The sequence below is a fragment of the Edaphobacillus lindanitolerans genome, assembly GCF_900156305.1.
GTDB classification, from domain to species: Bacteria; Bacillota; Bacilli; order Bacillales_A; family Planococcaceae; genus Bhargavaea; species Bhargavaea lindanitolerans.
Genome location: NZ_FTPL01000001.1, coordinates 57,672 through 288,357, shown reverse-complemented (window position 1 = coordinate 288,357; position 230,686 = coordinate 57,672). Strand labels below are relative to the sequence as shown.

Here is a 230,686-nt window from a genome sequence, read left to right as displayed (position 1 = left end):
CCTACCGGGCCGTCAAGGATCATCTGCCCGCGGAAATCCGGTTGGTGCTGGAACGATTGCAGGGGGGCAGTGTTCCGGATATCGGACTGTTTCCGGAAGATGTGAGGCACCGCCTCCGGCTCATCCGGATCACGACAATCGGCGGTTCCGAATGGGCGGTCGGCTTCAAAGTCGAAAAGTGGATCTATGCAGATGACGGAAAGGAGATCGGTGGCTATTTCGTCCTCACGGCCGGCAATGCGGAATATCCGCTCGGCGCAGACGCGATCCTCCACCGGACTTCGGTCAATCGACAAAATGAAAGGGGATAGACCATGCTGACCGGACTGAAAAAATGGCTTGCTGTCATCCTGGATTCTTTGAAGAAAGACGGAACATACTATATCGGCGGACACGAGTCACTTCCTGTCCCGCTCACAAAAGAAGAAGAAGCCGAGACACTCCGGCAATTCATGGAAGGGAACAAGGAAGCGCGCGACCGGCTGATCGAAAAGAATCTCCGGCTTGTCGTCTATATCGCCCGCCGTTTCGAAAATACGAATACCCATATTGAAGACCTGATCAGCATCGGGGCAATCGGCCTGATCAAGGCGATCGAAACATTCGATCCCGAGAAAAAGATCAAGCTTGCGACGTATGCTTCGCGCTGCATCGAAAACGAAATCCTCATGCACCTCAGGAAGACGAGCCGGATGAAGTCCGAAGTGTCATTCGACGAACCGCTCAATTCCGATGCCGACGGGAACGAGCTGCTCCTATCGGATATTCTCGGCACGGATGAAGATATTATTACCGGTGACGTGGAGAAGAAAATTGAACGCCAGCATGTCGTGGAGGCGATCTCCAGACTCGATGACCGCGAACGGTACATCATGGAGTGCAGGTTCGCGCTGGGCGGAAAAGAAGAAATGACGCAGAAGGAAGTCGCGGACCATCTCGGCATTTCGCAATCCTACATTTCAAGGCTTGAGAAGAAAATCATCAGCGATTTGAGAGGGCTGCTCAACCATCCGGTCACCTGATGGGTGAAATTGGCGGACGGCCATCCGAATAGGACAAACCTCCAAGGACAAACTGTAAAGAAACAGAGAAAAGTCCGGAGGATGATGAGATGTCCAACACGAAAGTGGAGATTTGCGGGATCGACACATCAACGCTTCCGCTGCTGTCCCATGAATTAATGAGAGAAACGTTCGTCCGCCTCCAGTCGGGAGACCTGTCGGCAAAAGAAGAACTCGTAATCGGAAATCTGCGGCTCGTCCTGAGCATCGTCCAGCGCTTTGCCTATCGGGGAGAACAGGCGGACGACCTGTTCCAGGTCGGATGCATCGGTCTCCTCAAATCCATCGACAACTTCGACCTCAAGCACAACGTCCGGTTCTCGACGTATGCCGTGCCGATGATCATCGGGGAGATCCGGCGCCATCTGCGCGACCATCATGCAGTGAGGGTCTCCCGTTCTCTCCGTGACATCGCCTATAAGGCCATGAAGGCAAAAGAGCAGTTCGTCCACGAAAACCTGCGAGAGCCGACACTAGAGGATCTGGCGAAAATCACGGAGATCCCGTCAGAGGATATTTTGTTCGCGCTGGATGCGATCCAGGATCCGCTGTCGCTGCACGAGCCGATCCACCACGACGGCGGAGACCCGGTATGCATGATGGATCAGCTGCAGGACACGCTCGTCAGCGAAGAGCGCTGGCTCACCTATGTATCAGTAAAGGAAACTGTCCAGCAGCTGGACATGCGCCAGCAGAAAATCCTGTCCAGAAGATACTATTACGGCGAGACCCAGACGGAGATCGCAAGGGACCTCGGCATCTCGCAGGCCCAGATTTCCAGGCTGGAAAAGCACGCGATCGGCCAGATCCGGGAGACCCTCGGCAAGGGGGAGCCGGGGAAGAAATAAGAACGCCCTTCCCGGAAAACAGGATGAAGACCGAAAAACGCGAGGGAACCGCTCCTTGCGTTTTTTGCCGTCCAAGCGCATAAGATGAGCAAAGGGGGAATGGGAATGAAGTTTTCTGACCTGCAGAAGAAGGAATTTATCGAAGCGGGCAAAGGCAGGCAGCTCGGATACGCCGTGGATGCCACCATTTCGACAGAAGACGGGACGATTGAGCTGTATCACGTGGGAGGAATGGAAAAGCTCAAGTTTTTCGGAAGCGGGGAAGCTCCTGTGAAAATACCGGTCGGCCGGATTCTCGTCATCGGCAAAGACGTCGTCCTCGTGGATGATGCAGCCCCAAAAGATTGAATTGTCATTTGAAATACATCGGACGCCTTGATACAATGAATGGAGTAACATAGAGAAAAGTGGGAATCAGATTGTCTACTGTGGAAGAGCGACTCCAACATATAAACGAAACCATCCGCCTGGCCTGTGAACGGTCGGGCCGGAATCCCGAAGAAGTCACGGTCATTGCAGTCACGAAATCTGTCGGTCCGGGGCGGGCGAAGGAAGTCCTAGATGCGGGCCTTGTCGACCTCGGCGAGAACCGGAAGGAAGGCCTTGACGAAAAACAGCCGGTGCTCGGTGATGCTGCTCGCTGGCATTTCATCGGCAGCCTCCAGAGCAGAAAAGTGAAGGATGTCGTAAACAGGATCGACATGCTTCATTCCCTTGACCGCGCCAGCCTGGCCGAGGAGATCCGGAAGCGGGCCGTCCGTCCGCTTGACTGCTTCGTCCAGGTGAACGTCTCGGGGGAACAATCAAAATCGGGACTGGCTCCCGAGGAGACCGAACCGTTCATCCGGGCGCTTGCCGGGAACGACAAAATCCGGATCGCCGGACTTATGACCATGGCGCCGAACACCGATGACGAGCAGCAGATCAGAGAATCATTCCGGGGACTCCGAGAACTGCGTGACCGCATAGCCGATCTCGGCCTGCCTCATGCACCTTGCACGGAACTTTCGATGGGCATGTCAAATGACTTCGGCATCGCAGTGGAAGAGGGGGCGACCTTCGTCCGGATCGGCACAGCGATTGTCGGCTACGAAAGCGGGGAGAAACGATGAGCATCAAGGACAAGTTCAAGAACTTCTTTTATCTGGAAGAAGACGAAGAAATGGACAATGAACCCCGGCAGGTACAGAACGGGCGCCCCGTCCGGCCCGTCGAAGCCAAGCAGCAGCCGGTGGCTGAACAGGAGTGGCGGCAGAAAGAGCGGCGCAAACCGCCGGTTCCCGAACGCCGCCAGTCCGAGGGCGGCACGGGCTCAACGGTTGTCAGCCTGCAGAGCATCAAGAAATCCGCCAAGATGATTCTGGCCGAACCGCGTGTATACGCAGAGGCACAGGATGTGGCGGAGCATCTGAAAAACCGCCGGACGGTTGTAGTCAACCTCCAGCGGATCGAGCATGGCCAGGGCGTCCGGATCATCGATTTCCTGAGCGGCACGGTCTATGCCCTCGGCGGCGACATCCAGCGGATCGGAACTGACATCTTCCTCTGCGTTCCGGACAATGTGGAGCTTTCGGGGGAAATCTCCGATTACCTTTACGACGAATTTCAATGATGGGATGCGGTGAAACTTCATGGTGCTAGGCTTGTTGCTGAAAGCAATCAATATTTATTCGGTCCTGCTGATCATTTATGTGCTCATGTCCTGGGTGCCGAGCACACGGGAAACATCGATCGGACGGCTTCTCGGAAAGGTCTGTGAACCTTATCTGGATTTCTTCCGCCGGTTCATCCCGCCGATCGGCATGATTGATATCTCGCCGATCGTTGCGCTGATCGCACTGAACCTGATCGCCAACGGACTGGTGAATGTCTTTTACATGGTACGATGATCCCCACGGCGTGGGGATTTTTTCTTGGGTTGCCCGGTGAAGGGCATCCGGGTCGCACCGGACCGGCGGTGTCCCGATAACATGGAAGGTTTGGGAGGTCAGTTGTATGGATAAGGGGATTGAGCAGCATTTCAGGAAAGAGGAGCAGCCGTTCCTCGATGCGGCGGCCGGCTGGGCAGCCGAAGTCGAGGACCGATATGCGCCGAAGCTGACGGGATTTCTGGATCCGCGGCAGCGGTTCATCGTCCGGGCGGTGACCGGCGGCCGGGATCTGGTGATCGCGGAGTCCGGCGGCCTGCCGGATGCGGAACGCCGCCGACTCCTGATCGCCCCTCCGTACCTGGATGCGGCAGACGAGGATTTTGAGATCACCGTCATGGAAGTGCGCTATCCCGTCAAATTTGCAGACATCGGTCACCGGGATGTGCTCGGGTCCATCACCGGCCTCGGGATCGACCGTTCCCGTTTCGGCGACATCCGGACGGGTGACGGAACGATCCAGTTTGCTGCGGACACCGCGCTCCGCGATTATATGGCCGCCAACCTCACGTCCATCGGAAAGACGAAGGTGCGAGTTTCCGCGCTGAATGACGATTCGTCCCTTCTCGCCGCGACGGAAGAGTGGGAGGAGATGACCGTGACGGTCGCCTCGCTGCGGCTTGACGCGGTTCTCGCATCGGTGCTCAACGTATCACGCCAGAAGTCCGCGTCACTCGTCAGCTCGGGAAGGGTGAAGGTGAATCATGCCGTGCGCGAGTCCCCATCCTTCGAACTGTCGGATTCGGATCTGCTTTCGGTGCGCGGGCACGGCCGGATCCGGATCGGGGATATCGGCGGCCAGACGAGAAAGGGCCGGGTCCGCCTTGAGATCGGCCGGCTCGCCTGAACCGCCCTCCCCGAAATTTTCGAAATAACCGTGTCACCGGCTCCCGCTCCATGTATAATAGGGAACAACAGAGAACTATCGAAGGGGAGATGCAACGCAATGGCTCTTACACCGCTTGATATACATAACAAGGAATTCGGACGTTCGTTCCGCGGCTATGACGAGGACGAAGTGAATGATTTCCTCGAACAGGTGATGAAAGACTACGAGGCGGCACTCGACCGGACCAAGCAGCTGGAGGCGCAGCTCAAAAATGAGCAGGAGCGCGTGACCCATTTCACGACGATCGAGAACACCCTTCAGTCTTCGATCCTGATCGCACAGGAAGCGGCCGAGGAAGTGCGTCGCAATTCCCAGAAGGAAGCGAAGCTTATCGTGAAAGAGGCGGAGAAAAACGCGGACCGCCTTGTCAACGATGCACTTTCGAAAGCCCGCAGGATCGCAATCGAAATCGAAGAGCTGAAAAAGCAGTCGAAGGTGTTCCGGAACAGGTTCCGCATGCTCGTCGAAGCGCAGCTTGAGCTCATCCAGACCGATGACTGGGATGTGCTCATGGGCTATGAGATCGATACGTCCGAGCTTGAGAAGCTGGAGCACCTCGAAGAAGATTGACCGGTCCTTGACCGCATTGACCGGATTCATTATAATAACGTCAAGCTGAATGAATCGACTTTTTTGGAAAATGGCGATGACGGAGACAGTAATGACGGTGAAAGCCAAAGCGAGCCGGGGGCGGTGGGAGCCCGGTGCAGAAACCGATCATGAACATCCCTCCGTAGCCGGAATGCGGAAAATCAGTACGCATTCCCGGAGCACCCCGTTACGGTGTCCGAGAGGCGGCATGCGCAATCACGTGTGCCGCAATGAGGGTGGTAACGCGGGAAAGCTCCCCGTCCCTTTGCGGACGGGGGCTTTTTATTTTTGGGGAAAGATTCATTTATTTCATTCCGTTTATATTCAGAGGAGGAGACAGGATGGACTACAAGAGCACGCTTCTCATGCCGAAAACAGATTTCCCGATGCGCGGAAACCTGCCGAAGAACGAACCGAACATGCAGGAAAAATGGGAGAAGATGGACATCTACGGGAAGGTTCTGGAAAGGACTAAGGGCCGTCCGTTTTTTGTGCTCCATGACGGGCCGCCGTATGCAAACGGCGATCTGCATATGGGCCACGCCATGAACAAAGTGCTCAAAGACATCATCGTCCGTCACCGGTCGATGACGGGCTTCCATGCACCGTATGTGCCCGGCTGGGATACGCACGGCCTGCCGATCGAGCAGGCCCTCGTCAACAAAGGCGTGAACCGCAAGGAAATGTCAGTGGCGGAGTTCCGCAAGCTGTGCGAGGAATATGCGTATGAGCAGATCGACCGGCAGCGCACGCAGTTCAAGCGCATCGGAGTCCGCGGCGACTGGGATCACCCGTACATCACCCTGAAGCCGGAGTTCGAGGCACGCCAGATCGGCGTTTTCGGCGACATGGCGAAAAAGGGCTATATCTACAAGGGGAAAAAGCCGGTCTATTGGTCCCCGTCAAGCGAATCCGCACTCGCCGAAGCCGAAATCGAATACAAGGACAAACGGTCACCGTCCATTTATGTGGCCTTCCCGGTAAAAGACGGCAAGGGCGTGCTGGATGCCGGCACGAACTTCATCATCTGGACGACCACGCCTTGGACGATCCCGGCGAACCTCGGCATTTCGGTCCACCCTGAGTTCGTTTATTCGGTCGTTGAGGCAGACGGCAAAAAGTGGGTCGTTGCGAAGGATCTTGTGGAACAGGTCGGCGAAAAGCTCGGCTGGACGGATGCGGCGACGGTCAAGGAAATGAAGGGCGCGGAGCTTGAGCACATTGTGGCAACCCATCCGCTCTATGGCCGCGATTCCCTCGTCATCCTCGGGGAACACGTCACGATTGATGCCGGTACGGGCTGCGTCCATACCGCCCCGGGACACGGGGAAGATGATTTCCGGGTCGGGAAGGCGAACGGCCTGGATGTCCTCTGTCCGGTCGACGACAAAGGCTATATGACAGACGAGGCACCCGGCTTTGACGGCCTGTTCTACGAGGAAGCGAACAAGCCGATCACCGAGGCTCTGAAGGAAAAAGGCGCGCTGCTTGCGCTCGAATTCATCACCCACTCGTACCCGCATGACTGGCGTTCGAAAAAACCGGTCATCTTCCGTGCGACGGCCCAGTGGTTCGCTTCGATCGAATCGTTCCGCGATGAGCTGCTGCAGGCCATCCGTGACACATCGTTCACGCCTGCCTGGGGAGAAACCCGCCTGTTCAACATGGTCCGCGACCGCGGCGACTGGTGCATTTCCCGCCAGCGTGCATGGGGCGTGCCGATTCCGGTGTTCTATGCGGAAAACGGCGAGCCGGTCATCACCGATGAGACAATCTCGCACATCCAAAAGCTCTTCCGTGAACACGGCTCCAACATCTGGTTCGAGCGGGAAGCGGCAGATCTGCTTCCTGAAGGGTTCACCCATCCGGGCAGCCCGAACGGGAAGTTCACGAAAGAGACGGACATCATGGACGTCTGGTTCGATTCCGGCTCGACGCACCAGGGGGTTCTCGTGGAACGCGACGACCTCGTCTATCCGGCCGACCTGTATCTGGAAGGCTCGGACCAGTACCGGGGCTGGTTCAACTCCTCGCTCACGACAAGCGTCGCCGTCTGCGGACGGGCGCCGTACAAAGGCATCCTGAGCCACGGGTTCACGCTTGACAGCGAAGGCCGCAAGATGAGCAAGTCCCTCGGAAATGTCATCCTGCCGTCGCAGGTGATGAATCAGATGGGCGCGGACATCCTCCGCCTCTGGGTTGCTTCGTCCGACTACACGGCGGACGTCCATGTCGCGGACAGCATCTTCAAGCAGGTGTCGGAAGTGTACCGGAAGATCCGGAACACGCTGCGCTTCCTGCACGGGAACCTGTTCGACTTCGACCCGGCAAAAGATCGCGTCGCATACGAAGACCTCCGTCCGGTCGATCAATACATGGACCTCAAGCTCCAAAACCTGATCCGCACCGTCCGGGGCGCCTACGACCGGTACGAGTTCATGACCGTGTATTCGGCCGTGAACAACTTCTGCACGACCGATCTCAGCTCGTTCTACCTCGACATCGCAAAAGACGTCGTCTACATCGAGGCACCGGACAATGCGCACCGGCGCGCCATGCAGACCGTCATGTACGACACGCTTCTTGCGCTACTGAAACTCATGTCTCCGATCCTTCCTCATACGACAGACGAGATGTGGGGATATCTGGAGCATGAGACGGAAGAAAGCGTCCAACTCACAGACATGCCGGATGCCCGTCTTGAATCCGAGGAAGACCGTGAACTGCTCTACCGCTTCGACCGGCTCATGGAAGTACGCGATGACGTGCTGAAGGCGCTTGAAGAAGCGCGGAATGCGAAAACGATCGGCAAGTCGCTGGAAGCGGCCATCACGCTGTATGTCCCTGAAGACCTGAAGGCCCAGTTTGGGGCGGAAGACATCGACTTCGCCCAGTTCTTCATCGTCTCCAAATTCAGCGTCGGCGGCAACCTCGAACATTCGCCGGCGGATGCGTCGGGCATGACGGTCCGCGTCACCGTTGAAAAAGCGGACGGCGAAAAATGCGCCCGCTGCTGGTCCGTCCCCGGCACGGTCGGCGACGATCCGGCCCACCCGGATCTCTGCGCCCGCTGTGCGGAAGTCGTGGCCAACCATTACGAGTAAATTTCAGGAAAAGCCGTCCGCTGAGGACGGCTTTTTCTTGTGGCGGGAAACCGGGTTGCAGACAAGGGCAGGAAGCGGGGGAAGAAGGGGGAGATTGAGGCCGCGGATTTGCGGTATTAAGCCTGAATTTGAGATATGGGCTGCGGATTTGCAATATGGAATCCGGATTTGCAATATGGAGCCGGATTAGACATTTGAGACATGGAGGCAGTTTCTGCTTGATGCCTGGCCGTGCCAAGCCGCCGCCGTTCTCTTCCGCTTTTTTCCCGCCCGTTCTGCACCCCGCCGCACCGTGTGGTAAAATGGGATAGATTCCAACCGACGGAGGACAAACTGTGAACATCATTTATTATGCCATCGCGGCGGCGGTCGTCGTCCTGGACCAATGGACGAAATGGCTGGTCGTCAAACATATGGAGGTCGGCGAGCGGATCGGCGTCCTCGATCCGTATTTCGGCCTGCTGTCGCACCGGAACCGGGGGGCGGCCTGGGGGATGCTGCAGGGCCATATGTGGCTCTTTTACATCGTAACGATTGTGGTCATTGCCGGCATCCTCTATTATTTCCACCGTCACGGCAAGGACGGAGGGGCCGCTTTCCGGACGAGCCTCATGCTGCTGCTCGGCGGGGCGATCGGGAACTTCATCGACCGGATCCGCATGGGCGAGGTTGTCGATTTCGTCGACGTGCTCATCCCGGTCATCCGCTATGACTTCCCGATCTTCAACGTGGCCGACGCGGCCCTCACATTCGGGGTCATCATGCTGATCCTTCACATGCTCATGGAAGAAGTCAAAGAAAAGAACAAGAAAAAGGTGTCTTGATGGAGAATTATTCATTTAAAGTAACGGCGGAGCAGGACCGCATGCGTCTCGACAAACTGCTGCCTGCCATCCGGGAGGACTGGACCCGTTCCAAGATCCAGGTCTGGATCAAGGACGGACTCGTCAAGGTCAACGGCCGGGAAGTGAAGCCGAACCATGCCCTCAAGGAAAATGACGAGATCACCATCGGCGTGCCGGAACCCGAGCCGCTCGAAATCGTGCCGGAGGATCTGGGACTCGAGATCGTCTGGGAGGACGGTGACGTGCTCGTCGTCAACAAGCCGAGGGGCATGGTTGTCCATCCGGCTGCGGGCCATGCCACCGGCACGCTCGTGAACGGGCTGATGCACCACTGCACCGACCTGTCGGGCATCAACGGTGTGCTGCGTCCGGGGATCGTCCACCGGATCGACAAGGACACGACCGGTCTCCTCGGGGTTGCGAAGAACGACCGGGCGCATGTGTCGCTTGCGGCCCAGCTCGCGGAAAAATCCGTGACGCGCAAGTACACCGCACTCGTCCACGGCAACATCGACCATGACAAAGGCACGATCGATGCGCCGATCGGACGCGATCCGAAGGACCGGCAGAAGATGACGGTCATCGACGGCGGGAAATCGGCCGTGACCCATTTCACCGTGACCGAGCGGTTCGGTGACTTCACCCTCATCGAATGCCGGCTCGAAACCGGCAGAACGCACCAGATCCGCGTGCATATGAAATACATCGGACATCCGCTGGCCGGAGATCCGAAATACGGACCGCGCAACACAATCGAGTTCGGGGGACAGGTGCTCCATGCGGGCGTCCTCGGGTTTGTGCATCCGGCAACCGGCGAATACATGGAGTTCGAAGCGCCTCTCCCGGCGGATTTCACGGAACTTCTCGAAAAACTTCGCTCCGACCGTTGACATGCCGTCCTGCAAAGGTGTATAGTTAGTCCAATCAATCAAATACGAACCTTTAAATTCGGTCCGGAGAGGCCGGGAAGGTTGTACGGGTAGTCCGCCTGCCCATGCCGCGCGCATGGACAGCCGGGCCGAATTCTGCACGTATGCCCTCCTGCCTTCCGGCGGGAGGGTTTTTCATTTGTTTCCGAAGGAGGAACCGGTGTGGGACAAAAAACAAATCTGCTGGATGAAAAAGCCATCAGCCGGGCGGTCACCCGGATTGCCCATGAAATCATCGAACGGAACAAAGGGGTGGAAGGCTGCATCCTCGTCGGAATCAAGACGAGGGGCGTCCACATCGCGAGCCGGCTGGCCGACAAAATCGAACAGATCGAGGGAGAGCCGATCGAAATGGGCGAACTCGACATCACCCTTTACCGGGACGATATCCGGAAGCCGGAGATGGAGGCGCCGCTCGTGCAGCAGGTCGACATCAAGCAGGATGTCACGGACCGGAAGGTGATCCTGGTCGACGATGTCCTCTATACGGGCCGTACGGTCAGGGCGGCGATGGACGCCGTCATGGACATCGGGCGTCCGTCCAGCATCCAGCTCGCGGTGCTTGTCGACAGGGGCCACCGGGAACTGCCGATCCGGCCGGACTACGTCGGGAAAAATGTGCCGACCTCAAGCGAGGAGCGCATCACCGTCGAACTTGCCGAAACAGACGGCACGGACAGCGTCTCGATCGAAAAACTCTGACCCAATCGAAATATACAGAAAGACGGGGGACCGGACCATATGGCAAAAGCAGTACTCGATATCAACGATCGGCCGTCAAACGGCAAATGGCTGACACTCAGCCTCCAGCATATGTTTGCAATGTTCGGCTCCACCATCCTCGTGCCGCAGCTTGTCGGGCTGAGCCCGGCGATCGCGCTCCTCACGAGCGGAATCGCCACCATCGTCTTCATCCTCGTGACCCAGTTCAAAGTACCCGCCTATCTCGGGTCGTCGTTCGCCTTCATCATTCCGATCCAGGTGGCGACAAAGGCGGGCGGAATCGGCAGCGCCATGATCGGCAGCCTGTTCGTCGCGCTCGTTTATGCGATCGTCTCCCTGGTCATCTGGAAGACCGGATACAAGTGGATCATGAAAATCCTGCCGCCGGTCGTCGTCGGGCCGGTCATCATGGTGATCGGACTGGCACTTGCGCCGACGGCCGTCCAGATGGCGAGCACGATCGATGTCGACGGGACGAACACCTACAGCTTCCTTCACTTTTCTGCCGCTCTGGTCACCTTGGCGACCGCGGTGATCTGCATCATCTTCTTCCGCGGGATCATCAGCCTCATGCCCGTGCTGATCGGAATCGTCGCCGGCTACATCTACTCGGCGGCGATCGGCATCATCGACTTCTCGCCGGTCCGGGAGGCTGCCTGGTTCCAGGTGCCGGAGTTCCTGCTTCCGGGCGTTGACTACAGTTTCCACATCACACCGACGATGCTGCTGGTCATGGTGCCGATCGCCATCGTGACCATCTCCGAGCATATCGGACACCAGCTCGTCCTCGGACGGATCGTCGACCGGAACTTCATCAAGGAACCGGGCCTCAACCGCTCGCTCCTGGGCGACGGGCTCGGGACGCTCATCAGCGGGCTCGTCGGCGGCCCTCCGAAAACCACCTACGGGGAAAACATCGGCGTGCTCGCCCTTACCCGGGTGTTCAGCATCCATGTCATCTTCGGGGCAGCCATATTCGCTATCCTGTTCTCCTTCCTCGGGAAGCTGATGGCCCTCATCGCCACGATCCCGCAGGCGGTGCTCGGCGGAATCTCGATCCTCCTGTTCGGGATCATCGCTTCGTCCGGTCTCCGGATGCTCGTGGAACACGGAATCGACTTCGACAACCAGCGCAACCTCGTCATCGCTTCGGTCATCCTGGTGACCGGAATCGGCGGCGCGGCGATCCAGATCAGCGAAACGTTCAAAATCGAGGGCATGGCGCTTGCAGCCATCCTCGGCGTACTGCTCAACCAGGTCCTGCCCGGCAAGCCGACGGGAAAGGAAGCAGGAGACACCGAATAATCAATGCCTTTTAACTGCATCCGGGAGATGCGGAAAGGCGTTCTGTCAGCGGAAGCGGGCGATCTCTGCCTGCAATCCCTGAACGGAGCCTTTCCATGCCCGGAAAGGCTCTTTTCTTATACATAAAAGGGAGGACGGACACCATGGACCATCTGCTATCGATGAAACAGCTGAGCAAGCCGGACATATCCGGCCTGCTGAAGCGGGCCGGTGAACTGAAGGCCGGTGCGCCCCCCGCGCTCAACCGCGGCTACACCGTCAGCAACCTGTTCTTTGAGCCGAGCACGAGGACGAAGACGAGCTTTGAAATGGCGGAACGGAAGCTCGGACTGTCCACGCTCCCGTTCGAAGCCGGGTTCTCGAGCTCGCTCAAGGGCGAGACGCTTTACGACACGGTGAAGACATTGGAAGCGATCGGCCTGGACGCGCTGGTCATCCGCCATCCGGATGACCGGTACTACGACGGGCTGGCCGGACGGACGTCCGTGTCGCTCATAAACGGCGGCGACGGATCCGGCCAGCATCCGACCCAGTCGCTGCTCGACCTGTTCACGATGCAGGAGGAATTCGGGGCGCTCGAAGGGCTGAAAGTCACGATTGCCGGAGACGTGGCCCACAGCCGCGTCGCCAAATCCGACCGGGACGCACTGGAACTGTTCGGAGCGGATGTCCGCTATCTGTGCCCGGCCGAATGGCGCGGCGACTTTGACGCGGCGGATGACTGGGAAGACGTCCTTGGCGACAGTGATGTCATCATGCTGCTCCGCGTCCAGCATGAGCGCCATGGAGGCGGAGCGGACTTCTCGCATGAAGCGTACCACGAACGGTACGGACTGACGGAAGAACGCGCCGCCCGGATGAAAAAGGGCGCGGTCATCATGCACCCGGCACCGGTGAACCGCGGGGTGGAGATAGCGGATTCGCTCGTTGAAGACCCGAGATCCAGGATCTTCAGACAAGTGGAAAATGGCGTCTATATCAGAATGGCAGTCTTGGAATCGATACTGAAAGGGAGAGATTAAGATGGGCACACTGATTCGCAGAGTACGCATGCTGGATGAAAACGGGGAACTGACGGACAAGGACATCCTGATCGAGAACGGCCGCTTCAGTGAGATCGGCACCGGCATCAGCCCGGAAGGCCACGAGGTGACGGACGGCGGAGGCCGCTTTGCCGCACCGGGATTCATTGACGTGCACATCCATCTCCGCGAACCCGGCGGCGAGCACAAAGAAACGATCGAGACGGGCACGCTGGCTGCGGCCAAGGGCGGGTTCACGACGGTCTGCGCCATGCCGAACACCCGGCCGGTGCCGGACACGGCAGAAAACCTCGACAAGGTCAACCGGCTCATCGAAGAAAAAGCGCTCATCCGGGTCCTCCCCTACGCTTCGATCACCGTCCGCGAAGCCGGCAAGGAACGGACGGATATGAAGGAACTGAAAGAACACGGCGCCTTCGCGTTCACGGACGACGGCGTCGGCGTGCAGCAGGCCGGGATGATGTATGAAGCGATGCGCGATGCAGCGGAACTGGACATGCCGGTCGTCGCCCACTGCGAAGACAACACGCTCATCTACGGCGGCGCGATGCATGAAGGGAAACGCAGCAAAGAGCTTGGAATACCGGGCATCCCGTCGATCGCCGAATCGGTCCATATCGCCCGCGATGTGCTGCTCGCCGAGGCGGCAGGCGCCCACTATCATGTCTGCCATGTCAGCACGAAAGAATCTGTCCGTGTGATCCGCGACGCAAAGCGCGCCGGAATCCGGGTAACCGCAGAAGTCACCCCGCACCATCTCATCCTGACGGAAGACGACATTCCGGGGGATGATGCCAACTGGAAGATGAACCCGCCGCTCCGGTCGAAGGAAGACCTCGAGGCTTTGCACGAAGGGCTTCTCGACGGCACGATCGACGTCATCGCGACGGACCACGCCCCGCATGCAGCCGATGAAAAGGCGGCGGGCATGCAGAAGGCCCCGTTCGGGATCACCGGCCTTGAAACGGCGTTCCCGCTCCTCTTCACGGAATTCGTGGAAACCGGGAAATGGACGCTCAAGCAGCTGACGGACTGGCTGACGGCAAAACCGGCCGGCGTCTTCGGATTCGAATTCGGGGAGATCAAAGAAGGAAAGCCGGCGGATCTCGTGCTGGTCGACCTCGAGACTGAACGGGACATCCGGCCTGAACAGTTCGCTTCAAAAGGGAAAAATACGCCGTTCGGCGGCAAGGCCTGCAAAGGCTGGCCGGTCATGACCGTATTCGGCGGAAAAATCGTATGGCAGGAGGAACAATGATGACAGAGAAACGATATCTGATCCTTGAGGACGGCACGGTGTTTGAAGGCGAGGCGTTCGGCGCCGAACGCGGCATGGTCGGTGAAGTGGCATTCTCCACCGGGATGAGCGGCTACCAGGAGGCCCTGACAAACCCGTCGAACATCGGGGTGATCGCGGTCATGACCTATCCGATGATCGGAAACTACGGAGTGAACCGGGATGATTCCGAGTCGGTCGATTTCCACCTCGGAGGGCTCGCGGTCCGCGAGATCAGTGACCAGCCGTCGAATTTCCGCTGTGACCAGGACCTTGCTTCCTATATGAAGGACCGCAACATCCCCGGCATTTCCGAAATTGACACGCGCAAGCTGACCCGCATCATCCGGGATAAAGGAACGATGAAAGGGATGCTGACGGAGGCCGGCGCCGAACTCGACGTGCCGACAACGCTCACTGTCCTGGCGGCAACGGATTTCGCGGCCAATCAGGTGGAGGCGGTCTCGACGAAGCGCCCGTATCCGAGCCCGGGGCGCGGCAAGCGCGTGGCGGTCGTCGACTATGGCATGAAGCACGGCATCCTGCGCGAACTGAACAACCGCGGCTGCGACGTGCTCGTCGTCCCGCATGACACAACTGCCGCAGATGTGCTTGCGTGGCATCCGGACGGCATCCTCCTTTCCAACGGACCCGGCAATCCGGAAGACGTCGAGGCGGCACCGGCATTCATCCGGGACATCCTCGGCCGCGTCCCGGTATTCGGGATCAACCTCGGCCATCAGCTCCTCGCCATCGCGTGCGGGGGAACGACCTACAAAATGAAGTTCGGACACCATGGCGGCAACCATCCGGTGAAGGATCTTTCCACGGGGCGGACGGAAATCACCGCACAGAACCACCAGTTTGCAGTCGAACGGGACTCTCTCGGCGGAACGGGTCTTGAAGTGACCCATACCGCGCTCAATGACGGGACGGTCGAAGGCCTCCGGCATACCGGATATCCGGCATTCTCCGTCCAGTTCAATCCGGAAGCATCACCGGGACCGGAAGACTCAAACCACCTGTTCGACCGGTTCATCGACCTCATGGAGCGCCAAAACGGAAAGGAGCAGCACGCCAATGCCTAAACGCACAGATATCAAATCCATCCTCGTCATCGGCTCGGGTCCGATCGTCATCGGCCAGGCCGCAGAATTCGACTACGCAGGGACACAGGCCTGCCTCTCGCTGAAAGAAGAAGGGTACCGGGTCATCCTCATCAACTCGAACCCTGCCACGATCATGACCGACACGGAGATCGCAGACAAGGTGTACATCGAGCCGATCTCGCTCGATTTCGTCTCCCGCATCATCCGGAAGGAGCGTCCGGATGCCATCCTGCCGACGCTCGGCGGACAGACCGGCCTCAACATGGCGATCGAGCTGCACAACTCCGGCATCCTCGACGAACTCGGAATCGAAGTGCTCGGCACGAAGCTGGACGCGATCAACAAGGCGGAGGACCGGGAACTGTTCCGCTCCCTCATGAATGAACTGAACGTGCCGGTGCCCGAAAGTGAAATCATCCACAACCTTGAAGAAGCAAAGGCATTCGTCGATGTAATCGGCTATCCGGTCATCGTTCGGCCGGCATTCACGCTCGGAGGAACGGGCGGCGGCATCTGCCACGATGAACAGGAACTCGAGGACATTGTCGCGAGCGGCCTGAAATACAGCCCGGTCACACAATGCCTCCTCGAAAAGTCGATCGCCGGCTACAAGGAGATTGAATTTGAAGTGATGCGGGATTCCGCGGACAACGCGATCGTCGTCTGCAGCATGGAAAACGTCGACCCGGTCGGCATCCACACCGGCGATTCGATCGTCGTGGCGCCCGTACAGACACTGAGCGACCGTGAAGTCCAGATGCTCCGCAACGTCTCGCTCAACATCATCCGGGCACTCGGGATCGAAGGCGGCTGCAACGTCCAGCTCGCCCTTGACCCGGACAGCTTCAACTACTATGCCATCGAAGTGAATCCGCGCGTCAGCCGCTCCTCCGCACTCGCCTCGAAGGCGACCGGCTATCCGATCGCGAAGCTCGCGTCGAAGATCGCAGTCGGCCTGACACTCGACGAGATGCTGAATCCGGTCACAGGCAAAACCTACGCCTGCTTCGAGCCGACGATCGACTACATCGTCGCGAAGATCCCGCGCTGGCCGTTCGACAAGTTTGAAAGCGCGAAACGGAACCTCGGCACCCAGATGAAGGCGACGGGCGAAGTCATGTCGATGGGACGCACATTCGAGGAAGCGATGCTGAAGGCCGTCCGTTCCCTTGAGACCGGCCTGTATCACCTCGGTCTGAAGCACAGCGAAGAGCTCGGAATGGACTGGATCGAAAAGCGCATCCGCCGCGCCGGCGACGAACGGCTCTTCTTCATCGGTGAAGCGCTGCGCCGCGGCGTCACCGTCGAGGAGATCCATGACTGGAGCAAGATCGACTTCTTCTTCCTGAACAAGCTCGCCAAAATCGTCGCCTATGAGAAGACGCTCGCCGAAAATCCGTTCGACCGCACGGCGGCACGCAAAGCAAAGCGGATGGGCTTCGCAGACCGCACGATCGCGGAACTGTGGAACACCGACGAGCGGTCCGTATACGAATGGCGCACTGAACAAGGCCTCATCCCGGTCTATAAAATGGTCGATACTTGCGCAGGGGAGTTTGAATCCGAGACGCCTTACTTCTACGGCACGTACGAGGAAGAGAATGAATCCGCCAAGTCGGACAAGGAAAGTGTCATCGTCCTCGGATCCGGCCCGATCCGGATCGGCCAGGGGGTCGAGTTCGACTATGCGACCGTCCACTCCGTCTGGGCGATCCAGCAGGCAGGCTATGAAGCGATCATCATCAACAACAACCCTGAAACGGTCTCCACGGACTTCTCGATTTCCGATAAACTCTACTTCGAACCGCTGACGATCGAAGACGTCATGCACATCATCGATCTGGAACAGCCGAAGGGGGTCATCGTCCAGTTCGGCGGACAGACGGCGATCAACCTGGCGGCAGCCCTTGAGGCCCGCGGCGTGAAGATCCTCGGCACCATGCTCGAGGACCTGGACCGTGCGGAAAACCGGGACAAATTCGAACAGACGCTGCACGAAATCGGCATTCCGCAGCCGCTCGGCAAAACGGCCGTTTCATCCCCGGAAGCAGCCGGCATTGCCCGCGAGATCGGCTATCCGGTGCTCGTCCGCCCATCGTATGTGCTCGGCGGCCGCGCGATGGAAATCGTCTATAACGAAACCGAGCTGCTCCACTACATGGAACATGCCGTCGAGGCAAGTCCGGAACATCCGGTCCTCATCGACCGCTACCTGACGGGCAAAGAAATCGAAGTGGACGCGATCTGCGACGGTGAGAACGTGCTCATCCCGGGAATCATGGAACACATCGAGCGGGCAGGCGTGCACTCCGGCGACTCGATTGCGGTTTATCCGCCTCAGAGCCTGTCAGCGGAGCACATCCGTACGCTCACAGACTATACGGAACGGCTCGCAAGGGGCCTCAACATCGTCGGCCTCCTGAACATCCAGTACGTGATCGCCGACGGCAAAGTGTACGTCATCGAAGTGAACCCGCGCTCGAGCCGGACGGTTCCGTTCCTTTCGAAGATCACGGGCCTTCCGATGGCAAACATCGCGACAAAGGCGATCCTCGGCCAGCCGATTACGGCCCAGGGCTACCCGACCGGCCTCGTGGAAGCGGGCAGCGGCGTCTATGTGAAAGTTCCGGTGTTCAGCTTCGCGAAGCTCGCCCGCGTCGACATCACGCTCGGACCTGAAATGAAATCGACCGGCGAAGTCATGGGCAAGGATACGACGCTGGAAAAGGCACTATATAAAGGGCTCGTCGCTTCAGGAATGGAAGTCCGCAACCATGGAACCGTGCTCCTGACGGTTGCCGACAAAGACAAGGAAGAAGCGGCGGAGATCGCTGCGCGCTTCGCGGACATCGGCTACCAGCTTCTCGCGACCGCAGGCACGGCAGAAGCGCTGAGCGAAGCCGGACTGCCGGTCAGGACAGTCGGCAAAATCGGCGGTGAAGGAAAAACGCTCATCGACGTCATCCAGAACGGCGAAGCGCAGTTCGTCATCAACACGCTCACGAAAGGCAAGCAGCCGGAACGGGATGGATTCCGCATCCGCCGGGAGACCGTGGAAAACGGGATTCCGTGCATGACTTCCCTCGATACGGCGAAAGCGGTCCTCCGCGTCCTCGAGTCGATGACTTTCTCCGCCGACGCGATGCCGTCCGGAGAGGTCCTCGCATGATCCGCAACGAATGCATGGCGGTCGTTGCGCAGGCGGAGATTGCCCGGAACATTTTTGAACTCACCCTGAAAGGCGGGCTCGTCTCAGAAATCGGCAAGCCCGGGCGTTTCGTCCACATCCGCACTTCGGACGGCTTTGACCCGCTGCTCCGGCGGCCGGTCAGCATCTCGTCGGTTGACGAGGAAGCTGGGACGATGACGCTCATCTACAGGGCGGAAGGCAAGGGCACCGCCCTCCTCTCCCGGAAATCGGCAGGCGAGACGGTCGATGTGCTCGGCCCGCTCGGGAACGGCTTCCCGGCCGAAGCGGCAAAGGCGGGATCCCGTGCCCTCATCGTCGGCGGCGGGATCGGCGTGCCGCCTCTCTACGGGCTGTCGGAGAAGCTGAAGGCGGCGGGGGTCGAGCCGGTCCACGTGCTCGGCTTCCAGTCGGCGGATGTCGCATTCTATGAAGAACAATTCGGCGAGCTCGGAGAGACCCATCTGGCGACCGTCGACGGTTCTGCCGGCACGAAGGGATTCGTGACCGACGTGATCCGGTCACTTCCGGGGGAATTCGATGTGTATTACAGCTGCGGCCCGCTTCCGATGCTTACCGCAGTGTCCTCGGAGATGGAAGGCACCGAAGGGTACCTGAGCTTCGAGGAGCGGATGGGCTGCGGAATCGGCGCCTGCTTTGCCTGCGTATGCCGGACGGATTCGAATGAAAAGGGCTATGTGAAAGTATGCTCGGACGGACCAGTGTTCCGGGACGGGGTGGTGAAACTATGAATCGACTGCAGGTGGAACTGCCTGGACTGACGCTGAAAAATCCGATCATGCCCGCAAGCGGCTGTTTCGGATTCGGCAAGGAATATGCGCAGCTTTACGATCTGTCGCTGCTCGGCGCGATCATGGTGAAGGCGACGACACTCGAGGCGCGCTACGGCAATCCGACGCCGCGTGTCGCGGAAACGCCTTCGGGGATGCTGAACGCGATCGGGCTGCAGAACCCCGGCCTTGAAAAAGTCGTCACGGAGGAGCTTCCGTGGCTTGAGCGATACGACGTGCCGATCATCGCGAACGTGGCAGGGTCCGAGACGGAAGATTATGTGGCCGTTTGCGAGCGCATTTCAAAGGCTCCGAATGTCCGGGCAATCGAGCTCAATATCTCCTGCCCGAATGTCAAATGCGGGGGGATCACATTCGGGACCGATCCGGCGATCGCGAAGGAATTGACGGAGGCGGTGAAAGCCGTTTCGACCGTTCCGGTCTATGTGAAGCTGTCGCCGAACGTCACCGACGTGACCGCCATCGCAAGGGCGGTCGAGGAAGGGGGCGCGGACGGGCTCACGCTCATCAACACGCTCGTCGGCATGCGGTTCGATCCGCGGACGGGGCGGCCGGTCATTGCAAACGGTACGGGCGGACTGTCCGGCCCTGCCGTGAAGCCGGTTGCGCTCCGGATGGTGTACGAAGTGACAAAGGCCGTTTCGATCCCGGTGATCGGGATGGGCGGCATCGCGGAGGTCGACGACGTGATCGATTTCATGTCCGCCGGCGCCAGCGCCGTTGCGGTCGGCACGGCCAACTTCGTGGACCATTTCGTCTGCCCGAAACTGATTGACGCACTGCCGGCCCGCCTGGACGAGCTCGGCATCGGAAACATTACGGAACTGACCGGAAGGAGCCACCGTCTATGAACGACTCACCGATCATCGCGCTCGACTTCCCGGCACCGGAGGAAGCGGCGGCTTTTCTCCGGACCATTCCGGGCAGCCTGTCCGTGAAAATTGGGATGGAGCTGTATCTGCAGAACGGACCGTCGGTGATTGAACGGATCCGGGAAGCGGGGCATGACATCTTCCTCGACCTGAAGCTGCACGATATCCCGAATACGGTCGGACAGGCGATGAAGGGACTGGCCCGGCTCGGCGTCGGCATGGTGAACGTGCATGCGGCAGGCGGCCGGGAGATGATGGAGCGGGCGCTTGAAGGGCTGGAAGCCGGAACCCCGGCAGGCAGAAAGCGACCTGAACTGATCGCCGTCACGCAGCTCACGTCCACCGCGGAAGAACAGATGCGGCAGGAGCAGGGGATTTCGGGGACGCTTGAGGAGTCTGTTCTCCGGTACGCCCGCCTCGCACAGGAATCCGGCCTGGACGGCGTCGTCTGCTCGGTCCATGAGGCTTCCGCCATCCGCTCCCTCTGCGGGGACTCTTTCCTGAAAGTGACGCCGGGCATCCGGCTCGCGGGAAGCGGGACACAGGACCAGAAGCGGATCGCCACGCCGGAAGAGGCCCGGAAGGCCGGGTCGACCCATATTGTCGTCGGCCGCACAATCACGAAGGCGACGGACCCGGCGCAGGCGTACAACGAAGTGAAAAGGCAATGGGAGGAGTCAATCCGATGACGAACAAAAAAGAAATTGCTGAAGCGCTCCTGTCGATCGGAGCGGTCCGTTTCAGCCCGGATGAGCCCTTCACATGGGCATCCGGCATCGAATCGCCGATTTATTGCGACAACCGGCTGACGATGTCCCACCCGGAAGTCCGGCGGCTCATCGCCAGAGGCCTCGCCGAACAGATCCGCGAACAGTTCCCGGATGCCGAAGTGGTCGCCGGAACGGCGACTGCGGGCATTCCGCACGCCGCATGGGTGAGCGAGGAACTCAATCTGCCGATGATCTACATACGGTCGAAGCCAAAGGGCCACGGCCGGGGGAACCAGATTGAAGGGGAGATCCGCGAAGGGGCCAAAACAGTCATCATCGAGGACCTCATCTCGACGGGCGGCAGCAGCCTCACCGCGGCAGCGGCAGCGAAAGAGGCGGGTGCGGACGTGCTCGGTGTAGCGTCGATCTTCACGTACGGCCTGGACCGGGCGGAAGCCAACTTCAAGGAAGCCGGCCTTCCGCACTTCAGCCTCACCGATTTTGAAACGCTCGCCGCGGCGGCGGCCGAAAGCGGATCGATTTCCGGGGATGATCTACCCGGACTCGTCCAATGGCACGGAAAACTGAAAAAAGGTGAACTCCAATCCTGATCGGCGATCTGATCAACGGGAGGCGTCCTACTCCGGACGCCTCTTTTTTCATCCATTAAACGAATACAGTTGTATACAAACGAGTTTGCAGGCCGGGTGCGCTGATCGCCTTCGGCAACGTGCCGGTGCGGGGCAATGCCGCTGCTCCAAAAGCCGAACCGAAGCGACAGACAGGCGAGATGCAGTTGTTCGACATGACCCTCGCTTTGGCATCCGGCTTGACTCCATCCTGGTCCCGATCGGCGACGGACTGACCGTCCTGCAGGTCAGATGTATGGCATGAAACCAAAAAGGACGTGCAATCGGAGAAGACTGTGATCTCCTTTTGCACGTCTTTTGGCATGATCTATTTGGAATCAGGGTTTCTTCTTTCTCCGCCGACGTCTTTTCCGGGCAGGAGCTGCGGCTGCCTGCAGTATCGGATCATCCGAAACGGCAGCCGGTTCCTGTGCGGCAGCCGGTCCTTCTTCGGCCGGAGGTTTGCCGCAAAGGACTTTTTCCGGGGCGAGTTTTTCAAATGCTTCCTGTCTGACGGGGCCGGCGCTTCCCCGTGTTGCGGCTTTTTCTGCCAGCCCTGCCGGTGCGGGGCCGGCCTCTTCCCTGTCGGCGGCCTCCTGTGCGGATCCTTCCGTGTCCCGGCTGTCATCCGGCGGTTCGGGATGGGATTCACCGGCATGGGGGAGCTGGACGGGGTGGGCATCCCCGATGATCGTAATCGGACGCATCATGTCATGGTCCTCGTGTTCGAGGAAGTGGCAGTGCCAGATATAGTGGCCGGTGTGCTCCTTGAAGTGCATGATGATGGAGGTCATCTTCCCGACGTCTGCCTTCACGACATCTTTCCATCCCCGTTCGTAATCCCTCGGCGGTTCGAACGGGCCGGTCCACCGGAGAATGCCCTGCTCGAACAGTTCCGTGTCAAACGGCCTGCGCCCGAGGATCTTGAACTGGACGAGATGGACATGGATCGGGTGCTGGATCGGGGTCAGATTGAAGAAATTCCAGCGTTCGATGCTGTCGAGCGACGGTTTCTCGGTTGCCGGGTCATGATACATCCGGTCATTCAGCATGAGCATCGGCCGCCCGTATTCATCGGTGTCTGCCGTGAGCGGCAGGTCCCGGATGATGTGGGCGTGCGATTCATGCATCGCCATGTCCGGGCGCATCGTTTCCGGTATCCGGCTCGTGTCTTCGCCGGTCATCGGCCGGTCGACCCGGAACTGCATGACCACTCCGGTATGTTCGTCGAGCTGGAACTCGGTGTCGCTGTTGAGCAGGGTGATCTGCTGTCCCTCCATGCCGGAGAAATCGATGATCAGGTCTGTCCGCTCTGCCGGCAGCAGTTCGACGGTATCCAGTTCCTCGGGTGCAGCCAGGAATCCTCCGTCGGTCCCGATCTGATGGAACGGCGAACCATTCGACAGGCTGAGCGCATACCCCCTCCTGTTGGACGCATTGAGGATGCGGAACCGGTATTTCCGGGGCTCGACGCTCAGATACGGCCACACTTTTCCGTTCACCGTGATCGTATTGCCCGTGACGCCCGGGGTGATGGACGGATGCACCGTCACGGGGAATGGCGGGGAATCCGGATAAAAGAGGGAGCCGTCCTCGTTGAATGTCCGGTCCTGTATCATGAGCGGGAACTCATACTTGCCGGAAGGCAGCGCAAGACGGTCTTCCAGCGCATCCCTCAGCAGATAGAAACCCGCAAGTCCGGCATAGACGTTGAGCCGGGTGAGGGACATGGCGTGGTCATGGTACCAGAGTGTCGTGCCGGACTGGTGGTTCGTATATTCATGGACTTCCCTCGTGAACTTCGGTCCGGTCTCTTTGTAGCCTTTGGTATACCAGGCTTCCGGGTGGCCATCGCTTTCCCAGGCCACGTTTGCACCGTGCAGATGGACGACTGTCCGGACATCGGCTGTATCAAACGAGGAATGCAACGTGCGGTCAAGAGGAAGGAAGTGCTGGTCGGGGAGATGGTTGAGGTATTTCACGTAAAGTGTCCGGTCTTTCCTCGCCTCGAATGTCGGGCCGGGGAGGAGCCCGTTGTAACCCCAGATGCGGGTTTGCGGGAAAAGCCGGTGGAACCGATGGCAGGCCTCTCTCATTTCGAGTTCGTAGTAGGAGCCGTCGGGATAATCGCAGTGATGGACAGGCTTGGCGACGGGCGGCTTTGACAGAGGTTCCGTGAATTTGGGGATTGTGGACGGATCAGCCGGATTGACGCGCTTGTTCATTCAGATCCTTTCCTTTACCGGTATTTTCGTGCTCGGGTCTCTCTTCAGCCCGCACTTCAGTATATGACCGTCATGCCGGCGGAGGGTGACCAAGCGCCCTGAGGGCCGGAAAGGCGAACCCCCCGCGCCGGGGAGTGCTTTGTCCCCGATCCGGGTATGCTGAGGCGAAAGGGAGGGGTGCCGATATGCCGAAGAAGCTGATGAAGGCAATAAGCGGGCATGCTCTGCCGCTGAATGAAGGATCAATGGATGCCCTTGTGGAAGCGGCGGGGGATGCAAATATTGTCCTGCTCGGTGAAGCTTCTCACGGGACATCAGAATTTTATGCGGCACGTGCGGAGATTTCGAAGAGGCTCATCCGAGAAAAAGGGTTCTCGGCCGTCGCTGTCGAGGGGGACTGGCCGTCCGCCCAGGAAGTGAACCGGTTTGTCCGGGGACTCCATCCGGCATCATCTGCGGAAGAAATGCTGAAAAACGCGTTCCGGCGCTGGCCGGAGTGGATGTGGGCGAACACGGAAGTCGAATCGTTTGTGGAATGGCTGAAGTTGGAGAACTCGCGGAAATCCGAAGATAAAAAGGCCGGATTTTACGGCATCGACCTGTACAGCCTCTACGAGTCGATCGATGAGGTGCTGGAATTCCTGAAGGCCCATCCTCACTACGGGACGGATCCGGATTTGGCCCGTAAGGCGTTTTCCTGCTTTGAGCCGTACAACCGGATGCCGGAGCATTATGCATGGTCGACCGCGCATTTATCCGCAGCGTGCATCAAGGAAGTCACCGAACTCCTTTCGTCCATCCGGTTGCAGGGATCTGTTGGCAGGGAAAAGGGAGAGCAGGACCTGGACCTGAAGATGAACGCACTTGTCGCCAAAGATGCAGAGGAATACTACCGGTCCATGCTCACGGATGACGCGGCATCATGGAATATCCGGGACACCCATATGGCGGAAACGGTGGCCGGACTCATCGAACACCACGGTGCGGGTACAAAAGTCATCGTCTGGGAGCACAATACGCATATCGGCGATGCGTCCGAAACGTCGATGAAGACGGACGGGATGGTCAATGTCGGCCAGCTCGTCCGGGAGAAATACGGAAAAGAAGCCGTATATGCGGTCGGTTTCGGCACGAATGAAGGAACGGTGATCGCATCCCGTGAATGGGGCCTTCCGTACGAGGAGATGAGGGTGCCGCCCGCCAAACTCGGGACATGGGAAGGGCAGCTCAGCGCAGCGGCCGGAGGAGATGCGGTCCTGCTGTTCGATGAGTCGAACCGGGACCTTTTCTCCGGCTGGATCGGCCACCGTGCGATCGGCGTCGTCTATCATCCGGATTTTGAAGCGTATGGCAACTTCGTGGACTCGAGGGTCGGCCGCAGATACGACGCATTCGTTTTCTTTGAGCATACAAAGGCCCTTCGCCCGCTTTGAAGGAAACGATAAAGGCGTTCCGAAAACCCGTCTGTGCGGGATGCGGAACGCCTTGGGATTATTTTCTCAGCTTCTTCACAAGGTCTTCGTCGGGATCGGCAAAGACCGTCTTCTGTTCGAAATAGATGACAAACCCTGGCTTGGACCCGTTCGGCTTCTTCACGTGACGGACTTCCGTGTAGTCGACCGGGACGGAAGAGGATTCCCGTGCCTTGCTGAACCAGGCGGCGAGCGACGCGGCTTCCCGGATCGTCTCTTCGTCGGGTTCCGGCGAATGGATGACGACATGGGAGCCCGGAATGTCCTTCGTGTGCAGCCATGTTTCGTTGCGCTTGGCCGTTTTGAACGTCAGATGGTCATTCTGCTTGTTGTTTTTCCCGACGGAGATCGGGACGCCGCTCGATGAGACGAACGATTCCGGAGCGGGCTTGGTTTCTTTTTTCTTTTTCCTGGACTTGCGGGCCTTCAGATAACCGAGCTCCGCCAGTTCATCCCGGATCTCCTCGATGTCCGTTGCGGAAGCCTGGATGACCTGCTGTAGCAGGGATTCGAAGTAACGGATGTCTTCCTCCGCATGTCCGAGCTGTTCGGCGATCTTGACGAGCGCATGCTTGGCCTTATTGTACCTGGAATAGTACTTCTGGGCGTTTTCCGACGGAGTCTTGCGCGGGTCGAGGGGGATGTCCACTGTACCTCCGTGCTCATCATAATAGTTGACCGCTTCGACGGCTGCATCGCCTTTTTTGATCCGGTACAGATTGGCGGTGATCAGTTCGCCGAACAGCTGGTGGCGGTCGAGTTTCCCGGCCTGTTCCTGCTCGGCGCGCAGCTTGATCATCTTGTTCTTGAGCTTGGCGATCTCATTCATGAGCCATCGCTCCAGATCGCCTGCCTGCTGTTTCACGCGGTCGCGCTCCGCCTTGGCATGGTATACCTTGTCAAGAAGTGCGGACAGCGACGGGTAGCGTCTGACCTCGCCTTCAAGATGCAGCAGTTCATTGGCTGAAAAGAAGGTCTTCCCGCCGGATACGCACAGATTCGGGCAGTCTCCGCCTTTTTGGAATGCGTCGATGAAGGTTCGGTACGCGGCCAGTTTCTTCTCCGGCTCGGCACCCCGGATCCTGAACAGGAGCTCCTCGGCATGGAGCGCGGAAAACCCTGCGATTCTCCTGACGATCGCCCCAGGGGAGTCTGCCGCTTCGATGATGTCCAGGATCTCCCCGTCGGATGCCTCCGCCGGATCCAGCTTGTCCTGCGGGGGTGCGGGGACGAACGGCTGGCCGGGCAGGACCGTCCGGTAGCTGTTCACGGACGGCGGCAGATGTTTCATGCTGTCGAGGATGAGGTTGCGCGACGGATCGGTCAGGATGAGGTTGCTGTGGCGGCCCATCACTTCCACATGGATGTCCCGCTCGGTGTCATCGCCGATTTCATCCCGGCCCCGGACTGAAATGGTCATGATCCGGTCGGCTCCCGGCTGCCGGATCCCCGTGATGACGGCCCCTTCGAGATGCTTCCTCAGGAACATGCAGAAAGTCGGAGGCTGCATCGGATTGTCAACCGGCTCATCCGTCAGCTGGATGCGGGAATAAGAAGGGTGGATCGAGACGAGGAGCCGGTGGTTCGTCCGGCCGGCCCTGATCGTAAAGAGGATCTCCTGCTGGTTCGGCTGCTGGACCTTGGAGATGCGTCCGCCGACGAGCTGCTGGAGCTCTGCAGTCATTGCTTTTGTGAACAAACCATCAAATGCCATAAGTTTTGCCTCTTTCATTGCGTTTGTTCCCATTTTAGCATCCGCAGCCACGAATATGGTATAATTGCTCCATCAACGACCATAATCCCGCAGCATCCCGGGCTCACCGGCTTGCACAGGCGGACCATGAATTGAAGAGGGATCAACCGTTTATGAAAAAAGGACGCGGCCTGCTCATCGTCCTGTCGGGGCCGTCGGGCGTCGGCAAGGGCACGGTGCGCAAGGAACTATTTTCACAGCCGGACACGAACTATGAATATTCAATCTCGATGACGACCCGGAAGCCGAGGGAAGGGGAAGTGGACGGCAAGGACTACTTCTTCAAGGAACGGGCCGAGTTCGAACGGCTCATTGGAGAAGGGAAACTGCTGGAGCACGCCGAATACGTCGGCAATTATTACGGAACCCCGCTTGACTATGTCAATGAGACACTCGATGCGGGGCGTGATGTGTTCCTGGAGATCGAAGTCGTCGGAGCGGCGAAAGTAAGGGAAAAGATGCCCGACGGCGTCTTCATTTTCCTTGCGCCGCCGGATCTGTCAGAGCTTGAGCAGCGGCTCATCGGCCGGGGCACCGAGACGGATGAGGTCATCCGTTCACGTGTGGAAAAGGCGAGGGAAGAGCTCGAGATGATGCACCTGTATGATTATGTCGTGGAGAACGACGAAGTGAGCAGGGCGTGCGACCGCATCAATGCGATCATCACGGCTGAGCACTGCCGCCGGACACGCGTGGAACAACGTTACAAACTTATGCTGGAGGGTGAATGATCAAATGATGCTTTATCCGTCGATCGACTCGCTGAAACGCCAGATCGATTCAAAATACACGCTGGTGAGCATTGCGTCCAAGAGGGCGCGCGAGCTCCAGGAAAAAAACAACTCCCTGCTCGGTGACTACGAATCCGAGAAGTTCGTCGGCATGGCGCTGGAAGAAGTGGCGGCAGGCGTCCTGACGAAGGAAGCCTCCGACGCCAATGTCCAGTACGAAGACGAGATGTAAACATAGAAACAGTGAAAACTCCCGGAGAATCTTCGTTCTTTGGGAGTTTTCGTTCGGAAAGGGTGCTTCACAATGCTGAAAAACAGAAAGATCCTCATCTGCGTGACCGGCGGCATCGCCGTTTACAAAGCGGTGGCGCTCGTCAGCAAGCTGTCGCAGGCAGGGGCAGAAGTCAAAGTGATCATGAGCGAATCGGCGACGCGCTTCGTCAACCCGCTGAGCTTCCAGGTGATGTCCCGCAATGACGTATATCTGGACACTTTCGACGAGAAGGATCCCGCCGTCGTCGCGCATATCGATCTGGCGGACTGGGCGGACCTCGTCCTCGTGGCGCCGGCAACCGCGAATGTCATCGGCAAGCTGGCAAACGGCATTGCGGACGACATGGTGACCACGACGCTGCTGGCCGTTACGGCCGATGTCTGGATCGCACCGGCGATGAATGTCCATATGTACGGCCATCCGGCGGTCATGCGCAACATGAGCCGGCTGCACGGGGACGGATACCGGTTCATCGAGCCGTCGGAAGGTTTTCTCGCTTGCGGCTATGTCGGGAAAGGCCGGCTCGAAGAACCGGAGCGCATCGTGGAACTCATCAAAGCCCGCTTCGACGATGTGCAGCCGGCCGCACCCCGACTGCTGGAAGGGAAAAAAGTGATCGTCACGGCCGGTCCGACCCGTGAGCGGATCGACCCTGTCCGCTATGTTTCCAATTTTTCGAGCGGCAAGATGGGTTACGCGATGGCGGAGGCGGCGGCGAGGCTCGGCGCGGAGACTGTGCTTGTGACGGGGCCGGTGGAGCTTGAAATCCCGGCCGGCGTCCGTGCCGTCCATGTGGAGAGTGCACGGGAGATGTTCGAGGCGGTGCTGGCTGAATTCGATACCGCCGACGCGGTGATCAAAGCTGCGGCAGTCGCCGACTACAGGCCGAAGACCGTCCATTCCGGGAAGATGAAAAAGCAGGAAGGGGACGCTTCCATTGAACTTGAGCGGACGACCGATATCCTGAAAGAGCTCGGAAAACGGAAGAGCCATCAGTGTCTCATCGGCTTCGCAGCGGAGACGGACCGGGTCGAGGAGTATGCCAAAGGGAAACTGGAGCGGAAAAACCTCGATTTCATCATTGCGAACGACGTGACGAATCCGCAGGGAGGATTCGGCAGCGAGACGAATGTCGTCACGCTCTACGGCCGTGACGGGTCGTCCGAGCCGTTCCCGGCGCTGGAAAAAAAGGAACTCGCGGAGAGGCTGCTCAGCCGGATCTTCGGGGGTGGCCGGAATGATCGCTGAGGTGATCACCGACGTCTCCGCCCATCCGGTCGACCGGCCGTTCGATTATCTCGTGCCGCAGCGCATGGAAACGGTCATCGAGCGGGGGGCGCGCGTGAAGGTGCCGTTCGGCAACCGGAAAGTCCTCGGATTCGTCACCGGTTTCAAGGAACAGAGTGACATCCCCGTGAACAAGCTGCGGCCGATCGATGAACTGCTCGACCTGGAGCCGGTCCTCACGGGCGAAATGCTGGATCTGGCCGACTGGATGAAAAGGGAGACGCTCTGCTTTGAAATCGATGCCCTGCAGGTGATGCTCCCTTCCGCACTCCGGGCAAAATATGAAAAAGTGATCCACGTCCTGGAGCCGGACAGGATCGGTAGCGAAGCCGCCGGCATCATCGGAAGCCGGAATGCGGTCGCACTGAAAGAATTTCCGGAACGGCTGCTGCCTTCACTGAAGCGGCTTTCACAGGAAGGCGCCATTTCGATTGAAACGGGGATCCGGCAGCGGACGAGCATCAAAAAAGAACGGGTCCTTCACATCGCGGGGCCCGAGAACCTTGCGGACGTCCGGGAAGGCATCAAGAAAAGCGCCCACCGGCAGGCGGCGCTCATCGACTGGATGCTTGCCCATGCCGGGGAGACCATCCCCACGAGGGACGTCATGGAACTGACCGGTACGACCCGTGCCACCGTAAAGGCGCTCCTCGAAAAAGGGGCGGCGGCCGAAACGGAAGTGGAAGTGTACCGGAAGCCCGAAGTCGGCCTCCTGGACGAAGCCGGCGGTGATCCGGTCATGCTGACGGACGAGCAGGCCGACGCCGTCAGCCGGATTTCGCGTGCAGCGGATGAAGGCAGGGAAGAGACGTTTCTCCTCCACGGCATCACGGGAAGCGGCAAGACGGAAGTGTACATGCAGGTGATCCGGAGGGTCCTTGAACAAGGGAAGGAAGCGATCGTCCTCGTGCCGGAAATCTCCCTGACCCCGCAGATTACGTCCAGATTCAAAAAGCGCTTCGGACCGCTCGTTGCCGTCATGCACAGCGGATTGTCCGCAGGCGAGAAATACGACGAATGGCGGAAGGTACAGCGCGGGGAAGTGAAAGTCGTCGTCGGCGCCCGTTCCGCCGTCTTTGCTCCCTTCCGGAATCTTGGTGCCGTCATCCTCGACGAAGAGCATGAATCCAGCTACAAGCAGGAAGACAGCCCCCGCTACCATGCCCGGGATGTGGCGATCCGGCGTGCCGAAATGCACGGCTGCCCGGTCATCCTCGGAAGTGCGACGCCTTCGCTGGAATCGTTCGCACGTGCACACAAGGGGGTCTATACCCTCCTGACCCTGTCGGAACGGGCGAAGCAGCAGCCGCTTCCGGAAGTCCGGATCGTGGACATGCGCGAAGAATTGAAAAACGGCAACCGATCGATGTTCTCCGTCGATCTGGCCGAAGCCATCCGCGACCGCCTCGGAAAAGGCGAGCAGACGGTCCTGTTCCTGAACCGGCGCGGCTATTCATCGTTCGTCCTTTGCAGGGACTGCGGGACGGCCGTCCAGTGCCCGAACTGTGACATCTCGCTCACCTATCACCGTGCGTCGGAGCGGCTGCAGTGCCATTATTGCGGGCATGAGGAACCGGTTCCGCTCATCTGTCCGGAATGCGGCAGCGAACATATCCGGTTCTTCGGCACGGGCACGCAGAAGGTCCAGGAGGAACTTCACCGGCTGTTCCCCGAGGCCCGTGTGCTCCGCATGGATGTGGACACGACCCGCCAGAAGGGGGCGCACGAAAAGCTGCTCCGCCAGTTCGGGGACGGGGAGGCCGACATTCTGCTCGGCACCCAGATGATCGCAAAAGGGCTTGATTTTCCGAATATCACGCTCGTCGGCGTGCTGTCGGCAGACACGATGCTCCGCCTGTCGGACTTCCGCGCTGCCGAGAAGACGTTCCAGCTGCTCACCCAGGTGAGCGGCCGGGCGGGCCGTCATGAGAAAGAGGGCCAGGTCTACATCCAGACCTATGCGCCTGAACATTATGCGGTCGAACTGTCGAAAGAACAGGCTTTCGAACCGTTCTATGCAATCGAGATGGCCAACCGGAAACGGTTCTCCTATCCGCCTTTCTACTATATAACGCTCATCCGCTTCTCCCACGAGGATCTGATGACCGTCGCGGACACCGCGGAAAAAGCCGTGGCATGGCTCGCCGGGAAACTCGGCGGGGACACGGTGATCATCGGTCCGACGGCCTCCGAAGTGGCCCGCGTGAACAATAGATATCGCTATCAATGTCTGATAAAATACAAAAAAGAACCAAAGCTGGCCGGCGTTCTGACGGATCTCGTGAAGATCTACAGAAGCAGCTGGATGAAAGAGGGCCTGCTCATGTCAATCGACATGAACCCTTCTTCCATCAGTTGAAACCGGCAGATGGAAAAGAGGAATGTTCAATGGCAATCCGGAAAATCGTGGAACACCCGTCGCCGATCCTGAGCCGTCCGGCGAGACCTGTGACGGATTTCGGGAAGGGGCTCCAGTCGCTGCTCGATGACATGTACGAAACGATGATCGAGGCCGACGGGATCGGCATCGCTGCTCCCCAGGTGAACGAGGGGGTCCGTGCGGCGATCGTCGACCTCGGCGAAGGCCAGGAGCCGATCTGGCTGATCAATCCCGAAGTCGTCGCAACCGGCGGCACCGACACGGACGTGGAGGGATGCCTCAGCTTCCCCGGACTCTACGGAGAAGTGGAGCGCCCGTACAGCGTGAAGGTCCATGCTCAGGACCGTGACGGTTCCTGGTATGAGCTGGAAGCGGAAGACTACGAAGCGAGGGCGATCCTGCACGAGATCGACCATCTTGATGGTGTCCTGTTTGATTCGAAGATCATCCGCATCCTCACGGAAGAGGAACTCGAGGAGATGGCGGCGGAAGGGGAGGAAGAACAATGACGAGCATCGTGTTCATGGGAACGCCGGACTTCTCGGCGCCCGTCCTCCGGATGCTGCGTGAAGAAGGGTACGACGTGCTCGCAGTGGTCACGCAGCCTGACCGCCCCGTCGGACGGAAGAAAATCCTGACCCCTCCTCCGGTGAAAGAAGCGGCATTGGAGCTCGGCCTCCCCGTCCTTCAGCCTGAGAAGCTGAAAGGCTCGCCGGAGCTGGAAAAGATCATCTCCCTTAAGCCGGACCTTGTCGTCACTGCGGCATATGGCCAGATTTTGCCGAAAGACCTGCTGGATGCACCGGTCCTCGGCTGCCTGAATGTCCATGCCTCGCTGCTTCCGGAATACCGGGGCGGCGCTCCGATCCACCAGGCGGTCATCGACGGCCGGACGGAGACGGGCGTGACGATCATGTATATGGCCGAGAAGCTTGATGCGGGAGACATCATCTCGCAGGTCCGGGTTCCGATCGGCGGAAACGAGGACACCGGAGAGCTGTTCGGGAAACTTTCCGAAGCCGGCACTGCGCTTCTCAAAGAGACGCTGCCTGCCGTCATCGCAGGAACGAACGACCGGATCCCTCAAGATCACAGCAAGGCGACATTTGCCGGAAACATTACGAGAGAACAGGAGAAGATTGACTGGAACCGGCCTGCCGCCGCAATCCACAATCAGATCCGCGGACTCCGCCCGTGGCCGGGCGCATTCACAGAGTACGAGGGGAAGACGATGAAAGTCTGGCGTTCCGAACCTGCAGCGGGCAGGGAGGGGGCCGCGCCCGGAGAAGTCATCTCCATCAAAGGAGGAGCCGTCACCGTCCAGGGCGGCGACGGTGCGGCGATCCGCATCACAGAGCTCCAGCCTTCCGGCAAGAAGCGGATGGACGCGGCCGGGTTCCTCAACGGTGCCGGCGCCTCGATGGCCGAAGGGGACCTGTTCGGATGAGCCGGAGCCAGGCGGGCAAATGGGAAGGGAATGTCCGGGATGCAGCGCTCAGCATCCTCGTCGCGGTCAGCCGGGACCAGGCGTACAGCAATCTGCTCCTGCACCGGACCATCGAAGATTACAAACTGGACGCGAAGGACCGCGCGCTCCTGACAGAGCTCACATACGGAACGATCCAGCACCGGATGACGCTCGACTACTATCTGGCCCCGTTCATCCGCGGGGAAGTGGAGGGTTGGGTGCGAGAGCTGCTGCGCCTGTCGGTCTATCAGCTCGTTTACCTCGAGCGGATCCCCGACCATGCCGTCGTCAATGAGGCGGTTGAAATCGCCAAGCGGCGCGGCCACAAGGGGATTGCTTCGATGGTGAACGGCATTCTCCGGTCGGTCATCCGCAACGGGGTGAAAGACCCCAGCGAGATCCGGGACTGGACGGAGCGGACTTCTGTTTCCACGAGCCATCCGGAATGGCTGATCAGAAGATGGGCCGGCCAGTACGGGACGGAAGAAACCGAGGCGATGGCAGCAGCGAACAACGAGCCGCCCGTCCAGACGGTCCGCGTGAACCGGACGAAGGGAACGGCGGATGACGCCCTGCAGTCGCTCCGGACCGACGGATTTGATGCGGAACCGAGCCCCGTCGTTCCCGGTGCCATCCGGATCAGAGGAGGCAATGCAGCCAGAAGCCGTGCTTTCGGGGAAGGGCTTGTCACCATCCAGGATGAAAGTTCCATGCTTCCGGCAATCGCGCTCGATGCAAGGGCCGGCATGCGGGTGCTTGACATGTGTGCGGCCCCGGGCGGCAAGACAACGCATATCGCGGAACTGATGGATGACCGGGGCGAGGTGCTCGCCTACGATCTCCATCCGCACAAGGTGAAGCTGATCGAAGAAAATGCCGCGCGGCTCGGCCTGAACAGCATCCGGACCGGAACCGCCGACAGCAGGAAGCTTGCCGGTGAACTGGAAGCCGGTTCATTCGACCGGATCCTCGTGGATGCACCGTGCAGCGGACTCGGCGTCATCCGCCGGAAACCCGACATCAAATATTCCAAATCGGAAAGAGACATCGCAGGATTGCCGGACATCCAGCTGAGCCTGCTCGGGGAAGCCCACAGCCTGCTCAGGGCGGGCGGTATTCTCGTCTACAGCACGTGCACCGTTGACCGCGAGGAGAACCGGGAAACAGCCGGGCAATTCCTGGAACAGTTCCCGGATATGGAACGCCTCGATCTTGAGGAAGTCCTTCCGGGCAACCTCCGATTTGAGGACGGCATGCTCCAGGTATTGCCGCAGGACTTCGGAGGCGACGGTTTCTTCGTCGCCGCTTTCAGAAAACGAACGGAATGAGCCGCCGGCACCTGCCGGGGAAGCGGGGGATTCATTTGGATTTTGCAGTGCAAACACATGTAGGGATGAAAAGACGGGTCAATGAAGACCATACATCGATCTTCACGAAGGAAAATGGCCGCATCCTGCTGGCGATCGTCGCCGACGGAATGGGCGGCCACAAAGGCGGGGATACGGCAAGCCGGATGGCAGTCGAAGGCATGATGAGAGAATTCGGCAAAACCGATCCCGGTTCCCTCGCCACACACGAGGGCCGGGCTGCCTGGCTGACCGGTGCAACCGAAACGCTGAACAGGGAGCTGTATGAATACTCCCGCCAAAATGAAGAATGCCGCGGGATGGGGACGACGCTCGAAGCGGCGATCGTCGCGCGAGGAGAAGTGACGGTCTGCCATCTCGGCGACAGCCGGACGTATCTGATCCGCCGGGACGGCGCGACTCAGCTGACCAAAGACCACTCCCTCGTCAACATCCTGCTGGAAAACGGCGAAATCACGGAAGAGGAAGCCGTCCAGCACCCAAAGCGCAATGTCATCATGAAGGCGCTCGGGACGGACGCAGAGGCGGAACCGGACATCATCCCGGTGGAACTTGGGCACGGGACCGCGCTGCTTCTCTGCTCGGACGGGCTCAGCAATAAGTTGTCGGGCGATGAGATTGCGGACACCGTCCTTGCAGACGGCACTGCCGGAGAGCGGGCCGATCTGCTCATCGCGTCAGCAAATGAGCGGGGCGGCGAAGACAATATTTCAGTCATCCTCATCGACAACGAGGTCCGGGAGGGGGATGGCCGATGATCGGAAAGCGGATCAGCGGGCGTTATGAAGTGCTCGGACTGCTCGGCGGAGGCGGCATGTCCACGGTCTATCTTGCAAGGGATATGATCCTGGACCGCCCCGTCGCGATTAAAATCCTCCGCTATGACCTGGCGGATGAAGAAGAGCTCCGGAAGCGGTTCCACCGGGAAGCGCTGTCCGCGACCAGTCTGATCCACCCGCATATCGTCAATATTTATGACGTCGGGGAAGACGGTGAACTTCATTACCTCGTCATGGAATACGTCGAGGGACAAACGCTTAAAGAATACATCCAGGAAAAGGCGCCGCTGCCGGCAGCCCGCGCAGTCGACATCATGATGCAGCTGTGCGACGGGATTTCCGCCGCGCACCTGCATGGCATCATCCACCGCGACATCAAGCCCCAGAACATCCTGATGGACGGTGACGGCAGGGTGAAGCTCACCGATTTCGGCATCGCGATGGCACTCTCGGCGACGGCCCTCACACGCACGAATTCAGTGATGGGGACCGTGCATTACCTTTCTCCGGAACAGGCAAGGGGCGGGATTGCAACAAAACGATCCGACCTGTACTCGCTCGGGATCGTGCTTTACGAAATGCTGACCGGAAAGCTGCCGTTCTCAGGCGAATCGCCGGTGTCGATTGCGCTGAAGCATCTTCATGAGGAGACCCCGCCGGTCCGGGACGAGCGGCCGGACATTCCGCAGAGCCTCGAAAACGTCATCCTGAAGGCGACCGCAAAGAATCCGGCATACCGGTATCCGTCCGCGGAAGTGATGCTGAAGGATCTGAGCACGGTGCTCTCTCCGGAACGGAGGGACGAGCCGAAGTTCATGCCGCCTCCGCCTGATGACGAAGCGACGAAGGCGATGCCCGCGATCAAGGATATGCCGGGAAGGCCCGCCGGCGATACACGGGTCCCCGAACCGGCACCCATGACAGAAACACCGCCTGAACCGGTGACCGCAAAGGAACAGGAGCAAAAACAGAAGCGGAAGCGAAAAAAATGGCCATGGCTGCTGGCGGGGACGGTCATCCTGGCGGCGCTCGTCGGCGTCCTCCTGTACTTGCTCGGAGTATTCGGTCCGAAACAGGCAGAGGTGCCGGATGTCACCGGCAAGCCTGCCGAGGAAGCGATGTCCCTCATACGGGACGCAGGCCTGGAAATCGGGGGCCAGACCGAGGAACACTCCCCGGACGTCGAAAAAGGCTCGGTGATCCGCACATCGCCCGGTGCCGGATCGCTGAATGACGAAGGAACGGAAGTGGACCTTGTCATCAGTGCGGGCGAGGAGCCGGTCGAGCTGACCGACTTCACGGGCCGTGACTACGACTCGATATCGGAAATCGTGGACGAATTCGGATTCAAGAATGTGCGGAAGGAAGAGGAATACTCGGATGAGCCCGAGGGGACCGTCATCCGCCAGGAACCCGAGGGCGGGGAAAAGATCGTCCCTTCGGAGACCGAACTCGTCTTGACCGTGAGCAAGGGCATCGAGAAGATCTCGACGAAGGACCTCAGCGGTTTTGATGAAGACGAGCTCAACGAATATGCCCGGACATCCGGATTCAACATCCGGATCACGGCGGAGAAGCCGTCCGATTCCGTAGAGGCGGGACGCGTGCTGTCCCAGGAACCGGAAGCGGGCACGGAGCTGGAGAGAGGGGCGACGATCAAGGTGGTCCTCTCGAAGGGTGCCGAGGCGGATCCGGTCAAGACATTCATACAGGGGGTCACGATCCCTTATGAGCCGTCCGAGGAAGGGGCCGCGCAGAAGGTCACCATCTACATCGGGGACCTTTCCCATAAGATTGAAGAACCTGCAGAAGAGTTCGAGATCACGGAAGACACGACAAAGCGGATCCGCATGGAAATCAAGGAAGGCGGCAGTGCCACCTACCGGATCGAGCGGGACGGAAAAACCGTTGCGGAAGAAACGATTCCTTACGAATGACGGTGTACGCATGAAAGGGAAGGTGAAAGTTTGGAGAACGGACAGATCCGGAAAGCATTGAGCGGATTTTACTACGTCTACAACGATGGAAGGACGATCCGGGGCAGGGGGAGAGGGGTGTTCCGGAACCAGGGCGTGACCCCCCTTGTCGGAGATTTTGTCGACTACGAAGTGGACGGTGACAACGATGCGGTAATCATGGGCATCCATGAGCGCAAGAACGAGCTTGTCCGGCCGCCGATCGCCAATGTCGATCAGGCCCTCCTCGTATTCTCAATGAAAGAGCCGGATTTCTCGCCGAGGCTGCTCGACCGTTTCCTGACGGTCATTGAATCGTATGGCGTCGATCCGATCATCTGCCTCACGAAGGCCGACCTGCTGGATGACGGCGACACCGGACGGCTGCGTCCGTACATCGATTATTACAGCGGCATCGGCTATCCGGTCATCGAAACCCGCATCGGGGACGCGGACCTGGCCGGCAGGCTCCAGCCGTTCCTTGAAGGCAAGACGACCGTCCTCACCGGCCAGTCCGGCGTCGGCAAGTCGACGCTCCTGAATTCTCTCATGCCGGAACTGGAACTGAAGACGGATGAAATCTCGGATGCGCTCGGCCGGGGTCGCCACACGACCCGGCATGTCGAGCTCATCGAATACGGCGGCGGCCTCGTTGCGGACACGCCGGGCTTCAGTTCGCTTGACTTCGACCACCTTGAAAAAGAAGATCTGCCGGATTGCTTCATCGAATTTGCACAGTTGTCCGATCAGTGCAAGTTCAGGGGCTGCCTGCATCTGAAAGAACCGAAATGTGCAGTGAAAGCCGCAGTCGAATCGGGCGCTGCCGCCCGTTTCCGATATGACGACTATGTGCTGTTCATGCAGGAAATCATAGACCGAAAGCCGAGGTATTCTTCATGATCAAAATTGCACCCTCCATCCTGTCAGCCGACTTTGCCAGACTTTCAGAAGAAGTGAAGGAAGCCGAGCAGGCAGGAGCCGACTATATTCATATCGATGTCATGGACGGACATTTCGTCCCGAATATCACATTCGGGCCGCTCGTCGTCCGGGCGCTTCGTCCGGTGACGGATCTGCCGCTTGATGTCCATCTCATGATCGAGGAACCGGACCGGTACATCAAAGAATTTGCGGAAGCCGGCGCGGACATCATCACGGTCCACGCAGAGGCTTGCCCGCATCTGCACCGGACCGTCCAGCTCATCCGGTCTCACGGGGTGAAAGCGGGAGTCGTGCTCAATCCGCATACGCCGGTCGATGTCCTGGACTATGTGATCGAGGACCTCGACATGGTCCTGCTCATGACGGTGAACCCCGGGTTCGGCGGCCAGTCGTTCATCCGTTCGGTCGTTCCGAAAATCGAACGGACAGCCGCGCTCATCAAAGAACGCGGCCTGGACGTCGAGATTGAAGTGGACGGCGGAGTGACCGCGGAAACCGTCGGGGAATGCGCGCGGGCTGGGGCCAGTGTGTTCGTGGCGGGCTCCGCCATATTCGGGAAGGATGACCGCCGGGCCGCCCTCCAGGGCATCCGGGGAGCAGCGGCGGCCGCCCTCCAATGACCTCGGAGGCGGTTGTCGTGGCCGGAGGGCCCGGCAGCGTCATTCCGCCGCTCGGCCGGCTATCCGGACCGGACACGGTGTTCATCGGCGCCGACCGCGGGGCTCTCCGGCTCGTCCGGCAAGGAATCCGGCCGGCTGCAGCGGTGGGGGACTTTGATTCGGTGAACAAAGAGGAACTCGATGAAATCCGGTCAGGATCAGATCGGTTGATCCGGGTGCCGGTTGAGAAAAACGAGACCGACACCGAACTCGCCCTCCTGGAAGCGGTGGCCGGTTCGCCCCGGACCGTCACGCTCACCGGGGTGACGGGCGGCAGGCTGGACCATGCCGAGTCGGCAATGCATGCGGTTTTCCGGATGCAGCGCGCCCATCCGGGAATCCGGTTCCGGATCCTTGACCGGTACAACGAGCTGAGTTTCCTGCATCCCGGGGAAACGAAGATCACGAAATCCGATCAGTTCCCCTATGTTTCATTTTTCGCCTTCAGCGAAAAAGTGGAAGGGGTCGTCCTTGACGGATTCCGATATGAGCTGCAGGACGGGCTGATTCTTCCCGGAACGACGCTGTATACGAGCAACGAGGCAATCTCCGAGGTTTGTACTATCTCATTCCAGACAGGCATATGTTTGATGATAAGAAGCACCGATGCCTGAAAGGAGCGGAAAAAATGAGAGTGTACACGTTCCGGCTGCCCAAAATGGTGAGCAGCGTTGCTAGAAAATGCATACAGATATTCCACAGGGAAGAAAGCAGCGCACCTCCTCCCGCCAAAAAGAAACGCAAACGAAAAATGCCGGGCTGACAATATGTCAGCCCGGCATTTTCACTTGCTTTATCAAAGTCACACGCGCTCGACTTTGCCGGATTTCAGTGCGCGGGCGGATACCCAGACACGCTTCGGCTTGCCGTCGACCATGATGCGCACTTTCTGGAGGTTGGCACCCCAAGTGCGGCGGTTGGCGTTCATAGCGTGGGAGCGCTTGTTGCCGGCAGCGGCTTTGCGTCCTGTCACTACACATTGTTTAGACATGTTGTTTCCCTCCTCTTCGGTGAAGATGAAGACGGTGCTTCGTTGCGTCATCTCACATACTAAAATAATTTATCATAAAGCAGGAGACGATGCAACATGAAACGGCCCCTTATCAAGAAAAAAGCCTTTACAGCACCTGCGCCACCCTGCGGTGCATCTTTTCTAATTATGCCCGGTATAGTACAATGGCGATAGTCAAAAAGGACTTTAGGAGGCGTTACCATGTCGATCGGATTGAAAAATGAGTTCGGCAAGATAGAAATCTCGAATGATGTGATCGCCCAGGCGGCAGGCGGCGCAGCCATCGAATGCTACGGAATCGTCGGGATGGCATCCAGGCACCAGATCCGTGACGGCCTGACCGACATCCTCCGGAAAGAGAACTTCACAAAAGGTGTGATCGTGCGCAATGTCGGGGAGGATCTCCACATCGACATGTATGTGATCGTCGGCTACGGCACGAAAATAACCGAAGTTGCTTACCAGGTCCAGTCCACAGTGAAATATACACTGAGCAAGCTGCTCGGAATGGCGGTTGGATCCGTCAACATTTTTGTCCAGGGAGTCCGTGTGACGAACCTGTAGAAGGAGGAAGCGAACGGTTATGAAACAATTAGACGGACATCGATTTGCGGAAATGGTGATGATGGGCTCCCATCACCTGTCCGACAATGCCGACTACGTGGATTCGCTCAATGTGTTCCCGGTGCCGGACGGCGATACGGGCACGAACATGAACCTTTCCATGACATCAGGTGCAAAAGAAACGGAGCGCGGGGCGACCGCCCACATCGGAAAAACAGGGCAGGCCCTTGCAAAGGGTCTGCTCATGGGTGCGCGCGGAAATTCCGGCGTCATCCTTTCCCAGCTGTTCCGCGGCTTCAGCAAGGAAATTGAACAGCAGGATACGCTGGACGCCAAGGCATTCGCCGGTGCATTCCAGGCGGGAGTGGATACGGCCTACAAAGCGGTCATGAAGCCGGTCGAAGGGACAATTTTGACCGTCGCGAAAGATGCGGCGAAAAAAGCGGTCGAGACTGCGGAATCAGATGACGATCTCATCCATGTGATGGAGGCGCTGACCGCAGAAGCAAAAGCTTCCCTGAAGCGCACGCCGGACCTGCTTCCCGTACTGAAGGAAGTCGGGGTCGTCGACAGCGGCGGCCAGGGGCTCGTGTATGTCTATGAAGGTTTCCTCGCCGCGCTGAAGGGCGAGAAGCTTCCGGAGCGGACCGCAGAGGCATCGATGGATGAACTCGTCAGTGCAGAGCACCACCGGAATGTGCAGGGGTTCATGGACACATCGGACATCGAATTCGGCTATTGCACCGAGTTCATGGTCAAGTTCGAAGAAGACAAGACTGCAGTCCATCCGTTCGACGAGCAGAAGTTCCGTGAAGATCTGAGTGGATATGGCGATTCCCTGCTTGTCATCTCGGATGACGAGATTGCAAAAGTACATATTCATTCCGAAGAACCCGGCGATGTGCTCAGTTACGGCAAACAATACGGAAGCCTCATCAACATCAAGATCGAGAACATGCGGCAGCAGCACACGGCAATCGTCGGTGAAGGCCACCGCGCGGACCGGGGCACCAAGCCGGCCGAGACCCATCCGTATGCCGTCATCACGGTTTCAATGGGTCCCGGGATCGCCGAATTGTTCAAGAGCATCGGGGCATCCGCGGTGATCGAGGGCGGACAGACGATGAACCCGTCGACGGAAGATATCGTCAAGGCGATCCGGGAAGTCGGCGCCGAACGTGCGCTCATCCTCCCGAACAACAAAAACATTATCATGGCCGCCGAGCAGGCGGCAGAGATGGCCGGCATCGAGGCGGCGGTCGTGCCGACGAAAACGGTTCCTCAGGGCCTTGCCGCCATTCTCGCCTTCAACCCGGAAGCGTCCGTCCAGGAAAACGCCAAGGCGATGACGGGCGCGTTCGCCCATGTGCGCACCGGTCAGGTGACAAACGCGGTCCGTGATACGACAATCGACGGGGTCGCCATCCGGAAAGATGACTTTATGGCCATTGCAGAAGGGAAAATCGTGCAGGCCGGCGAGTCGCTGGACGAAGTGACCCGGACGCTCCTTGACGGGCTGATCGATGAGGATTCCGAAATCGTGACGATCCTTTTCGGTTCCGACACGGACGAAGATTCTGCTGCGGCGATCGGCGCGTATATCGAAGGGCGTCATCCGGACGTGGAAGTCGAGATCCACAACGGCAGGCAGCCGCTGTACCCGTATATCCTCTCCGTGGAATAATTGAACGGCGCACCGACAATCCGGTGCGCCGTTCCCGTGAAAGGCCGGAAAGCGCTTTCATGAACGAACGTGTGTTTTGAGTCTGATTCGAAAATCATGTAAAATAAAGGGGAGAAAGTCCCGAAGGAGGACAAACATCGATGAAATTCAGGTCAGTTTTCGATATTATCGGTCCGGTCATGGTCGGGCCGTCATCATCTCATACAGCGGGTGCCGCACGCATCGGCCGGGTGGCCAGGACCCTGTTCGGCCGCAGGCCGGACTGGGCGGAGATCCACCTGTACGGATCGTTTGCGGAAACCTACAAAGGACACGGGACGGACGTGGCCATCATCGGCGGCCTTCTTGATTACGACACGGACGACGACCGGATCCGGACCGCCTTTGAAGAAGCGGAGCGGGTCGGCATGAAATTTGAATTCATTCCCGAAGAGGAGGAGCCGGAACATCCGAACACGGCGATGCTCCGAATCGGCGACAAAGACGGGGAGATGGAGCTGACGGGGATTTCGATCGGCGGCGGCAAGATGGAAGTGACCGAGCTGAACGGATTTCCGCTGCGCCTGACCGGACATTATCCGGCACTGCTCATCGTCCACCACGACCGGCCGGGCGTCATCGCCGCCGTGTCCAACTCACTTGCCCGGGAAGGCATCAACATCGCCCACATGGAATGCGGGCGCAAAGAGAAGGGCGAGATGGCGCTCATGGTCATCGAGGTCGACCAGATCATCGATGACGGCATGATCGGGCTCATCTCGGGCCTTGATAACGTGACGCAAGTTTCGATTCTTGCAGACTAACAAAGGGGGAATCCCGTTGGATATTTTATTTTCGTCGGTTAAGGAACTGGTCGCCCTTGCGGAAGAGACCGGCAAGCCGATTTCAGAGATCATGATCGAGCAGGAAATGCAGATCACCAGGCGTACGAGGGAACAGGTCGTCGCGCAGATGGAGCGCAACCTCGAAGTAATGGAGGAAGCGGTGGAAAAGGGACTGCAGGGCGTCCACTCGACATCCGGCCTGACAGGCGGGGATGCGGTGCTGATACAAAACTATATCAAGAGCGGGAAGTCGCTGTCGGGCGACCTGCTGCTTGACGCGGTGAGCAAGGCGGTCGCAACGAATGAAGTGAACGCGGCGATGGGAATGATCTGTGCGACCCCGACCGCCGGGGCCGCCGGCATCGTGCCGGGTACGCTGTTCGCGGTGAAGGACAAGCTGAACCCGACGCGTGAGCAGATGATCAACTTCCTGTTCACGTCCGGCGCATTCGGCTTTGTCGTCGCGAATAACGCCTCGATCTCCGGCGCCGCGGGCGGATGCCAGGCGGAAACCGGATCCGCCGCTTCCATGGCGGCTGCGGCAATCGTCGAGATGGCCGGCGGTACGCCGCAGCAAAGCGCGGAGGCCTTCTCGATCGTCATGAAGAACATGCTCGGGCTCGTCTGCGATCCGGTTGCGGGACTCGTCGAGGTTCCGTGCGTCAAACGCAACGCCATGGGTGCCGCGAAGGCGCTCGTCGGCGCGGACATGGCGCTCGCGGGCGTCGTCAGCGTCATCCCGACCGATGAAGTGATCGAAGCGATGCACCGGATCGGGCGCGCCATGCCGTCCGCCCTCCGGGAAACCGCGAAAGGCGGCCTGGCGGCAACCCCGACCGGGAAGAGGCTGGAAGCGGAGATCTTCGGAAAGAAGGCAGCCGAAAGTGGCGTTGAATGACCCTGTCGGCACCCTGAAGGGGATCGGCAAAGAAGCGGCGAAAAACCTGTCGGAGCTCGGGATCGAAACGGTCGGCGACCTGGTCATGACCTTTCCGTACCGGCACGAGGACAACCGCCTGAAAGACCTTGCGGAAACCCCGCATGAAGAACGTGTCACCATTGAGGGAAGGGTCGAGAGCGAGCCTTCCGTTTTCTTTAGCGGGCGGAACAAATCCCGTCTGCAGATCCGTCTGCTGGCTGGCCGTCATCTCGTCAAGGCAGTATTCTTCAACCAGCATTATCTGAAGAACCGGCTCGCCCCGGGCATGACCGTCACCGTCACGGGAAAGTGGGACCGGGGCAGGCAGGTCATCAATGTCAGCTCGTTCAAGGAAGGCCCCAAAAGGGAAGGGGAAGACTTTGAACCGGTATACAGCCTGAAGGGCGGCATGCACCAGAAGACCTTCAGGCGGTATATCCGGACGGCGCTCGACACGGCCGCCGGGGAACTTGAGGACTGCCTGCCCGAAGGGATCCGGTCCGAATACCGCCTGCCGGACATGGCGGAGGCGCTTGAGGGGATGCATTTCCCGAGGGATGCGGAGCATGTGAAGCATGCCCGCCGTCGCTTCGTCTATGAAGAGTTCCTCGGGTACCAGCTCAAGATGCAGGCGATGAAGAAAATCAGAAAAGAAGCCGGGCGCGGATCGGTCCTCCACTACGACATCGACCGGCTCCGGCTCTTCATCGACTCCTTGCCGTTTGAACTGACGGGCGCCCAGAAGCGGGTCGTCAACGAATTGTGCGCCGAGCTCAGGGAGCCGGTCAGGATGAACCGCCTGCTCCAGGGGGATGTCGGGTCGGGGAAAACGGCAGTGGCCGCGATTGCCCTCTACGCCGCCATCACGGCGGGTGCGCAGGGTGCCCTCATGGCGCCGACCGAGATCCTCGCCGAGCAGCATGCCCGCACGCTTGCGGACTGGCTGGAGCCGCACGGCGTCCGGATCGCCCTGCTGTCGGGTTCGACTAAGGCGAAGGCCCGCCGGTTCATCCTCGAACAGCTTGAATCGGGCGAACTGGACCTTGTCATCGGGACGCATGCCCTCATCCAGCCCGATGTGGCATTCAAGAAGCTCGGCCTTGTCATCACCGACGAGCAGCACCGGTTCGGCGTTGCGCAACGCCGCATCCTCAAGGAGAAGGGGGAGGAGCCGGATGTCCTGTTCATGACGGCGACGCCGATTCCGAGGACGCTGGCGATCACCGCATTCGGCGAGATGGATGTTTCCGTCCTTGATGAAATGCCGGCGGGCCGGCAGCCGATCGAAACGTACTGGACAAAGCGGGATTCGCTTGCCGCAGTGCTGCGCAGGATGGGGAGCGAACTGGGGGCTGGGCGGCAGGCCTATGTCATCTGCCCCCTCATCGAGGAGTCGGACAAGCTGGATGTCCAGAATGCGGTCGACATGTATGAACAGATCAGGCAGTATTTCATCGGGCGCTTCAACGTCGGGCTGATGCACGGGCGGCTGCATCCGGATGAAAAAGAACAGATCATGCGCGAATTTGCGGAAGGGCGCATCCATGTGCTCGTCTCCACGACCGTCGTCGAGGTCGGCGTGAACGTGCCGAACGCCACGTTCATGGTCATCTCCGATGCGGAACGATTCGGCCTTGCCCAGCTCCACCAATTGAGGGGACGTGTCGGCCGTGGGGCCCACCAGTCATTCTGTGTGCTGCTGGCCGACCCGAAAACCGAGGTCGGCCGGGAGCGGATGCAGTCCATGACTGAGACGAACGACGGCTTCCGGCTCGCCGAAAAAGACCTGGAGCTCCGCGGGCCGGGCGATTTTTTCGGGAAGCGCCAAAGCGGCATGCCGGACTTCAAGGTGGCGGACCCGGTCCATGACTACCGGGCGCTCAATACGGCCCGGCAGGATGCCGAACGCCTTGTCGCGAGCGATGAATTCTGGAACGAAACCGAATACGCATGTCTCCGGCTGCTCGTTGAGGAGTCCGGGGCGCTGTCCGATGAACGGATCGACTGAAGCCGGCCCGTTCATCGGACTTTTATTTTTGCGAAGGAAACGGGGAGAGCCCGGCGGGGTTCAGGGGGGAGGTCGGAGAGGGTCGGAGCGTGATCGGTGAGGTTCAGGGGGAGCCTGGTGAAAGTTAGGGAAAACCCGGTACGGTTTGGGAAAAACCCGGGGCGGTCAAGGGAAAGCTCGGCGAGGTTCGGGGAAAACTCGAAGATTAGGGAAAACCCGGCGATTTTAAGGTAAAACCCGGCCCCGTTCAGGTAAAGTTCACCATGGTTTCCGTAAAACTCGCCGAAGTTCAGGGGAAGCCCGGGTGCAGGGAAGACGAGGGGGATTCAAGGGATACGAGGCAGAGTTAAGGGGAGGTTCATCGAGGTTCAGGTGTAACTTGAAGGTTGGAGAAAGCCGGGGAAGAACAGGGAAAGCTTGTCCCGGTTCAGGTAAAACCCGGAGAGGTTAAGGGAAAGCCCGGCACGGTTTAAGGAAAACTGATCGAGGTCAAGGGAAAACTCGAAGATTAGGGAAAACCCGGCGACGTTCAGGTAAAGCCCGGCCCGGATCAGGTAAAACTCGCCGCGGTATAGGGAGAACTCACCGCGTCCAGGCAAAACCCGCCTTTATTCAGGGAGACCCCGTCCCCCCTCCGGACTCCGGGACAGGCTGTCCCGCCCGATTCAAAGAACCCCTCCGTACCGAAACCTGCTTGCAATCTCCCATCCGAATTTATATACTGATGTTAGTACCAAGTGCTAATCCGGTGGTGAAAACATGCGTTTGCAGAAAAGAGAGCGGCAGGAGAAGCTGGCCGCGCTGTTGGAGGGAAATCCGCTCATGACGGACGGCGACCTTGCGGAGCATTTCTCCGTGAGCGTCCAGACTGTTCGGCTCGACCGGATGGAGCTCGGCATCCCGGAACTCCGGGAGCGGCTGAAGGATATGGCTTCCCGGTCGCTCGATGATGTGAAGGCGCTGCCGATCGATGAAGTGATCGGGGACATCCTCGACATCGAGCTGGACAAGCGGGCGGTGTCGGTGTTCGACGTGACGGAAGATCATGTGTTCCAGAGAAACGGAATCGCGCGCGGCCACCATCTGTTCGCGCAGGCGAATTCATTGGCGGTCGCGGTGATCGACGACGAATTGGCGCTCACCGCCAAATCCGAGCTGGAGTTCAGGAAGCCGGTGCACGCGGGTGACCGGGTCGTCGCGAAGGCGGAGGTCCTGCCCGCCGGCGGAAAGCCGCACCGCTCCATCGTCAGGGTGGTCTCGACGGTCGGGGAAGAGCCTGTTTTCACCGGGATATTCGAGATGTACCGGACCCATGAACGCGGAAAAGAGGGACAGCAATGATCATAGCAGTGGACGCAATGGGCGGCGACAATGCGCCGGATGCCGTCGTGGACGGCGTGAAAGCGGCGCTTGCGGAATTTCCGGATATCCGGATCCGCCTGTACGGAGACAGAGAGGCGATCGAATCGCAGATCGGCGGGCATGAACGGCTTTCCGTCATTCATTGCTCAGAAAAGATCGACAGCGAGGACGAGCCGGTGCGGGCAGTCCGCAGGAAAAAGGATGCATCGATGGTCCGGATGGCCCAGTCGGTGCGCGACGGAGAATCGGATGCAGGCGTCAGCGCCGGGAACACCGGCGCGCTCATGGCCTCCGGTCTGTTCATCGTCGGCCGGATGGACGGAGTCGACCGTCCGGCCCTCGCCCCGACGCTACCGACCGTCGACGGAAGCGGGTTCCTCATGCTGGACATGGGGGCGAACGCAGACGCGAAGCCGCAGCATCTTGCCCAGTATGCCGTCATGGGAAGCGTATATGCCGAGCAGGTCCGGAACATCCGGTCACCGAGGGTCGGGCTGCTCAACATCGGCACCGAGGAGAACAAAGGGAACGAACTGACGAAAGAAGCCTTCGGGCTGATCGGACAGGCGCCCGTCAACTTCATTGGAAATGTCGAGGCGCGCGATCTGCTGAACGGTGTGGCGGACGTCGTCGTGACGGACGGGTTCACGGGCAACATGGTCCTGAAGACGATCGAAGGGACCGCCCAGGGCCTCATGCACATGATGAAGGAAGCGTTCATGTCGACGGCAAAGGGCAAAATTGCCGGGCTGCTCGCCAAGGACAACCTCGGCGGATTCAAGAAAAAGATGGACTATACCGAGTACGGCGGGGCGGGCCTGTTCGGCCTGAAGGCCCCGCTGATCAAAGCGCACGGCTCTTCGAACGCGAATGCCATCAAAAATGCGATCCGCCAGGCAAGGACGATGGCGGAGAACGATGTGGCAGGACGTATCGGAGAGACGATCGGAAGGATGGGGGAACATGAGTAAAATTGCATTCGTCTTCCCGGGACAGGGTTCCCAGAAAACGGGCATGGCCGCGGACTTCATCGGAGAGGGACGGCCCGGGGCGCAATTCCGCGAGGAAGCCGACGGGCGTCTCGGATTCGGCCTCGGCAGGCTGATGCTTGAAGGGCCCCAGGAAGAACTGACGCTTACATACAATGCCCAGCCGGCGCTGCTGACGGCGGGTGCGGCGATCGACGCTGCATTGAAGTCGGCGGGCATCCGGCCGGACTACACGGCCGGGCACAGCCTGGGCGAATATACGGCGCTCGTTTCGGCGGGTGTCCTCGGTTTCGGGGATGCCGCGGAAACCGTCCACCGCCGGGGGCTTTACATGAATGATGCAGTCCCGGCAGGCGAAGGGGCGATGGCGGCAATTCTCGGCCTAAACGCGGAGGAATTGCGCAAAGTCACGGAGAACATTACAGAAAGCGGGGAACCGGTTCAGCCGGCCAACCTGAATTGCCCGGGGCAGATCGTCATTTCCGGCAGCAAGGCAGGCGTGGAACGTGCATGCGAAGCGGCGAAGGAAGCCGGCGCCAAGCGGGCGATCCCGCTTGATGTCAGCGGCCCGTTCCACTCCGTGCTCATGAAGCCGGCCGCTTCCGAGCTGCAGGTGCAGCTTGATTCGGTGACGTTCAACGAACCCGTGCTCCCGGTCGTATCGAACGTGACGGCAAAGCCCGTGACCGATCCGGCGGAGATGAAGCGGCTTCTCGTCGAACAGCTGTATTCGCCGGTCCGCTGGGAAGAATCAGTCCGGGAAATGATCGGCCTCGGTGTGACGCTGTTCATCGAATGCGGACCGGGCGGCGTGCTGTCCGGACTCATCCGGAAAATCGACCGGTCGGTCACGGTGCTGAAGATCGAAGACGCGGAAACGCTGGACAAGGCCGTCGAGGCCGCGAAAGGGTGGTCGTAAATGGGCAAACTTGAAGGGAAGACGGCGATCGTCACCGGCGCCTCCCGCGGCATCGGGCGGGCGATCGCCATCCGGCTCGCCGAAGAAGGAGCCCGTGTGGCGGTGAACTACGCAGGAAGCGAAGACAAGGCGAATGAAACGGTCCGGATCATCGAGGAAGCGGGCGGCGAAGCATTCGCGATCCGCGCGTCCGTCAGTGATGCGGATGATGTGAAAACGCTTGTCGACGAGACGGCCTCGCGCTTCGGCTCGGTGGATATCCTCGTCAACAACGCCGGAATCACAAAAGACAATCTGCTCATGCGCATGAAGGAAGACGAATGGGACGATGTCATCGATACCAACCTGAAAGGCGTCTTCCTCTGCACGAAGGCGGTCGCACGCCCGATGATGAAGCAGCGCTCCGGCACCATCGTCAACCTGGCGTCTGTTGTCGGTGTGGCGGGAAATGCCGGCCAGGCCAACTACGTTGCGGCGAAGGCGGGCGTGATCGGCCTGACGAAGACGGCCGCAAAGGAACTCAGCGCCCGCGGAATCCGCGTGAACGCCGTGGCACCGGGTTTCATCACGACCGACATGACGGACAAGCTGCCGGAAGAAGTGAAAGAAGGCATGCTCGGGCAGATCCCGCTCGGCAAGCTCGGCTCGCCGGAAAATGTGGCGGATGCCGTCCTCTTCCTCGCTTCCGGTGATTCGGAATATATTACCGGCCAGACGCTCCATGTCGACGGCGGTATGGTAATGTAAGATGGCAGCATCCTTGAGAGGAGGTGAAATAGTTTGGCAACTGTACTGGAACGTGTATCCAAAGTGGTCGTCGACCGCCTCGGCGTGGACGAGAGCGAAGTGAAGCCGGAAGCTTCATTCCGCGATGATCTCGGCGCTGACTCCCTTGACGTCGTAGAACTCGTCATGGAGCTTGAAGACGAATTCGATCTGGAAATCTCCGATGAAGATGCGGAGAAGATCGGCACTGTCGGCGACGCCGTCAATTATATCGAACAAAAAGTCGGCTGACCCGGCTTTATGGAGGCAGCTGCCGTACCTTTTCGAGGGGAAAGCGGCCGCCTCTTTTCCATTTTGCGAAAACTGGCGGGAACAGGTAAACTGTGCATATATCCAATCTGAAAGGCAGATCATCATGACTATGAACCGTAAAGAACGCCATAAGCGTGATTCCTACCCGGAATCCGTACACAGAAAGTTTGAAGGGTTCCAAGAGGAGTTCGGCATCCGATTCAGCGATCCGACCCTGCTGTACAAGGCATTCACGCATTCATCCTATGTGAATGAGCACCGGAAGCGGATTCACGATGACAATGAGCGGCTTGAGTTCCTCGGCGACGCCGTGCTCGAGCTGACCGTCTCCCGCTTTCTGTTTGACACGTATCCATCCATGAGCGAAGGCGAACTGACGAAGCTGCGCGCAGCCATTGTCTGCGAACCGTCTCTCGTCCAATTTGCGAACGAACTCGGTTTCGGCAAGTATGTCCTGCTTGGCAAGGGCGAGGAGCAGACAGGCGGACGGACGCGACCGGCACTGCTGGCAGATGTATTCGAAGCGTTTGTCGGCGCCCTTTACCTCGACCACGGGTTCGATGAGGTACTCAAGTTTCTGGAAGGCGTCGTCTTCCCGAAAGTGAAAGTCGGTGCTTTTTCCCATGTGATGGATTATAAGAGCCAGCTGCAGGAAATCGTCCAGCAAAATGCGGGCGGCAACCTGCAATATCGCATCGTCGAGGAAAAAGGACCAGCCCACGACCGCATCTTTGTCTCTTCGGTCACGATCGACGGCAAGGAGCTGGGCAACGGGGAAGGGAAATCCAAAAAAGAGGCGGAGCAGCTTGCGGCCCGCCACGCCATCGCCGAACTGCGGGAAACCGAAGGGCAGGCGGACTGATTTGCATTTAAAACGATTGGAGATCTTCGGCTTCAAGTCGTTCGGAGAGCGCATCGGCCTGGATTTTGTGCCGGGCGTCACCGCGGTGGTCGGTCCGAACGGCAGCGGGAAGAGCAACGTCACCGACGCAATCCGCTGGGTGCTCGGCGAACAGTCTGCCAAGACGCTGCGGGGCGGCAAGATGGAGGATGTCATTTTCTCCGGCAGTGAATCCAGAAAGCCGCTCAATTTTGCCGAAGTGACCCTGATCCTCGACAACTCGGACGGGCGCGTGCCGCTCGACTTCCAGGAGATCAGCGTCAGCCGGCGGGTGTTCCGCTCGGGCGACAGTGAATACCAGATCAACCGTCAGGCATGCCGCCTGCGGGACATCACCGATCTTTTCATGGATTCGGGCCTCGGCAAGGAGGCGTTCTCGGTCATTTCACAAGGCCGCGTGGATGAGATCCTCAACAGCAAGCCTGAGGACCGCCGTTCGATCTTCGAGGAAGCGGCCGGCGTGCTGAAGTACAAACAGCGCCGCCGGAAGGCCGAGCATAAGCTGTTCGAGACAGAGGACAATCTGAACCGGGTCCTCGATATTCTGCATGAGCTCGAGGGCCGTCTGGAGCCTCTTCGGATCCAGGCATCCGCCGCAGAGGATTTTCTTGCGATGAGCGGCGAATTGAAAACGGCGGAAATCGCATTGATTGCCCATGATCTTGAAGAAAACCGCAACGCGAGGGAAGTCGTCCGCAAAAAACATGATGCGGCTGCAGAAAAAGAGCGGCAGGCGTCCGCTGAAGCGGAGAGCCGGGACGCCGTGCTCGCCGGGCTGCGAAGCGAAGCGGCAGCGCTGGCGGATGAGCTGGACGGCCTGCACAAGGAACTGGCGGAAGCCGTCGCCGGCACGGAAAAATGGGAAGGCCGCAGGCTGGTCATGCAGGAACGCCGGACAAACGCGGTCCGCCAGCTGGAACGGCTGCGGGCGGATCTGTCGGAGGCGGAAGCGGCCATCCTCTCCACGACGGGCAAACAGGCGGAGGCGGAGCGGCTTGCCGCCGAGAAAAAAGAAGCGCTTTCCGAAACCCGGAAAGAGATCCGGCGGCTGCAGGACGTCGCGGGGCGCCCGCTCGGCGAAACCGAGAAGCGGATCGACGAGCTCAAGTCCGTCTATATCGAACGGCTCAGCGAAGAGGCGGCCGTCAACAACGAACTGAAGCATCTCCGTATGCAGATCGACCAGCAGAAAGAGTCCGCGGAACGCAACCGGTCCCGGGCCGAGGAAACGGCCGGCGAACTGGACAAAGTCCGCAGGGAACTCCGGCGGGCGGAAGAGGCGGCCGGGAATCTGCAGAAGAGGCTGACGGAAGCGGAGCGGCTTGATTCCGAACGGGAAGAGGCCGAACGGAAGCTCGCCGGAGAACTCGCAGACAAGCAGGAACAGCTCTACAAGGCATACAGCCTGCAGGAAAAGCTCAAGGGCCGGAAGGAGGCCCTCCTCGCCATGGAAGCCGAACATGCCGGCTTCCATACGGGAGTCAAAGAAGTCCTGAGGGCCGCCGAGAAAGGACGTCTGCAGGGAATCGAGGGAGCCGTCGCCAAGCTGCTGGACGTTCGACCGGAATTCGCAAAGGCGATCGAAACGGCGCTCGGAGGCGGCATGCAGCATATCGTCACCGCTTCCGAATCGGATGCACGTCGGGCGATCGCCCACCTGAAGGAGAGCCGGAAGGGCCGGGCGACATTCCTCCCGCTCCCGGTCATGAAGCCGAGGCAGGTCGATGCCCAGACGCTCGCCAGGGTGAACGGCCACGGGGAATATAAGGGAACCGGCGATTCCGTTGTATCGGCCGACAGCAGATATTCGGTGATTGTCCGCAATTTACTCGGCAACGTCATCATCGCGGCCACGCTCAAAGGCGCGAATGAAATCGCAAAGATGGCGGGATACCGGTACCGGGTCGTGACGCTCGACGGGGACGTCGTCAATGCAGGCGGTTCCATGACGGGCGGCGGTTCGGACCGGAACAATCCGATCTTCATGCGGAAAGCCGAGCTGGAAAGCGTCTCGGCAGACCTTGTGCGCCTGGAGGGATCGATCGGGAATGCCGAACAGGCGGTCAGGCAGCTGAAGCTGGACAAACAGGAATTGTCCGGACTGCGGGGCTCCGCACAGAAACAACTGGCCGATCTCCGGAAAGAAGGGCAGGCGGCCAATGAGCAGCTGGCGGAGCTGAAGTCCGCGGAGCGCAGGCTTTCGGACAGGGCGGCGCTGTTCACGGATGAAGAGCAGGGCACGGCCGGAATGGCGGGCGGTCTTTCAAAACGGCTCGACGCCGCAGGCAGCCGGAAAGAGCGGCTCACTGCAGAACTGAAGGAAATCTCCGATGAGATCGAGAAGCTCGGGGAACTGTATGAACAGGGGCGCAACGAGCGTGACCGGATGATGGACCGGCTCGGTGAGCTGCGCTCGGAAGCGGCAGTGCTCGCCGAACAGGCTGCGCAGGCGGCCGCTGCCTCGGACACGCTCCAGACCGAACTCCGGTCGCTCGGACTCCGTGCCGGCCGGCTCAACGAAGAGATCGGCTGGCTGGAGGGAGACGGAAGCGACGGCCTCGGACCCGAAGAGATCGAACAGGAACTGGCCGGGTGGAAAAAGCGGCGGAAGGAAGCCGAGCAGGCGGTGGCCGGTGCGGTGAACCGCCGGGCCGCGCTTGAAGGCAGGATCAACCTGGAACAGACGCGTTACAAGCAGGCATCGGCGGCACAGGCGGAACATGCCCGGATCAGCCGTGAAACAGAGCTCCGTGCGGGCCGCCTGGACTATGAATTCGAGACACTGTCAGAAACGCTCATCGAGTCGTACGGGCTTGAAGAGGCGCCGGCCGCCGAGTTTCCGTTCCCGGAAGGGCTGGATGCCGAATCGGCCCGCCGCAAAGTCCGGCTGCTCAAGCAGTCGATCGACGAACTGGGCCCCGTCAACACGGGTGCCATCGACGAATTTGCCGCCGTTTCCGAGCGGCATCAATTTTTGTCTGACCAGCGCAGTGACCTGCTGGAAGCGAAGGAGACGCTCGAGGAGACGATCGGGGAAATGGATGCGGAAGTGACCGAACGGTTCGGCAGCACATTCCATGCGGTGAACCGCCAGTTCGGGATCGTGTTCAGGGAGCTGTTCGGCGGCGGCCGCACCGAACTCGTTCTGACGAACCCGGATGACCTGCTCACGACAGGCATCGACATCGTCGCATGTCCGCCGGGCAAGAAACTCCAGAACCTGAGCCTTCTGTCCGGCGGGGAACGGGCCCTCACGGCGATCGCGCTCTTGTTCGCCATCCTGAAAGTGCGTCCCGTACCGTTCTGTGTGCTCGACGAAGTGGAGGCGGCGCTGGATGAAGCGAACGTCCTCCGCTACAGCAACTACCTGAAAAAATTCAGCGACGAAACCCAGTTCATCGTCATCACCCACCGGAAGGGGACGATGGAAGGGGCGGATGTCCTCTACGGCATCACGATGCAGGAATCAGGCATCTCCAAGCCGGTATCCGTCAAGCTGACGGAAGGGGACGGCGTAGAATATGAAGAGCCCGTGCCGGCCGGCGGCGCGGGATGAAAGGGGACGGACATGAGCTTCTTTAAAAAACTGAAAGACAAGATTTCCGGGAAGCCGGATGAAACGACCGAGAAGTACAAAGAAGGGCTGGAGAAGACCCGCACGTCGTTCACGTCGAAGGTGAATGACCTGATCGCCCGTTACCGCAAGGTCGACGAGGACTTTTTCGAAGAACTCGAGGATCTGCTCCTGCAGGCGGACGTCGGTTTTGAGACCGTCATGGACCTGATGGACGATCTGCGGTTCGAGGTCCAGCGGAAAAATGTCAAAGACACCGAAGGGATCCAGTCCGTCATCTCGCAGAAGCTTGTCGACATCTACCGCGGCGGCGAGGAAGCGGACAGCTCGCTCAATATCCAGGAAGACGGCCTAACGGTCCTCCTGTTCGTCGGCGTCAACGGCGTCGGAAAGACGACGACGATCGGCAAGCTCGCGCGCCGGTTCATCGAGGAAGGGAAAACGGTCATGCTCGCGGCGGGTGACACTTTCCGTGCGGGCGCGATCGACCAGCTGCAGGTATGGGGCGACCGGGTCGGCGCGGAAGTGATCCGCCAGGCGGAAGGTTCCGATCCGGCGGCTGTCATGTACGATGCGATCCGTGCGGCCAAGAACCGCAAGGCCGACATCCTCATCTGCGATACGGCAGGCCGGCTCCAGAACAAAGTCAACCTCATGAACGAGCTTCAGAAGGTCCACCGCGTCATCAGCCGTGAAATCCCGGGGGCGCCCCACGAAACGCTCCTCGCGCTCGATGCCACGACCGGGCAGAATGCGCTCATCCAGGCGGAAACGTTCAAAGAGGTGACCGACGTCACCGGCATTGTCCTGACCAAGCTCGACGGCACGGCGAAAGGCGGGATCGTCCTGGCGATCCGCAACAAGCTCGGCATTCCGGTCAAGCTTGTCGGCCTCGGGGAAGGCATGGACGATCTGCAGCCATTTGACGCCGAGCGCTATGTCTACGGGCTCTTCGCCGAAGGGCTGGAGCAGGAGGACGCGGAAGAAGGCGGAGAATAACAGACAAGGCGATTGCCTTGACAGAATGTGCTTCCGCGTATAAAATGGCAACGTCAAGAAACGGGAAGGGAGGGGTTCGCATGCTTCTTGAAAAGACGACCCGCATGAACTTCCTATTCGACTTTTACCAGGCGCTCCTGACGGAAAAGCAGCGGAGCTACATGGAACTGTATTACCTGAATGACCTGTCGCTCGGTGAAATCGCCGAGCAGTACGGTGTGTCCAGGCAGGCGGTGTACGACAACATCCGCCGCACCGAGGCGATGCTGGAGGAGTACGAGGAGAAGCTTCAGCTTTTCGGAAAGTTCAGGGACCGCCGGGAAGCGATCGAATCGCTGACGGACGACATCCGGGCAGGCGGAGCCGCGCCCGAGTCGATCATCGGGCGCCTGGAAGACCTGAAACAATATGATTAATTAACCGGGAGGCGGGCATAGATGGCATTTGAAGGATTGGCCGAACGCCTGCAGAATACGCTTCAGAAGATCAAGGGCAAGGGCAAGGTGACCGAGGCCGACGTCAAGGAAATGATGCGGGAGGTCCGCTTCGCCCTCATCGAAGCCGACGTCAACCTGAAAGTCGTCAAGGAATTCGTCAAGAAAGTGGGCGAGCGTGCTGTCGGCGCGGATGTCATGGAAAGCCTGACGCCGGGCCAGCAGGTCGTCAAGATCGTCCGTGACGAACTCGCGGATCTGATGGGCGGCGAGTCCGAAACGCTGACGTTTTCGAAAAAGCCGCCGACCGTCATCATGATGGTCGGCCTGCAGGGCGCCGGCAAGACGACGACGACCGGCAAGCTCGCAAACCTGATCCGGAAGAAGTACAACCGGAAGCCGCTGCTCGCGGCCGCCGACGTCTACCGTCCGGCCGCCATCCAGCAGCTCGAGACGATCGGCCGGCAGCTCGACATGCCGGTGTTCTCGCTCGGGACGGACGTTTCTCCGGTCGACATTGCCAGGCAGGCAGTCGAAAAGGCGAAGGAAGAGCATTATGACGTCGTCTTCATCGATACGGCCGGCCGGCTTCAGATTGATGAGGCGCTCATGGGTGAGCTCCGCGACATCCACGAAGCCGTCAAGCCGGATGAGGTGTTCCTCGTCGTCGATGCGATGACCGGGCAGGTGGCGGCAAACGTCGCCGAGACATTTGATAAGCAGGTCGGCGTCACCGGCGTCGTCCTGACGAAGCTCGACGGCGACACCCGCGGCGGAGCCGCGCTGTCGATCCGTTCCGTGACCGGCAAGCCGGTGAAATTTGCGGGGATGGGCGAGAAGCTCGACGCCATCGAGGCATTTCATCCGGAGAGGATGGCCTCGCGGATCCTCGGCATGGGCGATGTCATGTCGCTCATCGAGAAGGCGCAGTCCGGCGTCGATGAACAGAAGGCGAAGGAGCTTGAGCAGAAATTCCGCGAGCAGTCGTTCACGTTCGACGACTTCCTTGAACAGCTCGAACAGGTCAAGAAGATGGGGCCGCTCGATGAACTGCTGAAGATGCTGCCGGGCGCCGGCAAGATCAAGGGCCTCGAAAACGCGAAAGTGGACGAGGGCCAGATGGCGCGCGTCGAAGCCGTCATCAAGTCGATGACGACGAAGGAGAAAAGCAACCCGGAGATCATCAACTCCAGCCGGAAAAAGCGGATCGCCCGCGGCTCCGGCACATCCATCCAGGAAGTGAACCGGCTTCTGAAACAGTTTGATGAGATGAAGAAAATGATGAAGCAGATGTCGGCCATGCAGCAGGGCAAGAGCCGGAAAAAGATGAAGCTTCCGGGCCTCGACTCGCTCTTTAAATGACGTGTTAAGAAAAAACACTTTACAAACGGAACAACCCTTGATATTATACTATCTTGTGTGAAACTACTCGGAGGTGCTATCAAATGGCAGTTAAAATCAGACTTAAACGCATGGGCGCGAAAAAGACGCCTTTCTATCGTATTGTTGTAGCGGATTCCCGCTCTCCGCGTGACGGACGCCAGATCGAAACGATCGGGACGTACAACCCGCTCACGAAGCCGGAAGAACTGAAGATCAACGAAGAACTCGCACTCAAGTGGCTCCAGGACGGCGCGAAGCCATCGGACACTGTCCGCAACCTTCTTGCTTCCCAGGGAATCATGGAAAAGTACCACAACGCCAAAACCGCCGCAAAATAATTCATTCACGGGGGCGACATGATGAAAAGGCTGATCGAGACGATTGTCAAACCGCTCGTTGATCACCCGGAACGGGTCCGCGTGGAGACGGAGGAGCAGGACGGCAGACTTGTCTGCAGACTGTCCGTTCATCCGGACGACATGGGAAAAGTGATCGGGAAGCAGGGCCGGGTTGCAGGTGCAATCCGGACCATTGTGAACTCAGCTTCCGCCGCCGGCCGGAAACGGGTGCGCGTGGACATCATGGACTGACTGGAAGGAAGGAGCATCTGTTCCTTCCTTTTTCTTTCATTATGGACCGAATGAATGCCAGGGAGGAATTCCATTGAATTGGTACAACGTCGGAAAAATTGTCAACACACACGGGATCCGCGGTGAAGTGCGTGTCATTTCCCGGACTGATTTTCCGGAGGAGCGCTATGCCGAAGGCACCCGTCTCGGACTGTTCATGCCGGGGGCGAAAGAGCCGGTCATCCTGACGGTCGCCTCCCACCGGGTCCACAAAAACTTCGACCTGCTCACGTTCGAGGGCCATCCGAACATCAACGACGTCGAGAAGTACCGGGACGGCATCCTGAAGGTGTCCGAACAGGACCTCGGGGAACTGGACGAAGGCGAATACTATTATCATGAGATTGTCGGCTGCACCGTCTATGCAGATGACGGCCGGGAGATCGGCGAAGTCACCGAAGTGATCGGGACGGGTGCGAACGACGTCTGGGCGGTCAAGCCGTCCGAAGGCAAAATGCACTACATCCCGTATATTGACGATGTCGTCCTGGAAGTCGACCCGGAGAAAAAGCGGATTGTGATCGATCCGATAGAGGGGCTGCTGTCCTGATGAACATCTCCGTCCTGTCGATCTTCCCCGAAATGTTCGGAGGGGTGTTCAATTCCTCGATCCTCAAGCGGGCGCAGGAGGGCGGGGCCGTCCGGCTGTCCGTCCGCGATTTCCGGGAATTCGCCACCGATAAACACCACAAGGTCGACGACTATCCATACGGCGGCGGTGCAGGAATGGTGCTCAAGCCCGAGCCGCTGTTCCGTGCAGTCGAGAGCCTGGCGGAGGAGGGCCGGAAGCCGCGCATCCTCCTCATGTGCCCGCAGGGGGAGCGGTTCACCCAGCGCAAGGCGGAGGAACTCTCCCGGGAGGAAGACCTGATCTTCCTATGCGGGCACTATGAAGGCTATGACGAGCGCATCCGCGAGCATCTCGTCACGGATGAGATCTCGCTCGGCGACTTCGTCCTCACCGGAGGGGAACTCGCCGCCATGACCGTCATCGACAGCGTCGTCCGGCTCCTGCCCGGCGTCCTCGGCAACGAGGACTCCCCGGAGCATGATTCCTTCTCGACCGGCCTGCTCGAGCACCCGCACTACACCCGCCCGGCCGATTTCCGGGGGATGAAGGTGCCGGACGTCCTCCTGTCGGGCAACCACGCAGAAATCGACCGCTGGCGCGAGGAACAGTCACTGGAACGCACCTTTACCCGGCGTCCCGACCTGCTCCATAAAATGGATCTCACCGACCGCCAGAAGAAATACCTGAAAAGCATCGGCTGGAAAGGCTGACCGGTCCCGGTCCCGTGCCGGAAAACATGACTGGCACTTGCCGGCAGACGCCGGTTGTGTTATCATTCATTCTGTGCTTCCATGCGAAGCGCTCGATTACGGTGTTCCGCTGCAGCGCAACAATGCATGAGCATCTGTAGCAAGGAGAGGGAAACATGACAAACATCATTACAGAAATCACGAAGGAGCAACTCCGTACGGATCTCCCGACGTTCCGCCCCGGCGACACGGTACGCGTACACGTGAAGGTCGTTGAAGGCACGCGCGAACGGATCCAGGTTTACGAAGGGGTTGTCATCAAGCGTCGCGGCGGCGGCATCAGCGAGACATTCACAGTCCGCAAAATTTCCTACGGTGTAGGAGTTGAGCGTACGTTCCCTGTGCACACGCCAAAAATTGCAAAGCTTGAAGTGATTCGCCGCGGTAAAGTACGCCGTGCGAAGCTGTACTACCTCCGCAACCTTCGCGGAAAAGCTGCCCGCATCAAAGAAATCCGATAAGCCATTTCGAAAGGGAGCCCACAGCGGCTCCTTTTCTTTTTGCCTCGCCCTTTCATACACTGTACAATAGAAGAAACTGAACAGGGAGGCCTGGAGGCATGACAGAGAAGAAGAAGAAAAATGAACTGTGGGAGTGGACGAAGGTCCTCCTGATCGCCTTCGGGCTCGCGGCCCTCATCCGGTATCTCCTATTCACCCCGATCGTCGTGGACGGCGAGTCGATGATGCCGACGCTTGAAGACGGAGACAGAATGATCGTCAACAAAATCGGCTATACGATCGGCGGCCCGAAACGGTTTGACATTGTCGTGTTCCATGCGCCGGAACGCAAGGACTACATCAAGCGGGTCATCGGCCTTCCCGGCGACCATGTCGAGTACAGGGACGATCAGCTCTACATCAACGGCGAGCCGTACGATGAGCCGTATCTCGATGAGTATAAGGCGGCGCTCAACGGTCTCTCGGAAGGTCCGCTGACCGAGGACTTCACGCTCGAAGACAAGATCCAGCGTTCGACCGTCCCGGAGGGGCACGTGTTCGTCATGGGAGACAACCGGCGGTACAGCAAGGACTCCCGGCATATCGGCGTGATCCCGTACGATGAGATCATCGGGAACACAAGTCTCATTTTCTGGCCGATCGACGACTTCGGGCTCGCCCGATAGCAGGAGGAAACAGCATGACAATCCAATGGTTCCCCGGACATATGGCGAAAGCCCGCAGGGAAGTCACAGAAAAACTGAAAATGGTGGACATTGTCTTCGAACTGATCGATGCCCGCCTGCCCGATTCCTCGCGGAATCCGATGATTGACGAGGTGATCAGCCAGAAGCCGAGGCTCATGATCCTGAACAAAAAAGACATGGCCGATGACGCGGAGACCGCCCGCTGGCTCGAGCGGTTCCGGAAAGACGGGATCGAAGCGGTCGCCATCAATTCACTGGACGGCAAAGGCCTGCAGCAGGTGACCAAGGCGGCAAAGGCCATCCTGAAGGAAAAGTGGGACCGCATGGCGGCAAGGGGCATTCGTCCGCGTGCCATCCGGGCCATGATCGTCGGCATCCCGAACGTCGGCAAATCGACGCTCATCAACCGGCTTGCCGGGAAAAACATCGCCAGGACCGGCAACACGCCGGGCGTGACGAAGGCACAGCAGTGGATCAAAGTCGGCAAGGAACTCGAACTGCTCGATACGCCGGGGATCCTCTGGCCGAAGTTCGAAGATCCGGAAGCGGGCTACAAGCTTGCGCTCACCGGTGCGATCAAAGATACAATCACGGAGAAGCAGGATCTGGCCGTCTACGGGCTCAGGTTCCTCGAAGCCCATTATCCGGAACGCCTGGAAGAGCGGTACGGCCTGGCGGATCTGTCCGCCGGCATACCGGAGGCGTTCGACCGGATCGGGGAGCGCCGGCGCGTGTATGAAAAAGGCGGGATCATCGACTACGACGGAGTTTCCGAACTGATCGTCCGGGATATCCGGGACCAGCAGCTCGGCCGGCTGTCGTTCGACTTTGCCGAAGAACGCTGAGACGGACAGCGGCTGTCCGGCTGAAACCCGGGGAATGGAAAAGCAAGGATGACGGAGGATTCCGCGGCGGGCCCGCGGAGGGTGACCCGTGTCCTTGCTTTTTGCGTTTTGCCGAAGCGGAACGGGCCGTCGCCGGATTTCGATGCGTTCCCCCGGCATGCCCTTATACATAACGGAAGGTGGAACAAGCATGAAAGAAAAGATGACGGTGAAGGAAGTCAGGGAGTGGCTGGAAACCGCGGAAGGCGGCGAGGAATTGTTCTGCGCGCTGAAGGCAGACAGCCGCGCCGGCGTGAAGAAACTGATCGCCTCCTGGGAAAGGCGCCGGGAGAAAGCGGAAAAGATGCGCAGCAGCCATCTCGGGAAGGAGGCGTTCGATGCCGGCTTCCGGTCTGACCCGCTCGACCGGGTGGCGGGAGTGGACGAGGCGGGGAGGGGGCCCCTCGCCGGACCGGTCGTGACGGCGGCGGTCATCCTTCCCCCCCATGCGCCGACGCTCGTCGGCCTGGACGACTCGAAGGCGCTGACCCGCAGTGAGCGGGAGCGGCTCGCGGAACTCATCCGCGAAACGGCGGTCGCCTGGTCCGTCCATGTGCAGCCCGCCGCGGAAATCGACCGTCTGAACATTTACCAGGCGACGAAGCGGTCGATGGAGGAGGCCGTCCGCGCCCTCGATGTCCGCCCGGAGTCGGTGATCGCGGATGCGATGAACCTGGATGCGGGCATCCCGTGCAGCAGCGTCGTCAAAGCCGATGCAAAGAGCCTTGCGGTCGCGGCGGCATCCGTCCTTGCCAAGACGGAGAGGGACCGGTATATGGACAGGCTGCATGAACGGCATCCCGTCTACAACTTCAAGCGCAATGCCGGCTACCCGACTCCGGAGCATCTGCGGGCGCTTGAGCAGCACGGACCGTGCCCGGAACACCGGACGTCATTCGCCCCGGTTGCCGGCTGTGCGGCACAAACCGTCGGAATTCGATCTTGATCGTCAACAATTATGGACAACCTGTGACGAGTTGATTACAATGGGGGATGGCAAGAAATTATCAGCAGTTCGATTGGAGGATGTAAGATGAATATCCATGAGTACCAAGGGAAACAGCTTCTTCGCGAATTCGGCGTCGAAGTTCCGAAGGGGATGGTTGCATTTTCCCCGGAAGAGGCCGTGAAGGCGGCGAAGGAACTCGGCTCCGCTGTTACCGTCGTCAAGGCACAGATCCACGCGGGTGGCCGCGGGAAGGCCGGCGGCGTCAAGCTCGCCAAGAGCATCGATGAAGTGCGCGACTACGCGAAGGAACTTCTCGGCAAAGTCCTCGTCACACACCAGACGGGTCCTGAAGGGAAAGAAGTCAAGCGACTCTACATCGAGGAAGGGTCCGACATCCTCAAAGAATACTATATCAGCCTCGTCGTGGACCGTTCGACGGACCGCGTTGTCCTGATGGGCTCCGAAGAGGGCGGCATGGACATCGAGGAAGTGGCCGAAAAGACTCCTGAGAAGATCTTCAAAGAAGTCATCGACCCGGTCATCGGCCTTGCCGGCTTCCAGGCGCGCCGCATGGCTTTCAACATGAACATCCCTGCGAAGCTCGTAAACAAGGCAGCGAAGCTGTTCCTCGGCCTCTACGAAGCATTCATCAGCAAAGACGCTTCGATCGTCGAGATCAACCCGCTCGTCGTCACGGGCGACGACAAAGTCATGGCGCTCGACGCGAAGTTCAACTTTGACTCGAACGCACTTTACCGCCATGCCGACATCGTGGAACTCCGCGACTTCGACGAAGAAGATCCGAAAGAGATCGAAGCATCGAAATATGACCTCAGCTACGTATCCCTTGACGGAAACATCGGCTGCATGGTCAACGGTGCGGGCCTCGCCATGTCCACGATGGACACGATCAACTTCTACGGCGGCCGACCGGCCAACTTCCTCGACGTTGGGGGCGGCGCGACAGCCGAAAAAGTGACAGAAGCATTCAAGATCATCCTGTCCGATGCGAACGTGAAAGGCATCTTCGTCAATATCTTCGGCGGCATCATGAAGTGCGACATCATTGCAGAAGGCGTCATCCAGGCGACGAAGCAACTCGGCCTTGAAGTGCCGCTCGTTGTCCGCCTTGAAGGCACGAACGTTGACGCGGGCAAGAAGCTTCTGAACGAATCCGGTCTGAACATCACTTCCGCCGACTCCATGGCGGACGGCGCACAAAAAATTGTCGAACTCGTAGGCTAAGAAAGGCGGGAAAACGATGGGCATTTATATCGATAAGGATACAAAAGTTCTGGTACAGGGAATCACGGGCTCCACTGCCCTTTTCCATACGAAACAAATGATCGAATACGGCACGAAGATCGTCGGCGGCGTGACGCCCGGCAAGGGCGGCACGGAAGTTGAAGGCGTACCGGTCTTCAACACGGTCGAGGAAGCGGTCAAAGCGACGGGCGCAAACGTTTCCGTCATCTATGTTCCGGCTCCGTTCGCAGCCGATGCGATCCTTGAAGCGGTCGATGCGGAACTCGATCTCACAATCTGCATCACCGAACATATTCCGGTTCTGGACATGGTGAAGGTTGTCCGGTACATGGAAGGCAAGAAGACCCGCCTCATCGGGCCGAACTGCCCGGGCGTAATCACGGCGGACGAGTGCAAGATCGGCATCATGCCGGGCTACATCCACACGAAGGGCCACGTCGGCGTCGTTTCCCGCTCCGGGACACTCACGTACGAAGCGGTCCACCAGCTGTCGACCGAAGGCATCGGCCAGACGACTGCAGTCGGAATCGGCGGAGACCCGGTCAACGGCACGAACTTCATCGACGTTCTCAAAGAGTTCAATGAAGACCCTGAAACACTTGCGGTCGTCATGATCGGCGAAATCGGCGGAACGGCCGAAGAAGAAGCGGCAGAGTGGGTCAAGGCCAACATGAAGAAGCCGGTAACAGGCTTCATCGGCGGCCAGACGGCACCTCCAGGGAAGCGCATGGGCCATGCCGGCGCCATCATTTCCGGCGGCAAAGGAACAGCAAAAGACAAAATCGCGGCGATGGAAGCGGCCGGCATCAGAGTTGCCGAAACGCCATCCGTCATCGGTGAAACGATGATCAAGGTCCTGAAGGAAAAGGGCCTGTACGAAAAGTGCAAAACAAACTAAAATGAAAGTGCGGCGCATCTCGCGCCGCACTTTTATTATTTCCCGGCATCCGCCGGAAGGAGGTTGTGGAGATCAAAGATTTTGAGGAACGCCTTTTAGCGCTGCATTATGCCTTCCCGGCCCCGTTGAACCGGCTGGACCGGCTGCTCGCCGCGGACCCGGAACTGGAGGCGGCCGGCCGCATGCGCGCTTCAGAGCTCGCTTTCCTGCTTGACCTTGACATGGAAAGGGCAAAACTTCTCCAGAGCCGGATCGCCCGGCAGGCGGACCCCCCGTACACAGACATGTATGCCGCCCGCTCAATCATTCCGATCCCTTACACCCACCCCCTGTACCCGACTTCCCTCAAGCGCCTCATCGATCCCCCGGCCGTGCTCTATGCCGCAGGGGATCCGACCATCCTTTCAATTCCCAAAAAAGCGGCCGTCATCGGCTCGCGGCGGGCCACTTCGTATTCCCGGCAAGCCATCTCCCTGATCGTCCCTCCGCTCGTCGGCGAGGGCATCCCGATCGTCAGCGGCCTCGCGAAAGGTGCCGATGCGATGGCCCATGATGCGGCCATCCGGTACGGCGGCAGGACGATCGCGGTACTCGGCCACGGACTGTTCCACCGCTACCCGAAAGAGAACAACGCCCTGTACGAGGTGATCGGGAAGGAGCATCTGCTCCTCACGGAATACCCGCCGTACGCAGGGCCGAAAAAATGGCAGTTCCCGATGAGGAACCGCATCATCAGCGGCCTCTCGGATATCGTCATCGTCACCGAGGCGGCGTCGAAGAGCGGGACGATGAGCACGATCGACCATGCCCTGGAACACGGCAAGGACATCCAGGCCGTTCCGGGTCCGGTGAATTCGCCGCTCTCGGCCGGACCGAACCGGCTCATCCTTGAAGGGGCCACCCCGGCACTGGACGGCCACACCGTCCTTGGCGGTCCGCCGGGAGGAGGGACATGACCGGCCGGAGGACTCCCGGCGTCTGCGGAACCCGGGGCGGCCAGAGCCTCCGGAAAAACGGCAAACGGTTTCAAAGAACGGTGATCCGGGCCCGGATGCAGGTCCATAATCACCGGCCGGAACGGAACGTTTGCGGCATCCGGAACAAGGGCAGGAACCGAAAATGGTTGCATTTAAATAGAAGTTATATTACATTTTGCAACAGGACTTTGTTTACAATGGCAATGGCAACCTCGACAGGAGGCAGTTTGAATGGCGGATTATCTCGTCATCGTCGAATCGCCCGCAAAAGCGAAGACGATTGAAAAATATCTTGGTAAAAAATATAAAGTGAAAGCATCCGTCGGACACGTCATCGACCTGCCCCGCAGCCAGATGGGCGTGGACGTCGAACACGGATACGAGCCGAAGTACATCACCATCCGCGGCAAGGGGCCGGTTCTACAGGAACTGAAGAGCGCTGCGAAAAAAGCGAAGAAAGTCTTTCTCGCATCCGACCCCGACAGAGAAGGGGAAGCGATCGCCTGGCATCTTGCACAGGCACTCGGAATCGATGAAGACACCGACTGCAGGGTCGTCTTCAATGAAATCACGAAAGATGCGATCGTCGAATCATTCAAGCATCCGCGGCCGATCAACAAAGACCGCGTCGATGCCCAGCAGGCAAGGCGCGTGCTCGACCGGCTTGTCGGATACAACATCAGCCCGATCCTCTGGAAAAAGGTGAAGAAGGGGCTGTCGGCCGGACGCGTGCAATCGGTTGCGCTGCGGCTCATCATCGACAGGGAAAATGAAATCCGGCAATTTAAGCCCGAAGAGTACTGGTCGATCACCGGAACGTTCGGAAAAGGGAAGAAAGAATTCACGGCCGGCTATCATGGAGACGGCCGACAGAAGGTGAAGCTCCCGGACCGCGCTTCGGTCGACCGGGTGCTCGGCAAGCTGAAGGGTGATGAGTTTGAAGTTGCCGAACTCATCAAGAAGGAACGCAAGCGCAACCCTGCACCTCCGTTCACGACGTCGTCCCTCCAGCAGGAAGCAGCCAGGAAGCTGAATTTCCGCGCCCGCAAGACGATGATGCTCGCCCAGCAGCTCTACGAAGGGATCAACGTCGGCAAGGAAGGCAGCGTCGGTCTGATCACCTACATGCGGACGGACTCCACCCGGATCTCCGACACCGCGAAGAAGGAAGCGTCCGACTTCATCAATTCCGAATACGGCAAAGAATTCGGGGCGCCGGGAGAACGGCAGACGAAACAGAAAAATGCGCAGGATGCCCACGAGGCGATCCGCCCCACGTCCGTCCTCCGCACGCCGGCATCCCTCAAGGCCGTCCTTTCCAACGACCAGCTGAAGCTGTACAGGCTCATCTGGGAACGCTTCATCGCGAGCCGCATGGCGCCGGCGATCCTGGACACGGTTACGGCTGACCTCGTCCAGGGCGATGTCATGTTCCGGGCGACCGGCTCCCAGGTGAAATTCCCGGGCTTCATGAAAGTGTACGTGGAAGGCGAAGACGACAAGACGGACGAAAAAGAGAAAATGCTCCCTCCGATGGAGAAGGGCGACATCGTGAAGAGCGTCAAGATCGAACCGAAACAGCACTTCACCCAGCCGCCTCCCCGCTACACGGAAGCGCGCCTCGTCAAGACGCTCGAGGAGCTCGGCATCGGCCGCCCGTCGACGTATGCACCGACGCTGGACACGATCCAGAAGCGCGGCTATGTGTCGCTCGACGCCAAGCGGTTCGTCCCGACCGAGCTCGGGGAGATCGTCCACTCGCTCGTCCAGGAATTCTTCCCTGAAATCATCGACATCGAGTTCACGGCCGAGATGGAGAAAGACCTCGACAGCATCGAAGAGGGACAGAACCGCTGGGTCGAGGTCATCGATTCATTCTACAAGGACTTCGAGCGGCGCCTGAAAGTCGCGGATGCCGAGATGGAGAAGGTCGTCATCAAGGACGAGCCGGCGGGCGAGGACTGCGAAAAGTGCGGTTCCCCGATGGTCATCAAACTCGGCCGGTACGGCAAATTCATGGCATGCTCCAACTTCCCGGACTGCCGGAACACGAAACCGATCCTCAAAAAGATCGGCGTCACCTGCCCGAAATGCAAAGAGGGCGAAGTCGTGGAGCGGAAGAGCAAGACAAAGCGGATCTTCTACAGCTGCGACCGCTATCCGGACTGCGACTTCATCTCGTGGGACAAGCCGGTCGCAAGGCCTTGTCCGAAATGCAGCGGCATGCTCGTCGAGAAGAAGCTGAAAAAAGGAAAGCAGATCCAGTGCGCAGACTGTGACTATAAAGAACAGCCGCAACAGTGAAAGGGGGCTGACTGGACATGGCACCAGTCGTCAATGTAATCGGGGCCGGCCTCGCGGGAAGCGAAGCCGCCTGGCAAATCGCCAAAAGGGGCGTCAATGTCCGCCTCTATGAAATGCGTCCGGTACGCCAGACGCCCGCACATCACACCGGACAGTTTGCAGAGCTTGTCTGCACGAACTCCCTCCGTGCGAACAACCTGACGAATGCCGTCGGCGTCCTGAAGGAAGAAATGCGGATCCTTGACTCTGTGATCATGCAGTCTGCCGACTCCAGTGCGGTCCCGGCAGGCGGCGCCCTTGCAGTGGACCGGCATGACTTTGCCGGCCGGGTGACGGAGCAGGTGAAAAACCACCCGCTCGTCGAGGTGATCAACGGGGAAGTGACCGAGATCCCGGATGGAATCACCATCATCGCCACGGGTCCACTTACTTCCGAAGGGCTCGCCGAGCAGATCGGCAGGCTGACGGGCGAGTATGATCTATATTTCTATGATGCGGCCGCGCCGATCATAGAGAAGGATTCCATCGACATGGACAAGGTCTATCTGAAGTCCCGCTACGACAAGGGGGAGGCAGCCTACCTGAACTGCCCGATGAACGAGGAAGAGTACAACCGGTTCTATGAAGCCCTGACCACGGCAGAAACGGTCGCGCTGAAGGACTTCGAGGAAGAGAAATACTTCGAAGGGTGCATGCCGGTCGAAGAGATGGCCCGCCGCGGCCGTGACACGCTCCGCTTCGGCCCGATGAAGCCGGTCGGACTCGAGGACCCGAAAACCGGCAAGACGCCGTATGCGGTCGTCCAGCTCCGGCAGGACAACGCCGCCGGAACGCTCTACAATATCGTCGGATTCCAGAACCATATGAAATGGGGCCCGCAGCGTGAAGTCATCCGTCTCATCCCGGGCCTTGAAGAAGCGGAGATCGTCCGCTTCGGGGTCATCCACCGCAACACGTTCATCAATTCCCCGAAAGTGCTCGGGCCGACATACCAGCTGCGCAGCCGCAACACACTGTTCTTCGCCGGCCAGATGACCGGGGTGGAAGGCTATGTGGAATCGGCGGGCAGCGGACTCGTCGCGGGCATCAACGCGGCACGCCTCGCACTCGGCCAGGAGCCGGTCGTCTTCCCGGCGGAAACGGCGCTCGGCAGCATGGCCCGCTACATCAGCGAAGCAGATCCGAACAACTTCCAGCCGATGAACGTCAACTTCGGCCTGTTCCCCTCGCTCGGCGAGAAAGTCCGCAAAAAACAAGAGCGGGCCGAGAAGCAGGCTGAGCGGGCGCTCGGCACAATTCGAAATTTCAAGAATACAATAGCGGATTGATTGTGCAAAGCCTCTAAATGTCTTATACTTTTAGAGGCTTTTGTATTTGCACGGGGAATGGTATGAAAATGAACTGACAACAACCATCTGAGGGGTGATGCGGGTGAACGGCAGAGTGAAGGATGCTGCGGAAGAGTTCCAGTCGTATATCCGGCTGGAGCGGAACTTCTCCCCTCTGACGGTGGACGGTTACCGGAAAGACCTGGAGGAGTTTTTCGCCTTCCTGGAAGGCGAGGGGCTCGGCGAAGGGACGGACATCCGATATCCGGAAGCGCGCCTGTTTGTGACCCGGCTCTATGACCGCGGCCTTTCGAGGGCGACCATTTCGCGGAAAATCTCATCGCTCCGGTCGTTTTTCAAGTTCGCCAGCGCCAGGTACGGGATCGACGACAGCGCCTTCCGATCGCTTTTCCATCCCAAAAAGGAGGAGAGGCTGCCCCAGTTCTTCTATGAAGAAGAGATGGAGCGGCTTTTCGAGGCGAACCGAGGCACTTCTCCGAAGGAGCTGCGGGACCTGGCGATTCTGGAGCTGCTGTACGCGACGGGGATGCGGGTATCCGAGATGACGGGGCTCAAGGTCACGGATCCGGATCCGTCGCTTGATATCGTCCGGGTGATGGGGAAAGGCCGACGGGAACGGTATATTCCGTTCGGCCATTATGCGCGGGAGGCGCTTGAAACCTATCTGGCCGAAGCGCGTCCGAGGATCTTGAAGGGGAACAAGCATGACCGGCTGTTCGTCAATATGAAGGGAACGCCGCTCACGGACAGGGGAATCCGCTACATACTTGACGGGATGGTGGAACGGGCGGCTCTTCACTCGCCGGTCCACCCCCATATGTTCCGGCATACGTTCGCGACCCACCTGCTCAACAACGGGGCCGATATGCGTTCCGTCCAGGAACTGCTCGGCCACGCGAGCCTGTCATCCACGCAGGTCTACACGCATGTCACGAAAGATCATCTGAGGAATACTTATATGAATGCCCATCCGAGAGCATAGTGAGGAGGAACGGCATGGAACTGCATGCAACGACGATATTCGCTGTCCGTCACAACGGCAAGGGTGCCATGGCGGGCGACGGTCAGGTGACCCTCGGCAACCAGGTTGTCATGAAGCACACGGCGCGTAAGGTGCGCCGGCTGTTCGGGGGCAAGGTGGTGGCCGGCTTTGCCGGTTCCGTCGCCGACGCGTTCACCTTGTTTGAATTGTTTGAGGCGAAGCTCATGGAGTATGACGGCAATCTTCAGCGGGCTGCCGTGGAACTGGCGAAAAAATGGCGGAGCGACAGAACGCTGCAGAAACTTGAAGCGATGCTCATCGTCATGAATGACAAGGAGATGCTCCTCGTGTCCGGCTCAGGGGAAGTGATCGAGCCGGATGACGGCATCCTGGCCATCGGCTCCGGCGGCAATTATGCACTGGCCGCCGGCCGGGCGCTGAAGAAGCATGCCGGGGACCGGCTGGATGCCGAGCAGATCGCCCGTGCGGCGCTTGAGACGGCTGCGGACATCTGTGTGTTCACGAATGACCGGATTATCCTGGAGGTGATCGGCTGATGAGAACGACCACGCAACTCACCCCGAAGCAGCTGACGGAAAGGCTGGACCGGCATATCGTCGGCCAGGACGAAGCGAAGAAGGCCGTTGCGGTCGCCATGCGGAACCGTTACAGACGCAGCCTGCTCACAGAAGAAGAGCGTTCGGAGATCATCCCGAAAAACATCCTCATGATCGGGCCGACCGGCGTCGGGAAAACCGAGATTGCCCGCCGGATCGCCAAGCTGTCGGACGCCCCCTTCATCAAGGTGGAGGCGACAAAGTTCACCGAGGTCGGCTATGTCGGCCGCGACGTCGAGTCGATGGTCCGGGATCTTGTGGAAGCATCGGTCCGGCTTGTCCGGACGGAAAAGATGGAAGAAGTGAAAGACCGGGCCGAAGAACTTGCCGAGGAGCGTCTTGTCCGGCTGCTCGTGCCGTCGCTCAAGAAAGAACGGACAGGCCAAAATCCGTTTGAAATGCTGTTCGGACAGCAAAACCAGGCACGGGAAGAGACGGAGGAAGACCCCGAGATCCGGACCAAGCGGTCTGACGTCCGATCGGACCTGAAAGCGGGCAAGCTCGAAGAGAAACTCGTGACCGTCGAGGTTTCGGAAGAGCCCCCGTCTTTGTTTGACGCGATGCAAGGTTCGGGAATGGAACAGATGGGCATGAACATGCAGGATGCGCTCTCCGGCCTGATGCCGAAGAAAAAACGCAAGCGGGAGATGCGGGTGAAGGACGCCCGCCGCGTACTGGCGCTCGAGGAAGCCGAAAAGCTCGTCGACCGCGAAGAGATTTCCCAGGACGCGATCGAACGGGCGGAGCAGCACGGGATCATCTTCATCGATGAAATCGACAAGATTGCGTCGCGGCAGGGGGCCTCGTCGTCGGCGGATGTATCCCGCGAGGGTGTTCAGCGTGATATACTCCCGATTGTGGAAGGCACGACCGTCACGACGAAATACGGTCCCGTGAAAACGGATTTCATGCTGTTCATCGGTGCCGGGGCTTTCCATATCGCGAAGCCTTCCGACATCATCCCGGAACTTCAGGGCCGTTTCCCGATCCGGGTGGAGCTCGACAAGCTGACGAAAGATGATTTTGTGCGGATTCTCAAAGAGCCGGACAACTCGCTGATCCGTCAGTACAGCCTCCTGCTTGCGACGGAGGAAGTCGAAATCACCTTCACCGACGCCGCGATCGGCAGGATCGCGGAAATCGCGACCGAGGTAAACGCCGAAACCGAGAACATCGGCGCGCGCCGCCTCCATACGATTCTTGAGAAGCTGCTTGAAGATCTCAGCTTCCAGGCATCGGACATCGCGCCCGCGTCCATCCAGATTACTCCGGAATATGTTGACGGAAAATTGAACAACATTGTAAAGAACAAAGATTTGTCACAATTCATCCTGTAATCCTGTAAAAACAAATCGTTTTAGTTCCATAAACGATTAACAACCTTTAGAATATTCGATAAGGACACACATCCATTTAGGAGGAATTATTTATTATGTCACTTTTGAATCAGACACGAGAGATCAACTCCATGCTCCAGGCATCCGCCGGCAAGCCGGTCAACTTCAAGGAAATGGCGGACACCCTGTCGCATGTGATCGGAAGCAACGTCTTCATCGTCAGCCGGCGGGGCAAGCTTCTCGGCGCAACGATCCACCAGGAGATCCAGAACGAGCGCATGCAGGAAATGCTCGAGAAGCGCCAGTTCCCGGAAGAATATACACGGAATCTGTTCAATGTCACGGAAACTTCCCCGAACCTCGACATCAACAACGAACATACGGTATTCCCGGTCGAGAACAAGGACCTTTTCCAGGATGCCCTCACGACGATCGTTCCGATCATCGGCGGCGGCGAGCGTCTCGGCACGCTGATCCTCGGCCGTGCCAAGAATGAGTTCACCGAGAACGACCTCGTCCTGGCGGAATACGGCGCAACCGTCGTCGGCATGGAAATCCTCCGTGAAAAATCCGAAGAGATCGAGGCGGAAGCCCGCAGCAAGGCGGTCGTCCAGATGGCGATCAACTCGCTTTCCTACAGCGAACTTGAAGCGATCGAGCACATCTTTGAGGAACTCGACGGCAGCGAAGGCCTGCTCGTCGCATCGAAGATCGCAGACCGCGTCGGCATCACGCGCTCGGTCATCGTCAACGCACTCCGCAAGCTTGAGAGTGCCGGCGTCATCGAATCCCGTTCGCTCGGCATGAAGGGGACCTACATCAAAGTGCTGAACGACAAATTCCTCGCTCAGCTCGAAGAACTCAAATCCAAGTGATTTCCGCTTTTGCGGATCCGGGGCTGTCCATTGCGGGCAGCCCTGTTTTAATGAAGCGGGCTGCGGGGTGCCGGATGAAGCGCCGGCATTCGGGGGCAATCTCTCTGCAATCATGTGTTTCTGGTTGCAATGGGGCGGAATCCATGGTATATTCTCAAATGGTGTGAATACACACGCGCTGTGACGGACGGGCAGGTGCCGAAAGGCCGCCCGGAAGGATGAAACGGTGCGGAGGAACAAAAAAACCAAAACGGAGGTAACACACACATGGCGATCATCACAATGAAGCAACTGCTGGAAGCCGGCGTACATTTCGGCCACCAGACACGCCGCTGGAACCCGAAGATGAAAAAATACATCTTCGTCGAACGTAACGGCATCTACATCATCGACCTTCAAAAAACGGTCAAGAAACTCGAGGAAGCATACGACTTCATGCGTCAGACAGGCGCTGAAGGCGGCAAGGTGCTCTTCGTCGGCACGAAGAAACAAGCCCAGGACGCAATCCGTGAAGAAGCGGAACGCGCAGGCCAATACTACATCAACCAACGCTGGCTCGGCGGCCTCCTCACAAACTTCGGTACGATCCAGAAGCGCGTCAAGCGCATGAAGGACATCGAAAAGATGGAAGAGGAAGGCACATTCGACGTACTTCCTAAGAAAGAAGTCATCCAGCTTAAAAAAGAACATGAACGTCTCGTCAAGTTCCTCGGCGGAATCCGCGACATGAACGGTCTTCCTGACGTCATGTATGTCGTTGACCCGCGCAAAGAGCGCATCGCGGTCGCTGAAGCCCGCAAGCTCCACATTCCGATCGTCGGCATCGTCGACACGAACTGCGATCCGGATGAAATCGACTACGTCATCCCTGCGAACGACGACGCGATCCGTGCAGTCCGCCTGCTCACAAGCAAGATGGCGGATGCCCTCGTAGAATCGAAGCAAGGCGAAGAAGCAGAAGTCGAAGCTCAGGCAGAGGAAGTCGCAGCCGAGTAAGACTCTCACGAAAGGCGATAAGCGGCTCTACGTCACTTATCGCTTTTTTTGAACAATCCAGGGTGTACAAGGGCGGCCGATCTTTTTCCGCCTCACATAAACTTATCCAGACCGGGAGGAATGCCCAATGGCAGCAGTAACAGCACAAATGGTCAAAGAACTCCGCGAAAAAACTGGCGCGGGCATGATGGACTGCAAGAAAGCCCTCACTCAGACTGACGGCGACATGGAAGCCGCAATCGACTTCCTTCGCGAAAAAGGACTTTCGAGCGCAGCGAAGAAAGCGGACCGCATCGCGGCCGAAGGTTCGGTGGCTGTCGAAGTTGAAGGCAACAAAGCCGTCATCCTCGAAGTGAACGCCGAAACGGACTTCGTCGCCAAAAACGAGGCGTTCCAGCAGCTCGTCTCCGACCTCGCGGCGCACATCCTCAAGGAACAGCCGGCTGATGTCGAAGCGGCGCTTTCCTCGACGATGGAAAACGGCAGCGCGGTTGCAGACCATATCTCCAACGCAGTTGCAAAAATCGGTGAAAAGATCACGCTTCGCCGCTTTGAAGTCCTCGAAAAAACGGACAGCGACGCATTCGGCGCCTACATCCACATGGGCGGCCGCATCGGCGTGCTGACGCTTCTCGAAGGCTCGACTGATGACGCTGTCGCAAAAGACGTGGCGATGCACATCGCAGCCCTCAATCCGAAATACATCTCCCGCGACCAAGTGTCCGAAGAGGAAGTTGAACATGAGCGCAAGGTCCTTACGGAGCAGGCCCTCAACGAAGGCAAGCCGGAAAACATCGTCGCTAAAATGGTCGAAGGCCGTCTTGGCAAATTCTTCGAAGAAATCTGCGTGCTCGATCAGCAGTTCGTCAAAGACCCGGACAAGAAAGTCCGTGAAGTCGTCAAGTCTGCCGGCGGCGAACTGAAAGCATTCGTCCGCTATGCAGTCGGCGAAGGCATCGAGAAGCGCGAAGACAACTTCGCTGAAGAAGTCATGAACCAGGTCAAAGGGAACTGACCTTCAACCGAATACTTCCATGGGGAACACGAAATCGGTGTTCCCTATTTTTCGATAAAAAACAGCGATGATGGAGGAGACCTCATGAGCGTACCGAAATATAAAAGAGTCGTCCTGAAATTGAGCGGGGAAGCGCTGGCGGGGGAACAGGGCTTCGGCCTTGCCCCCAAAATCATCAAATCCGTGGCCGAGCAGGTGAAAGACGTGGTCGACCTCGGCGTGGAAGTGGCCGTCGTCGTCGGCGGAGGCAACATCTGGAGAGGCAAAGTCGGAAGCGAGATGGGCATGGACCGGGCCACTGCCGATTACATGGGCATGCTTGCCACCGTCATGAATTCGCTGGCCCTGCAGGATGCCCTTGAAAAACTGGGCATCGAGACGAGGGTGTCGACTTCGATCGAAATGCGCCAGGTGGCCGAGCCGTACATCCGCAGACGGGCCATCCGGCACCTCGAGAAAAAACGGGTCGTGATCTTCGCCGCAGGAACGGGCAATCCGTATTTCTCGACGGACACGACAGCTGCGCTCCGGGCGGCCGAAATCGAAGCCGACGTCATCCTGATGGCGAAGAACAACGTCGACGGCGTTTATTCGGATGACCCGAGGACAAATGCCGATGCGGTGAAATATGATGCCCTCACTTACCTCGACGTCATCAAGGAAGGTCTTCAGGTCATGGACTCGACCGCTTCCACGCTCTGCATGGACAATGACATCCCGCTCATCGTCTTCTCGATCATGGAGAACGGGAACATCAAACGGGCCGTCCTCGGCGAAGAAATCGGGACGGTCGTCAGGAGGAATTCGTAATGGTGAATCTGATCATCGAAGAAACGAAAGACCGAATGGCGAAGTCGATCCAGTCATACAGGAGGGAACTTGCAGGCATCCGTGCGGGCCGCGCAAGCGCCTCACTCCTCGACCGGATCACGGTCGACTACTACGGTGCACCGACACCGATCAATCAGCTGGCCGGCATCTCGGTGCCGGAAGCACGCCTTCTCGTCATCCAGCCGTACGACAAGTCCGTGATCAATGACATCGAAAAAGCGATCCTGAAGTCGGATCTCGGAATTACACCGGCGAATGACGGCAACGTCATCCGCATCGCCGTTCCGGCATTGACCGAAGAACGCCGCAAAGAGCTGGCGAAGCAGGTCAAGCGGGAAGCGGAAGATGCGAAAGTCGCCATCCGGAACGTGCGCCGAGACGGCAATGACAGCCTCAAGAAGATGGAGAAGGGCGGGGAGATCACAGAAGATGATCTCCGCGGCTATGCCGATGACATCCAGAAGCTGACCGACCGCCACATCGAAGAAATCGATGAGATTGCCAAAGAGAAAGAACAGGAAATCATGGAAGTTTGACATCCGAACCATTTCCGCAATGAGGCGTCCTATTCTGACAGGACGCCTTTTGTAGTGGGCCAAAAACTGCTATGATAGACAAAGGCATCAATCTCGAATTGCAGTTGAGTGGAGGATTTCAGAATATGTTGGATAAACTGATCCGCAAAAAAGGCGGGCGGGAAGCTGCAGAAACACCTGAGGGGCAGAACCCCGGCACCCGTGAAGTCCCTGAACATATCGCCATCATCATGGACGGCAACGGACGCTGGGCGAAGAAGCGGGCATTGCCGCGCATCGCCGGTCACCATGAAGGGATGAAGACCGTTCGCAAGATCACGCGGGAGGCCAACCTGCTCGGGGTGAAGGTCCTGACGCTGTACGCCTTCTCCACCGAGAACTGGAAACGTCCGAAGCCCGAGGTGGAATTCCTGATGAAGCTTCCGGATGAATTCCTGGGGACTTATCTTCCGGAACTGATCGAGCAAAACGTCCGGGTCGAAATGATCGGGGACTACGAAAGCCTGCCCCCGCACACAAAGCGGGCCATACGCAGGGCGATGGATGAAACTGCGGAGAACGACGGGCTCATCCTGAATTTCGCCATGAACTACGGCAGCCGTGCGGAGCTGGCGGATGCGGTCAAGTCGATTGCGCGCTCAGTGGACGAAGGAAAAGTCCGTCCGGAAGAGATCGATGAGCGGATGATCTCGGCCGCGCTCATGACCGCCCACCTTCCGGAGCCCGACCTGCTCATCCGGACGAGCGGTGAAGTCCGCCTGAGCAATTTCATGCTCTGGCAGCTGGCCTATACCGAGTTCTGGTTCACGGACACGCTCTGGCCGGATTTCGATGAAGCCGCACTTCGCGAGGCCATCGACGGCTATCAGGCAAGAAACCGCCGATACGGCGGCATCGGCAAGGAGGAGGCCAAATGAAGACACGGATCATCACGGCCATCGTCGCCGGTCTCCTGTTCGTCCCGCTCGTCATCATCGGCGGCCTCCCGTTCACGCTTGCCGTCTTTCTGCTTGCGGCAGTCGGCATGTATGAGCTGCTGCGGATGAAGGAGATCCCGGTTGCATCGGTTCCCGGCCTGCTTGCGGTACTCGCCTTGTTCAGCTTCCTGCTGAAGCCGGACTGGGCCGAAGCGGTCACATCATTCACCGGCTACTCGAAAATCGAGGTCGTCTACGCGCTCGTCCTCATGCTCCTCATCTACACGGTCGTCGTGAAGAATCGGTTCACGTTCGAGCACGCGGCATTCACGGTGCTCGCCATGCTTTACCTCGGGATCGGATTCTACTATCTGATCATCACCCGGGATGCGGGGCTCGAGTACATCGTCTATGCGCTGATTGTCGTCTGGCTCACGGATACGGGTGCATATTTCACGGGACGGGCGATCGGCAAGCGGAAACTCTGGCCGGAAATATCACCGAATAAAACAATCGAAGGGTTCGTCGGAGGAATTGTGGTTGCGGTCATTGCAGCCTGCATCTTCCAGATGTTCATGCCGGTGACCCATTCGTATCTCATCCTCATCGGCGTGACCATCCTCGCTTCGGTGATGGGACAAATCGGAGACTTGGTGGAATCTGCGCTCAAGCGGCATTACGGCGTGAAAGATTCCGGCAAGATTCTCCCGGGGCACGGCGGCATCCTGGACAGGTTCGACAGCCTGCTGTTTGTCCTGCCGCTGCTCAATCTTCTTCATTTTGTCGGATGACCTGAAAGGAAGATTCATATGGTAAAGAAGATCAGCCTTCTCGGTGCGACGGGATCCATCGGCACCCAGACAGTTGATGTGGTCCGCGAAGCGCCCGGACAATTCAAGATTACGGCGCTTGCCGCGGGCAGCAATATCGAAAAGCTGAGGGAGATCATCCGGGAAACCGGGCCTGAAATCGTCTCGGTCGATAAACCGGAAGATGCGGCCGCCCTGAAACAGGAATTCCCGGGCACCGAGTTTGTCTACGGCAGGGAAGGCCTCATCGATGTGGCGGCCGGGTCGGATGCGGACGTCGTCGTCAGCGCCGTCGTCGGAAGTCTCGGACTCGAGCCGACGATCGAGGCGATCCGGAACGGCAGGGACATTGCCATCGCCAACAAGGAAACCCTCGTAGCGGCCGGCACGATCGTGACGGAGGAAGCAAGACGGAACGGCGTGGCCCTCCTTCCCGTCGACAGTGAGCACTCCGCCCTGTTCCAGTCGCTGAACGGGGAAACCCCCGGTCAGGCCGAGCGTCTCATCCTGACGGCTTCCGGCGGCAGCTTCCGTGACCGGACGCGGGCCGAACTGGAAGGGGTCACGATCGAGGAGGCACTCGCCCATCCGAACTGGTCGATGGGCAGCAAACTGACCATCGACTCCGCGACGATGATGAACAAAGGGCTTGAAGTCATCGAGGCCCATCATCTGTTCGCCATGCCGTATGACCGCATCGATGTCCTGCTCCACCGTGAGAGCATCATCCACTCGATGGTCGAATTCACCGACACGAGCGTCATGGCCCAGCTCGGAACGCCGGACATGCGGGTTCCGATCCAGTATGCGCTCACCTGGCCGGACCGATTCCCGAGAAAAGGGACGGACCGGCTGGATCTCGCCAAAATCGGATCCCTCCACTTCGAGGAAGTCGACCTGGAGCGGTATCCCGCCCTCCGGATCGCCTTCGAGGCGGGCAAGACGGGCGGCACGGCCACTACTGTCATGAACGCCGCGAACGAAGCGGCGGTCGGTTTGTTCATGGACGGCCGGATCGCCTTCACGGAGATCGAGACACTCGTGGAGCGGGTGCTGGACCGCCATGAAGTGATTTCCAAGCCGGATCTCGGCACTGTCATGGAAGCGGACACCCTGGCAAGAAAATGCGTACTCGATATGGTAAAATAATGTGATATGAAATCCGGCTTCTGTCCGGTTGAAGGTGGGTGCCCATGCAAACAATCATTGCATTCGTTGTCGTCTTCGGCACGCTTGTATTTTTCCATGAGCTCGGCCATTTCCTGTTCGCCAAACGGACGGGGATCATGGTGCGGGAATTTGCGATCGGCTTCGGGCCGAAGCTGATCGGCATCACAAAGGGAGAAACGCTTTACACGATCCGCCTTCTGCCTCTGGGCGGATACGTCCGCATGGCGGGAGAAGATTTCGATACGTTCGAACTGCAGCCCGGCCACCGGATCGGGCTCATCCTGGACAGGGACGGCAAGGCAAAGCGGATTGTCCTGAATCAGAACGACCGGACGCCGGACATGCTTTATCTCGAAGTGGAAAAGGCGGACCTGGAAAAGGATCTTTATATCGAAGGCTACGATGAAGAAGAGCAGAAGGTCCGCTATGCGGTCTCCCGCCAGGCAGTCATCGCGGAAAAAGGGCAGGAGATGCTCATTGCCCCGCATGACCGCCAGTTCGAGTCGAAGCCGCTCGGCGCGCGGGCACTGACGATCTTCGCCGGGCCGCTGTTCAACTTCATCCTCGCCTTCTTCATCTTCACGCTTCTCGGCCTGCTTCAGGGCATTCCGACGAACGAAGCCCTCATCAAGGACGTCACCGACAACGGGCCTGCCATCACGGCGGGCATCGAGCCGGGCGACATCATCGAATCGGTGGACGGCAAAAAGGTCGACACCTGGAACGCATTCGCTGCGATCATCCAGGACCGCCCCGGGGAAAAGCTTGAGATCGGCGTTGACCGAAACGGCGAGCACCTGAAATTCCCGGTGACTGCGGATTCGGTGGATGTGGAAGGACAGAAGATCGGACAGATCGGCGTGCTCCATGAACCGGTCTATGAAAAGAACCCCCTGAAGGCGGTTGTCTACGGCGGGGAACAAACATGGTTCTGGTTCAAGAGGATCTTTGAACTGGTCGGAATGCTCGTAACCGGCAAGTTCTCGATCGACGCGCTGTCCGGCCCGGTCGGAATCTACCAGGCGACGGGACAGGTGGCCCAGTACGGGGTGTTCAACCTCATGAACTGGGCAGCCGTGCTCAGCATCAACCTGGGCATCATGAACCTGCTGCCGCTTCCGGCGCTCGACGGGGGACGGCTCCTGTTCTTCGGCTTCGAGGCCCTGAGAGGCAAGCCGATCGACAAACAGAAAGAAGGCATGGTCCATCTTGTCGGCATCATGCTGCTTATGCTGCTCATGATTGTCGTCACCTGGAACGATATCCAGCGGTTCTTCTTCTGACGACATACCAACTACTGACGAATCCGGGGTGCAAAATCCGATGAGACAAAGCAAAACGTTCATTCCAACTTTGCGAGAAACGCCGGCTGATGCGGAGATCCGTTCGCATCAGTTCCTGCTGCGGGCAGGTTACATCCGGCAAAACACGAGCGGTGTCTATTCCTACCTTCCGCTCGGCAAGAAGATGCTGAGGAAAATCGAGACGATCGTCCGTGAGGAAATGGACGCAATCGGCGGATCGGAAGTGCTCATGCCGTCGCTCCAGCAGGCGGAACTCTGGAAAGAGACCGGCCGCTGGTACACATACGGTCCGGAACTCATGCGTCTCCATGACCGCCATGAGCGGGAATTTGCACTTGGACCGACCCATGAGGAAGTGATTACTTCCCTTCTTCGCGACGAGATCAAAAGCTACAAGAAGCTTCCGCTCACGCTGTATCAGATCCAGACCAAATTCCGTGATGAGAAGCGTCCGCGTTTCGGGTTGCTCCGCGGCCGGGAGTTCATTATGAAAGACGCCTATTCGTTCCATGATACAAAGGACAGCCTGGATGCAACGTATGAGGACATGAAGCAGGCCTATACGAACATCTTCACGCGCCTCGGCCTCAACTTCCGCGCGGTCATCGCCGACTCCGGTGCGATCGGCGGGAAAGACACACATGAATTCATGGTGCTCTCCGACATCGGGGAAGACACGATCGCCTACAGCGACTCGTCGGACTACGCGGCGAACATCGAGATGGCGGAAGTCAGGATGGACTATCCGGCTCCTGAAGCCGGAGAGCAGCCGATCGCGAAGGTGGAGACGCCCGGAGTCCGGACGATCTCCGAGATTTCCGAATTCCTCGGCGTGCAGCCGGCCGACTGCGTCAAGACCCTTGTATTTATGGTCGATGATGAGCCGGTGATCGTTTTGTGCCGCGGTGACCACGACGTCAATGACATCAAGGTGAAAAATGCACTGGATGCAAAGGTCGTCGAACTGGCGACGCCGGAACAGGTGAAGGAAGCGACCGGCACCGACATCGGCTCGCTCGGTCCAGTCAAGCTGCCTACCGGCCTTAAGGTGATTGCGGACCATGCGGTGCGGTCGATGCGCAACGCCGTGACCGGTGCAAATGAAGACGGATATCATTTCAAGAACGTGAACCCCGAGAAGGACTTCTCGGCAGATGCCTACGAGGATCTCCGGTTCATCATGGAAGGCGATCCTTCGCCGGACGGCGTGGGAACGATCAAGTTCGCGAGGGGCATCGAAGTCGGACATATTTTCAAGCTCGGCACGACCTACAGCGAACCGATGGACGGGAAGTTCCTTGATAACAACGGCCGCGAGCAGCCATACATCATGGGATGCTATGGAATCGGCGTTTCAAGGATCCTGGCGGCGATGGCCGAGCAGTTCCATGACGACAACGGGCTTGCCTGGGCGAAGGAGATGGCCCCTGCGGACATCCACCTTGTGCCCGTCAACATCAAGGATGATGACCAGCGTCAGCTGGCGGACGACCTGTACCATCTCCTGACGTCCTACCGGTATGACTGCCTGTACGACGACCGGGCGGAACGGGCGGGCGTCAAGTTTGCGGATGCCGACCTCATCGGCCTGCCGGTGCGGATCACGGTCGGCAAAAAGGCTGCCGAGGGAATCGTGGAAGTGAAATTCCGGAAGACCGGGGAAACGGTCGAATGGAAAAAAGAAGAACTGACGGACAAGCTCCGTTCGTTCTTCGGCTGATCAAAGGCTCGGAAAGAATGGGAATGGCCCGCCTCGGGCTTTTCCCTTCTTTTTTCTCTCCGGGCGCGAAAGGGGAGAACAACGTTGGAACAGGATCCGAAAATGCGGTTCCATATCCTGCTGCAGCATATCGGCATGACCGATGACGGGACGGTCAGGCATTTTGAAGGGGCCGCGCTCGAACGGCTGGATGTACATAAAGTATCCCGTGTCTGGCATTTCCGCGTAACGGTCAAACAGATATTGCCGGCCTCCGTGTTTGCGGAATTCAGGAAGAGGGTCGATGCGGCATTCAGTCCTGTGGCGCGCGTCCGGCTTGATATCCGGGCAGAAGAGCCGGCGGTGGACGCAGACCTTGTCCAAGGATACTGGCGCCATGTGCTGGAGGAACTTCAGGACATGTCCCCGCCGGTGAGGAAGCGGCTATCGGAACAGCTGCCGTCCTGGAACGGGCAATCGCTCCAGCTGACATGCGGTTCCGAGCTCGAGCTCCAGACGATGAAAGGAAAGTATGCGGGTCTTCTGTCTGGGGGATATGCCGGCTTCGGCTTCCCGGCCATATCGGTCGACTTCGTTCTCGGCGAGGAAGATGAAGGCGCGGAAGAAGAGCGGCGGAAGTTCATGGAACAGCGCAGGGCTGAAGAAGAGGCGCTCGCCAGCCGGGCGCTTGCCGACCTTCAGAAACGCGAGAAGGAAAAGAAAGAATCAGGGAAGCCGGAAGGGCCGTTTTCGATCGGCCTGCCGATCAAGCCGGACGAGCCGATCACCGGCATCCGCCTGATCCAGGACGAAGAGCGCAGGGTGACGATCGAAGGGGTCGTCTTCGACGTGGAAGTCCGGGAGCTCCGCAGCGGCCGGTCCCTGCTCACGGCGAAAGTGACAGACTACACCGACTCCATCCAGGTGAAGATGTTCTCACGCGACAAGGAGGACGCCGAAGCGATGACCGGCCTGAAAAAAGGCGCCTGGATCCGTGCAAGGGGATCGATCCAAAACGACACCTTCGTCCGGGACCTCATCATGATGGCCCAGGACATTATGGAAATCGCACCGGCCGTCCGGAAAGACAATGCCCCCGAAGGCCGGAAGCGGATTGAGCTCCATGCCCATTCAAACATGAGCCAGATGGATGCGGTCGTTTCCGCGGGAGACATTGTCGCCCAGGCTGCCAAATGGGGACATCCGGCTGTCGCCATCACAGACCATGCAAATGTCCAGGCGTTTCCGGAAGCCTACTCTGCCGGGCAGAAACACGGCATCAAAGTCATCTTCGGTCTGGAGGCGAACATCGTGGACGACGGGGTGCCGATCGCCTACGACGAAGTGGACAGGCCTCTGGATGCAGCCGAATACATCGTTTTTGACGTGGAGACGACGGGCCTGTCGGCGGTCTACGACAAGATCATCGAATTGGCCGCTGTCCGGGTGAAGGACGGTGAAATCATCGATACGTTCGAAAGCTTCTCGGATCCCGGCCACCCGCTCTCCGCGACGACGATCGAGCTCACCGGCATTACGGATGACATGGTGCAGGGTGCCCCGGACATCAAAGATGTGGCGAAGCGATTCCATGAGTGGGCCGGTTCCGGCATTCTCGTCGCGCACAACGCCTCATTCGACATGGGCTTCCTGTATGAGGCATACAAGCAGGCGGAGATCGCTGAAAGGACCCATCCGGTCATCGATACGCTGGAGCTTGCCCGGCTGCTTCACCCGGAACTGAAAAACCACCGGCTGAACACGCTCTGCAAAAAGTTCGGCATCGACCTGACCCAGCATCACCGGGCCATCTATGACTGTGAGGCTACCGGCCATCTGCTTGTCCATCTCCTGAAAGAGGCAGAGGAGCTGGACATCCGGAACCACAACGAATTCAACCTTCACATCGGCGGCGGCGACGCTTACAAACGCGCCCGCCCGTCGCACTGCACGATCCTTGTCAAAAACCAGACCGGGCTGAAAAACCTGTTCAAACTGGTGTCCGCATCCCATACGGAGACGTTCTACCGGGTGCCGCGAATTCCGCGTTCCGTGCTGCAACGGCACCGGGAAGGCCTCCTCATCGGTTCGGGCTGCGACAAGGGCGAAGTGTTCGAGGGCCTGATGCAGAAGCCGCTCGATGAAGTGGAGGAGATTGCAAAGTTCTATGATTACCTTGAAGTGCATCCAAAACCGGTCTATTCCCATCTGATTGAACTTGAGCTTGTGCGGGACGAATGGAACCTTGAAGACATCATCCGGAAAATGATGAAGCTCGGCAAAAAGACCGGCCTGCCGGTCGTAGCCACGGGCAACGTCCATTTCATTGATGAGCATCAGGCCGCGTACCGCAAGATCCTTGTCGGCTCCCAAGGAGGCGCAAATCCGCTCAACCGGCATTCTCTGCCCGATGTGCATTTCCGGACTACCGATGAGATGCTCGATGAATTCGCATTTCTCGGTGAGGAAACCGCCGCCCGGATCGTCATCGACAACCCGGCATGGGTGGCGGAGCAGATCGGGGAAGTGCAGGTCATCAAGGATGAGCTGTTCACCCCGGTCATCGAGGGAGCGGACGACGAAGTGCGCAACCTGACCTACACGATGGCCCATTCCATCTATGGCGGGGAACTGCCCCAGATCGTCACCGACCGGCTGGAGAAGGAACTGAAGTCGATCATCGGTCACGGCTTCGGCGTCATCTACCTGATTTCCCACAAGCTCGTGAAGAAATCGCTCGACGACGGCTACCTCGTCGGGTCGCGCGGATCGGTCGGTTCGTCCCTCGTCGCGACGATGATGGAAATCACCGAAGTGAACCCGCTTCCTCCCCATTATGTCTGCCCGGAATGCAAGAAATCCGAATTCATCACGGACGGAAGCATTGGCTCCGGTTTCGATCTGCCGAGGAAAGACTGCCCGGAATGCGGCATTCCGATGAAAAAGGACGGCCACGATATTCCGTTCGAGACCTTCCTCGGATTCAAAGGGGACAAGGTCCCGGATATCGACCTGAACTTCAGCGGCGAATATCAGCCGCGGGCACACAATTATACAAAAGAACTGTTTGGTGAAGACTATGTGTACCGTGCCGGTACAATCGGAACGGTTGCAGAAAAGACCGCCTACGGATATGTGCGCGGATACATGAACGACAACGGTCTCACGATCAGAGGGGCAGAGATCGACCGCCTCGTACAAGGCTGCAGCGGCGTCAAGCGGAACACCGGGCAGCACCCCGGCGGGATCATCGTCGTCCCGGACACGATGGACATCTTTGACTTCACGCCGATCCAATACCCGGCCGACGATCAGGAATCCTCGTGGAAGACGACGCATTTCGACTTCCATTCGATCCACGACAACCTGCTGAAGCTCGACATCCTCGGCCATGATGACCCGACCGTCATCCGCATGCTCCAGGATCTGTCCGGCCTGGATCCGAAAACGATCCCGACGGACGATCCGGAAGTGATGAAGATCTTCAGCGGTCCCGAATCGCTCGGCGTCACCGAAGAGCAGATCCGGTGCAAGACCGGGACGCTCGGCATTCCGGAATTCGGAACCCGATTCGTGCGTCAGATGCTCGAGGACACGAGGCCGTCGACGTTTTCGGAACTTGTCCAGATTTCGGGACTGTCCCACGGGACGGATGTCTGGCTCGGCAATGCACAGGAACTTATCCACAACAAGACATGCGTCCTGTCCGAAGTGATCGGCTGCCGGGACGATATCATGGTCTACCTGATCTACCAGGGGCTCGAGCCGTCGCTCGCATTCAAGATCATGGAATCGGTCCGGAAGGGGAAAGGGCTGACGCCTGAATTCGAGTCCGAGATGAAGTCGAAGGGTGTGCCGAACTGGTACATCGACTCCTGCAAGAAGATCAAGTACATGTTCCCTAAGGCGCACGCAGCCGCCTATGTGCTCATGGCGGTCCGGATCGCCTGGTTCAAAGTCCATGAGCCGCTGTATTACTATGCCGCCTACTTCACCGTCCGGGCATCGGATTTCGACTTGATCGGGATGAACAAGGGTTCCGCCACGATCCGGGCCAAAATCGACGAGATCGAAGCGAAGGGGCTGGAAGCGTCCCCGAAAGAGAAGAGCCTGCTCACCGTGCTCGAACTTGCACTCGAAATGTGCGAGCGCGGATACCGGTTCGCCAAGGTCGATCTGTACAAGTCAAAAGCGACCGAATTCGTCATCGAGGGCGATTCTCTCATCCCGCCGTTCAACGCCGTTCCGGGCCTCGGCAACAACGTCGCACGCCAGATTGTCGAAGCGCGGGAAGAGGGAGAGTTCCTCTCCAAGGAAGATCTGCAGCAAAGGGGCCGGGTTTCAAGGGCCATCATCGACTATATGGATGAGCTTGGCTGCCTGGAAGGCATGCCCGAGGCGAATCAGCTTTCACTGTTCTGATCTGTTGCAACACCCATGCGGCTATGGTAATATTATTTCAACAAGTTCGGATAGTCGCGCGCAGAAGAGTGGGATCTCCCGCTCTTTTCTGTTTGTCGAGAGCTTTTTTCCGGGAACCAAGGAGGTTGTTATGAGCAAAATCACATCTGAAGTTGAAGTGCTGGTCACCCCGATCCTTGAGCAGGAGGGGCTGGAGCTGGTCGATATCGAATTCGTCAAAGAGGGCCGCGAATGGTTCCTCCGGGTATTCATCGATACACCGGGCGGCGGGATCGACATCGATCAGTGTGCGGCTGTCAGTGAGCAGCTCAGCGAAAAGCTCGATGAAGCGGATCCGATCACCCAGAATTATTTCCTGGAAGTCTCTTCCCCGGGTGCAGAACGGCCGCTCAAGAAAGAGAAAGATTTTGAGAAAGCCGTCGGTTCGTTTGTCCATATCCGGACGTATGAGCCCATCGATGGCGCCAAGGAGTTCGAAGGCTACCTTCTTTCCTACGGGGATGAAGGCGCTGAACTCGAAATGAAAGTGAAGACCCGTAAAGTGAAAGTCGGGATACCGAAGGACAAAATCGCCTTTGCGCGGTTGGCCATCGATTTCTAGGCATAAAGTCAGGATTGGAGTGAATAGCAGATGAGCAGTGATCTTCTTGAGGCGCTCACCGCCCTTGAAAAACAAAAGGGGATTTCCCGTGAGGTGCTGATTGAAGCGATCGAAACGGCCCTCGTGACGGCGTACCGGCGGAATTTCAACCAGGCGCAGAATGTCCGTGTCGATCTCAATATGGATGCCGGGACGATGCGCGTCTACTCACGCAAGGATGTCGTGATGGAGGAAGACATCGAGGATGATCACCTTCAGATTGCGCTTGAAGAAGCACGCAAGATCAATCCCCTTTACGAGATCGGGGACGTCGTGGAAGAAGAAGTGACGCCGCGCGATTTCGGCCGGATTGCCGCACAGACCGCAAAGCAGGTCGTCACGCAGCGTGTGCGGGAAGCGGAACGCGGCATGATCTATGACGAGTACGTCGATCGCCAGGATGACATCGTCAACGGTGTTGTCGAGCGTCTCGATCCGAGGAATATTTACGTCAGCCTCGGGAAAGTGGAGGCTGTTCTGCCGTCGAACGAGCAGATCCCTTCCGAATCCTACCGGCCGCACGACCGCATCAAGGTCTACATCACGAAAGTGGAACGTTCTTCGCGCGGTCCGCAAGTATTTGTTTCGCGGACGCACCCGGGACTTCTGCGGCGGCTTTTTGAAATGGAAGTGCCGGAAATCTATGATGGCATCGTCGAGATCAAATCGATCGCCCGCGAGGCGGGAGACCGTTCCAAGATCTCGGTCTGTGCCCACAATGACGATGTCGATCCGGTCGGCTCCTGCGTCGGAGCGCGCGGAAACCGCGTTCAGACTATCGTCGACGAGCTTTCGGGCGAGAAGATCGACATCGTCGAATGGTCCGAGAACCCGGAGATCTTTGTTGCCAACGCGCTCAGCCCAGCAAAAGTGCTGGATGTGCTTGTCAATGAGGAAGAAAAGTCGACGACCGTCGTCGTTCCGGATTACCAGCTCTCCCTGGCTATCGGCAAGCGGGGGCAAAATGCCCGGCTCGCAGCCAAACTGACCGGCTGGAAAATCGACATCAAGAGCGAGGCGGACGCCCGTGAACTCGGCATCTACCCGCGCACCGTCACCGATGTGCCGGAACCGGCAGACGACGGCCTCGAGGGTGACTGGTACGAGGATGAAGACGGGACAGGCGATGCACAATACGATTTGTACGATGAAGCAGAAACCGAGGAATCCGGCGAGATCGATCTGTACGGTGAAAGAACCGCCGATGGCGCGACCGAACCGGCAGACGAAGACTGACCGGAAAGGATGGTAAACGATGGCTAACGGCAAGAAAGTGCCTCTGCGCCGTTGCGCGGCTACCGGCGGCATGTATCCGAAAAAAGAAATGATCCGGATCGTCCGGTCAAAGGACGGAGAAGTCTCCGTCGATCCGACGGGCAAGAAATCCGGCCGCGGAACGTATATTTCCAAGTCGGAAGAAGCCGTCGAACAGGCGAAAAAGCGCAATGCGCTCGAGAACCAGCTCGGTGTGAAAATACCGGATGAACTATATGACGAGGTCCTGCGCCTCATCTTGAGAGAAAAGCTGCTATGAACGAACTGAACCGGCAAAAAATATTTAATTTGATCGGACTTGCGACGCGCGCCCGCAAAATCATCACCGGAGAGGAACTGGTGCTGGCGGCAATCCGCAGCGGATCTGCGAAGCTGGTTATCCTGTCGGATGATGCTTCGGCCAATACGGCCGGCAAGTTCAGGGATAAATGCATCCACTACCGAACCCCAATGCATGCATTTGGCTCCCGTTATGAGATCGGGCATGCAATCGGAAAGGAGGCGCGCGTCGTATTGGCGATAACGGACAGCGGCTTTGCAAAAAAGCTGTCCGGCCTGCTGAAGGAACAAGAGGAGGAGTGACCGAATGACGAAGATCAGAGTTCACGAATACGCTAGAAAGGTCAATAAATCAAGCCGGGAAGTGATTGACGAACTCGGCAAGATGAATATTGACGTGAAAAATCATATGTCCATGCTGGACGGGAACGCTACAACTAAGCTCGACCAGAAATTCGGGCGCAGCGGAGGCCAGCAAAACCGTGCGACAGGCCAGAACAGCGGCAACCGCCAAGGACAGAACACAGGCAACCGCCAAGGCCAGGGAGCGGGCAGCCGTCCTGCAGGCCAGGGCGGCGGCAACCGCCAAGGCCAGGGCACGGGCAGCCGTCCTGCAGGCCAAAGCGGCGGCAACCGCCAGGGCCAGGGCACGGGCAACCGTCCTGCAGGCCAGGGCGGCGGCAACCGCCAAGGCCAGGGCACGGGCAGCCGTCCTGCAGGCCAGGGCGGCGGCAACCGCCAGGGTCAGGGAGCGGGCAACCGTCCTGCAGGCCAGGGCGGCGGCAACCGCCAAGGCCAGGGCACGGGCAGCCGTCCTGCAGGCCAGGGCGGCGGCAACCGCCAGGGCCAGGGTGCACGCAGAGGTCCGGGCGGACGCCCGATCCGCGGGACGCACCAGGGCAGAAAGAAAAAACAGCCGGTCCAGCAGGTGCCGCGAACGCCAAAACCGCTGCCGGAGAAGATTACATTCTACGAATCGCTCTCCGTGGCAGAGCTGGCCAAGAAGCTCGGCCGCGAGCCTTCCGAAATCATCAAGAAGCTGTTCATGCTCGGCGTGATGGCGACGATCAACCAGGAACTCGACAAAGATGCCATTGAGCTGATCTGTGCCGATTACGGGGTTGAAGTGGAAGAAGAAATCCGGGTCGACATCACCGACCTCGAGACCTACTTCGAAGAAGAGGAAGGCTCCGACGAACTGAAGGAAGAGCGCCCGCCGGTCGTGACGATCATGGGCCACGTCGACCACGGGAAGACGACGCTCCTCGACTCCATCCGGAACACAAAAGTGACGGAAGGCGAAGCCGGCGGCATCACCCAGCATATCGGTGCCTACCAGGTCAACGAGAACGGCAAGAAAATCACCTTCCTCGATACACCTGGCCACGCCGCCTTCACGACCATGCGGGCGCGCGGGGCAAAAATCACGGATATTACGATTCTCGTCGTGGCGGCGGACGACGGCGTCATGCCGCAGACGATCGAAGCGATCAACCATGCAAAGGCGGCAGAAGTTCCAATCATCGTCGCGGTCAACAAGATGGATAAGCCGACCGCCAATCCGGACCGGGTCATGCAGGAACTCACTGAACACGGCCTCGTCCCGGAAGACTGGGGCGGCGAGACGATCTTCGTCCCGATCTCCGCTCTGAAGGGCGAAGGGATCGACACGCTCCTTGAAATGGTCCTTCTCGTTTCGGAAGTCGAGGAACTGAAGGCCAATCCGGCCACGCGGGCACGCGGTACGGTCATCGAGGCACGCCTTGACAAAGGCCGCGGCTCGGTTGCGACACTGCTCGTCCAGGACGGCACGCTCAAGATCGGCGATCCGATTGTTGTCGGCTCTGCATTCGGACGGGTCCGCGCGATGGTCAATGATGTCGGCCGCCGGGTGAAGGACGCCGCTCCTTCCACTCCTGTCGAGATCACCGGCCTGAACGAAGTGCCGCTTGCCGGCGACCGGTTCGTCGTCTTCGAAGACGAAAAGACCGCCCGCCAGGTCGGCGAGTCCCGTGCGATGGACGTGATCCAGGAACAGCGCGGCGAGAAATCCCGCGTCACGCTGGACAACTTGTTCGAACAGATGAAACAAGGCGAGATGAAGGAACTGAACCTGATCGTCAAGGCCGACGTACAGGGAACGGTCGAGGCCATGGCGGCTTCCCTCATGAAGATCGAGGTCGAAGGCGTCAATGTCAAGATCATCCATACGGGTGCAGGGGCGATCACCGAATCGGACATCAGCCTTGCTGCAGCATCCAATGCCATCGTGATCGGTTTCAACGTGCGCCCGGATGTGAATGCGAAGCGCGCGGCCGAAGCAGAAGGCGTGGACATCCGGCTTCACCGCGTCATCTATAAAGTCATCGAAGAGATCGAATCCGCGATGAAGGGGCTTCTTGACCCTGAATTCCAGGAAAAGGTCATCGGCCAGGCAGAAGTCCGCGAAACATTCAAAGTGTCCAAAGTGGGCACGATTGCGGGTGCCTATGTGACAGAGGGCAAGGTGACCCGCGACTCCGGTGTCCGTGTCATCCGTGACGGCGTCGTCGTCTTCGAAGGGGAACTGGATACGCTGAAGCGGTTCAAAGATGATGCCAAAGAAGTGGCCCGCGGCTATGAATGCGGGATGACGATCAAAAACTTCAACGATGTCAAAGAAGGCGACATCATCGAAGCCTTCGTCATGGAAGAGGTCGAGCGGGCGTGATCATCCTCGCCGAATGCGAGTTTCATCTTTATGAAACGCATTCATTGAAGGACAAGCGGGCCATCCTGCAGCGCATGCTCACGAGAGTCAGACAGCAATACAATGTTTCCATCGCCGAGACGGACCATCAGGACCTGTGGCAGCGGGCCGGCATTTCTATCGTCGCAGTGGCTTCTTCCAGAACCTCCGCGGAACGGGAAATTGACCGGGTGCTGAACTTCCTGATGTCCCATCCGGGATGGGAAATGACGCAAAGCACGAAGCAAGACTTATAGCGGAAGCCGAGGTGTTCAACATGACAATGAGGGCAAACCGCGTGGCGGAGCAGATGAAAAAAGAACTCGGGGACATCATCAGCCGGAAGCTGAAAGACCCGCGGATCGGATTCGTCACCGTGACGGATGTGGAAGTGACCGGGGACCTTCAGCAGGCCACGATCTTCATTTCCGTGCTGGGAGACGACCGCCAGAAAGAAGAAACACTCAAGGGCCTGACAAAGGCAAAAGGGTTTATCCGGTCCGAAATCGGCCACCGGATCCGACTCCGTAAAACACCTGAGATCTTCTTTGAATTTGACGCGTCGGTCGACTACGGGAACCGGATCGAGTCCCTGCTCCGGCAGGTCAATGAATCAACGCCGGAGACGGAGGAATAAGGGGAAAGAGCCTGCGGCCGGATCGGCGCAGGCTCGTTTTCCGTACATACGGATCCGCCGGGAACGGCTGAAGAAATTTGAACGCCAGAATGAAAGGAGGTCCCCGGCATGTATGAAGGCATCCTGCCACTCTGGAAAGAAAAGGGCATGACGTCCCATGACTGTGTGTTCCGCCTCAGGAAGATTTTGAGGATGAAACGGATCGGCCACACGGGCACGCTCGACCCGGACGTCGAGGGCGTGCTCCCGATCTGCCTGGGCAGGGCAACGAAGGCGGCCGAATATGTGACGGACGCAGGCAAAACCTACGAGGCGGTGGTCAAAGTCGGCCGTGCAACGGAGACGGAAGACGCCTCTGGAGAGACGGTCGAATCGGACCTGTCGGACAAACAGATCCCGGCTGGACGGGTACGTGAAGTACTGTCATCCCTCACCGGAGACATCGTCCAGGTCCCGCCCATGTATTCGGCTGTCAAGGTGAACGGCCGAAAACTCTATGAATATGCACGCCAGGGAATTGAGGTGGAGCGGCCTTCCCGGACCGTGAAGATCCACAGCCTTGAACTGCTGTCCAAAGAACCGTCATTCGACGGGGAAGAGCCGGAATTCGCCATACGGGTCGAATGCGGGAAAGGGACGTACATCCGGACGCTTGCCGTGCGGATCGGGGAAGAACTCGGGTATCCCGCACATATGGCTTCGCTCATCCGGACAACATCCGGCTCATTCACAGCCGGGGACTGCCTGACGCTGGGCGACGTGGAGCGGATGCACGGGGCGGGGCGACTCGGGGAAACGGTCCTTCCGCTTGAACGCGCACTTGAAGGTTTTCCGTTCATCGAGATGGACGGCAGCCTGGCGGCCCGTGTGATGAACGGACAGGTTCTGCCGGCCCACAGCCTGCTTGATGGGAATGAACGGATCGTTTTTGCGGCTGGCGGGAAAGCCGTTGCCGTCTATCGGAAGCATCCGGAAAAAACGGGACTCATGAAGCCTGAAAAGATGTTCGGAGTCCCTGAAGCAAAGGAGGACCACCAATGAAAGTTCACAAACTCGCTTATCCTGAAAAGCCGGACACCGAAGGGATCGGCTATTCGGTAGCCGCCGGATTTTTCGACGGAATCCACCGCGGCCATCAGCAAGTGATCGGCCATGCGGCCGAAGTTGCCCGGAAGGAAGGCCTGGTGCCGGCCGTCATGACATTCGATCCGCATCCGTCAGCCGTGCTCGGCAACAAGAAAGACGTGACCTACATCACACCGCTCGAACAGAAGCTTGAAATCCTCAGTGACATGGGCGTCGGGGCTGTCTTTGTCATCCGGTTCTCGAAGGAATTCGCCTCGCTGACTCCCGAAGAATTCATCGAATGCTACATCAAGGGCATCGGCGCACGCCATATTACGACCGGGTTTGACTTTACGTTCGGGAAGTTCGGAAAAGGGACTCCGGACACGCTCCGGCAGCTCGCGAACGGGGCTTACGGCGTCTCGGTCGTCGGGAAGGTGGAGGACGGCGGCGAGAAGGTGAGCTCGACGAGGGTCCGGAAACTTCTGGCCGAAGGGGATGTGCAAGGGGCCGCCGGGCTGCTCGGCCGGCCGCTCATGACCGACGGAATCGTCATCGAAGGCGACAAGCGCGGCCGCACCATCGGATTCCCGACGGCGAACGTCCGCCCTGCCGAGGGAGCCTGTCTTCCTGCCCCGGGGGTCTATGCCGTGTTTTATGAGTCTGAAGGAAACAGATACCCGGGCGTCCTGAACGCCGGCTTCCGCCCGACATTCAAAGACCCTGACAAAAGTGAATTGTCGGTTGAAGTCCACCTGATCGGATTCGAGGGAGACCTGTACGGCCGCAGCGCTCGGATCCGCTGGATGGAGCGGATCCGCGAAGAGCGCAAGTTCGACGGGATCGGCGCCCTCAAAGAACAGATCGGCCGGGACAAAGACCAGGCCGTAAAAATTCTTCAAGAATATGCCGGCAGTTGAATCGGGCCTGATGCTGTGATATGATGAAACAGTGCTGAAGCACTCAACCATTGCTTGGCAATCGATTCACCAACGTTTGCTCGGGAATTGGGGATTATTATTCTAAATTGTTTTGGAGGTGAACAGGATGGCATTGACAAAAGAACGCAAAAACGAGCTCATCCAAGAGTTCCGCACGCATGAATCGGATACGGGTTCCCCGGATATCCAGATCGCTATCCTCACGGAAGAGATCAACAACCTGAACGAACACTTGCGCACACACAAGAAAGACCACCACTCCCGCCGCGGCCTTTACAAGATGGTCGGCCGTCGCCGGAATCTGCTCAAGTACCTTCGTGAAAACGACGTTCAACGCTATCGCGACCTCATCGCGAAACTCGGCCTCCGCCGATAATCGCGTGACTCAGAAAGCGGGCTTCGGCCCGCTTTTTTCTATGTCCGAAATCCCTTCGCATCCCACCGTCGTTTTTGGTACACTAAATTAGATACATAGAAAGAAAAGCGGAGCGGGCCGTTGAGACCCGACAGGCGTAAGGCAGTCAGTGCAGCGGGGCCTGCCTCGCGGAGCTGAATGACTTACGACCCCGAGGGTCTGGCCCGCGCAGCTAGACAACAAGAAAAGCGGAGCGGGCCGTCGAGACCCGACAGGCGCAAGGCAGTCCGAGCAGCGGGGCCTGCCTCGCGGAGCTGAATGACTTACGACCCCGAGGGTCTGGCCCGCGCAGCTGGACAACAAGAAAAGCGGAGCGGGCCGTTGAGACCCGACAGGCGTAAGGCAGTCAGTGCAGCGGGGCCTGCCTCGCGGAGCTGAATGACTTACGGCCCCGAGGGGCAGCTGTCCCCGTATTACCGAATGAACAATTGAACAAAATGTATAATGGCAATAGGAGAGAGGAGTCGTCAAATGAGCGTCAATCACAAGAAGTATACCTTCAATTGGGCCGGCCGCGAACTGATTGTCGAAACCGGCAAGTTCGCAAAACAGGCGAACGGCGCGGTTCTTGTGCGGTACGGCGATACGGCCGTGCTTTCATCGGCAACCGCTTCCAAAGAGCCCAAGCCGCTCGATTTCTTCCCGCTGACCGTCAATTACGAAGAACGGTTGTATGCGGTCGGGAAGATTCCGGGTGGTTTCATCAAGCGGGAGGGACGTCCGTCCGAGAAGGCCGTCCTGACAAGCCGGCTCATTGACCGTCCGATCCGTCCGCTGTTCCCTGATGGGTTCCGCAACGAGGTGCAGGTGATCTCCATGGTCATGTCCGTCGACCAGGACTGCTCATCGGAAATGGCCGCAATGTTCGGGTCTTCGCTCGCCCTCATGGTATCCGACATCCCGTTCGGCGGCCCGATTGCCGGCGTACAGGTCGGACGCATCAACGGGGAATTCATCATCAATCCGACCGTGGAACAGGAGTCGGAAAGCGATATCGACCTGATCGTTGCCGGCACGAAGGATGCCGTCAACATGGTCGAGGCGGGTGCCAAGGAAGTGGAAGAGTCGGCCATGCTCGAAGCGATCATGTTCGGCCACGAGGAGATCAAGCGCCTGATCGCCTTCCAGGAGGAGATCGCTTCCGAAACGGCAAAGGACAAGCGCGAGATCCAGCTGTTCGAGCTGGATGAGACCCTTTTTGAGGAAGTGAAGGGACAGGCGGAAGCCCGTCTTCTCGAAGCCATCCAGGTAAAGGAAAAGCATGCCCGTGAAGAAGCGATCCGGGCAGTGAAATCCGAGTTCCTCGAAAGTTATGCCGAAGATGAGGAGGCCGACCTCGGACAGGTGCGGGCGATTCTGGACAAACTTGTGAAGGAAGAAGTGCGCCGGCTCATCACGGATGAGAAAGTACGTCCGGACGGCCGCCGTCCCGATGAAATCCGGCCGCTCGCCTCGGAAGCGGGCGTTCTTGGACGCACCCACGGATCGGCCCTGTTCACACGCGGGCAGACACAGGTGCTCAGCATCTGCACGCTCGGTGCGCTCGGAGACGTCCAGATCATCGACGGCCTCGGACTCGAAGAATCGAAACGGTTCATGCACCACTACAACTTCCCCCAGTTCAGCGTCGGCGAAACCGGACCCATCCGGTCTCCCGGCCGCCGCGAGATCGGCCACGGGGCGCTCGGCGAACGGGCCCTGGAGCCGATCGTACCGTCGGAGGACAAGTTCCCGTATACGATCCGGGTCGTTTCCGAAGTCCTTGAATCGAACGGATCCTCTTCGCAGGCGTCAATCTGCGCGTCCACGATGGCCATGATGGATGCGGGTGTCCCGATCAAGGCGCCGGTCGCCGGAATTGCGATGGGGCTCGTCAAGAACGGGGAAAACTACACCGTCCTTTCCGACATCCAGGGGATGGAAGACGCGCTCGGCGACATGGACTTCAAGGTCGCGGGCACCGATAAAGGCATCACGGCCCTCCAGATGGATATCAAGGTGGATGGCCTGTCCCGCGAAATCCTCGAAGAGGCGCTCGCACAGGCGAAGAAAGGCCGGATGCATATCCTCGAGAACATGATGACTGCCATTTCGGAGCCGCGCGGGCAGCTGTCCGATTTTGCTCCAAAGATCCTCGTCGTGAAGATCAAGCCGGACAAGATCCGCGATGTCATCGGACCGGGCGGCAAGCAGATCAACAAGATCATCGAAGAAACGGGCGTCAAGATCGACACCGAACAAGACGGGACGATCTATATTTCGTCGGTCGACCAGGAAATGAACGAGAAAGCCAAATCCATCATCGAAAATATCGTCCGCGAAGCGCAGGTCGGCGAATACTACGACGGCAAAGTGAAGCGGATCGAAAAATTCGGTGCGTTCCTGGAACTGTTCCCGGGCAAGGACGGACTCCTTCATATCTCGGAGATCCAGGAGCAGCGGACGAACAAAGTAGAAGATGTCCTGAAAATCGGGGATGTCGTCCGGGTGAAAGTCATCGAGATCGACAATCACGGCAGGGTCAACCTGTCACGCAAAGTCGTCCTCAAGGAAGAGAACGAAAGCGCGGACGGGCAGTCTGACAAATAAAACGCGGGGGACCGGCCGACATGCGATGGCCGGTCCCCTTTTCAGTACGGCTGTTGCGGATCATTCAAAGGGGGAGAGTCCATGATCAATAAATTGACGTTGCCGAACGGAGTGCGGATCGTCCATGAAACGATGCCTTCGGTCCGCTCGGTCTCGGCGGGGATCTGGGTACGGGCCGGCTCGCGCAATGAACGGAAGGACGAGGCGGGCCTTGCCCACTTTATCGAGCACATGCTCTTCAAGGGGACCGGCAGGCGTTCGGCGCGGGATATCGCCGTGGCATTTGACCGGACGGGCGGTGAGGTCAATGCGTTCACTTCAAAGGAAGAGACATGTTACTTCATGAAAGTGCTCGATGAGCATGCTGCCGATTCGCTCGATGTGCTGGCCGACATGTTCTTCCATTCCACATTCGAGGAATCGGAGATGACGAAGGAAAAGTCCGTCATCCTCGAGGAGATCTCGATGGTGGAGGACGATCCGGATGACAGCGTCCACGAACAGCTGATGGCGGCCATTTATCCCGGCCATCCGATGGGACGGCCGATTCTCGGGACGAAGGAAAGCGTCCGTTCGTTCTCGGCCGAACAGGCCCGGAGCTTCATGTCCCGCCACTACCGGCCGGAAAACACCGTCATCTCCCTGGCAGGGAAGATCGATGAGCCGCTGATCGAAAAGGCCGCCGAACTTTTCGGAAACTGGAAACCGGCCGGCGATCGTGGCGCTGACCTCGTCCCCCCCCTCTTCCGGTCCGGTTCGATCAAGAAGAAGAAAGAGGCGGAACAGGCGCATCTTTGCCTGGGCTTTCCGGGTCTTGAGGTGGTCAGCCCGGATATTTACGGTCTCATCGTCCTGAACAGCCTGCTCGGCGGCAATATGTCCTCCAGGTTGTTCCAGTCTTTGAGAGAGGACAGGGGACTTGCTTACTCTGTGTATTCCTATCATTCCTCGTACTCGGACCACGGATCCATCACGATTTACGGCGGGACGTCGCCGGACCGCCTGAATGAGATGCAGGCGGCGATTGACGGGGAGATCAGAAAACTGGTCGAGGGAGGAGCCGCTCCCGCAGAGATCGAGGATGCGATCAGCCAGATGAAGGGGAGCCTGCTTCTCGGGCTGGAGGACCCGGATGCCCGGATGAACCGAAACGGGAAAACGGAATTGTTCATCGGTGAACACAGGACGCCCGAGGAAGTGATCGGCAGTTTTGGGAAGGTCGACAAAGACCAGATTGACCGGCTTGCCCGGGAATTGCTTTCCGGACCGCATGCCACCGCGGCCATCCTCCCGTCTTGACGCATGGACCACTCGAGGTGCGATGCAGAGATCAACTCTGCATGGCGCCTCGTTTTTTTATGGCATGCGACAAGAAAGTCCTCCCGATTTTGGCTGATGGCGAAGCTGCGCCCGCGCAGGTCACATTCCGGCGGACGCGGAGCATATATTGAAGGAAGAGACAAGGGAAGGGAAGTGCGTGTATGCTCCTGTCGACAATGGCCGAAAAGGAGCTGATCCAGATGCAGGAGGGCATCCGGTACGGACTGCTTGCAGACACGGAGATGCTGTTCGACCCGAAGAGCGGCCGGATCTACGGTTTTGAGCTGAAGCGCCGAGGAGGCTGGCTTCAGGGCGGCCGGAAAACCGGCGAGGCGGAATATATCCCGTGGGAGGAAATCGTGCTGATCGGGGACGACCGGATCTTGTTCAGGCGGACGAAGCCGCTGCATGAGGGGATGTTCGAGTGAGCCGTGCGGAATGGCTTCTCGTCGGATCGGATCCGAGGATCGCTTTCGCGGCGGAGCGGCTGAAGGAAAGGGGGGGCCCGGTGGTCGTCCACGCCAGCGACCGGTGGGACGCGGAGGCGGATCGTCTCCTCAGTGAGAGCAGGCCGAGCCGCCTCGTATTGCCGATGCGTCCGCCTGCCGGCCTGCCGGATCCTGACATCATCAGTCAGGTTGATGCAGTCTTCGCGGGTCAGCTCGACGCCGAATGGAAGGAAGTCCTGGCGACGGCCGGGGCGGAACCGCTTTTCTATCTGGCCGAAGAACAGTTCGTCTGGGAAAATGCCGGGCTGACCGCAGAAGGCTTTCTCGCATCCTGGTATGCCGCCGGGAGGGGATCAGTCCGGGGCAGGGAGTTTTATATTGCCGGCTACGGGCGGGTCGGTAAGACGCTTGCACGCCTGCTCGGTTCGGCGGGGGCCCGGATCACGGTGATAGCAAGATCGCCTGCCGCGATTGCGGAAGCGGGCCAGGAAGGGTTCGGCATCTGCAGGGTCTCCCCCGGCATGCCGCCCGTCGGCCCGGAAACGCTCATCAATACAATCCCGGCCCGCTGGCTTGATCCGGAAGGGCCGGTCCGCCCGGCATTGCTGCTGGACCTTGCCTCCTCGCCGGGTTGCCTAGCCCCCGGCCGCCGCCATGAATATTATGAATTACTGCCTGCGCTTCCCGGGAAGTGGTTTCCGCATGATGCGGCCCGCCTTCTCGCGGAGGCCCTGAGCAGGATTGACGGCGAACGGAAGGGGAGGAACGATGCTTAAGGGAAAACGGATCGGCTTTGGCATTACCGCATCCCACTGCACGTACGAGGATGTGATCCCGAAAATCAGGCTGTTCAGGGATCTGGGCGCGACGGTCGTCCCGGTTGCCACCCACTCGGTTCTGACGGCGGCGACCCGGTTCGGGACAGGCGATGAATGGATCCGGCGGATCACGGAAGAGGCCGGGGCGCCGGTCATCACCTCCATCCTGGATGCCGAGCCGCTTGGGCCGAAGAACCCCGTCGACTGCATGGTGATCGCGCCGATGACGGGGAATTCCATCTCGAGGCTGGCAAACGCGGTGACCGATTCCCCGGTGCTCATGGCCGCGAAGGCGACTCTGCGGAACGGGACACCGGTGGTCATCGGGATTTCGACAAACGACGCGCTCGGCCTGAACGGACAGAATATCATGAAGCTTCTCAATACGAAGAACATCTACTTTATCCCGTTCGGTCAGGATGACCCGGTGAAAAAACCGAATTCCCTCATCAGTGATTTCACGAAGATGGTGGAGACGGTCGAAGCGGCGATCGGGGGCCGGCAGCTCCAGCCCCTGCTCATCAGTCATCAGACGGAAAAATGAGAGCAATGAAATCTTTCGCAATACGAATCGCAAAACATGCTATAATACTGAACATTCGATCATGAGAGATAGGGAGTGGTTCACGATGGGTTACACAGTCGCAATCGTCGGGGCAACAGGGGCGGTCGGACGGACGATCGCCGCCAAGCTGGAGGAGCGGAACTTTCCGGCGGACAGGGTGAAGTTTCTTGCATCCGCCCGTTCGGCCGGAACCCGTGTGCAGTTCCGGGGAGAAGATCATGTGGTGGAAGAGGCGGTCCCGGAGCAGTTCGACGGAGTGGACATCGCCTTCTTCAGCGCCGGGGGGGGAGTCTCGAAGGGACTTGCGCCCGAAGCGGTCCGCAGAGGAGCCACCGTCATCGACAACACCAGCGCTTTCCGGATGGATCCGCACACACCGCTTGTCGTGCCGGAAGTGAACCGGGCTGACCTCCAGGGGCACAGCGGGCTGATCGCCAACCCGAACTGCTCGACGATCCAGATGGTGTGCGCCCTCGAGCCGGTCCGGAAGAAATACGGCCTGGAACGAGTGATCGTCTCGACCTACCAGGCGGTCTCCGGTGCAGGAGCGGAAGCGATCGAAGAACTGGGTCATCAGGGAGCGGACATGGACGGCCGCGGAAAATCGGACGCATCCCTTCTGCCGGTGAAGGACGCTAGCAGGCATTACCCGGTCGCCTACAACGCCATCCCGCAGATCGACTCGTTCGGAAAAGACGGATACACGCTTGAGGAATGGAAGATGATCAACGAGACGAAGAAGATTCTCGGCATGCCGGAACTGCGCGTCTCGGCGACTTGCGTCCGGCTGCCGGTCGTGACGGGCCATTCCGAATCGGTCTATTTCGAAACGGGCGACCCGGCTGCGGACGAGGCGGGCATCCGGGCTGCGCTCGAGGCCGCAGAAGGAGTCACCGTTCTCGACAATCCGGCCGACCAGCTGTATCCGATGCCGCTGTTTGCAGAGGGGAAAGACGATGTGTTCACCGGACGACTACGGAAAGACCCGGACGTCCCGGGGGCATTCCATCTCTGGGTCGTGTCTGACAACCTGCTCAAAGGGGCGGCCCTCAACTCGATCCAGATTGCGGAGGCCCTCATCGCGGACGGCGCGGTGAAAGGGGAAGGAGCCGATGGAACTCGGCAACATCTCGACGGCAATGGTCACGCCGTTCGATGAAAAAGGGGAAGTCGACAGGAACAGGCTGCGCTTTCTCGTCGACCATCTGATCCGGAACGGAACCGATTCTCTCGTTGTCTGCGGGACGACCGGGGAGTCGCCGACACTGACAGATTCCGAGCGGGCAGCCGTCATCCGGGAGACCATCGATGCGGCTGCCGGCCGCGTGCCGGTCATTGCCGGAACGGGCAGCAACAACACGGCGTCGACGATCGCCCTCACTCAAAGAGCCGAAGAGCTCGGAGCCGACGGAATCATGCTCGTCACGCCTTATTATAACCGGCCGGATCAGCGGGGCATCCACGCCCACTTCAAGGCGGCGGCAGAATGCACCCGGCTGCCGGTCATGCTCTACAACGTGCCATCTAGGACCGCTTCGCGCCTGGAACCGGAGACCGTCATTTCCCTGTCCCGGATTCCCAACGTCCGGGCGCTCAAGGAGGCGGGCGGAGACCTGCTGAAGATGACCGAGGTGATCAACGGCACGGACGACGGGTTCCGCCTGTACAGCGGAGACGACGGACTGACACTCCCGGTTCTGTCCATAGGGGGAAGCGGGGTTGTCTCCGTCGCGTCGCATGTGGCGGGTCCGGAGATGCAGTCGATGATCCGCGCATACCGGGAAGGGCGGCTTTCGGAGGCGGCAAAGCTGCATTCAAGGCTGGCAAAGCTGGCCGAGGCGCTGTTTTCAAGGCCGAGCCCCGCCCCGGTCAAGCATGCGCTTCTTCTCGAAGGGATCAACACCGGTCCGGTCCGCCTTCCGCTCCTGGGATTGGAGGAACCGGAAGCCCGGCTCGTGGAGCAAGAGCTCCGGCGGTTCAAGATGAAAGAAAGTGCGTAGGGGCCGTCCGGGACGTGCCGGCCAGCCCCGCGGGACAGCAAAAAGCAAGGACTGCGGTAAATTCCTCCGGGAAAGCCGGCGGCCGAAAGCGCAAGCGTTGGCCGGCAGAGTCCTTGCTTTTTGCTTTTTTCTGTTGTGTACCGGACTTTTCGGACATCCTCTTTTTTTATTTGTGCTGAATGTTTGCCTCCCGTATAATGGAGAATAGCGGATATGAACGGGTATGATTTAGGAGGAGAACCATTGACCAAGACAAAAAATGAAAACATCAAGGTCACCCCTCTCGGAGGAGTAGGGGAGATCGGAAAGGCGATGTATGTCGTCGAAATCGATGATGAGATGTTCATCGTCGACAGCGGGCTCATGTTCCCGGAAGGGGAAATGCTCGGCATTGACATCGTCATCCCCGACATGACCTACATCACAGAAAACAAAGACCGGCTGAAGGGAATCTTCCTGACACACGGACATGAGGATGCAATCGGGTCGATTGCGTATCTGCTCAACAAGGTGCAGGCGCCGGTTTACGGATCGAAGCTGACGATCGCTCTCGCGAAAGAGCATCTGAAGGCGATGCCGGCCCCTTGGAACATCAAGTTCTACGAAGTGTCGAACCGGAGCCGGATGAACTTTGCCGGAACTTACGTGACCTTCTTCAACACGACCCACAGCATCCCCGACTCTCTCGGGATCGTATTCCACACGAGTGAGGGGGCAATCGTCCATACGGGCGAGTTCAAGTTCGACCAGTCGGCCAAAGGGAAATACCGGCCGGACATGTCGAAAATGGCTGCGCTCGGCGACGAAGGCGTATTCATCCTCATGTCGGACTCCACCGAGGCGGAGCGTCCGGGCCACACCACACCGGAATCGGTCATCGCGGAGCAGTTGAGCACGACCTTCCACAAGGCGCAGGGCCGGATCCTCATCGCCCTGTATGCGTCGAACTTCATCCGCATGCAGCAGGTGCTCGACCGTGCAGCGGAGACCGGCCGGAAAGTGGCCGTCATCGGCAAGTCGCTCGAGATGTACTTCCATGTCGGCCTCAAGCTCGGCTATCTGGAAGTCAAAGAGGATACCGTCATCCCGGTGAAGGAGATCGGAAATTACGACGACTCGGAGGTTGCCATCATCGTCACCGGCAACCAGGGCGAGCCGCTCCATGCACTGGAGCGCATCGTCAAGCGGCAGCACAAGGACATCCGGATCAAGGACACCGACACGGTGCTGATCACGTTCACGCCTTCCGCAGGGATGGAAGTCGGGATGTACAATACGATGAACGAACTGGCCAAGGCGGGCGCGGATGTGCTCACCGCCATCCGGAAAGTCCATGTCTCCGGCCACGGCAGCCAGGAAGACCTGAAGCTCATGCTCAATCTTATGCGGCCGAAATTCTTCATCCCTGTCCAAGGGGAGTACCGGATGCTGATCGCCCACTCGAAGCTGGCACAGCAGACGGGCATGCCGAAGTCCCGGATCTTCATCGCCGACAAAGGCGACATCGTCGAATACAAGAACGGCAAGATGCGCATGAGCGGCCGTGTCCAGGCCGGCAATGTCCTCATTGACGGCATCGGCGTCGGCGATGTCGGCAACATCGTCCTGCGCGACCGCAAGCTTCTATCCGAGGACGGCATCTTCATTGTCGTGATCACGCTCAACCGCAAGAAGAAGACGATTGCCGCCGGGCCGGAAATCCTTTCCAGAGGATTTGTCTATGTCCGCGATTCGGGCGAGCTGATCGAGGACGCGGGAGAACTCGTCAAGAAGATCGTCGGCAAATATTCAAACAAGGACTCGTTCGAATGGACGAGCATCAAGCAGGAAATCCGCGATACACTCAATTCATACCTCTACCAAAAGACGAAGCGCCGCCCGATGATCATTCCAATCATCATGGAATACTGAGCGGACAACTTTAACAAAACAGAGAAAAACGGGATTTCTTCGCCGTCGATGGCGGGAAGTCCCGTTTTCATCAGATGGAGGGGGACGCATGGCACAAAAGAAAAAGAGAAAGAAGACGGCTTCAAAAAAGAAAAAAAGAACCGGCCTGCACCCGCTCGCATATGAGCTCTCCGGCATCATCATGACCGGCGTCGCCGTGATCACGTTCTTTGAGCTCGGATTCATCGGCCGGGCGCTCGGCAACGTGGCGAAATTCCTGTTCGGCAACTGGCATCCGGCCCTTCCGCTCATGTTCGTGGTGTTTGCGCTGCTGCTCATGATCAAGCGGCAGGTACCCGCTTTCAGAAACCGGATTGTCAGCGGCCTGCTTCTCATCCTGGGGAGCCTGACACTGTTCAGCCACGTTCTATTGTTCAATGAACGGTATGAATCCGGTAAACTGCAGACGACTTCCGCCCTGAAGGAGACATGGCTCATCCTCGTCACAGACGGAGGAATCACGGATGGAGGGGTTTCCCTCGGCGGCGGAATGACCGGCGGCCTGCTGTTCGCGATGTTCCATGTGCTGTTTGACTCGGCCGGGGCGACGATCGCCGGATTCATCATGCTGTCGATGGGGATCGTCCTGCTGACCGGAAAGGCGCTCGTCCCCTATTTGGCGGAAAAGATCCCCGAAGCGGCCGGCAACCTGCGGGAAATGATCGACCGCGACAGGGCGGAGAACCGTTCGGCCAAACCGGCCGGGAAACGGACGGAAAAGCGCAAGGCTGACCGGAAGCGGGCGAAGAGGGAAAAGGAACAGGCCGCGGCGGAAGAGATCCATACCCTTTCCGTTTCCGGCGTCCCGGTCCCGGATGCCCATGAAGACGATCCGGTGCCCGCGCCGAAGCCGCAGCCGATCATCTCCTCGTTCACGGAACGGGCCGAGCGTGCCGCGGAGCCTGAGCGCGCCGCTGTAGCGACGGCAGAACCTGCAGGCGCTGCCGCCGGGGACACCGGAGAACTCGGGTCGATCAGCGAGGGTGAACCGGTCAATGAAGATTATGTTCTCCCTCCGGTCACCCTGTTGAGTCCGCCTCCGGAAAGCGATCAGAGCGGCGAATACAGCGCCATCCAGCACAATGCCGAAAAGCTGGAGAAGACGTTCCAAAGCTTCGGCGTCCGGGCGAGCGTGACCCAGGTCCATCTGGGGCCTGCCGTGACGAAGTATGAAGTGATGCCGGATACCGGCGTGAAAGTCAGCCGGATCGTCAGCCTTTCGGATGACATCGCCCTGGCGCTTGCGGCCCGCGATATCCGGATCGAGGCGCCGATCCCCGGCAAGTCAGCCGTCGGGATCGAAGTCCCGAACTCCGAAGTTGCCATCGTATCGCTGAGGGAAGTGCTGGAATCGCGCAACAACAGCAAACCCGATTCGAAGCTCATGGTCAGCCTCGGAAGGGACATTGCGGGGGATGCGGTGCTTGCAGAACTCAACAAGATGCCGCATCTGCTCGTCGCCGGCTCCACGGGCAGCGGGAAAAGCGTGTGCATCAACGGCATCATCATCAGCCTGCTCATGAGGGCGAAGCCGCATGAAGTGAAGCTCATGATGATCGACCCGAAAATGGTTGAGCTGAACGTCTACAACGGCGTTCCGCACCTGCTCGCCCCGGTCGTCACCGATCCCCGCAAGGCTTCGCAGGCATTGAAGAAAGTCGTGGCCGAAATGGAACGGAGATACGATCTGTTCTCCCATACCGGCACACGCAACATCGAGGGATACAACCATCACATCGATGAATGGAACGAAGAGAATGAAGAGAAGCATCCGCGGCTTCCTTACATCGTCGTCATCGTCGATGAGCTCGCGGACCTCATGATGGTCGCATCGAGCGATGTGGAGGATTCCATCACGCGGATCGCCCAGATGGCCCGTGCTGCCGGCATCCATCTCATCATCGCCACCCAGCGTCCGAGCGTCGATGTCATCACGGGGATCATCAAGGCCAACATCCCGTCCCGGATTGCGTTTGCCGTCTCGTCTGCGGTCGACTCGCGCACCATCCTGGATTCCGGAGGGGCGGAGAAGCTTCTGGGCCGCGGGGACATGCTGTTCCTCCCGGCGGGCGCCTCCAAGCCGACCCGGATCCAGGGCGCATTCCTGTCAGACCAGGAAGTCGAGGAAGTCGTCGATTTCGTCATCAGCCAGCAGAAGGCACAATACCAGGAAGAAATGATCCCGACCGATGTGGAAGAAACGGGCCCGCAGGAAGAAACGGACGAATTGTATGATGAGGCGGTCGATCTCGTCCGGAGCATGCAGCAGGCATCCGTTTCGATGCTCCAGCGCCGCTTCCGCATCGGTTATTCACGGGCTGCCCGGATTGTCGACCAGATGGAGATGCGCGGCGTCGTCGGGCCGCATGAAGGAAGCAAACCGCGTCAGGTCCTCCTGAACGATACGCCGGATGACTGATTATGACATACAGTTTCCTCTGACGGCGCCGTGCTGCCGGCCGGAAAAATCCTCCGGCTGAAGTGCGGAGGCCCGCAGGAGCAAACGTGAACACCGGTCCATGCACCGTCCGCATGCTTTTCAGCGGAACGGTGCATGCAACCGGTGTTTTTTGGTTTTTTCCCAATGATAGCGATTTCAAAATGATGACAAATTAAAGGCGTTTACCTAAAAAAGGTCTATTCTGCACTTGTTATTTCGAAATATAGGTATTTATTTAGAGGATTAAAAGTGATATAGTATGACTGATTAGGAGGAAGGTTTTACATCAGATGTCTGATCTCATTGATTTGGTGGTGATTGCATGACGATCAAAGCGGACCATCGGCACTTATATCTCCAGGTGATTGACCGGCTGAAGCGGGATATCATGACGGGTGTCTTTAAAGAGAGAGAGAAGCTGCCGTCCGAATTCGAGCTGGCCAAAATGCTGGGAGTGTCGAGGGCGACGCTGCGCGAGGCACTCCGCCTCCTTGAAGAAGACCATTATATCGTGAGACGCCATGGGGTCGGAACGTTCGTCAATCCAAGACCGCTGTTTTCGGCGGGGATCGAGGAGCTGTCGAGCGTTTCGGCGATGATCCGCCAGGTGGGCATGGTACCGGGGACGAACTTTCTCAGTTCCTCGGAGGAAAAGGCGGCCGAAGAAGACATCGAGCGCTTCGGCTGCGGACCGGACGAACTGGTCACGACGATCAAGAGAGTCCGTACCGCAGACGGGGAGCCTGTCGTCTACTGTGTCGACAAAGTGCCGTCCCGCCTGCTCGGCGAGGAGTTCCTGAAGCGCAAAGACGACTCGATCTTCGAGGCGATCGAACGGGAGGCCGACATCCGGATCACCCAGGCGGTGGCCCATATCGAGCCGGTCGGCTACGATGATGAGGCCTCGCCGATCCTGGAGTGCGAGCCGGAAACGGCCCTGCTCATGCTGCGGCAGTATCACTATGCCGAAGGCGACGACATGATCCTTTATTCGAGGAACTATTTCAAAGGCGACAAATTCAACTTCCACGTATTGCGTAAACGGATGTAAAACGATCCAACTTCCTGCTATCACCCAAAACAATCTAGGGGGTTCCACACATGGCTAAACGCAAGTTCGGTCTTGCACTGTCGGTTCTTCTTGCTGCCGGCACCCTGCTCGGAGCATGTGGCTCGGGCAACGATGACGCTTCAAAGGACAACGGCAAAAAAGAAGGAAGCGGAGAAAAAACAAGCGAATTTTCGGTGGCGATGGTCACTGACGTCGGCGGCATCGACGACAAGTCGTTCAACCAGTCCGCATGGAAAGGCATCCAGGACTTCGGTAAGGCGAACGACATGGAAAAAGGCGACGGCGGCTATGACTACCTTCAGTCTGCCGGCGAAGAAGATTACATTCCTAACCTCAATGCCCTCGCACGGCGCGACTTCTCTCTCGTCTTCGGTGTGGGCTTCATGATGCAGGATGCAATGGATGAAATCGCATCCCAGCAGAAAGATACAGAGTTTGCCATCATCGACGCAGTCGTTGATCAGCCGAACGCTGCCAGCATCCTCTTCAAAGAGCAAGAAGGCTCCTACCTTGCAGGTGTGGCCGCTGCCCTGATGACCGAGTCCAAGAAAGTCGGCTTTGTCGGCGGGATGGAAAACGAAGTCATCCACCGCTTTGAATCAGGTTTTGTCGCAGGCGTAAAAGCCGTTGACCCTGAAATCGATGTCGACGTCCAGTATGCCGGCGCATTCGACAAGGCGGAAATCGGCAAGACAATGGCCAACCGCATGTATTCCAGCGGCGTGGACATCATCTTCCACGCAGCGGGCGGCACGGGCAACGGTGTCTTCTCCGAGGCGAAAGAACGCAAAGCGGCTGATGCCGACGCAAACGTTTGGGTCATCGGCGTGGACTCCGACCAGTATGACGAAGGCGCGGTCGGCGATACGAACGTCACCCTCACTTCGATGCTGAAACGTGTAGACATCGCGGTTGAAGACATTTCGAAACGTGCGAAGGAAGGCAAGTTCCCTGGCGGGGAAACACATGTCTACGGTCTGTCCGAAGACGGTGTCGACCTTGCTGACTCCCGCGGCGCGATTCCGGAAGACGTCATGAAGAAGATCGAAGACTATAAAGAAAAGATCAAGTCCGGTGAAATTGAAGTTCCGGAATATCCGGAAGGCAAAGAACCGAAGAAATAATTTCATGCAATCCACATGGAGGCCGGCCTTTCCGGCCTCTGTGCTTTCTTTTTTGAATTGAGTTCTTCCATGTAAATGGATAGATGAAAGATCTCCTGGTGCAGGAGGTCTTTCCTGTATCCCGTTTGCGTCCCGAAGACGGCCGGTGATCCAGGTTCATGAGGCAAAGGAGTGAAACCATTGGAATATGTGATCGAAATGCTCAACATCCGCAAGGAGTTCGGCAATTTCGTGGCAAACGATAATATCACGCTGCAACTGGGGAAAGGCGAAATCCACGCGCTTCTCGGCGAGAACGGTGCGGGCAAATCGACGCTCATGAACGTCCTTTTCGGGCTGTACCAGCCTGAAGGCGGAGAAATCCGTGTGCGCGGCAAGAAAGTCGACATCACCGACCCGAACGTGGCCAACGACCTCGGCATCGGCATGGTCCACCAGCACTTCATGCTCGTCGAGAACTTCACGGTCACCGAGAACATCATCCTCGGGAACGAGCCGACAAAGGGCGGTTCCCTCAACATATCAGCCGCAGCCAAGAAAGTGGCGGAACTGTCCAGGCAGTACGGCCTCAACGTGGACCCGTACGCGAAAATCGAAGACATCTCCGTCGGCATGCAGCAGCGGGTGGAAATCCTGAAGACGCTGTACCGGGGAGCGGAAATCCTCATCTTCGACGAGCCGACCGCTTCGCTGACGCCTCAGGAAATCACCGAGCTCATCGCCATCATGCGCAAGCTCATCACGGAAGGCAAATCGATCATCCTGATCACCCACAAGCTCCAGGAAATCATGGACGTCTCCGACCGGGTCACGGTCATCCGGAAAGGGAAGGGGATCGGAACGGTCATCACGGACGAGTCGAGCCCGGAGGAGCTCGCTTCGCTCATGGTCGGCCGGCAGGTCGTCTTCAAGACCGAAAAAGGGCCGTCCCATCCGACTGAAGAAGTGCTCACGGTGAAAGATCTCGTCGTCACGGACTCCCGGAACGTCGAGAAGGTGAAACGGCTCAACCTGAATGTCCGCCGCGGTGAAATCGTCGGGATTGCCGGCATCGACGGGAACGGCCAGTCGGAGCTGATCGAAGCGATCACCGGACTGAGAAAAGTGAAGGCCGGCACCGTGGCGATCAACGGGAAGGACATCACGAACAAGCGCCCGCGCCAGGTGACCGAATCGGGTGTCGGCCATATACCGCAGGACCGGCACAAGCACGGGCTCGTTCTGGACTTCCCGATCGGCCACAACATCGCGCTTCAGACGTACTACCAGAAACCGCTGTCCAAAGGCGGCATCATTGATTACAAGGCGATCGACCGGTTTGCCGAAGGGATCATCGAGCAATACGATGTCCGGACACAGGGCCCCCACGAACCGGCGCGTGCACTGTCGGGCGGTAACCAGCAGAAGGCAATCATCGGCCGTGAAGTCGAACGAGATCCGGATCTGCTCATCGCAGCCCTCCCGACACGCGGTCTGGACGTCGGGGCAATCGAATTCATCCACCGTCGGCTCATCGAACAGCGGGACAACGGGAAGGCGGTCCTCCTCGTCTCCTTCGAGCTCGATGAGGTCATGAACGTATCCGACCGGATCGCCGTCATCTATGACGGCATGATCATCGATACGGTCATCCCGTCGGAAACGGATGAACAGGAACTCGGCCTGCTCATGGCCGGCCACTCCCGCAAAGAAGCGGCGGCCATCCAGGCGGAAGAAGGTGACGACAAGCATGTCCAATAGAATGATCAACATCCTCGTTCCGGTGATTTCCGTGATCCTCGGCCTTCTGGTCGGCGCGATCGTCATGGCGGTCAGCGGATATGATCCGATCCTCGGCTACACCGCACTCTGGAACGGAATCTTCGGGGACTCCTATGCAATCGGCGAAACGATCCGTCAGATCACGCCGTACATCCTGGCCGGTCTTGCAGTCGCTTTCGCTTTCCGGACCGGACTGTTCAACATCGGGGTCGAAGGCCAGCTCATCGTCGGCTGGTTCGCCGCCGTTTATGTCGGTGCGGCATTCGACCTGCCGAAGGTGATCCACCTTCCGCTCTCCATCCTCGCCGGTGCCGCAGCCGGTGCGCTATGGGCGTTCCTGCCGGGCCTGCTGAAGGCGAAGATGAAGATCCACGAAGTCATCGTGACGATCATGATGAACTACATCGCCCTCCACGTCGTCAACGCACTTATCAAGACATGGTCCGGCGGCGGGGACAAGACGGAGCGGATTCTGGATTCGGCTTCACTCCGATCGGATTTCCTGGCGTCGCTCACGGATTACTCCCGTCTTCACTACGGGATCATCATCGCACTCATGATGGTGGTGCTCATGTGGTTCCTGCTTGAGAAGACGACGATGGGCTTCGAACTGAAGTCGGTCGGCTTCAACGAGAATGCCTCGGAATACGGGGGCATGAAGATCGGCAAGAACATCATCCTGGCCATGGTCATCTCAGGCGCGTTCGCCGGACTGGCAGGGGCGATGGAAGGACTCGGGACGTTCGGCAACATGTACACCCGCGGCGGGTTCACCGGCATCGGGTTTGACGGGATCGCCGTCGCGCTGCTCGGCGCCAACACGCCGCTCGGGGTCATCTTCGGCGCCGTGCTGTTCGGCTCCCTTAAGTACGGGGCGCTGAACATGCCGAACGCCGCCCAGATCCCGGAAGAGATCGTCCAGATCGTCATCGCGCTCGTCATCTTCTTCGTGGCGTGCGGCTACGCGATCCGTCTTCTCCTAAGCAAGATCTCCAAGAAAAAGGAGGCGAAGTGACATGAGCTTCCTCGAAATCCTGTATTTCATGGCTCCGGTGTCCATCGCCTACGCCGCTCCGCTCATCTTCACGGCACTCGGCGGTGTCTTCTCCGAGCGTTCCGGCGTTGTCAATATCGGACTTGAAGGACTCATGGTCATGGGCGCCTTCATCGGCATCGTGTTCAATCTGTTCTTCTATGACACATTCGGCAACTGGACCCCATGGATCGCGCTGATCGCCGCCATGGTCGTCTCCGCCGTCTTTTCGCTGCTGCATGCAGTCGCTTCGATCACGTTCCGGGCCGACCAGGTCGTCTCCGGTGTTGCGATCAACATGCTCGGCCTCGCCGTCGCGCTGTTCCTGACGAAGATGATCTTCGATAAAGGACAGACCGATTTCGTCAAAAAGGCGATCCCGAACTTCAATATCCCGGGCCTCGACCAGATCCCGGTCATCGGCCCGATGCTGTTCAAGGGTGTATACGGTTCAAGCATCCTGGCGATCGTCGCCGCGATCGTCGCATGGTACGTCATCTTCAAGACTCCGTTCGGCCTGCGTCTCCGGGCGGTCGGCGAGCATCCAATGGCCGCCGACACGATGGGGATCCACGTCAATCGCATCCGCTACATCGCAGTCGTCATCTCGGGTGCGCTCGCCGGCATCGGCGGGGCCATCTACTCCCAGACGATGACCCGCGATTTCGGACATGCCACGATCAACGGTCAGGGATTCATGGCACTCGCCGCCATGATCTTCGGAAAATGGCATCCGATCGGGGCGATGGGCGCAGCGATCTTCTTCGGCTTTGCACAGGCGCTGACCGTCGTCGGCCCGAGCATCCCGTTCATCAAGGAGATTCCGACGGGATATCTTCACGCGCTGCCGTATGTCCTTACGGTCCTTGCACTCGCCGGCTTCATCGGCAAGGCAACCGGACCGAAGGCAGGCGGCAAACCGTACATCAAAGGCAGCCGGTGAATACCGGGGCAGAAGGCTCTCCGTGCGGGAGCCGCTGAATAAGTGGATCAAGAGCCAGCACCGCTGTTCCCGGGTGTTGGCTCTTTTTGTGCTGCCGGTGAACCGGAATATGGGCCTGTCACCGTAGATGAAGAAAAAAGACTGTCATGTGAAGAAAAATCGGGGTGTAAGTTTAGAAAGATGCTCTCCAAGACGAGGAAGGCACCTTCTGTTTGGAGAAGGGGGCCGCAAGGATGGCGCGAAATCGAAAAGCTGCACGGTACATCGGTCTCCTTCACTTTACGGTCCTCGCGGTGGATGCCAATGTGGACTTGAAATCCGCCGCTCAGTGAGGCAAATGTGTTTACATAATAAAATTATCAGGGGAAACGCCAATGTTTGCCATCGATGCGCCGGTTTCGGTATAGTGGAAATGGAGAATACTCAATAAAAATACCGTATGGAAACCGAGGTGTGCCATGTTTACGGAATATCGACTCACAGAAGGGGTCCGGCTGTTTGTGCGCCGGACGACCCAGTTCAAAACGGTGACTTTTTCAATTCGTTTCCGGCAGACGCTGACTGCGGCCGGCGCTTCCGCGAGGGCGGTCCTGGCCAATATCCTGGAGGACAGCAACGAGACCCATCCGAGCAGGGCGGCACTCCGTTCCGCCCTCGAGAACATGTACGGAACACTGTATTACACGGATGTCGGCAAGCGGGGGGATCTCCACTATGTCTCCTTCAATGCGGAATGCGTCAATGACCAGCTGCTCGAAGAGGACGGGGTCGTCGACTGGACGCTCAAGCTTCTTGCAGACTCGGTTCTCCGGCCGAACATGAAGGACGGGAAATTCAAGGACCCGATCTTCGAGCGGGAAAAGCAGACTGTCCTCGAACGGCTCAGCTCGCTGTACGACGACAAGACACGCTTTGCCCAGCAGCGTCTGTATGAGCTGATCCGCCCGGACGGACCCGAATCAATCCGCGCGACGGGCGACGAGGAGCATGTCGGAAGCCTTTCGGCAAAAGATGTGCTGGACGCCTATCACCGGATGATCACGGAAGATGAAGTGGAGATCTACGTCGTCGGGGATGTCGATCCGGATTCGTTTGCAGAGAAGATCAAATCGGCATTCAGTTTCGATGGACGGACTCCTGCAGACATGCCGCAAGACCCGTCGGAACGGGGCGGGAAGACCGGCCGCGTATCCGAACGCCAGGCGATGAAGCAGGGCAAGCTCCTGATCGGTTTCCGCACACCGGTGCTTTTCGGGACCGAGGATTTCCCGAAAATGCAGCTGGCCAACGGAATCTTTGGCGGCTTCCCCCATTCCAAGCTGTTTATGAACGTCCGGGAGAAGGAAAGCCTTGCCTACTACGCAGCAAGTTCCTACCTTTCGCGCTACGGGCTCATCACCGTTTCATCCGGCGTCGATCCCGAACAGGCGGAAAAGGCTTCAGCGCTGATCGACGAGCAGCTGGAAGCGATGAAGGCCGGGGAGATCTCGGATCTCGAACTGGACCAGACGAAGGCGATGCTCGCCAACCAGCTGCGCGAGGCGCTTGATTCCGCACGCGGCCAGATTGAAATCTTCGATCAGTACAAGGATCTTCCAGGCGGTTTCACGCCTGAAGGCTGGATCGCCAAATGGGAGCCGGTCACGAAAGAAGACATCCGCCAGATGGCCGGCACGATAGAAAAAGAACTGGTTTACCTGCTGTCAGGGAAGGAGGAATCCGAAGATGCAGACGCTTGATTTCAATCGCCTCCAGGAGACCCTTTACCATGAGGAGCTGCCAAACGGGCTCCAGGTGTTCATCCTGCCGAAAAAGGGCTTTTCAAAAACCTATGTGTCATTCACCACAAAATACGGGTCCATCGACAACACATTCGTCCCGCTCGGCAAGAAGGAGAAGGTGCGGGTGCCGGACGGAATCGCCCATTTCCTTGAACATAAAATGTTTGAAAAAGAAGACGGGGATGTGTTCCAGAAATTCGGTATGAACGGTGCGTCGGCCAACGCGTTCACTTCATTCACACGGACCGCCTACCTGTTCTCCGCGACGGAGAATCTTTATCCGAATACCGAACTTCTCCTCGACTTCGTCCAGGCACCGTATTTCACGGAGCAGACGGTCGAGAAGGAGAAGGGGATCATCGGCCAGGAAATCACGATGTATGACGACCAGCCGGACTGGCGCGCCTATTTCGGCGCCATCGAGAATCTGTACGAATCCCATCCGGTGAAGATCGATATCGCCGGGACGGTCGAGTCGATCGCCGATATTACGGCCGATCACCTGTATGAGTGCTACCACACGTTCTACCATCCGTCGAACATGCTCGTGTTCGCGGTGGGCGCGGTGGACCCCGAAGAGATGATGGAATTCATCCGCACCAATCAGGCGGCCAAAACATTCGACCGGCCGGAGCGGATCGTCCGTGAGTTCCCGCAGGAGCCGGCAAACGCGGCTGTGGCGGAACGGTCGATCGAAATGGATGTCTCGAAGCCGAAAGTCCAGTTTGCGGTCAAGCTTCCGTATCCGGATCTTTCGGGCATCGACGCGCTCAAGCACGAGCTTTCCAATGAGATTCTGCTTGACCTGCTGTTTGGCAGGACCTCGGATTTCTATACGGAAGCGTATGAAGAAGGCCTCATCGACGAGTCGTTCGGGACCGAATTCACTTCGGAGACCGGGTTCGCATTCGCCGTGATCGGCACGGACAGCAAGGACCCGGACAAATTTGCGGAAAAGGTCCGTGCGACGCTCCGGTCCGCTTCGGAGAAATTCCCGTTCGGTCAGGATGCACTGGACCGCCAGCTGAGAAGAAGGACGGGACTGTTCCTCCGTGCCCTGAATTCGATCGAATATATTGCCAATCAATTCACCCGCTATGCGTTCAACGGCATGAACCTGTTTGATACGGTGCCCGCGCTCGAGGACCTGCAGGTGAAGGACCTGCAGGATGCACTCGTTCCGCTTGCCGATGAACAGGCTTGGAGCGTCTTTGAGGTTCTTCCTGCTTCCAAGGGAGAATGAGCGGACGGAAAACCGCGGCCGTCCTCGGTGCGTCCGGGGAGATCGGGACGGCCATCGCAGAGAAGCTCGCAGCTTCCGGCTGGTCTCTGTACCTGCACTACAACCGGTCGGAGGAACGTGCGGAAGAACTCAGGGAGAGACTCTCCGCAGCTTATCCCGGACAGCGTTTTGAAACGGCCGGTGCCGATTTTTCCCTTCCCGACGGGGGAGAGCGGCTTGCCGCGGCAACGGGTGACCTCCGTGCGGTAGTGTCAGCGGCCGGGCAGGAGATGAACAAGCTTCTGACGGACACGACGATGGGGGACCTGGACGCACTCTGGCATGTGCATGCGGCCAATCCGATGAGGTTTATCGCACTCGTCTCGGAAAGGCTTCGCCGCCATCCCGATCCGCGGGTCGTCATGATCGGCTCGATCTGGGGGGACACGGGTGCAGCAGGGGAAGTCGCCTATTCCGCGGTGAAGGGCGCGGTCCACGGGTTCGTGAAAGCTTATGCCAAGGAGGCAGCGGGATCAAATATGCTCGTCAACGCCGTGTCGCCCGGCTGGATCGAGACCCGGATGAACAGCCATCTGTCGGATGAAGAGCGGCGGATGGCATTCGGCGAAATCCCCCTCATGCGGCCGGGGCTACCCTCGGAAGTTGCCGGTGTTGCGGATTTCCTCCTGGGAGAAGACGGTTCCTATATCACCGGGCAGATCATCCGGGTCAACGGAGGATGGCATATCTGACGGGAAAGCCGGCAGGCCATGCCCGGAACCCAACCACAAAAGCGAAAGACGGCAAAGCCGGCTGGCATGTTCAGCCGGCATCTGTCTTTCGCATTTTCTTTACATATCAATTGGCCCACCCGGCCGATGGGCAGGGAAGGTTCCGCCGGGGTCTTCTTTCCCTTTTCTTCAACTCTTAAATCCGCTATGATAGTACTACAGTGCGCACCGGCGCCGATGGAGGCGATCATGTTGAGTGAGTGGTACATGGAATATGAAATCGAAGTGAACCGCCCGGGGCTGCTCGGCGAAATTTCTTCCCTCCTCGGGCTCCTGCGCGTGAACATCATCACCATCAACGGGGTTGACGAAGGCCGCCGGGGAATGCTCCTCAGCTCGGAGGATGACGAGGCGATCGAACGGTTCGAGCTGATTGCCTCCACGATGGAAATGATCAATGTACGCAAGCTCCGGCATCCGAAGCTGCGCGATATCCTTGCCGTCCGGCACGGCCGTTACATCCAGCGGGATGCCGACGACAAGAAGACATTCCGTTTCGTCCGGGACGAGCTCGGCATCCTGGTCGACTTCATGGCGGAAATCTTCAAGCAGGAAGGCCATAAGCTCATCGGTATACGCGGGATGCCGCGGGTCGGCAAAACCGAATCCGTCGTGGCAGCGAGCGTCAGTGCCAATAGGAAATGGATCTTCCTTTCTTCCACCATGATCAGGCAGACGGTCCGGAGCAAGCTTGCCGGGGATGAGTTTTCCGATAACAACGTCTTCATCCTTGACGGGATCGTCACACGGAAGTCAACGGATGAACGCCATATGCAGCTTGTCCGCGAAATTATGCGCATGCCGTCCATCAAGGTCGTGGAACATCCGGACATCTTCGTGCGTCATTCTGAGTATACGATGGATGATTTCGATTACATCATCGAGATCCGGCGGGATGACGACGAGGAGATCACGTACGAGAAACTGGAGGAAAACGACAGGATGTCGGGCCGGAGCGGGATGGATTTCGGATTCAATATTTGATAGGAAGGTGTTTTGGTTTGTCCGAACTGGGCGCTCGGCTGAAACAAGCGAGAAAAGAGAAAGGCTACTCGCTTGATGATCTGCAGGAACTGACTAAGATTCAAAAACGTTATCTCTCTGCGATTGAGGAAGGAGACTTCGGCATCATGCCCGGGACTTTCTATGTCCGGGCATTCATTAAGCAATACGCCGAGGCGGTCGGCCTGGATCCGGACGAGATGCTCGAACTCTACAAAGCGGAAGCGCCCGAACCCGGACCTGCACAGGAACCGGCAATGGCCGCGCCCGCAATGAGGAGAAGCACGATGACGCGGCGTTCCGGCCGTGCAGCCGAGGTGATGCCGAAGGTGATCCTCGCCCTGTTCATCGTGCTCGCCGTCGCCATCGTCTGGTTCCTCTCCCAGATGAGCGCGTCGAAAGACAAGCCGGATGAAGTGCAGGAACCGGACAGGACGGTGAAGGTGGAGCAGCCGGGCAGCAGTGCCGCTGCCGGCAAGGATGAGGAATCCGAAAAAGAAGGAACGGACAAAGCGGATTCCGCCGGCCAGGAGGAAGAAGAAAAGGATCCGGATTCCGACGCGGATTCAGACTCTTCCGCCGGGCTGGCATTTGACCGGTCCGAGGGGGAAAACTCCTACTATACCCTGACCGGCGCCGATGAGGCAAAAGTGCAGGTGAAGGGTTCCGGAAGGTCCTGGGTGACCGCGACCGACAGTGCCGGCACGCAGCATCTCAGCCGCAATATCGAAAGCGGCGATGAGGAAACGATCGAGGTGTCCGGGGTGGAATGGCTCCGCTTCCGGATCGGATACACGCCCGGCGTGACGCTGACCGTGAACGGCCAGGAACTGAAGTATGAAATTCCGGAATCTGAACGGGTGACACAAAATATCATCATCCAACTCGGCAGCAACCAATAGTCATCTGGAAACAGATGGCTATTTTATTTGAAAGGATTGAACGGCATATGAATTTACCGAATAAAATCACAGTGGCCCGGATCGTCCTCATCCCGGTCTTCATGCTCTTCATGCTTGCGGACTTCGGGTTCGGCGATGTGCGGCTGGGCGGCACAGTGCTTTCCGTCGAGCATCTGATCGGGGGCATCCTCTTTATTTTCGCTTCCCTGACCGACTGGATCGACGGCCATCTCGCCCGCAAGCACAACCTTGTGACGAACATGGGCAAGTTCCTTGATCCGCTTGCGGACAAGCTGCTCGTATCCGCCGCACTCATCATCCTTGTTGAAATGGGGGTGGCGCCTTCCTGGATCGTCATCGTCATCATCAGCCGGGAATTTGCCGTGACGGGCCTCCGGCTCATCCTTGCGGGCGGGGGAGAAGTCGTCGCGGCCAACATGCTCGGGAAGGTCAAGACGACGGCACAGCTGATCGCCATCGTCTTCCTTCTGTTGAACAACATCTTCTTCGAAGCGGCGGGCATCCCGTTCGGAATGATCATGCTTTATATTGCGCTCGTGTTTACGGTCTGGTCCGGGGCGGACTACTTCTACAAGAACCGGCGCGTGCTTCTCGATTCGATGTGACGGAAGGAAGGGGAACCGATGAAAGCTGAAATCATTGCGGTCGGGTCCGAGCTGCTGCTCGGTCAGATCAATAATACGAATGCACGCTATATCTCTTCGGGCCTGGCAGAGATCGGCGTGGATGTCCATTTCCAGACGGTCGTCGGAGACAACGCCGCCCGGCTGGAAGATGCGATCCGGATTGCGGAAGATCGGGCCGACCTGCTTATTTTCACGGGCGGGCTCGGGCCGACAAAAGATGACCTGACGAAAGAAACGATCGCCAGGCACGCCGGGAAGCAGCTCGTCTACGATGACGCGGCACTCCGCTCCATCACCGCCTGGTTCGAACGGGCCGGCCGAACCATGACGGACAACAACCGCAAACAGGCGCTCGTCCTGGACGGTTCCACGGTTCTTGAAAACCGCCACGGGATGGCGCCGGGCATGCTCGCTTCCTCGGATGGCCGGCATTATCTGCTCATGCCGGGTCCCCCGAAGGAAATGGAGCCGATGTTCACCGAACAGGCGAAGCCGCTTATCGCCCGGCTTGCGGGTGAAGGGGGCCGCATCCTGTCCCGCGTACTCCGATTCTACGGGATCGGGGAAGCGGAGCTCGAGCACCGGCTGTCCGACCTGTTGGACCGGCAGACGAATCCGACACTCGCCCCCCTCGCCTCCGACGGGGAAGTGACGATCCGGATGACCGCAAAGACGGAAAGCCGGGAAGAGGCAGTCGCCCTGCTCGACCGGTCGGAATCCGAAATCCGGAAGATTGCCGGCGAATACATCTACGGCTATGACGATGAAACGCTCCCTTCCAAAGCCGCGTCCATGCTGATCGGACACAACCTGACGATCGCGGCCGCGGAAAGCCTGACCGCCGGACTCTTCATGTCGGAGCTGGCCGAACAGCCGGGCATCAGCGCGGCGATGGCGGGCGGGGTCGTGACCTACACGGCGGAGGCCAAGACGGCGCAGCTCGGGATACCGGCCGATTTTCTTGAGGAACACGGCGTCGTGAGCGAAGAGACGGCCGCTGCCATGGCCTCTTCCGTCCTCGCCAAATTTTCCACCGACTTCGGCGTGGGCCTCACGGGTGCTGCCGGGCCCGACCCGCACGGCGGCCAGCCGGGCGGCACGGTCTGGATCGCCATCGCCCGGAGGGGCGGGACGATGGAGACGAAAAAACTGCTCCTGTCCGGCATGCGCAACACGAACAGGATCCGGGCGGTCAAATCCGCCCTGCACACGCTGATCCGGATGATCAATGAGATGACGGCGCCCGAAATTTGAATTTCGGGGCCGTTTTTTGCCCTGAAATCTGAATTTGGCATCGGATTTGGGGCTGAATTACAAAACCGGCATAACAAAATCGAATGGATGTTCGCTTTTTCCTTGAGTTTTTCTCAGAAACCGAGTATAGTAGTGATAGTAAGAAAAACAGTATGAACCTATGAGGAGGAACAAGTTTGAGCGATCGCAAAGCTGCATTGGATATGGCACTGAAACAGATTGAAAAACAGTTCGGGAAAGGGTCCGTCATGAAACTCGGCGAAAAGACGGACTTGGAGATCTCGACGTCGGCGAGCGGTTCGCTCACTCTTGATACAGCGCTGGGAGTGGGCGGATATCCGCGCGGCCGGGTCGTCGAGATCTACGGGCCGGAAAGTTCGGGTAAGACGACCGTAGCGCTCCACGCCATCGCCGAAGCACAGGCATCCGGCGGGACGGCCGCGTTCATCGATGCGGAACACGCGCTTGATCCGGTCTATGCACAGAAACTCGGCGTCAACATTGATGAACTCCTTCTTTCGCAGCCGGACACAGGAGAGCAGGCACTTGAGATCGCCGAAGCGCTCGTCCGCAGCGGAGCCATCGACATCATCGTCATCGACTCGGTCGCCGCCCTCGTTCCGAAGGCGGAAATCGAAGGCGAGATGGGCGACTCTCACGTGGGCCTGCAGGCACGCCTCATGTCCCAGGCGCTCCGGAAACTGTCCGGGGCGATCAACAAGTCGAAGACCATCGCCATCTTCATCAACCAGATCCGTGAAAAAGTCGGCGTCATGTTCGGGAACCCGGAAACGACCCCGGGCGGACGCGCGCTGAAATTCTACAGCTCTGTCCGGCTTGAAGTCCGCCGGGCGGAATCCATCAAGCAGGGCAGCGACATCGTCGGGAACAGAACCCGCATCAAAGTCGTGAAAAACAAAGTGGCCCCGCCGTTCCGTACGGCGGAAGTGGACATCATGTACGGGGAAGGGATCTCCAAGGAAGGCGAGACGATCGACCTCGGCGTCGAAACCGATATCGTCCAGAAGAGCGGTTCCTGGTATTCTTACAATGAAGAGCGGCTCGGACAGGGCCGCGAGAACGCCAAGCAATTCCTGAAAGAGAACCCGGAGATCCGCCGGGAAATCTCCAACAAGATCCGGGAGGCTTACGGCCTGGCGGGGGCACAGTATGTGATCGCCGGCCATGACGAAGAAGAGGAAAAAGAATTCGACCTCCTCCTTGACGGGGAATAAGACGAAAAGGGCTGCCCGGAGCAATCGGGCAGCCCTTTTGCATCCGGACGGATGGCTTGATTCCTCCCGCTGCAAAGGGACGGGAGGGGGCCATGGATGGCACGATTCCGGTTCTCCAAAATGCGCCGGCGTCACGGAAGCCGGTGCCGGCCTGCATCGTCAGAACAGTCAGCCGGCAATCCTTGACAGGGGATTTTCCCGCCGGTACAATTAAACCTGTATAGCTCCATGCAGCATGAGCATGACTGGCTTGATACCCGGTCCGGGAATGTTTTCCGGCCGGTTTTAACAGACGAATGAAAGCAGGGGGAGGTGACCTCAATGGTTGAAATGATCATCTCCGCTTTGCTCGGACTCATCGTCGGTGCAGTTGTTGGCTATTTTGCCTTGAAAAACGTAAACGATTCTAAAGTGACCGGTGCGAAGCAGTCTGCCGCACTCATCGTTGAAGAGGGCAGGCGCGAAGCGGAGGCACTGAAGAAGGAAGCGCTACTTGAAGCGAAAGATGAAACCCACAAACTACGGACAGAAGCCGAATCCGACATCCGGGAACGCCGCAGCGAACTCCAGCGGCAGGAAAGCCGGTTGTTGCAGAAGGAAGAGAACCTCGACCGCAAGGAGGATGCGCTGAACAAACGTGAAGCGGGTCTGGAGCGCAAGGAAGACGCTTTGGCCGAACGACAACAGCATATCGCACAGATGGAGAGCAAGGCGGAAGAGCTCAAGTCGGAACAGCAGACAGAGCTCGAACGCATATCTGCACTCACCCGGGATGAGGCACGCCAGCTCATCCTGACCGAAGTGGAGAATGAACTATCCACGGACATCGCCGTCATGACAAGGGAGTCGGAACTGCGTGCGAAGGAAGAATCGGACCGGAAGGCCCGTGAAATCCTTTCCCTCGCACTCCAGCGGTTTGCCGCCGACCATGTGGCAGAGACAACCGTGTCGGTCGTCAATCTGCCGAATGACGAGATGAAAGGCAGGATCATCGGGCGGGAAGGACGGAATATCCGGACCCTCGAAACGCTGACCGGCATCGATCTGATCATCGATGATACGCCGGAAGCCGTCATCCTGTCCGGATTTGATCCGATCCGTCGGGAAACGGCCCGGCTTGCACTCGAGAAACTCGTGCAGGACGGCCGCATCCACCCGGCGCGCATCGAAGAGATGGTGGAGAAATCGAGGAAAGAAGTGGACGAGCAAATCCGGGAAGCCGGAGAGCAGACGTCATTCGACCTCGGCATCCACAATCTTCACCCGGATCTCATCAAGATCCTGGGCCGCCTGAAGTACCGGACAAGCTACGGGCAGAACGTCCTGAAGCATTCAAAGGAAGTGGCGTATCTGTCCGGCCTGCTTGCTGCGGAACTCGGTTTCAAGGATTCCGATATCGCGCTTGCACGCCGTGCGGGTCTCCTGCATGACATCGGGAAGGCGATTGACCACGAAGTCGAAGGAAGCCACGTCGAAATCGGCGTGGAACTCGCCACAAAGTACAAAGAACATCCGGTCGTCATCAACAGCATCGCCTCGCACCACGGCGACACGGAACCGACATCCGTGATCGCCATCCTCGTCGCAGCGGCTGACGCATTGTCCGCCGCTCGGCCGGGCGCACGGAGCGAGACGCTCGAGAATTACATCCGGCGACTTGAAAAGCTTGAGGAAATCGCGGAGGACTACGATGGTGTCGAAAAATCCTTTGCCATCCAGGCGGGGCGCGAAGTGCGCATCATCGTCCGGCCGGACCAGGTGGATGACATCACGGCCCACCGTCTGGCCCGGGACATCCGAAAGCGGATTGAAAGCGAGCTCGACTATCCGGGACATATCAAAGTGACCGTCATCCGGGAAACCCGGGCGGTCGAATATGCAAAATAACCGGCAGAAAGGCTTCCGAGGACCCCGGTCCCGGAAGCCTTTCCCTTTTAGCCGAAGAAAGGCTGGAATCACCAGATGAAAATCTTATTTATCGGGGACATCGTCGGAGGGCCGGGCATGGATACCGTCCGCCGGCATCTCCCGAAACTCCGCCGCGCCTACAAGCCGGATGTCATCATTGCCAACGGGGAGAACGCCGCATCCGGCAAGGGGCTGACCCGCGATGACCACGACGAGCTGCTGTTTGCCGGGGTGGACGTCATCACGATGGGCAATCACACATGGGATAAAAGGGAAATCTTCGACTTCATCGAAGGATCGGACGCCCTGATCCGCCCGGCCAACTTTTCCTCGGATGCGCCGGGGAGGGGGAGGGTGACCATCCGGAAGGAAGCGGGCGCCCTGACCGTCATCAATCTTCACGGCCGGACATTCATGCCCCCGCATGAAGACCCTTTCGCCATGGCCGACCGGATGGTTGAAGAAGCCGCCGAAGAGTCTCCGCTGATCTTCGTCGATTTCCATGCGGAGGCGACGAGCGAGAAAATCGCGATGGGGTGGCATCTGGACGGCCGCGTCTCGGCGGTCGTCGGGACCCACACCCATGTGCAGACCGCGGATGACCGCATCCTTCCGGGCGGCACGGCTTATCTGACCGATGCGGGAATGACGGGACCCTACGACGGGATCCTCGGCATGAGGAAAGAAGAGGTCCTCTACCGGTTCAAGACGAATATGCCGGTCCGTTTTACGGTGCCGGACGGCCGGACCCAGCTGGGCGGATTCTTCGTGGAGGCAGATCCGAAATCCGGAAAGGCGGTCCGCTGCGAACGGATCCTGATCAACGACGATCACCCGTTCAACGGCTGACCCGCTATCATGCCGTCCCGCCTGCCCGCATACATTGGGACATGGAAGCATCCGGTTCCATGAATGCGGAAAAACAGGAGGGAAAGGCATGGACTCATTGAAAGTATCTTCACGCTCTAATCCGAATTCTGTGGCAGGTGCGCTCGTTGCAGTCATCCGGGAGAAGGGATATGCGGAAATGCAGGCGGTCGGGGCCGGAGCACTGAACCAAGCGGTTAAGGCAGTCGCGATCGCCCGGGGGTTCGTTGCACCGAGCGGCGCCGACCTGACATGCTCTCCTGCCTTCACGGACATCATCATTGCGGGCGAAGAACGGACCGCGATGAAACTGCTCGTCGAGAAAAGGAAACGGTGAAACAACGGTTCTTCCCGGTTGTGCAGTTCCGGGCGGATGCGTGAGCGGTTCCGGCAGGGCCGATAAACGAAGCGGTGGTCCCGCTCCCGGTTACGGGGAGCAGGGCCATCGTTTTTAAAATCAGAAAAGAACGGAAGATTTTCTGCAGTTGTGTCAATGCCCCGACAATCCTCCGCTTTCCTTGTCTGACGGCCGTCCGGTTCAGTATAATGGGGAAAACCCCGGAAAATCGGGGGACAAAACCGATTGCCGCCTGTGCAAGGTTCAGGTGCCGACGGCCGAAAAGGTGGATCAACAATGGAAAAGACATACACGAAACACGACATCATCGAGAAAGCGAAAGAACTCGCAGAGATGATCAGCTCGACCGAAGAAGTGGAGTTCTTCAAGCGGGCTGAAGCGCAGATCAATGATAATAAAAGCGTCCGTGAAAAGATTGCCAGCCTCAAAAGCCTGCAGAAACAGGCAGTCAACTTCCAGGAATACGGCAAGGAACGGGCACTGCAGCTGGTAGAAGGCAAGATCAGCCAGATTGAACAGGAAATTGACGAGCTCCCGATCGTGCAGGAGTTCAAGCAATCCCAGGTGGACGTCAATCAATTGCTCCAGCTTGTATCCAATACAATTGCCAATGATGTGACGAACCGGATCATCGAGACGACCGGCGGAGACCTCCTCCGCGGAGAGACAGGCTCCCAGGTCAGAAATGCGCCGGGACGCCTGAAGTAAACAATGACGAAAAAACGGCATTCCGGACGCTTTGCCCGGGATGCCGTTTCAAATGGGCACCGCCGCAACGGATCGTGGTTCCTCATTCATTATTGTCCATTCCGATTCATACGTTTGTATTGGAGCAAACGGGTCCCGGAAGAAATCCCTATGTGTCTTTTTCACTTTCCGGGCGTTTGGTGCATAAGATGGACTGAAGTGAATGAGGAGGGTTGACCCTGAAAAACTTACGGCAGATCGTCACGAAAGCGGTTGTCGCCAAAGGGAAGAAACGGTCGGAGTCGACTGAAGTGCTTTGCCCGCCGAACAAACCGTCGGGCATTCTCGGATGCTGGATCATCAATCACCACCACCAGGCCAAGAAGAACGGGAAGTACGTCGAGGTCACGGGCAAATACGACATCAACGTCTGGTACTCCCACCATGACCATTCGAAGACGTCCGTCTACACGGAGACGATCCATTATCGCGACCGCGTCCGCCTGCATTACCGGGACGGAAGTACGGGCGGACATGAAGAAGTGCATGTCAAGGTCATCCAGCAGCCGAACTGCACAGAAGCGGTTGTATCGAAATGCGGTGAGAAATTCAATGTCTCGGTTGAACGGGAACTGCTCGCCGAAGTTGTCGGGGAAACAAAGGTCTGCATCCAGGTGCATCCTCACGATTTCGAGGAGGAATGGCAATTCGGTGAGGAAAGCTCATCTTCATCTTCATCTTCATCCTCATCCTCATCCTCTTCCACAGGAGCACACGGCAAAAAGGGACACCACGACGGGGACGGCAAGGACTCCAGCTCGCTCTGAGCCGGCCGGTCGCCCGCAAGGCATCGTTCATCCATTTCATGGCAGGCAGAGACGGCATTCCCCCGACGGGACTGCCATCCTCTGCCTGTTGTGCGTTTGGGACTCTGTTATAATTGAAGGAAGACAAAGAGACACGGGAGATGTAAGTAATGGCTGCTTTGACACCGATGATGCGACAATATATGGAGATTAAAGAAGATTACAAGGATGCCTTCCTGTTTTTCAGGCTGGGCGATTTTTACGAGATGTTCTTCGATGATGCGCTGAAGGCCTCGCAACTGCTGGAAATCACGCTGACGTCGAGGGAAGGGGGACAGACCGGCCGCATTCCGATGTGCGGGGTTCCGTTCCATTCGGCCGCCTCCTATATCGAGACGCTCGTGCGGAAAGGCTACAAGGTCGCCATCTGCGAGCAGACGGAAGATCCGGCGCAGGCGAAGGGGATCGTGAAGCGGGAAGTGATCCAGCTGATCACGCCGGGGACGCTGACGGAAGGCCGGACGGTCGGGGAGAAGTCGAATGTGTTCATCGGCTCCGCAGGACGGACGGAGGAAGGGGAGTATGCCCTCGTCCGGATCGACCTGTCGACGGGCGAAGGCGTGGCCACGCTTGCCGGAAGCGACGAAAAGTCCCTGATCTCCGAAGCGGAATCACTGAAGATCCGGGAGATTGTCGTACCGGATGAACTGTATCTGGCACTTCATGACCTGGCCCGTGCCCGCTCAATCCTCCTTTCCGTCGAGCCGGACGAGAGCCTCCCGGACGGCGGCGCGGACGTTGCGGGACACTGCCCTCCCGGCGTGCAGCCTGCGGCGGCCCGCCTCCTCCGCTACCTGGAAAGGACACAGAAGCGCTCCCTCGGCCACATCCGGCCGATCGATTACCGGGAGCGGCGGGCGGTCCTGTCGATCGATCCGAACTCCCGCCGCAACCTTGAGCTCGTCCAGTCCATCCGTGGCGGCGGGGAAAAGGGTTCCTTGTACTGGCTGCTTGACGAGACGGTCACCGCAATGGGCGGCAGGAAGCTGCGGCAATGGATCCATGAGCCGCTCGCCGGGCGGGAAGCCATCCTCGAACGGACGGACACCGTCGGCGAACTCATTGAGGAATTCTTCTCAAGAGGGGAAATCCGAGAACTGCTCAAAGGCGTCTATGACATGGAGCGTCTCGCCGGGAAAGTGGCATTCGGCAATGCGACGGGGCGGGACCTGGCACAGCTGCGCCGTTCGCTCGGGCAGGCGGAGCCGATCCGCCGCACACTTCTGGAAAGCGGGACACCGAGACTGACGGCGATGGGCGGCCGGATCGATCCGTGCACCGAACCGCTCCGTATGCTCGAGGAGGCGATCACCGATGAGCCGCCGATCTCCAACAAGGAAGGCGGAGTCATCCGGGAAGGGTTCAATGAACGGCTGGACGAGCTGCGTGACGCCTCCCGCAACGGGAAAGACTGGATCGCGGCACTTGAAGCGGAGGAAAGACGGAAGACCGGCATCAAATCGCTTAAGATCGGATACAACCGGGTATTCGGTTACTATCTGGAAGTGACCAAGTCCAATGTCCATCTTGTGGATACGGAGCGGTTTGAACGCAAGCAGACGCTGGCAAACGCAGAGCGCTATATCACCCCGGAATTGAAAGAGAAGGAAGCGCTCATCCTGAACGCCGAAGATGAGGCGCTCATCCTGGAAACCGAACTGTTCAACGAAGTGAGGGAACGCGTCAAGGAACACATTCCGGCCATCCAGAAACTGGCGGACCGGCTGAGCTCCCTGGACGTCCTGTCCGGTTTTGCGGAAGTGTCCGAGAGATACAGATACGTCCGGCCGGAATTCCACGGGGGCCGGGGGATCTCGATCCGGAACGGACGGCACCCGGTCGTCGAGAAGATGCTCGATGACGGCACCTATGTCCCGAACGACTGTGTGCTGGATGAGGAGGCAAACATGCTCCTCATCACGGGGCCGAACATGTCCGGGAAAAGTACATACATGCGGCAGGTGGCCCTCACCGTCATCATGGCACAGATCGGCTGCTTCGTTCCGGCGGATTCCGCGGCGCTCCCCGTGACCGACCAGATCTTCACGCGGATCGGGGCAGCAGACGACCTTGCCGGCGGGCAGAGCACATTCATGGTCGAGATGATGGAATCCCGGCATGCCCTCGCCCACGCAACCGCAGACAGCCTGCTCCTGTTCGATGAGATCGGACGGGGCACATCGACGTATGACGGCATGGCGCTTGCGCAGGCCATGATGGAATTCATCCATGAACAGATCGGGGCCAATACGCTGTTCTCCACGCACTACCACGAACTGACCGGTCTGTCCGAAAAGCTCGGAAGGCTGAGAAACGTCCACGTATCGGCGGCTGAGCAGGGAGGCCATGTCATCTTCCTCCATAAGGTGAAGGAAGGCCCGGCGGACAAAAGCTACGGAATCCACGTGGCGGAGCTGGCGGGACTGCCGGAATCGGTCATCCGGCGAGCGGCGGAACTGCTCGAGGAGCTTGAATCCGCTTCTGTTCCGAAGCCGGAAGAAGGTCCGCTGAGCGATCAGCTGTCCTTGTTCGGGGAAGGCGCGGCCGGCGGTGAGACTGCCGGCGGAGAATCCGGGCTTGCTGAGGAGATCGGCCGGCTGGACCTTCTCCGGATGACCCCGATGGACGCTTTCCAGTGGCTCCATGGGATGCAGGAGAAAATCGGACGGGAAAGGAGCTGATCAGATGGGCCAGATCATCCTGATGGACGAACCGCTGTCAAACAAGATTGCGGCGGGAGAAGTGGTGGAGCGGCCGGCGTCTGTCGTGAAAGAGCTGGTTGAAAATGCAATCGACGCGGAGGCGACGTCCATTGAAGTGCGCCTTGAGGAAGCCGGGCTCAAGTCAATCCGGGTCACCGACAACGGCAAGGGGATGGACGGAGGCGATGCCGTTCTTTCTTTTTCCCGCCATGCGACAAGCAAAATCGGCAATGAACACGACCTGTTCAGGATCCGGACACTCGGATTCCGCGGCGAGGCGCTCGCAAGTATCGCAGCCGTCTCAAAAGTCGAATTGACCACTTCCGACGGGGAATCTCCCGGCATCCGCGTGCAGGTCGAAGGGAGCCGGGTCACCGGACAGGAAGGCGCCCCTTCCCGAAAAGGGACCGATATCTCGGTTTCCCAGCTGTTTTACAACACGCCGGCCAGGCTCAAATACCTCAAGACGCTTCAGACGGAAATCGGCCATTCGATCGATTACATGAACCGGATGGCGCTGAGCCACCCGGACATCTCATTCCGGCTTCTCCATAACAACCAGGAGCATCTCCGGACGTCGGGCAGCGGCAGCCTGCTGAAGGTCATCTCGGACATTTACGGGGCCGGCACGGCCCGCAAGATGCTCCGCTTTGAAGCATCCTCGGCGGATTATGAGGTGAGCGGCTACGGGACGGTGCCGGACATCACACGGGCTTCCAAAAACTATATCACGGTCCTCGTGAACGGCAGGTGGGTCAAAAGTTTCATGGTGAACAAGGCGATCATCGACGCCTACCATACGTACCTTCCGATCGGCCGCTATCCGATCGCCGTCATTTCGATCAAGGGAGACCCTTACCTCACCGATGTGAATGTCCATCCGGCAAAACAGCAGATCCGCCTCAGCAAAGAATCCGAGCTGTGCGCCCTCATCAGGGATGCGGTCCGGCAGGCGGTCGCAGGTGCACTCGGCGCCCCGGCCGCAAAGCCGCCGAAAGAGCCCCGGCCGAAAACCGAACAGACCGTCCTCTGGCGGACAGCCGAAGAAGACCGGAACCGGACGGTGACCGCGCCGCCGCAGCAGGCCCCGTCCGTGCCGTTCCGGGCATCATCCTTCGATGAAGAGCTGCCGGCAGGCCATTCGGGCACAGTCATAAAGGAAGAGATGGATGAGACACCGGCTCCCGCCGGACAAGTCCCCGGTTACCCCGAACCCTCCAGGGACACCGAACCTTCCCGCTACGCCGAGCCTGCCCGTGAAACGGAGCCGGAGTCCGTCATGGAAGAACCCGCACCCGACCTCGCGGAAAATCCGCGCAAGGTCCCGTTCGATGAACTGGAAGTGGTCGGCCAGATCCACGGAACCTATATCGTCGCCCAGAGCCCGGACGGATTTTATATGGTCGACCAGCATGCGGCGCAGGAAAGGATCAAATATGAGTTCTTCCGGGAAAAGGTGAAGCAGGTGGATCCGGGCGAGCGGCAGGCCCTCATGATCCCGATGACGTTCCACTATCCGCCGGACGACATGGAGCGGATCCGGGAAGTCCGGGATGTGCTGGCCGGAGCAGGCATCGAGCTGGAGGAATTCGGCCACAATGCTTTTGTCGTCCGTGAACATCCGGCCTGGTTCCCTGCCGGCGCCGAAGAGGAGATCATCGAGGCGCTCGTGGAACAGGCAATTGCAGAACGCCGGACCGACATCGGCGGTCTGCTGGAAGAAACGGCGATCATGATGAGCTGCAAACGTTCGATCAAGGCGAACCACTATCTCACCCGGCCGGACATGGAGCGCCTTCTCGCCGACCTCGGCCGTGCGGAAAGCCCGTACACATGCCCGCACGGCCGTCCGGTCATCATTCACTTTTCCACCTATGAAATCGAAAAAATGTTCAAGCGGGTCATGTAAAAGACGAAAGGGGAGAGGCGGATGGACAAGTACATCCTGTCGATCGACCAGGGAACGACCAGTTCCCGCGCCATCCTGTTCGACCGGGAAGGCCGCAAAGTGCACAGTGCCCAGCAGGAATTCCGGCAATACTTTCCGCAGCCGGGCTGGGTGGAACATGATGCCAATGAAATCTGGGGATCCGTCCTGTCCTGCATCGCAGCGGTTCTGAGCGAAAGCGGGATCAGCGAGAAGCAGATCGCAGGCATCGGCATTACGAACCAGCGCGAGACGACTGTGATCTGGAATAAAAAGACAGGCAGACCCGTTCACCGGGCGATCGTCTGGCAATCCAGGCAGACCCAGCCGATCATCGATGAGTTGAAAGCGGGCGGATATGAAGATCTGTTCCGGCAGAAGACCGGTCTTGTGCTCGATCCGTATTTTTCCGGTACGAAGGTGAAGTGGATCCTCGACAGAGTGGGCGGGGCAAGGAAAAAGGCGGAAGCCGGAGACCTGCTGTTCGGCACAATCGACAGCTTCCTCATCTGGAAGCTGTCCGGCGGCTCGGTGCACGTGACGGATGTTTCCAATGCCTCCCGGACGCTTCTGTATAACATCAGAGACCAGAAATGGGACGAAGAACTGTGCCGCATCCTCGATGTTCCCCCTGAAATGCTGCCGGAAGTCCGTCCGTCCTCGGAAGTGTATGCCGATACATCACCGACCGTTTTCTTCGGTGAGCGGGTGCCGATCGCAGGGGCGGCCGGCGACCAGCAGGCCGCCCTGTTCGGCCAAGCCTGCTTTGAACAGGGGATGGCAAAAAACACGTACGGAACCGGCTGCTTCATGCTCATGAACACCGGGGACGAACCGGTCACGTCCAGGCACGGCCTGCTCACGACGGTCGCCTGGGACATCGGGGACGGCATCCGGTATGCACTCGAAGGCAGCGTGTTCGTCGCCGGTTCCGCCGTCCAGTGGCTCCGGGACGGGCTACGCATGCTGAAGTCGGCAGGGGACAGCGAGGACTATGCCCGCCGGGTGGATTCCACCGACGGCGTTTACGTCGTCCCTGCATTTGTCGGACTCGGTACGCCGTATTGGGACTCGGAAGTCCGGGGTGCCGTGTTCGGGCTGACACGCGGCACGGACAAAGAACACTTTGTGCGTGCAACGCTTGAATCGCTCGCTTACCAGACGAAAGATGTGCTCGATGCGATGGAAAGCGACTCGGGCCTGTCCGTGGAGAATCTGCGGGTGGACGGGGGCGCGGTGTCCAATTCGTTCCTCATGCAGTTCCAGGCGGATATCCTTCAGGGCAAGGTCGAGCTGTCGGAGTTCCATGAAACGACCGCACTCGGCGCCGCCTATCTGGCGGGGCTGTCGACCGGCTTCTGGCAGGACTGCGACGAGATCGCCGACATGTGGCGCAGCCGGAAGTCCTTCCATCCGCTGATGGAGCAGGAAGAACGCGACCGTCTGTACGGCGGCTGGCAAAAGGCCGTGGCGGCAGCGCGGATGTTCAAGTGAACGGCGGGAAGCCAAGCCCGTGACTGATGGATCAATTTAGGAGGCGATCGGATGTTTTCTACATTGCTACGACCGAAGATGAAGCAGCAGGCGGCGGAATTCCGTTTTGATGTCCTGGTGATCGGAGGGGGCGTCACGGGTGCCGGAATCGCGCTTGATGCAGTGACGAGGGGCATGTCGGTGCTCCTCGTGGAGATGCAGGACTTTGCCGAGGGCACATCCAGCCGGTCCACGAAACTCATCCATGGCGGCCTGCGCTACCTCAAGCAGATGGAGCTGAAGATCGTCGCGGAGACCGGGAGGGAGCGGAAAGTCGTCTTTGAAAATGCCCCTCACGTCACGGAGCCCGAGCGGATGCTGCTGCCGTTCTACAAGGGAGGCACATTCGGCCCCTTCATGACTTCCGCCGGCCTGGCGGTGTACGACCGCCTGGCGGGAGTGGACAAGGATGAACGGCGGAAAATGCTGTCACCCGAAGAAACGCTCAGCCTCGAACCGCTGCTCAATCAGGAAGGCCTGCTCGGGGGCGGCCATTACGTGGAATACCGGACGGACGATGCGCGCCTGACGATCGAAGTGCTGAAGAAGGCCGCCGAGAAGGGGGCGGTCTGCCTCAACTACTGCAAAGCCGAATCATTTGTGTATGAAGGCGGACGCGTGTCCGGCGCCTGGATCCGCGACATGTTCGACGGCTCGGTATTCCGGGCGGACGCCGGACATGTGGTGAATGCCGCCGGCCCGTGGGTCGACACCGTGAGACAGCTGGACGGCAAAGGGAACAACAAGCATCTGAAGTTGTCCAAAGGCGCCCACATCGTCGTTGACCAGTCCCGGTTCCCGCTTCGGCAGGCGATTTACTTTGACAGCCAGGACGGACGGATGATCTTTGCCATCCCGAGAGGCGGGAAGGCCTATGTCGGAACGACCGACACGTTTTATGAAGGCGATCCGGGGGAGGTCCTGGCATCCGAGGAAGACATCCGTTATCTGATCGAAGCGGCAAACGGAATTTTCCCGGACGTGCGGCTGCACAGGGGGGATGTCGAGTCTGCCTGGGCCGGCGTCCGTCCGCTGATCCATCAGGAAGGAAAAGACCCCTCGGAGATTTCACGGAAAGACGAAATCTGGGAATCCGACAGCGGGCTGCTGACCATTGCGGGCGGCAAGCTGACCGGATACCGGAAGATGGCGGAGCACGTGGTCGACCAGATAGCGGAGCGACGTCCATCCGGCGGGTGGGGGCCTTGCGTGACGAAGCATCTGCCGCTGTCCGGGGGCGATTTCGCCCGTCCCGAAGATCTCCCGCGCTTTATCGAAGGCAAAGCGAACGAGGCGGAACTGTACGGGCTGACCCGCGAGGAAGGCAGGGAAATCGCCGCGTTCTACGGTACGAATGCGGATGCGGTATTCAAGTTTGCCCACGCGGCCGGTGAAGGGGACGGGCTCAGTCCGGCAGACAGGGGCCGGATCCTTTATTCGATCCACGAGGAGATGGCGGCCTGCCCGGCCGACTTCCTGGTCAGGCGGACAGGCTGGATGTTCTTTGATGTGGAGAAGGCGAAGAAGATCGGCGGACAGACGGCCGACTATATGAACCGGATGCTCGGGAAGGCGGCAGTCCGGAAGGGCGGATCAAACGGACCCGCTCGGCTGCCCGGAGGCACCGACGTCACGGAAGGATGATGCATCGATGGAAAGAATGACGATTCAAACAACCGACGGGCATATGATCAGTGCCTTCGTACTGGAACCCGCCGCGAAGCCGATCGGCCATATCCATCTCCTGCACGGGATGGCAGAGCATATCGGGCGGTACGGCGGATTTGCGGAGAAGCTGCGGGAAGCAGGCTATCTCGTCAGCGGGCATGACCACCGCGGACACGGGGAAACCTGGCGGTTGAACGGGACCAAGGGGTATTTCGCAGAGGAGAACGGCTTTGAGCGGGTTGTCCGTGATGCGTTTGAAGTCATCACGGCAGTGCGGGAAAAGCACCCGTCACCAAACCTCATCCTGTTCGGACACAGCATGGGCTCATTCGTCGCGAGGCGATATGCCCAATTGTTCGGCAATACCCTGGACGGGGCGATATTCATGGGTTCCGGTGCCCATCCGGGTCCGGTCATCGCCGGCGGGCGGCTGCTGGCCGGCGCCTATACGGCCGCCGGAGCCGGGAAAGAACCGAACCAGCTGCTGAATTCGCTCACGTTCGGCCGGTACAACAGCCGGTTCGGAGATGCAGATACTCCATTCGCCTGGCTGTCCGATGACGCGGAGGAGGTCCGGGCGTATATGGACGATGAAGACAGCGGGTTCGTATCGACGACCGGCCTGTTCTCCGACCTGTTCGACGGGCTTGACCTGATCCACCGGGACCGCGAAATCCGCAGGATGCCGGCAACCCTGCCGATCCTGTTCATTTCCGGTGCGTCCGATCCGGTCGGCGCAGACGGCAAAGGCATCTTCAAAGCCGCGGAGCAGCTTGTGAAGAACGGCGTCCAAGACGTGACCGTCCACCTCGTGGAGGATGGCCGCCACGAAATCCTTCATTCCCGCCACCGTGACGAAGTGACCCGCTTCCTTGTCGGCTGGCTTGAAAGATGGAGGGAGAGATGAGCGTCATGCCCGAGGTTGTGGCCATCGTGGGTCCGACCGCTTCGGGGAAGACGGCACTCAGCGTCCGGCTTGCCGAGGAAACCGGCGGGGAAATCATCAACGGCGATGCCCTGCAAGTGTACAGAGGCCTGGATATCGGCACGGCCAAGATCACCGAAGAGGAAAAGCGCGGCGTCCCCCATCATCTGTTCGATATTCTCGAGCCTTCCGACAGCTTCTCGGTGTTCGACTATCAGGAGCGGGTCCGCGGCAAGATCCGTGAGATCAACAGCCGGGGAAGGCTGCCGATCCTTGTCGGCGGGACGGGCCTGTACGTGCAGGCGGTCCTGTTTGACTTCAGGTTCACGGACCAGAAGTCGGATCCGGCATTCCGGAGCGAGATGGAACAGCTGCTCGAACAGAACGGCCCCGAAGCCCTCCACGCAGAACTGGCCCGGCTTGATCCCGATGCGGCGCTCAGCATCCATCCGAACAACACGAGACGGGTCCTCAGGGCGCTCGAAATTGTCGGCGTGACCGGCAGGCCGAGGGCGGAACTGGAGGACTCGGGGAACCGCCGTCCGGTCTTCCGGCATCTCCTCACCGGGCTGGACATGGACCGGGAGAAACTGTACGAACGGATCAACCTGCGGTTCGACCTGATGATGGAAGCGGGCTTCGCGGAAGAAGTCCGGCGTCTTGCGGAGGCGGGGTTGACCGGCGCGCAGTCGATGAAGGCGATCGGATACCGGGAGATCGCCTCCGCACTGTCCGGCGAGATCCCGATGGAAGAGGCGCTCGAACTGGCAAAGCGGAACACGAGGCGCTATGCAAAGAGGCAGCTCACCTACTTCCGCAACAAGCTCGATGTGCACTGGTTGGACGCGGAAGAGGGAACAGAAAAGAATTTGTCCCAAATTCTGAATTTGTTGAAGGAATTCGGAGCCGGGAGCCGAATCTAACTATTATCGGAGCGATCCATCAAAAAGAGAGAGCGGAGGAGTTATGCAATGAAGCCGGTCAATATCCAGGACACATTCCTGAACCAACTGCGCAAAAACGGTGTCTTCGTCACCGTCTTCCTGACGAACGGGTTCCAGCTCAAGGGACAGATCAAGTCTTATGACAATTTCACCGTCCTGCTCGACTCGGACGGCAAGCAGCAGCTGATCTACAAACATGCCATTTCCACTTTCGTGCCTCAGCGCCCGGTCAACCTGGCGCCGCCGGAAGCGAAAACAGAAGAATAAAAAAGCCTCCGGACGCGCTTGGCGCCTTTCCGGAGGCTTTTTCTGTGCATGGATCATTCCGGCTTCGAAATCCCGAGCTTCCGGACCGGTAGCCGCCAGCCATATTTAGCCGACAGGATCCGGAGCACCGCCACGGTTCCGGCCACGAAGTACAGGCCTGCATCCGCAGCATCCGCCCCGAGAGTGACCGCAAGGCCCGCCAGCGCCGCCCATACTGCATAGATTTCCTTCCGGAGGACGAGCGGCCGCCTGCCCGCAAGCAGGTCACGGATCATCCCGCCGCCCGCTCCCGTCAGGACGGCCGCCACGATTGTCGCGGACATGCCGAGCTCCAGCCGGACGGCAATCATGGCGCCCTGCACGGCAAATGCCGCAAGCCCGACCGCATCAAAAGCCGTTCCCCATCTCGCCCAGTGCCGGATCAGGCGGTTCGGGAACAGGAAGATGACCGTGATCGAAACGAGCGCAATCCGGAACAGCATTTCCTGCTCCCACAATGCGGAAACCGGAACGCCGATGAGAATGTTCCGGAACGCACCGCCGCCGAAAGCCGTGACCACCCCGAGCATATAAACCCCGAACAGGTCGTATTCTTCTTCCATTGCGATGATGGCACCCGAAACTGCAAACGCTGCGGTCCCAATTATACTCAGCACTTCCCAAGCCAATTTCATTCCTCCCAGTCTTACGCCGGACCGGCCGGCTGCCATCCAAAAGTGTATCAGAGAAGCCGGATGATGCAAGCCGCCGAACCGGTCTTCGCGGGCATGGTATACTGGTGTGGTGAATCTACGCAACAGAGGAGACATCATGATGAATCAAAATTTGAACACACAGCCGGCAGCGGCGGACCGGATCACGCGTTGGAAAGGGGAGGCGGAACAGAAAATCGCCCCGTTCCTGAAGAGGGCAGATGACACCGCACTGTTCAATCAGGCCAAAGTGCTTGCGGCCTTCCGGGAAAACCGGGTGTCCGACCATCATATGAATCCGTCGACCGGATACGGATATGACGACGAAGGACGGGATGTCCTTGAGCGCGTCTATGCCTCGGCATTCGGGGCCGAAGCCGCACTCGTCCGCAATCAGATCATCTCCGGGACGCATGCGATCTCGATTGCACTGTTCGGCATCCTCCGGCCGGGGGATGAACTGCTTTACATAACGGGCGAACCGTACGACACGCTCGCTTCCATCGTTTCAGGTCCAGACGGGCAGGATACAGGTTCCCTGAAGGATTTCGGCATTTCCTACCGCCACATTGATCTGAATGAAGACGGCACGGTGGATTTCGACGCCGTGCGCAAGGCTGTCGGCGAACGGACGAAGATGATCGCGATCCAGCGTTCGAAGGGGTATTCATCCCGCCCCAGCTTCACGGTCGCGCAGATCGGCGAAATGGTGAAGGAAATACGCGAAATCAAGCCGGATGCGGTCATCTTCACGGACAACTGCTACGGGGAATTTGTGGAAGAGCGCGAGCCGACGGAAGTCGGGGTCGACCTGATGGCCGGCTCCCTCATTAAGAACCCGGGCGGCGGCCTGGCCAAAACGGGCGGATATCTCGCCGGCCGGGCGGGCCTGATCGAGAAATGCGCTTACCGGATGACTTCTCCGGGTATAGGAGCAGAGGCGGGAGCTTCTCTCGGAACGCTGCCCGATATGTACCAGGGATTTTTCCTGGCACCTCATGTGACGGCGCAGGCGGTGAAGGGGGCGATCTTCACGTCGGCGATGCTGGAGTCGGCCGGAATGGATACGTCCCCCCATTACACGGCAGGCCGGACGGATCTGATCCAGTCGGTCTCATTTGACAGTGCCGGCCAGATGATCCGGTTCTGCGGTGAAATCCAGGCCAACTCCCCGGTCAATGCCCACTTCGCGCCGGTGCCGTCCTACATGCCGGGCTACGAAGACGACGTCATCATGGCAGCCGGAACATTCGTCCAGGGATCGAGCATCGAGCTGACGGCAGACGGACCGATCCGGCCGCCGTACACGGCATATATCCAGGGCGGCCTGACGTTTGAGCATGTCCAGATCGCCATCATGAACGCCCTCCGGACCCTGGAGAAAGAGGGACTGCTTGAATAATTGAAAGGATGATAAAGACTGTGAAGAAAATTACAAAGGAAGACATCAAAAGTGATATACGGGAGCGGAATGTCAACTTTATCCGCCTGCAGTTCACCGACATTCTCGGCACGGTGAAAAACGTGGAAATCCCGGTTTCCCAGATTGACAAGGCTCTCGATAACAAAATGATGTTCGACGGTTCGTCGATCGAAGGGTTCGTCCGGATCGAGGAATCCGACATGTATCTCGTCCCGGACCTTGACACCTGGACGGTGTTCCAGTGGGATACCGGAACGGGCAGCGTGGCACGGCTCATCTGTGATGTCCACCGGTCTGACGGCACTCCGTTTGAAGGGGACCCGAGAAGCAACCTGAAGCGCCTCCTCAAAGAGATGGAGGACCTCGGCTTCACCCACTTCAATATCGGGCCGGAACCGGAATTCTTCCTGTTCAAGCTCGGAGCGGACGGAGAGCCCAGCCTGGAGCTGAATGACTACGGCGGCTACTTCGACCTGGCGCCGACCGACCTCGGCGAAAATTGCCGCCGCGATATCGTCCTTGAGCTCGAGTCGCTCGGATTTGAGATCGAGGCATCCCACCATGAGAACGCCCCGGGGCAGCATGAGATCGACTTCAAGTATGCCGATGCCATCCGCGCCTGCGACAATATCCAGACGTTCAAGCTTGTCGTCAAGACGATCGCCCGGAAGCATGGATTGCATGCGACCTTCATGCCGAAGCCGCTGTTCGGTGTGGCCGGCTCCGGCATGCACTGCAACATGTCGCTGTTCAAGGGCGGCAAAAACGTCTTTGAAAATCCGGAAGGCGAGGAAGGGCTGAGCGAAGAGGCGTTCCAGTTTATGGCCGGCCTCCTGCGTCATGCCCACGGATTCACGGCGATCACCAACCCGACGGTGAACTCATACAAGCGTCTGGTTCCCGGATACGAGGCGCCGGTCTATGTCGCCTGGTCCGGCACAAACCGGAGCCCGCTCATCCGCATTCCGACCTCACGCGGGCTGAGCACACGGATCGAAGTCCGTTCCGTCGACCCGTCGGCCAATCCGTACCTGGCCATGGCCGTGCTTCTCGGTGCAGGCCTGGAAGGGGTCCGCAGGAGCATGGAGCCGCCCGAGTCGGTGGATGAGAACATCTATGAGATGAGCCTGCGCGAACGCCGCAGCATGGGGATCGAGGATCTTCCGGCCAGCCTGAAGGAAGCCCTCGACCAGCTGGAAAAAGACGAGGTCATCAAACGGGCGCTCGGCAATCACATCTACAAAAACTTCATGGATACGAAGGAAGCGGAGTGGAACATGTTCCGCACCGCCGTCCATCCGTGGGAACGCGAACAGTATATGAAGATGTACTGAGCAGCTTGTAAAAGCCGGCCGGAAAGCGGATTACGGGCTTTCCACTGAATGATTCATCAAGCCGAGCAAACTAAAAAAAGGCGAGATTGTCCCCAGAAAATGGGTCGCAATCTCGCCTTTTTTGCGTTGTTTGGAAACCGCGGCATGAACTCAAGGTGATTTCCGCGCATGCTTCCGGACCGGGGCACATAAATATGGGTGTCCGGACAACCCTGGTCGGCTGTCCGGACACCCGGCCGGATCATTGGATATGGCGGTAGACCCCGATCACTTTGCCGAGGACGGAGACATTCTCCACGACAATCGGATCCATCGAGGAGTTCTCGGGCTGCAGCCGGAAATGGCCGTCTTCCTTGAAGAAGCGTTTGACCGTCGCTTCATCCTCTTCGGTCATGGCTACGACGATCTCGCCGTTGTTGGCCGTGCTCTGCTGCCTGACCACGACGTAGTCGCCGTTCAGGATTCCGGCTTCGATCATGGATTCACCCATGATTTCGAGCATGAACAGCTGATCTTCCGAGCCGCCGTATGTTTCAGGGAGCGGAAAATATTCCTCGATGTTCTCCACTGCCGTGATCGGGAGGCCGGCCGTGACTTTCCCGACGACCGGCACGTGGACGACATGCGGCTTTTCGACGCTCCCGCCGTCCAGCTCAAGAATCTCGATTGCCCGCGGCTTTGTCGGGTCGCGGCGGATGAGTCCCTTGTTCTCCAGGCGCGCGAGGTGCCCGTGAACGGTGGAGCTGGAGGCGAGGCCGACGGCTTCGCCGATTTCCCTGACGGAAGGCGGGTAGCCTTTTGTCCTGACTTCCTCTTTGATGAAGGTCAGGATCGCCTCCTGCCTCTTGGACATCTTCTTCAATCCATTCACCTCTTCTTTGGCTGTTTCTACTTGTTACCAGTATATCAGCCGTCTCAATGAAATGCAAACATAGGTTCGAAAAAATGAGTTGACAAAAACACACGTTCGCATTAAGATGTGGTTATCATACGAACATGCATTCGAAAATACATATCGGGAGGAATAATTCATGGACTTTATCCGAAAACACTCATTCTCTTTCTCTTTTATTCTGCTGGCGGTCATCGTGGCATTTGCAATGCCCGACGGTCATGAGGAAAGCACCGTCTCCACGATGGAACTGATGGTCACGGAGGGGGATTCGCTCATGTCTCTCCACTCTCAGACCGACACTTCACTGCCCGCAGACAGGTGGGTGGAGGAAGTGCTCAGGCTGAACGGGAAGGAAGACACCCGGCTCCTCGCCGGTGAAACGCTCATCGTTCCCGCCCTTCCTGCATACTCGGACGGAATCCTGCTGGCCGGTGAAGACAAGTGAGCCGGGATGCGGAACACTGCTCGCTCTATTGCCGGGTGAGCACCGACAAGGAAACCCAGGACATGTCGCTTGAGCGGCAGGAAGAAGAGCTGCACGCATTTGCCGGAGAGCTCGGATTCAAAGTGGACGGCGTCTTCAAGGACCGGCACAGCGGATATGACATGGACCGGGACGGACTGCTTGATCTGATTGACCATGTGAGGGAACGCGGCACGGAAGCGGTGTTGATCCAGGATGAGACCCGGCTCGGCAGGGGGAATGCACGGGTCGCCGTCCTCCATCTTCTGTCAAAGGCCGGCGCCTCCACCTATACGCTGACCGACAATGGGCCCGTCGCCCTGAATGAAATGGACACCATGCTGCTGGACATCCTGGCGATCGTCGAAGAATACCAGCGCAAGATGCATAATGCCAAGATCCGGAGGGGCATGCGGCGTGCCGTGGAAAAAGGATACCGGCCGGAAAAGAACCTGAAGAAAAAAGGGAATCCGGATGGCCGGGAACGGATCGACGTTCCGCTTGCCGAAATCGTGAGCCTGCGGGACAAGGGACTGACTTTCGAGGAAATTGCCTCCACGCTCAGAGGTCTGGGGCACGATGTGAGCAAGGCGACGGTCCACCGCCGCTACAAAGAATATATCGAACACGGGGAGCCGAGCGAATGAGTTGCGCCGCCTCCTCTTTTTTCATAGGCTAAATGAAAGACCCGGCGGACGGGCCTCATCGTCAAAGAGCGGCTCGGGTATCCGGCGGTTCGGAGGCTCGCAGCCGGGTATAGGGTACAAGAACACCGTCAAAGGTACCGGCACGGTTCGCAGCGGCCGCACTTTGAACACCGAAAGGAGATTGACCATGCTTTCACCTGAAAAACTTGCACGCATCAATGAACTCGCATCCAAAAAGAAGACGATCGGACTGTCGATGGAGGAGGCGAAGGAGCAATCGGCGCTTCGCAAGGAATACCTGGACGCCTTCCGTTCCACGATGAAAGATACGATTGAAAATGTGACGGTCATCGACCCGGAGGGCAACGACGTCACCCCGGAAAAAGTGAAGGAAGCGAAAAAAGGGAAGTATCCGAACTGACGGACCCGGCCAGGGCAGGTTGTAAAGAATCCTTTCCTCGACTAAACTATAGAGGCAGTATTATTCGTACGTGAAAGGATGTCGAAAATGCCGACTAACGCAGATGCTCTAGCAATCACCACGATCCGCACGCTGTCCATCGATGCGATCGAAAAAGCCAATTCCGGCCACCCGGGCCTTCCGATGGGAGCCGCCCCGATGGCGTATACCCTCTGGACAAAACACCTCCACCATAATCCGGCCAATCCGAAATGGTTTAACCGGGACCGTTTTGTCCTTTCCGCCGGGCACGGCTCGATGCTGCTCTACAGCCTCCTCCATCTGGGCGGGTACGATCTCCCGCTTGAAGAGATCAAAAATTTCCGCCAGTGGGGATCCAAAACGCCCGGCCACCCGGAATACGGACATACGGCAGGCGTGGAAGCCACTACCGGACCGCTCGGCCAGGGGATCGGGATGGCTGTCGGCATGGCGATGGCCGAAAAGCATCTTGCCGCCGTCTATAACAAGCCGGGCCACGAAATCGTGGATCATCATACATTCGCGCTCTGCGGAGACGGCGACCTCATGGAAGGCGTCGCTTCGGAGGCCATCTCGATGGCCGGGCACTTGCAGCTCGACAAGCTGATCGTCCTCTACGACAGCAACGACATCACGCTCGACGGGGAACTCGGCATGAGCTTCTCGGAAAATGTGAAGAAACGGTTCGAGTCCTACGGGTGGAACTACCTCCGCGTGGAAGACGGCAACGATGTCGAGTCCGTTTCGAATGCGATCGCGGAAGCCAAAGGAAACAAAGGCGGCCCGACGATCATCGAAGTGAAGACGATCATCGGCTACGGATCGCCGAACAAATCCGGCAAGGCGGATGTCCACGGCGCGCCGCTCGGTGAAGACGAGATGAAGCTCGTCAAGGAATACTACAACTGGACGTTCGAACAAGATTTCCATGTGCCGGATGAAGTGTACGAGACATTCCGCGACGCGGCGAAGCGGCAGGGCGAAGAGCCGGAACAGGCATGGAATGAACAGTTTGAAGCGTACCGCAAGGCATATCCGGAAGAAGCGGAACAGTTTGCCGATGCGATCGAAGGCCTCCTTCCGGAAGACTTCGAAAGCGGGCTGCCGGTCTATGAAGCGGGCAAATCGGTTGCAACCCGTTCTGCATCCGGGGATGCCATCAACGCACTTGCCAAAACGGTGCCTTCCCTGTTCGGCGGAAGCGCGGATCTGGCAGGCTCGAACAAGACGACGATCAAAGGTTCATCGGACTTCCTTCCGGATGATTATGCCGGCAGGAACATCTGGTTCGGCGTCCGTGAATTTGCGATGGGCACGGCGCTCAACGGCATGGCGCTGCACGGCGGACTGAAAGTGTTCGGCGGGACGTTCTTCGTCTTCAGCGACTATGTCCGTCCGGCAATCCGTCTGTCCGCACTCATGGGCGTACCGGTCACCTACGTATTCACGCATGACAGCATTGCGGTCGGCGAAGACGGACCGACCCACGAACCTGTGGAGCATCTCGCTTCGCTTCGAGCGATGCCGAATCTGTCCGTGATCCGTCCGGCCGACGGGAACGAAACCGCCGCTGCATGGCAGCTTGCCGTCTCTTCCGGGACAACCCCGACGGTGCTCGTCCTGTCCAGGCAGAACCTGCCTGTGCTCGAACGGTCTGCGGAGCTTGCCGCAGAGGGCGTTGCGAAGGGTGCATACGTGGTTTCTCCTGCGGAAGGCGGCGAACCGGAAGGGCTCCTTCTGGCGACCGGTTCGGAAGTCGGGCTCGCTGTCGAGGCACAGAAACTCCTTGCCGGCGAAGGCATCCGCGTGAACGTCGTTTCGATGCCGTCGTGGGACCGGTTCGAACAGCAGGAAGAAAGCTACAAGGAACAGGTGCTTCCGTCGTCCGTCAAGAAGCGTCTTGCCATTGAAATGGGTGCTTCGTTCGGCTGGCACAAATATGCCGGCGGCGAAGGGGATGTACTGGCGATCGATACATTCGGCGCCAGCGCGCCGGGCGGCACGGTCATGTCCGAATACGGCTTCACACCTGAAAACGTAGTGGCCCGCTTTAAGCAGCTGCTTGGCTGACAGGATGAATGATTATGGCTCCGGAGAGGGATGTCCCTCCCCGGAGCTTTTTTGTGCCTCCGACGCTTACCGGTCCGGTGATTTTGCGGCTGCCGTCCCATGAAGGGCGTGATCCGCTTCCGTCCGTTCGACAAAAGTAGAGGGCTTCTTCTCCGCGGAGAGACAAAATTTTCTGCATAAACCCGGTATGATGGTAAAAAAAAGAGGGGGCACGGTCATGAGGGTTTATACGATTTATGAGGTGAAGGGCGATCACCGGCAGTTTGTCATCGGCCGGGAATCGCTGCTTGAGGAAATGCTCGGCAACGGAGCGGACGGACAGCCGGCCCACCGGGAGGATGGCAGGGAAATCCGTTATCTGTGCAGGCCGATCAGCCGGGATGATGTGTCGGAAACACTCATGAGCCGGCTGGACGGGCGGTTCCCGGAGATGGGAAGGGAAGGGGAGGACCTCGTGTTCCGCCATCCCGTGAAAGGGACCATCCGGATCGGTTTCGGCCCTTACAGCCTGTCGGTCGGATGCGAGGGGACGCGGATGCTGGACCTTGACCTGTTTGCCGGGCTTGCCGGGTCCAGCGGTCATTACTTTGCCGTGAAGCAGGGGAGCCGGGAGTGCGGATGGCTGAAGCCGGTCAGGTTCTGGGAAAGCGGGTTCGTGCCGGTCAGAGAATTATGCGGAAACAGTAGTCGCTGATAATATTTTGTTGTATACTTCTCCTTGGTGCACTATTCGTGAAATCGACTGCACGGAGGAGGAACTCTCATGGCGACCGCTTGGTGGATTGTCCTGATCATCGTTGCTTTGCTCGCCGGGGTGGCTCTCGGCTTTTTCATCGCACGTAAATATATGATGAATTACCTGAAAGAGAACCCGCCGATCAATGAACAGATGATCCGGATGCTGATGATGCAGATGGGGATGAAGCCATCCCAGAAGAAAATCAATCAGATGATGGCCCAGATGAACAAAATGGGCGACAAATGAGTCAAAAGAACGCGCCTCCGGCATGGAGTGCGCGTTCTTTTTATCCCGCCGTATCGTGTGCCTGCCCCTCTTCGGGAAGCAGGCGGTTCTCATCGAGAAAGTCCCTGACCGTATCCTCGTATGCGGCCGGATTCTCATTGAATGACTGGGCGTGTGCCCCTTTTTTGAACAGGCGGATCGCTTTCGGCCCATTTTTCAGCAGGTAGAGTTCCCGGGTCATGTCGGGCGGGATGAAATCGTCTTCCAGGCTATGGATGAAGAGCACCGGTTTTTCGATGTCCGGCACCGAACGTCTCGGGGAGACAAGATCCAGCGTATAGCCGTCGCGCACGCGGAGGAAGAAATTCGCGAGCCGGATGGCGAAGGTCGTCCGGAACGGTGTGTCCCTCCGAAGAATATGCAGCACCTGTTCCGTGAAATCCGAGAACGGGCAGTCCGCGATATAGAAATCCGCTTCGTCTCCGTCCATTCCGGCATACAAGAGGGCGGTGGCGGCGCCCATCGATTCTCCGTGTACACCGATGACGGCACCCTCGCCGGCATATTTCCTCAGCTCCCCGACCACTGCCCCGAGGTCGATTTTTTCATAATGGCCGAAGCTCGTCGTCTTACCTTCCGAGTCCCCGTGGCGCCGATGGTCGTAGATGACGGAATTAAATCCGAGCCGCTCGAACATCCGGGCGTATTTCACGGAGTTGATCTTGTTCTCGGTGACCCCGTGGCTGATGACGGCATAGTGGCGGGTCTGGAGCGGTTCGAGGAGCACCGCCTTGAGCCGGTACCCGTTCGGTGAATCGACCCACCGGTCCTGTTTGGCAACGGAGTCAAACCATCCTTCGTCAAACCGCTTTGCACTGATTTCCCGCTCCCGGATAAACTCATCTTCTTTTTTCTTCATGTACATCAGCCGGTTGGTCGCAATGAATCCTGCGGCAGAGCTGATGGCGGCGGACACCCCGGCAACGATTCCCGTCGCCAGGACGAATTTTCTTCTTTTCGGGCCCAAGAGGTGTCCTCCTTTCCGCATTATTATTTGGGTTGGCCGTTTTGGTGCAAATTATACATGCCGGAGGAGAGTGGACGGGTGACAAAGCCGGCCACTTCATCGACCGCCCGGCAGACACCGGCCACGGAAACGCCCGTTGAGACACCCATCCGTTCCAGCATGTAGACGACGTCCTCGGTTGCCACGTTGCCGGTTGCACCGGGTGCAAACGGGCATCCGCCGAGGCCGCCCGCAGATGTATCGAACCGGTCGACGCCTGCCTGAAGGGATGCAAGTATGTTGGCGAGCGCCATCTTCCGCGTATCATGGAAATGTGCCGTAATGAGCATATCCGGAAGTTCTTCCTTCAGACGCCCGAACAGGCTGTAGCTTTCCGATGGATCCGCCATGCCGATCGTATCCGCGACACTCAGCTCATCCACGCCGAGTCCGGCGAACTCCCTGCACAATCCGAGTGTCCGGTCAGGATCGACGGGACCTTCGAACGGACAGTGGAACGCAGTCGAGATACAGGCCCGGACAAACAGCCCGTCTTCCTTGAGCCGGCGGATCTGCGGCGCGAGGCCTTCCATGCTTTCCGCCGTCGAGCGGTTGATGTTCTTCTTATTGAATGAATCCGTGACCCCGACGAACACGGCGATGCTGTCAGCACCGGAAGCGATGGCATTCTCGATGCCCCGTGCATTCGGAGCCAGCACGAATTGCCGGCCTGTCCGGTGCACCTTCCCCATCACTTCCGCCGCATCCCCCATCTGCGGCACCCATTTCGGCGAGACGAATGAAGTCACTTCCATTTCCAGGATCCCCGCTTTTTGGAGCGACTCGATGAATCGGAGCTTCACGTCCGTGGGCACTTCATTTTTTTCATTCTGAAGTCCGTCACGCGGACCGACCTCGATTATTGTTGCTGTTTTTGGTAAACTGAACATGATAAACCCCCTCCCATCTATCATTTTAAGGATGGAAACGGGACGTGGCAACTTTGCAGGGGTTAGAAAGGGGATTTGGGGCATGTCAAACGAAGTGGTAATTGTAAGCGCTGTCCGGACGGCGATCGGTTCTTTCATGGGGGCGCTGAAGGATGTTCCGGCAACAGAACTTGGCGGGATTGTCATCAAGGAGGCCTTGAACCGGGCAGGCGTCGAGGGCGGATCCGTCGATGAAGTGATCATGGGGAATGTCCTCCAGGCGGGGCTCGGCCAGAACCCGGCCCGCCAGGCTGCGATGAAGGCCGGCCTTCCGGAGACCGTCCCGTCGATGACGATCAACAAAGTGTGCGGCTCGGGGCTCAAGGCCGTCCATCTCGCCGTGCAGGCGATCAAGGCGGGGGACGCCGACATCATCGTGGCAGGCGGCATGGAAAACATGAGCCAGGCGCCATACCTCGTCAAAGGCGCACGTGAAGGATTCAAGATGGGCGACCAGAAGATGGTCGACAGCATGATCTCCGATGGGCTCTGGTGTGCGTTCAACGATTATCATATGGGCATCACGGCCGAGAATCTGTGCGACCGTTACGGCATCAGCCGGGAGGAGCAGGATGAGTTCTCCGCACGGTCCCAGTCCAGGGCCGCGGCCGCAATCGAAGCGGGCAAATTCCGGGATGAGATCGTAGCCGTCGAGATTCCGAAGCGAAAGGGAGATCCCGTCATCTTCGATACGGATGAATATGTGAAGGCCGGGACGACCGCGGACAAGCTCGCAAAACTGCGCCCGGCATTCAAGAAGGAAGGCAGCGTCACGGCCGGCAACGCATCCGGAATCAATGACGGTGCGGCCGCCTTCGTCGTCATGTCCAAGGAAAAGGCCGAAGAGCTCGGCATCCGGCCGCTTGCCGCCATCAAGGCGAATGCCAATGCCGGAGTGGATCCGGCCGTCATGGGGATCGGGCCGGTCCAGGCCGTCCGGAACGTCCTTGAAAAGTCCGGGATGGAACTTGCCGACATGGATCTTGTCGAAGCGAACGAGGCATTCGCGGCCCAGTCGATCGCCGTGGACCGGGAGCTCGGATTTGATCACGACAAGCTCAATGTCAACGGGGGAGCCATTGCGCTCGGCCATCCGATCGGCGCGAGCGGTGCCCGGATCCTGGTGACCCTTCTCCATGAGATGGAGAGGCGGGATGCCAAAAACGGCCTGGCCACACTTTGCATCGGCGGTGGACAGGGAGTCGCGACAATCGTCACCCGGCCGTGATATCCTGTTACCGGGAAGGTGATCGCATATGGCCAAAAAGAGAAAAGCACGGCCGCAGGAAAGCAGCCGGAACAAACAGGCCGAGGGTCGCGCAACTCTGGCGGACGGGCTGGGCGGGGACACCCTCGAGAAGTTGATGCAGGCAAAGAAAGACCTGCTCGAAAGCGAGCGGGCTGAAGAGGCCCTCCGGAAAGAACAGGCGGCCAAAGCCCGCAGGGAACGAGAAAAGAACATGTCGTTCGGGGAACTGCTGGACCGGTACGGTTACGGGAACGGCTTGCCGAAAGACTGACGGACGGATGTCCATCCAAAGAGTAAAGCACCGGGGAATCTTCCCGGTGCTTTCTCTGTCTATCCGCGTCAGTTCCGGTGATTCTCGTACCGGTTGGTTTTTGTAAGGGCTGCATAGGCGCCGACCGTTTCGGCATCCGGCATCCCGTCATATGCCCGGAGTGTTTCTTCCAGCTGTTCGGCGCTGCTCGCACCCGCCACGGCCGCCGACACTTCCGGATGGCCGAGGATGAATCCGAGCGCTGCGCCGTGCAGGCTGTCCGGCAGACGGGAAAACTGGCCGGCAAGCTCCCGCAGTTCCGCAGCCGAATAGGATTCAAAACCGTTGGAACGTGACGCCCGTTCGGCGGCCTCGGACGTCAGGAGCCCTTTTGCGAGCGGGCCCCGCGCAACCACGGACGCGCCGACCTCCCTGATGGCTCCGAACCATTCCTCCGGCCTGCGGTCGAGCAGGCTGTACTGCATCATGACCGAAACGGCTTCGCTGTTCCCAAGAAACGGCCGGAATACGTTCGGACGGATCGATGAGATGCCGTAGTGGCGGATGAGGCCCTCTTTCTTCAGATCCTCGAACACGCCGATCACGGCGTCCAGGTCGTCCCCGTCCGTCCCGCCGTGCAGCTGGTACAGATCAATATAGTCGGTCCCGAGCCGCCTCAGGCTGTCATGCACCGCTTGGCGGATATACTCCGGCGACGCGTCCCACGACCACCCGTCCTCTCCTTCAGTCCAGCGGTTTCCGACCTTCGTGGCGAGAATGACATCGGAACGCCTGCGGCCGAGTGCCCGCCCGGTCAATTCTTCGTTGCGGCCCCGCATGTACAGATCGGCCGTGTCGAAATAGTTGATCCCCGAGTCCAGCGCCGCATCGACGATCCGGGATGCCGCCGCCTCGTCTTCTGGCAGTGACATGCAGCCGAGTGCGATTTCCGACACTTCGGGACCGGTATTGCCAAGTTTCCGTTTCTTCAACAAGATCACCCCTCCCGACAATAGTATAATGAATCCGTGGAGACGACCAACCGAAAGGGATGAGCCAAATGGAAAAGTTTGAAGAGAGAACGGTCAGCACGAAGACCATCTATGAAGGGAAGATCATTACCGTTGAACTCGACGATGTGATCCTGCCCGACGGAAAACCGGCGAAGCGGGAACTGGTCCGGCACCCGGGGGCGGTGGCGATCGTCCCGCTGCTCGAAGACGGCCGGATTGTGCTCGTCGAGCAATACCGCAAGGCACTCGGGAAATCCATGATCGAAGTGCCGGCGGGCAAGCTGGAGCCGGGAGAAGCCCCTGCCGTGACGGCCCGTCGGGAACTGGAGGAGGAGACGGGCTACGCCTGCGCTGAACTGGTCCACATCACGACGTTTGCCACTTCTCCGGGATTTGCCGATGAAGTGGTCCATATGTTTGCGGCCCGGGGGCTCACGAGAATCGAAGAGCCGGCGGCAGGCGATGAGGACGAATTTGTGGAACTGCATGAAGCGACGCTTGAGGAAGCGGAAGCGATGATGGAAGACGGCCGGATCTTTGACGCCAAGACGGCGTTCTCCCTCCTGTGGGCAAAAGGACAGAAAACCGGACGGTGACATGACGGGAAGCGGACAGGCATAGCATGTACAAAACAACAGGAGGTGCATGCCGTGCCGCGAACGCTCCCATTTCTTTATTTGCTCACGCTCCTTATTGTCGGCTATACGGGTGGAACGGTACTTTACAGATTATCTGGTCCCGGCATGGCCGAGACGGTTGCCGTATTCGCGGACAGGCGGACAGGCCTTGCCGAGTCCGGGTTTCCGTGGAGGGCGGCCGCCGCATTCTTGATGTTCCATGTGCTGGCACTCTTTTTTGCCTCCCATGCCGCCCTCCGGCACGCGGTCATGTTTCTGGCCGGAATCCGGACGGTTTATTTCGGGCTCGCCTCCGCTTTCCTCATCAGCCAGGAAAGCGCGATGAAATTTTATGCCCTGTGGTGGTTCCCCGGACAGCTCCTTCTGACGGTGCTGTTCATTCTGTTCTGCATGAACCTGGCCCCCCCGTTCATGCTCAAGCGCCATTTTGGCAGGGACCGGCAGGCTGCGGCGCTCAGGATTGCCGTCCTCTCATTGATCGTCTGCGCCGGAGAAATGGGCCTGTTCTATTTCCTTGCTAATTGAAAATCATTATCATATAATAATGACTATAAGGAATAGTGCCGGCCATCTTGTAACCGGCAGGCCGGATTTGATATAATGAGAGCAGTTTGAGGGGGGCGTCTCATGGAGAGCAGGATTGAACGGATCAAAAAACAGCTGCACAATGCGAACTATAAGTTGACGCCCCAGCGAGAGGCGACCGTCCGGGTGCTCCTTGAGCACGAAGAGGCCCATCTGAGCGCGGAAGACGTATACCTCCTCGTCAAAGAGAAGGCGCCTGAAATCGGATTGGCGACCGTATACCGGACGCTCGAGCTGCTGACCGAACTGAAGGTTGTCGACAAGATCAACTTCGGTGACGGTGTGTCGCGTTTTGACCTGAGGCAGGAAGGCGCAGCCCATTTCCATCACCACCTCGTCTGCATCGAGTGCGGGGCGGTCGACGAGATACAGGAAGATCTGCTCGGAGACGTGGAGCAGATCGTCGAGGACCGGTGGAATTTCCAGATCAAGGACCACCGGCTGACGTTCCATGGCATCTGCTGGCGATGCAGCGGCGAAGCGGCCGAGGATGCGGAACGTACATAAAGACGGAAACAAGGATGGCGGATGCTGTCCTTTTTTTCTTCTTCCACAAAATCATTCATAGGGGGCGATCAGCATGATGGAAGCGGAAGATTCGCTGCTTGACTACATTCATTTCCTGAGAGTGGAACGGCAGCTTGCAGACAATACAATCGAATCATACCGGCGCGACCTGAAGGGCTACCTGCAACATCTGACCGAAGGCTCGGCCGCGGAATCGCTTGACGGGGTGACCCGGCAGGACATCACAGAATACTTGAAGGTGCTCGAATCGGAGGGGAAGTCGGCTCGCACGATCTCGCGGCATATCTCATCCATCCGGTCCTTCCACCAGTTTCTCGTCCGTGAACAGATCACGACGGGAGATCCGACCGTGCAGCTGGATCTCCCGAAACTGGACATGAAGCTTCCGCGCGTCCTGTCGGTCGATGAAGTGGATGCACTCATCTCCGCACCCGACCTTTCGAAGCCGAACGGAGTCCGGGACCGCGCCATGCTGGAAATGCTTTATGGGACCGGCATGCGTGTGAGCGAATGCATCGGCATGAACACCGGGGATGTCCACCTGACGATGGGCTTTGCCCGTGTTTTCGGCAAAGGGTCCAAGGAACGGATCGTCCCGCTCGGCCGAACGGCCCTTGACGCGGTATCCGTTTATCTCGGTGATGCACGCCCCAAGCTGCTGAAAGGCGGGCGGGCGCAGGATGCGCTGTTCGTCAATGCGAGGGGCGGAAGGCTTTCCCGGCAGGGAGTTTGGAAACTGCTCAATGAGCACGCACGGACGGCGGGGATCTCAAAAGAGCTCACTCCGCATATCCTGCGGCATTCATTCGCCACGCATCTGGTCGAGAACGGGGCGGACCTCCGGGCGATCCAGGAGATGCTCGGGCATGCGGACATCTCGACGACCCAGATTTATACACATGTGTCAAAGTCCCGTCTGAAGGACGTTTACAGCCGGTTCCATCCCCGTGCCTGATGAGCAGTAAAATCATGACAACAGACATCTGAGTTGTGGTACGATGGTTCATGAAATGGGTATATACGGCCAAGGAGGTTTTTTGACAATGACAGCGCAACCATTCAAACGGATCCATCTGATCGTGCTTGATTCGGTCGGAATCGGAGAGGCTCCGGATGCTGCGGCATTCGGCGACGAAGGCGCGGACACCCTCGGGCATATTGCAGAAGCAACGGGAGGCCTGGACATGCCGAATATGGCACGGTTCGGCCTTGCCAACATCCGCCCGCTGAAAGGGCTCGAGACGGCGGCGCAGCCGGCGGCCTACTACGGGCGGATGCAGGAGGCTTCCGTCGGAAAAGACACGATGACCGGGCACTGGGAAATCATGGGCTTGAACATCGATAAACCGTTCAAGGTGTATCCGGACGGTTTTCCGGACGAGCTGATCCTGGAGCTTGAAGATAAAACCGGACGCAAGGTCGTCGGAAACAAGCCGGCAAGCGGAACGGTCATCATCGATGAGTTCGGCCCGCTGCAGATGGAGACGGGTGATCTGATCGTCTATACATCTGCAGACCCCGTCCTTCAGATCGCGGCCCATGAAGACATCATTCCGCTCGATGAGCTGTACCGCATCTGCGAGATTGCGAGGGAAATCACGCTCCGCGAGGAATTCCTCGTCGGCCGGGTCATCGCAAGGCCGTTCGTTGGAGAGCCGGGCAACTTCACCCGGACCGTGAACCGCCATGACTATGCCCTCAAGCCGTTCGGCCGCACGGTCATGAACGAGCTTCAGGACGGCGGGCTGGACGTGATTGCAGTAGGCAAGATCTCCGACATCTTCAACGGGGAAGGCGTGACGGAAGCGCTCCGCACGACCGGCAACATGGACGGGGTGGACAAGCTCATCGAAGTGATGAACAAAGAGTTCACCGGCATGTCGTTCACCAACCTTGTCGATTTTGATGCGCTCTACGGACACCGGCGTGATCCCGAAGGCTACGGCCGGGCGCTGGCCGAGTTCGATGCCCGGATTCCGGAACTTCAGGAGGCAATGGGAGAAGACGACCTGCTGATCATCACGGCCGACCACGGCAATGACCCGACTGCCCCGGGAACGGACCACACGAGGGAGTATGTCCCGCTGATCGCCTGGTCTCCGAGATTCGAAGCGGGCGGGGAGCTTCCTCTGCAGGACACGTTCGCCTCGATCGGCGCGACGGTGGCCGATAATTTCGGCGTGAAGCTTCCCGGTTTCGGCGGGAGCTTCCTTGGCAAGCTCAAGTAAGATTTCTTCCGCCTCATGCGGCAAGGACTTGATCAAGATATGGAAAGCGGGCGAACTGAAATGAGAATGGTGGATGTGATAGCGAAAAAACGGGACGGCATGAGCCTGTCGGACGAGGAGATCCGTTTCTTCGTCAACGGGATCACCGACGGGTCGATTCCCGACTACCAGGCGAGCGCACTCCTCATGTCCGTGTTTTTCCGTGACATGGACGAGCGGGAGCGGGCGACGCTGACGCTGGCGATGGTCGATTCCGGTGACCGGATTGACCTGTCCGGCATTGAGGGTGTTCTCGTGGACAAACACTCCACGGGGGGTGTCGGCGATACGACGACACTGATCCTCGGTCCGCTCGTCGCTGCGTGCGGCGTTCCGGTCGCGAAGATGAGCGGCCGCGGCCTCGGCCATACGGGCGGGACGCTGGACAAGCTGGAGTCGATCGAAGGGTTCCATATCGAGCTGACGGAAGAAGAGTTCAAGGAACAGGTGAACCGGCTGAAGCTCGCGGTCATCGGCCAAAGCGGCAACCTCACCCCGGCCGACAAAAAACTGTATGCCCTGCGGGATGTCACGGCGACAGTGGACAGCATCCCGCTGATCGCCAGCTCGATCATGAGCAAGAAAATCGCAGCCGGCGCAGACGCGATCGTTCTCGATGTAAAGACCGGGGAAGGCGCATTCATGAAAACCGAAGAGGATTCCCGCAGGCTTGCGGAAGCCATGGTCGGCATCGGTCGGTCGGTCGGCCGGCGGACGCTTGCCGTAATTTCCGATATGAGCCAGCCGCTCGGTTTTGCAGTCGGCAACTCCCTCGAAGTAAAAGAGGCGATCGCCACACTTAAAGGCGAAGGGCCGGAAGACCTCACCCGCCTCTGCGTGGAACTCGGCAGCCGGATGGTCGTTGCCGGCGGCAAGGCAGATTCACTGGAGGAAGGGGCCCGCATGATCCATGAGGTGCTCGGGGACGGCTCGGCACTCGGGCTGTTCCGCTCATTCATCGAAGCACAGGGCGGAGATCCGGAGGTCGTCGACCATCCGGACCGCCTGCCGTCCGCGAATGAAGTCATTCAGGTGGATGCGAAGCGGGACGGGTATATTCAGTCGATCGGCGCCGATGACATCGGACTTGCCGCGATGCACCTCGGTGCAGGGCGCGCCACAAAGGACGAGGCGATCGACCTGGGCGTCGGCATCGTGCTGAAGAAAAAAGTCGGCGATCCGGTCAGGAAGGGCGAACCCCTCGCGGAAGTCCATTCAAACGGGCGCGGCACGGATACCGCCATCTCCATGATCCGCGAACATATCACCATCGGGGAAGAGCCGGTCACCCCGCCGGCCCTCATCCGCGGAGATATCCGATGACAGAATCCGAATGCTGTGCAGACCCAATGTCCGGGCCTGCACAGTTTTTTTGTTTCTGCCGGGACCGGTCGGACCGGCCATTTTCCGCAAAAAAGCCTTTGGATCCGCGTATAAAATCCGAGTCTCCCGGACAGGCTCGGAAGACGGCCGTCCGTCTGGTTTTGACGGTTCCGCACTAGTTTTGTCGGAGGCAAGGTTTCGGCCAAAGCGGTGTGGAATATACGGCTTCAAGGGGGCGACAAACATATGGAACAGATGATTGAAATGTTGGAAGGCGGCTTTGTCCTGGTGCGGCCGGCGGGGGAGCTCGATCACCATTCGGCCGATGAAATCCGGCGGACGGTCAGCCACTTGCTTTATGGCGGTGCGATCAGCGGCATCATCTGGGATCTCGGCAGCCTCCAATTCATGGACAGTGCCGGAATCGGCCTGATCCTCGGGAGGATGAGGGATCTGCGCACCGTGGACGGCGGGACGGTGATCCTGAACCCTTCGTCTACGATGAGGAAAATGTTCGAGATGTCCGGCCTTGGAGACCATCTTCTTGACGGGACGGCAACGGATGCAATCGACAAGCTGGGAGGGATCCTGCATGGAAAATGAAATGACGCTCACGTTTGCGGCGGTCAGCGAAAATGAGGCACTTGCACGGATGACGCTCACGTTCTTTATCGCGTCCCTCGACCCGACGCTCGAGGAAATATCTGAATACAAAACAGTCATCTCCGAAGCGGCGACAAACGCCATCATCCATGGCTATGGAGAAGATCCGTCCGGAATGGTAGAAGTCCGGGCGATGCTGGAGGGCCGGGAAGTGACGGTGACGATCTCCGACAAGGGAAGGGGCATCACCGACGTGGACGAGGCGATGCAGCCGATGTTTACGACCAAGCCGGATGATGAGCGGTCGGGGATGGGCTTTACAATCATGGAAAGCTTCACCGACAATCTCAAAGTCGAATCGGCACCGGGCAGCGGGACGACGGTCACGTTCAAAAAAACTTTTTCCCCGGTGCCGGAAGTTTGCCGGACGACGGGGTGACCAATGGAAGAGAATGGGACACAGCGAAAGCAACCGTTGCTGACACAGGAAAGGATGCGGGAGCTGATTGCCGCCGCCCAGGCCGGAGATACGGACTCCAGGCGTGAGATGGTGGAGGGGAACACCCGGCTCGTCTGGTCGATCGTCCAGCGCTTTTCTTCAAGGGGTGTTGAACTGGATGATCTGTATCAGATCGGGTGCATCGGGCTGCTGAAGGCGGTCGACAAGTTCGACCTCAGCTTCGATGTGAAGTTCTCCACCTATGCCGTGCCGATGATCATCGGGGAGATTCAGCGGTTTCTCCGGGACGACGGCATGGTCAAGGTCAGCCGCTCCATCCGTGAACTGAACTTCAAGATCCGGCATGCAACAGACGACTTCATGAAGGATCACGAGCGTTCGCCGACCGTTTCGGAAATCTCCGAGATCATCGGCGTCCCTCCGGGAGAAGTGATCATCGCGATGGATGCGATGCGGGATCCGGCGTCCCTGCAGGAACAGTTGTACGAAGGGGAAGGCGATTCGGTGACGCTTATGGATCAGGTGCGTGACGAGCGGTCGGAGCGGGGCTTTGACCACATCCCTCTGAAGGACATCATCTCCCGCCTCGATCCGCGTGACCGCACGATCATCATCATGCGATTCTACATGGACTGCACGCAGAGCGACATTGCAGAGCGCCTCGGCATCTCCCAGGTACAGGTGTCGAGGCTTGAAAAGAAAATCCTTTCGAAAATGAAGACATGGATGCGGCCGGACCTTGTCCGGGAACCAGTGAAAATGAAAGGGGAAGGATGACGATCAAGCGTCTATACGACAGCAGGGATCAGGCAAAAGAACAACTCGGCGCTTTATTCGGGGAAGGGGAGACTTTCGACTTTGTGATGGCGGACATCCATCTGCGGGAAGAGCCGGCCACGATGGTCTACATGAACGGGCTCGTGAGCGGCCAGGTCGTGACCGAACTGCTCACTTCCATGCAGGCGGATGACAACTGGGGTGAACTTCATGAGTTGATGGATCGCTCGAACTTCCTTACGTTTTTCCCTTATCATGCGGCCGGCCCGGCAAAGGACGTCGAGGAATTGATCGATGCGGTCCTGAGCGGGCAGGCCGCTTTTATCATGGACGACGGCTCCGCGTTCCTTGCGGATGTCAGGGAATATCCCGGCAGGCAGCCGGAAGAGCCGGACAATGAAAAAGTCGTCCGTGGGTCGCGTGACGGCTTCACGGAGAACTTCCTGCAGAACACGGCGCTGATCCGGCGAAGGCTCCGGGATCCGGCACTCCGGTTCCAGATACACCGTGTATCAGGAAGAAGCCGTGTGGACGTCGCGATCGGCTACATCGAAGGCGTGGCAAACAGCGACCATGTGGACATGATCCGTGACCGCCTTGCGCAGATTGACCATGACGGATTGACGATGACGGACAAACAACTGGAAGAGATGCTGTTCAAGCAGCGCTTCCATCCGATCCCGTTTGTCCGCTTCACGGAACGGCCGGACATTTGTGCGGCCCATCTTCTGGAAGGGCATATCGCCATCGTCGTGGATACATCACCGTCCGTGCTGCTCGTTCCGACTTCGATCTTCCACCATCTGCAGCATGCGGAAGAGTACCGCCAGGCGCCGCTCATCGGCTCCGGTGTCAGGCTGCTCCGTTTCACGGGCTTCCTGATCAGCATCTTCCTGCTGCCGCTCTGGTATATGCTCGTCAAACATAGCGAACACCTTCCTGCGGCACTTGATTTCCTCGGTCCGAAGGATCACGGCTCGGTCCCCCTCCTGTTCCAGATCATCACGGCGGATGCGGGCATCGAGTTCATGCGGCTGGCCGCGATCCATACGCCGACACCGCTGACGACGGCGATGGGGCTCATCGCGGCCGTCATCATCGGGCAGATTGCGATCGACGTCGGCCTGTTCACGGCTGAAGTCGTGCTGTACGTTGCACTCACGGCCGTCGTCACATTTGCGATCCCTTCCTATGAGCTGAGCATTGCGGCCAAAATTTTCCGTGCCGGGCTGCTGATCCTGAGCGCACTTCTCGGACCGTCCGGATTCTTCATCGGCGTCGGCATCCTGTTCTGGTACCTGTGCTCCGTCAAGCCGATGGGCGTTCCGTACCTGTGGCCGCTCGTCCCGTTCTTCCCGAATGCGCTCCGGAGGGTCGTCATCCGCTTCCCGATGACGGAAAATGCCATCAGGCCGTTCATCACGGATTCCCCGGTCCGAAAGCGGACCTGAAGGGCGGATTGCGCGTTCCCGTCCTTCATGGTAAAGTTTGATTAGAACTAGCCGGGGGGATGAGCAGGGTGCATCTATACGGAACACAGACGATCAACAGTAAAGGCCATCTTGAGATCGGCGGCACGGACACCGTCCGGCTTGCCGATGAGCATGGCACGCCGCTCATCGTGTATGACACCGGTCTGATCAGGTCCCGGGCCCGTGCGTTCAAAAAAGCATTCTCCGATGAAGGGGTGCCCGCACAGGTCGCCTATGCGAGCAAGGCCTTTTCGTGCCTGGCAATCTACCGGCTTGCAGAGGAAGAGGGACTCGCCCTGGACGTCGTGTCCGGCGGCGAACTGTTTACGGCCATCCGTGCCGGTTTTCCTGCAGAGCGGATCCATTTCCACGGAAATAACAAAAGCAGGGAAGAACTCCGGATGGCGTTCGAGCAGGGAGTCGGCTGTATCGTCGCGGATAATTTCATGGAAATCGGCATGATCGGCGAGCTTTCAAAGGAAACGGGCCGTGGGATGGACGTCCTCATCCGGGTGACGCCGGGAATCGAAGCACACACGCACGACTACATCACAACCGGACAGGAAGATTCCAAATTCGGCTTCGACCTGAACAACGGCCAGGCCGACGAAGCGCTGAGGATCCTGTCGGAGACGCCCGGAATGCACGTGCTCGGGCTCCATTGCCACATCGGATCCCAGATTTTCGACACGGAAGCATTCGGGCTCGCCGCCCGATCCCTGATCGGAAAGATGGATGCCTGGCGCCGGGAAAAGGGCTTTGTCTGCCCTGTGCTGAACCTGGGCGGAGGCTTCGGCATCCGATATACGGAGGATGACCATCCTCTGGAGCCGGACGAGTATGTGCGCAGCATGATCCTTACGGTGAAGGCGGCTGCGGCGGAAACCGGCTACCCGCTTCCTGAAATCTGGATCGAGCCCGGCCGCTCGCTCGTCGGAGATGCCGGCACGACACTGTATACCGCCGGTTCGATGAAGACGGTGCCGGGAATCAGGACCTATCTGGCGGTAGACGGCGGGATGAGCGACAATATCCGGCCGGCCCTCTACGGGGCCGAGTATACGGCCGCTCTCGCGAACCGGATGAAACTGCCGCATGATACGCGTTATACGATCGCCGGCAAATGCTGCGAGTCGGGGGACAAGCTCATCGAAAATGCCCGCCTGCCTGAGACAAGCGAGGGCGATCTCGTCGCCGTGTTCTGCACGGGTGCATACGGCTATGCCATGGCCAGCAACTATAATCGGCTGCCTCGCCCTGCGGTCGTCTTCGCGGAAAACGGGGAACACCGTCTCGCCATCAGGAGAGAGACGTATGAAGACCTGATCCGCCTTGACGCCGAACCCGCTGCAGTGGGAAAGGAAGGAATGCGTTGAGGAAATCGAACATCATCCTGTTCCTCCTCCTTGTCGTCATGGCGGTCGCATGGGGAGCTGCATACTGGCTCTTCATCGCGCCCGACGCAGGGCCGCCGGCGAAGTAAGGCCGGCAGAGAACACGAAAAAGAGGGATTGCAATATGCTGTTGCGCTATAAGAAATCACTCGAAAAAATCGCCATGGGCCTCCTGTCGTTCATGCCGGAGGAAAAAGATCTCAAAAAGCTCAAAGAGACCATCCACCGCTATGAATCGGATGACCGGTTTCAGCTGTTCCTCTGGAAACAGGGAGACGACTACATCGGCCTCATCGGCACGGAAGTGGGCGGGGATGTCGTGACGATCCATCACGTTTCCGTCAATCCTTCGCACAGGGGCGAAGGCGTCGGGAAGGAAATGGTCGGGAAACTTGCAACGCTCCTGCCCGGCAAGACATTCAGAGCCACCGAGGCGACGCGGCCGTTTCTTGAAAAATGCCCGGAAATGCCCGAAGGAGGGACAGACCGTCAGTGACGGCTGTCCCTCCCTTTTTTCCGTGCCCCGGACATATCGGTCCGGCGCCTTTGCATATGTTTGTGAATGAGGGACGGGCTGTTTTCGCCCTGCAGCCCCGCTGCCGCCGTCCGGACCTTACCGGCCAGTGCCGGATCGGTAATCCGGATCTCGAACGGGGAGAACGGACTGCCCGAATCCATCCGGGCCAGTGCATCCCCCGCCGAACGCAGCAACTCCCCGGCATCGATGCCGTCACGGAATTCCGGGTGTCCCACAAGCCCGTTCCCGAGCTTCCCGATTCCGTTTCGCATCGACTTTTTGGCTCCCGGCAAATTGCCCCGCCGCCAATGGTAGAGGCTGACGGCGAGGAGCAGGTAGCCGACGAGCGGATGGGTCTTGTCTTTCGGGGCCACTTCGTTCCAGTAGTCTTCCAGGACTTCATGGCACTCGAAATAATCTTGATTCCCGTTGAAATACGCCATAAACTTGATAAAAAGCGGATGATGGAGCGCATGCATCCCATTCGCCCTCCTTTGACTATCCGACAGCAGGTGAACCGATTTGTCTTATTTAGTGAAACTCGAAGCGTTCGAGGGTCCTCTCGATCTATTATTGCATTTAATCAATCGGCTTGAAATCGATATCTATGATATCCCGATGGCCGAGCTGACCAAACAGTACATGGACCATGTCCATACGATGAAAGTCCTCGAACTGAATGAAATGAGCGAATACTTGGTGATGGCAGCCACCCTGCTCGCCATTAAGAGCAAAATGCTTCTGCCGGTCCATGACGAGGAAGCACCGGAGCCGGAAGATTTCCTTGAGGACGGCCCGGACCCGCGGGATGAACTTGTCGAGCGGCTGATCGAATACCGGAAATACAAAGAAGCGGCAAGTGTCCTGAAAGAATTCGAGGAAGAGCGGGGACGTTCCTATTCCCGCCCGCCGATGGAAGCGTACGGGGATGTGCCGGCACCCCTTCCGGAGGAAGGCCTCAACATCCATGATATGATCGCCGCCTTCCGCAAAATGATGGAGAGGAAGAAGCTCCGCGCACCTTTGCGCACAAGGGTGGCCAGGCAGGACATCTCGATTTCCGACACGATGGAGAAAGTGATCGGGGCACTGGGCCGCTCGGGCGGCCGGGCGCCGTTCAGCTCATTGTTTCCGTCCGGTGAGAAATCTGAGCTGGTCGTCACATTCCTGTCGATACTCGAACTGATGAAACGAAACGAAGTGGCCGTCGAACAGGAAGCGAACTTCGAAGAATTGACGGTCATCCTGAAGAAAGAAGTGGACTGAATGGAAAGAGAAATCCGGATAACCGGAATGGTCGAGAGCCTGCTGTTCGTGGCGGGGGAGGACGGCCTGACTGCCGCACAGCTGGCGCAGGCTGCAGAAACCGACGGGGAGGCCGTCGGCCGGGCGCTCGCTCTCTTGCGGCAGCTATATGAATCAGATGGACGGGGCATCATGCTGGCGGAACTCGCCGGTACATTCCGCCTTGTGACAAAGCCGGAACATTCGGATGCGGTGAGGCGGCTGCTTGAAAATCCGACCTCCCAGTCGCTTACCCAGGCATCCCTTGAGGTGCTGGCGATCATTGCCTACAGGCAGCCGATCACGCGTGTGGAGATCGAAGAGATACGCGGAGTGAAATCCGAGCGTCCCGTCCAGACACTCATCACGAGGGGGCTGATCCGGGAAACGGGCCGTGCGGAAGGGACGGGCCGTGCGATCCTCTACGGAACGACCGATGCGTTCCTCGACCATTTCGGCCTGGCGGCCCTCGATGAGCTGCCGAAACTGGCAGACGGTGATGGAGAGGAAGGCGAAGAGGAGCTGGACCTGTTCATGTCCTCGTTCACGGAGACCTTCGGAGACGTGCAGGCAGACTGACAGAACGGAACCGGCAGAAGGACTACCATACCAGAGGCGGTGGACCGTGAGGAAAAAGCGGCTCGTTTATTTATTGGGCTTCTTGTTTTTGTTCTCTCTATTATTCTTTTTTGCCTTGTCGGCCGGAACTGCGTCTTCCGCTGCCGCAGCAAGGGCTTATGCGGTCATCGACGCCAAAAGCGGGCGGTTGCTTGAAGGGCGCAACGAAATGGAAGAACTGCCGATTGCGAGCCTGACGAAAATCTGGACCGCCCTCACGTTCCTTGACGCCGAAGGCAGCGAAGGAATCGTGAAGGTGTCCAGGAACGCGGCAGAGCAGGAAGGTTCGGCCATCTATGTGGAAGCGGGCGAAGAGGTGCCTGCGGAAAACTTGCTGTACGGGCTGATGCTCCGATCGGGCAACGACGCCGCGGTCGCCCTGGCGGAACAGGCGGGCGGCTCGGTGGAAGGGTTCGTCGGCATGATGAATGAGAAAGCGGAGCTCGCGGGGCTGGGGAAGACCGTCTTTACAAATCCTTCGGGGCTGCACGACGACCGGCATCTGTCCACTGCCTATGAAACTGCGCTCATGCTCAAGTTTGCAATGGACAATCCGACATTCCGGAAAATTGCATCCACTCCATATTACCGGTACGGGGAAGGGCTCGCCTGGCAAAACAAGCATCGTCTTGTCCGGGGTGAAGGAACGGCGGTGGCCGGCAAAACCGGTTTCACGAAACGGGCAGGCAGGACGTTGGCGACCCAGTTTGAAAAAGAGGGAAAGGCGGTCATCGTCGTGACACTGGACGACGGCGATGACTGGAACACTCACCGGAACCTGTCGGAACGGGCTTTTGACAAATACAAGCTGGTCACCGCTGCACAGCCTGGGACTTACGCTTTGCTGCCGGGCCTCCGGGGGGAGCTGGATGCCCCGATCACCGTTCTTGTGGACGATGAGGAGCGGAAGCGGCTGAGCCACGCGGCGGTGATTCCGAGAAACGGCAACGAAGGGATCTGGCAAGTCCGGCTGGACCGGACAATCATTGCTTCTGAAACAATGACGATCAAAAGAAAATGACCGCCTGATTTGCGGTCAGACAGTGGGCAAACCAGTCCCGGAGATTATCCGTCCGGAACTGGTTTGTCATTTTTGCTTTTTTAAGAAGGATACGCGGGACACATCCGGAAGGGCGGACCTGAGCCGGGAAAGCCCGGCGCCGTGCGTTTGGGTGCGGCGAAATCCGAATGGACTGCACACGGGAAGTTTTGCAGGGGAAGGAGGGGGGGCCTGTCAGGAGCCGGAAACCGCATGGGAATGCGGTCTTCTTTTCATTTCCCATCAACTGTGTAATAATTTTGTGCAGTAAACAGCGACTTGATGGGGTGAGAATTTGGAAAGACTACAAAAAGTAATCGCGGCGGCGGGAGTGGCATCGCGTCGGAAAGCCGAAGAGCTGATCAAGGACGGAAAAGTGACCGTCAACGGAGAAACCGTAACCGAACTCGGAACGAAGGTCGGCCCGTCGGATGCGGTTGAAGTGGAAGGCATCCGGATCGAGCGCGAGGAAAAAGTGTATTACCTTCTCTACAAGCCGCGGGGCGTGCTGTCGGCTGCATCTGATGACAAAGGGCGGAAGACGGTCACGGACCTGTTCCCCGAAGTGGAAGAGCGGCTGTATCCGGTCGGCCGGCTGGACTATGACACGACAGGGGTCCTGCTCCTGACGAATGACGGGGACTTCGCTTATTTGATGACCCATCCAAAATTCAATATCGACAAGACCTATGTCGCCCGGACGAAGGGAATCCCGACGAAAGAGCAGCTGAAGCAGCTGGAACGCGGCATCCTCCTCGAGGATGGGAAGACGGCGCCGGCCCGTGCGAAGCTTCTGAGCATGGACAAAAAAACCGGCAGGGCAATCGTTTCCCTGACAATCCATGAGGGGAAGAACCGCCAGGTGAAGCGGATGTTCGAGGCGATCGGGTGCCCGGTGCAGAAGCTGAAAAGGGAATCGTTCGGATTTCTTGACCTTCACGGGATGAACGCGGGAGACCGCCGGGAGCTGACGGCCCACGAAGTCAAGCAGCTCCGCGTGCTTGCAGAGACCGGAAAGATCGGCTGATCCGGCGCCCGAACGTTCATAAACTCTTCATATGTAACGGATTTGGCCTTCCGGTGCTTTGTTATAATGATTGTTGGATGGTCGTGTGAAAGACAACTGGAAGGTAGGTGACCTGCGGATGTCCCAGGACCGAGAGAAAAAACGTAAAAAGCGGATGTTCGTCCGGACAGCCATTCTGGTGGTGCTCGCAGCCGCAATTATTTATACAATCGTTGTGAACGTGACCGCGACCGGTGAGATTGTGGAAGAAGGGGATATGGCCCCTGATTTTATGCTCACCGATATGGACGGGAATGTCCATAAGCTTTCCGATTACCGGGGAGAAGGGGTGTTCCTGAATTTCTGGGGAACCTGGTGCGGTCCGTGCAAGCGTGAGATGCCGCATATGGAGGACATGTACAAGGAATTCGAGGAGAAGGGCGTCCATGTGCTGGCAGTGAACATTGCCGAGTCCGATCTGAAAGTCAAGTCATTCGCCAACACATACGGGCTGACATTCCCGATCGTCATCGACAAGACGAACAGTGTCCGGGATGCGTACAATATTCGTCCGCTTCCGACGACATTCCTCGTCGGTCCCGACGGCAAGGTGAAAAAGATCATCAAGCAGGAAATGACCGGGGACCAGATCAGAGAGTACATGGAAAGCATCATGCCCAGCTAAGGAGTCCTGGTATTTATGAGTTCTATCAAATGTGAATGCGGCCATGTGAATCCCGAAGGGACGGATATCTGCCAGAACTGCGGGCGGCCGCTGTCCAAAGAAGAAAAAGAAAAACGGCTTGCGGACATGCGGTACGACGGAGCCGCGATCCGTTCCATGACCCACAAGCGATCGATCGTGGACAAGGTCTGGAACTTCTTCTCCAGCGTCAAGATCGGGGTCAGCATCATCATCGCAATCCTGGTCGCTGCAGCGATCGGTACGTTCCTGCCGCAGGTATTCTACGTCCCTGCGGCGAACGAGGCCCAGGCAGCCCAGTATTACGAAGAACATTACGGCACGTTCGGAAAAATCTACAATGCGCTCGGGCTGAGCGACCTGTACGGGTCGTGGTGGTTCATGGCGCTCATCGGGCTGCTCGGCATCTCCCTTGTCGTCGTGAGCCTGGACCGGGGGATCCCGCTTTACAAATCATTGAAAAACCAGCGGGTTGCCCGGCACCCGAGCTTCATGAAGCGCCAGCGGCTGTTCGGGGAGGGCGAAGTGTCCGACCCGGATGCCGCCATGGCGAAAGCGAAGCAAAAGCTCATGGAATCCCGTTACCGGATCAGGGAAGAGGACGGGGCCATCCTGGCCGAGAAGGGCCGCTGGTCCCGATGGGGCCCGTATGTGAACCATGTCGGCCTCATCATCTTCCTGCTCGGAGTCATGCTCCGTGCGCTGCCGGGTTTCTACGTCGATGAATCGATGTGGATCCGCGAAGGCGAGACGCTGGCCGTCAAAGGGGCACCGGGGCTTTTCGTCGAAAACAAAGGCTTCTCCTACGAAGTGTACAACAAAGAAAATACAGATGAAGTGTTCGGCGAAGCGATCGACCGGGTCGGCACCGTCGCCTCCAAATATCAGACGGATGTTGCGCTCTACGAACAGCCGGAAGATGCGCTGCCCGGTTCCACCGAAAAGGAATTTGTGAAAGACTATTCGATTGTCGTCAACAAGCCGCTCAAGTATGAGGGCTACAGCATCTTCCAGATGGACTTTAAGCTGGACGAGCTGAAGTCGATGACGTTCGCGCTGCAAAACAAAAAGGACGAGAAGTCGAAGGGCGAACTGACGATCAACCTCGCCAATCCGGAAAAAGAGTATGACCTCGGGAACGGCTCGAAAGTCCAGGTCCTCGATTATTATCCGGACTTCAACGGGTTTGAAGATGGCGAACCCCAGTCGGCCACTCCTGTCCCGAACAATCCGGCGTTCCTGTTTAAAATGTTTACACCGGAGAAGCCCGAAGGCGAAACAAGCTTCGTCGCCATCCGGCAGACCCTCGAGCCGCTCGGCGAAAACCAATACCGGATGGCTTTCCAGAGCGCCGAAACCCGCAATGTATCCGGTCTGACGATCCGCAAGGACAAGACGCTCCCGATCATCGCGCTCGGCGGACTGATCTTCCTGATCGGTGTGGCACAAGGTTCTTACTTTAACCACCGCCGCTTCTGGATCAGGAAAGCAGACGACGGTCGGCTTCTGGTCGCCGGACATACGAACAAAAACTGGGTTGCCTTGAAGCGGGAACTGGATAAGGCGACCGAATTCGCGGGTCTTCCGGCTTATCACGATCAGCGGGACCCTGAAGAAGAAATCGAGGATCACACGGAAGGAGAGTCCAAGGCATGACACTCGTATCACTCAGCGGCTACCTCCTGTTCATCTCCTTCGTCGCCTATCTCGTCGGCACGTTTCTGTTCGGCGGAGCGGTGAAGGGATCAAAGAAGGATGAGGCGTCCGCTTCCAACAAGCGTTGGGGGAAAGCCGCCATCACGGTGACCATCATCGGATTTGCCACGCACGTCGGCTATTTCATCACCCGGTGGATGGCTTCAGGCCATGCCCCGGTCAGCAATATGTTCGAGTTCACGACCGCGTTCGGCATGATGCTTGTCGGCGCATCGATCCTGTTTTACTTTCTTTACAGATCGGCCGCAATCGGGCTCTTTGCACTTCCGATTGCCGTCATCATTCTCGGCTATGCCGCCATGTTCCCTAAAGACATCCAGCCGCTCATCCCGGCACTGCAGAGTTACTGGCTGACGGTCCATGTCATCACGGCCGCGATCGGGGAGTCCATCCTCGCAATCAGTGCGGTTGCCGGCCTGATCTACCTGCTGAAAAACGTGGATCTCACAAAACGGTCGAAGGGCCGCGGCTGGCTTGAATTCATCATGTACACGCTCGTCCTCGTCGTCGGCTTCATCGTCGTATCGGCAGGGTTCGGAGCTTCCGGCTATGAAGCGAAGTTCACTTATGTGGACAAGAATGACAAGCCGGCAGAGATGGTCTATCACAATCCGCCGCTGTTCGGCATGAATGAGTACGAGGCAAAGACGGAAGGCGTCATGGAGCCGATTGCCGAAATGCCTCCGATCATCAATGCCAAAACGCTTACGACATTCGTATGGTCGATCCTCGCCGGCTCGGTCATCTATCTGCTCATCCGGCTCATCACCCGGCGCCGCGTCGCCGAGCTGCTCCAGCCGCTTGCCAAGAAGGCGAACTCCCAGCTGATGGACGAGATCGGCTACCGGTCGGTCCTGATCGGCTTCCCGGTCTTCTCGCTCGGAGCCCTCGTCTTTGCGATGATCTGGGCGCACGAAGCCTGGTCCCGCTTCTGGGGCTGGGATCCCAAGGAAGTATGGGCGCTCATCACGTGGCTGTTCTATGCGGCCTACCTTCACCTCCGGCTTTCCCGGGGATGGGAAGGGCGCAAGTCGGCGTGGCTGGCCGTCATCGGCTTCGCGATCATCATGTTCAACCTTGTCGCCGTCAACCTCGTCATTGCCGGCCTCCATTCTTACGCATGATCGGACAGGATGCCGATGATGGACGGTTTCACGAAAGGGGATATCCGAGGGGCTTTCAAAGCCCTCCGGCCGTCCCTTTTCTTTCATTTTATCGGTCTTGACGGTACAATAAAGTCAAAGAAGTGCAGGACGTGAAAGGGGAAATGGTCTGTGAGTGAACAAGTATCCATCCTCGTCGTCGACGACGAAGAACGCATCCGCCGCCTGTTGAAAATGTACCTTGAGCGGGAGGGCTATGAAGTTGAAGAGGCGGTCGACGGAGACGAGGCGCTTGAAAAGGCCCTTGCCAGCGATTTCGACTGCCTCCTGCTCGACATCATGATGCCGGGCATGGATGGTGTGGAAGTCTGCACGAAGCTTCGCGAAGAGAAGATGACGCCGGTCATCATGCTCACTGCGAAGGGAGAAGAAGCGAACCGTGTCCAGGGGTTTGAAGCCGGCGCGGATGACTATATCGTCAAGCCTTTCAGCCCGCGTGAGGTCGTCCTCCGGGTGAAGGCGATCCTCCGGCGGTCCGTAGCCTACGCATCGGTCGAGCCGGGTGCTCCGAAAGACCTCGTCGTGTTCCCGCATCTCATGATCGATCACGACGCGCACCGAGTGACCGCCGAAGGGAAAGAAGTGAACCTGACCCCGAAGGAATACGAATTGCTCTACTTCCTCGCCAAGACGCCGGACAAGGTGTTCGACCGCGAGCAGCTGCTGAAGGAAGTCTGGCATTACGAGTTCTTCGGAGATCTGCGCACGGTCGATACCCATGTGAAGCGGCTGCGCGAGAAGCTGACGCGGGTGTCCCCCAAGGCGGCGAAGATGATCGTCACCGTATGGGGCGTCGGCTACAAGTTCGAGGCGGGCAATGAATAGAATATGGCACAGTGTCGTCGGGAAGCTATGGGCAACCATATTGCTTCTCGTTTCATTTGTGCTGTTCATCGTCACGGTCCTGCTCCTGGAGTTCCTCGGCAATTTCCAGGGTACCCAGGCGGAGAATGCACTCCGGCAGCAGGCGGTCACAATTTCAAAAATCATCGATCAGCATGATACGCCCGCCATGTCACGGCTCGTCATCGACGACCTTCTGGACGAGGATACGAATGCGCTGATCGTCGATCCGGACGGGAATGTCCTCGAAACGTTCCATGAAGGGAAGAGCCGGAAAGAAATCCGGGACCTCCTCATGGCCGACAAAGACCTCGGAGAAGTGTTCAAGGTGGATGAGCCGGTCATGAAAGAGTTGAATCTCCCGTCCAAGACGGAGGATGATAAACTTGAGCCGTACTCGATTCTGGCGGCCCCGCTCCACTCGCATGATCAGCTGAACGGAGCGGTGTTTGTCTATCAGAGCATGGAAGCGGTCCACAATACGATCAAGCAGACCACCTACATCGTCCTGCTGTCCGCGTTCATCGCGTTTGTGCTGACGACCGTGTTCGCATTCTTCCTGTCATCGCGGATCACCTCACCGCTGCGGAAACTGAAGGAGGCGGCGCTGAGCCTCGCGGAAGGACGGTACGAAAAGCAGGTGCCTTCGATGCAGCATGATGAAATCGGGGAGCTCGCCCTCGCCTTCAACAAGATGGGCCGGCAGGTGAAGCACAATCTCGAAGTCATCAGCCAGGAGAAGGAGCAGCTGCAGAACATTCTCACCTCGATGACGGATGCGGTGATCACGTTCAACCAGGACAAATCGATTCTCCTGACGAACCCGCCGGCGGAGCGGCTGCTTCAGAAATGGAGTTATATCCACGGGGGCGACACCCCGGTTCCGGCAGAAGTGAATCTGATGCTCAACCATGCCATCACGTTTTCCCAGGAAGTCGAAGAGGAGTTTTCGCTCGACGGGCAGTTTTTTGATATCACAATCAGTCCGCTCTACAGCGGCAGCAAAATCCGCGGGGCGATTGCCGTGTTCCGGGATATGACCGAACAGCACCGGCTCGAGAAGCTGAGAACCGACTTCCTGGCCAATATTTCCCATGAGCTCCGGACCCCGATCTCGATGCTCGTCGGCTATTCCGAAGCGCTCAGCGACGGGATTGTCGATTCCGAAGAGGAACGGGAGGAGATGATGAAGATCATCCGGGACGAAGCGATGCGGATGGGCCGCCTCGTCAATGACACGCTCGACCTCACCCGTCTGGAATCGGGCCATATGAGGCTTTATAAAGAATGGGTCGACCTGCTGCCGATGGCGGGCCGGATCGCCTCCAAGTTCCAGCAGAAGGCAAAAGATGCCGAGGTGGAACTTTTCCTGAACACCGGGATCGAGCCGGACCTTCAGATATTCCTGGACGAAGACCGGATCGAGCAGGTGCTGACCAACCTGATCGACAACGCGCTCCGGCACACCCCATCGGGCGGCGGCGTGACGATCAGCGTGGGCCGCACGGGCGACTGGGTTGAGTTCGCAGTGGCCGATACCGGCTCAGGCATCCCGGAGGAAGATCTCCAGTATGTGTTCGAACGGTTTTACAAGGCGGACAAAGCGCGGACGAGAGGAAAAGGCGGAACCGGCCTCGGACTCGCCATCGCCAAGAACATCGTGGAATCCCATGGAGGCATGATCTCCGCCGCCAGCAAGGTCGGCGAAGGCACGAGAATGTCTTTCCGGCTCCCGCTCGGAGAAGAGTGAAACGTTTCCCGCTTCGAGACGACCAATCCCATGAACGGGGGAGAGAACGTTGGAGGACTCCGTATTTCACCGGATCTATGACGAGTACCATCAGGATGTCTTCCGCTTCCTGATTTATATGACGAAGGACCGTGCGCTGTCGGAAGACCTTGCGCATGAAGTGTATGTGAGGGTCTTGAGGTCATACGGCCGTTTCGAAGGAAAGAGCAGCGAAAAGACATGGCTGTTTTCCATCGCACGGAATGTCGCCATCGACCACTTCCGCAAAAGTTCGGTCCGGCGCAGCCGGATCGACGAAACTTTCGACTGGGAGGCACGGCAGCCGGAGGCACCGGGTCCGACGCCCGAGGAGGCGGCAGTCCGCGGAGACGAACTCGGAAGGTTGTTCACGATGCTGGACCTGTGCACGGAAGATCAGCGGCTTGTGATCATCACCCGGTTCCTGCAGGAGCTCTCGATTGCGGAAACGGCCGAAATCCTCGGATGGACCGAATCCAAGGTGAAGACGACCCAGCACCGGGCGATGAAGGCGCTCCGTAAATTGATGGATGCCCCGGAAGGGAAGGAGGCGGCGGAGAATGGACAATGAAAAGTTTGAAGACCGGGAGCTGGAAGAATGGCTCAAGTCCATTCCGAAGCCCCAGGATCCAAGGAGCCGGGAAGACGTCCTGGCACGCCTGAACAAAGACCCGAGGCTGTCCCGGCGAAAGCGGGCTCCGCGCAGATGGATCCCAGCCGCAGTCGCGGCCGCCGCGATTCTGACATTCGGTGCGCTGATCGCCTCGCTGTCCGGCGGCTTCAACGAATCGGCCGATAAAAACTCATCGGGGCAGGACGCAGCCGTCATGACGCGGGAAAGCTCGGAACAGGCTGACCGATCCGGCGATTCTTCGCAGGAATCCGACCGGTCGGATCTGTATTCATCCATGGAATCCGGACCGTCCGGCTCCTTTGCCGATGCCGTCTACCCGGACCAGTCCTATGGATTTAAGGTGTTTACAGTCGGGCTCACCGACCAGGCCGTCGCCATCCCGGTGACTTTTCTCATTCCGGAGGAGAAGCTGAAGGAAGACTTCGATGGAATTCCGGATCAGGTCGATCTGTACAACCGCTATGCCGCAGAGATCGACGAGGCGGCACTTGGTTTTGACGAATATCATCCGATTGAAGGGACGGTCGTCAAACAGGGCGGGGACATCGTCGTCACACTGCCCGAAAAGCATCCTTATGATCTGTCCGGCGCCGCCGTCACCGTGTTCACGGATGTCTTGAAAGAGACGTTCCCGGACAGCAGCAGAATTATTTTTGAAAATGACGCAGGAACCCCCGCACAGTTCGGCCAGATCGGTGAGATGGAACCCGTCAAGTCCGGCGGGAACAATGGGATACCTTACTTTGCATTCGAGAAGGCTGACGGGACGGTCGTCATGGCCCCTGACTACGGGGAAGCGCCTGCAGATCCCGCGGAGGCGCTCCGCCTCATGCAAAACCCGCCGAACGACCTGTTTGAACCAGTCATCCCGGAAGACGCAAATTTCACCGCCGAGCTGCCCGAAAACGGCGGAGATGTCCTGACGGTCAGATTTGAGCACCAGTATGATTTTGCACAGATGAATCCGGAGCAGGCTGTCCGGATGATCGACGGAATGGCACTGTCGGCGGCAGGTGCCGGGCTGCGCATCTTGTTTGCCAACGCCGAAAACGGGCCGGACGGGTATGATCTGTCCGCACCGATCCCCATCCCGTCAGGTCCCAACGCGATTGTAATGAACATGGGAGATTAACGAACGGGGATTGTCCGGCCGCCATGCGGCCGGTTTTTTTGTGCCCGGATCCAAGTTGCGGAACGAATTCTGATGAGCACCCGGATGTCCGGGCGCTTCGTTGACGCATCCCCGGCCGGCCCCGTACCTTAGGCGTTATCCAAACAGGACCACACTCCCGGGCAGGAGTGTTTACAATCCGGTGAATTTCTCGTATGATAATGGAGAACACAATTAAATGATTGATTCATCTTCGGGGCCGGGTGCAATTCCCGACCGGCGGTGATGGGGCGCAGCCCCTAAGCCCGCGAGCCGCAAGGCAGGATTTGGTGAGATTCCAAAGCCGACAGTACAGTCTGGATGGGAGAAGGTGAAGGCACGGCAGTTTCCGCAGATTGCGGCGACGCCTGTTTGGGCTTGCCTTTCTCCCCTGAGCATTTTTGCTCGGGGGTTTTATATTGGCGTCCGGCAGCCGTCCTTCCTTCGTTGGAGTGAATCGACTGAAGGAGAGAAAACCGATGAAAAAGAACCGCCTGCGATCCATGATCGCGATTGCTATGCTGAGCAGCATCTCGTTTGTCCTCATGCTGTTCAATTTCCCGCTGCCGCCGTTCCCTGCATTTTTGAAAGTCGATTTCAGCGAGGTTCCGGCCATCATTGCCGCCGTCACGATGGGACCGGTAGCCGGCATTCTCGTGGAACTGTTCAAGAACATCCTTGACTGGCTGTTCGCGGGCAGCCCGACGGGCGTCCCTGTCGGCCATATGGCCAACTTTGCGACCGGTGTCCTGTTCGTCATGCCGGTCTGGTGGGTGTACCACCGGCTGTCTAATACAAAAGGAATGACAACCGGCCTGATTATCGGGACATTGTCAATGGCCGTCGGTATGAGCCTGCTCAACTATGTTCTGTTCCTGCCGCTCTATACGAAGTTCATGAACTTCCCGGTGATGTCCGGCGAGGAGCTGTACTCCATGATTGTCCTCGGCATCCTGCCGTTCAATATTCTAAAAGGGATCATTTTGGCTGCAATTGTGCTGTTGCTGTTCCGCAGCATGCAAACCTGGATTACCAAGCAGCGCAGCATCCATCATTCATGATTCCGAAAAAAGCCGTCCGCCGCACCCGACAGGGAGCAGCGGACGGCTTTTCCGTCGCTTGAATGCATCATTCGTATTTAAGCGGATCCCCGTCAAACGGGCTGTCCGCAATCTTGATCGAATCGGTCGGGCAGCCGTCCGAAGCATCCTCCATGTCTTCCAGCAGCACGTCTGGAACTTCGGCAGTCCCCATGTTATCATCAAGGATAACAAAGGACAGGCCCTCGTCATCGTAATCATATATGTCAGGGGCGGCGGCTCCGCACGCTCCGCAGGCGATGCAAGTGTCCTGGTCGACGATCGTGAATTTCGGCATGGTATTCTCCTTCTTTCTTTTCAATCCGAACATTCCTTCCTCATTCTAATGCTGTTTTTTGTATGAATCAACTAGTTGACTGTGAAACGGGAGGCGCAGGATGAGCTTCGAGGACATTTTACTGACCATTATCAGCCGCATGGACGGGGAAAGGTATAAGCACGCCGCCTTCCATCTCATGAAGGGAAAACGGTCCGGCCAGACGCTGCAGGATACGGAATATTACGGGCTGCATCCGTTTTTCGGGATGCTGCCCTCTTTGTCCGGCACGGACTTTGACCGGGCGTACAACGGCCTCCTTGAAAAAGGACGGATCTCGGAATCCCCGGAAGGCATCGTCCGTCTCACCATGGCTGGCAATGAGCGTGCACGCGCCCTCCCGGACAGCCGTCTCAACGGCTGGGTCTACCGGGGGAAGGAGCAAGTCTTCTTTTCCCGTCTCTCTCTGGCCGTCCAGTCGTTGTCCCATCTCATGTCGGGCATCCGGGGGTTCCTGCCCGTTACGAATGATCCCGCAATCCAGCAGGACGTCCGCCGGCATCTCCTGGCCGCGTTGAAGACCCGGTCACCGGATGATTTCAGGATGGAGATGACCCATAGCCTGGAGCAGAGCGGCATGGACGGGGAGCGGCTGTCCCGTCTCGTTGCAAGGCTGAGCGGCAACGGGCTGACGGGCCTGACCTGGACACAGCTGTCGGAGCTTTCCGGCCTGGAGGTGATCGATCTGAAGGCAGAGTTTGTGGAGTCCCTGCACATCTGGCTTCAGGTCATTGAAAACGGGCGGTATCCGCTGCTGTCCGGTTTTGCCGAAGGTTTACGGCCTTCCAGCCCGCTCACCGGATCTGCACGGAAGACGGAAGAGCTCTACAGGAAAGGGGTCACCCTGGAGGAAATCGCGGCACGCAGAGGGCTCAAAATCAGTACGATTGAAGACCATTTTATTGAAATCGCAATCAATGATCCGGTGTTCCCGCTCGGCAGATTCGTCTCCGATGATTGTGCGGAAACGGTGATGGCCGAGATGAACAGGCTCGCGACGAGAAAGTTGAGCCTTTTGAAAAAAAAATTCCCGGAACTGTCATATTTTCAGCTGAGGCTCATCATGGCACGCGCTGGAAAGGAGGAATCCGATGGAAACGAACGTACAGGGGAATCTGACCGGGCTGCTGAAGCGGATCACCGGGCATGAAGCCTTCCGGCCGGGACAGGAAGAGGTCATCCGCTCGGTTCTCGCCGGCCGGGATACGATTGCCGTGCTTCCGACAGGAGCGGGCAAGACGCTGTGCTACCGGCTGCCCGTCCATCTGACCGGCGGAACGGTGCTCATCGTCTCCCCGCTCCTGTCACTCATGGAAGATCAGGCTGCGCGCATGAAGAGCGAGGGAGAAAAGAGCGTGGCGGCACTCAATTCCTTCCTGACTCCGGCGGAGAGGTCTTTCATCCTGCAAAACCTGGGCAGTTACCGTTACATCTTCACGTCCCCGGAGATGCTGCTGCAGCGCCACGTATCCGCGCGGCTCAAAGAGCTCAGGATCGCCTATATCGTCGCGGATGAAGCGCACTGCATCTCGCAGTGGGGGTTTGACTTCCGTCCGGATTACCTCCGGCTGCGGGAGTGGCTGGAAGGACTGGAGACCCGTCCGCCGGTGATGGCGCTGACGGCGACTGCATCGGCCCGGACGATCGAAGACATCGAGGACTATCTCATGATGGATCATCCGGCAAAGCTCATCTACCCGCCGGACAGGCCCAATATCGCCCTGAGGATCATCCGGCCCGGAGGGCGTCAGGAAAAAACGGAATGGATCCTCCGGGAAGTACCGGCATCTCCTGCGCCGGGCATCCTCTATGTCCAGTCGAGGAAGCGGGCCGAAGAACTCTCGGAGATGCTGCGCGCACGCGGCACGTCGGCTGCCGCGTTCCATGCAGGGATGGAGAAAGAAGACCGGATGCTCGTCCAGCAGCAATACCTGAACGGGGAACTGGACTGGATCTGCGCGACTAACGCATTCGGGATGGGCATCGACAAGCCTGACGTCCGCCACGTCATCCATGACCAGCTGCCGTCATCCGCCGCACAGTACATTCAGGAAATCGGAAGGGCGGGTCGGGACGGCAACCAATCCCTTGCAACGCTCCTGTATGGCGAACAGGATGGGGAAACGGCGATGTTCATTGCGCTGGACAGCCTTCCGGATCCTGTGTCCATCCGGTTCCTCGCCGAACGGATGCGTGAAGGCGGGACACCCGCACACGCGGGCGAAGAGGCCGGCCTGTCAGAGACGGCACTGCGTGTGGCCGATTACTGGATCGGCACGGATGGAGCGGAAGGGGCCGCACTGAGAATGGAGGCGCTGGCCGCAGAAAAGAGAGGGGAAATTTCGGCCATGGTCCGTTTTGCCGAAGGGGAAGGATGCATCCGCGAACGGCTCCTGGCCCTGTTCGGAGCACGGCCCGCGGGTAAAACGGCCCAATGCTGCTCATCTTGCGGCCTCCGGCTTGACGAGATGCCGGCCGCCGGTCGTCAAGCGCAGCGTGCCCCGGTTCTGAACGGGTGGAAAGAACGGATCAACCTCCTGTTCAACGTTCCGCCCCTTTAATGGCGTTTACTTTTCCGACATCATTCGGCATAATATGAATACGACCTTTTGATGGAGGGAGACGGCCATGGCGACAGACGACTACAGACAGAAGTTTGAAGAACACCGTCAGGAAATCTCGGTCGACGGAGATTCCGCGAAGACGGACAAGCCGTTGACTCGTGCGGAGCTGCACGGCAAAAAATCGCCGTCTTCCGCTAAACGCAAAAGAGATGACCAAAAAAAGAAAAAGCAGAAGAGGTATCGCGGAGGCTGGCTGATCAACACGCTTCTGATTTTGTTCATGCTGATCCCGATTTCTCTGTTCGTCTACGTATATTATTTTTACGACCCGATCGACAGCGGCAATGCAGCCTCGATCGAAAATGGGATGGAAGTCGATTCATCCGTATCCGGCAATCAGCTTGAACCGCCTAAAGATGGGGGAACGGCTGCTGCGGGCGAGAGCGACAAGGACGAAGAAGAAGCGAAGAAAGCCGAACAGCAACGACTGGAAGAACAAAAGAAGCAGGAAGAGCAAAAGCGCATAGAGGAACAGAAGAAGCAGGAAGAAAAGAAAAAGCAGGAGGAACAGAAACGCCTCGAAGAGCAGCAGCGGCAGGAACAGCAGCGGATTGCCGAGCAGAAACAGCGCGAAGAGCAACAGCGGCTCGAGGAACAGCGGAAGCTGGAAGCACAAAAGCGTGCCGAGGAGCAGAAAAAACAGCAGGAAGAACAGGACAAGCAGTCCGGCAAGGGTTCCCGGACGCATACCGTGCAGCCCGGAGAGACACTGTACCGGATTTCGGTCAATATGTACGGATCGGGTGACGGGGTCGACAAGATCAAGCGTGCGAACGGCCTGCCTTCCAATGAAATCTCGGTGGGCCAGACGCTCATCATCCCATGAATTTAAATGAACGGGCAGGAAACGGGGCGCTTTGCATCGAATCTTTGAAAATAGGTTCTGAATATTTCAGGGAATGAGGTGCAGTCATGTTTGTCAGAAGTGTCATGATTCCGAAAGAGAAATGTGTGACCGTCCAGGTGGGGGAACCGTTGTCGAAAGTGCTCGAACTGCTGCGGCGCGAAGATATCGACGCACTTCCGGTTCTCGAGGGCAACAAGTACCGGGGAATCATCAACCAATACCTGACATACGAAGCGTATTTCCATTCGGGCAAGGACAAGCAGTCCTATCTTGATGAAACATCTTTGTCTGATATCATCATCCGGAAAGACATTACGCTTTCTTTGGAAGATGTTTTCGAGAAGTCGTTCCTTCAGATCAGTGACTTCCCGATCATCGCCGTCACCGAAGGGGAAGAGTTCCTCGGCATCATCACCCGGCCGGACATCGTCAGGCAGGTGAAAAGTGCTTTCGGGATGGAGAGGAAAGGGGTCCGGATCACTTTCACATCCGTAGAGACGGAAGGACAGATTTCAAGGCTCGGCGAGCTTCTGAAAAAGTACCACGAGTCGGTCATTTCTCTCGTCACGTTCGATGAGACGGACAAGCTTCTCAGGAGGATCGTGCTCAAGGTCGACAAAAGCGACAATCTTGACCGGTTCCTTGAACAATTGGAGAAGACCGGTTTCAGGATCCTTCATCTGCATGAAGACTAATGGCCGGAACAGGCAAAGGGACCGATCCCTTTGCCTTTTTTTCATGCGTGGAATACGATGGAGTAATCTGCTCCGATGCAGGGTATCGAACTAAATACCGAAGCAGCCGGAGAAAAGGGGAAGTGATTGAAACGATCAGGAAACTATTGACCGGCGGAGCGGCCACCCTCGCCGCCCTGCTCGGATACATGGCATTCAGCGCGAAACATGCCACAATCAGGCGGCACGAAGCGGTCATCGGGGGAAGTCGGGAAGGCGGGGGCCCGACACTGTTTTTCATTTCGGACATCCACCGGCGGCGGGTGTCCGAAGCACTCATCCGGGAAGCCGGCGGTCCCTTTGACGCGGTCATCATCGGAGGGGACCTGGCGGAAGGCGGAGTGCCGTCCCGCCGAATCCGACATAATGTGAAAAAGCTGGCACGCCTCGGACCGGTCTTTTACATATGGGGCAACAACGACCGGGAGGCCGGAGAACAGGTGATCCGCGACTCCATCCGGGCGGCAGGAGGAAAAGTCCTGGATAACGAATCAGTCCGTCTGCCCGGGTGGGGACCGAGATGGATGCTCGTCGGCACGGACGACACCACTTCCATGAACGTGGATGTCCAAAAAGCGTATCGCGGCATCACGGACGAGGATGCGGTCATCTTCGTAAGCCATTCGCCGACAGTGTTCCGCATGCTCGGGGAGGAACGGGTTCCGGCTGTCCGGATCGCCGGCCACACGCACGGCGGCCAGATCCGGCTCGGCCGGTTCGGGATGCTTGAAAAAGGTGCTTTCCGGTCGGATAATGGAAAAGTGGAGCTCATCAGCAATGGATATGGCACGACACTCGTCCCGCTGCGCCTCGGGGCACCGGCGGAATGTCATATTATCCGGCTGCGGGCCGAAAAGGAACGGAAATAGGTGAAGAACTTGATAAGTGAAGAAGCGATCATCATCGGCGGCGGACCTTGCGGGATTGCAGCGGCCATTGCCCTGCAGGATGCCGGGATCCGTCCGCTGATCATCGAAAAAGGCAATATCGTCAACGCCATCTACAACTATCCGACCCATCAGACGTTTTTCAGCTCAAGCGAAAAGCTGTCGGTCGGTGATGTTCCGTTCATCACGGAACACCTGAAGCCGAAGCGGAACGAGGCGCTCGTCTACTACCGCGAAGTCGTCAGACGGAAGGCACTCCGAATTAACCGGTTCGAAACCGTGCTCCGGGTTGCAAAAACGGACGGCCAGTTCCGTGTGATCACCGACAAAGGAGAGTATGAGTCACCTGTCGCCGTCGTGGCGACGGGGTATTACGATCACCCGAATTTCATGGGCATCCCCGGGGAGGGGCTTGCGAAGGTCAGCCATTATTTCAAGGAGGCGCATCCATACTTCGGGATGGACGTCCTCGTCGTCGGAGGCAAGAACTCCGCAGTCGACGCGGCCATCGAGCTGCACAAGGCAGGCGCACGGGTGACCGTCGCCTACCGGGGTTCCGAATACTCCAAGAGTGTGAAGCCGTGGGTGCTCCCGGTATTCGATGCCCTCGTCCGAAACGGGGAAGTGGCCATGCGCTTCAATACACATCTGGTGGAAGTGACCGAAAACGAAGCCGTCCTTGAAGACGAAGATGGCCGCCATCTCATCCCGAATGATTTTGTCCTGGCGATGACGGGCTATCACCCGGATCATTCGTTCCTCAAGGAAATGGGCATCGGGATCGATGAGGAATCCGGCCGCCCGCTGTTCGATCCGGAGACGATGGAGACGGAAGTGCCCGGCCTGTTCATCGCCGGCGTCATTGCAGCCGGCAACAATGCGAACGAGATTTTCATTGAGAACGGACGGTTCCACGGCTCCCTGATCGCAAAAAAGGCAGCGGACTACATGAACATCAGATAAAAAACGGATATCCGGCCTGCCGGGTATCCGTTTTTCCGTTTCAGTTTAATGTCCCTTTAAGGATTTTGCGATTTCTTCGACCGGGAGTCCGGCGGAGAGGGCGATGAGCAGCTGAAGCCTGGCCTTTTGGCCGCTCAGCCCGTGTGCGAAGATGACGCCCTCCTCCTCTAGCATCCGGCCGCCGCCTTCGTAGCCGTAGACCGGCTGGGCGATGCCGTTGAAGCAGCGGGATACAAGAACGACCGGTATGTCCTCCTCCAGCAGCCTGCGGATGCCCGGCAGGACGGACGGCGGTACATTGCCCTGGCCGAGCCCTTCAAGGACGACGCCTGCGTACCCGGCTGCTGCGGAGTGGATGAGGAATTCAGAATCCATGCCTGCATACACTTTCAGCAGGGCGACGGGTCCGCCGATTTCGCCGATCTCGAAATGCGGCCTGGAGAGCGGCGCATGATGGAAATGGACATGCCCGTTTGCCACCAGTCCAATCGGCCCGTATTGCGGGCTCTGGAAAGTCGAGACGTTGGAGGTGTGTGTCTTGGTGACGTTCTGTGCGGTATGGATCTCATCATTCAGGACGACGAGGACCCCCTTTCCGCGCGATTCATCGTCGGATGCGACCCGGATTGCAGACAAAACGTTATGGACTCCGTCCGAACCGATTTCGTCCGCACTTCTCATTGCGCCGGTGAGCACGACGGGTATCTGTCCGTCTAGGGTCAGGTCGAGGAAAAATGCGGTCTCCTCCAGTGTATCTGTCCCATGGGTGATGACGACGCCGTCTATTGTCTGACTGGCCGCCGTCCTCTCGATGAGCAGCTTGAGCTCCAGCATATGCCGGGGAGTGATATGGGGGGACGGGAGGTTGAATGCCTCCATTTCGATGATATCGCCAAGCACATCCAATTTCGCAAACTCACCCATGATCGGGTTGTATTGTGCGGGAGAGACCGAGCCCGCTTCATCGGTCGTCATCGAAATGGTCCCGCCCGTGTGAATGAGCAAAAGGGTTTTCTTCATATATTTAACCTCCTGGCCGGCTGCGCCGTGTTATAATTGGCCTGATGCCTGTAGAAAGGGGGGCGCTCCATGTTTATGCTGTTGACGGTGGCGATCGCCCCCGGCCTGGCATTGTTCAGTTACTTCTATTTACGCAAACAGATTCAGAAAGAACCTTCCAAGAATCTTTTTCATTCTTATATTTATGGCATGTTCCTTACATTCCCGATCCTCTTCATCCAATTCGTGTTTGAGGAGGAGGGGGTATTCCATTCCGACTTTTTCCGTGAAACCTTGTTTACAAGCGGCCTTGAAGAATTCTTCAAGTGGCTCGTCCTCTTCATCGTCGTCTACCGGCATGTGGGTTTCCAGGATCCGTATGACGGGATTCTGTACGGCGCGTCGGTGTCTCTCGGCTTTGCCACCGTCGAAAACATCCTCTATCTTCTCACATTCGGCATGGATCAGGCTTTGATGCGGGCGCTGCTGCCCGTCTCAAGCCATGCGCTGTTCGGCGTCGTGATGGGGTATTACCTCGGGCAGGCGAAGTTCGTCCAGGAGACCTCCACGAGGCCGATGCTGTTCATGTCGCTCCTCAGCGCGTTCGGACTCCATTTCATCTACAACGCCATTCTCCAGGCAGGCGGGACGTATAATCTGTACCTGCTCGTCCCGTTCATGCTGTTCCTTTGGTGGTTCGCCCTGACGAAAGTAAAACGGGCACATCTCCTGACGATCGACCGATATATAGAGGAGCAGCGGGCGATCCGCTAAAATCCGGCATATGCCGGATTTTTTTATTCATATTCGGGCAGATTGAGCACAACCTACCAAAGAGAGGAGGAAGTGCCTTGGCTCAGAAACGGCCAATCAGGAAGACACACGCATTATTAGCCCTGCTTCTTGCCTTCGTGCTCACGGTACCTGCGGACAAAGAGGCCTTCAGCGGCCAGGATATCGGCCGCGGGGCATTCGGGGACGATGTCATCGAACTTCAGGCGAGACTCCAGTGGATCGGTCGGTATGAAGGGAAAATCGACGGAAAGTTCGGCTACGGGACGTACTGGGCGCTCCGGAACTTCCAGGAAGCGTACGGTCTCCCGATTGACGGTGTGGCAGGCAGCGCCACCAAATCCAAACTGTCTTCTGTATCAAAATATCATAAACAATTTGTGATGGACAACATCGCGGCCGGAAACACGTTCACCCATTATGGCGGGACTCCCCTGGAGGCCCAGGTGAAAAAAGGCGGCGGCGGCCAGCAGGCGAACCTTCCCGCCGGGTACAGTGACCGGGATATCCAGCTCATCGCGAATGCCGTCTATGGCGAGGCAAGAGGAGAACCGTATGAGGGGCAGGTCGCGGTTGCCGCAGTCATCCTGAACCGTGTGGAAAACGCAGACTTTCCGAACACGGTAAGCGGCGTCATCTTCCAGCCGCTCGCTTTCACTGCAGTGGCGGACGGCCAGATCTGGCTGACTCCGAACGAACGGGCGAGGGAAGCGGCCATTGACGCAATCAACGGCTGGGATCCGACCGAGAATGCGCTCTACTACTTCAATCCGGAGACCGCCACCAGCAAATGGATCTGGTCAAGACCGCAGATCAAGACAATCGGAAAGCATATTTTCTGCATGTGAGGGATGAAAATGAAAAAACTGCTGTTCCTGTTCTGTTATGCAACGGTCGCGCTCGCCGTATTCTCCTGGAATGCATCGGCGGAAAACGAGAAGCTGAACCTGCTGCTCAACGGTCAATATTCCAATAAGCTGTCCGAGTCATCCGAACAGCTGACCGACCTTGAACGGGAAGTGAGAAAAGTGCTTCTTTACCGCGATGAGTCATCGGCTGCAGAGCCGCTCGGCAATATTTGGAGGCTCTCGTCCGAGATGAAGAACAATTTGTCTTCATTGCCGCTCGACCATCACTTCTCGACCGAATGGATGAACTACCTGACCCGTCTCGGTGACTATGCGGATCTGGCGTCACGCGGCGCCATCCCTCAGGAAAAGTGGGAAAAGGCCCTCGGCAACGCCGCCGCAAACCTTTCCGACTTTTCGGGTGAATGGTCGGTTGCGACGGAAGATATGTTCACAGGCGGCACCGGGCCGGATGAATGGTTCGCGAGCATGGAGGGGGAAGTGCCGGACAAGCGCTGGGCGAATCTCGGTCATGCGGTGAAAACCTATGCGGAATCCGACTTCCCGCTCACAACGAGCGAACATGACGAACAAAAGAAGAAGGATCTACAGCTCCTGTCGGATCAACCGGTCAAGCGGGAGGACGTGATCCGGGAGTTCAAAAATCTGTTCCCGGGCCTTGAGGGTGCCTCCGTCCATGTGAGCGAAAGCCGCAAAGATGCCGTGTATCCGTTTTACCATATCCGGTTCCAGGACGGGGTCCGCTTCGGGTATGCCGACTTCACCAAGAAAGGCGGACATCTGCTGAGCCTCCTCATCGAGCGCCCGGCCGGGGAGGGGAAACTGTCGGAGGCGGAGATCCGTGATAAGGCTGGCCAATTTTTGAAGCAGGCGGGCTATGAAGACGTCGTCTTCGAGGAATCCCGCGAGAACTCCAACTACTGGCACCTTTCATTCGTCCGCATTGACTCCAAGACCGGCGCCAAAGTGTTTGCAGACGGAATCCAGGTGAAGGCGGCGAAAGACAACGGGGAAATTCTCGGCGTGAACTCGATGGAATACATCCAGAAAGAAGACTTGAAGCCTCAGCCGATCAAGCCATTCGATCCCGGCAAATTCTTCTCCGCCGGCACGGAAGTCCATTCCAGCGAACTTGCCTACACTGCAAACCGGGAACTCGTCCAGCGGCTCTGCCACCTGCTCATCGTTACGAAAGAGACGGGCGGCCAAAAAGACACTTACCGGGTCATGGTCGACACGGACACCGGCGAAGTGCTCAAAAACGAACTCCTGCACTGATGAACGGCAGGGGAGCGGCATGGATGCCGCCCCCTGCCGCTTTGTTTTTTTGTCCGGGGCAAACCCGAAGCGCCTCTTTGGGGGCCATTATGGTACAATGGGTTCGAATTGACTATAGGAGAGTTGAAGATGGACATGAAGATTCGGATTGCGATCGACGGCCCCGCGGCTGCAGGAAAAAGTACAATTGCGAAGCTTGTTGCCGGCAGGCTTGGGTATACATATATCGACACCGGCGCAATGTACCGGGCCCTGACGTATAAGGCGCTGCAGGCGGGCATAGATTTGGAGAAGGCCGGGGAGGTTGAAGCCCTGCTGCCGGGCACCCAGATCATCCTTGAACCGGGGGCAGACGGCCAGACCGTCCTCCTGGATGGTGAAGATGTAACCGCAGTCATCAGGACAGCCCCGGTGACGAACGGGGTATCCGCCGTCTCGGCACACGCCGGGGTCCGTGCATACATGGTGGCAGAACAGCGCCGGATGGCACGGGAAGGAGGAGTGGTCATGGACGGCCGTGACATCGGCACCGCCGTCATCCCTGATGCGGAACTCAAGGTGTTCATGACGGCAAGCGTCGAGGAGCGTGCCCGACGGCGTCATCTGGAAAACCTTGCACGCGGATTCGACTCGGATCCCGAGCAGCTGGCACGCGAAATTGCCCTGCGCGACAAAAAGGACAGCGAGCGGAAAGTGTCCCCTCTCATCCGTGCGGAGGATGCGGTACTGCTCGATACGACCGACATGTCGATCGAAGAGGCGGCGGATGCCATCATCGGGCTTGCCGGGAAGAAGGTGGGCTGATGGACTTTTATCATTTTGCAAAGTCCGTCGTCTACGGGCTGCTTAAACCCCTTTACCGGCTCGACGTGAAGGGGACTGAGCATTTTCCGGAAACGGGCGGCGTCCTGCTCTGTGCCAATCATACAAGCCTGCTTGATCCGCCGACCGTCGGCATCACTGCGCCGAGACCTGTCAGCTTCATGGCAAAGGCGGAACTTTTCGAGGCGCCCATCCTCAATAAACTGCTTCCGGGACTTCATGTCTTCCCCGTCAAGAGGGGGCTGAGCGACAGGTCCGCCGTCCGGACCGCACTCGGACTGCTGAAGGATGGCGGGGTTGTCGGAATGTTTCCGGAAGGAACGCGAAGCAAAGACGGAACTCTCGGCAAACCGATGTCCGGTGCCGGGTTCTTCGCGCTTAAGGGCGGGGATGCGGTCGTCGTCCCGTGTGCGGTCATCGGACAGTACAAGCCTTTCCGGAAGGTGAAGATCCGGTTCGGCCGGCCGATCGATATCACGCCTTACCGGGAGCGCCGGGCTTCGGCGGATGAGGTGGCGGAAATGATCATGGAACACATCGCCAAGCTCATCTCGGAAGAAAAACGGCCCGAAAAAGCATAATTTTTTGTTTTTATAAACGGTTTCGCATAAAATGGATTAAGGAACCTTTATGGAGGAGGACTAGGCATGAGTGAAGAGATGAACAATGTGGAACAAAACATGGAAGATCAGGAAATCCTTGAATTCAAACAAGGAGACCGGGTAAAAGGAACGGTCGATAAAATTGAAGACAAATCCGTGACGGTGACAATCCCGGGGGCGCCGTTCGACGGAGTCATCCCGATCAGCGAATTGTCAAGCCTCCATATCGAAAAGGCGTCCGATGCAGTCCAGGTCGGAGACGAACTGGAACTCATCATCATCAAAGTGGAAAACGATAATGAGAACTTCGTTCTTTCTAAGCGCAAGGTGGATGCGGAAGCTGCATGGGACGACCTGAAAGCGAAATTCGATTCCGGCGAGACGATCACTGCAGAGGTCAAGGACGTCGTCAAGGGCGGCCTTGTCGTGGATCTCGGCGTGCGCGGCTTCGTTCCGGCCTCCCTTGTGGAAGATCACTATGTGGAATCGTTCGATGACTACAAAGGCCGCGAGATGACCTTCAAGATCGTCGAGATGGACAAGGAGAAAAATCGCCTGATCCTTTCTCACCGCGCAGTCATCGAAGCCGAAAAAGAATCGATGAAGGATGAGGTGCTGAACCGCATCCAGGACGGCGATGTCCTTGAAGGAACGGTTCAGCGGATCGCATCGTTTGGTGCGTTCGTCGATATCGGCGGCGTGGACGGGCTGGTCCATATTTCCCAGGTCGCCCATGGCCATGTCGACCAGGTGAGTGATGTGCTGAAGGAAGGCGACAAAGTGAGCGTCAAGGTCCTTTCCGTGGACCGCGACAACGAGCGCATCTCGCTCTCGATCAAGGATACGCTTCCAGGACCTTGGGCAGACATCGAAGAGAAGGCGCCAAAAGGCTCCGTCCATACCGGTACAGTCAAGCGGATCGTCTCGTACGGCGCATTCGTGGAAGTATTCCCGGGCGTGGAAGGACTCGTCCATATTTCCCAGATGGCCCATCACCATATCGGCACGCCTCATGAAGTGATCGAGGAAGGCCAGGAAGTCCAGGTCAAGGTGCTGGATGTAAACAAGGGGGACAAGCGCCTTTCCCTGTCGATCAAGGAGATGCTCCCGCGTGAAGACGGCGGACAGCGTGAAGTCCAGCGCGACGAATATGAACTTCCCGAGGAGAACAAAGGCTTCTCGATCAGCGACGTGATCGGAGACAAGCTCAAAGGATTCTCCGAGTGATAAAACAGTAAATCAAAAGACGGTGATGGCAGAGAGATCGGCCATCACCGTTTTTTTGTGCAGTCCGACGCGCATCAACGCTGTGCCGCAAGATTCATATAGAATCGTAGCCGGTTTTCACTATAAGAACTTGCCCGGCTCTTCCGTTCACCGGCTACTTCATGGTCGGTGCCGAGATACGAAACCGGCTGTTTAAAGGAATCCGTTCCTTCCCTGTCGTATTTATCAGCAAAACAACGGGACTTAGGTTTTCCATTCATGTGTATGGAGGTGTTAGCACTGGAGGGTATACCCGGGAAGACATTAATGAAAATCGAGATGGATATCGAGAATCAAGATCTTGGGCGCGCAAGAGACAGGCTGCATGGGCTGATATCTACGTATCCCAATGAACTGAAGCTTCGGAGAAGATTGGGGGATGTTTATCATTTGCTCCAATACCCTGCGATGGCCGGCCGTTATTGGTATTTGGAACTGGATAAGACGGCGGATATGGTATCGGCGTGTTCCGAGTTTGAAAAGGCGATGGGCAAGGATCCGGTGAGAATCGCCAGGGCAGTGAAATTTAAAGGGGACTGTGACTTGATCAGCGATCCGGAACTCAGGAAAATCGTTGCGCGGATTCAGAAAGATGCCGAAAAAGAAGGTTTAGAAGACTTTGGGGAATTCAAAGAGACATGGGGTGATAAACTATTTTTGGTCGGCTGTATTTCGGTGGTTTTAATCACCTTGTTCTTTATCGTATTGGGCGTGTACCAGTTCAACCAATGGATCTGGTGACCGCATCGCTTGAACCGATCACGAGGTTTTTTATCATCCGCAGCGGAACCGTCTCCAAGAGGAAGCAGATTTGTTGGATGCGTGTTCTTGAAAGATCGGACACGGATCGAAAACGAAGCCGCCGCCCGGGAATCCGGCGGCGGCCTGTCCGTTTAATGGCATTTTCCGAGCCTCCCCGGCCTCCCCGCATTCCATGACCTGCGCGAGGGAAGCGGGGTCCGGACCTTTCCAAATACAGACGGCCAGGATCAGTGTTCACTGAATCTAAACATGCTTGTATGGCGAGTGTTCCGCTTTCTTGTGTATAATGGCAGAAGATGAAGCGAGATGATTCCTGTCCGGCTCAGGCCGGACGGAATGATCCCGGAAGGGTGGAACCAATGAACAAACCGACAGTAGCGATCGTCGGCCGGCCGAACGTCGGCAAGTCGACGATTTTTAACCGTATCGTCGGCGAACGGATTTCGATCGTCGAAGACATCCCGGGCGTCACGAGAGACCGGATCTACAGTTCTGCAGATTGGCTGAACCATGAGTTCAATCTCATAGACACCGGCGGGATCGACATCGGGGACGAGCCGTTCCTCGAACAGATCCGCCAGCAGGCGGAAATCGCCATTGACGAAGCGGACGTCATCATTTTCCTGACGAACGGGCGGGAAGGCGTGACCGCTGCCGATGAGCAAGTGGCCAAAATCCTGTACAAGACGAAGAAACCGGTCGTCCTGGCAGTCAACAAAGTGGACAATCCGGATATGCGCGACATGATCTATGACTTTTATTCGCTCGGCTTCGGGGAACCTTTCCCGATTTCTGGATCACACGGCCTCGGCCTCGGTGACCTTCTGGACGAGGCGGCCAGGAACTTCCCCGAACCGTCGGAAGAGGAGATCGAAGACGATGTAATCCGCTTTTCACTCATCGGGCGCCCGAACGTAGGGAAGTCCTCGCTCGTCAATGTCTTCCTCGGCGAGGAGCGCGTCATTGTCAGTGACATCGCCGGTACGACACGTGATGCGATCGACAGTGATTTTATCAGTGACGGCCAGAAATATAAGGTCATCGACACGGCCGGCATGCGGAAAAAAGGGAAGGTCTATGAATCCACGGAGAAGTACAGCGTCCTCCGGGCGCTCCGTGCGATCGAACGATCTGATGTCGTCCTCGTCGTCCTGAACGGAGAGGAAGGGATCCGCGAGCAGGACAAGCGGATTGCCGGCTATGCGCACGAAGCGGGGAAGGGCATCATCATCGTCGTCAACAAGTGGGATGCCGTGGAAAAGGATGAAAAGACGATGAACCGGATGACGGAAAACATCCGGGACAACTTCCAGTTCCTGGACTATGCGCCGATCGTCTTCGTCTCGGCGAAAACACGGCAGCGCGTATTCCAGATCCTCGACACCGTCAAGAGGGTGAGCGAAAACCATGCACTCCGCATTCAGTCGAGCATCCTCAACGAAGTGATTGAAGATGCGGTTGCGATGAATCCGGCACCTTCGGACAAAGGCCGCAAGCTGAGGATTTATTACATGACGCAAGTCCAGGTAAAGCCGCCGACTTTTGTCGTCTTCGTGAACGATCCGGAGATCATGCACTTCTCCTATGAGCGGTTCCTTCAGAACAAACTGCGTGAATCATTCGGTTTCGAAGGGACGCCGATCCGTCTCCTGACGAGAAAACGAAGCTGATGAATGAAAGGATTTGAATGCAATGACGAAGGTGACGGTGCTCGGTGCCGGGAGCTGGGGAACTGCCCTGGCGACGGTCCTCGCCGACAACGGACACGACTGCACGATCTGGGCAAGACGCCCGGAGCAGGCGGAGGAGATCAACTCCCGACATACGAATGAACGATACTTGCCGGGTGCCCTTCTGCCGGAGAACCTGAAGGCGGAGGCCAGCCTGGAACAGGCCGTGGACGGCTCCGACGTCATCGTGGTCGCGGTACCGACCACTGGGATCCGCGGCGTATGCCGGGAGCTGAACAACATCCTTGAAAAGCCCGTCTTGTTCGCCCATGTCTCCAAGGGCATCGAACCGGATTCGTTGAAGCGGATCAGCGAGATGATGGCCGAGGAGATCAGGGAAAATCTCAGGCAGGGGATAGTCGTCCTGTCCGGTCCGAGCCATGCGGAAGAAGTCATTCTCCGTCATCCGACGACCGTGACGGCCGCGAATGAAGATCCGGAACTGGCCGTCCGGATCCAGGATCTGTTCATGAACCGGGTGTTCCGTGTGTACACCAACGATGATGTCATCGGCGTGGAGATCGGCGGTGCACTGAAAAACATTATCGCCCTGGCCGCCGGCGTTTCGGACGGACTCGGATACGGGGACAATGCAAAGGCTGCCCTCATCACGCGCGGACTGGCGGAAATCTCCCGGCTCGGCGTGGCGATGGGCGCAAACCCGATGACGTTCTCCGGTTTGACGGGGCTTGGCGACCTGATCGTCACCTGCACGAGCGTCCACTCACGCAACTGGCGGGCAGGCAATATGCTCGGCAAGGGAATGAGCCTGGACGAGGTGCTGGAGCAGATGGGGATGGTCGTCGAAGGCGTCCGGACAACAAAGGCCGCCAGGCAGCTGGCCGAGAGTTGCAGCGTCCCGATGCCGATCACGCAGGCGCTATATTCCGTCCTGTTTGAAGGAGCCGAGCCCCGCAAAGCGGTGGACAGTCTCATGGGACGGCTGAAGAAACATGAAATTGAAGATCTGTTCGGAATGTCTTGATGGCATCCGGCACTGAAAGGTGGATCCGCATTGTCATCGCTGGATAAAATGTGGCTGTCGTTTTATGCGATGGGGGCCATGTTCGTCTGCATGTTCCTCATCAGCTTCAGCCGCAATAAACTCAAAAACAAGGTATTGAAATTCGTCTTTTCCCTCGTGGCCTGGCTTCTGCTCATCTTTGCCTTCTTCGGCATGGTCTATGTGGTCTTCAGCGGACCGACGGGAGGAGCGTGATCAATTTGAAAAAAACTTTTTTGGCCATATTGATTTCGTGCATCGTCCTCCTCGGCGGCTGCATGATGCCCGATAAGGAGAAAGGCCCGGGCTCGATCCCATACGAAGAACAGCTGCAGTCGGTGCAGGGCGCAGTCGGCCAGTACCAGGAAAAGACCGGCGGACTGCTGCCGATCAAGACACGCGATCAGGATGTGGATCCGTTCATCAAGTACCCGATCGAGTTTTCCAAGATCGTCCCTGCCTATATGGAGAAAATCCCGTCCAATGCCTATGAGACCGGCGGCATTTATCAATATGTCCTGATGGACGTGGAGGACAATCCGACCGTCAAGCTTGTGGATCTGCACGGCCCGGAACGGATCCGGGAGTTGAATCTCCGCAAAGGCGTGAACGGGCATGTCCCGATTGAAGAAATGATCACGGGCAACGTATTCAAACCGAACTTCGCGGCTATGGGGCTGAAAGAAGCGCCGACCGTCAAGAGCCCGTATTCATCACATGAACTTCCGTTCGTCCTTTCGTCGGACGGCAATTTCTATATCGATTACACTGCGGACCTTCATCAGAAACTCCTTGATGGAGAGGCCAAGGTAAAACCGGGTGAGGACATCCGCCATATCCTCTATGACGATTCTCCGATCCTGCCGGCCTACAGCCTGCCGTACACGGTGGACAAAGACGGAAATCCCGTGTTCATGGACAAGAAGTGAACCGGAAAGATTCCGCAATCGAAGCGCTTCATGCATGCCGCATGAAGCGCTTCTGTCGTGCATACAATGAATTGCGCAGAAAAGGAGGGCGAAAGGTTGAGCGAAGCATTGTATGAAGAATTGGCGAAACGCACTGACGGGGATATCTACATCGGCGTCGTCGGGCCGGTACGCGTCGGAAAATCGACATTCGTAAAACGAGTCATGGAAGAAGTCGTCATTCCGAATATGGTCGAGGAAGCGGACAGGACGAGAGCGCAGGATGAATTGCCGCAAAGCTCGCCGGGTCCCGTCATCATGACGGCGGAGCCGAAATTCGTTCCGGCAAGGGGGACAGGCATCTCGGTCGGGGACGGGGGACTGACGTTCCAGATCCGGCTTGCGGACTGTGTCGGCTATGTCATTGACGGGGTGAAGGGGCATATGGACGACGACGGGCCGAAATTCGTCCATACCCCGTGGCACAATGAACCGGTGCCGTTTGAGGAAGCGGCCCGGATCGGCACCGACAAGGTGATCCGCGATCATTCGACGATCGGCGTCGTCATGACGACGGACGGGTCTGTGAACAACATTCCCCGGGCATCGGCACTCCGGGCGGAGGAAGAGATTGTCGGCAAGCTGAAAGAAATCGGGAAGCCGTTCGTCATCGTCCTGAACAGCAGGATGCCTGCCCACACGGATACGGTTGCCCTGAAGGAAGAGCTCAGTGAGAAATACAGCGTCCCGGTCATCGCCATCAGTGCAGACCAGCTGAATGCATCCGAGATCCAGCTCATCCTGAAAGAAGCATTGTTTGAGTTCCCGATTTCCGAGATTGAGCTGCTGAAGCCCGAATGGATGGATGTGCTTGATGAAGACCATGCACTGAATGCCTCGATCCGGACCCGCCTCGACGAAGGGCTTTCATCCATCTCGAAAATCCGCGACGTCCAGGCGCTGGCCGCTTCCCTCCAGGAAGAGCCGTTCATCAAGCGGGCGGAAGTGACCGATGTGGATGCGGGGCAGGGGAAGGCAACCATCCGGGTCGAAACAGAGGATGATGTGTACCACTCGGTCTGCGACGAGATGATGGGCGAACCGATCCGGACGAAGAAGGACTGGCTGCTCTTCATCAAGGACTCGGTGAAATCCAGAGAGGCATTCGGCCGGTATGAGGATGCCATCGAATCCGCGAAGACGACCGGCTACGGCGTCACGCTCCCGGGCATCCACGACTTTGAACCGACACCGCCCGAGCTCATCAAGCAGAACAATTTCTTCGGCGTACGCATGAAGGCGAAAGCCCCGTCCCTCCACATCATGCGGATCGACATGGAGGCCGAATTCTCTCCGCTCATCGGTTCGGAATTCCACAGCCTCCAGCTTCTGAAAGATCTGAAGGAAGCCTACCTCAATGACCGTGAAGCGCTCTGGTCCACCCAGTTGTTCGGGACCCCGCTCCATGAAGTCATGAAGGAAAGCATCCGATTCAAGACGACCGCCGTACCTGAACGGGCCCGGAACCGGATCCGGGAGACGATGGAGCAGATGGTGAACGACGGCAACAAAGGCATGGTGACCTTCATCCTGTAATCATGTATGGGCATCCGCGTCCGGCGGCATGTCCTTTTTCTTTTTCCTCACGCTGTACATAAATTCCAATATTTGATTAACCCGTAATGTCCGGAGGAGAAACGGACGTAAAATTTCAAATTTTTGTTTACGGAGAGGCTGGCAGGGGAAGTCTTTAAAACAGCGCCACAAAGCGCTTAAAGCCCGTGAAACCGGTTGCGGTGCGGGTTTGGATGTGATACTCTTTGTACATGCTTAAGCAAACTTTCTCTTCGGGAGGAGGTGAATGGTGTGAACAAGACAGATTTGGTGAACTCCGTTGCAGAAGCGACCGGCCTTTCACGCAAAGATGCGACGAACGCAGTCGAGTCCGTATTCAACTCGATCAGCGACGCTCTTGCTGAAGGCGACAAGGTGCAACTGATCGGTTTCGGAAACTTCGAAGTACGCGAACGTGCAGCCCGCAAAGGCCGCAACCCGCAATCCGGCGAAGAGATCGAGATCGCGGCGAGCAAAGTTCCTGCGTTCAAGCCAGGGAAAGCTCTGAAAGACGCGGTCAAGTAATAGCTGATTACATAGGACGGCCTCTGTCCCCGCTGCGGGAAAGGGGCCGTCCTTTTGAATTCGCGCACACCCTTGGGGACCGGAATCCCTCATTGTACGCAAGCCGGCGTTTGTGCTAACATTTAGGGGTGTGGCGGCAGGCGGCCAGGTCCTGTATGGACAGGAGACCCCAGCCGCTGATGGAGGGAACGTATTTATGGCAAATGTGGACCACGCGAAAATCCGGGAGGCTGTCACGATGATCCTGGAAGCCATCGGGGAAGACCCTTCCCGCGAAGGGCTGATCGACACCCCGAAACGGGTCGCAAACATGTACGGGGAAGTTTTCTCGGGCATCGACCAGGACCCGAGGGAATATTTCAAGACCGTATTCAATGAAGAACACGATGAGCTTGTCATCGTTAAGGATATACATTTCCAATCCATGTGCGAGCATCATCTGCTGCCGTTCTACGGCAAGGCGCATGTCGCCTACATCCCCAGGGACGGGGCGATTGCCGGGCTGAGCAAACTCGCACGCGCAGTCGAGTCGGTTTCCCGCCGGCCGCAATTGCAGGAGCGCATCACGGCGACCGTCGCAGACGCGCTCGTGGACATGCTGAATCCGGTCGGCGTGTATGTCGTCGTGGAGGCGGAACATATGTGCATGACGATGCGGGGCATCCGGAAACCGGGTTCCAAGACGGTGACATCGGTCGCCCGGGGGATCTTCGAAGATGATGCGGCGAAGCGCGCAGAGATCATCTCGCTCGTCAAAATGTCCTGAATAGAAGCATTTTTGCCGGGTCCGAAAGAACTGTGCTATGATGATTGAGACAAATGGACGGGGGCCAAATCCTATGGGACAGACCGAGTATATCGCCATCAGGGCGCATGAAGACGGAGTCCAGGTGATCGGACTCACGCGCGGTGCCGACACGAAATTCGGCCATGCGGAAAAGCTCGACGAGGGGGAAGTGCTCGTCGCGCAATTCACCGAACATATTTCGGCAGTGAAGGTACGCGGCAAGGCGGAAATCCACACTGCCCACGGAGTACTGAAAAGCGGGCCGGCCGAATAACGGCGGCCCTATTATTTGGCCGCTGCAAAAAGCCGCCGACGTGCAGGATTGGAGCGCGGAACATGAACGCATCACCGATACATATTGAAGTCGAACAATTGAAGACGGAGATCCGGGACCGGCTGTCCAACCGGATGCTCCTTGATTATACGGGAGAACCGGGCATTGGATTCCCGGTACTCTTTTCCCTGATCCTCCCGGAGCTGAACGGGGAGGACTGGCAATCTTCGGACCGGACTGCCGCAACGGCGGTCGGTGCGCTGCATGCGGCCTTTCACGCACATGATTCGATCGAGGACAGGGGCGCTCCTTCACGCCGGCAGCAGCTCACGGTTTTGGCCGGGGACTATTACAGCGGCATCCACTACCGCATCCTCGCCGGCATCCGCGACACCGTCCTTCTCCGGGAGCTCGCGCATTCGGTCATCCGCATGACCGAATGCAAGGCATCGCTCTATGAACGGCAGCCGGGCCGGAGCGCGTCGGATGTGACGGCGGCACTTGATGTGATTGAGGCCGCGGCACTCACCGCATTCCTCCGCAGCCGTGGACTTCCCGGTTACGCGGAAGCGGCAGCGCATGCGCTCGTCGCAGGCCGCCTCGGAAGGGAAAGGGACGATCTTCTGTCCGGACGGTCCACACCGTTTTGTTCTGCCGTGCTTCAGTCCGAAGACATCGGCGGGGACCGCCGGTCCGCGGCGGAATTTCTGGAGGCCGTCCGGCTCGAGACGGTTTCACGCGGGCTGGCAAGTGTGAGGGAGATTAGCCGGCCGGGCCGGCTGGCGCCGGAAGAAATAGCGGCCCATCTGGGGCTGTTCGAGTCAGCGCCCACACAATCGGGAAAGAAGGTCTGAGCAGCATGGATACTCAAAAGGAACAGCGCGTCCATGAGGTGTTTCAGAACATTTCTGGAAACTACGACAAGATGAATTCCGTCATCAGCTTTCAGCAGCATAAGGCATGGCGCCGTGAAATGATGAACAAGATGGCCGTCAGGCCGGGGGCCGACGCGCTTGACGTCTGCTGCGGAACCGGTGACTGGACACTTTCGCTGGCCGACGCGGTCGGGCCGGACGGCACGGTGACCGGGCTTGACTTCTCCGCGAATATGCTGTCCGTTGCAGAGGAGAAAACCGCAGATCGGAAACAGATCCGGCTGGTGGAAGGCAACGCGATCGATCTTCCGTTCAAGGACGGAACGTTTGACTATGTGACGGTCGGATTCGGCCTGAGGAACGTGCCGGACCTGAGAAAGTCACTCTCGGAAATGTACCGGGTGCTGAAGCCGGGAGGCATGATTGCCTGCCTGGAAACCTCCCAGCCGAAACTGCCGGGATACCGGCAATTGTTCAAATTTTACTTCCGGTTCATCATGCCGGTGTTCGGCCGCCTGTTCGCAAAGAAGTTCAAGGAATACCAGTGGCTGCAGGAATCCGCGGACACCTTCCCGGACATGGAACAGCTGGCCCGGATATTCTCGGAGGCGGGGTTCACCCGCGTCTCCTACAAACCGTTCAGCGGCGGAGCTGCCGCGGGGCATATCGGATACAAACGAAAACAATAGCGGGGGAAGGTTTTTCCTTTGGAGAAGATGAAGCTTAAATCGATCTATTCGGAATTCCGGACAGATCTCGACTATATAGAAAGAGAGCTTGAGCGGGCCGTCCGCTCATCGTCTCCTCTGATCGAAGAGGCTTCCCTCGATCTGTTGAAGTCGGGCGGAAAGAGAATCCGGCCCGTCTTCACCCTGCTCTCATCCAAATTCGGAGAGTGTGACCCGGCCGTCACGGCACGGGCCGCCGTTCCTCTTGAGCTGATCCATATGGCGTCGCTCGTTCATGATGATGTGATCGACGATGCCGACCTCAGAAGAGGGACACCGACCGCAAAGTCGCAATGGGGCAACCGTGTCGCCATGTATGTGGGGGATTTTCTCTTCGGACGGGCGCTGGCGACCATCTCGGAGCTGGACGATCCGGAAATCCACCGGGTGCTGTCCAAGACAATGATCGAAATCTGTGTCGGCGAGATCATCCAGATCGAGGACAAGTTTGCAGAACAGCAGAACCTGCGCCACTATTTGCGCAGGATCAAGCGGAAGACCGCACTCCTCATCGCATCCAGCTGTGAGCTCGGCGGGCTTGTATCGGGTGCGGATCCGAAGATCGTCCGTCACCTTGAACGCTTCGGTTATTATATCGGGATGGCATTTCAGATTACGGATGATCTGCTTGATTTCACGGCGACGGAAAAGGAACTCGGCAAACCGGCCGGTAGCGATTTGCTGGACGGCAACATCACCTTGCCCGTCATCCTGGCTTTGCGCGACCCCGAGCTGAAACCGCTCGTCCGGGATGCGCTCGCTGCGGGTGAGGACCGGGCGCCGGTCGACAGGCTGATCCGGCGTATGCGGGGTTCGGAAGCCATCAAGGAAAGCCGGCGCATCAGCAACCTTTATCTGGACAAGGCACTGGATGAAGCCGGGAAACTGCCGGAAAGCCCCGACCGGGAGTCGCTTATCCGTATCGCGAAATTCATCGGGAAGCGGAAATATTGACGGAAGTCCGCTTCTTTTGTTGAAAACACAAGGATGAAAATGGTACGATTCTTGAGGCGGCGGGCTTTCCGCCAACCTCGTGCACAAGGAGTGTTCATTCAAATGGAAAAAACATTTTTGATGGTCAAGCCGGACGGCGTCCAGCGCAACCTCATCGGCGATATTGTCAGCCGTTTCGAACAGAAAGGCTTCCAACTCGTCGGTGCCAAACTGATGCAAATCCCTCAGGAACTCGCTGAGCAACACTACGGCGAGCACAAAGAGCGCCCGTTTTTCGGAGAGCTCGTTGATTTCATCACTTCCGGCCCTGTGTTCGCAATGGTCTGGGAAGGCGAGAACGTCATCTCGACTGCACGCCTCATGATGGGCGCGACGAATCCGAAAGAATCGGCACCCGGGACGATCCGCGGCGACTATGCAGTCACTGTCGGCAAGAACATCATCCACGGTTCCGACTCCCCTGAAAGCGCAGAGCGTGAAATCGGCCTGTTCTTCAAGGCAGAAGAGCTCGTTTCCTACGAAAAGCAAATCAACAACTGGGTCAACTGACCTGAATCCGGCGATTGCCGGGTGGACTGCAGACTACGAGGGGTACTTTCCTCCTGGTCTGCAGTTTTTTCATTGGCATGGATTGCCGTTCCCTTCCTGACCATTGCAGGAAGGCCGGACAACCATTCCGGTCCGATCCGTTTCACGGAAGCCGGATGATAACGGACATTCATGCGGGCAGCCGGCGTGTGCGGCCCCCTCATCCGGACTTTCATCACGCACAGTCCTCAGGCATCATCCCGTCGGCGGATTCATTCTCTTCCATAGAGTAAGCGCTGTCATTCATTCCGTCCCCAAAATGCGCATGAATACTATGAATTGTTATGTTATAGTGGAAAGAAAATGTTTGGAGAGCCTGGGGGGAACATGATGAGATATTTAACAGCAGGAGAGTCTCACGGTCCGCAGCTGACCGCGATAATTGAAGGGCTGCCGTCCAATATGGAACTGACTGCAGAATCGGTGAATAAGGATCTTGCAAGGCGGCAGGGCGGATACGGCCGGGGACGCCGCATGCAGATCGAGAAGGACACAGTGGCCATCACAGCGGGGGTCCGGCACGGGAAGACGATCGGTGCGCCGGTTGCACTGACGGTCACCAATGATGACTGGAAGCACTGGACAAAGATCATGGGCATCGAACCGCTGGCGGAGGGTGTCGATCCAGATGAGATCAAGCGCCGGGTGACCCGGCCGCGTCCGGGCCATGCAGATCTTGTCGGTGGCATGAAGTACGGCCACAGGGACCTGCGGAATGTGCTGGAGCGGTCTTCCGCACGGGAAACGACAATGCGCGTCGCTGCCGGCTCGGTGGCGAAAAGCATGCTGAAGGCGCTCGGGATCGAAGTGACGGCGCATGTCGCGGAGATCGGCGGCATCCAGGCAGATACGACGCTCAGGAACGGCAAGACCGTCAGCGAGATCCGGGAGATCGCTTCCGATGATGCGGTTTACTGCATCGATCCGGAAGCTTCGGAGAAGATGAAGCAGGCGATCGATGACGCCAAAGCGGCCGGAAACTCGATCGGCGGAACCGTCGAAGTGATTGTGGAAGGATGTCCGCCCGGAGTCGGCAGCTACGTTCAGTATGACCGGAAGCTCGATGCCCGGATTGCGGCGGCGATCGTGTCGATCAACGCATTCAAGGGCGTTGAATTCGGGCTCGGCTTCGAGATGGCGCGCCGTCCGGGCAGCGAAGTGCACGACGAGATCGAATGGGACGAGCAAGCGGGATACCGCAGGCGCACGAACAACCTCGGCGGGTTTGAAGGCGGAATGACGACCGGCATGCCGATTGTGGTCCGCGGCGTGATGAAGCCGATTCCGACGCTTTACAAGCCGCTTGAAAGTGTCGACATCGATACGAAGGAACCGTTCAAGGCGAGCATCGAACGCTCGGACAGCTGCGCGGTGCCTGCAGCGTCGGTCGTCGCGGAGCATGTGGTGGCCTGGGAAGTGGCCGCTGCCATTTCAGAGACGTTCCACAGTGACACGATCGAAGGCCTACGGCGCAATATCGATGAGTTTGTCAGCCGTGCGAGGGAGTTCTGACAATGGAAGAGATCCGGGTCTCCACGACCGAGCGGGCATATGACGTACGGGTCGGACCGGGTGCACTCGGACGGATCGGCGATTACCTGGAGGGTGCCGACCGGGTGGCCGTCATTGCGGATGAGCGGGTCGCCGGGATTCACGGCGACAGGCTGGAACAGGCACTGGCAGGGGCGGGCCGCGGTGACACACCGTGGTTCTTGGTGCCGGCAGGGGAAGCGTGCAAGACGGTGGAGTGGTTCGGAAACGCGCAGCAGTTCCTGCTGGAAGCCGGGTGCACGAGGAAATCGACCGTCATCGCCTTCGGAGGAGGAGCCTGCGGAGATCTGGCCGGCTTCGCTTCCGCAGCGTACATGCGCGGGATTGACTTCATCCAGTGCCCGACCACCATTCTGGCGCATGACTCATCCGTCGGCGGGAAAACGGGGATCAACCTTCCCGGCGGCAAGAACATGACAGGGGCCTTCCATCAGCCGTCGGCCGTTTTGTACGATACCGATCTGCTGGAAACCTTGCCGCCGGAAGAAATCCGGTCCGGCATGGCGGAAGCGGTCAAGCACCAGCTCATCTCACCCGATGGCCATGCGCGGGATATGCTCGTAACCGTCGATTATTCAGAGATGGATGAACAGACGCTGTTGCACTATATCGTATCCGGCATTCGCGTGAAAGCCGAAATCGTCGGACGGGACGAGCGTGAAGGATCTGTGCGCAAATTCCTGAACTTCGGCCATACATACGGACACGCAGTGGAAGCCGCTGCGGGCTACGGGGGCATGACGCACGGTGAATCGGTAATGATCGGCATGCTTTACGCGCTGATCCTGAGCGAGCAGCTGACAGGTGCGGATCGCGGACTCACGGATGCGCTTCAGCGTTTTTCGGAGCGGAACGGCTATCCGCTCCGGTCGGTCGCCGGCTATCCGTTCGAGCAGCTGTACGGCTACATGCAGAAAGATAAAAAGGCTTCATACGGAGAACTGCATTTTGTCCTGCTGCCGGAAGACGGCCATCCTTTGATGAATAAGGCGGACAGGGAACAATGCAGGAAGGCCGATGAAGAACTGAGAAAACGACTGGGGGTTCTGACATGATGGTGAGAGGAGTCCGCGGTGCGACGAGCATCTGCGAGGACGGACAGCAGCATGTGCTTGAGGAAACAGCTGAACTGGTAAAGGAAATGGCCGAGAAGAACGGCCTCGGCCCCGATGAAATCGTATCGGTCCTCATTTCGACCACGACCGACATCTCGTCGGCGTTCCCGGCCAAGGCGGTCCGGTCGATGCCGGGCTGGGAGTATGTTCCGGTCATGTGCACGCATGAGATGAACGTGCCGGGCTCATTGCCGCTCTGCATCCGCGTCCTCATGCACGCCAATACCGGAAAATCCCAGAAGGAGATCTGCCACGTCTACCGCAATGAAGCGGTCAGGCTCCGGCCGGACCTTGCGAACAGAAGCCTGGAAGGAGAGGGAGCGCAATGAGATGGAATGCACGGCTTGAGGGAATGCGGGCGTATGAACCCGGAAAAACGATCGCGGAAGTCAAGCGGGAGTATGGCCTCGACCGCATCGTCAAACTCGCCTCGAACGAGAACCCGTTTGGCTGCCCGCCGGCGGCATCCCGGTACCTGAAGGAAATGGATCTTGAAACTGCACTCTATCCGGACGGGTATTCCACCGCCCTCCGGTCCGCGCTCGCCGAAAAGCTCGGTGTCAGCGCGAGGCAGCTCCTGTTCGGCAGCGGATCGGACGAGATCATCGTCATCCTGGCACGTGCGCTTCTGTCCCAGGATGACAACACGGTCGCACCGTGGCCGAGCTTTCCGCAATACCGGCACAATGCTCGCATCGAAGGGGCGGAGCTGCGGGAGATTCCCCTGAAGGACAATCGGCATGACCTGGACTCCATGCTGCGTGCGATCGACGAGAATACATCGATCGTCTGGCTCTGTTCGCCGAACAACCCGACGGGCGGCATTATTCCGGACGACGAGCTGAGGGCGTTCATCTCCAGGGTGCCGGAGCATGTGCTCGTAGTGGTGGACAACGCGTACCACGAGTATGCCTCGGCAGTGGATTACCGGGATCCGGTCGATCTGATCGACGATTTCCCGAATGTGATCGTGCTCCGGACATTTTCAAAAGCGTACGGACTTGCCGCCCTCCGGGTCGGCTACGCAGTCGGCGCGGAAGCGGTCATCTCTAAGCTCGAGCCTGTCCGTTCCCCGTTCAACACGACGGTGGCCGGACAGGGGGCGGCACTGGCCGCCCTCGGCGGAGACGAGTTCATCCGGGAATGCCGGGAGAAGAATGAAAGAGGGAAAGAGCAGTACGTGAATTTCGCGCGGAAGCACGGCCTGGATTGTCCCCGGTCTGAGGCGAACTTTGTGCTCATGGAAATCCGGGGCACGGCAGACCATGTCGCGGCGGAACTGCTGAAGAGGGGCTTCATCGTCCGCAGCGGCGACAAGCTCGGAACACCGGGATACATCCGGATCACCGTCGGCACGGAAGAAGACAATGAAGCACTTCTCGGCGCACTTGCCGAAGTGCTGGCACACAGCGTACCGGGCGCATAAACCCGGCAGTCGTCGATTGGGAGTGTGGAATACATGGAAACGAAATTGGCGGTCATCGGACTCGGGCTCATCGGCGGATCGATGGCGCTCGCCCTGCAGCGGCATGAAGGTGTAGAGGTTGCCGGTTATGATTCGGACGAGCGAACACTGCGCGAAGCCCTCCATCTCGGCATCATCCATAGTACGGCGGAAACAGCCCGCCAGGCGGCAGAGCCCGCCGACTATATTTTCTTCGCCACGCCGGTGAATGAAACGATCAGGCTGATGAAGCAGGCATCAGCCGAGTGGAGCCTGAAACCGGGCGTCATCCTCACCGACACAGGCAGCACAAAAACATCGATCATGGAGCATGCAGGCCTGTTCCGGGAGAAGGACGCCGTTTTCGTCGGCGGCCACCCGATGGCCGGCTCGCACAAGAGCGGCGTGAGGGCGGCCAAAGAGCACCTGTTCGAAAATGCATACTACCTCCTCACGCCCGCCTCGGGGAAAGATGAGGCGCATGCCCGTCGCCTGGAGAATTTCCTCAAAGTGACGAAGGCGAAGCTCGCTGTCGTCACCGCCGCGGAGCATGACGCGATGACCGCTGTCGTCAGCCACTTCCCCCACCTCGTCGCCGCATCACTCGTCCGGCGCCTGGAAGATGAGTCGGTCGAGCATCCGTTCGCGAGGGAGCTCGCGGCAGGGGGATTCAGGGACCTGACCCGGATCGCATCGTCAAATCCGGACATGTGGCGTGACATCACCCTTCAGAACCGCGACGAGCTCCTCGACCAGCTGGACCTTTGGCAGCAGGAGATGGAAGCGGTGAGGGCGATTGTCGAGGCGGGGGACCCGGATGAGATCCGCCGGTTCTATGACGGGGCGAGGGCCTACCGGGACGCGCTGCCGCTGAAATCCCAGGGGGCGCTCTTCTCTTCGTTCGACCTGAATGTCGACATCCCGGACAACCCGGGGGCCATTTCGGAGATCACCGGTATTCTAGCAAAGGCCGGAATTTCGATCACGAATGTCCGGATCGTCGAATCCCGTGCCGACGTGTTCGGCATTCTCGTCGTCTCATTCCAGACTGCGGATGACCGGGAGTTGGGCCGGGTTTGCCTGGCGGAAAACACAAGTTACGAAATCTACATCAGTTAATCGGACAGGAGGAGCGGGCTTATGGAACGGATTAAACTTGAATACGGCGGTGCCCCGCTGCGAGGCAGCCTTACCGTGCCCGGGGACAAATCGGTCTCGCACCGCGCCGTCATGTTCGGCAGCATCGCGGAGGGGCGCACGACCGTCTCCGGATTCCTTTCAGGGGAAGACTGTCTGCGGACAATCGACTGTTTCCGGTCGCTCGGCGTGAGCATCGAACGCGAAGGCACCGATCTCGTCATCGACAGTCCGGGCATCGACGGCTGGAAAGAGCCGTCCGACATTTTATATACCGGAAACTCCGGCACAACGACCCGGCTCATCCTCGGCGTACTCGCGGGATCCCGGGTGCACTCGGTCGTCACCGGCGACAGCTCGATCGCCAAGCGGCCGATGAAGCGGGTCACCGATCCGCTCGACCGGATGGGGGCAGACATCCGCGGCCGCGAAGGGGCACAGTACACGCCGCTGTCCGTCCAGGGCGGACAGCTCCGGGCGATTGACTACGACATGCCCGTCGCGAGCGCACAGGTGAAATCGGCCATCTTGTTTGCGGCGCTCCGGGCGGACGGCGAATCCGTCATCCGGGAGAAAGAAGTATCACGTGACCACACCGAGCGCATGATGCACAACTTTGGCATCCAGGTCAGCAGCGAAGAAGGGACGATCCGGCTGCAGGGCGGCCAGAAACCCGTTGCGGTCCATGTCGATGTGCCGGGTGACATTTCGTCCGCAGCGTTCTTCCTTGCTGCCGGCGCACTCGTGCCGGACAGCGAAGTATCGCTTGAAAATGTCGGGCTAAACCCGACCCGGTCCGGGATGCTGGACGTTCTGGAAGCGATGGGCGCCGAAATCCGGGTCACGGAAAGCGGCTCTTCGGATTCCGAGCCGCGAGGAACACTGACGGTCCGGCATTCCTCCCTGCGCGGGACGGAGATCTCCGGTCCGCTCATCCCGCGGCTCATCGACGAGATACCGGTCATCGCACTCCTGGCGACGCAGGCCGAGGGAACGACGGTCATCAAGGACGCCGAAGAACTGCGGGTGAAGGAAACGGACCGGATTGCGGCAGTCGCCGAAGAACTCGGTAAGCTCGGAGCGGATATCGAACCGACGGCGGACGGCATGATCATCCGCGGTCCGGTCCGGCTAGGCGGCGGAACGCTCGATTCACGCGGAGACCACCGGATCGGCATGATGGCCGCCATCGCATCGCTGATCGCCGACGGACCGGTCGAGCTGGAAGATCCGGACTGCATCGCGGTTTCCTATCCGGCATTTTTCGAACACCTCGATTCACTGCAGAAATAAATTCCGCACAGTTACGACTGTTTTTTCCTGCTGTCGGCGGACGGACCCAAGCCTCTTTTTGCAGGAGGCTTTTTTTCTTGTGAAGGGACGGTTCATCTTGTAGCATGAAGTATGAAAAATGACAGGACGGGTGAATACTGATGGAGACAATCGAACTTTTACAGCAATATATTCTGGACGGCGAACTGTCCAAGATGGAATCCCTCATCTTGGACATCCAGGCATCCCCCGATGCGGAAACCCGCTACATGGCAGCGGAGCTGCTCGGTGAATACGGCTTCCTCCAGGAAGCGGACCTGCTTTATGACGGGCTGCTGAAGCTCATGCCCGACGAGGCCCAGCTGAAGATCGACCGGGCCGGCGTACTCATGGAACTCGGGGAAGAGGACGAAGCGCTCCTCCTCCTTACATCAATCCGGCCGGACGAAGAAGAATACGCACAGTCGCTCCTCGTTCTGGCCGACTACTATCAGATGGCGGGGATGGCGGAAACCGCGCTTCAGAAAGTCGAAGAAGCGGCGGGCCTCCTCCCGCATGAACCCGCGGTCCAGTTTGCCAAAGCCGAACTTCTCCTCGACTCCGGCAGATATGCCGAGGCGGCGAGGCTGTATTCAGAAATCCGCAAATCCGCATCGGAAATCGCAGGCGTCCGGCTGTCGGACCGGGTCGCCGAGGCGTATGCAGCCGGCGCCGCATACGAAGAAGCCCTGCCGTACTACAAGGAATCCCTGGAGCAGGCCAGGACGCCGGATGTCTTGTTCGGCTACGCGTATGCTTCCTATCAGAGCGGCCTATATAAAGAGTCAATCCGGGCGCTTGCCGAACTGAAGGACATCGACCCGGACTACTTCTCCGCCTACGCGCTGCTCGCACAGGCGCTCATGATGGACGGAGAGGACGAGGCTGCCTACCGGACACTCGAAGAAGGGCTGATGCGGGACAAGTTCGATAAGGAGCTGTTCCTTTCGGCGGGCAAGCTCGCCCTCAAGACGGGACGGCCCGACGAAGCGGAAGAGCACCTCAAGGAAGCGATCGCGCTCGATCCCGAGTACATGGAAGCCATCCATGCGCTCATGTCGCTGTATGACCATGGGGAGCGGAACGAAGAGATCATCGACATGTTCTCGGAATTGCGCAGGGAAGGAATCGACTGGTCCGGCCTGTATCCGTTCGCCGCCTACGCGTATGAACGGGAAGAAAATTATCCGGACGCATATGAATTTTACCGGCTCGCATATCATGAGTTTAAGGAAGACGCACAGTTCCTGGAAAAGTTCGCCCTTTTCCTGCTGGATGAAGGAAATCGGGAGGAAGCCATCGAAGTGATACAAAGACTCGCCACTCTCGTTCCTGATGATCCGAAATGGTCATCATTCCTCGAGAACGATCTGTGAAAGGAGGGGGTTTTGTGGAAGCGTCAGTCCCGGTCGCCGAAAAGAAGGAGTTTGTCCGGTGGTTCCTGAAAACCCACCAGCTGAAGAGGCGGGAATGTGTCTGGATCCTGAACTATCTCCTCAGCCACGACCAGCTGTTGCAAAATGTGCGCTTTGTGGACGAGGCACACTACTGTCCGAGGGCAATGGTCATGTCCACGACCGATTCGGACGGGATTCCCTTCCGATTCTACAAAGGGAACCTGATGACCGCCGACGCGGAAAAATCATTCCACGACCTGCGGCTGCATCCCGAGGAGAATATGTTCCTGCAGCTCAACTTCCCCGGCAGGCATTCCTGCCCCGAATACGCTGCTGTGCTTGAAGACAACCCGTATGTGCCGGAATACATCAGAATCAGCGAGAAAGACAGGAAAGAAGCCGAACAACTTCTTGAAGACAGTGTACTCGCTTTCCGTGAAGAACAATTGCTCAGGGAAATCGACGAAGCGCTCGACTGCAACGACAAAGAGAGGTTCTTCTCCCTGTCCAAGACACTCCAAACGATTAAAGAAGTGGGGAAACCGTGACTTCATCCCGGAGATGAGGTCTTTTCTTATGGAGAAAATGGGGGACGCCGTTCCGGATACGCGGGAGGGGACACTGCAGGCATTCCATGTTTCCCCCCGTAAACAGCCGTTCAGATTTGCAATTGGAACCGTGCAATGCCAAAGTAAAATGGATGGTGCATAAAAATTGCACACGGACTTATATCTCAAATCACAGCTGGGGACACTGGACCATGGCTGTGCGCCCGGATGAGTCCGGCGTGCACGCCGGGGGATGTCCCCCCTGCAGGAGGGGCTTAGGATGAACTGGACAGCAAGAGACATGGATCTTTACCTACAGCAGAGCGAGTACATCGACACGGCGGTCGTTCCGCTCGTCGGCCTCGGGAGCGAGGGGCCGGGGATGAAACAGAGTGCATCCGAAACCGAATTCCTGATGAATCTGACCGCCTTTCTCGAGCATCAGTTCAAGGGCAGGCTGATGCTCCTGCCGCCGTTCACTTATCTGGACAAGAGCGACAAGGCCCGCCTGGCCTCGGAGTGGGAGGCCTCGATTGCGGACATGCCGTTCAAGCACGTGTTTTATCTGACCACGGATCAAACATGGTCAGCGGAAGGCATTATCGGGGACGCCATCTGGATCCCTTCGATCCCGCTGGAGCATATGGACAAGAAGCTCAAGCAATCGGTCCTGGAGGACCAGGTCCGCCAGATCATTCCGGTCCTGACCGCCAGATGGACGGGCAATTAAGGGACAAAGCACCGATCGGACAGCCGGCCGGCATGCAAGCAGAAAGGCGAGTCATAAAAAGTTCACAAACTGTTCCACGCATTAAATGCTTTGTTGAATTTCGTTTTTGATTGAGCTATCATAGATATGTCCTAGCTATGCTATTCAGTAGTAAAAGTTTGTCCGTTGGACTGACCTTTTAGTAAGAGGGGGGAACATGATGAGCAAATCACGAGTTTCACGACGTCAATTCCTTAACTATACGTTGATGGGCGTCGGCGGATTCATGGCTTCCGGCATGCTCATGCCGATGATCCGCTTTGCAGTGGACCCTGTCCTCGAAGCCGGAGCAGCTGGGGATTACATCCCGACCAGCCAAAAGGTGAGCGAGCTGACAGAAGAGCCGGTCCGCGTGGATTTCACGTACGACCAAGTGGACGGCTGGTACGAGTCCGAAGTGACGGGTACCGCTTGGGTTTACAAGGAAGGCAACCAGATCGTTGCACTTTCTCCGGTGTGCAAACACCTTGGCTGTACAGTGAACTGGGCCTCCGACAAGGAGCACCCGCACCAGTTCTATTGCCCTTGCCACGGCGGGCGCTATGAAAAGAACGGGAAAAACGTGCCGGGAACGCCTCCGACAGGCCCGCTCGACGAGTTCGACGTAAAAGAACAAGACGGCCTGCTTTATCTCGGCGCCGCCAAACCGAACACACTAGTCTAATTAGTTAGGGGGTCAGAAAACCGTGCTGAACAGAATCTACGATTGGGTGGACGAGCGGCTCGACATCACGCCAATCTGGCGGGACATCGCCGACCATGAAGTACCTGAGCACGTAAACCCTGCGCATCATTTTTCCGCATTCATCTACTGCTTCGGCGGCCTGACGTTCTTCGTCACCGTCATCCAGATCCTGTCCGGGATGTTCCTCACGATGTACTACACTCCGGACATCGAAAATGCTTGGAAATCCGTTTACTATCTTCAAAACGAAGTTGCATTCGGTGAGATCGTGCGCGGTATGCACCACTGGGGGGCATCTCTCGTCATCGTCATGATGTTCCTACATACTCTGCGGGTATTCTTCACAGGTTCTTACAAGAAGCCGCGTGAACTGAACTGGATCGTCGGAGTTCTCATCTTCGTCGTCATGCTCGGTCTCGGGTTCACGGGCTACCTTCTCCCTTGGGACATGAAAGCCCTCTTTGCAACGAAGGTCGGTATTGAAATCGCAGCATCCGTTCCGTTTATCGGGGAGTGGATCAAAGTCCTCCTTGCCGGGGACTCCGTGATCCTCGGAGCTCAGACGCTTACACGTTTCTTCGCGATTCATGTGTTCTTCCTGCCGGCTGCACTGCTTGCACTTCTTGCGGCTCACTTCATCATGATCCGGAGACAAGGTATTTCCGGTCCGTTGTAAGATTGACGGACACTAACGTCCAAAAAGAGGAGGGGACACTATGCATCGCGGAAAAGGGATGAAATTCGTCGGTGACTCCCGTATACGTTCATACGAGAAGAACCGGATCCCGAAAGACTATTCAGAGTACCCAGGCAAGACAGAAGCGTTCTGGCCGAACTTCCTGCTGAAGGAATGGATGATCGGTGCAATCTTCCTCGTCGGATACCTGATCCTTACGGTCGCCCATCCATCTCCACTGGAGCGCCAGGCCGACCCGACCGACACAGGATATATTCCGCTGCCTGACTGGTACTTCCTGTTTATGTATCAGCTTCTGAAATATGAATTTGCATCCGGACCGTTCAACGTGGTCGGTGCCATCGTCATGCCGGGTCTTGCAATCGGTGCACTCATGCTCGTGCCGTTCATGGACACGACAAAAGAACGCCGCCCGCTCAAGCGTCCGCTTCCGACGGCATTCATGCTACTCGCACTTTGCTCAATGATCTACCTCACTTGGGAATCCGTCGTAAACCATGACTGGGATGCGGCAAAGGCCCAGGGTGAAATCGTCGAAGAAGCAGACGTGGACACATCCGATCCGGGATATGAAGTGTATATGAACCAGTCCTGTGTGACTTGTCACGGCGAGAACTTCGAAGGCACGCCTGCCGGAGCTCCGCTCGTCGGAACAGGCCACACGGCTGAAGAAGTCAAGGACATCGCAGTGAACGGAATCGCGGAAGACGGCCAGCAGCTCATGCCGGCTGACGCTTTCCAGGGATCTGACGAAGACCTCGACAAACTGGCCGAGTTCATCTCGGGCATCACGAACCAGAAATAATGGAAAAGAGCCAGGTGACTGGCTCTTTTTTCATACCCGGAGGTTCCCATGCAATCAACCATCAGTCTGATCCGAGCCATCCTGAATGACCGGAGATTCCTCATCGTTCTGTTTCTGGTCAACCTTGCGGGAACGGTGTACGGGTACATCTGGTATAAAGGCCAGCTGCAGAACACGGAACCGGTCTTCCTTCCGTTTGTGCCGGACAGCCCGACGGCGAGCCTGTTCTTCACGCTTGCCGTACTCGGCTGGATTTTCGGCCGCCACTGGAAGCTGATTGAGGCGCTCGCCCTCATTACGCTCGTCAAATATGGGCTTTGGGCGGTCGTCATGAACATCTGGACCGAAATGGAGAGCGGACCGATCGGTCCCCTCGGCTGGATGCTCGTCATCTCGCATTTTGCCATGGCGCTGGAGGCTGTCCTTTACATGGACAAGTACCGGTTCGGCCTCATCTCCATCGCCATTGCCGCAGTCTGGACGATGCACGATGTGGTCATTGACTACGTGTTCGGACAAATGCCGGTCTATGGAGATCTTATGGACCATATGAATGGGATCGGATATTTCACCTTCTGGCTGTCTGTCGCCTGCATCGGGATCGCCGTCTGGTCTTGGCGCCGCCGGTCCATTTTATTGGCGGAAGAGACGGCAAGCCGGTAAAATAGACGTAGATAGAAAAAGGGAGGATATAGAATGTTCCTGATCTACCTGCTGATCATTATCGCATTGCCGATCTATGCACAATCCAAAGTGAAAAATGCCTATCGGAAATACTCCCGTGTGCGTTCGACGTCCGGGATGTCGGGTGCGGAAGTCGCACGGCTCATCCTCGACAAAAACGGTCTTCACAATGTTAAAGTCGTCGAGACGCCGGGAACGCTCTCCGATCACTACAACCCGATCACGAAGACCGTCGCCCTGTCCACGGACAACTACCGGAACCCTTCGGTTGCCGGTACGGCCGTTGCTGCACACGAAGTCGGCCACGCCATCCAGGATGCCCACGATTATGCATTCCTGCGTTTTCGTCACCGCCTGGCACCGGTTGCCAACATTACGTCCAATGCATCATGGATCTTCATCATGATGGGCCTGTTTTTCTCGAGCATGAACTCGCTGCTCGGCATCGGCATCGCCCTCATGGCAGTCGGCGTCCTGTTCCAGGTCGTCACGCTGCCGGTGGAGTTCAATGCATCCAACCGGGCGATGAACCAGATTGTCGAACTCGGCATCATCCGGAACGAGGAAGAGCCCGCTGCCCGGAAAGTACTGAACGCAGCGGCACTCACCTATGTCGCAGCCGCAGCGGTCGCCGTCCTGGAGCTTGCACGGCTTCTGCTCATCTTCACCGGCAGGGACGAATAAGGCAAGACAAAAACCCCCGCATCTTTCTGCGGGGGTTTTTCCATGCGTTCATTCAAGCGGGCGTTTTTCCTCGTCCAGCGTGAACCCTTCGCCCATGACATCCTTCACATCGGTGACTGAAACAAATGCATGCGGGTCAATCGAATTGATGATATTCTTCAGCCGGACGATTTCATTCCTGCCGACGACGCAGTAAATCACTTCCCGGGAAGTTTTCGTGAAGTGGCCCTGGCCTTTGAGGATGGTGACGCCCCGTTCCATCTCCTCGGTGATCTTGTCCGCAATTTCATCCTGCCATTCGGAGATGATCCATGCGCCCCGTCCAGAATACGCACCTTCCTGGACGAAATCGATGACCCTTGCACCGATGAAGACGGCGACGAGCGTGTACATCATCCGGGGCGTCGTCAGGTAGGTCGCCCATGAAAGGAGAATGACGCATGCATCGAACATGAACATCGTCCGGCCCATGCTCCATCCGGCATACTTGTTGGCGAGCCGGGCGATGATGTCGACGCCGCCTGTCGTACCGCCGTACCGGAAAATGATTCCGAGCCCGATGCCGATGAACACCCCGGCGAACAGTGCGACGAGGAACATGTCATTTTTGAGTCCGACTTCGAACTGATAGATCGTGAACACTTTCAGGAACACCGAAACGGCCACCGTGCCGATGACCGTATAGATGAACGGCTTGCGCCCTAACAGTTTCCAGCCGATGAAGAACATCGGAATGTTCAGCACCAAGTTCATGATGGCGGGGTCCAGATTAAACACGAACAGCAGGATCAGGGTGAGACCCGTGAATCCGCCTTCGGCCAGCTCATTCTGGATGTTGAAGTGAACGAGCCCGAAACTGAAAATCGCCGCACCGATCAGGATCATGATTATATTTTTCACCTTAATCCCCTGGAACATTCCCATCATCCTTCCGGTTCGAAATAATTGATCCGGCCATTGCTTGTACAGCCGGTGGATTGAATATGGTCATCAGCGGTCCGGCAGAAGCGAAGGGCGATGGTTGCCGTCTTGTGCCGCCGCCCTGCACCTTTCCTAGTATCCTTTATCCGATTAGTTTTGACAATAGGACGGCGGTTTATATACGATGAGGAGAGGAGATGAAAAGTAGATGGAAACTGCCAGAACGATGAAGGACATGCAACAAGAAGTGGATCGTTACATATCCCAGTTCAAAGAGGGGTATTTTCCGCCGATGGAACTCCTCGCCCGGCTATCAGAAGAACTGGGTGAACTGGCGAGGGAAGTGCAACACGTCCATGGTATGAAAAAGAAGAAGTCGACAGAGTCGGAGAAGTCGCTTGAAGAAGAACTGGGCGACCTGTTTTTTGTTCTGATCTGCTTTGCGAATGCGGAAGGCATCGACATGGACCGGGCCCTTCAGACCGTGATGGAGAAGTTCAATACACGGGACCGGGACAGGTGGACTAAAATCGGGGAGGAATAAAGATGATCCGAGTGGCGGTGGCAGGTCCGCGCGGAAGGATGGGCGCGATGGCAGTGGAGACTCTTGTAACACAGCGTGACATGTTGCTGGTCGGTGTGCTGGACCGGAAGATGGCCGAACAGGCATCGACGATTGCAGGGGCCGTTCCGATCTATACGGACATGGAAACGTTGGCGATCGAGTCAAAGCCGGATGTGCTGGTCGAACTGACGACCCATGAATCGGTGTACCGGCATGCACAATCGGCCATCAAGGAAGGCATCCGTCCGGTCATCGGGACGAGCGGGCTGACTCCGGAAGAGATCAGCCATCTGGAAGGACTCTGCCGGGAAAGCGGCATCGGCTGCATCATCGCGCCGAACTTCTCGGTCGGCGCGGCACTCATGATGAAATTCTCCGCAATTGCCTCAAGATTCATGCCGGCATCGGAGATCATCGAACTGCATCACGACGGGAAAAAAGACGCCCCTTCCGGAACGGCCGAGCTGACGGCCCGCATGATGGCGGACAGCAAGGGCCCGTCCGGCGGGAAAAGCACCGCCGGCATTCCGATCCACAGTGTCCGGCTGCCCGGTCTTCTCTCCCACCAGGAAGTGCTGTTCGGCGGGGAAGGGCAGCTGCTCACGCTCCGCCACGATTCATTCAGCCGGCAGTCTTATATGAGTGGCATCAAGCTGTCCGTCCGGGAAGTCATGAAGCGCAACGGACTCATATACGGGCTCGACAAGATCATCGATGACGGGCAGCAGCCCATTTGACTTGCGGCGGCTGAAGCCGGCATGTAAACGCCGGCACATGCAGGGGAATGAATGAAAAGAGATAAATGACAGAAAACCGACCGGATAACCGGCTGAAAGGGAGGGACCCCCCATGAATATTGCATTGATTGCGCACGACCAAAAGAAAGACGATCTCATCGAATTCGTGATCGCCTACCAGCCCATCTTCAAAGAACATTCGCTGTACGCGACCGGCACGACCGGCAAGCGCGTGTCCGAAGCGACTGGCCTGGACGTCCACCGGTTCCAGTCCGGCCCGCTCGGCGGCGATCAGCAGATCGGCGCGATGGTGGCACAAAATCTGCTTGACCTGATCATCTTCTTCCGGGATCCGCTTACCGCCCAGCCGCACGAGCCGGATGTGTCGGCGCTACTTCGCCTGTCTGATGTATATAAGGTCCCCCTTGCAACCAACATGGGAACGGCAGAAGTGCTGCTCCGTGGCTTGTCGGAAAACCATCTCGACTGGCGCCTCGGCAATAAACCCGGAGGGGGGGACGGCCGGTGAAAAAGCTGAAGATCGGAATCACCTGCTATCCATCCCTGGGCGGTTCGGGCGTCGTTGCGACCGAGCTCGGGATCCTGCTTGCCGAACGCGGGCATGAAGTCCATTTCATCACTTCCGGCCGGCCTTTCCGGCTTTACATGGATCAGCCGAACATCACCGTCCATGAGGTGGAAGTCGGCCATTATGCAGTTTTCAAGTTCACACCGTATGACATTGCGCTCGCAAACAAGATTTCGGAAGTGATCGTGGACGAAGGGCTCGACATCCTGCATGCCCACTATGCCGTCCCGCACGCCGTGTGTGCCGCACTTGCAAAGGATATGGCGGATTCCGACATCGCGGTCGTGACGACCCTGCACGGAACCGACGTGACGGTGCTCGGCCATGATCCGACACTCCGCGGAACGGTGAAATACGGGATCAATAAATCCGACCTGACCACAGCCGTTTCGGATTCGCTCAAGCAGGACACGTATGAGCTGATCAAGCCGTCCAAGGAAATCCGGACGGTCTATAACTTCATCGACAGCCGGCAGTACCGTCCCGTGGATTCATCCCATATGAAAGAGGCGCTCGGCATTCCCGAAGGGGACAAGGTGGTGATCCACGTCTCGAATTTCCGGAAGGTCAAGCGAATCGACGACATCATCCGCAGTTTCAAAAAAATCAACGAAGAAATCCCGTCGAAGCTGCTGCTCGTCGGGGAAGGTCCCGAAATGTCGGACATGCATGCGCTTGCGACCGAGCTCGGGGTCGGGACGGAAGTGCTGTTTCTCGGAAAGCGCGATGACCTGCCGGATCTGTTCTCGATCAGCGACCTGAACATGCTGCTGTCCGAGAAGGAAGCGTTCGGGCTCGTCCTGATCGAGGCGATGGCGTGCGGCGTTCCCTGTGTCGGGTCGGACATCGGAGGCATCCCCGAAGTCATCACCGACGGGGAGAACGGATTCATCCGACCGCTAGGCGATGTCGATGGCTTCGCGGAAGCGGCGCTGCGCATCCTCGGAGACCCGGACCTGGCTTCCCGTTTCTCGGAGGATGCCATCCGAAGTGTCCAGGAGCGGTTCAGCGCGGAGGAGATCGTCCGGCAATATGAAGAACTTTATTACGAAGCGATCGGAGAGCCTGTGTTTTGACGGAGAACATATGGGCGGCTGCTCTTGGCACCGTGCGCTCTCTCCATGAAGCGGGCTACGAAGCGGTCATCGTCGGCGGTGCGGTGCGTGACCGGATCATGGGCCTTGAGGCAGATGACGTCGATATCGCCACTTCCGCACTCCCGGAGCAGGTGAAGGCCGTGTTCCCGAAGACGGCAGACGTGGGGATTGCCCACGGCACGGTGCTCGTGATCCATCCGCTCGCGCCTGTTGAAGTGACGACATTCAGGACGGAAGGGACCTACTCGGATCACCGCCGTCCGGACAGCGTGGAATACGTCAAGTCGCTCAGGGAAGACCTGAGACGCCGCGATTTCACGATGAATGCGGTCGCCCTCCGGGATGACGGCTCGCTGTATGATCCGTTCGGCGGGCGTGAAGACATCCGGGAAGGCATCATCCGGGCGGTCGGCGACCCGGACGAACGGTTCGGGGAAGATGCACTGCGGATGATCCGCGCGGTCCGTTTTGCGGCGAAAACGGGATTCAGGATCGAATCGGGCACTTTTGACGCCATCATCCGCCAGGCGGGGAATATCCGTGCCGTTTCCGTGGAGCGGATCAAGATGGAGCTGGACAAAGTGTGGAAAAGCGGACGAGCCGGACTGGCGATGCATCTGCTCATCGAGACCGGGCTTGCGGCCCACCTGCCGCTCATGGATCCGGCACGGGCGGATGCGGATCTTCCTGTCTGGGACCGCTTCGGCAAGCCGGCGCGGCCTGTGGAAGGCTGGGCACTGCTGACGGAACTGGCCGGTGGTCCGGCGGAGAATCCTTACAAGTTGTCCAATGCGGAGAAGCGGTCCATACGCGATATCCGGGCGGCCTGGGAAATCAGGAGCAGCCGCCCCTTCCATCCGATGGACATCTACAGGCTGCCGGCTGAAGCTCTGAAAGCAGGGTGGAGGCTGGCCGCGCTGTCCGGACAGGCACCTCCGGCGGAGCCGGATGAGATCGACCGGCAAAAAGCCCGGCTCCCGATCGGATCGATGAAAGAGCTGGCCGTCACGGGCAATGAACTGATTGCCTGGGCGGGCCAAACGGGCGGTCCGTGGGTTAGGGACTGGCTCGGCAAAATAGAGGAAGCCGTCGTCACGGGACTCATCGTGAACAACCGTGACGACATCAAAGGATGGTTCTTAGATGGATTCAACAGTCAAAGATAAAGAAAGCCTGCTTGCCCGTCTGCTCAAGGCAGGCGGAGAGCCGCTGTCCGGACAGGTCCTTGCCGAGGAAGCCGGCGTTTCGCGGACGGCAATCTGGAAATGGATCAAGGAGCTGGAGGAAGAAGGCTACATGATCCGACCAGTGCGGAAAAAGGGATATGTGCTGGAGGGCGTTCCGGACGTCCTGTCGCCGGGACTTCTGAAGAAACACCTGGCCGGGGACGGCTTCGTCACCCGGATCCTCCATTTCGAGACCGTGGACTCCACAATGCCGATCGCCCACCGGGAAGCCCAGGAAGGCGCCGCCGACGGAACCGTGATCGTTGCGGAGGAACAGACGTCAGGGAAAGGCCGGCTGGCCCGACCCTGGATGTCGACTGCCGGCAAGGGCATCTGGATGAGCGTGATCCTGAAACCCGACATTCCTCCCCACAAGGCGCCCCAGTTCACGCTCATCGCGGCCGTCTCGGTGTGCCGGGCGATACGTGAAGTCTCGGGAACCGATGCCCGGATCAAATGGCCGAACGATCTGCTCATCAACGGGCGGAAGGTGACGGGCATCCTGACGGAACTGCAGGCCGATCCCGACCGTGTCCAGGCGATCATCATCGGAGTCGGCATCAATGTGAACCAGCAGCCGGAAGACTTTCCGGAAGAGCTCCGGTCCATCGCCACATCCGTGGGGCACGAGGCCGGACAGAAGATCGACCGGGCCCGTCTGGCGGCTGAGGTTCTGCGCCGCCTCGGCGAATACTCCCGGCTCTATCTGAAGGAAGGGTTCCCGCCGATCAAACGGATGTGGGAAGAGGACGCCGTGACGATCGGGCGGCGCGTGAAGGCGGTCACCATGCGCGAAACGCTGACCGGGACGGCCGTCGGCATCACGGATGACGGGGTATTGGAACTCAGGCTTGATGACGGGACGGTCCGCGGCATTTATTCCGCGGATATCGAGCTCCAGGATTAAGCATTGCGTCTGCCGTCCCTTCTCTGCTATATTGAAAGCGGAGAAGGGCGGTATCGTAACTGAACTGCACCTGATAAACAGCTGATCACCGGGATTTGATGAAATGACTGATCCGCCTTGATCCAGAAACCGACAGGGACGGAGAAGACCGGAATGAATGATACAGCCCTTCTGCCATTTTTTTGGCGGAAGGGCTTTTGGTTTTCTCCCCGGAAGGAGAAGAAAAGTTGAAATCAACAGGCGATTTCCAGAAGATGAAAGCGGCCGGAGACAAGATTGTCATGATGACTGCGTATGACTTTCCGACGGCGGCGATGGCCGAGGAGGGGGGCGTGGACGTGATCCTCGTCGGGGATTCGCTCGGCATGGTCGTGCTCGGCTATGATTCGACCGTCCCGGTTACGGCGGAAGACATGATCCATCACGGCAAGGCAGTCCGCCGCGGGGCCAAGAACACATTCATCGCGGTTGACTTGCCGTTTGCGACGTATCACGGCAGCATGGACCGGACCCTCGAGACCGGGGCACGCATTTTCCGCGAAACCGGTGCGGATGCGCTGAAGCTCGAAGGGGCCGGCCCCGTATCGGATTCGATCCGGACGCTCGTGTCGGCCGGGATGCCGGTCGTCGCCCATCTCGGTCTTCTGCCCCAGTCCGCCGGCGTGCTCGGCGGCTACAAGGTTCAGGGGAAAGACGCCGAAGCCGCCAACCGGCTGCTGGAGGAGGCGAAGGAAGTCGAGGCGGCCGGTGCCTGCATGCTCGTGGTCGAGTGCGTGCCGTACCAGCTGGCCCAGCGCGTGGCCGCGGCCGCCTCGATTCCGGTCATCGGCATCGGGGCGGGCGCCGGGACGGACGGACAGGTGCTCGTCTTCCATGACCTCGCCGGCTACGGCTCCCACCGCGTGCCGAAGTTCGTGCGGCGGTTTGCCGATTCGGGGGCTGAGGCGCTGCGCGGGATTTCGGGCTTCGCAGCGGCCGTACGCGACGGCTCGTTCCCGGCGGAGGAACACCGGTTCACGATGAAAGAAGAGGAAGTCGGAAAACTGTACGGGGGTGACAAGGTTGAAACGTATTGAAACGGTTGAAGAAATGATGCAGATCGCCCGGCAGCTGCGACGGGAAGGCAAGTCGATCGGACTCGTGCCGACGATGGGCTACCTTCACGAAGGCCACCTGGCCCTTGCCGGTGCCGCACGCAAAGAAAGTGACATGGTCATCATGAGCATTTTCGTCAACCCCGCCCAGTTCGGTCCCGGCGAAGACTTTGAGACGTATCCGCGGGATCTGGAGCGCGACTGCGCGCTTGCAGAAGAAGCGGGGGTGGACTATCTGTTCCATCCGACTGCCGGGGATATGTATCCGCAGGACGGCGGCATCCGGATCCTTCCCGGACCGCAGGCCGATGTCCTTTGCGGGAGCAGCCGCCCGGGGCATTTTGACGGGGTGCTCAAAGTGATCTGCAAGCTCTTCAACATCACGTCACCCGACCGGGCCTATTTCGGTGAAAAAGATGCACAGCAGCTTGCCATCATCGAGACATTCGTCCGAGACTTCAATTTCCCGGTGGAAATCCGGCGCGTGCCGATCGTCCGGGAAGAAGACGGACTGGCCAAAAGCTCACGGAACGTCCGATTGTCGGATGCGCAGCGAAACGAGGCACCGGCAATCCGCCGTGCGCTTGAATGCGGAGAGCAGATATTCCTTGAAACCGGAAATGCCGGAGAGACTCTCGCTGCAGTGCGTCGTCTGCTCCAGAAAATCCCGGGTGCGGAACTGGAGTATGCGGAACTGCTCGAATACCCTTCGCTCAAGCCGGCTGACGCGGATACGAAGGAAATCATCCTGGCCGCCGCCGTCGGGTTCGGAAGCGTCCGCCTGATCGACAACGTCCTCCTTCCGGTGAAGGAGACGGCACCATGTACAAAGTGATGATGAACAGCAAGCTGCACCGCGCCACCGTTACACAGGCCGACCTCAACTATGTCGGCAGCATCACGATCGACGGCGATTTGCTCGACGCAGTCGGCATGCAGGCAAACGAAAAAGTCCATCGTCAACAACAACAACGGCGCCCGATTCGAGACCTATATCATCGAAGGCAAACGCGGAAGCGGGGTCATCTGCGTGAACGGAGCGGCTGCCCGGCTTGTTCAGCCGGGAGATGTCGTCATCATCCTCAGCTATGTCTGGGTGGATGCCGAAGAAGCCGAGACCCACCGGCCGACCGTGGCCCTAATCGGCGAATGGAACCGGATCACCTCAATCCTCCGGAGCGAGCCCGAAGCGACCGTCCTCTGAACCAATACCGGCGCGGACGCTGAAAGAACGATGGATAAATGAAAAAGGCGAGGCTGCACCCGTAATTCGGGGCGCAGCCTTGCCTTTTCTTGGTCTGAAAACCGCCGGCCCGATGTTTTCCCATTGGACGCCCTGCTTACCTTACAGGGAATCATTCATAACGCAGAGTGTGCTTTTCATGATGAAGAGGTCATCATTCTTCATTTGCAACCCGTCTTTCTTATCATACAGAGACAAGCCGGAATGACCGCTATCCGGATGGCCTGCCCGCAATCGCACTTCCCGGCTGCGGTGATGCACAGTGGACTTTTTGGAGCCTCCTGACCGGGGCGGTGAGGTTGTCGTTGTGGTACAATTTCGGTAAGACATGACGGACAGTGAGTGATGGACATGCTAGGGAAGAAATACGCCGTCGTCGACCTGGAGTCGACCGGCAATTCACCGAAAAACGGCGACAGAATCATTGAAATCGGAATCGTGATCGTGGAGGACCACGTCATCACCCAGACTTATTCCACCTTCCTCAACCCGGAAAAACGGATTCCTGCGTTCATCTGCAGCCTGACGGGCATTTCCGACAGCGACGTGAAAGGGGCGCCCAAATTCGAGGAGCGGGCGGCGGAAATCCGGCAGCTGCTGGACGGCTGCGTGTTTGTCGCGCACAATGTTTCGTTCGACCTGCCTTTCCTACAGCAGGAATTCCGCCGGTCGGGACAGCCGGAGTGGGCCGGGCAGTCGATCGACACGGTCGAACTGGCGAAGATCATCCGGCCGTCTGCCGCCAGCTACAAGCTGCAGGACATCGCCGCCGACTTCGGGATCGTGCTCGACAATGCGCACCGGGCAGTCGAGGACGCGACGGCGACCGCACATTTGCTCATTCATCTGTTCAGGCGGCTTGACGGGCTGCCGGAGGAGACGCTGTCCGCTCTTCATAAGCGCTCGTTCCGGATGAAGACCGACCTCAGCCCGGTATTCTTTGATGCGCTGAGGAAAAGACGTTCCGCGACCGGGGACTCGGGGTATACGGTCTGGCGGGGAATGGCGATGAAGTCCCCGGCCCCCGTTGCCTCCGTACGGTCACAGGCTGCATATCCGGCTACGGATACGGAAAAGAGGGAACTGCTCAAGACGGTGTTCCCTCATTTCGAAGAGCGCCCGGCCCAGATGGCAATGATGGATGCGGTGCATGAAACGCTGGCCGGAAAGGGAGAAGCGGCGATCGAGGCAGCGACCGGGATCGGTAAGACATTCGCCTATCTGCTGCCCGCCACGGTCTGTGCGGTGACGGACGGACGTCCCGCCGTCATCAGCACCTATACGAACCATCTCACCGAACAGATCATCGGCAGGGAAGCGGAAAAAGTATCCGAAGCGCTCGGGACGCCTGTGAATGCCGTCCTGCTGAAGGGAATGAACCATTACATCGACCTTGAGCGGTTCGCCGGCATCCTGGAGGCGGAAGATGAATCGTATGATGAGACGCTCGCGGTGCTCCAGGTGCTCGTCTGGCTGTCCGAAACGGAAACCGGCGACCTGGAAGAACTGAATGTTTCGGGCGGCGGCAGCCTGTTCATCGACAAAATACGAAAGTACCGTTCTGTGACGGAGCGGCAGGACACCGAAAAAGTGGACTTCTTTCTCCGGTCGGTCCGGGCCGCGGAAAAAGCGACCGTCATCGTGACGAATCATGCGATGCTCCTCGCGGACGCCGACCGGTTCGAGCCGCTGCTCGGGAACATTTCCGGCCTGGTGATCGACGAAGCGCATCAGTTCATGCCCGCCGCCACGGCACGTGCGGAAATCATCTTTTCTTATACGGAATGGAAATATACGATCGGACAGATCGGGCGGCCCGGCGACGGCCTGCTCCATGACCGGTTCGCGTATGCCTCCGACGGGGCCGGATCGCCCGGTGCCCGGGAAGTTGCAAGGATGGGCCGTGCATACGAAGAGATGATGGACTCTTTCGACCGTGCTTTTGGGGCAATCCAGGCATATATTCAGTCGGTCGATGAAAAGACACATGAGCAGAAGAAGGTATTCACGCTGACGGACATGACGGCGCTTCTGCCGGTCTGCACGGAAGCGGGGGAGAGCCTGTACCACTGGCTTGACCTTGCCGGAGACTGCACGCGGCTGTTTGGGAACTCGCCCGACTCGGCCAGGCAGGAGAACGCCCGGTTCCTCGCGGAATGGAAGCACTGGCTGCGGGAGATCACGCTCCATGCCGCCGGCTGGATGGAACTGTTCGGCGTCTGGGACAGCGGGGGTGCCGCATGGGCAGAGGCGGACATGAGAAGCCTTCCGGGCAGCCTCAAAATCGTCCGGCAGCCGGCGGACGTTTCGGGGATCATCCGGCAATCGACGGACCGGTTCCGCGGCACCGGCATCGTCTGGACATCGGGAACGATGACGCTACCCGGAAAAGAACGGTTCATCGCCGATTCGCTCGGTCTGGGGGCAGAAGTCCCGGTGAAGAAATTCGAGGCGCCTCCCGGCTTCTACGAGGGCGCGAAGCTTTACGTCGTCAATGACATGCCCGACATCCTGAGCGTCCCGCAGCTCGACTATATCGAGGCGGTGGCGGATGCCGTCGTGCAGACGGTCATTGCGACGGGCGGCCGCTGTTTTGTCTTGTTCACGTCACACGATATGCTCCGGAAAACCTATGAACTCATCTCCGACAGCGAGCTGCTCGCCGAATATATGCTGATCGCGCAGGGAATCACTCCGGGAAGCCGGATGCGGCTTCTAAAATCGTTCCAGCGCTTCAGCAATTCGGTGCTGTTCGGGACGGACAGCTTCTGGGAAGGCGTCGACGCACCGGGAGATGCCTTGGCGGCGGTCATCGTCGTCCGCCTGCCATTCTCTTCACCCGACAATCCCGTCTTCCGGGCACGCGCGGCCGTCATGGCGGCGGAAGGGAAGAACCCGTTCTCCGAGTTGTCGCTTCCGGCCGCGCTGTTGAAGTTCCGCCAGGGATTCGGCCGGCTGATCCGCTCCTCTTCGGACCGGGGCGCGTATATCGTGCTTGACCGGCGGATTGAGAAAAAATCCTACGGGAAAGAGTTCCTGAGGGCCCTCCCGGCCGTCCCGATGGAAAAAGTGGCCCTGGCCGATATGGTACTGGAGTTGGAAAGTTGGTATAATGGCGGAGTATGATCAGCAGAAAGCGGGTCGAATCATGGACAGCAAAATAGAAATCTTGACCACTGTGAAACTGGCGTACCAGCCGGATCTGTACAAAGTCGTCGATGCGCTCAACCGGACGCTGAAACATGACGACCTGATGTTCGGTCTGGCTCTTGATCCGGAAGATCAAGACACCGCCGTATTCACGATTTATAGGACGTGAATCAATGAAAAACTGGATCCGATTCATCGTGATCTTCCTCCTCGCGTTCACCACGCTGATCGGCGTCATCATCTTTTACCAGGCGGGCAAGCCGATCGACAGGGCGGAAAAGGCCGCGGGGGAACGGGCCGTTTCCGAAGGGCAGCTTTCCGAAGTGTCCAAGACCTATCCGATGAATGCGGAAACGCCGTCGATCACCGTTCTCGGCAAAGACAAGGACGGCCGGGCGAAGGCCGTATTCGTTCCCGACGGCAAGAAAGCGGACGGGGATCTTGCCTCCGTCCGGCTGGCGGACGGCATCTCGGCGAAGGATGCACTGGCGCTCGCAAGGAAAGAGATGGACGTGAAGAAAGTCCTGCACATCCAACTCGGTCCGGCAGAGCCCGGTCCGGTCTGGGAAGTTGCCTTCACAGGCCAGGAAGATGAATTGAATTATGTATACATCCTGTTCAAGGATGGCGCCGTCTGGAAGAAAATCATGAATTTATAGGAGGACACCGGCATGAACCGCAAACTCGCAACACGCACCGAAAGTCTCACTCCGTCCACCACGCTCGCAATCACCGCAAAGGCGAAGGCGATGAAAAAGGACGGCATCGATGTTATCGGCCTTGGAGCGGGCGAGCCGGATTTCAACACTCCGGAAAATATCATCGAAGCTGCGTATAAGTCGATGGAGGAAGGGAAGACAAAGTATACCCCTTCCGGCGGCCTGCCGGAACTCAAGCAGGCGATCATCAACAAAATGCAGCGGGACCACGGACTTACATACAGCCCGTCCGAAGTGATCGTCGGTGTCGGGGCAAAGCATGTGCTGTATACGCTGTTCCAGGTCATCCTGGATCCGGGCGACGAGGTCGTCATCCCGATTCCGTACTGGGTGAGCTACCCGGAACAGGTGAAGCTCGCGGGCGGCAAGCCGGTCTTCATCGAAGGGACCGTCGATACGGACTTCAAAGTGTCGGCACAGCAGCTCAGATCGGCGATCACCGACAGGACGAAGGCATTCATCCTGAATTCACCGAGCAACCCGTCGGGCATGATTTATACGGAGGAAGAGCTCAAGGAACTCGCTTCGGTCTGCAAGGAAGCGGACATCTGGATCATCTCCGACGAAATCTACGAGAAGCTGCTCTACGGCGGCGCAACGCACACATCGGTCGCGCAGCTTTCCGGGGATGCGAAGGAACGCACGATCGTCATCAACGGCGTCTCGAAATCCCATTCGATGACGGGATGGCGGATCGGCTATGCATGCGGCGATGAACGGGTCATCAAGCCGATGACGGATCTCGCGAGCCATTCGACCTCCAATCCGGCGACGCCGTCGCAGTATGCCGCAATCGAGGCATACGAAGGACCGCAGGATGCAGTCGAGATGATGAGAAAAGACTTCGGGGAGCGGCTTGAAGCCGTTTATCCGCTGCTCGCGGAAGTACCGGGCTTCCGGCTCCTGAAGCCGCAAGGCGCATTCTACCTGCTGCCTGATGTCACGGAAGCCGTCCGGAAAACCGGATTCGGCAACACGGACGAATTTGCCAAGGCACTGCTGGAGGAAGCGAACGTCGCCGTCATCCCGGGATCCGGCTTTGGCGCACCGGACACGATCCGGCTCAGCTACGCGACAGAGCTCGGTCTATTCAAGGAAGCGGTCCGGCGCATCCGGGAATTCGTCGAGAAGCGCTGGCAGGATTGATTTCAAGACACACGGAGGTTTTTGGAATGGATAAAATAACAATCAGTGAAATGCCGAAACACGTCGGCGAGACGGTGCGCATCGGTGCATGGCTTGCAAACAAGCGCTCCAGCGGGAAGATTGCCTTCCTACAGCTGCGCGACGGGACGGGCTTTGTCCAGGGCGTCGTCGTCAAGGCCGATGTGCCGGAAGACGTTTTTGCAGCGGCGAAGGCGATCCATCAGGAAACATCGATGTACGTCACGGGCAAGGTCGTCGAAGACGAACGGTCCGCATTCGGCTATGAACTCCAGGTATCCGGCATCGAAGTGATCGGCGAGTCCGACAACTATCCGATCACGCCAAAGGAGCACGGGACCGAGTTCCTCATGGACAACCGCCATTTCTGGCTCCGCTCGAAAAAGCAGCACGCCATCATGAAGATCCGGAACGAGATCATCCGTGCGACCTATGAATTCTTCAACGGACGCGGATTCACGAAGATCGATCCGCCGATCCTGACCGGCTCGGCGCCGGAAGGGACATCCGAACTGTTCCACACGAAGTATTTCGACGAGGACGCCTATCTGTCCCAGTCCGGCCAGCTCTACATGGAAGCCGCGGCCATGGCACTCGGTAAAGTATTCTCGTTCGGCCCGACATTCCGGGCGGAAAAGTCGAAAACCCGCCGCCACCTCATCGAGTTCTGGATGATCGAACCGGAGATGGCGTTCACCGAGCATGATGAATCGCTCGAAGTCCAGGAACAGTATGTCGAGCATGTCGTCCAATCCGTGCTGAAGAACTGCCGGCTTGAACTCGGCGTCCTCGGCCGCGACACGGCAAAACTCGAACAGGTGAAGACCCCGTTCCCGCGCATTTCCTATGATGATGCGATCGAATTCCTCCACAAGGAAGGGTTTGATGACATTCAATGGGGGGATGACTTCGGCGCCCCTCATGAAACGGCAATCGCGGAGCACTATGACAAACCGGTGTTCATCGTGAACTACCCGACGGCGATCAAGCCGTTCTATATGCAGCCGCATCCCGACCGTGACGATGTCGTCCTTTGTGCCGACCTGATCGCGCCGGAAGGCTACGGGGAGATCATCGGCGGTTCCGAACGGATCCATAACTATGATCTGATGAAGCAGCGCATCGAGGAGCACAATCTCGATCCGGAAGCATACGCCTGGTATCTCGAACTGTCGAAACAGGGCGCCGTGCCGCATTCCGGATTCGGCCTCGGCCTTGAGCGGACGGTTGCCTGGATCAGCGGTGCAGAGCACGTCCGGGAATCCATTCCGTTCCCTCGTCTCCTGAACAGGCTGTACCCATGATGAAGGCGAAGGAGGTTGATTCGGTGAACAGTCAGGATCGGCTCCGGATTTGGATGGAGCGGGGAAATGTCCACATTTCCCAGCTCTTTTTTCGCTCCTATAAACAGCTTGGCATCCGGGACACGGATGCGATGCTCGTTCTCCAGCTGATGTCGTTTGCCGAGGACGGCAGCGGGCTTCCCGGGCCTTCGGATATCGCGGGCCGCATGTGCATCCCGGAAGAGGAGATCGGCTCGGGCCTTCAGCGGCTCATGCAGGCCGGCTTCCTGTCGATTGAACGGACGATGGATGAAGACGGACGGCTGAGCGAGGCCTATTCGCTTCATCCGCTCTGGAACCGGCTCATCGACCAGGAGATTCTTCTGTGCGACGGACAGGCCCAGGCTGACCGACAGGCGGAAGAAGGGGAGATTTTCGCCATCTTCGAGCAGGAGTTCGGACGGCTGCTGTCCCCGATGGAATGCGAGACGATCTCCATGTGGTTTGATGTGGACGGGCATTCGCCCGATCTCATCAAAGCGGCCCTGCGCGAGGCGGTCATCGCACGCAAAGTGAGCCTCCGCTACGTCGACCGGATCTTGTTCGAATGGAAAAAGAAGAACGTGCGGACCGTGTCCGATGCGGAAGAGGAAGCGCGCCGGTTCCGTGTCGGTTCCGGAGCGCCCCGTCCGGCACATCAGCACCAGGCGGAAGAATCCGCCCCGAAAGTCCCGTTCTACAATTGGCTTGAAGACCGCAATTGAACTTATTCTTTTTAACGGACTCTGCATCCGGGCCTGCCGGCCGCACATAAGGGGAGGCGCAGCAGCGTCCCTCCCCGTCCGGCATTTGGCCACTGTCCAAATTATAATGAAACGGCCGGACCGCCCATTTATCGCGGTCCGGCCGTTTTGGAAAGGAATTTGATATGCTCACGAAAACCCAGTGGGAATTCTGTCTGCAAGAGATCGGTGAAATGTTCCCGGACGCCCATTGCGAGCTGGTCCATGACAATCCGTTCGAACTGCTCGTCGCCACGCTCCTGTCTGCGCAGTGCACCGATGTCCTTGTGAATAAAGTGACGAAGGATCTGTTCCGGAAATATAAGAGGCCGGAAGACTATCTGGCCGTTCCGCTTGAGGAACTGCAGAATGACATCCGGTCGATCGGCCTGTTCCGGAACAAAGCAAAAAACATCCAGGCGATGAGCCGGCTGCTCATCGAACAGTTCGGCGGGGAAGTGCCGGCTGACCGGGACATGCTGACGACGCTGCCGGGGGTCGGCCGGAAGACGGCGAACGTCGTCGTCTCCGTTGCCTACGATGTGCCGGCACTTGCCGTCGACACCCATGTGGAGCGTGTGGCCAAGCGACTCGGCATGAACCGCTGGAAAGACACGCCGCTCCAAGTCGAAGAGAAAATCATGCGCTGGACACCGAAAGAAGAGTGGTCCAAGACCCATCACCGGCTCATCTTCTTCGGCCGGTATCACTGCAAGGCGCAGAATCCGCAATGTGAGATCTGCCCACTTCTCTCCCTCTGCCGGGAAGGCCGCAAGCGGATGGGCATCCGCAAAGGGGATACGCTCGAAGTCGGGGAGTGAGGAACATGATGGATTCCGGGGCTGACCGGAATGATCGGATCCCGCCATCGTCCGATCATCAATGCGAAACGAAAAGAACATGAAAAAGCCGGCAGGCCGGGGGTGATCCCGTGCCTGCCGGCTTTATGTTTGCAGTCAATCCATGTCAGTCTCCGGAGTCTTGTCCGCCGGTGCCGCCCGTACCGCCCGGATCAGCGGTGCCGCCCGTTCCGCCGTCCGGATTGCCGCCTTGATCACCGTCCGGGTTTCCGTTGCCGTTACCACTGCCCGGGTTGCCGCCTTGTCCGCCGCCGCCCTGGCCGGAACCAGGATTGCCGCCGCCGGAGTTATTTCCTCCGCCCCCCTGATTGTTCCCGGGAGGGACGCCCTGGTTGTTGCCGTTGCCGTTGTTATTGCCATTCTGGTTTCCGTTTTGCTGATCTTCGTTGCCGTTCTGGTCTTCCTCATCCGGATTTTCCTGGCCGCCGTTACCGTTTTCGTTCTCATCCGGCTCCACTTCTTCCGGTTCTTCCTCGTCAGGTTCGGCCTGTTCACCGACCTGGAGAGAGACGGTGGCCGGCTCACTTGTCTCGCCGTCGAGCACCGCCACCACCGAGAACGTGTAGGTTCGGCCCGGTTCAATGCCCGTCGCAGATGCGTTCTTCTCGGACGTCGTCGTCAGTGTATTGGCGCTGCCGCCGTCGACACTGTAGGATACCGTGAACTGAACCTTGCCGTCCGCATCATCCGGTGCTTTGTGCTTCCAGTTCAGATTGACGAGGTTCTGTCCGGCATCATAGTCGGCTTTGAGCCCGGTCGGAGCAGCAAGGCCGGTTTCTTCCTTCTCTTCTTTTTCCGGCTTCGCCGCTTTCTTCGGTTCATGGCCGCGGACGAACAGTTCGGTGCTCTTCTTGCTTGAAGGCGTGCCCGATCCCGCAAGCCGGAGGGGATCCGAGCCGACGACGATGGTTCCTTCTACGACAGATTTCGGTTTCTTGAACGTCGTATTGTCGGTGCGCTGCGCTAGGTCGATCATGATATCGGAGAAGGCCCGCTGTGGATAAGACCGTTCATCCCATGTGCCGATCGGGTCCTTGTAGCTCTTTTTGCCGGCCCAGACCGCTATCGAATATTCAGGCGTGTAGCCGACGAACCAGCTGGATGGAACGGCGAATCCGTCCCTGCCCATCGGTACTTCCTGGAGTGTTTTGCTGTCGTAGTTGGTCGTGCCTGTTTTGCCGGCGACATCGAGGCCGCCGCTCCGGACATAGGTATAGCCGCTGCCCTGAGGGTTCTTTACGACATCACGGAGCATGTCCGTGATCATATATGCCGTCGAGTCCTTCATCGCGCTGACCGGCTTCGGCTTCAGGCTGCGCTCGGTCTTGCCGTCGCGGAGGACGACTTTATCGATCGTGTACGGCTTCGTATACATCCCGCCGTTGCCGAAGGATGCATAGGCGCCGGCGAGCTCGAGCGGCGAGGAGGCCACGCCGCCCCCGATGGCACTCGACGAATTCGGCTTGTCGGCCTCAATGCCGAGATTGCCCGCAAATTCTGATGCCCGGCCCGCACCGACTTCTTCGAATGTCGAGATGGCGGGGACGTTCTGGGACATGTAGAGCGCCTTGCGCATCGTCATCTTGCCGAGGTATTTCCCGTTGGCGTTCCGGATCACCTGGTCGCTTCCCTTGTATGTGCGTCGCTTGTCATCGACGGTCTGTCCGGTCGACCAGTTCAAATACTCGATGGCAGGACCGTAGTCGAGGATCGGTTTGACCGTGGATCCGAGGTCCTGTCTTTTCTTCGCATAGTTGTTGCCCGTCGGAACAAATTCCGGCCCGCCGCCGACGGCCCGGACCGCGCCGGTTTTCGTATCGACAACCGCCACGCCCGTGAGCAGGTTTTCGGAAGGCATGTTATCCAAAGCGATTGTCTGCTCGACTTTCTCCTGTGCCGCAGGATCGAGGGTCGTATAGATCTTGAGGCCGTCGGAGATGGACAGATCATGATCTTCCAGCTCGGCGGAGATCAGGTCCACGAAGGCCGCATACTGACCGGTATTATGCTGTTTCCGCTGTTCGGGCGGGACGAGGCCTTCCGTAATCGGGACGGATTTGGCTTCGTCGGCCTGCGCCTGGGTGATTTTGCCGTGCTGGACCATCAGGCCGAGCACGATGTTGCGCCGCTTCTCGGCCCGCTCGGGATGATTGTACGGATTATAGCGGTTCGGGCTCTGCGGCATGCCGGCGAGAAGCGCCATTTCGTTCAGCGAGAGATCCGCCGGCTCTTTGCCGTAGAAGGAATCCGCGGCCGTTCCCATCCCGTAGATGTTGCCCGACATGAGGACTTTATTGAAATACATCTCAAAGATTTCTTCTTTGCTGTACTTCCGCTCAAGCTGGAAGGCAAGCCAGGCTTCCTGGGCTTTCCGTTTGAGCGTCTTCTCGTTTTGTAAAAATGAGTTCTTGATGACCTGCTGGGTGATGGTGCTGGCCCCCTGCGAGCCGAAACCGTCGCGGAAGTTCGCAAGGACCGCACCGCCGAGGCGCCAGAAGTCGATGCCGTGGTGCTTGAAGAACCGGACGTCCTCCGTCGCGAGGATCGCCTCTCTCATCTCGTCCGGAATATCTTCATACTCGACGTATTCCCGGTTCTGTGCGCCGAGCGTCATGAACGGTTCATCCGAGCCCATCGCATACAGCTCCGAAGACAGCGGATCTTTGAGCGACTCCTCGTCAAGTTTCGGGGCGGATGCCGCATAATAGGTGAACAGCGCCGCGCCCGCGACGAAAAAGATGACGCCAAGCAGGACAATGGCGGAAATGATCCGCCTCAGAAGCGGCTTTTTCTTCTTTCCGCCGGGTTTCCGGCCCTTTTTCGAGCCCGCCTTTTTATCAAGCTCCTGTTGCTTCCTCCGTTCGGTCCGTGATGGAATATGATCACTCATAATATGTCCTCTCTTTCTTCATGCTCAGGAAATGCCGAACCGGGACACGGCTTTCAGATAATCGAGCCGCGGAAGGTAGCCTGCCTTAAATTCGACGGCTTCCTCCTCCAGTTCGGCCAGCGGGATGGATTTCCTCCCGCCGCTTTCCATTCGTTCCCATGCGCGTTCAACCAAGTCGAACGGCACTGCAAAGTAGCGCCCGGACACCGTAAATTTGACGATCAGGAATGCGGTGCCTCCCTGTTCGGTGACGCTCTTCATATGCTCCACCTGGTGCGCATGGATGTTCTTCAGCGGAAATGATGTGGCAATGCCCGTCTCTTTCGCATCAAAATCGATATGACGGCCGTTGTAAATGCCGTTATAGTCTGTTGTCGACGGTGTCTTGAAGTACGCCTCCCGGATCACCGCCGCGCTGCGCGACGGATAATCGACCTTGACGACCTGGACGGGCACCGGTTTTTTGTGGATGACCGCAATCTTGTTTGCCAGGTAGAATGCATTGGACTCATCCAGCTCGTCCTCCAATGTCTTACCCCGGTTGCTGAATGAGTAGTCCTTTTTCGGGACCTTGTTCTTCGGCTGCTCCGGGGGAGAGTATCTTCTCCCTCCCGGATAACGGATTGCCATTTCTATCACCTCGCATCTCAACATCATACCATACTATATAGACGGCCGGCCGCATCGGAGGTTGCCGATCAAGCAAGGAATCCTCCTGCCAAAAACCGGGGTTCCGAGGAACATCTGTTTCCCTTCAAGTGGTCCGGAACGATAATATTTGATAGGATAAAGAAAACCAACTATAAAGGAAGACAATGAGATGAACATACAAGAACTGACGGTCCTGCTGCTGGACGAATGTGCGAAATGCAGGCCGAGGCACACCCTCATGCGCGAAGAGGACCGGGAGCCGGACTTTTACGAAGAAGTGAAGCCGTACGCGGACGAGGTGCACTTGCTCATCGCCGAATGGAAGTCGCAGGCGGAGGGCTGGATCAGGGAGGAACGGCCGAGGCACATCCATTTGCCGCAGATCGAGAACGCGGCCGATATGATGACCCAGTTCGTCGTGCAGTCTTTTTATAAAGCAACCGGAAAAAAACGGTTTTACCAGTCGATCCAATCCGTCCAATACACGCTGAAGATCATCCTCGAGGCGCTGAAGGAGGGGCAATCAGATGGAATTGCTGAAAAAACGCAAGACGATCAGTGAACTCGTCAATGAATGGCTGGCCGATCCCGGGATGAAGGACCGGATCATGCACCATCGGGTGATCGAGGGAAAGGAGGCCCGCTATGCATCCTTCCCGGAGAACCTCCATCCGTCGATCCGC

Annotated in this window: 226 protein-coding genes, 1 pseudogene, 1 riboswitch and 1 other annotated feature (2 of these 229 only partly in view); of the genes and pseudogenes, 213 read left to right on the top strand and 14 right to left on the bottom strand. The window is 58.3% G+C overall.

What is annotated here, in order from left to right:
• The 22 genes from B0B07_RS01370 to pyrE all read left to right on the top strand — a co-directional run.
• Positions 1–311: the 3' end of a sigma-E processing peptidase SpoIIGA gene (locus B0B07_RS01370; RefSeq protein WP_076756581.1), read on the top strand. Its footprint begins 526 nt before the window's first position; the window shows 311 of its 837 coding nt (coding positions 527–837); the start codon falls outside the window, past its left edge; it ends in the stop codon at positions 309–311.
• Positions 312–314: 3 nt separating this feature from the next.
• On the top strand, positions 315–1,022 hold the full coding sequence (sigE, locus tag B0B07_RS01365) for an RNA polymerase sporulation sigma factor SigE (protein WP_076756580.1): 708 nt from the start codon (positions 315–317) through the stop codon (positions 1,020–1,022).
• Positions 1,023–1,111: 89 nt separating this feature from the next.
• Positions 1,112–1,909, top strand: coding sequence for an RNA polymerase sporulation sigma factor SigG (gene sigG / locus B0B07_RS01360; protein ID WP_076756579.1), 798 nt, complete (start codon positions 1,112–1,114; stop codon positions 1,907–1,909).
• A gap of 105 nt (positions 1,910–2,014) precedes the next feature.
• Positions 2,015–2,257 carry a PRC-barrel domain-containing protein gene (locus tag B0B07_RS01355; protein ID WP_076756578.1) on the top strand — a complete coding sequence of 81 codons (243 nt, stop codon included), beginning with the start codon at positions 2,015–2,017 and terminating at the stop codon, positions 2,255–2,257.
• 71 nt (positions 2,258–2,328) lie between these two features.
• Positions 2,329–3,021 carry a YggS family pyridoxal phosphate-dependent enzyme gene (locus B0B07_RS01350; protein WP_076756577.1) on the top strand — a complete coding sequence of 231 codons (693 nt, stop codon included), beginning with the start codon at positions 2,329–2,331 and terminating at the stop codon, positions 3,019–3,021.
• Positions 3,018–3,521 carry a cell division protein SepF gene (locus B0B07_RS01345; protein WP_076756576.1) on the top strand — a complete coding sequence of 168 codons (504 nt, stop codon included), beginning with the start codon at positions 3,018–3,020 and terminating at the stop codon, positions 3,519–3,521. The genes B0B07_RS01350 and B0B07_RS01345 overlap by 4 nt, the downstream gene beginning before the upstream one ends.
• Before the next feature lie 19 nt (positions 3,522–3,540).
• A complete protein-coding gene (locus B0B07_RS01340; RefSeq protein ID WP_076756575.1) occupies positions 3,541–3,798 on the top strand; it encodes a YggT family protein in 258 nt (85 codons plus the stop codon).
• A gap of 106 nt (positions 3,799–3,904) precedes the next feature.
• Positions 3,905–4,684: a YlmH family RNA-binding protein gene (locus tag B0B07_RS01335; RefSeq protein WP_076756574.1), complete on the top strand. Its 780-nt coding sequence runs from the start codon at positions 3,905–3,907 to the stop codon at positions 4,682–4,684.
• Between the two features lie 99 nt (positions 4,685–4,783).
• Complete coding sequence (locus tag B0B07_RS01330) at positions 4,784–5,296, top strand: DivIVA domain-containing protein (protein WP_076756573.1); 513 nt, start codon at positions 4,784–4,786, stop codon at positions 5,294–5,296.
• A gap of 67 nt (positions 5,297–5,363) precedes the next feature.
• Positions 5,364–5,585 (top strand) — a binding site (T-box leader).
• 73 nt (positions 5,586–5,658) lie between these two features.
• Positions 5,659–8,421 carry an isoleucine--tRNA ligase gene (gene ileS / locus B0B07_RS01325; RefSeq protein WP_076756572.1) on the top strand — a complete coding sequence of 921 codons (2,763 nt, stop codon included), beginning with the start codon at positions 5,659–5,661 and terminating at the stop codon, positions 8,419–8,421.
• A 335-nt stretch (positions 8,422–8,756) separates the two neighbouring features.
• On the top strand, positions 8,757–9,245 hold the full coding sequence (gene lspA, locus B0B07_RS01320; RefSeq protein ID WP_407643853.1) for a signal peptidase II: 489 nt from the start codon (positions 8,757–8,759) through the stop codon (positions 9,243–9,245).
• Positions 9,242–10,156, top strand: coding sequence for an RluA family pseudouridine synthase (locus B0B07_RS01315; protein WP_407643852.1), 915 nt, complete (start codon positions 9,242–9,244; stop codon positions 10,154–10,156). The genes lspA and B0B07_RS01315 overlap by 4 nt, the downstream gene beginning before the upstream one ends.
• Before the next feature lie 201 nt (positions 10,157–10,357).
• Positions 10,358–10,897, top strand: coding sequence for a bifunctional pyr operon transcriptional regulator/uracil phosphoribosyltransferase PyrR (pyrR, locus tag B0B07_RS01310; RefSeq protein ID WP_076756570.1), 540 nt, complete (start codon positions 10,358–10,360; stop codon positions 10,895–10,897).
• 39 nt (positions 10,898–10,936) lie between these two features.
• The gene (locus B0B07_RS01305; protein ID WP_076756569.1) at positions 10,937–12,223 is read left to right on the top strand and encodes a uracil-xanthine permease family protein; all 1,287 of its coding nucleotides are present in this window, start codon (positions 10,937–10,939) and stop codon (positions 12,221–12,223) included.
• A 143-nt stretch (positions 12,224–12,366) separates the two neighbouring features.
• A complete protein-coding gene (locus B0B07_RS01300) occupies positions 12,367–13,245 on the top strand; it encodes an aspartate carbamoyltransferase catalytic subunit (RefSeq protein ID WP_076756568.1) in 879 nt (292 codons plus the stop codon).
• 1 nt (position 13,246) lies between these two features.
• Positions 13,247–14,524: a dihydroorotase gene (locus B0B07_RS01295; RefSeq protein WP_076756567.1), complete on the top strand. Its 1,278-nt coding sequence runs from the start codon at positions 13,247–13,249 to the stop codon at positions 14,522–14,524.
• Positions 14,524–15,630: a carbamoyl phosphate synthase small subunit gene (locus B0B07_RS01290; protein WP_407643851.1), complete on the top strand. Its 1,107-nt coding sequence runs from the start codon at positions 14,524–14,526 to the stop codon at positions 15,628–15,630. Before B0B07_RS01295 ends, B0B07_RS01290 begins: the two co-directional genes overlap by 1 nt.
• Complete coding sequence (gene carB, locus B0B07_RS01285) at positions 15,623–18,820, top strand: carbamoyl-phosphate synthase large subunit (protein WP_076756565.1); 3,198 nt, start codon at positions 15,623–15,625, stop codon at positions 18,818–18,820. Before B0B07_RS01290 ends, carB begins: the two co-directional genes overlap by 8 nt.
• A complete protein-coding gene (locus B0B07_RS01280; protein WP_076756564.1) occupies positions 18,817–19,590 on the top strand; it encodes a dihydroorotate dehydrogenase electron transfer subunit in 774 nt (257 codons plus the stop codon). Before carB ends, B0B07_RS01280 begins: the two co-directional genes overlap by 4 nt.
• Positions 19,587–20,501 carry a dihydroorotate dehydrogenase gene (locus B0B07_RS01275; protein ID WP_076756563.1) on the top strand — a complete coding sequence of 305 codons (915 nt, stop codon included), beginning with the start codon at positions 19,587–19,589 and terminating at the stop codon, positions 20,499–20,501. The genes B0B07_RS01280 and B0B07_RS01275 overlap by 4 nt, the downstream gene beginning before the upstream one ends.
• Complete coding sequence (gene pyrF / locus B0B07_RS01270; protein ID WP_076756562.1) at positions 20,498–21,211, top strand: orotidine-5'-phosphate decarboxylase; 714 nt, start codon at positions 20,498–20,500, stop codon at positions 21,209–21,211. Before B0B07_RS01275 ends, pyrF begins: the two co-directional genes overlap by 4 nt.
• Positions 21,208–21,843: an orotate phosphoribosyltransferase gene (pyrE, locus tag B0B07_RS01265; protein ID WP_076756561.1), complete on the top strand. Its 636-nt coding sequence runs from the start codon at positions 21,208–21,210 to the stop codon at positions 21,841–21,843. Before pyrF ends, pyrE begins: the two co-directional genes overlap by 4 nt.
• Positions 21,844–22,199: 356 nt before the next feature.
• Here the strand turns inward: pyrE and B0B07_RS01255 are convergent, their stop codons facing one another.
• The gene (locus B0B07_RS01255; protein WP_076756559.1) at positions 22,200–24,086 is read right to left on the bottom strand and encodes a multicopper oxidase family protein; all 1,887 of its coding nucleotides are present in this window, start codon (positions 24,084–24,086) and stop codon (positions 22,200–22,202) included.
• A 185-nt stretch (positions 24,087–24,271) separates the two neighbouring features.
• Here B0B07_RS01255 and B0B07_RS01250 point away from each other — a divergent pair, with 185 nt between their 5' ends.
• Entirely contained in the window at positions 24,272–25,519 is a 1,248-nt protein-coding gene (locus tag B0B07_RS01250) for an erythromycin esterase family protein (protein WP_076756558.1), read from the top strand.
• A 58-nt stretch (positions 25,520–25,577) separates the two neighbouring features.
• Here the strand turns inward: B0B07_RS01250 and B0B07_RS01245 are convergent, their stop codons facing one another.
• Positions 25,578–27,272, bottom strand: a complete 1,695-nt coding sequence (locus B0B07_RS01245; RefSeq protein ID WP_076756557.1) for an Rqc2 family fibronectin-binding protein — start codon at positions 27,270–27,272, stop codon at positions 25,578–25,580.
• 152 nt (positions 27,273–27,424) lie between these two features.
• Between B0B07_RS01245 and gmk the strand changes: the two genes are divergently transcribed.
• From gmk to spoVM, 13 genes are all read left to right on the top strand, one after another.
• Complete coding sequence (gene gmk, locus B0B07_RS01240) at positions 27,425–28,042, top strand: guanylate kinase (RefSeq protein WP_076756556.1); 618 nt, start codon at positions 27,425–27,427, stop codon at positions 28,040–28,042.
• A gap of 7 nt (positions 28,043–28,049) precedes the next feature.
• Positions 28,050–28,274, top strand: coding sequence for a DNA-directed RNA polymerase subunit omega (rpoZ, locus tag B0B07_RS01235; RefSeq protein WP_076757453.1), 225 nt, complete (start codon positions 28,050–28,052; stop codon positions 28,272–28,274).
• Between the two features lie 72 nt (positions 28,275–28,346).
• Complete coding sequence (gene coaBC / locus B0B07_RS01230) at positions 28,347–29,564, top strand: bifunctional phosphopantothenoylcysteine decarboxylase/phosphopantothenate--cysteine ligase CoaBC (RefSeq protein WP_076756555.1); 1,218 nt, start codon at positions 28,347–28,349, stop codon at positions 29,562–29,564.
• A complete protein-coding gene (gene priA / locus B0B07_RS01225) occupies positions 29,554–31,962 on the top strand; it encodes a primosomal protein N' (protein ID WP_076756554.1) in 2,409 nt (802 codons plus the stop codon). The genes coaBC and priA overlap by 11 nt, the downstream gene beginning before the upstream one ends.
• Before the next feature lie 29 nt (positions 31,963–31,991).
• Positions 31,992–32,492: a peptide deformylase gene (def, locus tag B0B07_RS01220; RefSeq protein ID WP_076756553.1), complete on the top strand. Its 501-nt coding sequence runs from the start codon at positions 31,992–31,994 to the stop codon at positions 32,490–32,492.
• Positions 32,489–33,430, top strand: coding sequence for a methionyl-tRNA formyltransferase (fmt, locus tag B0B07_RS01215; RefSeq protein ID WP_076756552.1), 942 nt, complete (start codon positions 32,489–32,491; stop codon positions 33,428–33,430). The genes def and fmt overlap by 4 nt, the downstream gene beginning before the upstream one ends.
• Positions 33,427–34,779 carry a 16S rRNA (cytosine(967)-C(5))-methyltransferase RsmB gene (gene rsmB, locus B0B07_RS01210; protein WP_076756551.1) on the top strand — a complete coding sequence of 451 codons (1,353 nt, stop codon included), beginning with the start codon at positions 33,427–33,429 and terminating at the stop codon, positions 34,777–34,779. Before fmt ends, rsmB begins: the two co-directional genes overlap by 4 nt.
• 35 nt (positions 34,780–34,814) lie before the next feature.
• Positions 34,815–35,576: a Stp1/IreP family PP2C-type Ser/Thr phosphatase gene (locus tag B0B07_RS01205; RefSeq protein WP_076757452.1), complete on the top strand. Its 762-nt coding sequence runs from the start codon at positions 34,815–34,817 to the stop codon at positions 35,574–35,576.
• Positions 35,573–37,534 (top strand): Stk1 family PASTA domain-containing Ser/Thr kinase, encoded by a 1,962-nt coding sequence (gene pknB, locus B0B07_RS01200; RefSeq protein WP_076756550.1) that lies wholly within the window; start codon positions 35,573–35,575, stop codon positions 37,532–37,534. Before B0B07_RS01205 ends, pknB begins: the two co-directional genes overlap by 4 nt.
• Positions 37,535–37,564: 30 nt before the next feature.
• The gene (rsgA, locus tag B0B07_RS01195; RefSeq protein WP_076756549.1) at positions 37,565–38,452 is read left to right on the top strand and encodes a ribosome small subunit-dependent GTPase A; all 888 of its coding nucleotides are present in this window, start codon (positions 37,565–37,567) and stop codon (positions 38,450–38,452) included.
• A complete protein-coding gene (rpe, locus tag B0B07_RS01190) occupies positions 38,449–39,114 on the top strand; it encodes a ribulose-phosphate 3-epimerase (RefSeq protein WP_076756548.1) in 666 nt (221 codons plus the stop codon). The genes rsgA and rpe overlap by 4 nt, the downstream gene beginning before the upstream one ends.
• Before the next feature lie 17 nt (positions 39,115–39,131).
• On the top strand, positions 39,132–39,767 hold the full coding sequence (locus B0B07_RS01185) for a thiamine diphosphokinase (RefSeq protein ID WP_234982226.1): 636 nt from the start codon (positions 39,132–39,134) through the stop codon (positions 39,765–39,767).
• A complete protein-coding gene (gene spoVM / locus B0B07_RS15565; RefSeq protein WP_407643860.1) occupies positions 39,737–39,916 on the top strand; it encodes a stage V sporulation protein SpoVM in 180 nt (59 codons plus the stop codon). The genes B0B07_RS01185 and spoVM overlap by 31 nt, the downstream gene beginning before the upstream one ends.
• 39 nt (positions 39,917–39,955) lie before the next feature.
• Here spoVM and rpmB read toward each other — a convergent pair whose 3' ends face one another.
• Positions 39,956–40,144, bottom strand: coding sequence for a 50S ribosomal protein L28 (gene rpmB, locus B0B07_RS01180; protein ID WP_076756546.1), 189 nt, complete (start codon positions 40,142–40,144; stop codon positions 39,956–39,958).
• Between the two features lie 222 nt (positions 40,145–40,366).
• Between rpmB and B0B07_RS01175 the strand changes: the two genes are divergently transcribed.
• The 86 genes from B0B07_RS01175 to hfq all read left to right on the top strand — a co-directional run bounded on the left by B0B07_RS01175 (position 40,367) and on the right by hfq (position 136,526).
• Entirely contained in the window at positions 40,367–40,729 is a 363-nt protein-coding gene (locus B0B07_RS01175) for an Asp23/Gls24 family envelope stress response protein (protein WP_076756545.1), read from the top strand.
• 19 nt (positions 40,730–40,748) lie between these two features.
• Positions 40,749–42,413, top strand: coding sequence for a DAK2 domain-containing protein (locus B0B07_RS01170; protein WP_076756544.1), 1,665 nt, complete (start codon positions 40,749–40,751; stop codon positions 42,411–42,413).
• Positions 42,414–42,553: 140 nt separating this feature from the next.
• Positions 42,554–43,216, top strand: a complete 663-nt coding sequence (gene sdaAB, locus B0B07_RS01165) for an L-serine ammonia-lyase, iron-sulfur-dependent subunit beta (RefSeq protein ID WP_076756543.1) — start codon at positions 42,554–42,556, stop codon at positions 43,214–43,216.
• Positions 43,217–43,232: 16 nt separating this feature from the next.
• Complete coding sequence (gene sdaAA, locus B0B07_RS01160; RefSeq protein ID WP_076756542.1) at positions 43,233–44,135, top strand: L-serine ammonia-lyase, iron-sulfur-dependent, subunit alpha; 903 nt, start codon at positions 43,233–43,235, stop codon at positions 44,133–44,135.
• A complete protein-coding gene (gene recG / locus B0B07_RS01155) occupies positions 44,122–46,164 on the top strand; it encodes an ATP-dependent DNA helicase RecG (RefSeq protein WP_076756541.1) in 2,043 nt (680 codons plus the stop codon). Before sdaAA ends, recG begins: the two co-directional genes overlap by 14 nt.
• 759 nt (positions 46,165–46,923) lie before the next feature.
• Positions 46,924–47,505 (top strand): transcription factor FapR, encoded by a 582-nt coding sequence (gene fapR, locus B0B07_RS01145; protein ID WP_076756539.1) that lies wholly within the window; start codon positions 46,924–46,926, stop codon positions 47,503–47,505.
• A complete protein-coding gene (plsX, locus tag B0B07_RS01140) occupies positions 47,502–48,497 on the top strand; it encodes a phosphate acyltransferase PlsX (protein ID WP_076756538.1) in 996 nt (331 codons plus the stop codon). Before fapR ends, plsX begins: the two co-directional genes overlap by 4 nt.
• On the top strand, positions 48,490–49,434 hold the full coding sequence (gene fabD / locus B0B07_RS01135; RefSeq protein WP_076756537.1) for an ACP S-malonyltransferase: 945 nt from the start codon (positions 48,490–48,492) through the stop codon (positions 49,432–49,434). The genes plsX and fabD overlap by 8 nt, the downstream gene beginning before the upstream one ends.
• Entirely contained in the window at positions 49,435–50,181 is a 747-nt protein-coding gene (fabG, locus tag B0B07_RS01130) for a 3-oxoacyl-[acyl-carrier-protein] reductase (RefSeq protein ID WP_076756536.1), read from the top strand. It abuts the gene before it with no gap.
• Between the two features lie 33 nt (positions 50,182–50,214).
• Positions 50,215–50,451 carry an acyl carrier protein gene (locus B0B07_RS01125; RefSeq protein ID WP_076756535.1) on the top strand — a complete coding sequence of 79 codons (237 nt, stop codon included), beginning with the start codon at positions 50,215–50,217 and terminating at the stop codon, positions 50,449–50,451.
• Between the two features lie 124 nt (positions 50,452–50,575).
• Complete coding sequence (gene rnc, locus B0B07_RS01120; protein WP_084186491.1) at positions 50,576–51,334, top strand: ribonuclease III; 759 nt, start codon at positions 50,576–50,578, stop codon at positions 51,332–51,334.
• 1 nt (position 51,335) lies between these two features.
• On the top strand, positions 51,336–54,929 hold the full coding sequence (smc, locus tag B0B07_RS01115) for a chromosome segregation protein SMC (RefSeq protein ID WP_076756534.1): 3,594 nt from the start codon (positions 51,336–51,338) through the stop codon (positions 54,927–54,929).
• Positions 54,930–54,941: 12 nt separating this feature from the next.
• Entirely contained in the window at positions 54,942–55,946 is a 1,005-nt protein-coding gene (gene ftsY / locus B0B07_RS01110) for a signal recognition particle-docking protein FtsY (protein WP_076756533.1), read from the top strand.
• A gap of 80 nt (positions 55,947–56,026) precedes the next feature.
• Positions 56,027–56,362, top strand: coding sequence for a putative DNA-binding protein (locus tag B0B07_RS01105; RefSeq protein ID WP_076756532.1), 336 nt, complete (start codon positions 56,027–56,029; stop codon positions 56,360–56,362).
• Between the two features lie 21 nt (positions 56,363–56,383).
• On the top strand, positions 56,384–57,742 hold the full coding sequence (ffh, locus tag B0B07_RS01100) for a signal recognition particle protein (protein WP_076756531.1): 1,359 nt from the start codon (positions 56,384–56,386) through the stop codon (positions 57,740–57,742).
• Between the two features lie 83 nt (positions 57,743–57,825).
• Positions 57,826–58,101 (top strand): 30S ribosomal protein S16, encoded by a 276-nt coding sequence (rpsP, locus tag B0B07_RS01095; RefSeq protein ID WP_076756530.1) that lies wholly within the window; start codon positions 57,826–57,828, stop codon positions 58,099–58,101.
• Between the two features lie 21 nt (positions 58,102–58,122).
• A complete protein-coding gene (locus tag B0B07_RS01090; protein WP_076756529.1) occupies positions 58,123–58,353 on the top strand; it encodes a KH domain-containing protein in 231 nt (76 codons plus the stop codon).
• A 73-nt stretch (positions 58,354–58,426) separates the two neighbouring features.
• A complete protein-coding gene (rimM, locus tag B0B07_RS01085; protein ID WP_076756528.1) occupies positions 58,427–58,942 on the top strand; it encodes a ribosome maturation factor RimM in 516 nt (171 codons plus the stop codon).
• Positions 58,942–59,673: a tRNA (guanosine(37)-N1)-methyltransferase TrmD gene (gene trmD, locus B0B07_RS01080; protein ID WP_076756527.1), complete on the top strand. Its 732-nt coding sequence runs from the start codon at positions 58,942–58,944 to the stop codon at positions 59,671–59,673. The genes rimM and trmD overlap by 1 nt, the downstream gene beginning before the upstream one ends.
• A gap of 155 nt (positions 59,674–59,828) precedes the next feature.
• Positions 59,829–60,173 carry a 50S ribosomal protein L19 gene (gene rplS / locus B0B07_RS01075; protein ID WP_076756526.1) on the top strand — a complete coding sequence of 115 codons (345 nt, stop codon included), beginning with the start codon at positions 59,829–59,831 and terminating at the stop codon, positions 60,171–60,173.
• Positions 60,174–60,271: 98 nt separating this feature from the next.
• Positions 60,272–60,838, top strand: a complete 567-nt coding sequence (gene lepB, locus B0B07_RS01070) for a signal peptidase I (protein WP_076756525.1) — start codon at positions 60,272–60,274, stop codon at positions 60,836–60,838.
• A gap of 14 nt (positions 60,839–60,852) precedes the next feature.
• A complete protein-coding gene (gene ylqF, locus B0B07_RS01065) occupies positions 60,853–61,704 on the top strand; it encodes a ribosome biogenesis GTPase YlqF (RefSeq protein ID WP_076756524.1) in 852 nt (283 codons plus the stop codon).
• A gap of 190 nt (positions 61,705–61,894) precedes the next feature.
• Positions 61,895–62,689 (top strand): ribonuclease HII, encoded by a 795-nt coding sequence (locus B0B07_RS01060; protein ID WP_084186490.1) that lies wholly within the window; start codon positions 61,895–61,897, stop codon positions 62,687–62,689.
• Positions 62,690–62,776: 87 nt separating this feature from the next.
• Entirely contained in the window at positions 62,777–63,937 is a 1,161-nt protein-coding gene (gene sucC / locus B0B07_RS01055) for an ADP-forming succinate--CoA ligase subunit beta (protein ID WP_076756523.1), read from the top strand.
• Positions 63,938–63,953: 16 nt separating this feature from the next.
• Positions 63,954–64,856, top strand: a complete 903-nt coding sequence (gene sucD, locus B0B07_RS01050; protein ID WP_076756522.1) for a succinate--CoA ligase subunit alpha — start codon at positions 63,954–63,956, stop codon at positions 64,854–64,856.
• A gap of 65 nt (positions 64,857–64,921) precedes the next feature.
• On the top strand, positions 64,922–65,812 hold the full coding sequence (gene dprA / locus B0B07_RS01045) for a DNA-processing protein DprA (protein ID WP_076756521.1): 891 nt from the start codon (positions 64,922–64,924) through the stop codon (positions 65,810–65,812).
• A 252-nt stretch (positions 65,813–66,064) separates the two neighbouring features.
• Positions 66,065–68,137, top strand: a complete 2,073-nt coding sequence (gene topA / locus B0B07_RS01040; RefSeq protein WP_076756520.1) for a type I DNA topoisomerase — start codon at positions 66,065–66,067, stop codon at positions 68,135–68,137.
• Positions 68,138–68,154: 17 nt separating this feature from the next.
• On the top strand, positions 68,155–69,465 hold the full coding sequence (gene trmFO, locus B0B07_RS01035) for an FADH(2)-oxidizing methylenetetrahydrofolate--tRNA-(uracil(54)-C(5))-methyltransferase TrmFO (protein WP_076756519.1): 1,311 nt from the start codon (positions 68,155–68,157) through the stop codon (positions 69,463–69,465).
• A gap of 103 nt (positions 69,466–69,568) precedes the next feature.
• Complete coding sequence (gene xerC, locus B0B07_RS01030; protein ID WP_407643850.1) at positions 69,569–70,468, top strand: tyrosine recombinase XerC; 900 nt, start codon at positions 69,569–69,571, stop codon at positions 70,466–70,468.
• Between the two features lie 14 nt (positions 70,469–70,482).
• The gene (gene hslV, locus B0B07_RS01025) at positions 70,483–71,025 is read left to right on the top strand and encodes an ATP-dependent protease subunit HslV (protein WP_076756517.1); all 543 of its coding nucleotides are present in this window, start codon (positions 70,483–70,485) and stop codon (positions 71,023–71,025) included.
• Entirely contained in the window at positions 71,025–72,422 is a 1,398-nt protein-coding gene (gene hslU, locus B0B07_RS01020; RefSeq protein WP_076756516.1) for an ATP-dependent protease ATPase subunit HslU, read from the top strand. The genes hslV and hslU overlap by 1 nt, the downstream gene beginning before the upstream one ends.
• Positions 72,423–72,517: 95 nt before the next feature.
• The gene (codY, locus tag B0B07_RS01015) at positions 72,518–73,297 is read left to right on the top strand and encodes a GTP-sensing pleiotropic transcriptional regulator CodY (RefSeq protein ID WP_076756515.1); all 780 of its coding nucleotides are present in this window, start codon (positions 72,518–72,520) and stop codon (positions 73,295–73,297) included.
• A gap of 267 nt (positions 73,298–73,564) precedes the next feature.
• On the top strand, positions 73,565–74,293 hold the full coding sequence (gene rpsB, locus B0B07_RS01010) for a 30S ribosomal protein S2 (RefSeq protein WP_076756514.1): 729 nt from the start codon (positions 73,565–73,567) through the stop codon (positions 74,291–74,293).
• Between the two features lie 127 nt (positions 74,294–74,420).
• The gene (gene tsf / locus B0B07_RS01005; RefSeq protein WP_076756513.1) at positions 74,421–75,308 is read left to right on the top strand and encodes a translation elongation factor Ts; all 888 of its coding nucleotides are present in this window, start codon (positions 74,421–74,423) and stop codon (positions 75,306–75,308) included.
• Positions 75,309–75,392: 84 nt separating this feature from the next.
• Complete coding sequence (gene pyrH / locus B0B07_RS01000; RefSeq protein ID WP_076756512.1) at positions 75,393–76,118, top strand: UMP kinase; 726 nt, start codon at positions 75,393–75,395, stop codon at positions 76,116–76,118.
• Positions 76,118–76,675 (top strand): ribosome recycling factor, encoded by a 558-nt coding sequence (gene frr, locus B0B07_RS00995; protein ID WP_076756511.1) that lies wholly within the window; start codon positions 76,118–76,120, stop codon positions 76,673–76,675. The genes pyrH and frr overlap by 1 nt, the downstream gene beginning before the upstream one ends.
• A gap of 125 nt (positions 76,676–76,800) precedes the next feature.
• Positions 76,801–77,592: an isoprenyl transferase gene (locus B0B07_RS00990; protein ID WP_076756510.1), complete on the top strand. Its 792-nt coding sequence runs from the start codon at positions 76,801–76,803 to the stop codon at positions 77,590–77,592.
• Positions 77,589–78,383, top strand: a complete 795-nt coding sequence (locus tag B0B07_RS00985) for a phosphatidate cytidylyltransferase (RefSeq protein WP_076756509.1) — start codon at positions 77,589–77,591, stop codon at positions 78,381–78,383. Before B0B07_RS00990 ends, B0B07_RS00985 begins: the two co-directional genes overlap by 4 nt.
• 18 nt (positions 78,384–78,401) lie before the next feature.
• Positions 78,402–79,550, top strand: coding sequence for a 1-deoxy-D-xylulose-5-phosphate reductoisomerase (locus B0B07_RS00980; protein WP_076756508.1), 1,149 nt, complete (start codon positions 78,402–78,404; stop codon positions 79,548–79,550).
• Between the two features lie 44 nt (positions 79,551–79,594).
• A complete protein-coding gene (gene rseP, locus B0B07_RS00975; RefSeq protein ID WP_076756507.1) occupies positions 79,595–80,854 on the top strand; it encodes an RIP metalloprotease RseP in 1,260 nt (419 codons plus the stop codon).
• Positions 80,855–80,894: 40 nt separating this feature from the next.
• Complete coding sequence (locus B0B07_RS00970) at positions 80,895–82,595, top strand: proline--tRNA ligase (protein WP_076756506.1); 1,701 nt, start codon at positions 80,895–80,897, stop codon at positions 82,593–82,595.
• Between the two features lie 102 nt (positions 82,596–82,697).
• Positions 82,698–86,996 (top strand): PolC-type DNA polymerase III, encoded by a 4,299-nt coding sequence (locus tag B0B07_RS00965; RefSeq protein WP_076757449.1) that lies wholly within the window; start codon positions 82,698–82,700, stop codon positions 86,994–86,996.
• A 130-nt stretch (positions 86,997–87,126) separates the two neighbouring features.
• The gene (rimP, locus tag B0B07_RS00960) at positions 87,127–87,597 is read left to right on the top strand and encodes a ribosome maturation factor RimP (protein ID WP_076756505.1); all 471 of its coding nucleotides are present in this window, start codon (positions 87,127–87,129) and stop codon (positions 87,595–87,597) included.
• A gap of 30 nt (positions 87,598–87,627) precedes the next feature.
• Positions 87,628–88,872, top strand: a complete 1,245-nt coding sequence (nusA, locus tag B0B07_RS00955) for a transcription termination factor NusA (protein WP_076756504.1) — start codon at positions 87,628–87,630, stop codon at positions 88,870–88,872.
• A gap of 19 nt (positions 88,873–88,891) precedes the next feature.
• Positions 88,892–89,170 carry an RNase P modulator RnpM gene (gene rnpM, locus B0B07_RS00950; RefSeq protein WP_076756503.1) on the top strand — a complete coding sequence of 93 codons (279 nt, stop codon included), beginning with the start codon at positions 88,892–88,894 and terminating at the stop codon, positions 89,168–89,170.
• 5 nt (positions 89,171–89,175) lie between these two features.
• Positions 89,176–89,493 carry a YlxQ family RNA-binding protein gene (locus B0B07_RS00945; RefSeq protein WP_076757448.1) on the top strand — a complete coding sequence of 106 codons (318 nt, stop codon included), beginning with the start codon at positions 89,176–89,178 and terminating at the stop codon, positions 89,491–89,493.
• 4 nt (positions 89,494–89,497) lie between these two features.
• The gene (gene infB / locus B0B07_RS00940; RefSeq protein WP_076756502.1) at positions 89,498–91,900 is read left to right on the top strand and encodes a translation initiation factor IF-2; all 2,403 of its coding nucleotides are present in this window, start codon (positions 89,498–89,500) and stop codon (positions 91,898–91,900) included.
• Complete coding sequence (locus B0B07_RS00935; protein WP_076756501.1) at positions 91,897–92,175, top strand: DUF503 domain-containing protein; 279 nt, start codon at positions 91,897–91,899, stop codon at positions 92,173–92,175. The genes infB and B0B07_RS00935 overlap by 4 nt, the downstream gene beginning before the upstream one ends.
• A gap of 20 nt (positions 92,176–92,195) precedes the next feature.
• Positions 92,196–92,555, top strand: a complete 360-nt coding sequence (gene rbfA, locus B0B07_RS00930) for a 30S ribosome-binding factor RbfA (RefSeq protein WP_076756500.1) — start codon at positions 92,196–92,198, stop codon at positions 92,553–92,555.
• A 108-nt stretch (positions 92,556–92,663) separates the two neighbouring features.
• The gene (gene truB, locus B0B07_RS00925; RefSeq protein ID WP_076756499.1) at positions 92,664–93,596 is read left to right on the top strand and encodes a tRNA pseudouridine(55) synthase TruB; all 933 of its coding nucleotides are present in this window, start codon (positions 92,664–92,666) and stop codon (positions 93,594–93,596) included.
• Complete coding sequence (locus B0B07_RS00920) at positions 93,593–94,540, top strand: bifunctional riboflavin kinase/FAD synthetase (RefSeq protein ID WP_076756498.1); 948 nt, start codon at positions 93,593–93,595, stop codon at positions 94,538–94,540. The genes truB and B0B07_RS00920 overlap by 4 nt, the downstream gene beginning before the upstream one ends.
• Before the next feature lie 127 nt (positions 94,541–94,667).
• Entirely contained in the window at positions 94,668–94,937 is a 270-nt protein-coding gene (gene rpsO / locus B0B07_RS00915) for a 30S ribosomal protein S15 (RefSeq protein ID WP_076756497.1), read from the top strand.
• Between the two features lie 510 nt (positions 94,938–95,447).
• Positions 95,448–97,565, top strand: a complete 2,118-nt coding sequence (locus B0B07_RS00910; RefSeq protein WP_076756496.1) for a polyribonucleotide nucleotidyltransferase — start codon at positions 95,448–95,450, stop codon at positions 97,563–97,565.
• A gap of 81 nt (positions 97,566–97,646) precedes the next feature.
• The gene (locus tag B0B07_RS00905; protein WP_076756495.1) at positions 97,647–98,864 is read left to right on the top strand and encodes a M16 family metallopeptidase; all 1,218 of its coding nucleotides are present in this window, start codon (positions 97,647–97,649) and stop codon (positions 98,862–98,864) included.
• 182 nt (positions 98,865–99,046) lie between these two features.
• Complete coding sequence (locus B0B07_RS00900) at positions 99,047–99,313, top strand: YlmC/YmxH family sporulation protein (protein WP_076756494.1); 267 nt, start codon at positions 99,047–99,049, stop codon at positions 99,311–99,313.
• Positions 99,310–100,110: an NAD-binding protein gene (locus tag B0B07_RS00895; RefSeq protein ID WP_076756493.1), complete on the top strand. Its 801-nt coding sequence runs from the start codon at positions 99,310–99,312 to the stop codon at positions 100,108–100,110. The genes B0B07_RS00900 and B0B07_RS00895 overlap by 4 nt, the downstream gene beginning before the upstream one ends.
• The gene (locus tag B0B07_RS00890) at positions 100,103–100,696 is read left to right on the top strand and encodes a dipicolinate synthase subunit B (protein ID WP_076756492.1); all 594 of its coding nucleotides are present in this window, start codon (positions 100,103–100,105) and stop codon (positions 100,694–100,696) included. The genes B0B07_RS00895 and B0B07_RS00890 overlap by 8 nt, the downstream gene beginning before the upstream one ends.
• A gap of 85 nt (positions 100,697–100,781) precedes the next feature.
• A complete protein-coding gene (locus B0B07_RS00885; protein ID WP_076756491.1) occupies positions 100,782–101,876 on the top strand; it encodes an aspartate-semialdehyde dehydrogenase in 1,095 nt (364 codons plus the stop codon).
• Positions 101,830–102,717, top strand: coding sequence for a 4-hydroxy-tetrahydrodipicolinate synthase (gene dapA, locus B0B07_RS00880; protein WP_076756490.1), 888 nt, complete (start codon positions 101,830–101,832; stop codon positions 102,715–102,717). Before B0B07_RS00885 ends, dapA begins: the two co-directional genes overlap by 47 nt.
• A 243-nt stretch (positions 102,718–102,960) precedes the next feature.
• Positions 102,961–104,628 (top strand): ribonuclease J, encoded by a 1,668-nt coding sequence (locus B0B07_RS00875; RefSeq protein WP_076756489.1) that lies wholly within the window; start codon positions 102,961–102,963, stop codon positions 104,626–104,628.
• Positions 104,629–104,716: 88 nt separating this feature from the next.
• A complete protein-coding gene (locus tag B0B07_RS00870; RefSeq protein WP_076756488.1) occupies positions 104,717–107,086 on the top strand; it encodes a DNA translocase FtsK in 2,370 nt (789 codons plus the stop codon).
• A gap of 343 nt (positions 107,087–107,429) precedes the next feature.
• The gene (locus tag B0B07_RS00865; protein WP_076756487.1) at positions 107,430–108,158 is read left to right on the top strand and encodes a GntR family transcriptional regulator; all 729 of its coding nucleotides are present in this window, start codon (positions 107,430–107,432) and stop codon (positions 108,156–108,158) included.
• A gap of 50 nt (positions 108,159–108,208) precedes the next feature.
• Positions 108,209–109,303 carry a BMP family lipoprotein gene (locus tag B0B07_RS00860; protein WP_076756486.1) on the top strand — a complete coding sequence of 365 codons (1,095 nt, stop codon included), beginning with the start codon at positions 108,209–108,211 and terminating at the stop codon, positions 109,301–109,303.
• A 180-nt stretch (positions 109,304–109,483) separates the two neighbouring features.
• Positions 109,484–111,043 carry an ABC transporter ATP-binding protein gene (locus B0B07_RS00855; RefSeq protein WP_076756485.1) on the top strand — a complete coding sequence of 520 codons (1,560 nt, stop codon included), beginning with the start codon at positions 109,484–109,486 and terminating at the stop codon, positions 111,041–111,043.
• The gene (locus B0B07_RS00850; protein WP_076756484.1) at positions 111,033–112,079 is read left to right on the top strand and encodes an ABC transporter permease; all 1,047 of its coding nucleotides are present in this window, start codon (positions 111,033–111,035) and stop codon (positions 112,077–112,079) included. The genes B0B07_RS00855 and B0B07_RS00850 overlap by 11 nt, the downstream gene beginning before the upstream one ends.
• Position 112,080: 1 nt before the next feature.
• A complete protein-coding gene (locus B0B07_RS00845; RefSeq protein WP_076756483.1) occupies positions 112,081–113,040 on the top strand; it encodes an ABC transporter permease in 960 nt (319 codons plus the stop codon).
• A gap of 458 nt (positions 113,041–113,498) precedes the next feature.
• On the top strand, positions 113,499–114,779 hold the full coding sequence (yfmF, locus tag B0B07_RS00840) for an EF-P 5-aminopentanol modification-associated protein YfmF (protein WP_076756482.1): 1,281 nt from the start codon (positions 113,499–113,501) through the stop codon (positions 114,777–114,779).
• The gene (gene yfmH / locus B0B07_RS00835) at positions 114,766–116,064 is read left to right on the top strand and encodes an EF-P 5-aminopentanol modification-associated protein YfmH (RefSeq protein ID WP_076756481.1); all 1,299 of its coding nucleotides are present in this window, start codon (positions 114,766–114,768) and stop codon (positions 116,062–116,064) included. Before yfmF ends, yfmH begins: the two co-directional genes overlap by 14 nt.
• Positions 116,061–116,795, top strand: coding sequence for an elongation factor P 5-aminopentanone reductase (gene ymfI / locus B0B07_RS00830; protein ID WP_076756480.1), 735 nt, complete (start codon positions 116,061–116,063; stop codon positions 116,793–116,795). Before yfmH ends, ymfI begins: the two co-directional genes overlap by 4 nt.
• Before the next feature lie 231 nt (positions 116,796–117,026).
• Positions 117,027–117,818, top strand: coding sequence for a DUF3388 domain-containing protein (locus tag B0B07_RS00820; protein WP_076756478.1), 792 nt, complete (start codon positions 117,027–117,029; stop codon positions 117,816–117,818).
• Positions 117,819–117,835: 17 nt separating this feature from the next.
• Positions 117,836–118,738: a helix-turn-helix domain-containing protein gene (locus B0B07_RS00815; RefSeq protein WP_076756477.1), complete on the top strand. Its 903-nt coding sequence runs from the start codon at positions 117,836–117,838 to the stop codon at positions 118,736–118,738.
• A gap of 47 nt (positions 118,739–118,785) precedes the next feature.
• Entirely contained in the window at positions 118,786–119,364 is a 579-nt protein-coding gene (pgsA, locus tag B0B07_RS00810) for a CDP-diacylglycerol--glycerol-3-phosphate 3-phosphatidyltransferase (protein WP_076756476.1), read from the top strand.
• An 18-nt stretch (positions 119,365–119,382) separates the two neighbouring features.
• On the top strand, positions 119,383–120,639 hold the full coding sequence (locus tag B0B07_RS00805) for a competence/damage-inducible protein A (RefSeq protein WP_076756475.1): 1,257 nt from the start codon (positions 119,383–119,385) through the stop codon (positions 120,637–120,639).
• Between the two features lie 176 nt (positions 120,640–120,815).
• Positions 120,816–121,874, top strand: coding sequence for a recombinase RecA (gene recA / locus B0B07_RS00800; protein WP_076756474.1), 1,059 nt, complete (start codon positions 120,816–120,818; stop codon positions 121,872–121,874).
• Positions 121,875–122,195: 321 nt separating this feature from the next.
• Complete coding sequence (gene rny / locus B0B07_RS00795; RefSeq protein WP_144264267.1) at positions 122,196–123,761, top strand: ribonuclease Y; 1,566 nt, start codon at positions 122,196–122,198, stop codon at positions 123,759–123,761.
• Positions 123,762–123,836: 75 nt separating this feature from the next.
• Positions 123,837–124,631 carry a TIGR00282 family metallophosphoesterase gene (locus tag B0B07_RS00790; protein ID WP_076756473.1) on the top strand — a complete coding sequence of 265 codons (795 nt, stop codon included), beginning with the start codon at positions 123,837–123,839 and terminating at the stop codon, positions 124,629–124,631.
• A gap of 88 nt (positions 124,632–124,719) precedes the next feature.
• A complete protein-coding gene (locus tag B0B07_RS00785; protein WP_076756472.1) occupies positions 124,720–124,986 on the top strand; it encodes a stage V sporulation protein S in 267 nt (88 codons plus the stop codon).
• Between the two features lie 297 nt (positions 124,987–125,283).
• Entirely contained in the window at positions 125,284–125,715 is a 432-nt protein-coding gene (locus B0B07_RS00780) for a YlbF/YmcA family competence regulator (protein ID WP_076756471.1), read from the top strand.
• A gap of 218 nt (positions 125,716–125,933) precedes the next feature.
• Entirely contained in the window at positions 125,934–126,521 is a 588-nt protein-coding gene (cotE, locus tag B0B07_RS00775; RefSeq protein WP_076757446.1) for an outer spore coat protein CotE, read from the top strand.
• 149 nt (positions 126,522–126,670) lie between these two features.
• A complete protein-coding gene (gene mutS / locus B0B07_RS00770; protein ID WP_076756470.1) occupies positions 126,671–129,241 on the top strand; it encodes a DNA mismatch repair protein MutS in 2,571 nt (856 codons plus the stop codon).
• Between the two features lie 4 nt (positions 129,242–129,245).
• Positions 129,246–131,171, top strand: coding sequence for a DNA mismatch repair endonuclease MutL (gene mutL, locus B0B07_RS00765; RefSeq protein ID WP_076756469.1), 1,926 nt, complete (start codon positions 129,246–129,248; stop codon positions 131,169–131,171).
• Between the two features lie 21 nt (positions 131,172–131,192).
• Complete coding sequence (gene glpK, locus B0B07_RS00760) at positions 131,193–132,683, top strand: glycerol kinase GlpK (protein WP_076756468.1); 1,491 nt, start codon at positions 131,193–131,195, stop codon at positions 132,681–132,683.
• Positions 132,684–132,734: 51 nt separating this feature from the next.
• Complete coding sequence (locus B0B07_RS00755) at positions 132,735–134,366, top strand: glycerol-3-phosphate dehydrogenase/oxidase (RefSeq protein ID WP_084186487.1); 1,632 nt, start codon at positions 132,735–132,737, stop codon at positions 134,364–134,366.
• A 7-nt stretch (positions 134,367–134,373) separates the two neighbouring features.
• Positions 134,374–135,297 (top strand): alpha/beta fold hydrolase, encoded by a 924-nt coding sequence (locus tag B0B07_RS00750; protein ID WP_076756467.1) that lies wholly within the window; start codon positions 134,374–134,376, stop codon positions 135,295–135,297.
• A gap of 5 nt (positions 135,298–135,302) precedes the next feature.
• Positions 135,303–136,238 (top strand): tRNA (adenosine(37)-N6)-dimethylallyltransferase MiaA, encoded by a 936-nt coding sequence (gene miaA, locus B0B07_RS00745; protein ID WP_407643859.1) that lies wholly within the window; start codon positions 135,303–135,305, stop codon positions 136,236–136,238.
• Positions 136,239–136,286: 48 nt separating this feature from the next.
• Positions 136,287–136,526, top strand: coding sequence for an RNA chaperone Hfq (gene hfq / locus B0B07_RS00740; RefSeq protein WP_076756465.1), 240 nt, complete (start codon positions 136,287–136,289; stop codon positions 136,524–136,526).
• Positions 136,527–136,579: 53 nt separating this feature from the next.
• On the opposite strand, the gene B0B07_RS00735 is transcribed toward hfq, so the two are convergent.
• A complete protein-coding gene (locus tag B0B07_RS00735) occupies positions 136,580–137,194 on the bottom strand; it encodes a trimeric intracellular cation channel family protein (RefSeq protein ID WP_076756464.1) in 615 nt (204 codons plus the stop codon).
• Positions 137,195–137,339: 145 nt separating this feature from the next.
• Between B0B07_RS00735 and B0B07_RS00730 the strand changes: the two genes are divergently transcribed.
• Together B0B07_RS00730 and glnA are read left to right on the top strand one after the other, a co-directional pair.
• On the top strand, positions 137,340–138,620 hold the full coding sequence (locus B0B07_RS00730) for a methionine gamma-lyase family protein (protein WP_076757445.1): 1,281 nt from the start codon (positions 137,340–137,342) through the stop codon (positions 138,618–138,620).
• Between the two features lie 20 nt (positions 138,621–138,640).
• The gene (gene glnA, locus B0B07_RS00725; protein WP_076757444.1) at positions 138,641–139,975 is read left to right on the top strand and encodes a type I glutamate--ammonia ligase; all 1,335 of its coding nucleotides are present in this window, start codon (positions 138,641–138,643) and stop codon (positions 139,973–139,975) included.
• A 241-nt stretch (positions 139,976–140,216) separates the two neighbouring features.
• On the opposite strand, the gene lexA is transcribed toward glnA, so the two are convergent.
• The gene (gene lexA, locus B0B07_RS00720; protein WP_076756463.1) at positions 140,217–140,837 is read right to left on the bottom strand and encodes a transcriptional repressor LexA; all 621 of its coding nucleotides are present in this window, start codon (positions 140,835–140,837) and stop codon (positions 140,217–140,219) included.
• A 169-nt stretch (positions 140,838–141,006) separates the two neighbouring features.
• On the opposite strand from lexA, the gene yneA reads away from it, so the two are divergent.
• The 6 genes from yneA to B0B07_RS00690 all read left to right on the top strand — a co-directional run bounded on the left by yneA (position 141,007) and on the right by B0B07_RS00690 (position 145,477).
• Positions 141,007–141,315 carry a cell division suppressor protein YneA gene (gene yneA, locus B0B07_RS00715; protein WP_076756462.1) on the top strand — a complete coding sequence of 103 codons (309 nt, stop codon included), beginning with the start codon at positions 141,007–141,009 and terminating at the stop codon, positions 141,313–141,315.
• Positions 141,312–141,980: a YneB family resolvase-like protein gene (locus B0B07_RS00710; protein ID WP_076756461.1), complete on the top strand. Its 669-nt coding sequence runs from the start codon at positions 141,312–141,314 to the stop codon at positions 141,978–141,980. The genes yneA and B0B07_RS00710 overlap by 4 nt, the downstream gene beginning before the upstream one ends.
• Before the next feature lie 187 nt (positions 141,981–142,167).
• Entirely contained in the window at positions 142,168–142,401 is a 234-nt protein-coding gene (locus tag B0B07_RS00705) for a DUF896 domain-containing protein (protein ID WP_076756460.1), read from the top strand.
• A gap of 87 nt (positions 142,402–142,488) precedes the next feature.
• On the top strand, positions 142,489–144,492 hold the full coding sequence (gene tkt, locus B0B07_RS00700) for a transketolase (protein ID WP_076756459.1): 2,004 nt from the start codon (positions 142,489–142,491) through the stop codon (positions 144,490–144,492).
• A 217-nt stretch (positions 144,493–144,709) separates the two neighbouring features.
• Positions 144,710–145,186, top strand: coding sequence for a sporulation inhibitor of replication protein SirA (gene sirA, locus B0B07_RS00695; protein ID WP_076756458.1), 477 nt, complete (start codon positions 144,710–144,712; stop codon positions 145,184–145,186).
• A 69-nt stretch (positions 145,187–145,255) separates the two neighbouring features.
• Positions 145,256–145,477, top strand: coding sequence for a YneF family protein (locus B0B07_RS00690; RefSeq protein WP_076756457.1), 222 nt, complete (start codon positions 145,256–145,258; stop codon positions 145,475–145,477).
• Positions 145,478–145,517: 40 nt separating this feature from the next.
• On the opposite strand, the gene B0B07_RS00685 is transcribed toward B0B07_RS00690, so the two are convergent.
• Both B0B07_RS00685 and B0B07_RS00680 read right to left on the bottom strand, forming a co-directional pair.
• Positions 145,518–146,483 carry an alpha/beta hydrolase gene (locus B0B07_RS00685; protein ID WP_234982225.1) on the bottom strand — a complete coding sequence of 322 codons (966 nt, stop codon included), beginning with the start codon at positions 146,481–146,483 and terminating at the stop codon, positions 145,518–145,520.
• A 23-nt stretch (positions 146,484–146,506) separates the two neighbouring features.
• Positions 146,507–147,412 carry a hydroxymethylglutaryl-CoA lyase gene (locus B0B07_RS00680; RefSeq protein WP_076756455.1) on the bottom strand — a complete coding sequence of 302 codons (906 nt, stop codon included), beginning with the start codon at positions 147,410–147,412 and terminating at the stop codon, positions 146,507–146,509.
• Between the two features lie 82 nt (positions 147,413–147,494).
• On the opposite strand from B0B07_RS00680, the gene B0B07_RS00675 reads away from it, so the two are divergent.
• Positions 147,495–148,679: an acetyl-CoA C-acetyltransferase gene (locus B0B07_RS00675; RefSeq protein WP_076756454.1), complete on the top strand. Its 1,185-nt coding sequence runs from the start codon at positions 147,495–147,497 to the stop codon at positions 148,677–148,679.
• 28 nt (positions 148,680–148,707) lie between these two features.
• Positions 148,708–148,971, top strand: a complete 264-nt coding sequence (locus tag B0B07_RS00670; protein WP_076756453.1) for a YqkE family protein — start codon at positions 148,708–148,710, stop codon at positions 148,969–148,971.
• A 68-nt stretch (positions 148,972–149,039) separates the two neighbouring features.
• Here B0B07_RS00670 and B0B07_RS00665 read toward each other — a convergent pair whose 3' ends face one another.
• Complete coding sequence (locus B0B07_RS00665) at positions 149,040–149,942, bottom strand: aldo/keto reductase (protein WP_076756452.1); 903 nt, start codon at positions 149,940–149,942, stop codon at positions 149,040–149,042.
• Between the two features lie 68 nt (positions 149,943–150,010).
• On the opposite strand from B0B07_RS00665, the gene B0B07_RS00660 reads away from it, so the two are divergent.
• The 12 genes from B0B07_RS00660 to B0B07_RS00605 all read left to right on the top strand — a co-directional run bounded on the left by B0B07_RS00660 (position 150,011) and on the right by B0B07_RS00605 (position 160,506).
• Complete coding sequence (locus tag B0B07_RS00660) at positions 150,011–150,559, top strand: NUDIX domain-containing protein (RefSeq protein ID WP_076756451.1); 549 nt, start codon at positions 150,011–150,013, stop codon at positions 150,557–150,559.
• 54 nt (positions 150,560–150,613) lie between these two features.
• Positions 150,614–151,126: a hypothetical protein gene (locus B0B07_RS00655; RefSeq protein ID WP_076756450.1), complete on the top strand. Its 513-nt coding sequence runs from the start codon at positions 150,614–150,616 to the stop codon at positions 151,124–151,126.
• A gap of 102 nt (positions 151,127–151,228) precedes the next feature.
• Positions 151,229–151,693, top strand: a complete 465-nt coding sequence (gene fur, locus B0B07_RS00650; RefSeq protein WP_076756449.1) for a ferric iron uptake transcriptional regulator — start codon at positions 151,229–151,231, stop codon at positions 151,691–151,693.
• 73 nt (positions 151,694–151,766) lie between these two features.
• A complete protein-coding gene (gene xerD / locus B0B07_RS00645) occupies positions 151,767–152,669 on the top strand; it encodes a site-specific tyrosine recombinase XerD (protein WP_076756448.1) in 903 nt (300 codons plus the stop codon).
• A gap of 88 nt (positions 152,670–152,757) precedes the next feature.
• Positions 152,758–153,942 carry a phosphopentomutase gene (gene deoB / locus B0B07_RS00640; protein WP_076756447.1) on the top strand — a complete coding sequence of 395 codons (1,185 nt, stop codon included), beginning with the start codon at positions 152,758–152,760 and terminating at the stop codon, positions 153,940–153,942.
• A 60-nt stretch (positions 153,943–154,002) separates the two neighbouring features.
• Complete coding sequence (locus B0B07_RS00635; protein WP_076756446.1) at positions 154,003–155,304, top strand: pyrimidine-nucleoside phosphorylase; 1,302 nt, start codon at positions 154,003–154,005, stop codon at positions 155,302–155,304.
• A 246-nt stretch (positions 155,305–155,550) separates the two neighbouring features.
• A complete protein-coding gene (locus tag B0B07_RS00630) occupies positions 155,551–155,907 on the top strand; it encodes an anti-sigma factor antagonist (RefSeq protein WP_076756445.1) in 357 nt (118 codons plus the stop codon).
• Positions 155,897–156,346 (top strand): anti-sigma F factor, encoded by a 450-nt coding sequence (gene spoIIAB, locus B0B07_RS00625; protein ID WP_076756444.1) that lies wholly within the window; start codon positions 155,897–155,899, stop codon positions 156,344–156,346. The genes B0B07_RS00630 and spoIIAB overlap by 11 nt, the downstream gene beginning before the upstream one ends.
• A gap of 3 nt (positions 156,347–156,349) precedes the next feature.
• Positions 156,350–157,144, top strand: a complete 795-nt coding sequence (locus tag B0B07_RS00620; protein WP_076756443.1) for a SigF/SigG family RNA polymerase sporulation sigma factor — start codon at positions 156,350–156,352, stop codon at positions 157,142–157,144.
• Entirely contained in the window at positions 157,141–158,595 is a 1,455-nt protein-coding gene (locus tag B0B07_RS00615) for a spore germination protein (RefSeq protein WP_076756442.1), read from the top strand. The genes B0B07_RS00620 and B0B07_RS00615 overlap by 4 nt, the downstream gene beginning before the upstream one ends.
• Before the next feature lie 68 nt (positions 158,596–158,663).
• On the top strand, positions 158,664–159,992 hold the full coding sequence (lysA, locus tag B0B07_RS00610) for a diaminopimelate decarboxylase (RefSeq protein WP_076756441.1): 1,329 nt from the start codon (positions 158,664–158,666) through the stop codon (positions 159,990–159,992).
• Positions 159,993–160,134: 142 nt separating this feature from the next.
• Positions 160,135–160,506, top strand: a complete 372-nt coding sequence (locus B0B07_RS00605) for a GNAT family N-acetyltransferase (protein ID WP_076756440.1) — start codon at positions 160,135–160,137, stop codon at positions 160,504–160,506.
• Here the strand turns inward: B0B07_RS00605 and B0B07_RS00600 are convergent.
• Positions 160,500–161,006, bottom strand: coding sequence for a DUF309 domain-containing protein (locus B0B07_RS00600; protein ID WP_076756439.1), 507 nt, complete (start codon positions 161,004–161,006; stop codon positions 160,500–160,502). The genes B0B07_RS00605 and B0B07_RS00600 overlap by 7 nt on opposite strands.
• Positions 161,007–161,049: 43 nt before the next feature.
• Between B0B07_RS00600 and B0B07_RS00595 the strand changes: the two genes are divergently transcribed.
• The 12 genes from B0B07_RS00595 (at position 161,050) to B0B07_RS00540 (ending at position 173,512) form a co-directional block, all read left to right on the top strand.
• A complete protein-coding gene (locus B0B07_RS00595; protein WP_076756438.1) occupies positions 161,050–161,793 on the top strand; it encodes a segregation/condensation protein A in 744 nt (247 codons plus the stop codon).
• Positions 161,794–162,390 carry an SMC-Scp complex subunit ScpB gene (gene scpB, locus B0B07_RS00590; RefSeq protein WP_076756437.1) on the top strand — a complete coding sequence of 199 codons (597 nt, stop codon included), beginning with the start codon at positions 161,794–161,796 and terminating at the stop codon, positions 162,388–162,390.
• A 46-nt stretch (positions 162,391–162,436) separates the two neighbouring features.
• Positions 162,437–163,450, top strand: a complete 1,014-nt coding sequence (locus B0B07_RS00585; RefSeq protein ID WP_234982223.1) for a D-alanyl-D-alanine carboxypeptidase family protein — start codon at positions 162,437–162,439, stop codon at positions 163,448–163,450.
• 313 nt (positions 163,451–163,763) lie between these two features.
• Positions 163,764–164,495, top strand: coding sequence for a pseudouridine synthase (locus B0B07_RS00580; RefSeq protein ID WP_076756436.1), 732 nt, complete (start codon positions 163,764–163,766; stop codon positions 164,493–164,495).
• 118 nt (positions 164,496–164,613) lie between these two features.
• Positions 164,614–165,159: a thiol-disulfide oxidoreductase ResA gene (resA, locus tag B0B07_RS00575; protein WP_076756435.1), complete on the top strand. Its 546-nt coding sequence runs from the start codon at positions 164,614–164,616 to the stop codon at positions 165,157–165,159.
• Positions 165,160–165,174: 15 nt separating this feature from the next.
• Positions 165,175–166,833 carry a cytochrome c biogenesis protein ResB gene (resB, locus tag B0B07_RS00570; protein WP_076756434.1) on the top strand — a complete coding sequence of 553 codons (1,659 nt, stop codon included), beginning with the start codon at positions 165,175–165,177 and terminating at the stop codon, positions 166,831–166,833.
• Positions 166,830–168,017, top strand: coding sequence for a c-type cytochrome biogenesis protein CcsB (gene ccsB, locus B0B07_RS00565; protein WP_076756433.1), 1,188 nt, complete (start codon positions 166,830–166,832; stop codon positions 168,015–168,017). Before resB ends, ccsB begins: the two co-directional genes overlap by 4 nt.
• Positions 168,018–168,167: 150 nt before the next feature.
• Entirely contained in the window at positions 168,168–168,881 is a 714-nt protein-coding gene (locus B0B07_RS00560) for a response regulator transcription factor (protein ID WP_076756432.1), read from the top strand.
• A complete protein-coding gene (locus B0B07_RS00555; RefSeq protein ID WP_076756431.1) occupies positions 168,874–170,649 on the top strand; it encodes an ATP-binding protein in 1,776 nt (591 codons plus the stop codon). Before B0B07_RS00560 ends, B0B07_RS00555 begins: the two co-directional genes overlap by 8 nt.
• 49 nt (positions 170,650–170,698) lie before the next feature.
• Positions 170,699–171,238, top strand: a complete 540-nt coding sequence (gene sigX, locus B0B07_RS00550) for an RNA polymerase sigma factor SigX (protein ID WP_076756430.1) — start codon at positions 170,699–170,701, stop codon at positions 171,236–171,238.
• The gene (locus tag B0B07_RS00545) at positions 171,228–172,433 is read left to right on the top strand and encodes a hypothetical protein (protein WP_076756429.1); all 1,206 of its coding nucleotides are present in this window, start codon (positions 171,228–171,230) and stop codon (positions 172,431–172,433) included. The genes sigX and B0B07_RS00545 overlap by 11 nt, the downstream gene beginning before the upstream one ends.
• Positions 172,434–172,657: 224 nt before the next feature.
• Positions 172,658–172,788: riboswitch (FMN riboswitch) on the top strand.
• Between the two features lie 142 nt (positions 172,789–172,930).
• A complete protein-coding gene (locus B0B07_RS00540) occupies positions 172,931–173,512 on the top strand; it encodes an ECF transporter S component (protein ID WP_076756428.1) in 582 nt (193 codons plus the stop codon).
• A gap of 67 nt (positions 173,513–173,579) precedes the next feature.
• Here B0B07_RS00540 and B0B07_RS00535 read toward each other — a convergent pair whose 3' ends face one another.
• Positions 173,580–173,828, bottom strand: coding sequence for a ferredoxin (locus tag B0B07_RS00535; protein ID WP_076757442.1), 249 nt, complete (start codon positions 173,826–173,828; stop codon positions 173,580–173,582).
• A gap of 100 nt (positions 173,829–173,928) precedes the next feature.
• Between B0B07_RS00535 and B0B07_RS00530 the strand changes: the two genes are divergently transcribed.
• The 6 genes from B0B07_RS00530 (at position 173,929) to B0B07_RS00505 (ending at position 179,922) form a co-directional block, all read left to right on the top strand.
• Positions 173,929–175,017, top strand: coding sequence for a YpbB family protein (locus tag B0B07_RS00530; protein WP_076756427.1), 1,089 nt, complete (start codon positions 173,929–173,931; stop codon positions 175,015–175,017).
• On the top strand, positions 174,959–176,428 hold the full coding sequence (locus B0B07_RS00525; protein WP_076756426.1) for a RecQ family ATP-dependent DNA helicase: 1,470 nt from the start codon (positions 174,959–174,961) through the stop codon (positions 176,426–176,428). Before B0B07_RS00530 ends, B0B07_RS00525 begins: the two co-directional genes overlap by 59 nt.
• 67 nt (positions 176,429–176,495) lie before the next feature.
• Positions 176,496–177,317: a LysM peptidoglycan-binding domain-containing protein gene (locus B0B07_RS00520; protein ID WP_076756425.1), complete on the top strand. Its 822-nt coding sequence runs from the start codon at positions 176,496–176,498 to the stop codon at positions 177,315–177,317.
• A gap of 86 nt (positions 177,318–177,403) precedes the next feature.
• On the top strand, positions 177,404–178,033 hold the full coding sequence (locus B0B07_RS00515; protein ID WP_076756424.1) for a CBS domain-containing protein: 630 nt from the start codon (positions 177,404–177,406) through the stop codon (positions 178,031–178,033).
• Between the two features lie 122 nt (positions 178,034–178,155).
• Entirely contained in the window at positions 178,156–178,941 is a 786-nt protein-coding gene (locus tag B0B07_RS00510) for a metallophosphoesterase (protein WP_159438406.1), read from the top strand.
• A 9-nt stretch (positions 178,942–178,950) separates the two neighbouring features.
• Positions 178,951–179,922 (top strand): YpdA family putative bacillithiol disulfide reductase, encoded by a 972-nt coding sequence (locus B0B07_RS00505; RefSeq protein WP_144264298.1) that lies wholly within the window; start codon positions 178,951–178,953, stop codon positions 179,920–179,922.
• A gap of 45 nt (positions 179,923–179,967) precedes the next feature.
• Here the strand turns inward: B0B07_RS00505 and B0B07_RS00500 are convergent, their stop codons facing one another.
• Positions 179,968–180,942 (bottom strand): asparaginase, encoded by a 975-nt coding sequence (locus B0B07_RS00500; protein ID WP_076756423.1) that lies wholly within the window; start codon positions 180,940–180,942, stop codon positions 179,968–179,970.
• A 69-nt stretch (positions 180,943–181,011) separates the two neighbouring features.
• Here B0B07_RS00500 and prsW point away from each other — a divergent pair, with 69 nt between their 5' ends.
• The 33 genes from prsW (at position 181,012) to B0B07_RS00335 (ending at position 210,125) form a co-directional block, all read left to right on the top strand.
• Positions 181,012–181,695: a glutamic-type intramembrane protease PrsW gene (gene prsW / locus B0B07_RS00495; protein ID WP_076756422.1), complete on the top strand. Its 684-nt coding sequence runs from the start codon at positions 181,012–181,014 to the stop codon at positions 181,693–181,695.
• A 95-nt stretch (positions 181,696–181,790) separates the two neighbouring features.
• Positions 181,791–182,561, top strand: coding sequence for a spore cortex-lytic enzyme (gene sleB / locus B0B07_RS00490; protein ID WP_076757439.1), 771 nt, complete (start codon positions 181,791–181,793; stop codon positions 182,559–182,561).
• A 9-nt stretch (positions 182,562–182,570) separates the two neighbouring features.
• Positions 182,571–183,860 (top strand): PepSY1/2 domain-containing protein, encoded by a 1,290-nt coding sequence (locus B0B07_RS00485; RefSeq protein ID WP_076756421.1) that lies wholly within the window; start codon positions 182,571–182,573, stop codon positions 183,858–183,860.
• A gap of 129 nt (positions 183,861–183,989) precedes the next feature.
• The gene (gene cmk / locus B0B07_RS00480) at positions 183,990–184,664 is read left to right on the top strand and encodes a (d)CMP kinase (protein ID WP_076756420.1); all 675 of its coding nucleotides are present in this window, start codon (positions 183,990–183,992) and stop codon (positions 184,662–184,664) included.
• Complete coding sequence (locus B0B07_RS00475) at positions 184,664–185,263, top strand: lysophospholipid acyltransferase family protein (RefSeq protein ID WP_076756419.1); 600 nt, start codon at positions 184,664–184,666, stop codon at positions 185,261–185,263. Before cmk ends, B0B07_RS00475 begins: the two co-directional genes overlap by 1 nt.
• 66 nt (positions 185,264–185,329) lie before the next feature.
• Positions 185,330–186,511 (top strand): 30S ribosomal protein S1, encoded by a 1,182-nt coding sequence (gene rpsA, locus B0B07_RS00470; protein WP_076756418.1) that lies wholly within the window; start codon positions 185,330–185,332, stop codon positions 186,509–186,511.
• 264 nt (positions 186,512–186,775) lie between these two features.
• The gene (locus B0B07_RS00465; RefSeq protein WP_076756417.1) at positions 186,776–187,291 is read left to right on the top strand and encodes a DUF6584 family protein; all 516 of its coding nucleotides are present in this window, start codon (positions 186,776–186,778) and stop codon (positions 187,289–187,291) included.
• Positions 187,292–187,671: 380 nt separating this feature from the next.
• Entirely contained in the window at positions 187,672–188,982 is a 1,311-nt protein-coding gene (gene der / locus B0B07_RS00460; protein ID WP_076756416.1) for a ribosome biogenesis GTPase Der, read from the top strand.
• 22 nt (positions 188,983–189,004) lie between these two features.
• Positions 189,005–190,027: an NAD(P)H-dependent glycerol-3-phosphate dehydrogenase gene (locus tag B0B07_RS00455; protein WP_076756415.1), complete on the top strand. Its 1,023-nt coding sequence runs from the start codon at positions 189,005–189,007 to the stop codon at positions 190,025–190,027.
• 30 nt (positions 190,028–190,057) lie between these two features.
• Complete coding sequence (locus B0B07_RS00450; RefSeq protein ID WP_076756414.1) at positions 190,058–190,261, top strand: DUF2768 domain-containing protein; 204 nt, start codon at positions 190,058–190,060, stop codon at positions 190,259–190,261.
• A 5-nt stretch (positions 190,262–190,266) separates the two neighbouring features.
• Entirely contained in the window at positions 190,267–190,974 is a 708-nt protein-coding gene (locus B0B07_RS00445) for a hypothetical protein (RefSeq protein WP_076756413.1), read from the top strand.
• 96 nt (positions 190,975–191,070) lie between these two features.
• Positions 191,071–192,549: a stage IV sporulation protein A gene (spoIVA, locus tag B0B07_RS00440; protein WP_076756412.1), complete on the top strand. Its 1,479-nt coding sequence runs from the start codon at positions 191,071–191,073 to the stop codon at positions 192,547–192,549.
• Between the two features lie 270 nt (positions 192,550–192,819).
• Entirely contained in the window at positions 192,820–193,092 is a 273-nt protein-coding gene (locus B0B07_RS00435) for an HU family DNA-binding protein (protein WP_076756411.1), read from the top strand.
• 196 nt (positions 193,093–193,288) lie between these two features.
• Positions 193,289–193,858: a GTP cyclohydrolase I FolE gene (gene folE / locus B0B07_RS00430; RefSeq protein ID WP_076756410.1), complete on the top strand. Its 570-nt coding sequence runs from the start codon at positions 193,289–193,291 to the stop codon at positions 193,856–193,858.
• A 73-nt stretch (positions 193,859–193,931) separates the two neighbouring features.
• Positions 193,932–194,153, top strand: a complete 222-nt coding sequence (gene mtrB / locus B0B07_RS00425) for a trp RNA-binding attenuation protein MtrB (RefSeq protein WP_076756409.1) — start codon at positions 193,932–193,934, stop codon at positions 194,151–194,153.
• A 62-nt stretch (positions 194,154–194,215) separates the two neighbouring features.
• The gene (locus B0B07_RS00420) at positions 194,216–195,007 is read left to right on the top strand and encodes a heptaprenyl diphosphate synthase component 1 (protein ID WP_076756408.1); all 792 of its coding nucleotides are present in this window, start codon (positions 194,216–194,218) and stop codon (positions 195,005–195,007) included.
• A 5-nt stretch (positions 195,008–195,012) separates the two neighbouring features.
• Entirely contained in the window at positions 195,013–195,717 is a 705-nt protein-coding gene (locus B0B07_RS00415) for a demethylmenaquinone methyltransferase (RefSeq protein WP_076756407.1), read from the top strand.
• Between the two features lie 18 nt (positions 195,718–195,735).
• Positions 195,736–196,710 (top strand): polyprenyl synthetase family protein, encoded by a 975-nt coding sequence (locus B0B07_RS00410; RefSeq protein ID WP_076756406.1) that lies wholly within the window; start codon positions 195,736–195,738, stop codon positions 196,708–196,710.
• Positions 196,711–196,812: 102 nt separating this feature from the next.
• Complete coding sequence (gene ndk, locus B0B07_RS00405) at positions 196,813–197,259, top strand: nucleoside-diphosphate kinase (protein ID WP_076756405.1); 447 nt, start codon at positions 196,813–196,815, stop codon at positions 197,257–197,259.
• A gap of 369 nt (positions 197,260–197,628) precedes the next feature.
• Complete coding sequence (aroC, locus tag B0B07_RS00400; RefSeq protein WP_076756404.1) at positions 197,629–198,810, top strand: chorismate synthase; 1,182 nt, start codon at positions 197,629–197,631, stop codon at positions 198,808–198,810.
• A 2-nt stretch (positions 198,811–198,812) separates the two neighbouring features.
• Entirely contained in the window at positions 198,813–199,904 is a 1,092-nt protein-coding gene (aroB, locus tag B0B07_RS00395; protein WP_076756403.1) for a 3-dehydroquinate synthase, read from the top strand.
• A complete protein-coding gene (gene aroH, locus B0B07_RS00390) occupies positions 199,904–200,293 on the top strand; it encodes a chorismate mutase (RefSeq protein WP_076757438.1) in 390 nt (129 codons plus the stop codon). Before aroB ends, aroH begins: the two co-directional genes overlap by 1 nt.
• On the top strand, positions 200,290–201,390 hold the full coding sequence (hisC, locus tag B0B07_RS00385) for a histidinol-phosphate transaminase (RefSeq protein ID WP_076756402.1): 1,101 nt from the start codon (positions 200,290–200,292) through the stop codon (positions 201,388–201,390). Before aroH ends, hisC begins: the two co-directional genes overlap by 4 nt.
• A gap of 15 nt (positions 201,391–201,405) precedes the next feature.
• Positions 201,406–202,527: a prephenate dehydrogenase gene (locus B0B07_RS00380; RefSeq protein ID WP_327078170.1), complete on the top strand. Its 1,122-nt coding sequence runs from the start codon at positions 201,406–201,408 to the stop codon at positions 202,525–202,527.
• A gap of 21 nt (positions 202,528–202,548) precedes the next feature.
• Positions 202,549–203,838 carry a 3-phosphoshikimate 1-carboxyvinyltransferase gene (gene aroA / locus B0B07_RS00375; RefSeq protein ID WP_076756400.1) on the top strand — a complete coding sequence of 430 codons (1,290 nt, stop codon included), beginning with the start codon at positions 202,549–202,551 and terminating at the stop codon, positions 203,836–203,838.
• A 140-nt stretch (positions 203,839–203,978) separates the two neighbouring features.
• On the top strand, positions 203,979–205,232 hold the full coding sequence (locus tag B0B07_RS00370) for a tetratricopeptide repeat protein (RefSeq protein WP_076756399.1): 1,254 nt from the start codon (positions 203,979–203,981) through the stop codon (positions 205,230–205,232).
• A gap of 14 nt (positions 205,233–205,246) precedes the next feature.
• The gene (locus B0B07_RS00365) at positions 205,247–205,801 is read left to right on the top strand and encodes a ReoY family proteolytic degradation factor (protein WP_076756398.1); all 555 of its coding nucleotides are present in this window, start codon (positions 205,247–205,249) and stop codon (positions 205,799–205,801) included.
• A 280-nt stretch (positions 205,802–206,081) separates the two neighbouring features.
• The gene (locus B0B07_RS00360) at positions 206,082–206,531 is read left to right on the top strand and encodes a YpiF family protein (RefSeq protein WP_076756397.1); all 450 of its coding nucleotides are present in this window, start codon (positions 206,082–206,084) and stop codon (positions 206,529–206,531) included.
• 199 nt (positions 206,532–206,730) lie between these two features.
• Entirely contained in the window at positions 206,731–207,234 is a 504-nt protein-coding gene (locus B0B07_RS00355) for a QcrA and Rieske domain-containing protein (RefSeq protein ID WP_076757437.1), read from the top strand.
• A gap of 22 nt (positions 207,235–207,256) precedes the next feature.
• The gene (qcrB, locus tag B0B07_RS00350) at positions 207,257–207,931 is read left to right on the top strand and encodes a menaquinol-cytochrome c reductase cytochrome b subunit (RefSeq protein WP_076756396.1); all 675 of its coding nucleotides are present in this window, start codon (positions 207,257–207,259) and stop codon (positions 207,929–207,931) included.
• Between the two features lie 40 nt (positions 207,932–207,971).
• Complete coding sequence (locus B0B07_RS00345; protein WP_076756395.1) at positions 207,972–208,757, top strand: menaquinol-cytochrome c reductase cytochrome b/c subunit; 786 nt, start codon at positions 207,972–207,974, stop codon at positions 208,755–208,757.
• A gap of 48 nt (positions 208,758–208,805) precedes the next feature.
• On the top strand, positions 208,806–209,420 hold the full coding sequence (gene lhaT / locus B0B07_RS00340; protein ID WP_076756394.1) for a lipoprotein heptaprenylglyceryl N-acetyltransferase LhaT: 615 nt from the start codon (positions 208,806–208,808) through the stop codon (positions 209,418–209,420).
• Positions 209,421–209,453: 33 nt separating this feature from the next.
• Positions 209,454–210,125, top strand: coding sequence for a zinc metallopeptidase (locus B0B07_RS00335; protein ID WP_076756393.1), 672 nt, complete (start codon positions 209,454–209,456; stop codon positions 210,123–210,125).
• A gap of 48 nt (positions 210,126–210,173) precedes the next feature.
• Here B0B07_RS00335 and B0B07_RS00330 read toward each other — a convergent pair whose 3' ends face one another.
• The gene (locus tag B0B07_RS00330; RefSeq protein ID WP_076756392.1) at positions 210,174–211,043 is read right to left on the bottom strand and encodes a YitT family protein; all 870 of its coding nucleotides are present in this window, start codon (positions 211,041–211,043) and stop codon (positions 210,174–210,176) included.
• A gap of 211 nt (positions 211,044–211,254) precedes the next feature.
• Between B0B07_RS00330 and B0B07_RS00325 the strand changes: the two genes are divergently transcribed.
• The 16 genes and pseudogenes from B0B07_RS00325 (at position 211,255) to nth (ending at position 226,423) form a co-directional block, all read left to right on the top strand.
• Entirely contained in the window at positions 211,255–211,590 is a 336-nt protein-coding gene (locus tag B0B07_RS00325) for a nucleotide pyrophosphohydrolase (protein ID WP_076756391.1), read from the top strand.
• A 2-nt stretch (positions 211,591–211,592) separates the two neighbouring features.
• A complete protein-coding gene (gene dapB, locus B0B07_RS00320; RefSeq protein ID WP_076756390.1) occupies positions 211,593–212,348 on the top strand; it encodes a 4-hydroxy-tetrahydrodipicolinate reductase in 756 nt (251 codons plus the stop codon).
• A gap of 112 nt (positions 212,349–212,460) precedes the next feature.
• Positions 212,461–212,877 (top strand): methylglyoxal synthase, encoded by a 417-nt coding sequence (gene mgsA, locus B0B07_RS00315; protein WP_076756389.1) that lies wholly within the window; start codon positions 212,461–212,463, stop codon positions 212,875–212,877.
• Positions 212,874–214,013 carry an N-acetyl-alpha-D-glucosaminyl L-malate synthase BshA gene (gene bshA, locus B0B07_RS00310; protein ID WP_076756388.1) on the top strand — a complete coding sequence of 380 codons (1,140 nt, stop codon included), beginning with the start codon at positions 212,874–212,876 and terminating at the stop codon, positions 214,011–214,013. The genes mgsA and bshA overlap by 4 nt, the downstream gene beginning before the upstream one ends.
• Positions 214,010–215,200 (top strand): CCA tRNA nucleotidyltransferase, encoded by a 1,191-nt coding sequence (locus tag B0B07_RS00305; RefSeq protein ID WP_076756387.1) that lies wholly within the window; start codon positions 214,010–214,012, stop codon positions 215,198–215,200. Before bshA ends, B0B07_RS00305 begins: the two co-directional genes overlap by 4 nt.
• Positions 215,178–216,167, top strand: coding sequence for a biotin--[acetyl-CoA-carboxylase] ligase (locus B0B07_RS00300; protein ID WP_076756386.1), 990 nt, complete (start codon positions 215,178–215,180; stop codon positions 216,165–216,167). The genes B0B07_RS00305 and B0B07_RS00300 overlap by 23 nt, the downstream gene beginning before the upstream one ends.
• Positions 216,168–216,394: 227 nt before the next feature.
• Positions 216,395–217,243 (top strand): 3-methyl-2-oxobutanoate hydroxymethyltransferase, encoded by an 849-nt coding sequence (gene panB, locus B0B07_RS00295; RefSeq protein ID WP_076757436.1) that lies wholly within the window; start codon positions 216,395–216,397, stop codon positions 217,241–217,243.
• Complete coding sequence (gene panC / locus B0B07_RS00290; RefSeq protein ID WP_076756385.1) at positions 217,230–218,096, top strand: pantoate--beta-alanine ligase; 867 nt, start codon at positions 217,230–217,232, stop codon at positions 218,094–218,096. The genes panB and panC overlap by 14 nt, the downstream gene beginning before the upstream one ends.
• Positions 218,084–218,465, top strand: a pseudogene (panD, locus tag B0B07_RS00285) (aspartate 1-decarboxylase). Before panC ends, panD begins: the two are co-directional and overlap by 13 nt.
• Positions 218,466–218,849: 384 nt before the next feature.
• On the top strand, positions 218,850–221,630 hold the full coding sequence (gene dinG, locus B0B07_RS00280) for an ATP-dependent DNA helicase DinG (protein WP_234982221.1): 2,781 nt from the start codon (positions 218,850–218,852) through the stop codon (positions 221,628–221,630).
• A 22-nt stretch (positions 221,631–221,652) separates the two neighbouring features.
• Positions 221,653–221,823, top strand: a complete 171-nt coding sequence (locus tag B0B07_RS00275; protein WP_076757434.1) for a YpmA family protein — start codon at positions 221,653–221,655, stop codon at positions 221,821–221,823.
• A 4-nt stretch (positions 221,824–221,827) separates the two neighbouring features.
• Positions 221,828–222,313, top strand: a complete 486-nt coding sequence (locus B0B07_RS00270; protein WP_076756384.1) for a cell wall elongation regulator TseB-like domain-containing protein — start codon at positions 221,828–221,830, stop codon at positions 222,311–222,313.
• Between the two features lie 12 nt (positions 222,314–222,325).
• Positions 222,326–223,519, top strand: a complete 1,194-nt coding sequence (locus B0B07_RS00265; protein ID WP_076756383.1) for a pyridoxal phosphate-dependent aminotransferase — start codon at positions 222,326–222,328, stop codon at positions 223,517–223,519.
• 26 nt (positions 223,520–223,545) lie between these two features.
• Positions 223,546–224,841, top strand: a complete 1,296-nt coding sequence (asnS, locus tag B0B07_RS00260) for an asparagine--tRNA ligase (protein ID WP_076756382.1) — start codon at positions 223,546–223,548, stop codon at positions 224,839–224,841.
• Between the two features lie 23 nt (positions 224,842–224,864).
• On the top strand, positions 224,865–225,584 hold the full coding sequence (locus B0B07_RS00255) for a DnaD domain-containing protein (RefSeq protein WP_084186569.1): 720 nt from the start codon (positions 224,865–224,867) through the stop codon (positions 225,582–225,584).
• A 164-nt stretch (positions 225,585–225,748) separates the two neighbouring features.
• Complete coding sequence (gene nth / locus B0B07_RS00250) at positions 225,749–226,423, top strand: endonuclease III (protein WP_076756381.1); 675 nt, start codon at positions 225,749–225,751, stop codon at positions 226,421–226,423.
• A 145-nt stretch (positions 226,424–226,568) separates the two neighbouring features.
• Here the strand turns inward: nth and B0B07_RS00245 are convergent, their stop codons facing one another.
• Together B0B07_RS00245 and recU are read right to left on the bottom strand one after the other, a co-directional pair.
• The gene (locus B0B07_RS00245; RefSeq protein ID WP_076756380.1) at positions 226,569–229,352 is read right to left on the bottom strand and encodes a penicillin-binding protein 1A; all 2,784 of its coding nucleotides are present in this window, start codon (positions 229,350–229,352) and stop codon (positions 226,569–226,571) included.
• A gap of 24 nt (positions 229,353–229,376) precedes the next feature.
• Positions 229,377–229,982 (bottom strand): Holliday junction resolvase RecU, encoded by a 606-nt coding sequence (recU, locus tag B0B07_RS00240; RefSeq protein WP_076756379.1) that lies wholly within the window; start codon positions 229,980–229,982, stop codon positions 229,377–229,379.
• A 190-nt stretch (positions 229,983–230,172) separates the two neighbouring features.
• Here recU and B0B07_RS00235 point away from each other — a divergent pair, with 190 nt between their 5' ends.
• Complete coding sequence (locus tag B0B07_RS00235; RefSeq protein WP_076756378.1) at positions 230,173–230,565, top strand: YppE family protein; 393 nt, start codon at positions 230,173–230,175, stop codon at positions 230,563–230,565.
• Positions 230,537–230,686, top strand: the 5' portion of a protein-coding gene (locus B0B07_RS00230) for a DEAD/DEAH box helicase (protein WP_076757432.1). 2,118 nt of this gene lie beyond the right edge of the window; 150 of the gene's 2,268 nt are visible here — the first part of the coding sequence; its start codon is at positions 230,537–230,539; its stop codon lies off the right edge, out of view. The genes B0B07_RS00235 and B0B07_RS00230 overlap by 29 nt, the downstream gene beginning before the upstream one ends.

Coding starts and splice junctions, on each gene's coding strand:
- sigE (WP_076756580.1), top strand. CDS start 315: ATGCTGACCGGACTGAAAAAATGGCTTGCTGTCATCCTGGATTCTTTG.
- sigG (WP_076756579.1), top strand. CDS start 1,112: ATGTCCAACACGAAAGTGGAGATTTGCGGGATCGACACATCAACGCTT.
- B0B07_RS01355 (WP_076756578.1), top strand. CDS start 2,015: ATGAAGTTTTCTGACCTGCAGAAGAAGGAATTTATCGAAGCGGGCAAA.
- B0B07_RS01345 (WP_076756576.1), top strand. CDS start 3,018: ATGAGCATCAAGGACAAGTTCAAGAACTTCTTTTATCTGGAAGAAGAC.
- B0B07_RS01340 (WP_076756575.1), top strand. CDS start 3,541: ATGGTGCTAGGCTTGTTGCTGAAAGCAATCAATATTTATTCGGTCCTG.
- B0B07_RS01335 (WP_076756574.1), top strand. CDS start 3,905: ATGGATAAGGGGATTGAGCAGCATTTCAGGAAAGAGGAGCAGCCGTTC.
- B0B07_RS01330 (WP_076756573.1), top strand. CDS start 4,784: ATGGCTCTTACACCGCTTGATATACATAACAAGGAATTCGGACGTTCG.
- ileS (WP_076756572.1), top strand. CDS start 5,659: ATGGACTACAAGAGCACGCTTCTCATGCCGAAAACAGATTTCCCGATG.
- B0B07_RS01305 (WP_076756569.1), top strand. CDS start 10,937: ATGGCAAAAGCAGTACTCGATATCAACGATCGGCCGTCAAACGGCAAA.
- B0B07_RS01300 (WP_076756568.1), top strand. CDS start 12,367: ATGGACCATCTGCTATCGATGAAACAGCTGAGCAAGCCGGACATATCC.
- B0B07_RS01295 (WP_076756567.1), top strand. CDS start 13,247: ATGGGCACACTGATTCGCAGAGTACGCATGCTGGATGAAAACGGGGAA.
- B0B07_RS01290 (WP_407643851.1), top strand. CDS start 14,524: ATGACAGAGAAACGATATCTGATCCTTGAGGACGGCACGGTGTTTGAA.
- carB (WP_076756565.1), top strand. CDS start 15,623: ATGCCTAAACGCACAGATATCAAATCCATCCTCGTCATCGGCTCGGGT.
- B0B07_RS01280 (WP_076756564.1), top strand. CDS start 18,817: ATGATCCGCAACGAATGCATGGCGGTCGTTGCGCAGGCGGAGATTGCC.
- B0B07_RS01275 (WP_076756563.1), top strand. CDS start 19,587: ATGAATCGACTGCAGGTGGAACTGCCTGGACTGACGCTGAAAAATCCG.
- pyrF (WP_076756562.1), top strand. CDS start 20,498: ATGAACGACTCACCGATCATCGCGCTCGACTTCCCGGCACCGGAGGAA.
- pyrE (WP_076756561.1), top strand. CDS start 21,208: ATGACGAACAAAAAAGAAATTGCTGAAGCGCTCCTGTCGATCGGAGCG.
- B0B07_RS01255 (WP_076756559.1), bottom strand. CDS start 24,086: ATGAACAAGCGCGTCAATCCGGCTGATCCGTCCACAATCCCCAAATTC.
- B0B07_RS01250 (WP_076756558.1), top strand. CDS start 24,272: ATGCCGAAGAAGCTGATGAAGGCAATAAGCGGGCATGCTCTGCCGCTG.
- B0B07_RS01245 (WP_076756557.1), bottom strand. CDS start 27,272: ATGGCATTTGATGGTTTGTTCACAAAAGCAATGACTGCAGAGCTCCAG.
- gmk (WP_076756556.1), top strand. CDS start 27,425: ATGAAAAAAGGACGCGGCCTGCTCATCGTCCTGTCGGGGCCGTCGGGC.
- rpoZ (WP_076757453.1), top strand. CDS start 28,050: ATGCTTTATCCGTCGATCGACTCGCTGAAACGCCAGATCGATTCAAAA.
- coaBC (WP_076756555.1), top strand. CDS start 28,347: ATGCTGAAAAACAGAAAGATCCTCATCTGCGTGACCGGCGGCATCGCC.
- priA (WP_076756554.1), top strand. CDS start 29,554: ATGATCGCTGAGGTGATCACCGACGTCTCCGCCCATCCGGTCGACCGG.
- def (WP_076756553.1), top strand. CDS start 31,992: ATGGCAATCCGGAAAATCGTGGAACACCCGTCGCCGATCCTGAGCCGT.
- fmt (WP_076756552.1), top strand. CDS start 32,489: ATGACGAGCATCGTGTTCATGGGAACGCCGGACTTCTCGGCGCCCGTC.
- rsmB (WP_076756551.1), top strand. CDS start 33,427: ATGAGCCGGAGCCAGGCGGGCAAATGGGAAGGGAATGTCCGGGATGCA.
- pknB (WP_076756550.1), top strand. CDS start 35,573: ATGATCGGAAAGCGGATCAGCGGGCGTTATGAAGTGCTCGGACTGCTC.
- rpe (WP_076756548.1), top strand. CDS start 38,449: ATGATCAAAATTGCACCCTCCATCCTGTCAGCCGACTTTGCCAGACTT.
- spoVM (WP_407643860.1), top strand. CDS start 39,737: ATGTTTGATGATAAGAAGCACCGATGCCTGAAAGGAGCGGAAAAAATG.
- rpmB (WP_076756546.1), bottom strand. CDS start 40,144: ATGTCTAAACAATGTGTAGTGACAGGACGCAAAGCCGCTGCCGGCAAC.
- B0B07_RS01175 (WP_076756545.1), top strand. CDS start 40,367: ATGTCGATCGGATTGAAAAATGAGTTCGGCAAGATAGAAATCTCGAAT.
- B0B07_RS01170 (WP_076756544.1), top strand. CDS start 40,749: ATGAAACAATTAGACGGACATCGATTTGCGGAAATGGTGATGATGGGC.
- sdaAB (WP_076756543.1), top strand. CDS start 42,554: ATGAAATTCAGGTCAGTTTTCGATATTATCGGTCCGGTCATGGTCGGG.
- fapR (WP_076756539.1), top strand. CDS start 46,924: ATGCGTTTGCAGAAAAGAGAGCGGCAGGAGAAGCTGGCCGCGCTGTTG.
- plsX (WP_076756538.1), top strand. CDS start 47,502: ATGATCATAGCAGTGGACGCAATGGGCGGCGACAATGCGCCGGATGCC.
- fabD (WP_076756537.1), top strand. CDS start 48,490: ATGAGTAAAATTGCATTCGTCTTCCCGGGACAGGGTTCCCAGAAAACG.
- fabG (WP_076756536.1), top strand. CDS start 49,435: ATGGGCAAACTTGAAGGGAAGACGGCGATCGTCACCGGCGCCTCCCGC.
- rnc (WP_084186491.1), top strand. CDS start 50,576: ATGACTATGAACCGTAAAGAACGCCATAAGCGTGATTCCTACCCGGAA.
- ftsY (WP_076756533.1), top strand. CDS start 54,942: ATGAGCTTCTTTAAAAAACTGAAAGACAAGATTTCCGGGAAGCCGGAT.
- B0B07_RS01105 (WP_076756532.1), top strand. CDS start 56,027: ATGCTTCTTGAAAAGACGACCCGCATGAACTTCCTATTCGACTTTTAC.
- ffh (WP_076756531.1), top strand. CDS start 56,384: ATGGCATTTGAAGGATTGGCCGAACGCCTGCAGAATACGCTTCAGAAG.
- rpsP (WP_076756530.1), top strand. CDS start 57,826: ATGGCAGTTAAAATCAGACTTAAACGCATGGGCGCGAAAAAGACGCCT.
- B0B07_RS01090 (WP_076756529.1), top strand. CDS start 58,123: ATGAAAAGGCTGATCGAGACGATTGTCAAACCGCTCGTTGATCACCCG.
- trmD (WP_076756527.1), top strand. CDS start 58,942: ATGAACATCTCCGTCCTGTCGATCTTCCCCGAAATGTTCGGAGGGGTG.
- rplS (WP_076756526.1), top strand. CDS start 59,829: ATGACAAACATCATTACAGAAATCACGAAGGAGCAACTCCGTACGGAT.
- lepB (WP_076756525.1), top strand. CDS start 60,272: ATGACAGAGAAGAAGAAGAAAAATGAACTGTGGGAGTGGACGAAGGTC.
- ylqF (WP_076756524.1), top strand. CDS start 60,853: ATGACAATCCAATGGTTCCCCGGACATATGGCGAAAGCCCGCAGGGAA.
- B0B07_RS01060 (WP_084186490.1), top strand. CDS start 61,895: ATGAAAGAAAAGATGACGGTGAAGGAAGTCAGGGAGTGGCTGGAAACC.
- sucC (WP_076756523.1), top strand. CDS start 62,777: ATGAATATCCATGAGTACCAAGGGAAACAGCTTCTTCGCGAATTCGGC.
- sucD (WP_076756522.1), top strand. CDS start 63,954: ATGGGCATTTATATCGATAAGGATACAAAAGTTCTGGTACAGGGAATC.
- topA (WP_076756520.1), top strand. CDS start 66,065: ATGGCGGATTATCTCGTCATCGTCGAATCGCCCGCAAAAGCGAAGACG.
- trmFO (WP_076756519.1), top strand. CDS start 68,155: ATGGCACCAGTCGTCAATGTAATCGGGGCCGGCCTCGCGGGAAGCGAA.
- hslV (WP_076756517.1), top strand. CDS start 70,483: ATGGAACTGCATGCAACGACGATATTCGCTGTCCGTCACAACGGCAAG.
- hslU (WP_076756516.1), top strand. CDS start 71,025: ATGAGAACGACCACGCAACTCACCCCGAAGCAGCTGACGGAAAGGCTG.
- codY (WP_076756515.1), top strand. CDS start 72,518: ATGTCACTTTTGAATCAGACACGAGAGATCAACTCCATGCTCCAGGCA.
- rpsB (WP_076756514.1), top strand. CDS start 73,565: ATGGCGATCATCACAATGAAGCAACTGCTGGAAGCCGGCGTACATTTC.
- tsf (WP_076756513.1), top strand. CDS start 74,421: ATGGCAGCAGTAACAGCACAAATGGTCAAAGAACTCCGCGAAAAAACT.
- pyrH (WP_076756512.1), top strand. CDS start 75,393: ATGAGCGTACCGAAATATAAAAGAGTCGTCCTGAAATTGAGCGGGGAA.
- frr (WP_076756511.1), top strand. CDS start 76,118: ATGGTGAATCTGATCATCGAAGAAACGAAAGACCGAATGGCGAAGTCG.
- B0B07_RS00990 (WP_076756510.1), top strand. CDS start 76,801: ATGTTGGATAAACTGATCCGCAAAAAAGGCGGGCGGGAAGCTGCAGAA.
- B0B07_RS00985 (WP_076756509.1), top strand. CDS start 77,589: ATGAAGACACGGATCATCACGGCCATCGTCGCCGGTCTCCTGTTCGTC.
- B0B07_RS00980 (WP_076756508.1), top strand. CDS start 78,402: ATGGTAAAGAAGATCAGCCTTCTCGGTGCGACGGGATCCATCGGCACC.
- rseP (WP_076756507.1), top strand. CDS start 79,595: ATGCAAACAATCATTGCATTCGTTGTCGTCTTCGGCACGCTTGTATTT.
- B0B07_RS00970 (WP_076756506.1), top strand. CDS start 80,895: ATGAGACAAAGCAAAACGTTCATTCCAACTTTGCGAGAAACGCCGGCT.
- B0B07_RS00965 (WP_076757449.1), top strand. CDS start 82,698: ATGCGGTTCCATATCCTGCTGCAGCATATCGGCATGACCGATGACGGG.
- rimP (WP_076756505.1), top strand. CDS start 87,127: ATGAGCAAAATCACATCTGAAGTTGAAGTGCTGGTCACCCCGATCCTT.
- nusA (WP_076756504.1), top strand. CDS start 87,628: ATGAGCAGTGATCTTCTTGAGGCGCTCACCGCCCTTGAAAAACAAAAG.
- rnpM (WP_076756503.1), top strand. CDS start 88,892: ATGGCTAACGGCAAGAAAGTGCCTCTGCGCCGTTGCGCGGCTACCGGC.
- infB (WP_076756502.1), top strand. CDS start 89,498: ATGACGAAGATCAGAGTTCACGAATACGCTAGAAAGGTCAATAAATCA.
- rbfA (WP_076756500.1), top strand. CDS start 92,196: ATGACAATGAGGGCAAACCGCGTGGCGGAGCAGATGAAAAAAGAACTC.
- truB (WP_076756499.1), top strand. CDS start 92,664: ATGTATGAAGGCATCCTGCCACTCTGGAAAGAAAAGGGCATGACGTCC.
- B0B07_RS00920 (WP_076756498.1), top strand. CDS start 93,593: ATGAAAGTTCACAAACTCGCTTATCCTGAAAAGCCGGACACCGAAGGG.
- rpsO (WP_076756497.1), top strand. CDS start 94,668: ATGGCATTGACAAAAGAACGCAAAAACGAGCTCATCCAAGAGTTCCGC.
- B0B07_RS00910 (WP_076756496.1), top strand. CDS start 95,448: ATGAGCGTCAATCACAAGAAGTATACCTTCAATTGGGCCGGCCGCGAA.
- B0B07_RS00905 (WP_076756495.1), top strand. CDS start 97,647: ATGATCAATAAATTGACGTTGCCGAACGGAGTGCGGATCGTCCATGAA.
- B0B07_RS00900 (WP_076756494.1), top strand. CDS start 99,047: ATGCTCCTGTCGACAATGGCCGAAAAGGAGCTGATCCAGATGCAGGAG.
- B0B07_RS00890 (WP_076756492.1), top strand. CDS start 100,103: ATGCTTAAGGGAAAACGGATCGGCTTTGGCATTACCGCATCCCACTGC.
- B0B07_RS00885 (WP_076756491.1), top strand. CDS start 100,782: ATGGGTTACACAGTCGCAATCGTCGGGGCAACAGGGGCGGTCGGACGG.
- dapA (WP_076756490.1), top strand. CDS start 101,830: ATGGAACTCGGCAACATCTCGACGGCAATGGTCACGCCGTTCGATGAA.
- B0B07_RS00870 (WP_076756488.1), top strand. CDS start 104,717: ATGGCACAAAAGAAAAAGAGAAAGAAGACGGCTTCAAAAAAGAAAAAA.
- B0B07_RS00865 (WP_076756487.1), top strand. CDS start 107,430: ATGACGATCAAAGCGGACCATCGGCACTTATATCTCCAGGTGATTGAC.
- B0B07_RS00860 (WP_076756486.1), top strand. CDS start 108,209: ATGGCTAAACGCAAGTTCGGTCTTGCACTGTCGGTTCTTCTTGCTGCC.
- B0B07_RS00850 (WP_076756484.1), top strand. CDS start 111,033: ATGTCCAATAGAATGATCAACATCCTCGTTCCGGTGATTTCCGTGATC.
- B0B07_RS00845 (WP_076756483.1), top strand. CDS start 112,081: ATGAGCTTCCTCGAAATCCTGTATTTCATGGCTCCGGTGTCCATCGCC.
- yfmF (WP_076756482.1), top strand. CDS start 113,499: ATGTTTACGGAATATCGACTCACAGAAGGGGTCCGGCTGTTTGTGCGC.
- yfmH (WP_076756481.1), top strand. CDS start 114,766: ATGCAGACGCTTGATTTCAATCGCCTCCAGGAGACCCTTTACCATGAG.
- ymfI (WP_076756480.1), top strand. CDS start 116,061: ATGAGCGGACGGAAAACCGCGGCCGTCCTCGGTGCGTCCGGGGAGATC.
- pgsA (WP_076756476.1), top strand. CDS start 118,786: ATGAATTTACCGAATAAAATCACAGTGGCCCGGATCGTCCTCATCCCG.
- B0B07_RS00805 (WP_076756475.1), top strand. CDS start 119,383: ATGAAAGCTGAAATCATTGCGGTCGGGTCCGAGCTGCTGCTCGGTCAG.
- rny (WP_144264267.1), top strand. CDS start 122,196: ATGGTTGAAATGATCATCTCCGCTTTGCTCGGACTCATCGTCGGTGCA.
- B0B07_RS00790 (WP_076756473.1), top strand. CDS start 123,837: ATGAAAATCTTATTTATCGGGGACATCGTCGGAGGGCCGGGCATGGAT.
- B0B07_RS00785 (WP_076756472.1), top strand. CDS start 124,720: ATGGACTCATTGAAAGTATCTTCACGCTCTAATCCGAATTCTGTGGCA.
- B0B07_RS00780 (WP_076756471.1), top strand. CDS start 125,284: ATGGAAAAGACATACACGAAACACGACATCATCGAGAAAGCGAAAGAA.
- mutS (WP_076756470.1), top strand. CDS start 126,671: ATGGCTGCTTTGACACCGATGATGCGACAATATATGGAGATTAAAGAA.
- mutL (WP_076756469.1), top strand. CDS start 129,246: ATGGGCCAGATCATCCTGATGGACGAACCGCTGTCAAACAAGATTGCG.
- glpK (WP_076756468.1), top strand. CDS start 131,193: ATGGACAAGTACATCCTGTCGATCGACCAGGGAACGACCAGTTCCCGC.
- B0B07_RS00755 (WP_084186487.1), top strand. CDS start 132,735: ATGTTTTCTACATTGCTACGACCGAAGATGAAGCAGCAGGCGGCGGAA.
- B0B07_RS00750 (WP_076756467.1), top strand. CDS start 134,374: ATGGAAAGAATGACGATTCAAACAACCGACGGGCATATGATCAGTGCC.
- miaA (WP_407643859.1), top strand. CDS start 135,303: ATGCCCGAGGTTGTGGCCATCGTGGGTCCGACCGCTTCGGGGAAGACG.
- hfq (WP_076756465.1), top strand. CDS start 136,287: ATGAAGCCGGTCAATATCCAGGACACATTCCTGAACCAACTGCGCAAA.
- B0B07_RS00730 (WP_076757445.1), top strand. CDS start 137,340: ATGAATCAAAATTTGAACACACAGCCGGCAGCGGCGGACCGGATCACG.
- yneA (WP_076756462.1), top strand. CDS start 141,007: ATGGACTTTATCCGAAAACACTCATTCTCTTTCTCTTTTATTCTGCTG.
- B0B07_RS00705 (WP_076756460.1), top strand. CDS start 142,168: ATGCTTTCACCTGAAAAACTTGCACGCATCAATGAACTCGCATCCAAA.
- tkt (WP_076756459.1), top strand. CDS start 142,489: ATGCCGACTAACGCAGATGCTCTAGCAATCACCACGATCCGCACGCTG.
- sirA (WP_076756458.1), top strand. CDS start 144,710: ATGAGGGTTTATACGATTTATGAGGTGAAGGGCGATCACCGGCAGTTT.
- B0B07_RS00690 (WP_076756457.1), top strand. CDS start 145,256: ATGGCGACCGCTTGGTGGATTGTCCTGATCATCGTTGCTTTGCTCGCC.
- B0B07_RS00680 (WP_076756455.1), bottom strand. CDS start 147,412: ATGTTCAGTTTACCAAAAACAGCAACAATAATCGAGGTCGGTCCGCGT.
- B0B07_RS00675 (WP_076756454.1), top strand. CDS start 147,495: ATGTCAAACGAAGTGGTAATTGTAAGCGCTGTCCGGACGGCGATCGGT.
- B0B07_RS00670 (WP_076756453.1), top strand. CDS start 148,708: ATGGCCAAAAAGAGAAAAGCACGGCCGCAGGAAAGCAGCCGGAACAAA.
- B0B07_RS00660 (WP_076756451.1), top strand. CDS start 150,011: ATGGAAAAGTTTGAAGAGAGAACGGTCAGCACGAAGACCATCTATGAA.
- fur (WP_076756449.1), top strand. CDS start 151,229: ATGGAGAGCAGGATTGAACGGATCAAAAAACAGCTGCACAATGCGAAC.
- xerD (WP_076756448.1), top strand. CDS start 151,767: ATGATGGAAGCGGAAGATTCGCTGCTTGACTACATTCATTTCCTGAGA.
- deoB (WP_076756447.1), top strand. CDS start 152,758: ATGACAGCGCAACCATTCAAACGGATCCATCTGATCGTGCTTGATTCG.
- B0B07_RS00635 (WP_076756446.1), top strand. CDS start 154,003: ATGAGAATGGTGGATGTGATAGCGAAAAAACGGGACGGCATGAGCCTG.
- B0B07_RS00630 (WP_076756445.1), top strand. CDS start 155,551: ATGGAACAGATGATTGAAATGTTGGAAGGCGGCTTTGTCCTGGTGCGG.
- spoIIAB (WP_076756444.1), top strand. CDS start 155,897: ATGGAAAATGAAATGACGCTCACGTTTGCGGCGGTCAGCGAAAATGAG.
- B0B07_RS00620 (WP_076756443.1), top strand. CDS start 156,350: ATGGAAGAGAATGGGACACAGCGAAAGCAACCGTTGCTGACACAGGAA.
- B0B07_RS00615 (WP_076756442.1), top strand. CDS start 157,141: ATGACGATCAAGCGTCTATACGACAGCAGGGATCAGGCAAAAGAACAA.
- B0B07_RS00605 (WP_076756440.1), top strand. CDS start 160,135: ATGCTGTTGCGCTATAAGAAATCACTCGAAAAAATCGCCATGGGCCTC.
- B0B07_RS00600 (WP_076756439.1), bottom strand. CDS start 161,006: ATGCATGCGCTCCATCATCCGCTTTTTATCAAGTTTATGGCGTATTTC.
- scpB (WP_076756437.1), top strand. CDS start 161,794: ATGGAAAGAGAAATCCGGATAACCGGAATGGTCGAGAGCCTGCTGTTC.
- resA (WP_076756435.1), top strand. CDS start 164,614: ATGTCCCAGGACCGAGAGAAAAAACGTAAAAAGCGGATGTTCGTCCGG.
- resB (WP_076756434.1), top strand. CDS start 165,175: ATGAGTTCTATCAAATGTGAATGCGGCCATGTGAATCCCGAAGGGACG.
- ccsB (WP_076756433.1), top strand. CDS start 166,830: ATGACACTCGTATCACTCAGCGGCTACCTCCTGTTCATCTCCTTCGTC.
- B0B07_RS00555 (WP_076756431.1), top strand. CDS start 168,874: ATGAATAGAATATGGCACAGTGTCGTCGGGAAGCTATGGGCAACCATA.
- B0B07_RS00545 (WP_076756429.1), top strand. CDS start 171,228: ATGGACAATGAAAAGTTTGAAGACCGGGAGCTGGAAGAATGGCTCAAG.
- B0B07_RS00540 (WP_076756428.1), top strand. CDS start 172,931: ATGAAAAAGAACCGCCTGCGATCCATGATCGCGATTGCTATGCTGAGC.
- B0B07_RS00535 (WP_076757442.1), bottom strand. CDS start 173,828: ATGCCGAAATTCACGATCGTCGACCAGGACACTTGCATCGCCTGCGGA.
- B0B07_RS00530 (WP_076756427.1), top strand. CDS start 173,929: ATGAGCTTCGAGGACATTTTACTGACCATTATCAGCCGCATGGACGGG.
- B0B07_RS00525 (WP_076756426.1), top strand. CDS start 174,959: ATGGAAACGAACGTACAGGGGAATCTGACCGGGCTGCTGAAGCGGATC.
- B0B07_RS00520 (WP_076756425.1), top strand. CDS start 176,496: ATGGCGACAGACGACTACAGACAGAAGTTTGAAGAACACCGTCAGGAA.
- B0B07_RS00515 (WP_076756424.1), top strand. CDS start 177,404: ATGTTTGTCAGAAGTGTCATGATTCCGAAAGAGAAATGTGTGACCGTC.
- B0B07_RS00500 (WP_076756423.1), bottom strand. CDS start 180,942: ATGAAGAAAACCCTTTTGCTCATTCACACGGGCGGGACCATTTCGATG.
- prsW (WP_076756422.1), top strand. CDS start 181,012: ATGTTTATGCTGTTGACGGTGGCGATCGCCCCCGGCCTGGCATTGTTC.
- B0B07_RS00485 (WP_076756421.1), top strand. CDS start 182,571: ATGAAAAAACTGCTGTTCCTGTTCTGTTATGCAACGGTCGCGCTCGCC.
- cmk (WP_076756420.1), top strand. CDS start 183,990: ATGGACATGAAGATTCGGATTGCGATCGACGGCCCCGCGGCTGCAGGA.
- B0B07_RS00475 (WP_076756419.1), top strand. CDS start 184,664: ATGGACTTTTATCATTTTGCAAAGTCCGTCGTCTACGGGCTGCTTAAA.
- rpsA (WP_076756418.1), top strand. CDS start 185,330: ATGAGTGAAGAGATGAACAATGTGGAACAAAACATGGAAGATCAGGAA.
- B0B07_RS00465 (WP_076756417.1), top strand. CDS start 186,776: ATGGAGGTGTTAGCACTGGAGGGTATACCCGGGAAGACATTAATGAAA.
- der (WP_076756416.1), top strand. CDS start 187,672: ATGAACAAACCGACAGTAGCGATCGTCGGCCGGCCGAACGTCGGCAAG.
- B0B07_RS00455 (WP_076756415.1), top strand. CDS start 189,005: ATGACGAAGGTGACGGTGCTCGGTGCCGGGAGCTGGGGAACTGCCCTG.
- folE (WP_076756410.1), top strand. CDS start 193,289: ATGGCAAATGTGGACCACGCGAAAATCCGGGAGGCTGTCACGATGATC.
- mtrB (WP_076756409.1), top strand. CDS start 193,932: ATGGGACAGACCGAGTATATCGCCATCAGGGCGCATGAAGACGGAGTC.
- B0B07_RS00420 (WP_076756408.1), top strand. CDS start 194,216: ATGAACGCATCACCGATACATATTGAAGTCGAACAATTGAAGACGGAG.
- B0B07_RS00415 (WP_076756407.1), top strand. CDS start 195,013: ATGGATACTCAAAAGGAACAGCGCGTCCATGAGGTGTTTCAGAACATT.
- ndk (WP_076756405.1), top strand. CDS start 196,813: ATGGAAAAAACATTTTTGATGGTCAAGCCGGACGGCGTCCAGCGCAAC.
- aroC (WP_076756404.1), top strand. CDS start 197,629: ATGAGATATTTAACAGCAGGAGAGTCTCACGGTCCGCAGCTGACCGCG.
- aroB (WP_076756403.1), top strand. CDS start 198,813: ATGGAAGAGATCCGGGTCTCCACGACCGAGCGGGCATATGACGTACGG.
- aroH (WP_076757438.1), top strand. CDS start 199,904: ATGGTGAGAGGAGTCCGCGGTGCGACGAGCATCTGCGAGGACGGACAG.
- hisC (WP_076756402.1), top strand. CDS start 200,290: ATGAGATGGAATGCACGGCTTGAGGGAATGCGGGCGTATGAACCCGGA.
- aroA (WP_076756400.1), top strand. CDS start 202,549: ATGGAACGGATTAAACTTGAATACGGCGGTGCCCCGCTGCGAGGCAGC.
- B0B07_RS00370 (WP_076756399.1), top strand. CDS start 203,979: ATGGAGACAATCGAACTTTTACAGCAATATATTCTGGACGGCGAACTG.
- B0B07_RS00360 (WP_076756397.1), top strand. CDS start 206,082: ATGAACTGGACAGCAAGAGACATGGATCTTTACCTACAGCAGAGCGAG.
- B0B07_RS00355 (WP_076757437.1), top strand. CDS start 206,731: ATGAGCAAATCACGAGTTTCACGACGTCAATTCCTTAACTATACGTTG.
- B0B07_RS00345 (WP_076756395.1), top strand. CDS start 207,972: ATGCATCGCGGAAAAGGGATGAAATTCGTCGGTGACTCCCGTATACGT.
- lhaT (WP_076756394.1), top strand. CDS start 208,806: ATGCAATCAACCATCAGTCTGATCCGAGCCATCCTGAATGACCGGAGA.
- B0B07_RS00335 (WP_076756393.1), top strand. CDS start 209,454: ATGTTCCTGATCTACCTGCTGATCATTATCGCATTGCCGATCTATGCA.
- B0B07_RS00330 (WP_076756392.1), bottom strand. CDS start 211,043: ATGTTCCAGGGGATTAAGGTGAAAAATATAATCATGATCCTGATCGGT.
- B0B07_RS00325 (WP_076756391.1), top strand. CDS start 211,255: ATGGAAACTGCCAGAACGATGAAGGACATGCAACAAGAAGTGGATCGT.
- dapB (WP_076756390.1), top strand. CDS start 211,593: ATGATCCGAGTGGCGGTGGCAGGTCCGCGCGGAAGGATGGGCGCGATG.
- mgsA (WP_076756389.1), top strand. CDS start 212,461: ATGAATATTGCATTGATTGCGCACGACCAAAAGAAAGACGATCTCATC.
- B0B07_RS00300 (WP_076756386.1), top strand. CDS start 215,178: ATGGATTCAACAGTCAAAGATAAAGAAAGCCTGCTTGCCCGTCTGCTC.
- dinG (WP_234982221.1), top strand. CDS start 218,850: ATGGACATGCTAGGGAAGAAATACGCCGTCGTCGACCTGGAGTCGACC.
- B0B07_RS00275 (WP_076757434.1), top strand. CDS start 221,653: ATGGACAGCAAAATAGAAATCTTGACCACTGTGAAACTGGCGTACCAG.
- B0B07_RS00270 (WP_076756384.1), top strand. CDS start 221,828: ATGAAAAACTGGATCCGATTCATCGTGATCTTCCTCCTCGCGTTCACC.
- B0B07_RS00265 (WP_076756383.1), top strand. CDS start 222,326: ATGAACCGCAAACTCGCAACACGCACCGAAAGTCTCACTCCGTCCACC.
- asnS (WP_076756382.1), top strand. CDS start 223,546: ATGGATAAAATAACAATCAGTGAAATGCCGAAACACGTCGGCGAGACG.
- nth (WP_076756381.1), top strand. CDS start 225,749: ATGCTCACGAAAACCCAGTGGGAATTCTGTCTGCAAGAGATCGGTGAA.
- B0B07_RS00245 (WP_076756380.1), bottom strand. CDS start 229,352: ATGAGTGATCATATTCCATCACGGACCGAACGGAGGAAGCAACAGGAG.
- recU (WP_076756379.1), bottom strand. CDS start 229,982: ATGGCAATCCGTTATCCGGGAGGGAGAAGATACTCTCCCCCGGAGCAG.
- B0B07_RS00235 (WP_076756378.1), top strand. CDS start 230,173: ATGAACATACAAGAACTGACGGTCCTGCTGCTGGACGAATGTGCGAAA.